This window comes from Spirosoma fluminis, assembly GCF_054778895.1.
Genome location: NZ_BAAGZD010000005.1, coordinates 1 through 181,338, shown reverse-complemented (window position 1 = coordinate 181,338; position 181,338 = coordinate 1). Strand labels below are relative to the sequence as shown.

Below are 181,338 nucleotides of genomic sequence, written 5' to 3'. Positions count from 1 at the left end.
GCACCCGTTTGCCACTGGCATTGCTGCCCGTTCGACTTGCATGTATTAGGCCTGCCGCTAGCGTTCATCCTGAGCCAGGATCAAACTCTCCATCGTAAATAATTGTGTGCCAAGAAATCCTGGCACGTTGTCATTAGCCTTTTGTACTAACTTATTGATGTCAATATGTCAAAGAACTGGATCTCTTTCGAGATTGAGACCAACCGGTGTTGGTCTTATATGTTTGGGAGTGCAAAGGTACTCCGTTTATTACTGTTTGTCAAGAAAAAGTTGAAGAAAATTTAAAACTATTTTTTGTCAACTTTTTATATAACTCGCTGAAAATTAACGCTATGCGCTATAGAACAGCGTCCCTCATCGTGTTTGGGAGTGCAAAGGTATGAGTCTGTTTTAATGTTTGCAAGGTTTGTTTGGAAAAATTTCAAAAATTATTCTGCTTGCATAAACGGATACTTAAAATCTTGCGGAGCTATAAACGTTTCTTTAATTGTTCTCGCTGAAACCCAACGTAATAGGTTTAGTAAGGAACCTGCTTTATCATTCGTCCCAGATGCTCTACTACCTCCGAACGGTTGTTGACCAACTACTGCTCCGGTAGGTTTGTCGTTGATATAAAAGTTGCCTGCTGCGTTTTCCAGTGCTTTAGTAACTTTATTTATGACGTACCGATCTGCGGCAAATATAGATCCCGTGAGTGCGTAAGGCGACGTGCTATTTACAGTATGAAGGATAGTGTCGAACTCATTTGGGTCGTACACATATATAGACAAGACGGGGCCAAATATTTCTTCGCACATTGTACGGTATGCTGGATCATTAACCTGAAGGATTGTTGGTTCAACGAAGTATCCTTTTGTACCATCATAACCTCCTCCAGTTATTACTCTCACTTGGTCGCTTTGCTTTGCCTCATCTATGTAAGCTGTAATTTTTTTGAATGATCGTTCGTCGATTACAGCGTTCACGAAGTTTGAGAAATCCTCAACTCCTCCTGTTTTGATCTGGGCGGCATACTCTTTCAACTTTGCTTCGATAGCTTCCCAAAGCGAAGAAGGAATATACGCTCTGGAGGCTGCTGAACATTTTTGGCCTTGGTATTCGAAGGCACCCCGTATCAAAGCTGTTGCGACTTCGTCCACGTTAGCTGATTCGTGTACTAAAACAAAGTCTTTTCCTCCTGTTTCACCGACAATACGTGGGTATGATTTGTACTTACCTATGTTCACACCGATCTCTTTCCAGATTGTTTGGAACACACCCGTGCTTCCTGTAAAATGAATACCCGCGAAATCCGGGTGATTGAAAATTACGTTTCCTGCTTCTGGGCCGTCTACATATATCAGGTTAATTACCCCATCAGGTAAGCCAGCTTCTTGTAATATCTCCATTATTACGTTTGCTGATAGTACCTGCGTATAAGCTGGTTTCCAAACTACCGTATTTCCCATCAAGGCCGCTGATGTCGGAAGGTTACCGGCAATTGCTGTGAAATTGAACGGTGTCAGAGCAAATACAAATCCTTCGAGGGGCCGGTATTCTAACCGATTCCATACGCCCGGGGATGAATTGGGTTGTTGCCGATAAATTTCGGTTGCGTACTGTACATTGAATCGTAAAAAATCAATTAGTTCGCAGGCTGAATCAATCTCGGCTTGATACGCATTTTTCGATTGGCCAAGCATCGTAGCTGCGTTGATGCGGGCACGGTACGGTCCAGCAATAAGCTCGGCCGCTTTCAGGAATATACCTGCTCTATGCTCCCAAGATAAACTTGCCCATTGTTCTTTTGCGGCTAAGGCCGCTTCGATAGCTTGTTCTACATGCTGTGCATCACCCTCGCTAAAGTAACCCAAGGTATGCTGATGGTCATGAGGTGGCGCTACCCTTAGTTTACGATCAGTAAAAACTTTCTGATCGCCTATGTACATGGGAATGTCGATCTCCTGTGACCTGAGGTCGTCGATTGCTTCTTTAAGTGCTTCGCGTTCTGGAGAGCCAGGTCGGTACTCTTTTACGGGTTCATTAGCCGGAGTCGGTACGTTGAATATTCCAAAAGACATAATGAAGTGCTTAGTTTTTGCAAATTTACGCTTTGCTTGATTTATCCACTATTACACATAAGTTTTCCACATTTCGTTTCACTAATCCACGTTCATTGGACTGATTTGCCGTACTTTGTGATTTTACACTGACTAACTCTATGCGTTTTTATAGCACGAACAGTCCGCAGACAACAGTTACAATTGAGGAAGCTCTTTTTCATAGTATGCCAGCTGATAAAGGCTTGTATATGCCTACGCCTTTGCCTCAGTTAGGCGCTACGTTCTTTGAAGATATAGCTGGTCTTTCTTTGGCTGACATCGGTTTCGCAATTAGTGAGTCTTTGTTCAGAGAAGAGGTAAACAAGGTTGATTTAGAAGAGTTGATTCATCGTGCTCTGCCGTTTGATACGCCCGTAGTTGAACTGGAGGATGGTGTAACTAACGTATTAGAGCTATTTCATGGGCCTTCCCTTGCGTTTAAAGATGTTGGAGCTCGATATATGGCAGCTTTGATGTCCTACTTTTCTAGGCGTAATGATAGAGAGGTTAATATTTTAGTTGCTACATCCGGTGATACAGGCGGAGCCGTTGCAATGGGTTTTCACAATGTTCCGGGCGTACGGGTGAACATCTTATATCCTAGCGGGCGGGTAAGTGATTTGCAGGAAAAGCAGCTAACCACGCTGGGCGGTAACATTCAGGCGTTTGAAGTAGATGGTTCTTTTGATGATTGCCAGGCTATTGTAAAACAGGCATTTGTCGATAGCGAGCTTAATAAGAGTTTATCGTTGTCCTCCGCTAATTCAATCAACATTTTTCGGCTGATTCCCCAGGGTTTTTATTACGTGCGGGGTTACGGACAAGTACGTCATCATGGCAAACCTGTAGTTTTCAGTACGCCGAGTGGAAACTTTGGTAATTTAAGCGCTGGAGTGATGGTGCAAAAAATGGGCTTACCTGTTGAGCATTTTGTGGCTGCCACTAATCTAAATGATGTAGTACCAGCATTCCTTAAGAGCGGACTTTATACGCCGAAAGATTCCGTAGCGACAATCTCGAATGCGATGGATGTGGGCAGTCCCAGCAACTTTGTTCGGCTAGCTCACTTGTATGGGGATAACTACGATAAAATTGTTGATAACGTTTCAGGGTACTTTTTCGATGATGATCAAACTCGGGCTGGTATGAAGCAGCTGTTTGATCAATATGGGTACGTAGCATGTCCTCACACCGCCATTGGACTTATGGGTCTCCAGGCATATCAAGAGCAACATACTCAACCTTTCACCGGAATTGCTCTTGCTACTGCCCACCCGTCAAAATTTAAGCCGTTGGTAGAAGAGGTACTTAGCCAACCGGTTGAAGTACCCGACCGACTGGCCATTCTTGCGGATCGCTCTAAACAAAGCATACGAATTCCCGCTGAGTATTATGCATTTAAAGATTCGTTATTGCAGACGGTTTCATAGACTAATTGATTAAGAAAAACGGCTAAGAATTATATTCTTAGCCGTTTTTCTTAGTTTACCGTATCGCCCCGTAAGGCTCGGAATCGCTTTCTGGCCTCTGCTCCATAGATGCTTCCGGGATATTGGGTGAGCACTTTCTGGTATGCCTCCATGGCGGCTGATTTGTCCTTTAACCGTTCTTCAAACACTTTACCTTGTGTAAACAGAGCATCATCACCCAGAATATCGGTGGGATAAGTCGCCACAATTTTTTTCAAGTCTTCAAGTGCTTCAGCGTTTTTTCCTTGTTTCAGATACGTATTGGCTCGTAACCAGAGAACTTCATCTGCCAAACTGTGTTCAGCATACTTTGTCCACATCTGGTTCAACTTATCCACAGCTTCGTCTGTTTTGTTTTGAAACAGCAACAAGTCGATAGCAGCGTATTCCCGCATGGCTGCTTCGGTACTATCCATACCGGTATTGTCTATAATCAGCAGACTCAGCTGTTCTGCATCGTTCGCAATCTCGCGCGAGGTAGCCAGTTTCAAAACATCCAATATATCTTTAGAAACCGCAAAGTCTCCTTTGTAGTAATGGAGCTTAGCATTTTTCAACTTTGCTTCGTAGCCCAGCAATTCTTCTTTCTGCGACTTTTCAACTTGTGAATACAGTAAGGTCGATTCCCACGGTTCTCCTTTAAGCAGATAGATATCGCCTTTATCGAGTTTGCAGCGGTCCACAAAGTTTTTATCGGTCTTGCCCAAATCAATCGCCAAATCCAGTACGGTAAGCGCTGTGTCTTTGCTATCCAGGTAATTTCCGTAGAGATTAGCGGTACTACGTAATGCCTCTAGCGTTTTATTGTTCGTGCCTATCTCCTGAAGCATGCGTTGGTAATCGCCGATAAGCTTTCGGATTTCAAGTTTATCAACGGGGTACGTATTCTTCACCTGCTCCTCACGGGCATTTATGACCAGTCGGCGTGCAAATGGATATAGCTGTCCCTGTGGATACGTTGTAGTTATGTATTCAAAGGCTTCAGCTGCGGTTTTGTATTCTTTGTTATTCAGGGCCAACATACCAAGATCGTATACACGTCCGCCATTTAGCTTCAGGCGTTTGTCAGTAGCCTTTTCCTGAAGCAGCGCCCGGCTAAATTTTTGCTTTTGGACGAAATACCATATCAGCAGTTCATTATAGGCTAGCTCGTTTGGCTCCTGCTGTATTTTGCTGTAGAGCGCTTTCTCTACCAGCGGTTCGTCTTTTGTGTTGATATACCCCTGCAACGCAGCAAGTACAGCTTCTTTTTTATCGCTTTGCTTGCCAGTCAGTATAATCTCATCAATTGCTTTTTCGGTTTGTCCGGTCGACCGGTAGAGCGTCATTAAATCCTCACTGTAAGCCGCAGGATCTTTTCTGGTCTCTCGGGCCGTTTCGAGTGCGCGGATGGCCCAGCGGGCTTCTCCGGCTTCGTTGAAGGCTGATGCGAGCTTCTCTAGCTTGGCAGTCGAAGATTTACTGGATTGCAAGGCTGCGGTATACTGCGCTTTCGATTGAATTGTGTCTCCTTGTTGAGCGGCCAGTTGTCCGGTTAACAGTTCATAATACGGTCGATTGGATTCATCGCTCCGCTGCTGCTTTTTTAAAAACTTGAGTGCATCATCCGATTTGTTTACCCGCTGTAGGCTATACACATATTTTGACAGACGGCCCCAGGTCACTTCGGATTTGAGCAACTTGCTATATTCATTAGCGGCCTTTTCAAATTCGCCCGCCTTGTAATATTCATCAGCTAACGTAGCTGCGCCGACTTGCCCCCTAACCTGGTTACCCATAGTTAAGCACAACACCAAGACAATACACTTTAGCCTTATTAACATTTTATATATATCTTTTTTTAAAAGAAACGTTATTATAACCATTAGCTGTGTGGAAATGTGTATAAATAAGTTGTCCACTCTTGCCTTCTTACTGTGTGGATAATAATACGATTTTATCCACCCCTCTCTACTTACTTATCCACTCGCAATGCATTCATTTTAAAGTAAATAACATTTTATCCACAATTTGTGTGTCAGTTTGTTGTGGATTAGTGAATAAGTTTTATGCACGTATTATGTTGGGGAAATGGTGTGGAGCTGATCGTTGACATGTTGATGTTTTTCCACAATACTAGACCTTCAGATATCTGATGTGGATTACTCCTCATTTGATCCACAAGTTCTAGACGAGATGTAGACATGATTTCCACATGCAAGGCCGAGTTATTCACACACTTATCTACACAAAAATTTAACTTTTTTAATTTAGAATAGACCTTTAGATGGTGAGTGTAAGTAAGCTTGTGGATATATATATATATCGTACAACTATTGTGCCTTTTTAAAGAGATACGAAATACTGGAGTACTGGCCGCTTTGCCTAGCTTTCAGGTTCGATTGTAATCCGACTTGTACACTCTTCACATAATCTGTCTTGCCCGTTTGATATTTGGTACTCAGCATAGCTATGTAGAATGCATCAAACAGCATCGGCTTTCTATCTGCTAGTTTAAATCCATGCTTGTTGAATAAAGGCTGGATCGTTGACGGTGTAAAATGATGCAGATGCCTTGGCAGATCATAAGCGGCCCAATATTGTTGAAAATACATAGCATCATACGACGCAGAGTTCGGAACCGCAATCAGCAACGTACCATTTTCGGAGAGCAGCGAATACAACTTTGTTATAGCTTTCTCGATATCTGCTATGTGTTCCAGTACGTGCCATAGCGAAATGATATCGTAAGTATGTGCGTCATCAATATCCTCTAGGCTGGATTGAATCGGAACCTTCAGTTTATCGATTGCTTTTGTCCGAGCTTCCGGGTCTGGTTCCATACCCATTATTTGCCAGCCGCCATTCTTACAGGTTTCGAGAAAAGCGCCCGTTCCGCACCCCACATCCAGGATGCTTCCTTTTCCTTTGTTAAGCGTAGTGATGAGGTTGAGTTTAGAACGTAATGTATAATTACGAACAGTGCGATAAGCAGTACTGATCAGCCCCTTTCCTGAATCGTTATGGGAGATATATTGATCCGATTTATAATAGGTACCAATTGAGGCCGAGTCTGGTCTTGGATTCGTTAACCGAAAGCTACATTGCTGGCACTCCTGTATCACAAAATCATGCTGACTTACCAGATAATCTTTGCAGGTGAGAACGTTTTTAAATTGTGTGCCGCTACAAACGGGGCATTGTGTTACGGTTTCCAAAGTAGTTAATTTGCTATAATTACAGAAAAGCCCTTAAATCGCATAAGACTTAAGGGCTGATTGAGACAAGGTGATTAACGGCCCATGTAGACCAGTAAGATAGAAACGTCTGAAGGACTAACACCGCTGATACGTGATGCCTGTCCAATGGTAGCTGGGCGAAGACGTTTTAGCTTTTCTTTCCCTTCGTACGATAAGGCTTTCAACCGATCATAATCAAATTCGGGATTTATGGATAGGCTTTCCCACTTATCCAGTTTTTCGGCATTGATTTTTTCACGGTTCAGATAGTCTTCGTACTTGATCTCGATCACCGCCTGTTCCATTATCTCGTCCTCAACCTCTCCTACTTCAGGCACCATCGAGAGCAATTCCTTTACGTCTTCCTGCTCAATTTCAGGCCGTTTCAACAAGGTGTAGAGACTACTTTTCTCCCGCAGTTGAGCACTGTTCTTAGTAGCTAGCCAGTTATTAATTTCATCCGGTTTAAGCTTCGCCAGCTTGATGTTATCCGTTAACTGAGCTAAGCCTTCGCGCTTATTGATCATTGCCGTATACCGCTCCTGCGAAGCAAGCCCTATGGCGTACCCTTTTTCAGTTAACCTCAAATCGGCATTATCCTGACGTAACAACGTCCGGTATTCAGCTCTTGATGTAAACATTCGATAAGGCTCTTCAGTCCCTTTCGTAATTAGGTCATCTATCAAAACGCCTATATATCCTTCGGAACGTTTAACCGTAAATTCAGCTTCTTCCTGAACATTCCGGTGGGCGTTTATTCCAGCCATCAGACCTTGACAGGCGGCTTCTTCATAGCCGGTTGTGCCATTTATCTGACCCGCAAAAAACAGATTTGATACGAGCTGTGTCTCCAACGTTGGCTTTAATTGAGTTGGTGGAAAGAAATCGTATTCCACAGCATATCCCGGACGGAACATTCTTACGTTTTCAAATCCTGGAATTTTACGTAGTGCGTCGTATTGTACAGTCTCTGGTAAAGACGTTGAAAATCCATTCACGTAGACTTCTACGGTATCCCAACCTTCAGGTTCCACGAAGATTTGATGGCGATCCTTATCGGCAAATCGGTTGATCTTATCTTCTATTGATGGACAATATCTGGGACCAAGTCCTTTAATACGGCCGGTAAACATAGGTGATTTCTCAAACCCTGTCTTTAACTCATCGTGCACAGATTGATTTGTGTACGTGATCCAGCAGCTTCGTTGTTTAAGAAGCGCAGGTGTATTTGTGTATGAGAATTTACCCGGTTTTTCGTCGCCGAATTGTTCTTCCATCAAGTCATAATTCAAGCTACGGCCATCCACTCTCGGTGGCGTACCCGTTTTCATTCGGCCTGATTCAAATCCTAGACTCACCAGTTGTTCTGTTAAACCAGTGGCAGCCCGTTCTGCTGTTCGCCCCCCGCCAAATACTTTTTCGCCAATAAACATTTGTCCGTTCAGGAACGTACCATTTGTCAACACAACGGCTTTGGCGGAGAACGTAACACCAAGGTTTGTCTTGACGCCTTGTACTCGATTATCCTTCACGACTACTTCAGTTACGCTGTCCTGCCAAAAGTCAATGTTGCGGTTTTCTTCCAGAGTTTTTCTCCATTCCCACGCAAACAAATTACGGTCGCTTTGACAACGTGGGCTCCACATGGCAGGACCTTTAGAGCGATTCAGCATACGAAATTGAATCATACTCTTATCGCTAATTACACCTGACATGCCGCCTAAAGCATCTACCTCGCGTACGATCTGCCCTTTTGCAACGCCACCCATAGCCGGGTTGCAAGACATCTGAGCGATAGTCTGCATATTCATTGTGATCAGCAAAACCTTCGAACCCATGGTTGCGGCTGCACTTGCAGCTTCGCATCCTGCGTGTCCTGCGCCCACAACTATGACGTCATAACTTGAATGCATTCCTTTTCTGTTTTAGAAAAATGTTTCACGTGGAAACTTTTCACAAAGTTGACAAAACTTGTTGAAAAGATATAGTTGACAAAAGGCAAACAAAAAACCGCAGTCCTTTGTGCCAAGGACTGCGGTTAAATATGTGACAAACCCTATTTACCTAAACGTTGCAAATACTGATTCGCTTCCTTTTTGTAAAACAAATTGTAGTTAGGACTAACTGATCTAAGCACTTCAACTTGTTTTACTTTATCAGAAAAATTAGTTGAATCGAAAAAAGAAGGTGAACTGCGCTTGGTTGATTTGGCTGCTTCTGCTTCTCGCTTCTGATCTTCCTCCTGTTGTTTTAACGCTTTCTCCGACTCTAGCAACCTTGTCAAGATTTCATTCTGACGATTGATTGTGTTAGGATTAACACGCTTGTTCACTAAATCTGTTTCAGTTTCATCCATTTTTTCCATCAACTCCTTAACTTGCTTCTCTTGTTGTTTGCCAGCTTCGGTCCCTTTTGCATTCTCCTCGAGCTTTTTAAGCATGTTCCTGATCATAGCTTGTTCAGCAGCCATTTGAGAAAGTTCTTCAGATAATCCCCTCCCCGACTTACCGCCCTTCTGCATCTCTTTCATACGAGCATTAAGCTGCTTTTGCATTTCACCCATTCCCTCACCCGACTTTTGGCCTTTCTTGCCTTGTTGACCTTTACCAGGCATAGCCATTGCATTCATCTGTTGCTGCATATTCTTTAATACGTCGCTTAGCATAAGCGCTAAATTATTAATCGAAGTCATCGCAAATTGTTGTTTAGAAGCTGCCATGCTAAGGCGACGTTCACGCAATTGTTGAACGCTTTCGTCCATGTAAAACTTCATATTTGTTAGCTCTCTGGTCACAAACGATTGAATCTGCACAACCCGGCTTGCTAACGCATTCAAGCTATCTTCAATGATTTTTGCATCATCCTGTAGTTTGAGTTGTTCCTGAGAAAGCTTGGTAACACGAGGATCTTGCAAGCTCATTCCCCGGAAATCTTTCATGACTCGCTCCTGGCCGAACGATAACGTAATTAGATTCTCAAGAATGTTACGGAGGTCATCCATGTTTTCCTGCATTTCCTGCATCTCAGCAGATTGCATAGACTCTTTCATGGATTTGCTCATCGCCCGCATGGACTTCGCTGCCTTACTTTGCGATGAAGCAGCTTTTTTACCCTGATTCTGCTTCATTTGCTTCATGGCCTCCTCCATCTGCTTTTCAATCTCCTTCTGCTCCTCTTCAGAAGATTCCGGTTTATTGAGATCATCTTTTTCTGCCTGCTTTTCGATCTCTTTCAACTGCTCCTCTGTATTCTTGAAATCCTCCTGAGACTTCTCTTGCTGCTTTTGTTGCTCATTGGTCGTCTCGTTTTTCTTAGCGCTTTCTTCGGCCTGCTTATCCAGTTGTTCGGCTTGCTTCTCTAAGTTTTCAGCAACATTATTGACCTTCTGCTCCAACTGCATCTGTTTAAACAGCTTCAGCGCACGGTCCAGATCACGTTCCATATTACGTTCTTTGCGACTCAAACGATCCAGCATTTCAGAGGCTTTCTCATCCTGCTTACGTTCCAGAAGTTGCTTCAACTGTTCATATAATTGTTTGGACTCGGGGTCCAGCAATTCGTTGAAGAGCTTTTGAAGCTGCTCCATCTTATCCTGAAGCGATTTATTTTTCTCAGCAAAGCGTTGCTGCGTATCGTTTGTTTTCTGGAATTGCTCCTGAAGTTTTTGAATCTCTTTCATCAGATCCTCGCGTTTCTGAAGAATATCCTGCAACTGCTTCTTGTCCTGGAAGTCGGATGTTTTCTTGGTGCGCATCCGGTCTTCCATAGTGTTCAGCTCTTTCTTAATCGCCTGAGTCTTGTTCAGCGCGTTGTCAATTTGCTGTTCTGTTTTTTCGGCAGACTGATCAACCTGTTTCTGAATCTCGGCGTTCGTGGGAATCACAAAATTCAGTTGATTCGACCGACTCGATTTAGGTCCGTTTACCCCATCGTTATCCCAGACCTGTACAAAGTATTCCAGTCGATCTTCCTGACCAAGTTTCAAACTGTCCAAACTCCAGTTATAAACGAAGTTTTGTGAGGTAGTCGACCGGCTCACTGGAATATCTTTCGAGTATAACGGAGAAGATTTACTATTCCGGATAATCTTGTAATTCAGCCGAAGTTTCGAAAATCCGTAATCATCTGATAGTAAGCCAGATAAGGCGATGTGATTATAAGTAACCGTGTCTTGAATTCGATCCACTGAAATCTGTGGATAACGATCCGGAATGACTTGTACGTTATACTGAATCGATGAAGGAGCAGCGACCTGGCTATTCTTGAGCGACACGGTATACGTAGCGTTTTGCATTAAGTGACGGTTCACCGAGAACGTATTGGCATCTATCAATTGTGCTGATAGGGGCTTCGGATCCGTATTGAACCGTAACGTCAACGAATCGGTGTGATCAGCCGCAAATTCCCAATGCACAACAGTACCCTGCGGGATCAGAAGATTACCGACGTTGGAAAGCTGCTCAGTGGGTTTATTCAGATAAGCCGGATAATCGAGTCGGACATTGAATGATAAGACAGCGGGCCGATCCAGTAAAGACACTTTGTAATCCGGAGAGTTGTAACCCGCAGCTTCGAGATGGAAATCCAGACTACGTTGAAGATTGTCGAACGTATAATTGAACTGATCACCTGATTGATCTAGTTTGAACCGAGTACCATTAGCGACTACGTATACCGTTTGGGGTAAGGCATTCCCTACAAGTTTTACGGATAAAGGGAAGTCCTCGTTACGGAATGCTTTCAACGATTTGTTCTGAACGATAAACTGAAAAGGAGCTTCTTCTACAAACTCCTGATTGTAGTTGACTAATCGCGTTGACGAACTCGTAAAAAATGCTGGATTAATAATCAGGATTGCCAGAATCAACCCTAACGGAGGAATCGCGTATTTCAAAAATTGACGATTGCGGCTAATCTGAATAGCACTGGCAAACCGATTTATAAGCAACTGTTGAGAGCGTTGGTTTAAGCTGGCCTGTAGCAAATCGCTCTGGTCAGACGCTATTCGTTGCAGTTGCAGCGTGTTCAACAGCTTATCCCCTACCTCCGGAAAGTAAGTGCCAATCTGACGAGCAGCTTCATCGTTAGACAAAGGTTTGTTAAGCCCGTACAAACTCATCAGCGGTTTAACGATAAATAAATACAAACCAATCAGAGCCGTTAATAAGAATCCAAAAAACAAAGCGGCCCGGCCTACAGAACTAAATCGCCCAACAAACTCAGCTGTATTAATAAACAAGTAACCAGTTCCAAGCAGACCTACGAAAAACAGCGTGCCTTTTACGAGCTGATTCTGAAAATAACGTTTTTTATACTCTTCAATACGTTGAAGTAATACTGTGTAAGCGTCCGACGGCTTCATAGAAATTCAGGTTGAGCGATTAAATCAATACCGACTGGAAATACTGAATAACATGTTCTTTTAGGAAAATTTCCTGACCTAGTAAATCGGCATGAGGAATCGGTTTTTGGGTGGACCATTGTGGCCACCCGTCCTGATCATATCCCTCAAAAGCATAGTAGCCAGATTGACTTAACACGCGGCAAACGGCAATATGCATAAGATCCTGTTTTGCTTCTTTGGAGAAGCGTTTAGGCCCTTTACCCAATTCTTGTATACCAATAAGAAACAGGACAGCGTTGAGATCGGCGGGTCGCTTACCAACCAACGCTTCAAGCTGGTTAAGTAAGTCTTCCCATAACTCATCTATAGGCTTTTCGTTCACAACTTTAGATCGATTATTCTCTAAATTACAACGTTTTCTCTTATTAAACGAACACTAGCCATGTTTCGGTTTATCCCTACCCTTGTAAACGATTTTGTCGATCTTCTTTATCCTACTTTATGCCTGGGATGTCGCCAATCGCTCACATCAAATGAAAAAATCTTGTGTGCAACTTGTCGAATCAACCTTCCTGAAACGGGACAGCATCGAGAGCCGTATGACCAGAATCTTCTCAATAAGCTTGCCGGAAAAGTGCCGGTGCGTTTTATAGCGTCGTATCTCCATTTTTCTAAAGGGGGTGTGGCGCAAAAAATCGTCCATCAGGTTAAATACAGGGGCCAGAAAGAAGCCGTCAAGGAAATAGCTTCCTGGTACGGTCACCAGCTAAAAACCGAAAGCCATCTTATTAAAGATATAGACGTAATAATTGGCGTACCGTTGCACAGAACCCGTTTGCAGCAGCGAGGCTATAACCAGGCCGATTGGATCGCACAGGGCCTTTCCGAAGCATTAGAGATTCCAATGCGTACGGACGTACTGTTACGTACAAAATTTAAAGCGTCCCAAACCCGCAAAAATCGAATAGAGCGCTGGGAAAACGTAAAAACTGTATTTGCTGTATCAGATCAAAACGAAGTGAAAGGCAAGAACGTAGTACTGGTCGACGATGTGCTTACAACCGGGGCAACCATTGAAGCCTGTGCGATTGAGCTATTAAGGGCGGGTTGCCGATCGGTAGGCGTATTAACGATAGCAGCCACAAAACACTGACAACAAAAAAGCCACCCATTGCTGGGAGGCCTTTCATGTATACGTTAAGTGATGTATTACTTATTCCGGCCAACACCAATCATGGCGCAACGGAAGCCAATCATAGCTGTAGCTGAGTCCTGATCGAGGAATCGGCGTGTACCTGGCGATAACCAGTACGCTACGTCGTTCCAGGAACCGCCTTTGTAGACGCGTAGTTTATCATCAATCAACGACTGCTTGTTTTTCGTATCGTAATTTTTAGCATCATCCAGATAACCGTTCCGACGAATTGGGTTCAAATCGTTCACGTCTTGGTAAGACAGTGGACGATATACGTCATATACCCATTCGTTTACGTTACCGGCCATATTATACAAGCCAAAGTCGTTGGCTGGATACGCATAAATCTCTGCGGTAATAATGGCCCCGTCATTCGAGCGGCCAGCAATACCGGCGTAGTCACCACGACCGCGTTTGAAGTTCGCCAGCATTTGCCCTTGTTTACGGCCTTTCTTTGGATTACGTACCGACGAACCATCCCAGGGATAGATCCGCTGGTTGATCTGGTTTTCATCCATGTACTGCGTACCGATAAGTGCTTTAGCTGCGTATTCCCATTCTGCTTCGGTCGGAAGCCGGTAGTCAGGTAAAATCATGCCGCTTTCAAGACTGGGTTTAGCCGGGGCCGTAGAGGTTGTTGCTTCAGCTAGGGCAGGATCTTCGGTTTTCTTGGATTTCCGTTTCAGCGAAAAACCACCGCCTTTTTTCTTTTCACCGCCCCCTTTAGCCAGTTCGTTATTAACGGCGTTTGATCGCCAAACGGCATAGTCACTCGCCTGTACCCACGATACGCCAACCACCGGATAATACCGGAAAGCAGGGTAGCGAAGATATTGTGTTACGTACGAGTCGTTAAACGAAAGCGGATTTGCCCAAACAGTAGTATCTGGGAGAGCTGCCTTGACCACCTCTTCTGATGAGTCGCGTGTAATGGCGCTTAAGTACTCCAGATAGTGAACGTTGGCAATCTCCGTTTCATCCATATAGAAAGACTGAATCGAAACAGTACGTTCGCGGTTATCACGCGTATTCATTACGTCCTCTTCAAGGGCACCCATTGTAAACCGGCCCCCTTCAATGAAAACGAGGTTCGGTCCTGCTTTCTGGCCCGCAAACTTCTTGACCTGGAAACCGTCTTTCTGGTTATAAGCAATCCCCGTCGCCGTACTCTTCTTTCCTGGCTGCACGCTGGTCGGGTGCTTGGACTTACAAGATGCCAGGGCTGCCGTTGCCAGCAGCACATAAGCCGCTCGCTTGAGGTGATACTTGTGAATCATTGCTCTATTTTGTGTAAAACGTAAGTGCAAACTTAAGATAATAGATTCAAGACATCAGACGTAAGACTTTCAGAAAGAAGGAGATATTCATTCTTTCTTGGAAAACCGCACATTTTTCGTCTTTTAATTTGTCATTGCGCCGAGTATCTCATCCAGCTGTTCAACAGATTCTACGTCAGCATGGGTGAAAATCGGTCGGCCTTTCGATTCCTTCAACGAGCACTTGGCAGGGTTTCGCTTGATATAGTCAATTACCTTGCCAAATTGGTCGGACTTGAAGAAGTCATCATTCCCGTTAGAAACGAAGTATCCTTTCAGGATATTATTCTTAAGCGTCAGTTTTTCAAGGTATAATCGTTCCGCTTTCCAGCGAACGGTTACCATTTTGATCAGGTTTTCTACCTCTTCGGGCATAGGGCCAAAGCGGTCGAGCACTTCCTGACGAAACGCCTGGAGTTCTTCGTTGTTTTGAATACTGTCCAAGCGGGTATACAACGCTAATCGCTCGGAGATATTTGATACGTAACGCTCCGGAATGACAACCTGCAGATCGGTTTCGATCACCGTATCCGGAAGGGCCACCTTTAAACTGCCGGGTGTACTCTCGAATAAGTCTTTAAACTCGGTTTCGCGTAACTCCTGAACCGCTTCATCGAGGACTTTATGGTACATCTCGAAGCCCAGGTCATTAACAAAGCCGCTTTGTTCTGCACCCAGCAGGTTTCCAGCTCCCCGAATATCGAGATCACGCATGGCGATTTTAAAGCCTTCGCCTAAGTCAGAAAAGTCTTCTAATGTTTGAAGCCGTTTACGCGCATCAGCGGTTAAAACTGAGGGCGGAGGAGTCATTAAATAACAGAACGCTTTACGGTTCGATCTGCCGACGCGGCCGCGCATTTGGTGGAGATCCGATAAACCGAAGTAATGCGCATTATTAATGATAATCGTGTTGGCGTTCGGAATGTCGAGTCCTGATTCAATAATATTCGTTGAAACCAGTACGTCGTATTCTCCTTCAATAAACCGGGTCATAACGCGTTCGAGCTTGTCGCCTTCCATTTGCCCGTGTGCTACGCCAATACGTGCCTCAGGAACCAGGCGCATGATAAGGTTGCCAATAGATTCAATGTCATTCACGCGATTATGAACGAAAAACACCTGTCCACCGCGCCGAATCTCGTAGCTAACTGCGTCCCGTATGGTTGCTTCGTTGAAGGGATGCACTTCAGTCGTAACAGGCTGGCGGTTTGGCGGAGGTGTGGCAATGACAGAGAGATCGCGAGCACCCATCAGCGAAAAATGCAGCGTTCGTGGAATCGGGGTAGCGGTGAGCGTTAATACGTCTACTTCAACGCGCATTTCCTTTAAGCGGTCTTTTGTCTTTACACCAAATTTCTGCTCTTCGTCAATGATGAGCAGCCCCAGATCTTTGAACTTAATGTCTTTATTAACGATCCGATGCGTACCGATCAGAATACCAATTTCGCCGGAAGCTACGCCCTTCAGAATCTCTTTGATTTGAGCAGTGCTACGAAACCGGTTGATGTATTCAATCCTGACCGGAAAGTCAGCCATGCGGTCCATAAACGTCTTGTAATGCTGCATAGCGAGGATAGTTGTAGGCACAAGTACCGCCACCTGCTTATTATCCGTTACGGCTTTAAACGCAGCCCGGATGGCAATCTCTGTTTTACCAAAGCCGACGTCGCCACAGACCAGCCGGTCCATAGGGTGTGGCCGTTCCATATCATCTTTAACATCGTTGGTAGCCTTTGCCTGGTCAGGGGTATCTTCGTACAGGAACGACGATTCAAGCTCGGCCTGTAAAAAGCTATCGCGACTGTAGGCATAGCCGGGCGCTGACCGGCGTTTTGCATATAGTGCAATCAACTCACGGGCGATGTCTTTAACCTGTTTACGGATTTTAGACTTCTTATGCTCCCATTCCTGCGAGCCAAGCTTACTCATGGTCGGCGGTCCGCCCTCCCTGCCGCTGTACTTCGCGATTTTATGCAGGCTGTGAATACTAACCAGCAGGATGTCATTATCGCGATAAATTAAGCGAATAGCTTCCTGTTCATTACCAGCGTGATCAACCTTTTCCAGACCAGCAAAGCGGCCAATGCCGTGATCGACATGCGTTACGTAGTCGCCCGGTTGGAGTGTTTTTAGTTCACGTAGCGTAAGCGCTTTCGACTTCGAGAACTTGTCCTGAACCCGGTATTTATAGTAGCGATCAAAAATCTGGTGATCAGTAAAGCAGGCAATTTTAAGGGCATCGTCGATATATCCTTCCCGCAACCCGATGTTCATGGGTTGAAACTTCACGAATGGATCAAGTTCTTCGAAGATCGTCCGTAAGCGATCGAGCTGCTTGAAGGATTCAGCCGCAATGATGTTTGTGTACCCTTTTGATTGGTTTTCGGCCAACGTATCGACCAACCGCTTGAAATCTTTATTGAAAGAAGGCTGAGGCTTAGAACTGTATTGTTGGCGGCCTTCGGTTTTAAAATAAAATTTACGGCCAAACTCTACGGTGCGAAAACCTTTTAGTTCGTTCAAAAATGTCCGGCGTGTTTCAAACAGTTCACCGGGGTCAGATACAACCTGAATACCTCCGCTGCTGGCTAATACGGAAGCAAAACTCTGCTCGGCTTTCTCGTAGCACTTTTCAATAATCTCCAGCGTAAACTCTACGTCTTTTGCCCAAATGGTTGTGCTGTCGGGCAGGAAGTCGAAAAAAGGCTCTCGAGTTTCCTCCGTGAGCTTGGTTTGGATATTCGGGATAATGTTAATAAAATCGACGGGATCGGTTGACAGCTGTGATTCTGGGTTGAATTTTCGAATGCTCTCCACCTCATCGCCAAACAGATCAATCCGATACGGGAACTCGCTGGCAAACGAAAATACGTCGATAATTCCGCCACGTACCGAAAACTGACCGGCTTCGTAAACAAAATCGGTCTTCTCGAACTCGTAATTCTGAAGAAGTTCAGACACAAAATTTGTATCCAGCTTCTCCCCTACCCGAATCGTCAGCGTGTTTTCTTGGAGCGAACGTTTGTTAATAACTTTTTCCGACAACGCTTCCGGATACGTTACCATCAGTAACCCACCCTTCGGGGCCGGGTTTAGCTTGTTGAGCACTTCAGCACGCATCAATACGTTCGCATTTTCGACTTCTTCGTATTGATAGGGCTTTTTGTACGACATCGGAAAAAGTAGCACTTCACGACCCAGCAAGTTCTGCATGTCATTGAAGAAGTAAGCGGCTTCGTCACGATCGGTCAAAATATACAGGTGATTGCCGCCTACGGATTTATAAATGGCGGAGGCAAACACGGCATCGAGGCTACCGGCTAAACCCTTTATCTGAAGGCGCTGTGGTTCGCCCGATGGTTTACGGCTAAAAGGCTCGGCCAGCAGTTTTGTATAACTATCGTCGGCGTATAAGCCGAGCAATTCTTCCGGTTTCAAGCGATGTTCAGGTTGTAATGGTCAAACACGAAAAGCCGCTGGAAGAACATTCCAACGGCAAATAGGTAACAGCAAGGCAAGGAAATTTGTTGCGCTATAGCTCAGACATCAGTGCATAATCGATGTTTTCCTGGTCGAGCAGCTTTTTAATGCGGGGACTATCCTCAAAAACGATTACAATCTCTTTTTTATCGGCCAGATCGTCTTCATCGTCAACCCACTTCCAGTCTTCAGCGGTAGCGTCCAGAATGTTCAGGACACTACCCATTTTAGCCGGATCGCGCTCTTTGCTTATTAAATCATTGGTATTTGTGAAGTAGATAACAATCTGTTCGTCTTCGAGCCACTGTAAGTCGTTCAGCGCATCGTTCAGCGCATCCAGATTAAAGCCGAAGTCAGAAATTTCAAGCAGGTCAGCGATTTCTTCGTAAAACTGCCGAAGTGTGAGCGTTTTCTTGCCGTCAATGTGAGCAATGAAGGAAGTAGAGAAGTGTTTCTCTAACTCGCTTTCCGACTGGCTGATGAGTATGTTAGGCGTCATTTGGTTTCTACGAATGAATTGTAATGGTCGTGCGTGTAATAAGCGCGGTTGTCAGAGCCAGTATTAAGCGCTCAGCACCGCGGTTCTTCCCGTTGATCTTTGGACTAACATCCCACACCTGATAGCGTATCTGCTGACCAGAAGCATCACGTTTGGGTAAGGGTTCTCAAAGTTACCAAATGTTTGTCCGCCAACGTAACCATCAGGAGCACGACCCTTTTTTCGAACGTAATCGAGTACTTGGCTTACCTTGACCGGGACGCCACCGACCGGTACATCGTCTACTCTGTAAGTTGACGGTAGAGTAGTTCGGTCGGCCCCATGACGCCTGTGTTTCTGATGATGTTTGGTCGGCTAACGCTTGGGCTGGTCCTGCTGATAAGCCGTCTGATTTGATTGATCGTTGTAAAAGAACATCCAGCTAGCAGTGCTGCCGGGTGTTCCACTTCTATCTACACTATTGAGGAGATTGCGGCCTATAGGAATTGCAAATGTAATATGGCTCGTTTGTACTATGAAGACGCATTGTTTACTGAAAATTCGCTGTAGTACGTCTATAGATTATAAATTTATCTGCCTCAAATCTCGGATTAGGCGTTAGTCTAACTACAATCAAATCCTGTCATGTACCACTTGGGCACCCAGTGCTTCGCAGGAGTCATCTCTCTGTATTTTGAGTGCATACTAAGTTCCCTTAGTGTGGCAAGCTATCAAAAACGGCTACTGGCATTGCCAGCAGCCGTTCAACACTCACTGTAAGAACCCTAAACCGTATCGTAATCTGTCTACATATCTTTCAGAAGGCAACAGTTTAATTAAACCCCCAATTCGGGAATCTCCTGTCCACTTCTTACCGGCTCTCATACTCGAATCAGTGACATACGATACTCGTATCAGGAACTATCCGCCGAACCGATCTTTATTCTCAAAAAATTGATGACAGACCATCAGATGAGAATTAAGTAAAATATTTGTCCATATATTTCGACTCATCAAAAAAAAGAAAACAACTACATTGATATGAGCCAGGAAGAAAACAAAAAGTTTATGGCTTCCTTTATTGAGGAAGTCATAAATAAGAAAAATTTAGCAGTAACTGATGAGTTGGTCGCCGAAGATTTTATTGAACATCTGCCCTTCCCGGGCCAGGGGCCGGGGCGAGAAGGATTAAAGTTTGCCCTCAATTCCATGTTTACTGGATTTCCCGACATGAACTGGACCGTGCATGAACAAATTGCCGAAGGGGAAACGGTGGTTACCCGATTTAGCTGGACAGGTACTCACCAGGGGGAGTTTATGGGCATACCGGCCACTCAAAAACGAGTTGAAGTGTGGGGCATAGTAATTGATGTGGTTAGAAACAACCTATTTTCTGAAAGCCGGATCATCATGGATACGGTTGGTCTACTGCAACAAGTCGGTATGATGGCTTAACCAAGACATACCATCAATGCAGGTAAAAGCCTTACAGCTATCAGGCGCTGGGTGCTGAAGTCAACGTTGCAGCTATCAAGCATAAGATAGCTGCAATGTTGACTTCAGCCAAACGTTTTTTACAGTAATATCCTACTGGCGTGAGTCGCCTAATGGAGTGATGAATTAGATAACCTAGCGAAGCGTGCTGTCGATGGGTTGGTCAGTGCAGATGGGATGAGATTGATTCGATCTGAAAGTTAACAAAGCGGATCAATATTGGAGTAACTAGCAGAGTTGGGGTATATTGGCCAGCTTACTGGACAGTAGACAGTTTGAACAAAAAGCGGCTGGCCAGTGGTAAGTCTAAGTTCGCTTTTGGTGGAGAGCAACTACCAGTCGGACATTGGGTACCGTTGCGTTAGAAACCATCGCTGTAACAGCGGTCAACTGCCATTGGCCATCAAACCATTGTTGAGCTTGACTCATCTTGTTCGTATGCTGAAGATCCGCTGAATCATCTTTCTTGGGATGTACAGGCTGCTGACAACCTGCCATTACAAACAGCAGAAACAGATTTGTCAGAACAGATTTCATAACTTGAAGGAGAACGGTTTGACTAGTGACCCTATAGAAGCGGTGACAGTTGGAATTGGTTTTGTATGCTACTGATTAGCATTGACAGATATTAAAGTTTAATATTCAGTTAGACATATTCTCACTTAAGGCTCCTTTTGTTCATAGGTAAACGAGCTTCCTTTAATGACAAGCCAAAATTGAGTAAAAACTGCCCGCCTACAAAAAAGCCCTCGGGGATGGAGGGCTTTTTTGTGTTAATTCAATGAAAAGAGTGGGATTCGGGCTGCAACCATATTATGAAACATCAGCTCGGTAATCATAGGCGTCATGTATTTAATAAGCGGAAATTCGGAGATAGATTCCATAACCTCCAGCTCTGAATCAGCCTTGAAAATACACCATAATTTCTGACGATCGATTGATAAGGAATACGATAACAGAGACCCTTTTTCCATGAGTTCTTCCACCTTAAGCCGCTGAGCGGGAATGCGGTTCGCAAACCCTTCGTCCATTACGACCGGAAGATCAAATTCTACCATGTATTGGCTCATAAGCAATATTGTTCAGCATGGGCCGGTTACAGTATACGTTATTAAGCTGCACCGGCTATAAGCAAGTTAACAATCTTTAGCTCATCTTCGTTGATGGTATGCTGAAAATTTGGGTACAGTTTAGTCGTTACATCCGCGCCCATACGTTGAAAAACAGCTTCCGTTTCCAGAACGCGTTCTTTGGGAACGTGCGAATCAACATCGCTGCAACCCAGGAATATGGGCGTTTTATCGAATGAGCCCTCATAGCGACGGGGCGTACCTTCAGGGCCTATGAGACCACCACTTAGCCCAAAGACACCGCCGTATTCCATGGCATTACGTGCAATAAACTCCAGCAGCAGGCAAGCGCCCTGCGAAAAACCCAACCAGTAAATCTGCGACGGCTTAACGTTGAAATCGGATTGTAATCGCGCCCGGAGCCCAACCAGCACCTGCAACGCAGAGGATAAATACGGTTCGTTTTCCTCCGTGGGTCGCAAAAACGAGTGCGGATACCACGTATTGTTCGTCGCTTGTGGAGCAACGAAGGCAAAATCATCAGAGTCAATGTACTCGGATAGCGATAAGATGTCCCGCGCCGAGCTACCACGACCGTGTACCATCACCATCACCTTATGGGCTTCTTCAAATGGTTTTCCGGCGGTGACTATATTGTTAGGGTTATGAATCATAAGCTGTACCAGTGATTAGTTATCGCTACGTATCCGGTAGCATTTAGGAGAAACGCTACCGGATACGTAATGCTTACCGAACAATAATTTCAGGTAATTCTTTCTCTAACGTAGCACGACGAGACTCATACTGCGGTGGCAATTTCAAGCCGGTACCCAACTCGGCAACCGGTTCATCGACAGCAAAGCCCGGCGGGTTCGTAGCTACTTCAAACAGAATGCCGCCTGGCTCGCGAAAGTAGATGCTATGAAAGTAATTCCGGTCCTGCACGGGCGTAACATGATACCCAGCCTCAATCAGTTGATGCTGAATAAGGAGCTGAGTTTCGTCCGTATCCGTTGAGAAAGCTACGTGGTGAACAGACCCGGCTCCCTGCAGTGAACGTACATCTTTCGGCGAATGAAGCACGTCTACGTAGTTGCCGGGGCCGCCGTTGCCTGCTTTAAAGCGGAAACGGCCTTCCTCCTCCCCTACCAAGGTGTGCTGCATAAGTTCGGTCAGCAGCTTAACAGTTCGGTCAGGATTTGATTCGTTTAGCGTTACCGTATGGAAACCACGTACAGCATGCTCTAACGGAATTTGACCGTTACTCCAGCCTGCACGTTGATCTTCACCGTTGAAAACAAGCTCAATCCCCATACCATCGAAGTCTTCAAAACGAAGGTACGTTTCCGAAAACCGTTTGTAAGGACCTGCGTATGGAATGTTACGTGCGTGCAGCCGATCCATCCAGAAGCTCAGGGAAGCCGTTGGGACAGAAAAGGCCGTGTAGGTTAACTGACCTACCCCTTTCCGACCACGTGGAATGTTGCCATAGGGGAAGAACGTCAGGATCGATCCCGGAGAACCCGTCTCATCGCCGTAGTATAGATGATACACATCCGGCGCATCGAAATTGACGGTTTTCTTAACCAGTCGAAGTCCTAAAATGTCGGTGTAATAATCAATATTACGTTGGGTGTCGCCAGCGATTGTGGTGACGTGGTGCAGACCATTAATGAGCGTTTCCATAGGGTTGAAATTATGAACTGGTTGAAAATGTTTAGTTTCTTTTAATAATGTTATTACATTTAATGTATATACATTAAAATTATAAATATTGTTCCATAAAAAAAGTCCGAAGTATAAACTCCGGACTTTTGCACACAGTTATTGGCAAAAATTATTCTTTCAGGAAAGGATAATCAGCCTGCATATAAACATCTTTGTACGCTTCGTCGGCAGATGGATATGGCGACTCTTCAGCAAACTTAACCGATTCATCAACAATGCCCTTGATCTTTTGATCAATAGCCGTCAACTCCTCTTCCGTAGCGATTCCCTGCTCAAGGATCCGAGCTTTAACCAATTCGATAGGGTCACGCTGCTTATACTGCTCAACTTCGTCTTTACTACGGTACTTCTGCGGGTCCGACATCGAGTGGCCCCGGTAACGATACGTCCGGAATTCCAGATACGTTGGGCCTTCGCCAGCGCGGGCACGTTCGGCTGCGCGGCTTACGGCTTCGTGAACGGCTTCTACGTCCATGGCATCAACCGGCTCCGAAGGCATATCGTACGACTCACCGATGGTGTATAATTCTGTTACGTTCGACGTACGCGCCACCGACGTTCCCATAGCATATCCGTTGTTCTCGACTACGAAAATAACGGGCAGTTTCCAGAGCATGGCCATGTTGAACGCTTCGTGCAGCGCACCTTGCCGAACGGCTCCGTCGCCGAAGAAACAGATGCAGAGGTTACCGGTCTTGTTGTACTTTTCGGCAAAGGCAATACCGGCACCCATTGGAATCTGAGCACCAACGATACCGTGGCCACCCATAAAGTTGACCGACTTATCAAAGATGTGCATCGATCCGCCTTTACCTTTCGAAGAACCCGTTTGCTTTGCAAACAACTCAGCCATAACCGCTTTTGGGTCAGAGCCAAGGGCGAGTGGGATACCGTGGTCACGATAAGCGGTTATCCACTTATCATCCTTTGTTAAAGCCGAATAAGATCCAGACGAGCCAGCTTCCTGACCAATATACAGATGGCAAAAGCCCCGAATTTTTTGTTGCCCGTAAAGCTGCCCGGCTTTTTCTTCAAACTTCCGTTGCAACTGCATGGACTCATACCAATACATATACCGCTCCTTCGGATGCTGTGTTTTTGTAGGTTGCGGAGTCATGCCGTTTTGCTTAGTTTTCTCTTTGACGCTTGCCATGAGGAGTGAGTTCGATAAATCAGCAATCGCTGTGTTGACCGTCTGCGAGGTTCATTAACCTAACAAACCGGCTTTATCTTTGTTGCCAATGTTAGTTTGTCATCAAGCTGATTAGTGGCTGACAGTTAGTTCACCAGGCTGCTCAATGACTAACTGGCTGCAAAGACAGCTGCGAAATTACGCAATCTCGCGTTATGGGCCATACGTATGCACCTTGAAAAGCTGAGCCTGACCAATTTTAAGAACTATGAAGACGGCCGTTACCTGTTTGGGCGGCAGGTGAACGTAATTGTTGGGCCTAACGGGAGCGGGAAAACGAATCTGTTAGATGCCGTCTATTTTCTGGCGCTCAGCAAAAGTGCGTTCCAAAGTCAGGATGCGCTCAGCATTTTGCACGATGCCGATTATTTTATTCTCGACGGCATATTTGAGGAAACGATAGCTACGGGTTCCGAGGGACAATTGCACGAACGGCCTGTGCAAATTACCATCAGTTTGCAGCGAGGACAGCGTAAGGTGTTAATGGCCGATAAGAAACCGTACGAACGTGTCAGTGAGCATATTGGCCGCTTTCCGGTCGTGTTGGTTGCGCCCAACGATACGGATCTTGTACGAGAACACAGCGAAGATCGTCGTCACTTTTTCGATGGCGTATTGTCGCAGCTCGATCCGGATTATCTGCGCGATTATTTGATGTATCAGCAGGTGTTGAAGCAGCGGAACAGCCTGCTTAAGCTGTTTGCGGAGCGCAATCAGGTTGATAACGACATGCTCGATACCTATGATGTTCCGCTGTTGGAAATCGGTCAACGAATTCACGACCGTCGTGATCAGTTCGTTAAGGAGTTTTTACCCAGTTTTCGGGCGCATTATGCCTATCTGAGCGACGAACGGGAAGAGGTTAATATCGTTTATGAATCGGAAGTAAGCGATCCTGATTTCGTGGAGGAGTTCCGACACTTTCGCCGACGTGATACCGTATTACAGCGCACAACAATGGGGGTGCACAAAGACGATTACGGATTCATGATTGGCGATGTGGCCTTAAAAAAGTTCGGTTCGCAGGGGCAGCAGAAAACCTTTGTGATTGCCTTAAAACTAGCCCAGTTTAACCACCTCGAAGCCAAAAAAGGGATCAAGCCGATTCTGCTGCTGGATGATATTTTCGACAAGCTGGACGACCAGCGCATCGGTAAACTGATCCGGCTGATGGACGAAGGAGCTTTCGGACAGCTTTTTGTTACCGACGCCCGCCCCGAACGTACCCGGGAATTGCTCAGGCAGGTCAAAGCGGACGTTCGGTTTTTTGAGATAAACGCTCAGCGGTAGATTAGTCTTACTGAACAGGTTTTGCTCTCAACTTGAGCTGATCACGACTTAACGTTATCATCCGGCCAATGGGTTTTCCATTTCGGTACGTTATGACACGTAAGGTAATCGGCCCTTCGGGAATCTTGATAGGCTGGGTGTATTTAGTCGAGTACCGACCTGGTACCGTATCATCGATCGAGTAAAAGATATCCAAATCAGGAATTTCGGTTTCCAGGATCGCCGTAAGATCGCCCTCTTTTGTGGTCAACGTTCTGACGATTGGATCATACGCACTACGGGCGTAATTCACCCCCGCCAGGTCGGCCCGAACAAACTGCGTTTCCATGCGGGGAATAAACCCTTCCCAGTTTCGTCTGCTTTTGGGCGACCAGTACACGTCCGCAAGCGCCCAGCTACGCGGGTAAGTCATGTATTCCGCATAGGGCAGCGTTGTTACGGCTTCCGTCCATAAATTGGCCTGACCACCGAGTATGTATTTCGCATCGACGCTGTCGGGTACGGGCTCGAAGTTGTAACAGGTTTTCAGACGTAGTGTACTGTAAATGGGCGGTTCGAGCGTAGGGTCACTCTGCATGTAGTCGATGTATACGTAGTTTGTTGGCGTCATCACTACGTCGTGACCCATTTTAGCCGCTTCAATACCGCCCTTCATGCCGCGCCAGCTCATCACCGTTGCTTCTGGAGCAATGCCGCCCTCCAGAATTTCATCCCAGCCGAGCAGCTTTTTTCCTTTAGTTTTCAGGATCTGCTCAACCCGCTTCATGAAATAACCTTGCAGTTCTTCTACATGCTTCATGTTCATCTTCTGCATCAGGGCCTGGCAGCCAGGGTCTTTCTCCCAGAAACCTTTGTAACACTCATCACCGCCAACGTGGATGTACTGATTGGGAAACAAGGCCGCTACTTCCGTGAAAACCTTATCCAGAAACGCATACACCTTCTCATCCGACGGATTCAACGTATTGTCGATAAACATTTTGAACGTACCGTTCGGGTACCATTCCGAGAAGTTTGAGCCTGGATTGACCTTCGTGCTGGTGTCTTTCGAGCAGGATAATTCGGGGTAAGCGGCAATGGCGGCCATACTGTGCCCCGGCACATCAATCTCTGGTACAATCGTTACGTTACGTTCCTGAGCGTAGCGAATCACTTCTTTAATATCTTCCTGCGTATAAAAACCGCCATCGGTGGCAGGTTCGCCGGGTTTAGGCGCATCCAATCGGCCAAACTTACCAGTACGTGGTACGCGCCAGGCGCCTACGGAAGTAAGTCTGGGCAACGATTTAATTTCAATCCGCCAGCCATTGTCGTCAGTCAGGTGCCAGTGGAAAGTGTTGTACTTCATCCGCGCCAGCTCGTCGATGTAGCGTTTGACATCTTCTTTGGGAAAGAAATGCCGACTGACGTCGAGCATGATTCCTCGCCAGCCGAAACGAGGGTAATCGGTAATCTGCACAACGGGAGCCGACCAGCTTCTCTGCACCACCGTTTTGCTTTCTATCTCGGTTGGTAACAGTTGCAGCAGTGTCTGTACACCGTAGTACAGCCCTCCGGGTTGATTCGCCGAGATCATGACCGCTTTCGGAGATACTACGAGCGTGTACCCTTCTTTACCTAGCTGCGTATTTGGCAGCTTATTTAAGCTCAATTGAATGCCACTTGCAGCGGTTAACTTGCCTTGCCTGGTTTTAAACGCAAACCCTGTCGAGGTATTTAACTTTTCGGCAAGTCCTTCCGCAACGGATCGTATGGCTGGATCATCATAAACGATAGCCGATGCTTTTGTCAAGGCAAACGTACCCGTTCCAGGACGTACGTCAACGGGTTGGGGAATTAAATGAATCGGCTGATTTTGAGCGCTAGCTACAGAGATAGTCAGGCTCAAAACGAAAAAAAACAGTTTCTGCATGGGTATAAACCAGAAAAGAATTGGATTATTTGTCAGCTAACAACAGAAGATGTTTGACCAATGCGTCTACTACTGTTCGGTCAGGGCTGGCCGGGACGATACGTCTTTTCTATATGCTGCTGAACGTCTTCGGGGTAGAACCAGACCTCTTTAAACTTACCGGCAGCGTAAAGAGGAGCCTGATCCGTGAAATGAGGTGAGTTTGGCTGACTCTTCGCCCCTCCTGTCATGACAGAGCGCGCTTTTACCTTCTTGCCAAACTCCACAACCGCCACAAAGCTGTTTCCGACGCTGCCATAGCGTTTTTTGGTGCCAGGATACGAACGTGCGCCATAAGCCGCCAGCGACCCCCAGGCTGAAGAGGTAAACGGAACTGGAATGCTGGGCTTATTATCGTCGAAGGTTTCCTGAATATTACCCGTCAGTCGCTGGAATCGGTTTACGTCCCCCCAGGCTACCTGCCAGCTACCAAAGTCTTTCTCGAGTTGAGCCAGAACATCAGCTAAAGTTTTCACTTTCTCCTGTGCAGACGTACGACTGATGGTAAAGGCCGTGAAACTAAGATTGTCCAGCCGTTGGTCGGGTTGTACTCGCGAACGGGCCAGCCGCTGAATGGCTTCGCCCCAATAAATGGCGAGGGTCATACCGACGGAAGTTGCGCTATAGCATCTGTTCCAGCTACGTAACGTTTCAATCGCTTTGGGTAACTCTTTCGACTGCCCTTCGGCCTGGCCCGAACCGGTTTCGTAAGCATTCACCAATGCCGGAATCAACTCTTCAAAACCGGTCAGATAAGGATCATTAGCGGCCGCAATCAACGTATCGAGGGTAAAAGAAGACCGGCGGCTGAGTACCCGAACGGCGTTGATACCGCGGTAGTTTTCGGCGTCGGGTGCCATATAAGCTGGGTATTTTGCTTTATCTGGACTGCTGGGTCCTGAAACCGTGAACGGTGTTGAGTTGCAGTTCTGGATCCAGCCGCTGGCGGGGTTATGTACCTGAACGATCTCATCAATAGCGTGTAAGCCTTTCCAGTCGGTTTCCGGATTGCTGCCATCTACGGCTTGGTTCCAGTCGAATTTTGGGTTTCGCTTCGGCATGAAGTTCCCGTGCCAGTAGGCAATGTTGCCTTTATTATCGGCGAATACCGTATTGTTGGAGGCATTGCCGTTGAGCTTCATCACCTGCTTATAACTGACATAATCCGTAGCTTTCGTCCGCAGAAACGACTGTGATAAGGCATTTAGAGGATCGTTCATCATGCTCACTGTAATCCACTTCCCATCTTGTTCGCCCACAACCGGCCCGTGGTGCGTCCGGTAGATGGTAAAATCTTTGTGCAGAATGGTATTCGCTTTAACGTAGGGTAAGGATACGGTTTGAACCTGTACGGGCTTTAATGCGCTACCATGTTTGTAGTAAAATGCATTGCCTTTCTTGATAATCGTTTCCAGGTACTCATCCATGACATCGGCACTACTGGATGTATGCATCCAGCCACAATGCTCGTTGAAGCCCTGATAGATGAAGAACTGGCCCCAGGTTACAGCGCCATACGCGTTCAGGCCCGTTTTACTGGCCATCTGCACCTCCGATCGGAAATAGAACGACGTATGTGGGTTAATCAACAGTATTGCATTTTTGGTAGCGCTTTTACTGGGTGCAATCGCGAAGCCGTTTGAGCCGACTGGTTCGCGCTCGCGTTTGTCAAAATCTTCGCCCCAGGACGTCGACCGATCGTGTGTATAAAACCCCTTGATTCGCTCCACCGAGACAGCGCTGATATTGCCGCCAATGCTGCCTTCACTGAACATCAGCGGCATCCAGGGTTGAAAGCGCTTCAATACCTTAGGCGTTACGTCTGGATGGGTGTAGAGAAAGTAATTGGTGCCATCAGCGAACGCGTCCAGCAGTTTCTTCATCCAGACCGGACTCTTCTTGTAGATGGCAATGGCCTGCGTGCTGTCCATGAACAACCTTGCTCGCAGATCATGGTATAAATCCTTCTCCCCTTCTACCTCAGCCAGGCGGCCAATAGCATCGAGGTAATTCATTTCCACCCGATTGAAGTCGTCTTCGCATTGAGTGTACAGCACGCCAAATACAACGTCAGCATCGGTATTGCCGTAGATGTGAGGAATGCCCCAGGTATCGCGCGTAATGGTTATCTGGTTAGCCTGCTTTTTCCATCGGGCAATTTCGGCGGGTGTAAAGGGCTGGGCATACGTACCGATTGTGCATAAGCTGAAGATTAAAGCGAAGAAGCGTCTCATTGGTCAGGATGTATCAGGTCAGCGTAAGGAAGAAAGATAGCTAAAATGTCGAATTTCAACGTAATCTATCGCTAAGCGTCAATGAGAACACCCCTGTAAGTCCAATAAAGAAGCCCTCATTTATACGATGAGGGCTTCTTTGAATGTTTCAAAATCGTTACGCTTCTGCGGTAGCTCGACTCAGCGAGCCGTTGCTGGACATCCGTTCAGGAACCGGCTCGACGGTGATAATGACAAACTTTGACGTTGGCGTATTGCTGATGTAAGCCACGCTGGCCATGGGTACTAAAGCGTTTGCTTCCGGATAATAAGCCGCCGTGTTTCCTTTCGGTATGTTGTACGGAATGGCAATAAACTTCTCGATCGTTCGCTGCTGACCCTCAAAGTGACTGGTAATGTTTACCAGCTGACGCTCTTTAATTCCGCGCTCGTTCATATCCTGCGGATTCATGAAAATAACCCGCCGTTCGTTATAAACACCCCGGTATCGGTCGTTGTAATCATAAACTGTCGTATTGAACTGGTCGTGGCTTCGGATGGTCATCAGCACGAGTTGGTCCGGGGCAATATCGTGCATCACCATATCGGTTACAGTGAAATTTGCCTTCCCGTTTTCGGTCGTAAAGTTGCGTTCGCGGGGCCCATTCGGCAGGTAAAAGCCGCCCGGCTTACGGATTTTTTCGTTGAACTTATCGAAGCCGGGTATAACCCGTGCTATGGAATCGCGAATGCGGTCGTAGTTTTCGGTAAAGCCGATCCAGTCCGTTTTGCTGCGTTCGCCTGAAGTGGCAATGGCAATGCCCGAAATAATGGCGACTTCGCTAAGCATTTCGCCGTCGAGCGGCTTCAATACGCCTTTACTCTGGCTAACTACGCCCATCGTGTTTTCACAGGATGTAAACTGCTGACCGGAGCGTTGCATGTCAATGTCGAGGTGAGTCAGGCAAGGTAGAATCAAGGATGTTTCTCCTGTAACCAGGTGGCCCCGATTCAACTTTGTGCTGATGAACACGGTGAGTTGCTGCTTACGTAATGCCTCGGCCACAAACTCCGTATCAGGCGATGCCGACAGGAAATTACCTCCCAAACTGACAAACACCCTGGTCCTCCCTTCGTGCATCGCTTTAATCGATTCAACCGTATCAAGACCGTGTTCGCGAGGTGGATCAAAGCCAAACTCCGTTTGCAGCGCATCCAGAAACTCTTTGTGCGGGCGTTCCCAAATACCCATCGTTCGGTCACCCTGTACGTTCGAGTGACCTCGTACGGGACAGAGCCCGGCACCAGGTATGCCAACGGCACCTTTCAGGAAATGAAGATTGATAATCTCCTGAATGCTCATAACGCCGTTTTTCTGTTGCGTAAGACCCATGGCCCAGCACGTAACGATTTTCTGCTTAGGGGCAATCAAGTCAGCTGCTTCGCGGAGTTGCTCACGCGTAAGGCCGCTCATCTGCTCAATATCGCCCCAACGCGTATTCCGGATGTTCTTTAAAAATTCATCGTAGCCAGCCGTGTACTCCTGAATGAACGCATGGTCAATTACTGTACCCGGATTTTGTTCTTCGGCAGCGAGCAGGTGCTTCATGATTCCCCGCAAAACCGCCATATCGCCGTTAATCTTCACCTGAAGGAACAGATCGGCGATGGGTGTGCCGTGACCAAGCAGAGTGCCAACGGCCTTGATCGGATTCATAAAATCCTGCGGGTTTTTGAAGTGACTCAAACCCGCTTCGTGCAAGGGATTTACAGCAATAATCCTGGCCCCATTTCGCTTCGCTATCTGCAAAGCTGTGAGCATACGAGGATGATTTGTGCCGGGATTTTGCCCCATAATGATGATTACCTCGGCCTCGTGAATATCGTTGAGCGTTACCGAAGCCTTCCCTAATCCTATCGTCGGACTTAAAGCCGAACCGCTGCTCTCGTGGCACATATTCGAGCAGTCGGGTAAATTATTCGTTCCAAACTCGCGTACGAAAAGCTGATACAGAAACGCGGGCTCGTTAGGTACTTTCCCCGACGTATAAAAAACGGCTTCATCGGGCGATTGTAAGGCGTTGAGCTTATCGGCCACTAACTGAAACGCTTCGGGCCAGGTAATTTGCCGGTAATGCGTATCGCCGGGGCGAAGCACCATCGGATGCGTCAGACGTCCCGAATTATTCAAATCCCGGTCTGTCATGTGCGACAGATCAACTAAAGTATGCTTCGCGAAAAAATCAGGGTCCGCACGTCGGGAGTCCGCATCGGAGGCCGTTGCTTTCGCTCCGTTCTCACAGAATTCTGCTATAGAACGGTGTCCATCCGGATCAGGCCAGGCGCAGGACGAGCAATCGAAGCCATCTTTTTGATTCAACTTGAGTAAGGCATGCGTTCCCCGACCAACTCCGGCTTCACCCCAGGAGAATTCGGCCGACTTAAGTACGGCCGTCAGGCCTGCCGCTACCGTTGCTGGCTTACCTAATGTAAGCCCTAATAACTCCTCTGGTGGCTGAGCCAGCACCGGGTGCCTGTCTTTAGCGCCTACCGTATCGGGTGCGGGCAGTACCTGTTTATCGGCATCAGGTTTACCTAATGGGTCGTAGTGGTCGTTGGTGCTTTCAGTGCCTTGGTCAGGACGGTCGCCACTTTGCGGCTGGTTCGTAGCAGACTGTTTAGCCGGATCACTTGGCTTATGCTCATTATTAGGCGACTTTTCCATAAGAGACGAGAACTGGTAAGCGTTGACGACAACCGTTCCGTTAAAGCATACGCTGTACCGACACGCCTAACAACCGGGAGTTGCCTGAAAACTAGAAAACAGTACGTAAACGCTTCGTGTCCCCAAAAGGATTTAGAAAAATCGAGATTTTAAGCCTGTTTAAACGTAGTCAGCTTTCGATTACGCGCTCGGCAAATACCGACAGAACCGGATAAGGATCCTGACCCATTAATCCACGGGGGCCATGTGTCTCGAAATACGTAACAGAGGCCGCCCCTGCCCTGGTTAAGGTTTCCAAACTTTGCCGAGTCCACGTAGCACCGAAGTCGGTAGTCTGACGAGGGTCAGCCGGTGGCTTCCGCGGGAGTGTTTGCATCTTTGCGTCGGGGTTAAAGCGGGGACGCAAGGTGATGGGCGATATATGAACTGGCTTTCCGCCCGATAACTCACGCGCTGACCGGACTGTATCGGCCTGAGCCGCTACGTTCTCCAGCAGCGTCTGATCGTCAAACGCGTGTACCTGCGGGTTGATGGAATACGTAACAAAGTCGATCCGGCTAAAATCAAATCGACGGCGGTTTACATCGACGAAATTGGCATCCGTTCCCCCGCCGAGCTTTACATCGGGCAACTGCTCCCGAAATGGCGGAATAAGCTGACTCAACAGCGCATCGTCAGTCGTCCAGGTAGTCGCGTCGAATAGTGAAATTGAGTAAAGGGAAAGATTCCGTTCTTGAACAATGTCAATCAACTGTTGAGCCTCATTTCGTGCATCCTGGCCAAAGAACAGAGCTAACTCAAGGGGTACGTTTAACAATGCTGAGTCGTGTTGCGCGCTTAATAGCGTTGTTTTCCAGTTTGCATCCGGGAAAAATACATCCGCCCGTAAGTGCGAAAAATTAGCTTTTCGCAAAATTTCAGCTTCAGCCGGGGTCAAAGGTGGCCCGTCCGCCCGCTGCCCTACCCCTACCCTAGGCATTATACTCGGCTTTGTGGAAGCGACTGAGCTGTGCTGGTTAATCTGGGCAGCAACCAGTGCCAGTGCATTTAAGGACAACTGAATCGGTTGGAAGATGATCTGCTGGCGAATTTCGGTACCGGGCTGGATCTCAACCGGGATAGGACGTTCAAGCGGAGTCGAATACGTTTTGTAGGATGCATCGGTCCAGTTCCGTTGGTCCTCAGTCTCGAAAACATCGCCTTTAAAGGCAACGCGAAACTCCTGACCTGATGCCATTATCCAGTTCATGGCACTGATGTTGAAAAACGGTTGATGAGGACTGATCAGGTCTGGAAAAGTAGACTCGGTTTTCTGACCATCCTGACTTTCAAGCAGGCAGGGCTGACCCGCTACGCCCTCGATCGGGTGCAGTACACAAAACCCGATCCGATTTCGCCAGAACGTATTGTGAGCGATTCCATAAAAATGGAACGTAATACTACCGTTCAGGTGCCCATCAACCTGAACGTGCCCCTTCATGTCAGGTCCTGAATTGCCTGTCCACCAGTCGTACCGAATCTGGAACGTATCACCATCATCCGTTATGGATTCGTTAGAAATGACTACAGGAATGGTATTCCAGTCCTGGTCGCGCAGGGCGAAGTAGACCATACGTAGCACTTCTTCGCCATTAGCTATAAATGTGCGTACAGTGCCGTTATCGTAAGAAACCTGAATAGGACCAGCGTTCAATTGCATTCGTGAATCCGTTTAGGACTGAGTTTAGAATGAGGTATAAGTTCTTGCCAGGCCGTCCACCCCATCGGAGTTGGCTTCTTAGGTAAGAGCGCGAAGGATATGTTCTACTAACGGTCTACCAAAAATGAGTAAACATGCTGCACCCGTTCTTTTTCTGATAGCTGGTGAGATAAGATCATTCGAAAACTAAAAGCAGGCCCAACCATAACGAGTGGGTTAACCACCTTTGATCATGAAAAAGTATATTGTTTTAGCTGGTCTCCTGGCGCTTCAGGGGCTGGCATTCGGGCAAAAGCCGTTTGCGCATGGCCCGTTGAAGGTGTCTGATAACAAGCGCTTTCTTGTTCATCAGGACGGAACGCCGTTCTTCTACATGGGCGATACGGCCTGGGAGCTTTTCCACCGCCTGAACCGAGAGGAGGCCGATCGATACCTGAAACGCCGGGCCGAGCAGGGATTTACAGCCATTCAGGCCGTGGCGCTGGCTGAACTAGATGGCCTGAACGACCCCAATGCCAACGGCGATAAGCCGCTCCTGAACAACGACCCGACTACGCCCAATGAAGCCTATTTCAGGCATGTCGATTACATCGTCGACAAAGCCGCCGAATACGGCCTTGTAATTAGTCTGTTACCGACCTGGGGCGACAAAGTGAATAAGAGTACCTGGGGCAAAGGACCGGAAATCTTCAACCTACAGAATGCCCGCGCGTATGGTCGTTACGTCGGTAGTCGCTACAAGAATCGCCAGAACATAATCTGGGTTGTGGGTGGCGACCGCCAGCCTCGGGATGGCTCACAGGATGTTGCCATTTGGCGGGCCATGGCCGAGGGAGTTCTGGAAGGCGTTGGCGGGGCCGACAAAGCTCTGATGAGTTATCACCCCCAGCCCAATAAACTCGAAGACGGTGGCTCGTCGAAGTGGTTTCATCAGGATAGCTGGCTGGATTTCAACATGCTTCAGAATGGACACTGCCGCGATACGCCGACCTACGATAAGATCGCTTTTGTGTATACCAATCGGACACCGGTGAAGCCCGTTATGGACGCTGAGCCTATTTATGAAGATCACCCTGTCTGCTTCAACGTAAAAGATTTAGGCATTTCCAACGCATACGATGTCAGAAAGTATGCTTACCTCGATTTGTTCGCCGGAGCGCACGGTCATACGTATGGTTGCCATGACATCTGGCAGATGTACGCACCCGGCCGGGAGTCAGTTAACGGAGCGCAGATCGCCTGGTCCGAAGCACTGGAACTGCCCGGTGCAAACCAGATGAAGTTTGTTCGCAAACTGATTGAATCCCGCCCTATACTCGATCGCGTTCCTGATCAGTCGCTGATTGTAGAGAATGAATACGGTCCGGCTGAACGCATCCAGGCAACGCGTGGGAAGGATTACGCCTTTATCTATACGTCAGCCGGGAAACCGTTTACGGTTAACATGGGCAAGGTGTCTGGTAGCCAGGTAACGGCCTACTGGTTCGATCCGCGCAAAGGTGAGGTTAAGCAGGCCGGTTCACTTAGCAATAAAGGACAGCAAAAGTTTTCTCCACCCTCAACCGGCTACGGCCAGGATTGGGTACTTATTCTTGATGATGCCGCCAGGCAATACCCCATGCTAACCATGAACCCCTGATCGGCGTACTTTGCTGAAGGGCGCGTCTACAGTACTAAGACCGATGCGAACAATTATTTATTCGTTCGTAGACAAAGAATTGACTTGCGCTGCGTAGGAGCCAATCCGTATGAATTTATAAAGAAATGATATACAGTTGTTACGTGTCCTTATCTCTGTGAAACTACAGCTGTAAACAGCGCAACAATCGCTTCAAAAGCCCGGCAACTGAATAAGTTCGTCGGGCTTTTTAGCAGGTTCACTACTGTTTTTAGGCCGTTCGTCACTTAACACCAAAATAACGTGGAAACTGCGAACTATCTTTGAGTTTCCAGAGTTCACCTCGTAAAAGTTCTATTTCCGAATGAAGGAACGAATCTTAGTAGAGGCCGAACGGCTATTTTGGAAGTACGGTGTCCGGTCGGTAACGATGGAAGATATTGCTAAACGGCTGGGAATTTCAAAGAAAACAATATATCAGCACTTCACCGACAAAGAAGACATCCTCTATCAGGTAATTCAGGCGAAATCTACGCAGGATAAGGCAGAAGTGATGTGTATGGTCACAGAAGCCGCCAACCCTGTCGAGGAAATTCTGGTCGTTCTCGACATCATGCGCAAGCATACCGACCAGGTAAACCCAAACCTGTTAATCGACATACAGCGGCATTACCCAAAAGCATATTCCGCTTTCCGGGAGCATAAGGAAACTCATATAATGCGGTCTATTCTTGAAAATATCCAAAAAGGTATCGCGCAGGGGTTATACCGCCCCGATCTGAATGCCGAGATTTTAGCCCGTATGCGAATTGAGCAAATCGAACTGACATTCAACAATGACATTTATCCACCCGATACGTACGCCATGATGGATGTACAGCGAGAACTGATGCATCATTTCGTGCGCGGAATGCTTACCGAAAAAGGCTTTACTATCTACAATGAATTCGTGCGTAAAGAAGAACGAGTACAACCTGATTTAATATGAAAGCAAGCACTACCATTCACATCCTGGCCATTTGGCTGTCGGCGGGTTCGCTGGGCCTGAGGGCTCAGGTGCCTACGCAACCGTCGGTTGGCCAGCAGCCAACCGGAGCAGCCGCCAGCGGTCAGCAACCTGGCGCGCAGCAAGCCGCAGGTACTGGGGCCGTTGTGGCACAACCCGGCATCACACCAGGTACGGGGGTTGCCGTACCGTCTCAACCTGGTGTCAATACAACGGGCGGTACGCCAACGCTGAATCCGTCTGAAGGACCTGTAAACTTACAGCCTAACGTTATTTCAACGTTCAACTCGGGTTTAGGTCTCGCCCCGTCTGGATTAAGGCCATCGAGTCAATCGGGAACAGGGCGGTCCTTTACGCTTCAGGAAGCCATTGATTTTGCGGTTCGGCAGAACATTAACATACGTAACGGCCAGCTTGACGCCGTTAGTGCCGAAGCGCGTATTCGGGAGATTAAGGCTAGTGCCTTGCCCCAGATAGCCGCCAGCGGATCGCTGACCGATAACCTGATCATCCAGAAAGCGTTCTTACCGGCTAACTTTCTTGATCCAACCGCCCCGGCTGATGCGCCTTCGGTAGCGCTGCCGTTTGGCGTAAAGTATTCAGGAAATGCATCCGTCAGCCTCAATCAGGTTATTTACAGCGCCAGCCTGAACGTTGGCCTGCGTGCCGCAGCAACGTATCGCGAACTGGCTCAACGCAATTTGCAGGGAACGAAAGTGACGGTGGCTGAACAGGTAGCAAAGGCCTATTACGGCGTGTTGGTGGCCGTGGAACGGGCCAAACTGCTCGATTACAACATCGGCCGTCTGGACACGCTGTTGAACGAAACGCAGGCGATGAACAAGCAGGGGTTTGTGGAGCGGCTGGACGTGCAACGCCTGGAAGTGCAGGCCAACAACCTGCGCGCTGAACGCCAGAACGTACAGAACCTGATCGACCTGAGCTATACCCTACTGAAGTTTCAGATGGGACTGGGCGTCAACGATGAGATAACCCTGGCTGAGCAGTTGCAGGATCGCACGGTCGAAGAACTTCGACCCCTGATTTCGCCTGATCCGACATTCCAGTACGGTAGCCGTATTGAGTATTCGACGCTGGAGACGCAGATCAAACTGGCACAACAGGATATTGAGGTGACTCAAAAAGGATATTATCCGTCGCTGGCCGCCTTTATTAACTATGGGTACAACAGTGGACGTAACGTATTCAGCCAGCTCATCAGTGCGCCCTGGCTTAACTTTTCAACGGTTGGCCTGAGTTTGCAAGTGCCCATTTTTGATGGTTTCCTGAAGAAGTATCAGATTGAGCAGAAACGCGTTACGTTGCAAAAAGCCCAGAATAGCGGTGAACTGTTACGTAACTCCATTGACTTACAGATTCGGCAGTCGAGTATTACGCTGAACAACGGGTTGCAAAGCCTCCAGACGCAGCAACGTAACCGCGATCTGGCTCAGGAGATCGTTCGCGTCACTCGGATCAAATACCGAGAGGGCGTTGGCTCAAGTATCGAAGTGCTGAACGCAGAAGCCTCCTTACGCGAGGCCCAGACGAATTACTATGCCTCTCTGTATGATTTTTTTATTGCTAAAGTTGATCAGGATCGTGCGCTCGGTCGGCTTTACACTGGAAACTAAACTACATCATTAGAAAACTTTACCCATGAAAGCATATTACGCTATTGCCCTCACCACTTCCCTATTAGTAGCTTGCGGGGGCGAAAAGAATTCGAACGACCTGCAAGGTAAACGCGAAGAGCTAGCCGAGCTGAAGTCGCAGCAAACGGAGCTGGCGACGAAAATAAAAGCGCTGGAGACTGAAGTAGCCAAGGCTGATCCGAAGAAAACCCAAGAAGTACGGTTGAAAGACGTTACAGTAGCGGCAATCGCGGCAACAACGTTCAAGCATTTTGTTGAACTACAGGGTACGATTGATGCAAAAAACAATGTACAGGTTTCGCCAAAATCGGGTGGAGTTGTTACGGCCGTTTACGTGAAAGAAGGTGACAACGTCCGGGCTGGCCAAACGATTGCCAAAATCGATGATCAAATTCTGCGCGAGTCCATAGCTGAAATTAGAACGCAACTGTCGCTGGCTAATACCGTCTTTGAAAAGCAGGCAAATCTCTGGAAACAACAGATCGGTACAGAAATTCAATACCTGCAGGCCAAAAACAACAAAGAGTCGCTGGAGCGCCGGTTATCTACGCTGAACGCGCAGTTGAGCCAATCGAACGTAACGGCACCCATCTCCGGCGTGGTCGATCAGGTGAACGTGAAAATTGGCCAGTCGGCGGCACCAGGCGTTGGACTGGTACGTATCGTCAACCTGTCGCAGCTAAAAGTGGTGGCGAAAGTAGCGGATACGTATTCCGGTAGCGTTCGGAAGGGCGATGCGGTTATGATTCGGTTGCCAGATCTGAATAAGGAGCTGAATTCGCGTATCTCGTTTGTGTCAACAACGGTAGACCCGCTGAGCCGCACATTTACGATTGAGGCTCCCCTACCATCTGACAATACGTTGAAGCCAAATATGCTGGCACAGGTAAAAATCAATGATCAAACCCAGGGTAATGCCATTGTAATTAACCAAAACCTGATTCAGAGTACCGAGAATGGCCAGCTCGTTTATGTGGCCGTTAATGAAGGAAACAAGAAAATAGCGAAAGCTCGGACTGTTAAAACAGGCCAGGCATACGGTGGCAAAGTTGCAATTACGCAAGGTTTGCAGGCAGGCGATAAAGTGGTTACGGCGGGCTATCAGGATCTGGTCGACGGACAACCGATTAATTTCTAGTAATCAGTTATTAGCGCATAGCCATTCACTGTACTGTCAACGAATGGTTATGTACCTACTCAATGACTAACTAATGACCTTACATCATGAAATTTGAACAGTATAAAACCCTCGGCTTTACCAATTGGTGCGTCGAAAACCGGACGGCGATTTACATCTTCACCTTCCTGATTACGCTTGGCGGACTGTTCGTCTATAATAATCTGCCTAAAGAGCAGTTCCCGGACATCAAGATACCGCAGGTCTACATTAACACCGTGTACGTTGGAACCGCTCCGGCTGATATTGAAAACACAATCAATAAGCAGATTGAGAAGCAGCTGAAATCAGTTTCGGGCGTTAAACGCATTAAGTCCAATGCGTTACAGGACGTATCGGTTATTCTGGTGGAGTTTAATCCCGATGTTCAGTCGGCAGAAGCCCTGCAGCGGGTTCGCGATGCCATCGACAAAGCGAAACCTGATCTGCCGCAAAAACTGGACGCCGGCCCCACGGCGCAGGATGTCGATTTCTCAGAAATGCCAATCATGAACGTCAACATGGCGGGTAATTTCTCACTGAAACAACTGAAGCAATACGCGGAAGATTTGCAGGACGTAATTGAAGGGATGCCCGAGATTCGGCGTGTAGACATTATTGGGGCCTTAGAGCGCGAAATCCAGATCAATGTCGATCTGCCACGCATGCAATCCGCAGGATTGGCTTTCAGTGACATTCAACAGGCTGTTCAGGGCGAAAACGTAAACGTATCGGGAGGTGAACTGAACGTCGACGGTGTCCGTCGGACGGTACGCGTAAAAGGTGAATTTACCGATGTGGCCCAACTGCAAAACCTACAGATACGTACTGCCACCGGTGCCACCGTTCGACTAGGCGACATTGCTCAGGTTCAGGATAACTTCGAAGAACAACAGGACTTTGCCCGGTTGAATAATAAGTCAGTGGTTACGCTGAACGTCATTAAACGGGCGGGTGCCAACCTGATTTCGGCGGCTGACCGTATCGAAGAAACCATCGACGAATACAAGGAAACCCGGTTCCCCGAAGGGTTAGACGTAAAAATTACAGCCGATCAGTCGGAGCGGACACGCGAAAACGTCAATGACCTTATCAATACGGTTGTGCTGGGCTTCATCTTCGTGGTATTAGTCCTTATGTTCTTCATGGGCGTTCGCGATGCCATTTTCGTGGGGCTGTCCGTACCGCTTTCAGCGCTGGTTGCTTTCGTTCTGATGCCTGTTCTGGGGCCGATGGTGGGGGCATCGTTCACGCTGAATACCATGGTGCTGTTTGCATTCCTGCTGGGCTTGGGACTTGTGGTGGACGACGCCATTGTGGTTATCGAAAACTCACACCGGCTTTTTAATGAGAACAAAGACTGGAATATCCGCCAGGCAGTGAAAGCGGCCGCTGGCGAAGTGTTCGTTCCTGTATTGTCCGGTACGTTAACAACGATTGCACCATTTTTTCCGCTGCTGTTCTGGCCCGGTATTGTCGGCGAATTCATGAAGTTTTTGCCGTTGACGCTTATTCTTACCCTGTTTGCTTCGTTGTTTGTTGCCTATGTGATCAACCCGGTTTTCGCCGTGACGTTTATGAAACGGCACGAAGATGACAACCATGAAGATAAGCAGAGCTTCCAGGAAATCAAGCGACCACTGATCATCATGACCGTTCTGGCTGGTGTTGGCTACGTAATAGATCGAGGTATTGGTAATCTGTTTGTGTTGTTCATTATCCTGTACGTGTTCAACCACTACGTTCTGACGCCAAAACTGATTGTGCCTTTTCAGGAAAGCTTATTGCCCAGACTCAAGAGCGGATACCGCAAGCTGATTTCGTGGATATTAACTGGCTGGCGGCCCGTGTTTGCCATCCTTGGCGCGTTTGGGCTGTTGATTTTAACGTTCATCATCACAGGTATTGCCAAGCCAAAAGTGTTGTTCTTCCCCAGTGGTGAGCCGGACTATATCTATGTCTACAACGTAATGCCGGTAGGTACGGATGCGCGCGTAACCGATTCTGTCACACGGGTGATCGAAAAGCGCGTGTTCAACGTATTGGAAAAGAACAAGGCTACGGATATTGTGAACTCCGTTATTTCCAACGTCGGTAAGAACGCCGGTGATCCCATGAACCCCGATCGGTCGGCAACCCCGCAAAAGTCGAAGGTTACAGTCGCGTTTAAACCGAATGAAGAACGGCACGGTATCTCTACCGATTCGTTACTGAGCAAGGTGCGGGTGGCTATGAATGGTTTGCCCGGTACGGAAATCTCCGTAGAGCGTGAGTCCAACGGTCCACCAACGGGTAAGCCGATTGCTATTGAAATCGCTGGTGAAGAGTTCAGCGAACTTGCGAAGCTGGAAAAACAAATCCGGCAGAAGATCAATCAGGCCGGTATTCAGGGTATAGATCAATTAAAGTCTGACCTGATTACGAACAAACCCGAAATTGTGGTCGATATCGACCGCGACAAAGCCGAACGCGAAGGTATTTCATCCGGCCAGGTGGCTATGGCGATCCGAACGGCTTTATTTGGCCTGGAAGTGTCTAAATTCCGCGACGCCAAAGATGAATATCCAATCATGGTTCGTCTGAAGCCTGATGATCGCAGTCAGATCGACCGCTTGCTGAGCCTGAATGTCGTTTACCGGGATATGGCCATGGGAGGCCAGTTGCGGCAGGTACCCATTACGTCGGTCACGAACATTAGTTACTCGACAACGTTTAGCCAGATCAACCGGAAAAACCAGGAGCGTTTAGTTACGCTCAGCTCCGACGTAGTGCCTGGCTACAATGCCAATCAGATTGTGGCCCAGATTCAGCAGGTCATTAACGAGATGGAGGTACCGAATGGCTACACAGTCCGGATTGGTGGTGAGCAGGAAGACCAGCAGGAATCGATGAGCTTTCTGGGTTCGGCTTTCATGATCGCCTTGCTGTTGATCTACCTGATCATGGCTACGCAGTTTAACTCTGTTGTGAAGCCGCTGATTATCTTCGTAACCATTCTGTTCTCCCTGATCGGTGTACTGCTTGGCTTCGTGATTTTCAATAAAGACTTCTCGATTATCATGTCGGGTGTCGGAATTATTGCTCTGGCTGGTATCGTGGTGAAGAATGGTATTCTGCTTATTGAGTTCATTGAAGAGCTACGGGGACGTGGTGTTCCACTCCGCGAGGCCATCATCGAAGCGGGCGGGATTCGCTTGACTCCTGTATTGCTGACAGCCTCAGCGGCCGTATTGGGCCTGATTCCGCTGGCGCTGGGTATCACGGTAGACTTCGTTGGCTTATTCCGTAATTTTGACCCGCACCTGATTATTGGTGGCGATAGTTCGGTGTTCTGGAATATTCTGGCGTGGACCATTATTTTCGGTCTTACCTTCTCAACCTTACTAACACTGGTCATTGTACCGTGTATGTACTGGATTAACGAGCGTATCCGGATGAAGTGGTTCGGCAAAAAAGATCCGGCGCTGGAAATGAAAAAGCAGGAACAACCAGAAGAAGAGTTGGTCTAAAAAGCCAGGAGTTATGCACAAAAGGCGCAGAGCGAAAACTCTGCGCCTTTTGCGTTTGGCCTTTCACAATGCACACCTGAACAAACTATAGTCTACCAGGTTTACTACATACCCGCAACTGGCATTATGAACCGCACCGCGTTTTTATTCATTGTTCCCATTTTTCTGCTGCTGATCGACGTTTATGTGTATCAGGCTATAAAAACGCTTAGCCGGTCGGCGAGTGAAAGCACGCAGCGAACCATTGCCCTTATTTACTGGGGGTTTACCGCCCTAAGCTTGCTGCTTTACGTAGTCATGCAGCTGCTACCGCCCGATTCGATCAGCCGGAACACGCGGACGTTTTTGTGGGCAAGCATCGCTATTCCTTATTTCTCAAAAATATTTGCCGTACTCATTATCCTCATCGACGACATCGGCCGGTTTTTCCGGTGGGTTGTTTCGCTGTTTTACAAACCCGAAGTACGTGAAGCCGTAGAAGATACAACCCGGAAGACACTGCCCGCTACCGATACTATTTCGCGTTCTGACTTTCTGATGAAAACGGCCCTGGTCGTTGGAACTGTACCGCTGGTTGGCTTTTCCTGGGGAATCTTGTCGGGTGCCCATGATTACCGCATCCGACGTATCAAACTACCGATGAAGAACCTGCCTTCCGGCTTTAACGGGATGACCATCGCCCAGATTTCGGATATTCATTCGGGCAGCTTTTTTAATAAAACAGCCGTTCGTGGGGGCGTCGACTTACTCTTAAAGCAAAAACCGGATCTAGTATTCTTCACGGGTGATCTGGTCAACAGCCACGCTGACGAGGTGAACAGCTACATTGATGTATTCAACAAGGTAAAAGCTCCGTTGGGTGTGTACTCAACCCTGGGTAACCACGATTACGGAAAATACGTACAGTGGCCAAGTGCCCAGGCTGAGCGGCAGAACGTATTAAACGTCATTGCGGCTCACAAACAAATGGGCTGGAATATTCTGCTGGACGAACACAAAATTCTGGAGCAGGGTGGCGACAAAATCGCCTTGATCGGTGTGCAGAACCTCGGGTTTGGTCCAGCCGCGCTCCGGGCCGGAAACCTGGCCAAAGCGTATCAGGGTACCCAAGACTATCCGGTCAAGCTGCTGTTATCTCACGACCCCACCCACTGGGATGCTGAAGTCAGACCCCATTATCCGGATATTGACGTTCAATTCAGCGGACACACCCACGGTGCGCAGTTTGGTGTCGAAATCGGTGACGCCCGATGGAGCCCGGCGCAGTACTTCTACAGACAATGGGCGGGCTTGTATCAGGAAGGCGATCAGCGCCTATACGTCAACCGGGGCTATGGCTATATTGGTTACCCCGGCCGGGTTGGCATTCTGCCCGAAATCACCATTTTTGAACTTGTGAAAGCCTGATTACGACAAACGGCTCTGAACTATAAGCAGATACGGGTAATCTTGTTAGATTGGCCTAACTATTTAGTTCATCGGGCAGTTACGCAATTCGGTTAATTTAACTACCAGACAATTTATGAAAATCGTTTTTATTACCGGTCTTTCTGTATTCATGTCCTTGTTTTCGTTTCTGATTCCTGAGAAAGAAGAAACGAACATTCCAGTCTGCCACGCAGCTGGCAACGATATGTCGGCTATGGCGGCAGACCCTGCTTTTCAGCAGTTGCACGTAGCGCCCCTGCCCTTCACCTACAAAGGTGCGGGCGATATGATCAAGTTTTCAACCCCCGACGGTCAGCAGGCAAACGGGTTTCTGCTTAAAGCAAAGAAACCGTCCAACAAATGGCTGCTCGTTTACCAGGAGTGGTGGGGACTGAACGACAACATTAAGCAGCAGGCAGAGACGTTCTACAACGACCTGAAAGACGTAAACGTACTGGCCGTGGATATGTACGATGGCAAAGTAGCCACAGAGCCATCCGAAGCCGGCAAACTGATGCAGGCTGCCAACAAGGAGCGTCTACAGAGCATTATGAAAGGGGCCATTGCGTACGCCGGTCCGAAGGCTGAATTTGCCAGTGTTGGCTGGTGCTTTGGCGGGATGCTGTCCTTGCAGTCGGCGATGCTGGAAGGTAAGCAGGCCAAAGGGTGCGTGATGTATTATGGTCGGCCCGAGCAGGATGTTGAAAAGCTGAAAACACTCGATACCGACGTACTGGGTATCTTCGGCAGTCAGGACAAAGGCATTACGCCGGAGTCGGTAAAGCAGTTCGAAGAAAACATGCAGAAGGCCGGTGAAAAAGTGACCGTTAAAATGTACGATGCGGGCCACGGCTTTGCTAACCCAAGTAATCCTGTTTACAACAAAGAGGTCGCAGCCGATGCCTACAAGCTGGCGCTCAATTACTTGAAAGGAAAATTGAACGCCTAAGCAAAGCGCAGGCTACCTGTCAACGTCCCCCCTGGCACTAAACCGCTGGAGGGGACGTTTTTTATAAAGTTGGTTAAACCTTTCGTCAGCTGGTTTGTCTATAGTAAACAGTTGATGACAAAATGGTATCAATTATGAAAACGATAAAACTAATGCCGCTTCTGACCGCAATTCTGCTGGTTATGGTGATGGCAAGTTGTGGACCGTCTTACGTAGGAGTTGGTACTACCCCTCCACCGCCACCGGGTTATTACGGTCCCCGACCGTATTACGGCTATAGTTACGGTCCTCGACCCTATTATCGTCGTCCACCGGTAATTGTGCAACGCAGAACCTACGTTGTTCCTCGCTATAGTCCCCGTTATAACAATCGGCCGTCTTACAATCCAAACGCACGGGCTGGTGGCTACGGCAACTACCGGGGCAACAGCGGCCGCTCGCGTGGGCCAAGATAAGCTGATCACATACATACTGAAAATACCGGCTCAATAGGGTCGGTATTTTTTGTTAATACGTATATGGCCCCAAGAACGAAACAACTGACCAGCGCTCTACAGGATTTCAGACCCGGCGACTGGTTCGAAAACCGAATCGAACTGTCGCGTAGTGGCCTGCACCGCCCTCGTCGGGCTGGAATCAGCGGAACAGCCGCCGACGGTGCCGAATCCGTTGTGCTGTCTGGTGTATACGAAGATGATCTGGATCTGGGCGAGGTAATCTGGTACGCTGGTCATGGGGAACGCGATACCAAAACGGGCCATCAGGTGGCTGATCAAACGCTGGATCGCTATAATCTGGCTTTAGTACGTAGCTACGAAAGGAAGCGACCGTTACGCTTGATTCGGGGTGCTGGCTTACATAACGAATTTGCACCGGAAACTGGCTATCGGTACGAAGGACTGTATTGTATCGAACGTGTCGGGCGAGTTAAGGGTAAGTCGGGATACTGGATCTGGATGTTTAAACTCGTGCAGCTAAAACCAGGAGCAGTGTAACCAGAAATGGCACATTGTTTGTTCACTCATTGCAGGTATCGGTTGTTGCCCGCTTATACAGCACATAATCGCCGGACGTAATACGTAAGCAGTGATCCGTTGGCCAGTTATACACGTATACCCAGCAGTCGACAACCTGATCTGCGTAACGCACCGGTATAACGGTGCGAATGTATTCATTGGGTTGCTCAAACGCGTCGCCTACGCCCTCGTATTCATCCAACCGGGTTAAGATGGATTCATAGTTCCGATGAATGTCGTACACAGCTCCATAAACGGGAGTAAGGCTGTCGGGTTGGTATGTAGCGCCGGGATAATTGCCTAAGTCGTATAGATCGCCCGGAAATATACCCTCCCCGACGTATTGACCATACTGACGGAGATAATTCGCAAATGGGTTCACAAAGGCTGGCCGTAACGTACCATACACCAGTATATATTCGGGAGTGATAGACATTCAGGACCTTACACGAAAATTTTTACCAGTTCAGTGACTAACCTAACAGATTTATCGTTTACCATGAAACGGCTGCACGCTATGAAAAACACAAAGGTACTTCTAATGATTGCTGCATCTCTGGTGCTGGTTGAGGTGCCTATGGAAACGATGGCCTCCAGCACTAAATCGTCGACAGAATCAGCCACCATCGGACGTAAGCGGAAAGGGTACAAACCCAAGCGGGGGGGGCTATTTAACACTGGTCTTTTCCGCAAGAAAAACCCCTGTGGCTGCCCGAATCATTAAGCAATTGGTAAGAAATTGTATTTATAACATAGTCAGGCCCTTATAAGGGCCTTTTTTCGTTTTATTAGTTGTAAATTTCTGTGTTTCAGCGTAAAATTTTGTACCTTTGCGGCTTAATTGCCTGAACCAGAATTCATCAGATTTTGTCATAGAAGTGATTCTGTTTCATAGCCTTACTTTACCAACACAATCCGGCAACTCTGTTCGAACAGGTGCATGCCGGCGGCCCGGCGTTCCGGTTTAGAGATTGTATGCAATCAATTCGCAACATAGCAATTATCGCCCACGTTGACCATGGCAAAACGACACTGGTTGACAAAATTATTCACGCGTCAAAGCTCTTTCGGGACAATCAGGAATTCGGCGACCTGATCCTCGATAACAATGATCTGGAACGGGAACGTGGCATCACGATCGTTTCGAAAAACGTATCGGTACGTTATAAAGACGTTAAAATCAACATTATCGATACCCCGGGCCACAGTGACTTTGGTGGTGAAGTGGAGCGTGTATTGAAAATGGCCGATGGCGTTTGCCTGCTGGTCGATGCCTTCGAGGGGGCAATGCCACAAACGCGCTTCGTGCTGGGTAAAGCCCTGCAACTTGGTCTGAAGCCTATTGTCATAATCAATAAGGTCGATAAAGAAAACTGCCGCCCGGACGAAGTACACGAACAGGTATTCGACCTGATGTTCAACCTGGGTGCAACTGAAGACCAGCTGGATTTCCCAACGGTTTATGGTTCGTCGAAACAAGGCTGGATGGGTCCAGACTGGAAGACCCCGACCGACAACATTACGTATCTGCTCGACACGATCGTAGAAACGATTCAGCCTGCGCCCATGAACGAAGGTCTGCCCCAAATGCAGATCACGTCGCTCGATTACTCAGCGTTCGTAGGCCGGATCGCAATTGGACGTGTACACCGCGGTACGTTGAAAGAAGGTGCTAACATGGCACTTGTAAAGTCAGACGGGTCGATCAAGAAAGTTAAGATCAAAGAACTGCAAACCTTCGAAGGTCTTGGCAAGATGAAGACAACCGAAGTGCCCTGTGGCGATATATGTGCAGTTACGGGTCTGGAAGAGTTTGAAATCGGTGACACGCTTACGGATGTCGAACAGCCCGAAGCATTAGCGCGTATCTCGGTGGATGAGCCGACGATGAACATGCTGTTCACAATCAATAACTCGCCATTCTTTGGTAAAGAAGGTAAGTTCGTTACGTCGCGTCACCTACGTGATCGTCTCTACAAAGAAATTGAGAAAAACCTGGCGTTACGGGTTGAGCCAACCGACAGCGAAGACCGATTCCTGGTCTATGGCCGGGGTATTCTGCACTTGTCGGTATTGATCGAGACCATGCGTCGCGAAGGATACGAGTTGCAGGTGGGTCAGCCGCAGGTATTGTACAAAGAAGACGATAACGGCCATAAACTCGAGCCAATCGAAACGCTGGTTGTCGACGTACCGGAAGAAACGGCTGGTAAAGTAATCGAGCTGGCTACGCAACGTAAAGGCGAACTGCTGATTATGGAGCCGAAAGGCGACCTGCAGCACCTGGAGTTCGAAATTCCATCGCGGGGTCTGATCGGGCTGCGCTCGAACGTGCTGACCGCTACGTTCGGTGAAGCGGTAATGAGCCACCGGTTTAAAGAATATCAGGAATACAAAGGACCAATCCCCGAGCGGATCAATGGTTCGCTGATCTCCATGACGAGCGGAGCCGCTACGGCGTATTCGATCGACAAACTTCAGGATCGTGGTTCGTTCTTTATCGAACCCGGTGATGAGATTTACGCTGGTCAGGTTATTGGTGAGCACAATCGCCAGAACGATATTGTAGTGAACGTAACAACGGCCAAGCAGTTGACCAACATGCGGGCCTCGGGTTCGGATAACAACGTCAAGATTGCGCCGAAAATCGCTTTTTCGCTGGAAGAGTCGATGGAATACATCCAGAAAGATGAGTATCTGGAAGTAACGCCAAAGTCGATGCGGATTCGTAAAATCTACCTGGACGAGAACGAGCGGAAACGCAACCAGAATAAGTTTGCCATGGCCTAAACGGTTCGAAGCCCCGACGCAAGTCGGGGCTTCTTTGTTAAAAACTAACGCCCATTCGCAGTGCCAGTCGGTTGTAAACCCGCGTTTCGTCGCGGCTGATAAAATTGCCTGTTATGGGTTTCTCCACCGAAGCTTCCTGCCGCTTATAGCTTATAGACAGGACAAAGGCCGAACCCGTTGGCCGCCCCATTCGAAGACCTAGGCCGGGGTTTATCATCCAGCCCCCCTGCGTTTCGTACCCGGTGGAGCTTTTATTGAGCCAGGCAAACGAATACGCAGCGTCGGCGATACCAAACAGCCGTACGTTTTTGCGGGGATGCCGGGCAAAATCATACCGGATACCGGCCCCAACGGGCAGGAGCAACGCAGCTTTATACCAGTCGATGCCAGCAACGCCCCCAACAGCTAACTGCCGCGTTAGCTGAATACCATTGAATGTTTGAGCCGTTAAGCTAACCTTATTCTCAACCGTTTCATTGATGCTATTTTGGTTCATTGAATAGGCCACCCGGCCGAACAAGCCCCCGAACTCGGTATAGTTGACATACGGATGACGAGGAATGATAATCTGCCCCCGCGCTGCGTTATATACGCTCAGCATACATCCCAGCACGATAAGGAGCCGTAGCTTGATTAGATTCATAGCGATCGACGGTTTAATAGTGCGAAGGGCGACTGACCGGAATTTTGCTCAACAGACGCAACTGACGCGGATTCTGATAATCATACTGGTAAAAACCGTCGCTACCGATCATAAGCAGCGTTTTACTGGCTGACGTAGTACCGCCCAACGGAATTACATCGTACGCATTCATGCCTTCGATATGCTGCAGCTGGTTCTTGTCGATGTTTAATAGGTCACTGGCGTTGAACGATTTCAGTCCGTAAGCACCCTCGCAGATGAACAAATTCGGGTAATCGACACCGAGCCCGTGTGGATTGCGCATGGGGTAGCTTTTTAACAGGCGAGGACTCATTACGTTCGTGATGTCAACGACGTCTAACTGATTGGTAAATCCCTGACAGACGGTACCCGAGCGTAACGTAACGTAGGCGGTGTTGCCATGCACTACAACCGGATCGCAAACGCGGGCATGTTCAAAGACAGACAACCGCACGGGTTTTTCGGGGTCGGTATTATCGTAAATATGCATACCTGTCTGCGAACCAATGAACAGCTTGTCTTTGTACGGGAAAATCGTTTCAATGCCCCAGCCCATCTGAATTTTATTGCCAATCTGCGGATCTGCCGGATTCTGAACATTGAATAGCCGCATTTCAGCGCTGTTGATAGTGTAGAGGTATTTATCGTACAAAGCAAAGCGGGCCATTGACCCCGCCACTCCACTCGTGGGGTTGACGGTATTCGCGTCGGCGCTGGCCATCATCCCAAAGCTCAGCCACCCATTCCAGATTTGTCCGGGCGACGGACCTTCATCGCAGTTTGTCGTAATCGTTTCGGAAACGTAATCGACTTTCTGGTCGTAAATTGTACCCTCCTGCGCATTGTAGGACCAGTACCCTCCTTCAAACATGCCGCTCGGAAAAACACCATCGACGCGCTTCACCAGCTTGATGTCGTTGGTATTGCTGATATCGAATGCGAGCAAATCCATATAGCTGTCGGCGTATAAAATGCTGTTTCGAACGGCAATGTCCCCATTACCGGGTATACGCAGGAAGGCTACCTGTTTCGGGTTGGTAGGTTCACGGTTGTCGATGACATGAATGCCTTCTTTTTGCTCATTAATGAACAGGAAACCGTCTTTCGTATAAATTTTGCCGGGTTTCACCAACGTACGAGGATCCTCTGTTCGTATGCCCTCCCGTATTTGAAAGGTGGTATAGTTTACGGGTGTATACCGGCGATACGTCCGGGTTTCTTTACAGTGATCAGTGCAGCCCTGTAAGCAAAGCAAGGGCAAAAGCAGGAGAGTATACAGTCGTTTCATACAGATCAGAGAAGGTAGACACCTTCCTGACCCTCACCGTGGTACAATGGTTGGAAAGGACATAAAAAAAGCCCGATGGTATGCTTAACCACCAGGCGGCACGGGCCAGTTCCGTTCGCTTCTTACAGGGCTTTGGCGACCCGAAACGACAGAAGCGATTGTTTAACGGGTACAGATGGCAGCGTAGGCTGGGGTGAATACATCACCGAAGATTCGGTTTGCCGAACGGTTGCAAATTCAGCAGCACGCCGAGTGTGATGATAACCCGCAATAAACAACGCGATACCAATAACTGCTGTTAGGATTCTTTTCATAACGACTATCTGTGGCAACTTATACTAAGCCTTTGTGCAAACCATAAACGGTTGTGGCGAGTAACCCCTTCCTGCAACGCTTTTCACAAACTGGCTTTACTTGTTTTTTGTTTATACTACTCGCAAATGTAAGCTTCAGTTTAGCCTAATTGTCACTTCCTTATTTTACGGGCAACTACACAAGACCAGTTGATAGTGCCAGTCACCCAATAATTGCCAGATAATAGGACAATATTTATAGACATTTATAAGAAATGAATTTCCGTTGGGTCTAGCCAAACCTGCGTAAAAGTAGAACAATTAGAAAGGTTTAGCCTGGTTTCAGGGCACTGCTTTAGTTAAAGGCAGTTACTACGTCTTCATCCACAAATAAGCTGCTGATAGAAAGAGTCGGATTCAGACATAAGCGTTGGAACGAATCGAAAAATAAATTGCCCGGCTGTCCTGATTACGGCCGGGCAATGTTCGTCTTACACAAAAAGTCAGCAATCACTCTTTTTGATACTCATACGTCGAACCATCGGCCAGCGTGGCATTCTGCGGACTACGTTCCGATAAATACAGCCGTTTGTCGACCACCCGAAACGACTGCTGGCTTGTATCGGCCTGGAACAAAAGCAGCCCGTCCGTACCGCCGTTTGGATACCGGAGCGAAAACGCGCTCGTCTCTACGGGAATACCGTTACGTATCCGCCGGTACTGCCCGCTTTCATACGTACCATCAAAGGTGAGGGTTTCCGAATAACCTGCTTCCGCAGCCGTAACTGTCTTCTGGGTCAGCCCATACGTTATGCGGGTTAGCTGCCAGGTACCAGCAATGGGCGACGGAGGAAATACACAGCCGCAGATTCGTTTTTCGCAACTAAAAACGAGTAGAACCAGTGCCGTAACGATCAGCTTCGCCTTGCGTGTTTTCATGATTATTTGCTTCGCTCATACACTAATATCCCCGTCTGTTCTCCGCCATAATGCAAGCGTAGGCGGTTCTGACCAGTCAGTTCGTACCGATTGGCGCTTTTCAACGCAGCAAAGTACGCCTGCTCGAACTGCATTGCTTCGGAGGAACCCCCGCGCAGGGTAGCACCCAGCTCCCGAATAGCAATCTGGCTGCTTGGATCAGCTAAGCCACCGGCGTTGTAGTTCATAACTCCGAAGTATAGGTTTACCGACGCTTCCCCGGATATCCGTAAGCTAAAAGGCATCGTACTAACGCTATCTTTTTCAAGTGTTAAACGGACCCGGTAAGGTGACTGAGGCTCGATCAGGTACCAGGTGCCTGGCAACTGATCAGGACTGGCCGATTTGGGACTAGCGTCCTCGGTTCGTTCGCATCCAGAAAGCGACATTAATAAGGCGGCTACACAAAGTAGGAACTGCGTTTTCATAATGCTCTACTCCGTTCGTTTATATACTAATATGCCGGACGACTCAGTGGAATACAGTTTAAGCCGGTCTGGACTAATCAGTTCATACCGATTAAGGCTCTGTAACGTAGTAAAATACGTCTGCTCGAACTGCATTGCTTCTGCTGGACCCGCCATTTTAGTGCTGCCAATCTGCCCGAATTCAAAACGTCCCTTGTCAGAAGCATCAGCTCTGGCAAAATACGTATTCACCGGTGCTTTACCATTGACCGTCAATGCAATCGTACCCGCAACTGTATTCGCTGTTGGGTCGACGTGAAACACTAGCGTAGTCGTATATTGGGTAACGGGCTCAATAAGCGTCCAGGTGCCAACAAGGTCTTTCGGATCAATAGACCGCGTAATACCATTATTACGTTCGCATCCTGAGAACGACATCAGCAGGGCGGCTATACAGAACAGACACAGCGCTTTCATAAGACTTTACTCTTTTTATAAACCAATACGCCGGGTTTAGTGCCGCCGTGATACAGCCGAAGCTGCTGTTGAGCCGTTACCTCATAGCGAACCACCGCGCCTAAATTGGCCAGGTACACCTGCTCGAACTGCATCGCCTGCGTTGTGCCGCCTACTTCGGTATGACTGATCCGGTCAACGCTTGATTTGCCGTCGGCGGATGCGAACAAACGGGCTTTGTACGTATTAACCGCCAGTTTTCCGGTTGCGTTGAACGGCGTAATATCTACCGGAGGATTGTTGGGGTCCACGACTAAGTCCAGGGTTGCCTCGAAGGTAGAGTCCGGCTCTACGAGCTGCCATTTCCCAATCAACGGCTGTACCTGCTGGGCCACAACAGGCTCGTCGGTACTACAGCCCTGGAGTACTGCAAGCAGAACCACCAAGGCTGCTACTAGTCTACATCTCATGAATTTGTTTTAGTCGGGTCGGCAACTTTACCGACGAATAATACCGTTCCCGATGTCTTTTCGTGAATTACGAACACGAACGGTCGGTCGCAGAGGTACGCTTGTGGAGCCGACGTAACGGAGATGCCACCCGTTGTAACGGCGGCCGCTTCGGTGCCTTTTTCATCAACCGCAACAAACGTGTTCTGTTTTACAAAGCTAAGCGTTAATCCGCCCTTGGCATTTATCTTCGTGAAATCCGCTCCATCCGTGAACGCCGTTGGCATACCCATCGCTTCCAGCACATTGTTCAGCTTGATCTCGTAGTTCATCGTGAACTTAGGCAGCCCAATATCAAACTTACCAACGCTCATATCTTTCTGCAACTGCGTCCACTCGTCGCTCGAAAAGCTGCTGATCAGCGATTCGGCCGTGGTGTTCCCCGAAGGCAGCAGCACCGTCATCGCGTATTTGTCGGAACCATACGGAAGTTCGAAGGCCGCGTAGGTTGGCTTAACCAGTCGGCGCAGGTCCGTGTTAAGCCGCATCATCCGAACGGTTGTTTCGTTGCCCGAAGCCAGCTTAAAAGGCGAATCCATTGTCTGATCCGCGTTGAAGCGTGTTTTCCAGTCGCCTTTAAAGTACAGCGCATTCAGCAGGAACATCACATTATCCGGTTGAATCTGATCGATCACTTTCGGGATGCGGCCGTTCGTTTTCTGACTGGCCCAGTTATTAATCTTACCAACCGTAGCCGGATCGGCGAAATCCTGAGCCGATACGTCGGCGCTGAACGTTTCTTTCAATATGTTCTGAAAGCTTGTTTCTACCGGGAATGTATTACGGTTCCAGACGGAGTTCGCCAGGGTTACCGTTACGTTCGGGTCGACAGTTGGTAGGTTATCAATTAAATTCCGATACGTCTGGTTGGCTTCGGCCAGCGTTTGAGCGTCTAGTTTGAGCGTCTGCTGAATCTCCTGGGCGGTCTGGCCATTCGCGCCGTTCATAACCATGCCCAGCGCCATATGCAGGCTCAAAGGAGAGACAAAAAAGTTGCTGCCCTGACCTTCAGCCGTATTGACACGTTTCGCCAGGTCAAAGGCAAACTGAGTTGTCTGACTGGCAAACGGAGCCGATACGCGCAGTTCACCGGTCGATGTGCCTGGCCCAGGCGTTACGTCATTTGTAGTACAGCTAACGGCTGTGAACAGGCTGCCTGCCACCACCGCACTAAGCAAAAAAAATGCATTCGTTTTCATAACCTAACTCAATTAAAGTATTAACCCGTAGCCTGAGTTGGCGCCTTACCCAGAGCTATGCCGGTTGAATACGGATTTACTTATGGACACGTTTTAAAGGATTCTCGTTGTTGGCGCAGGGCGTTGACCAGCGACTCAAAACCAGGAATTGTCTGGTTAAACTCGAACGTAACCCGGTGTTTCTGATCGCCACGCTGTAATTCTATATACTCGGCTCCGCCATCGGCGCAGTCCGGGCATCCCAACGTATCGGGCTGTTTGCTAAACGTTTCGAAATCGGCCAGCGATTGCAAAGCCTGCCAATTCTCGGTCGTTAAAGTCGATTGACACGTCTTGGTTGGGTATTCGGTTGGCGTACGGGGAGCCGTTTGCGTCAGGGTAAGGGTCGTACCGCTCAGCTCATAGTCGGTAAAGCAATAGCCTACACACATGCCAAAAGAGGTGCCCGTACGAATAATCAGGTTTGACGATAGCGGTTCTTTTGACGTAATGTCAGTGCTGGTGCAACTGCTAATCCCCACTGTAAGCAACCAAGCGGCAATTTTTAGTTTCATGATTGTAGACGTTAAAAATGATAATCGACACCAAAACTCATACCGGTCGAAGTCGGGCGACTGTCGATCTGTGAGTTCGATTGAGTACCCGAGTTTAACGAAGGCTGATAGACTCCCGACAGGGACGCTGACCACCGCCGGGAGGGCCGGTACCGGAACCGGGCACCCATCGTAGCCGCCAGCGAAACGGGCCGGTATATGCCATCCTTCGCCGTAATGACCAGTTCATCAGCTACGGTGTTGCGGACAAATATGTTGGTTAATAAACCGCCCACGAGCGCTATACCTAATCGTTTCTTCGGCAAAAGTTGATAGCCTACCTGAACCGGTACCTGCACAAACTGGTAGTTGTTGGTGACGACCTGCTGCGATTGATTAGAATAGCTGTTCTGCGCTACGTAGTTACTGTTGGTCAAATAATCCTGACTCGGCGCGGGCGAATTGACTGCCAAGGTGTGTCTGGCGCTGTTGCGTACTGCATCTACGTACAGGTTACTGGTTGGACTATTCCGTTCGGCACCCGCCGACTGAATTAGCGCTACTGCCGTCTGCCCCGGACTTTCCACCGCCGAATGACCGGCCAGATAGCCTACGCCGGACTCAATTGACCAGTGTTCGCTTAATTGAATACCTGCCCCGGCCTGATACGCTACCGAGAAATTAGCCCGGCTGCTTACCGACGACTGATCGACCCGGCTGTTGCTGGGCACAATTGAGTTCATAAAGCTCATCGGTGCTTGCCGCACCGAAACCGCTGGATTGAATGAACCCGGCATCATGCTTACCGACGCCCACAGTTCACGCGGTTCACGCTTTGCCTGCTCAGTAGTCGCTTCCGTGGACAACTCCGCCGGACGGAACCAGACTATCCGCTGAATTTGCCCCGGTTCGCGCAGCCGTAACGGCTTTCCGGTGAGCTGCTCAACGGTCCAGTCAGCCTGTAGCGCCCCTGCGTTCGTGCTGATTTCGTCTGCTGAGCGGTTCTGAGCCAGGGCACTCGTTCGACGCTCATCAGGTGCTGTGAGTAACATAATGGCCGTTTGCTGCGTTCTACCTGCGGTCAGGAACGCCGAAGATGAGGTCGCTCTCGTCCGGGTTTCCCGTGCTGAGCTGGGTTGCCGCGTCGACGCGGTATATTGCGCCACTGCTTCGTTAGGGGCCGTTTGCCGGTCGGGTAAACGAGGAGAACGCTGCTGTTCCGGACTCATTGCGGCCGCAGTCGGGTCGTTTTCCAATGCTGCTGATGATGCGATGGCGCTGCTGGCGGATTCGTTTTTCTGACCTGTTGACGGAGCTTTGGCTGCAGGAGCCACTGCTACGGGTTCCGTAGTTTCCGTCGGCGCAATCTGTTTTACACGCGTAAGGGGTTGATCGGCCGTTTGGGGACTAAGTGCCCACCAACCGATCAGCAATACGGCTACCGCAGCCGCTACCCCAACACCCCACACAAAGGGCCGCGACGACGCCAGGCCTGTACCCCAAAGGGGCAGGATACGCGGCCCTCGGGACTCATCCAGCTGGCGTTCGATGGCGTCCCACACGCGCGGTGGGGGCGTTTCATCGGCTTCTTCAAAAGCTTTCCGCCAGAAGTCGTCCTCCGGTAAGTTCTGCTTTAATTCACTCATTTCGTATAGGTTGTTCGCTGGGTCGGGGCTCCGTCGAGCGGCCGTCCCACTGTATTTTTTGTTGCAACAGACTCCGGGCCCGCGCATACTGCGATTTCGAGGTTCCCTCGGCAATGCCGAGCAGGTCGGCAATTTCCGGGTGGCTGTAGCCTTCGATGGCATACAGGTTAAACACCGTTCGGCAGCCGGGCGGCAGCTCCTGGATCAGTTGCAGCAGGTACTGGTAGTTCAGGGTCGGCAGACTTTCGTCGGCCTGTGGCAACACCGGAGCCAATTCCTGCACATCGGCGGTATGTTCCCAGGGCTTTTGTTTCCGCAGGTGCTTGAGCGCGGTGTTGATCACAATACGCTTCAGCCAGGCTTCCAGCGGACACTCGAACCGGAACGAGTCGATGTGGCGGTATATTTTCACGAACGAATCCTGCAGAACGTCTTCCGCTTCGTCGGAGTCTTTGACGTACCGTTTGCAGACGGCAAAGAGCTTCCCGGCAAACCGCTCATAGAGCTGTCGCTGCACAATTCGGTCCTGCCGTCGGCACCCTTCGACTAATGCGTATTCATCCTGCATATCAACGCTGACAAATCAATGACCCGCCTGGAAGAGAAACGGTTGTAATTCCGATTAAATTTTTTTGACCCATGCATAGCCTAAGATTATCTCATTTTAAAAGTAGGAGGATACGAACTCCAGACTTTTCGGCACTGTATCTTTGATAAACCCTTCATCTGTGAAACGTATATGAACCGACGTGACGTATTGCGCTGTACACTCGGAATCGGCCTAAGCACAATCGTCGGCCCCGTCTTTTCTACCAGATCGACTCCGGCAACCTGGTTCAACATCGGTGCCTGCGACTGGTCGATCGGCCCGGCTGGCGACATCAACAGTTTTGCGGTGGCCCGGCAAATCGGACTGGATGGCGTCCAGCTTAGTTTGAATACGCGGGCTGATCACGAGCATCTGCGTCGTCCCGATGCTCAGCGGGCCTTCAAAGATGCGGCCAAACGGGCGGATGTGGCAATAGGTGGTTTAGCGATCGGTCTGTTAAATGAAATTCCGTACAAGTCTGACCCGCGTACCGAACAATGGGTGCAGGATAGCGTCGATGTTGCCAAGGCCCTGGGCGTGAAAAACGTACTGCTGGCCTTTTTCAGCAACAACGACCTACGTAACGATTCCAAAGGAACACAGGTGGTCATTGAACGGCTCAAAGCGGTTGCCCCGAAAGCCGAGCGAGCGGGCGTTGTGCTGGGCATTGAGTCCTGGTTATCGGCCCCCGAACATCTGGCCATCCTGGATGCCGTGGGTTCACCCGCCGTGCAGGTGTACTACGATGTGTGCAACTCGACCGTGATGGGCTACGATATTTTTAAGGAAATGCGTGCACTTGGCAAAGACCGGATCTGTGAAATTCACTTAAAAGAGAACGGCAGCCTGCTTGGCAAAGGTCAGGTTGATCTGAAAAAAGTTCGCCAGACAATCGATGCGATTGGGTACAGCGGCTGGCTTCAGATCGAAGGAGCCGTACCTAAGGGGCAGCCATTAGTGGACAGTTATAGAGTGAATAATGAGACGGTTCGTGCGCTGTTTACGTAACAATAACCCAATGCACGACGTAACGCAGCCGTGGATAGAAAAGAAAGTAGCATGAGAGCAATAGTATCCCTAAACGCATTACCGCTGGCCATTCCCACAATTGGGTTGTTATACCTGGCAAGTCAACTGATTCAGCCACAGTCCGCTGGTCTGCCTATATCCATGCCGGAGCCTATTCAGCAGCGGTTAATGATCGTCAGTGCTGATTCCGATAAGCTTTACCTCCCCGACGATCTGGAAGCCACGCTTTGGGCGGAAGCCCCAATGTTCCACAACCCCACGAATATGGACATCGATGCCAAAGGGCGGGTGTGGGTTACAGAAGCGGTGAATTACCGGAAGTTTAACAACAAGCCAGAAACCAGACTCGATCATCCGGAAGGCGAACGAATCATGATTCTGGAAGATACCGACGGCGATGGCAAGGCTGACAACAGCAAGGTATTCGTGACGGACCCGGAACTGGTATCGCCCCTGGGAATTGCGGTCATTGGCAATAAAGTGATCGTATCCTGTTCGCCAAATCTGGTTGTGTATACCGATGAGAACGGCGACGATAAACCCGACCGCAAAGAGGTGTTGCTGACGGGCTTCGGTGGACTCGATCACGACCACGCGCTTCACGCCGTTGTGGCCGGACCCGATGGTAAATATTACTTCAATACGGGCAATGCCGGCCCGCATATCGTTACCGACAAAGACGGCTGGACGTTACGTTCGGGGAGTCTATACACGGGCGGAACGCCGTACAACAAAATCAACCACGGCAATCAGATCAGCGACGATGGCCGGATTTGGGTCGGTGGGCTGGCGTTACGTATCAACGCCGATGGCTCCAACCTGAAAGTGATGGGCCACAACTTCCGGAATAACTACGAAACGGCGCTCGACTCGTACGGAAACATGTGGCAGAACGACAACGACGATCAGGTGGTTGCCTGCCGGACCACCTGGCTCATGGAAGGGGGCAATGCGGGGTATTTCAGCAGCGACGGTACGCGCTACTGGCAGGCTGACCAACGGCCCGGCCAAACCATACCCACTGCGCACTGGCATCAGGACGATCCGGGCGTGATGCCGGTTGGCGACATTACCGGTGCGGGTTCGCCCACGGGCATGGTCGTGTACGAGGGCGATGAGTTAGGACCGCAGTATCGGGGTATGGTGCTCAGCGCCGAAGCAGGACGTAACGTAATTTATAGTTACAGGCCCGAAGTGTGGGGCGCTGGCTACCGGCTGCCTCGTACGGACTTTATCAGTACGTTTCCCAAAGTAGAGGAAGATTATAAATGGAACAACGTTGACCAGGATACGCGCAAATGGTTTCGGCCCAGCGACGTAGCGGTTGGCACTGACGGAGCACTTTACATTGCCGACTGGTACGATCCGATCGTGGGTGGTCACCAGATGCAGGATCAAAAAGGATACGGCCGGATCTATCGGATCACTCCGAAAGGCCGCAAGCTGAAAACACCTAAGATAGATCTGCGTACCACCCAGGGGCAGATCGCGGCCTTGCTTAATCCAGCCGTAAACGTTCGTATGCTCGGCTTTGAAGCCTTGCAGGAGCAGGGTGATAAGGTCGTAGAGCCGGTCATGGCCCTGTTGTCGTCGTCGAATCCGTATCATCGCGCCAGGGCGATTTTTCTGCTGGCTCATCTGGGCGCTGAAGGTCAGTTTGAAGTCGAACGGCTGTTGAAAGCGGTTGACGCTCCGGTGCGGGTGGCGGCTATTCGGGCACTACGTAGCATCACACCGGAAAATACGAAATCGAATCCTGGCCTGACCGCTTCGCAAAAAGCATTACTGCCTCTGTTGGGTAATTTATCCAGCGACCCAAATCCGGCCGTTCGTCGGGAGGTAGCCGTGGCCCTGCGCGACATTCCTTATGTCGACTGCCGGTATATGCTGCTCAATCTGCTAAAAGGCTACGACGGGCAGGACCGTTTTTACTTACACGCGCTGGGTATTGCCGCCGACGGCAAAGAAGAAGCCGTGTTTGCAGACCTGCGCCCGAGTCTGCCGACCGATCCGCTGGAGTGGGATCAGCGAACAGCGAGCCTGATGTGGCAACTTCATCCCGCTTCGTCGGTGACGATGCTTAAGAAACGGGCCGAAGCCCAAACGCTTTCAGCCGAAGCCCGGAAACAGGCCGTTACGACGCTGGCCTTCATCAAAAGCGAAGCTGCGGCTAAGGCAATGGTTGATCTGGCGAAATCGCCGGACAAAGACGTGGCTGCTCAGACTACGTACTGGCTCGGCTTCCGGCGGGGGAATGATTGGGCGAAACTGCTGAACTGGGAAGAGATTATGCCAACACAGGTGTCGGCCGACGAGCAGAAGATGCTTGCCAAACGGCAGATACTGCTCGACGAGTACAAACCTAACGCCGAAAAACGGAGCGTGGCGCTCACCATGGCCCGCGACCCCGAGGGGGGCAAGGTGCTGGTGGGTCTGGCAGCCGACGGAAAGCTATCGGACGCGTTGATCAAAAGTGTCGGCCCGGCTATTCTGAGAAATCCGGATCAGACCGTTCGCACCATGGCGAAGGAATATTTTACCCCTAAAAAAGCGACACCCGCTCCGGAGCCGCCTGCTGTCGCCATCGCTGCCCCAACGACCCCGGAAAAGCCTTCGGTGACAACATCAGCTGAAGCGAATACGGCCGATCCGGCAATTGCCGAGATCGCCCTGCTGACCGGAAACGAAAACGCCGGGCTTAGCGTCTTCAAAACGAGTTGTGCTGGCTGTCATCGACACGGTAAACAAGGCAACGATGTTGGGCCGGAACTGACAAAAATTCATCAGAAATTCGATAAGAACGGTCTGCTGGATGCTATTCTTCGCCCGAGCGCGGGGATCGCGTTTGGCTACGAACCCTGGCTGATTACAACCAAAACGGGTCAGACGTATTACGGTTTTCTGGTAAGCGATGGTAGTCAGTCGATTGTGGTGAAGGGCGTAACGGGGCAAAAACATACCATCCCAACGGATAAGGTTTTCTCCCGACGGCAGTACAAAACAAGCCTTATGCCCGACCCAACGGCGATGGGCCTGAAACCGCAGCAGATAGCCGACTTAACCGCTTTTCTCCTGAAGCAATAAACCCAGGATACGAAACCCCGCAGCGTGCTGCGGGGTTTCGTACTTCTAAGCGGTTGTTCGTATCGAATGACGTATTGCGACTAATTCGCAGTATCGTGTGTGGAAAACTAAACCATCAGGCATCCAAAGGAATCAATGAACTGTTGACCGGATCACTTACCCGCCCCAACCATGAATCGTACACTCATCAGCTTGTTATTAACCTGCCTGGCCCTGGCCGCTTCCGCCCAGAACCGCCCCTTGCCCGATTACGTCCGTGATTGGCGCCGGGCCGATACGCTGGCGGCTAAAGGCTTACCCAAATCGGCGCTGGCCATCGCCAACCGCATTTACAACGAAGCCAAAGCGGCCCGGAACTATCCGCAACTGGCCAAAGCGGCCATGCACCGAATGATCTTCCGCAGCTACTCAGACGAGGATGCGTATGTCGAACTGGTGCGCTCGATGCAGGCCGACATTCGGGATACGCCCGAACCAGCGCGGTCAGTACTGCAATCGGCATTAGCCATGATTTACTGGCAGTATTTTCAGCAAAATCGGTATAAGTTTTACAACCGGGCGACGGTCGATAAGCCAGCCAACCAAAAAACACCCGCTGATTCGACTTCTGATTTTACCACCTGGGACGCCCATCAACTTGTATCCGCGACCACCCAGGCGTATCTGGCTTCGGTCCAGAATAAAGAACTGTTGCAGCGTATTCCTGTTTCGGATTATGAGGTACTGATCGATAAGGGCGACGCGGACACTCGGGTGCTGCGCCCTACGCTGTATGATTTGCTGGCTCACCGCGCCATTAGCTTCTTTCAGAATACCGAACCCGATTTGCTGAAGCCAGTTTTTCGTTTTGTCCTCGACAAACCGGATTACCTCTCCGGGCCTGATGGCTTTGCGCAGTTAACTATCGAAAGCCTGGATTCGCTGTCGGGCCGGTATCAGGCCCTGCGGTTGTATCAGCAATTGATCCAATTTCACCTGGCTGATAAAGATCCGTCTGCACTGGCCGATGCCGATGCCATGCGCTTATCATTTGTTCGGGGATATAGCACCGTGCCCAACAAAGACACACTCTATCGGCAAACGCTTACCCAGCAGATAAGCCGTTATAAAGGCCAGCTGGCCGAAGCCATTTATGCATTCGAGTTAGCCAGACTGCTGGCTGATGATAATGGCCCCCAGCCGTTACAGGATGATGATCAACTAGACACCGGTACGCCCGCGCCCGACCCGGCCAAATGGAACCGTAAGCAGGCTGCCGATATTTGTCGGGACCTGGAGAAACGGTATCCTAAAACCTATATCGCGCAGCAGGCAGCCCGTTTGCTGAGTCAACTGCTTAATCCAACGTTTTCGGCTCAGGTAGAACTGGTCAACAGTCCTGATCAGCCGTTTCGGGCACTCGTTACGTATCAGAACGTCTCCCGCCTGCAATACCGGATTATCCGGCTGAACGCTGCCGAACGGCAGGTCTACCGGAGTCTCTACAACACGCCGGAGCAGCGGCAACTGGTGGTCGATAACTGGCTCAGGCGGCCAATCGTGGCCGAGGGAGACGTCATGTTACCCGATGATGGAGACTTACGCGAGCATAGTACTGAAATCGCTCTGCGGGGGCTACCCCTTGGGTGTTACGCGCTGCTGGTGACATCCGATACGAAATTTCAGGCCAAAGGCGGAACTATAGATTGGGCTTCCTTCTGGGTTTCGTCGCTGAGCTACGTGCTTCAGACCGACTCGAAAAATAAGAACAACACCTTGTTTGTGACAAACCGGCAGTCTGGCGAGCCGCTGCCGAACGTGGTGGTTGCCGTGGTCGATCCGACAACCCGGCCCGTAGCCGGTGGTCAACGAAACAAAGCTACCAATGCCGAGGGGCGTGCGGTTTTCTCCGTTAGCGAGGTGCCTATGCAGACGGCCTTCTTTTACCAGATTACACTCGGCAAAGACACGCTGCTCTCCGATCAGCAGTACCGATATAACTATAACACGAACGAAAATGGGGAGCGAGTTACTACGTACACAAACCTGTTTACCGACCGGGCTATTTACCGCCCCGGCCAGCCGATTTACGTAAAGGGTTTGCTGTATGAAGGTCAAACGAACCAGTACAATGTAGTGGCTGGTCAGGATGTTGAGATTCGCTTTCTTGATCAAAACGGGGAAGAAATAGGGAAACAGACCGTTAAAACCAACGAATTTGGTACGTTCAGCACGTCGTTTACGGCACCTGTCGGGCGATTGACGGGAGTTATGTCTATCCAAACGGGCCGAGGTAGTACGGTTGTTCGGGTCGAAGAATACAAGCGCCCAACTTTTGAAGTGACAAGTAAACCCATTAAACAAACGTTCAAACTTGGTCAGACCATAACGTTATCTGCTCAGGCCAAAACGTTTGCGGGGGCGGTAGTCGATGGGGCTGAGGTGCGCTACCGGGTGGCTCGTACCCTCCGGCAGCGCTGGGATGGTTGGTACACGTCCTGGAAACGAATTCCTCAGCGGTCCGTAGAGGCCGAGATTGCCAACGGAACCGCAAAGACCGATGCGCAGGGAAACGTTACTGTTACGTTTGTTGCCCTGCCCGATCCCGAAAAGAAGCGGGAAACCAATCCCATCTTTGACTTTGAAATAACCGTCGACGTAACGGACCGGGCTGGCGAGACTCGCAGTACCAATCAGACGCTACGTATCGGCTACACCGCCTTGCAGGCAGAGCTACGTATTCCGGCTCGGATTGAAAAAAGCCAGACCACTTCACCGGCTCCCTTTGTTGTAAAAGCGACAAATCAGTCGGGCGAAAAAATCCGGGCCACCGGACAGCTTACGGTATATCGGCTACAGAGCCCCAATCGCCTGCTGCGTAAACGACTCTGGTCTCGCCCCGATCGCCAGTTGATGACCCGGGCCGAGTTCGAGCGCCTATTTCCGAACGATGTTTTTGATGCTGAAGACAATCCACGTTCGTGGCCCAGGCAAACTGTTGTTCAGCAGCAGCCAATCATAACCGCCGTTGATTCGCTGATCAAACCCGATCTGTCTCGTTATACACCGGGTGAATACGTAGCGGAATTGAACCTGACCGACTCAACGGGAGAAACCGTTCGCGAGCGAGCGTATTTTTCGGTGCTGGACGAGCAACAGCCCACAGCATCGGCCCTGGCGGATGTCTGGTTCCAGGTCCGTAAGGCAACTGCCGAACCGGGTGAAACGGCCGTATTCTGGGTGGGTAACGCGAAACCGGGCTGGGTGCTGATGCAAATCGAAGAGAAACGGCTCATTGTTCGGCAGGAATGGCTGAAAACCGATGGGCGGCCCCGGCGGGTGACGTTGCCCGTTTCGGAGAAGCAGCGCGGTGGATTCGCCGTCCATTTTACGATGGTGCAAAACGGGCGGTTGTATCAGGAGTCGCAGATCATTACCGTGCCGTTTACCAACAAGCAGCTACGTATTGAAACGCAAACGTTTCGCTCAAAACTTAAACCCGGTCAGGCCGAAGAGTGGACGCTGACCATTGCCGGACTGGAGAACAAACCGGCCGAACTGGTTGCTACGTTGTACGATGCTTCGCTGGATGCCTTTAGCCGGCTCGACTGGCCAACGACGTTTTATCGTCCTTACTTGTCGACTTTCTACCGGCCAGGGCACACGATGAGCTTCAATACTCAGCGTACCAACGTATTGCTGCATCCCTTCCGGCCTGAGCTTCCGGTTCCAAATCGAAAGTATGATGAGCTAGGGTGGTCGGGATATCGATTGACGTTTGCGGGCGGCAAACTATTCCGGCACAATCCGGTTGGTCCGTATGGCGTGTCCAATCAGGCTCTGCGTATTACCATCAACCGGTCGGGTAAGCGATTGTCGGGCACCGTGAAAAACCCAGACGGTACAGCCACGCCGGGGGTTTCCGTATTGATTAAGGGATCAACGACCGGTGCCGTAACAGACGCGAAAGGCACCTTTACCCTAACGGCTGATTCGGACAAAGAGCCCGTAACGCTGCTGTTTACCACTATCGGCTACGTAACATCCGAAGTCACGATCAAGCAAAAAACGGTTTCGCTACGTATACAGCCAGCCACTCAGGAATTGGATGAAGTTGTCGTAGTCGGTTACGGAACCCAACGCAGACAACGTGTAACGGGGGCGGTTGCTATGGCAAAGGTTGGGGGAGGAGCCGCCCCTGCACCCGCTATGGCGGCTGATGGCGCAGCTGAGGAATTAAACGAAGCGGTTGCCTCCGAACCAGATAAGCCGCGCCTAGATACGCCACCTGTTAATCTCAGACGTAATTTTAACGAAACGGCTTTTTTCGTTCCGCAACTCAAGACCGACGACAAAGGCCGGGTCGTGCTCAAATTCACCATGCCCGAAGCACTTACGCGCTGGCGGCTACTGGCGTTCGCGCACACGAAAGATTTGAAAACTGGTACGTTGGAGCGCGCGATTGTGACGCAGAAAGAGCTGATGATTACGGCCAATGCCCCTCGTTTCTTCCGCGAAGGCGATACCATCCGGTTTACGGCGCGGGTCAACAACCTGACCGATAAACCGCAAACGGGCGTGGCTAATCTGGAAGTACTCGATGCCCTAACGGGTGAGCCGATTCAGGCGAAGCTCAAACTGGCCAACGCGCAGCTGCCGATTTCTATCTTGGCCGGGCAAAGCCAATCCGTCGGATGGACGTTAGTGGTTCCGACGGGACTGGAAACGGTTACGTGTCGGCTGACGGCGCAGGCCGCTGGGTTCACCGATGGTGAAGAGTTCACGGTTCCTGTTCTACCCAACCGGATGCTGGTGACCGATACCAAACCGTTTTGGGTGAATGGGGCTGGTCCTCGTTCTACGCAGACAAAGGAGTTCAGGCTGACTGCGCTGACAAATCTTAATCCCGAACTGCCTGTGCAGCATGAACGGTTGACCGTTGAAGTAACGAGCAATCCGACGTGGTACGCGCTGCAATCGCTGCCTTATCTGATGGAGTATCGCTACGAATGTGCTGAGCAGTTATTTAGTCGGCTGTATGCCAATACCCTGGCGGCTCACATTGTTGGCAGCAAACCTGAGTTTGCGCAGGTGATTTCGCAGTGGCAGAAGAACCCGCCCCGTAGTCCGCTTGAGTCGAACGAAGAGCTAAAAGCCATTACGCTCGAAAACTCACCCTGGCTGGCCGATGCCCGCTCCGAGTCGGCTAGACAGGCGCGGTTAGGGCAACTGCTCGATCAGAACCGGATGCGTACCGAACAACGGACCGCCTTTGATAAGCTTCGACAGTTGCAAAGCTCAGGTGGCGGGTTCCGGTGGTTCGGCGGTATGGAGCCAAGTTTATCAATGACGCTGCACATTCTGAGTGGATTTGGCCATCTTCAGAAGCTTGGCGTTTCCTTTCCGGCCGATATGCAGGCGGAGCTGGCCGAAATGCAGGCCAACGCCATCCAGTACGTCGATGCCGAAATGAAAGACTGGATTGAGGAGCAAAAGAAGCGCAAAGCCGTTGACAGTTGGTCTTTTCTGGAAACGCAGTATCTCTATGCCCGTAGCTTCTATACCAGTAAGCCTGTGGTTAAAGATGTACTCACCTACGTGAAGCAGCGCGTTGCCGCAGGTTGGCTTAAACAAAGTTTGCAGGGACAGGCGCTTTCAGCACTGGCGCTGGCTCGCTTCGAGGATACGAAAACGGCTAACGGCATTCTGGCATCTTTGCTGGAACGATCCAGGACATCTGAAGAACTCGGTACGTATTGGCCCGATAACCAAAGTGGCTTGCACTGGTACCAGACTCCTATCGAAACCCAGGCGTATATCATCGAAGCATTCGAAGAGCTTAACCGCGACCGGGCTATGGTTGATGCGATGAAACGCTGGCTGATTCGTCAGAAACAAACCCAGGCATGGTCATCCACAAAAGCGACGACTGAGGCCATCTACGCCCTTCTGTTGCGCGGCAGCAATTGGCTCGATACAAAACCGAATACTACAGTAAGTCTGGGTGGCCAGCCAATCGACAGCCGCGTAACGAAAACGGAAGCAATCACGGGTTATCAGAAAGTAACCTATGCCGCTAGCGAAATCAAGCCAGAAATGGGCGTGATCCAGATTACCAAGAAAGGGGAGGGGCCTTCCTGGGGCGCTTTGTATTGGCAGCACTTTGAGCCACTCGACCGGGTGATGCCGGGCAGTACCGGTTTATCCGTTCAGAAGACGCTTTATGTACAGCGCGACTCACCCAGTGGCCCCATCATTTCACCGGTTTCATCGGCCACGCGTTTAAAACCCGGCGATCTGATCAAGGTCCGGCTCGTGTTAAAAACCGATCGGGAAATGGAGTATGTGCATGTGAAAGACAGCCGGGCGTCGGGCTTTGAGCCCGTTGCGGCTTTGTCGGGTTACAAATACCAGAATGGACTCGGCTATTACGAATCGCCCCGCGACGCGTCGACCGATTTCTTTATTAGTTACCTAACTGTAGGTACGCACGTATTCGAGTACGATTTGCGCGTTGCCCAAACCGGCGATTTCTCGGCCGGGGTTGCTACGGTTCAATGCTTCTATGCGCCAGAGTTTTCGGCTCATTCCGCCGGAGAGCGAGTACGGGTAAAGTAAAGTTCAGGAAATAACGGCTATGGCCTCCAGCTCGAGCTGGAGGCCATAATGCAACGGTAATACCGGCACTACCGAACGCGCAGGCTTATGGTCGCCGAAGAACTGCGCGTAAAGCTGGTTGACCGTACCCCAGGCGTTAATGTCTGAAACGAAAATGGTTACTTTAAGTACGTGTTCGCGTTGGCTGCCAGCAGCTTGCAATATAGCGTCGAGATTAGCCAGCACTTGCTCGGTCTGTTCAGCCAGAGTGGCGTTGGTAAGCTTTTCACCGGTCGGCTTTATCGGCAAAATTCCTGATAGGTAAGCAAGGTCATTGTGAACGACGGCTTGCGAATAATGTCCTCCGGGGGCCGGGGCATTCGGGGTATCGATGAGTGTCATGAAATGGATCAGTTTATTGCGAGGAAGCTTATTAGGCGCGTTAAACAGAGTCGCCCAACTGTTTCCGCACTTCAATAGCCACTCGTTCACCGGAGCGCACGGCACCGTCGATATAACCGTTCCAGATGTCGGAAGTTTCGGTTCCGGCCCAGTGGATCCGGCCGACGGGTTCTCGAAGTGCCTTGCCAAGGTTTGTCCATACGCCCGGTCCCATCAGACCCGCGTAGCATCCGCGTGACCATTCTTCATTGATGAACGAATGATCGAGGTAACGAACGGGTTTGAGCGCTCCGGCGCCAAAGAACGTAGCAAACGCGTGCAGCGCCGATAGTTTACGTCCTTCATCCGATAAGGCTGAAAACTCTTTGGCCTGATTGCCGAGCACAAACCCCATCAGCACGCCCTTACTGGCATCCTTTGGCGAGTTGTCAAACGTAACTGTTACGTGTCCATCGGGCGTAGCGGCCAATCCGTTCAGACCTTGTTTGCGCCAGAAGGGTTCGTCATAAACCGCGTAACATTTCCAGACCGAACCCATCGGTATGCGCTGAATTAACTGGGCGCGTTGAGCGGGAAGTAGCGGCTGAAAATCAATTTTGGCCGTAAGGGTAGGAGGGATGGCCACAACTACCCGCTGCGCCAAGAGGGTAGCCTGTGCTGTCACAACTCGCACCTGCTCGCTGTCCTGTAGAATAGCTTTTACGGGGCTGGTAAACCCAATACGGTCCTGGAACGTAGCGGCCATACGGTCGGCGATAGTTTGAGCACCGCCCACAAAACGCTCTTCCTGAGCCCCGTTTTTTACGTTCATCAGGGTATCCAGGTCCCGACCTGACTTGATGTAGAAAAGCGCATGAAGCAAGGAAATCTCCGCGGGATCAGCGGCCCAGATTGCTTCAGCGGCAATCCTGAAAAACTGCCGGGCTACGTCGAAACGCATTTGCTTATCCATCCAGGCCGCCAGCGTCATAGAATCAAGCTTCCGAGCATTGGGTGTTTCCCAGGGTGTTACAAGATTAACCGTCTTCGACAGCTTGTTCAATCTCTTAATCGCAGCATCCAGACTGAGTAGTGCCCCAACCGGCAGCGGAGGAATTAATCCTTTGTAGCGTTTAACCTGACCCCGAAAAAACTGAGTGCTTTTCCCTTCATCATACGTCTTGAACGTCTCGACGCCAAACTCCTTTGCCAGCGCATAAAGCCGATCCTGCGTTGGTCCAACCCAGGCTCCGCCCAAATCGACGTAGGAGCCATCGTCGAAACGTTGCGTCCAGACCCGACCGCCAACGCGGCCCTGAGCTTCCAGAAGCAGGACGTTTTTACCAGCGTTCAGTAAATCACGCGTAGCGGTCAGGCCTGCGTAGCCTGCACCGATTACTACAACGTCGTAGGAAGAAGATGGTTGACTCATTGATATGTAGGAATAGCTGTGGAAACCTACGTAAAATCCGGGAGCCCTAAAAACAATGAAGCCTGCCGACCGTAAATTGGTCGGCAGGCCTTTACGGTCTTGCTAAGCTCTAAACGATGGCGTCGATCAGCGCGGTTACTATAGATACGACAAAGCTGAAAAGTAAGGCAGCAATGAAGCCCGTAACGTGAAAGCCGCTGACCAGATAATCCGTCAAATAGACCATCAGTACGTTGATAACCAGTAAGAACAACCCGAGAGTCAAAATGGTAATGGGTATGGTCAGTATCGTTAAAATCGGTTTAATAAATGCGTTTAACAGACCAAGGACAATGGCTACAATCAGGTAGGTACCCGCTCCGCCGGTTACCGAAACGCCTGGAATGAATAAGCTGGCCACGTAAACGGCCACGGCACTAATTAGAATTCGAATGATGAGACCCATGAAAAGCTTGAGGTTTGGTGAGCAGCGCTACCCAGATACCTTCGTGATACCTGACAACACCGAACAAACCTCAAACCCGAAGCTATTGTTTATGATGACGGCTTTGCAACACCGCCAGAATATCGTCGAGATTGATATTCTTGTGCTCCAGCAGGACTAAAAAATGGTATAGCAGATCAGCCGCTTCGCCCTTAAACAGGTCATCGTTGCCATCTTTCGCTTCGATAACCAGTTCAACAGCCTCTTCGCCCACCTTCTGCGCAATCTTATTGACGCCCCGGCTAAACAGCTTCGCCGTGTAAGAACCCTCGGTCGGATTCACTTTGCGCTCGTGAATAATGCTTTGCAGGTAATTCAGAAATTGGCCCTGTCCCTGATTTCGTTCATTGAAGCACGTATCAGCGCCTGTGTGGCATACCGGACCGGCGGGACTAGCTTTGATTAACACTGTGTCGCCGTCGCAGTCAACCAGGACTTCGCTAACGTGCAGGAAGTTATTGGAGGTCTCACCTTTCGTCCAGAGCCGTTGTTTGCTTCGGCTGAAGAACGTAACAATATTTTCCGCGCTGGTCTTGTCGTAAGCCTCACGGTTCATATATCCCAACATCAGAACCTTACCGGTGTCTTTGTCCTGAATAACGGCGGGTACAAGCCCGTCGGGTGATTTATCGAAATTAATTTCGGAATTCATGCTGTAAAGGTAAGCCGCTACGCCCGAATCGTCTGCACAAAAGCCTGAATGCTCTCGGGCGAAGTGCCATACTGCTCCAGGTGGCGAATGAAGGCGCTACCGACAATGGCTCCGTGGGCGTATTGGCAGGCCGTATCAAACGTATCGTGATTGTTGATGCCAAAGCCAATCAGACGAGGGTTGCGCAGGTTCATGGCCTGAATACGCTCGAAATACGCCCGCATCGGCTCACTGATGCCTTTAACCGACCCCGTAATGCTCGCCGACGAAACCATGTAAATGAACCCGTCTGACTCCGCATCGATCATGCGAATACGTGCCTCCGATGTTTGGGGGGTAATCAGGTTAACGTTAACAAGGCCGTATTCCCGGAACGTCGACGCATAATCGGACAGATACAAGTCCAGCGGCAGGTCCGGCAGAATAACACCATCTACGCCTACTTCACGGCAGGCCCGACAAAAGTTTTCAATACCAAACTGCAACACCGGGTTTATGTACCCCATCAGTAATATAGGTACCGTGATTGGATCGCCAGAGCCGCTTTGCCGACAGTTAGCTAACTGAGCAAACAGCGTCTTCAACGACATGCCGTTGTCTAGGGCGCGGCCGTTGCTCTGCTGGATGGTTTCGCCATCAGCAACCGGGTCGGAATAAGGCATCCCGATTTCGACCAGATCAACGCCAGCGGCCTGGAGACCACGTAACACGGTCATGGTATCGTCGAGGTTCGGAAATCCGGCAGTAAAATATACATTCAGAATTCGCTCGCTTTTCTGAGCGAACAGATCCGTAATACGGTTTTGGGTTAGTTCCTGTGTCATAAGTAACGCGGCCCGTGTCATTTACAAATACTTTGAATACGTGCTTAGATCTTTATCTCCCCGGCCAGATAAACAGACTACGACCACATCGGTAGTGCGGAGGTTCATCTTGGAAAGAGCGGCCAGGGCGTGGGCCGACTCGAGGGCGGGAATAATGCCCTCAAGCTTGCTAAGCTGGAAACCGGCCTGCAACGCTTCTTCGTCGGTAATGGCGTAAAAATCACCCCGACCCGAATCGAACAGATGCGCATGAAGCGGACCAATTCCCGGATAATCCAACCCTGCCGAAATCGAATATGGTTCTGTAACCTGTCCATCTTCAGTTTGCATCAGAATGGTTCGGCTACCGTGCAGAACGCCCGGCTTACCCAACGCAGTCGTTGCTGCCGAATGACCAGACGTAACGCCTTGTCCGGCAGCTTCTGCTGCGACCAAACGTACTGAGGGTTCATTCAGGTAATGGAAAAATGCACCCGCTGCATTGCTGCCGCCACCAACGCAGGCTACGACGTAATCTGGGTTTTCCCGACCCGCCTTGACCAGAAGCTGCTTCCGAACTTCCTCCGAGATGACAGACTGGAAACGTGCCACCATATCGGGGTAAGGGTGGGGACCAACGACCGAGCCAATGATGTAGTGCGTATCAACCGGGTTGTTGATCCAGTGACGCATGGCTTCGTTGGTAGCATCTTTAAGCGTCTGACTGCCCGACGTAGCGGGCACTACCGTTGCACCGAGCATCCGCATCCGGTCGACATTCGGCTTCTGGCGCTCCATGTCGATGCTGCCCATGTACACAATACACTCTAAACCCATCAGGGCGCAAACGGTGGCTGTGGCTACACCATGCTGTCCGGCTCCGGTTTCGGCCACAATGCGCTTTTTTCCCAGACGCTGTGCCACCAGAATCTGACCAATGGTGTTATTCACCTTATGAGCACCCGTGTGGCACAGGTCTTCGCGCTTCAGGTAGATTGTTGCGCCAATGTGATCAGACAGGCGCTTCGCCAGAAACAGGGGTGTTGGTCGACCCACATAATCTTCAAGAAGCTGCCAGAACTCCGCCTGAAACGACGGATCGGCGATGATTTGAAGATAGTTCTGACGCAGTTCTTCAACATTTGGGTAAAGCATTTCAGGAATGAACGCTCCACCAAAGTGGCCATAAAAGCCTTTATCTGATACCCCGAAGGAGGCAGTTGATTCAACTGTGGTTTGCATTATAATCAGTGCTTTATTAATCGTAATCCTAACGCCGATAGGTGATTGAAATCATTATCGGCGTGTGCAGTTCCACATCCAGGTACAAGGCAGTGGCCGCTATCCAAATATCGCTCTTACCCATGTTACAGGCAGAAGAATGAAGGGGAGCCGTTCTGAGTTTGCCTTGGCTAAACGCATCAACCTGCGCATAAACCGGAATAATCAGTGGCTCTAAACTAGCAATCGGGTAGTGACCAACCAGATAGCTTACAAAATCTATCTTTTGAGCGCCCCAGTCTGAAGGAGATCACCGACAACTATACTTGGAATGATAGTTTGAACAGGTGGTGAGCTTCTTTGACGAATGTGATCAATCAAAATATTTGTGTCATAGATCATACTGCACCCCTGTCTCCCTCGGCTAATAACTCATCCATGCGCTGGTTTTCCTCTTCGGTAAACTCCGAAAACGCTCGTAAGAATGGTTCTCGTACGGCAGTAGCTTCTAGAAAGTGCTCAACACCCCAGCGCCTGATATCTTCCGGTTTGTAGACACTGGAACCTTGCTCGTTAACGGTTGGGATATGTTGCCGCTCTTCATCATTTGCATTAGCCTTGTTGTTGCTGGTTTAACACAACAAACTATGGCGTAGCTACAGGTCAACACTACACGGCTTCTTCCTCTTCAATTGGCCGTAGCCGGGTGATGAGTTCTTTTACTTTGGCAATGTCTTTTACGCCCGGCGAGGTTTCAACCTGGCTGTTCACATCGACGCCGTACAGCTTCATGCCTTTTAGTTGCGCTAGCTGATCGAGGTTATCCAGGCCAATGCCGCCACTGATGAAAAATGGCTTGTCGTTATCGTATCGACTTAGGATGCTCCAATCGAATGATACACCATTACCGCCCGGCTGGTCTCCCTTTGCGTCGAACAGAAAAAAGTCGCACTGCGCTTTGTAGTTGTTTAGCATCGAAAAGTTAAATGACTCATCTACCCGAAACGCCTTGATGATGTTGATACCTCTGTTCCGTAGGCTCCGGCAATACTCGGGCGTTTCGTTGCCGTGCAACTGCACGTATTGAAAATCGTACTTCTTTACATTCCGCAGAATATAATCCGGGCTGGCGTTTACAAACACGCCGACTTTGCGAATCGAACGCGGCAAGGCTTTTACCGCATCAACATCCAGCTCATCACCGACGAAACGGGGTGATTGATCGTAGAAGATAAACCCAACGAAGTCAGGACCAAGGGCGGCAATCTCTTTCAGGTTGTCGGCATCACGCAGACCGCACACTTTGATTTTCATGAGGTAAACGAGTTTGTAAAGGTGGGCATTTGATCTTTGAAATCGGTTACCAGGGCAGCCAGAGCCGCGGCTGGATCAAGGGTTTTCATAAACGCTTCGCCGATCAGGAAACCATCAAAACCCGCCTTAAACAGCGTGATCATCGTCGCAGCATCGTGCAGCCCGCTTTCGGTGATCTTGGCGAAGGTATCCGGTATGCGCTCGACCAACCGAAGCGAAGTATCAACGGAGGTCGTAAATGTTTTCAAATTTCGATTGTTAACGCCAACCAGATCAACCGTATGGATGAGCGACCGATCCAGTTCCTCCTCATCGTGAACTTCGAGCAGTACCTGCAGGCCCAGGTTCTGGGCCTGCTCGCTAAAGTCAGCTACTTCTTCGGGCGTAAGACAGGCGGCAATGAGCAACACCAGGTCAGCACCCCAGGCTTTTGCTTCCAGCAACTGATACGTATCAACAATGAAATCTTTACGAAGGATGGGCGTTCCGGGGTTTGCCAGGCGGGCGGCCTGTAAGTCCGCGGGTGTTCCTCCAAAAAACGGCTCGTCGGTCAAGACAGAAAGCACCGCTGCTCCCGCTTTAACGTAACCCTGCGTAGTCGCAGCGACCTCGGCTTGATCATTGATGATGCCTTTGGAAGGGGATTTACGCTTGAATTCGGCAATGATACCCGTTGACCGAAAATCCTGAACGGCATCCCGCGCAGAAATTGGCGGCCGTTTGAAGTCAGGCATTTGTTCTAACACAGACGTGGGTGTGGCTTCCTTACGCTGGGCTACTTCTATTCGCTTCTGAGCAACAATCTGATCTAAAATTGTCATATTCTAAAGGCCATTATCCATCAGCAGCGGCTGACAACAATGACGAGTAATGACTACGAATAACGTACTAACCAATCAACTTCTTAAAACTCATCAGGGCCCGTTTGCTTTCCAGAGACTCACGCGCCATCGCTATAGCTTCCTCCGGCCCCTTCGCTTTCCCGGCTGCCAACAGCGCCATGCCCGCATTCGCTAAAACAGCCTGCTTTTGCGCTGAGGTCGCTTCGTCGTTCAGCACATTCATAAATAGCTGCGCTGACTCGTCTAACGTCTGGCCGCCAGCCAGTGCTTCCGGTGCCAGAGTTTCCAGACCTAGCTGCTCAGGTTCAAGTACTTGTTCAGTTCGGTTACTGATTACTTTGAAGGCACCTGTCAGCGAAATCTCGTCGTAACCGTCCAGCCCGTGCAGAATCATAAACTGCTTGTCTGTCTGCTGATAAAGGTACGCATATAATCGCGCCAATTCAAGACTAAACACCCCAACAAGCTGCTTTTGAGGCTTTGCCGGATTAATCATCGGGCCGAGTACATTGAAAAATGTTTTAACGCCAAGATCTTTGCGGATAGGCGCTACGTTCTTCATGGCCGGGTGAAACAACGGCGCATGCAAAAAACAGATACCCGCAGTCTCCATTTTGCGTTGCAGCTCACCAACATCATTCGTAAACGTATAGCCAAGCCGTTCCATAATGGTCGATGACCCAACCAGTGATGACACGCCGTGATTACCGTGTTTCGCCACGCATTGACCCGCGCCAGCGACTACAAATGATGAGAGAGTTGAGATGTTGAACGTATCTTTCCCATCGCCCCCCGTGCCACAAAGGTCCATTGGGTCGTAGGTGGCCAGATCGACCGGAAGGCACAGTTCCAGCATCGCATCGCGGAAGCCTTCAAGCTCTTCAAGGCGTAGGCTGCGCATCATGTAGACGGTCAGGAACGAGGCAATCTGGGCCGCGTTGTATTCACCCCGGCCAATGCCCAGCAATACTTGCCGGGCTTGGTCTTTTGTCAGGTGTTTATACTCGAAAAGGTGATTTAGAATAGCTTTCATTTCTCAAAGAGCGAAAGAGGTAAAGAGTGAATACCTGGCGCATTTTGTAGCGCACTTTCACCGCTACGGCGGCCTGGTCTTTATTGTTTTAGCCAGTTTTGGAGCATTCTAACGCCGTTTTCGGTGAGTACCGATTCGGGGTGAAATTGCAAGCCGCGGACGTCGAAGCGGGTGTGAGCCAAGGCCATAACCCGGCCATGTTCGTCTACGGCGGTAGTTTTAAGTTCAGCGGGCATGGAGCTGGGTACGACGGTCCAGGAGTGATACCGTCCTACGGTCAACTCTTCGGGTACGCCGGCGAAAAGGGGCTCGCTGGAATCAGTAACGGTGGTCCGATGGGCAACGCCGTGCAGTACGTCTCCCAGGTTCTCAAGTCGTGCGCCGTATACCTCACCAATGCCCTGATGGCCGAGACAAATACCCAGAACACTTTTCGTAGAGCCGTACTCCATGACCAAATCCTGCATGATACCGGCTTCGGACGGAATTCCGGGGCCGGGCGACAGCATGATTTTGTCGTATTGGCCAACGGCTTCCAGCGCTATTTTATCGTTACGGACCACGTCTGGCCGTTGCCCCAACTCCCGAAGAATGTAAACGAGGTTGTAGGTAAATGAATCGTAGTTATCTAAAACGAGAAGTTTCATAGTTTAAAGGAGAAAAGGGAGGAGCGGGAAGAAAGGAACAAGGGGGATATGTTTTCCCGTTCGTCCTTTTCCTCCCTTTCTTCCGTTATAGTGTTTTTGCTTGTTCAATGGCCATCCGCAAAGCAGCCAGCTTGTTGTGTACTTCCTGAAGTTCGCTCTCTACAACTGACTTAGCTACAACGCCAGCCCCAGCCTGGTAATACAACGTATTGTCTTTACTCATAAATGTTCGAATCATAATGGCGTGGTTGAATTCGCCGTCAAAACCCATGTAACCAATGCTGCCCGAATAAAAGCTGCGGCTTAAGTTTTCGTAGCGGTCAATCAGCTTCATCGCCATGTGTTTGGGAGCACCCGAAAGCGTGCCCGCCGGGAAGGTCTCCGCTACAATCTGTAAGGGGTCGGCCGTTTCGGTCAAATCGCCGACAACCTTCGATACGAGGTGAATAACGTGCGAGTAGTACTGAACCTCTTTGAAGGTTTCGACTTTCACTACGTCGCAGTTGCGGCTGAGGTCATTACGTGCCAGGTCAACCAGCATAACGTGCTCGGCCGACTCTTTAGGGTCATCATACAGCTTTTGGGCAAGCTCAGCGTCCCGAATATCATCGCCGGTTCGCCGGAAGGTGCCCGCAATCGGATAAATGGTGGCTTTACGATCTTTCACCACAATCTGCGATTCGGGCGACGAACCGAAAAGCTTGTAGTTGCCGTAATCGAAATAAAACAGATAAGGAGAGGGGTTCAGCGACCGTAATGCACGGTACACATTAAATTCGTCGCCAATGAAAGGGGTAGAAAACCGGCGCGATAAAACAATCTGGAACACATCCCCCCGTTGGCAATGGTCTTTTCCTTTTTGAATAACGGCTCTGAACTCGTCGTCGGTAAAGTTAGACTGCTCAGGTCCGGCCGGGCTAAAGGAATACGTGGGGTAGTTCCGGCCCGTGATCAGGTCGCTTATGTAATCTAACGTACTCTCTGGCTCTGCTTCACCATCGCGTAAGTAGCTGTGTTCGAACAGGTACAGCTCATCTTTGAAATGGTTAATGGCGAGTACGTAGCGATAAACCGTAAAAACGGCCGCCGGAATCTGATTTTCCGTAGGTACGGGTGCCTGCAAGTTTATGTCTTCGAAGCCCTGCACGGCTGGATAGCCGAAATAACCAAACAAACCATTGGTGATAAACGGGAAAGGAGCTTTTTCGTGCTGGAAGCTATCTTTGAATTCTTGCAAAGCCTCGCGCATTCCTTCAACGGGAAGCTCGTTGGTTTGCTCTGTTTCGTTGGGCAACTGAATGGTTAACCGTCCGCCTGAACCCGGCTGGACAACGTAGGAAAACTTGGCAACGGGATCAAACGCGATGTAGGAAAAGCTATTTTCGTTACCATGGTAGTCGGAGCTTTCGAGCAGAATACTATTCAGGAAACGGTCGCGGATACGCAGGTAAATACTAACCGGCGTAATGATGTCGGCCAGCATGCGCTTGTGGCGGCTGACAACACGATAAGTGGTTGAAGGGGCGCTAGTAGTCATTGTATGGTTGTTAAATAATCGTTTAAAAGGCTAAACAGATGACAAAAAATAAGGCTCACCGGGATGACGGTGAGCCTTTGGTATATTTGCTGATGAACAACAATAGCGGCAACCCTCATCCCCAATGAGAAGAGTGCCACCACCAAATCATGTTGTTAATCGAATTTTTCATTGTCTTTTGTTCTTTTATCGGGGTGGCGGGATTCGAAGGCGAACGCGCCCCCGGCCATAACCTCTATATCCCGAACGGATGCAATTAAATTCTGTTTCTTGTCGGGGTGGCGGGATTCGAACCCACGACCTCTACGTCCCGAACGTAGCGCGCTACCAGGCTGCGCTACACCCCGAATGAGTGGCAAAGGTAATGGCTTTGTTTATGTCTGAGAAGTTAAGTGCTAATTTTTTTTGTAATGAATGCCGCCAGCTTATCCGGTATCTCCCACGGCAGTAAGTGCCCGGCCTTCGGAACAGTGGTCACCGTGGCTTTTTTAATGTAAGGCAGCACAAGTTCATTTTGTACATCAGGCGATAGGGCCCGATCGTCGCTTCCAACGATGATGTGCACAGGTACGTTGATACCCGCCATACGTTCCGAAATGTCTTCTAAACTGCCAGCCGTTAACCAGGCCATCCAGGCGGGTTTAGCCGTTCGTAAGTCATCGGCGATAATCTGTTCCCGAACGTCGTTGGATATGTCAACTTCAGTTATGTTTTTGAGGGTTTCTTCAGCGCCCGGACGCTGGCCATAAGTCACGATTAACTTTTGCCGCTCATCATCTGGTATGGGTTCCGGAACGGGTGGTGAAGGTGACACCAGCACCAGCGAAAGGAGACCCGCGGGCTGACGGGCGGCCAAGGCCAGCGCAACTTTCCCACTCATCGAATGGCCGACCAAAACATATTGCGTTACGTTAGATTGTCGAATAAGCGCTACTACGTCATCCGCCATATCATCTACGGAAAACGTCGTATGAGTCGAGAAACCACCCACGGGCTGCGAATCGCCGAAACCGCGCAGGTCAACGGCCAAACAACGGTAATTTCCGGACAGATTAGCCGTTACAAACTGCCATTCCAGGGCCGATCCGCCGAAATAATGCAGAAAAACAAGGGTTACCGGACCACTACCGCTTTCGAGTACATTCAGGGGAATTCCGTTGATGGTTGTTGTCATTAAACATTTACTTTTAAACGAGCGGGCTGATCCGTCATCTCCAGCATTTCGCCGTAAGGAACGATGGTTATCTGGCCGAATTCTTCTAATAAATCTTTATAAGCCTGCGCTACTGGTCTGGGTTTGCGGTCAAGGTCGTACAACCCACAGGCATTGACGCGATTGTTAAGCTCCCCAAGCTGCGTGTCCCAGTCAATCTGGTCGATCAGGCTATACCAGGTGAAGCCAAGTACGGGTACACCATCCCGGCGCATCCGGAGTACGCTTACCCATTGCTTGTAAAGCCAGATGGGTGCCTGATCGGCTTCAAACACGTTCGTTTCGGTATGCATCACGGGCATGTGGTACCGCTCATAGTAGTCTCTGGTAATTTCGTACCAGCCTAGTACATCCATCGAAGTTTTAATCGACCCATCGGGCAGCTTTATGCGTTCGTTACGTCCGTAGTAATCGTTGCCCATAATCTGGTAGCCAGGAGGCTTGCCCGCCATAAACCAATTGTATTCTTCGCGGGTCAGGCCGTTGTCCATCATGTACATGGCCACCGTTGCCGAAGGTGGGTTGGCGTACAATAGATCGAGAGAAAGAAAGCGAAGTTCGTTGTCGAGGGCTGTTTGGGCGGAGGGGGTTGCGCAAAGTTCATGCGTATATTCAGCGCTTTCGCTTTGTACGATGACGCAGTCGTTCCGGTATTTGGCAATCTGCTGATTTCCCATAATACTGGCCGCTGCGCAGTGTTTCAGAGCCGTAACGAAGCCCCGATCGGTTTTTAGCTGCTCATTCCAGACGCCGTCTTTTCCGCTGATGCGCGCTGTTACGTAGATTTCGTTAACGGGCGTATAGTAACGTACCCAGGGATAGCGCTCGGCAACGGCTCCGGCGTATTCCGCAAAATGAACGGGAAGCTCCGGATTTTGAAAGTTGCCGATCCAGTCCGGTACGCCAAAGTGCATGAGGTCCAGAATAGGAATAATGCCCAGGCGCTTGATTTCGGCCATAACTTCATCCGCAAAACTCCAGTCATACTGGCCTGGCCCCTTCTGGATACTGTAATAAGGAAGCCCATAGCGAAGCACCTTAAGGCCCATTTCCTTGACAAGGCCTAAATCTTCGCGCCAGCGGTCATAATGGCCGCACTCCCGGAGCTGGTCGCGCCGGACGGTACCGTTCTGTATGGTTGGATACGAACACTCGATGCCCGTGGCAAACATGAAGTTGCTGGGATTCGTAGCTGGCAAACCGCTGCCATCATGCCCCCGTGCGCCCCCGAACTGGTCACCTTCATAGTCGCCTTTGCCGAAGTGCTTTTTGATGTTGTCTAAAAATCCGATTTTAGTCATGATGCTGGTTGTCGATCCTCCTGCCGAACCGGTCGGGGTGACGCTGAAGGCTGTCTTGAAAAATGGTCGTTAGTTGTCCAGTCGCTTCTGCCGCGCCAGAAAGCGGTCGGCGGTACGGAGCGACAGAGCCATAATGGTTAGGGCAGGATTAACGCTTAAGGCACTCGGAAACGTTGAGTTATCGCTGATGTATAAGTTCGGAATATCGAACGACTGCCCCTCGGCATTGACGACCGACCGGTCCGGATCGTGCCCCATCCGGCAGGTGCCGATAACGTGCGCATTTCGTGGAAACGCCCAGACGTGTTTGGCGCCCGCTGCGGCCCATATATCGCGCATGATGTTGTCGGCATGAGCGGTCATCCGTTTTTCGTTCTCGCCGTTTGAAAAGTATATACGGGGTTTCGGTAGACCACGGTTGTCTTTTTCGTCCGACAACTCCAGAAAATTATGCTCGTAAGGCAGGCAATCACCCAGGATGTTGATACCCGCTACGTGGTTGTAGGCTAAGGCGGCTCGTTTCAACTCCTGCCCCCAGAGCTTTCGGGCGCGTACCAGTTGAGAAATATACGTAACGGGCATAACCCCGATGGATTGCAGCAGATACCCCCCGGCGAAGTCGGCGTAGGCGGGCCGGTGCGTATCTTCAGAAATTATTGCTCCCGGTATACCTTTGTACGGACGCACATCTTCATCAAACTCGCCCCAGATTTGCAGAGCCGTGTGGGCCATGATATTACGGCCCACCTGACCGCTGGTATTGGCCAGGCCATTCATTAACAGCAGTCGGGGCGTCTCCACGGTACCGGCACATAAAAACACGTATCGACACCGCTGGCGCTCTTCCTTGCCGTTACGTGTGTAAACAACCTCGCTAATTCGCCCGGAAGAATCTTTTACCAGTTGCGTTACAAAGCTTTCGGGCCGAATTTCAGCACCGTAGTGTATGGCTAGGGGAATGTACGTTACGTCCATACTGGCCTTCGCGCCGATGTTGCAGCCCGCCTGGCAGAATCCCCGGTTTGTGCAGGCGGAGCGGTGGCCAACCCCTTCCTGATAATAACCAGCCGAAAGCGCGGCATTGGCGGCTGGTGAGGTTTTTAGGCCAACTTCCTTGCAACCTCGCTCCATAAGCTGACCAGCTCCGTTGATGGATAGCGGACCGAGGGCGTAGGCCTGTTTTCGAGCGGGGCCCCAGGGATAGTGTGCCGGGCCAGATACGCCCAGAAAGTGCTCGATTTCGTCGTAGTAGGGCTCAATCTCGTTGAAGTCGACTGGCCAGTCTTCGCCTACGCCAAACTCGGTGCGGATATGTAGATCGTCGGGCTGGACGCGGGGTGTATACGCGGTATAGTGCAATGTGGAGCCACCAACACCCGTGCCTGAATTGTTGTTGCCAAAGGGGAGCGGATCATTACCCGCACTCAGGCGTTCGTCATTCCAGAACAGTTTAGACTGTGCCCGCTCATCGGTAGGGAAGTCGTCTATGGGTTTCCAGTGTTTACCCGCTTCCAGGGCAACCACCTTCAAACCGGCTTTGGCCAGACGTGCCAGTAAAGGAGCCCCACCTGCGCCTGTACCAATCACAATGGCATCGACGCGTTCATGAGTTGGATATTGCTGCATTACGTAGTGGGGGATGATGGACCAGCAAACAAGGGTCTTGGTTCGCGCTCGTCCAGTTGATTCAGACCGATTCGCTGCCAGCCGGGTACGTCGGCCATAGCTACGCAGCCAATTTCTTCCTGCGCCAGTGGGTGACTGTAGTAATTTTCAACCGCTTCGGCCAGTAGCTCCTCGAAGAAGCGTTCGGCGGGTAACCCCTCCCAGCTGGCACTGGTGCTTTGCGCTGTCTGGATATAAGTCAAAACGCTGTCCTGCTGATCAGGGCTTAGTTGCCGAAAAGGTTGCTGAAACAGAACCATTGCTGTTTCGGCTACGCCTTTCAGGCCCAGGCGATACGCGTCGCGGTCGGGCGGCATCGTGTCGTACCGCCATCCATTCGATTCGTTTTGAGTTAGCCGTTCGTCGATGCCACCGGCCAGATCAATGCATACAGGCCGATCCTGCTGCGGAATCAACCGGTTGCAAATGGCCTGGAGCAGGGCAAACTCATCTGCTGAAAAGAACTGCGGCTGTCTTTCTGGCAAGTTTATCCGATCCGTCAGAGCCTGACGCGTAGCCTTCGTAACGTGGTCGGTTTCAAGCAGGGTACGTACCGTGCCATCGGGGTAGTGTTCGGTCGGAGTCATGCCTAACCGAGTTTGCCGCCAGTCACCTCCACGATGCTGCCGGTCATAAAACTGCCGTCGCTGGAGGCCAGCAGTACGTAGGCGGGTGCCAGTTCTTCGGGTTGACCGGGTCGGGTCAGCGCCACTTCATGGCCAAAGTTTTTAACCTCGTCCTCGGGCATCGTTCCCGGAATGTTTGGCGTCCAGACGGGTCCCGGAGCAACGCAGTTTACCCGGATGTTACGTTCGCCGAGTTGAATGGCCAGCGATTTTGTAAAGGCATGAATAGCGCCCTTGGTAGCACAGTAATCGAGCAGGATTGGGTTGCCAACGATACCGACAATGCTACCCGTATTGACAATGGCATCGCCTTCGTGCAAATGGGGAAGGGCAGCCTGAGCCATGAAAAAATAACCCAGAATATTCGTGTCGAACGTTCGCCGGAGTTGTTCTTCGGTAATATCCTCCAGCTTTTGCTGCGCCATCTGGTAAGCGGCATTGTTGACCAGCACATTCAGTTTACCATATGTATCAAGGGTTTGCTGAACGGCCTGCTCACACTGGGCTTTTTGCCGAACGTCGGCCTGAATGACCAGGCATCTCCGCCCTTTCGACTCAACCAGGCGTTTCGTGTATCTGGCGTCGTCGGTGTTTTCGTTGTAGACAATGGCCACATCGGCCCCTTCCATTGCGAACGCAATAGCAACGGCCCGCCCGATGCCGGAATCAGCACCGGTGATGATGGCCACCTTATCGGTAAGCTTGCCCGCTGGTTTGTAGTTCGACAGGTCACTGTCGGGAGCGGGGTCCATGTCTGACTGGCGGGCAGGATAGGGGAGTTGCTGACCAGAAATGTCTTCGGCTTTGGGACGGAATTCAGGTTGGTTAGGCATAACGTGTTGAGTAGTGAAAATAAAGGACAACCCCTCTGATAGGCTGAGGGTAATGCTGTCAAGTAACTGCGTGTTCCAATAATTTGTTGGCATTCAAACAAAAAGTGTCGGCTAGTAACTAGTCGACACGTTCTGGGAGAGTCGCTTGAAAATACTTGTAGTAAATGACGACTTACTTTTGCGCCGTCTGTCCTTCACATTTTTTCATAATCTGCTGAGCACTGCTCTGGCCCCAATGCGGCTCGATGGAGCTTGCGTTCGGAGCGCTTTGGGCGAAAAGCTGTGCTGCTCGGGCTGCTAACTGGCAACTCATAGCCTTGTCGCCACCGTAGCCTTCCGGAGCACTGCGTTTGAGTTGAGCCAAGACGACCATTGCCCGAGGGTTATTCGGGTTTTGCGTTAAGGCTTGCTGTAAAGCCTCGCCACCGAGTGCTGAATATTTTGGTCCCCGGCTCATAAAGTCTACATTAATACGGGCGAAGTGAACGGTTGCGCGTAAGCAGGATACTTCGGAGTTATTAGGGCTGAGTGAGTCGGCTTTACTGACAAAAGCGTCGGCCTTGTCGGCCCAGCCGTCCACCAAGTTTTTGTCTTTCTCCTGATTGGCGAGGTTCATGGCGCACATACCGGCGTAATAGTAGGGGAGCCACTGTGTTTTTTCAGCGGACGCAATGCGATCAAAGCTGTTCATTAACGTCAGCATAGTAGATGAGGTGCGAACCGTGTCAAAGTGGGCCACGTTTCTTTTCATAGCTTTCTGGTACTTGTCGCTTTGCGCGAAAGCTGCGTAACTAATTATAAACGAACTGACGAAAGCAATGATGAGCGTTTTCATATACTTGATGGTTTATTAGTTACTAATCTGGTTAGAATTGACTGTTAATAATTTCCTGCCGACGATCAGTGCCGAGCGTAATGAACATGCCGACGAAGACAAACGGATTATTGGTGGGCACAATAGCCTCGCGTCGTTGTGGGTTGGTCGTTGAATACGTATAACCAAAAACTTGCTGGTTGCCCAGGGCGTTACTGACGGTTAACACCAGCACCGACTGCGCTTTGCGGACGCTCATCAGGCGGGCGAAGCTCACACCCAGGTTTTGGTAAGCCGGTGTTCGGTCGGTCATAAACGCTTGGGCCGGACGCTCCGGGTTAGCGTAAGGACGGCCTGACGCGACGGTGTATGTTACCCCAATGTTGGTCTGAATTTCAGAGAAGAAACGTTTGATGACCGCCGAGGCTGTGTGTTTAGCCGCAAATGAAGGCTGCACGGCTGTTGAGTAGTCGAGGAACTGGCGCTTCGTATCCAGGAAAGAATAAGACATCCAGTAGTCAACTCCTTTGATGCTTTTCTTGTCCCGGAAAAATATTTCGACACCACGAGCGTAACCCCAGCCACCATTGGATAAGGCAGGCTGCGTTTGAATCAGGTTATCATACTGTTTATAGAAAGCTTCTGCGCGAAACGTCCGGTCGCTTCTCACCCGCTGATAACTGACTATGTAATGGTCAGCGTTTGTGAACGTTAAATTGGCGGTTTGCAACAGGAACGGGCGATCCGGCTTCTGATAGAACCGGCCGTATGACACTGATAGTAACCCGCTACTCCCGGTGCTGTAGCCGAGTGCCAACCGAGGTGATACGTTAAACTTGCCTAACCAGGACGAATACTCCGATCGTACCCCCGCCCGCGCTGACAAACGATCGGTCAGATAAGATTCTGTTTCGGCAAACTGAGCTAAGTACGTGTCCGCATATTGGCTGTCGTTACGTTGTTCACTAATCCGCTGAAATTCGGTGCCAATCGTCAAACGCGTCCGGCTTAAGATCATCTTGGAAACTACGTTCCGGGCTTGCCATAATGATGAGCGATCGGCTTGCCGGATTATTGAATCAGGCCGTTCGGCGTTTTGAAAGCGAGCCGCTACGTTGGTGAGGTCATTGTTATAAGCGTAAGAAAGCCCCGCTTGCCATTTCCAGCCACCTTTCAGGTTTTGTTTATAGGTCAGGTTTGTGTACAGATTCTGATTCGTCAGGTGAATGCCGTTCGTGATACCGTCGTAATCCAAATTGGGCCTGTCGAGACCAACGGTACTTACGCCACCGTTAACGAAGAATTTCAACATACCACCATTCTTAAGCAGATGGCGGAACGACGCATTTCCATCCCAGTAACGGGGTGTTTGGGTAAACTGAACCGCACCCGGTGCCATCGTATTGTACAAACTTAAATTCGTATGGCTAATACCTCCGCCGAAGGCCGTTTTCTTATCGCGGGTGAGTTGCTGGATGTTTATCCCCGCCATGATGGGTGAGATGGTCAGCTCGGCGCTACTTTTTACGGGTAAGTCTTCCGTTTCCAGCACCAGTGCCGATGAAAGTGCTTGTCCGTATTGTGCCGAGTAGCCTCCTGTCGAGAAAAAGGTGCCTTTGAACATGCCCGGTGCAAAACGGCTACGAGCGGCCATGTTGGACGGACTGCTGTAGGTGAAGTTGTTGACCAGTAGCCCGTCGATATAGACTTTGGTTTCGGTGCCCGTTCCGCCCCGCACAAACAAATCGCCACTCTCGCCAACGGCCTGGGCACCCGGCATGGTTTTCAGTGCAGACGTAATGTTTCCATCCGTAGCCGTGGTCAATACGTCCAGCGGGCTTAAAACAGTGTATTTGTTTTTGTCATTGAGATCGAACAAACGAGGTCGTACGGTTACGTCCTGTAGGTTGAGCGATTTGGTGGTGAACACCATTTTTACCACCAGCTTTGGCCCACTGTTTAGTTCGACTGTCTGTGCTACGTCGACGAAGCCTGCCAGCTTCGCTATTAATTTAAACGTGCCCTTCTCTTCGGTCTCAAACGCAAATTCTCCTTTGGCGTTAGTCGTTGCGCCGTCGTACGTGCCATCGAGTGAAACGTTGGCATTAGCCAGCGGACGAATGGTATTGTAAGTGACCGTGCCCTGAACAAGTGTCTTCTGTGCAAAGACGGTAAAAGGCAGCAGGAGCAGGGCCGTTAGTAGAAGTAGCAGAGTAGAGTAGAGCCGTATCATACCTGTTTTTTGTTTGCCTCAGCGAATCGTTGAGACAAACATCGGCAGTTGGCTTACCCCTCGCAATAGGGTGGGATGAGTGACAAACGGGAAGGGATAAAATGTCCTTTTTAGGGGTGTTTGGGATGTTTTTGGGATAAATGGGAAGGCTACTATAGGGCAACCATGCGCCGATCAAACGCATCAATATAGCTGCGAGACACCGGAATCTCAGCCGAGACGCCAGTAAGGGTGAGCTGATAGCCACGAGCGTTGCCTTCGGTCTTGCAAATTCCCCTAAGGTTGACCAAAAAGGCCCGATGGCAGCGAAAGAATTGCGGGTGATTTGCTAAAGAGGCTTCAACATCTTTAAGGGTATTACGAAGCACCGCCTTTTGCGGAATCGTCAGATTAACCCAATGCACATCCACGTAGTTGCCTACCGACTCGACATAAATGAGCTGATCGGGGTGAATACTCAGTTTATCCTTACCATTTTCTGAGGCCAAGTGAATCAGCTCCTGCTCTTGTACCAGACCGGTCGCTGACTTCGTCTCCTGAAGTTTGGTTAACTGTGTATTGACTTGTTCGGCGTGTTGGGCATTGCGCTTCAAGCGACGTTGTTCGGCCACCAGCACGCCTAACGTAATCGGGAAAAAGCCAATGAGCGTTACCCATGAATACATCTGCCAGAACGGAAGCTTTCCGCTGTCGGTTAAAGTTAGGAGAAACTGGTTCATGAGGCTGATGCACAATAGGACAAACAACGTATGCAGAATGTGTCGCCCTACCGTCCACCGTTCTTCGTCGTACCATGTTGGCAGAAAAGAGGGAATGAACCAGTTCGCCAGTAGCGAGGATATAAAACAACCTGCACCCAACAGGGCCATTCTGCCAATCTGTCCCCAATCGAACACCCGAACGTTCAACAGTGATACAAACAGGAAAACATACAGCCCGGCCTGTAGCGACGAGCGTAGTGCATAACTTAAGCTAAAGTCTTCAGCTAGGGGGCGGTTCAGAAATGTGCGGACGGATTGCAGCATAACGTAAAAATAATCTTTATACCTCAGCTTGCGAGTTGTCTGCCATGCAAAGAGTAGACCTTGTGACTACTCCTTTATTAGTCAAGATTCAGCGTAAGGTTGCCGCTTCGGGTGTAGCGAATTTCTTCTTCGGCCAGCATTTGCTTTACGGTCTCGGCCAGCGTCTCGGCATCGGTTTGCCCGAAGTGGTGCGCGAGCTGCTTAGGCGACACACCCGGCCCGTTGGCCAGGGCAACGTACTCCCGAACCTGTTCACGTACCTTAGAGGGGGCGGCTTCTGCTTTTTTTCTCTTTTTGATGCAGTTGTCGCAGATACCACAGGCTTGGCCGGGTTTCTCACCGAAGTAGGCCTGCAAGAGTCTGGTACGGCATTGTGTCGGATGCTCCGTGTAAATACTGGCCGCCTGCACCTTTCGAGTGGCTAACTCCTTCCGCCGGTTTAGCTCCTGGAGGTTTATGGGCAGCGTTGGGGCATCGAACCGGGGTGTTAGAAAGGTAAGCTGGGGCTTGTCTTTCTGCTTTTCGTAGATCACTACGTTCCGCTGGTGAAGCTGCTGAAGCAGGCTTTCGATCTCGTTCTGATTAATCATGTACGCCCGCGCCAGAGCCGATTCCGAGATCGTTACAAAATCAGTGAACAGTTCGCCCCCGTACATCCGCAGAATCAGCTTCAGGAATGAATCGAAGCGCGGATTCAGGACCTGAAATTCGTAGAGCTGACGGTTGTCCAGGACGAAGGATAAGCGGGACGGATGAAAATAATTCTCGGTGAGTTGAATTAATCCTTCCAGTTGTAGCTGTTTAAGAGCGTAATGGGTTTCCTGCGGAGGCAGCTTGAACGTATGCGCGAAGGCGTTCAAATCAAAATCGTAGCTGGTAAACTCACCTCCGCCTACGGGTACGGCCGTGTAATTCGACAGTGCCTGATACACCCGCCGAAGCATGTCGACGGGCTGATAAAGCTGCTCGGTCCGGTAATGAAGGTTCTCCAGATCGGCTTTTGTGTACAGCAATACGGCATAAGCCTTTTCCCCGTCGCGCCCGGCGCGTCCGGCTTCCTGGTAATACGCTTCAAGCGAATCCGGTACATCTAGGTGAACGACGACGCGGACATTGGGTTTGTCGATTCCCATCCCGAACGCGTTGGTGGCCACCATCACGCGGATTTGATCCTGTATCCAGGCGTCCTGCTTATCAGCGCGCTGTTGGGTCGATAAACCGGCGTGGTAGAAATCGGCTGAGATTCCTTGCCGAGACAGCCACTGGGCAATCTGCTGGGTTTGCCGTCGGCTCCTGACGTATACGATACCGCAGCCCGGCACCCGCTGAAGAATACGAAGCAAACGGGCCTCTTTGTTTTCTTCCAGCACGGCCGAGTACGACAGGTTCGGGCGGGCGAAGGTCTGGCGAAACACCGGAACCGGACTTCCGTCGCTGGTACGAAGGGCTAACTTTTCCAGAATATCCGTCTGCACATCGGGCGTTGCCGAGGCTGTCAGCGCAATAACGGGCGTGTCGGGAATCAACTCGCGGAACTCTGCGATCTGAAGGTACGGCGGCCTGAAATCATAGCCCCAGGCCGAAATACAGTGGGCTTCGTCGACCGCCAGCAAACAGACCGTCATCTGCTTCACCCGCTCGATAACGATCTCAGTCCGTAAGCGTTCCGGCGATACGTAGAGAAACTTCGTGTTGCCGTAGATGCAGTTGTCGAGCGTCGTGTCGATTTCGCGGTAGTGCATGCCCGAGTAAATGGCGGCAGCCGGAATGCCGCGTTTCCGCAATTGCTCGACCTGATCTTTCATCAACGCAATCAAGGGCGTCACCACGATGCATACACCTTTCATAGCCAGGGTCGGCAGCTGGAAACAGATCGATTTGCCGCCCCCCGTGGGCATGAGCACGAGTGCATCCTGCCGGGCCAGCACCGTATTGACCACATCTTCCTGCATGGGCCGGAAGGCGGTATATCCCCAGAATTGCTGTAAAATCTGCCGAACAGTCACGATAGGTAATGGAACGTAACGAGATAACGAATGGAGCGTTCCGTACAGTTCAATGTACTGGCGCTATTCTAAAACCGTATGGTACAGGTCAGGTTACTTCTGCGAATTTACAACGGTACGTAGACAAATTGGATCATAAAGCGGTTTAGACTTGGAAAGCAATGCGAATACATAATCTCAATCCTTATGATTCAGAAAGTTATCAAGTCCGACGAAGAATGGCGTAGCATCCTGACGCCTGAGCAATACCAGGTAGCTCGTGGCAAAGGTACCGAACGGCCCTTCTCGGGCGAATATTGCGAAGCCCACGACCCTGGTATCTACGCCTGTGTATGCTGCGGAACGGAGTTGTTCGAGTCGACAACCAAGTTCGAGTCGGGCACGGGCTGGCCCAGTTTTACGGAACCTATCGACGAGGAGCGCGTCCGGTTAGAAAGCGATTATAGTTACGGCATGTCGCGCGTGGAGGTGTTGTGCAACGTCTGCGATGCCCACTTAGGCCATGTATTTAACGACGGGCCTCCACCAACCGGTCAGCGCTATTGTTTGAATTCGGTTTCGCTGGTGCTCAAACGTACGGCGGGTGCAAACTAAATTTAGTTTGTATAGACTCAATCAACTGCAACAAACGGCCGCATCGGTACGTATACAGTAAGCCGAGGATCAGTTTCATCGAAGCGAGGATGCGTTATTGATTATACGATCAGACTACCGGCAATTTTGTAACGCTGAATCCCAACTCAACACGTTCTGCACAACTTCTACTGTCTGTATGCTTTTTGTGAAATCGCCAGTGCCTGTGCTGGTACTGGGTCTATTGCTGGTCGGGTTTGTTGGCTCTGACTCGCTCGTGCTGGCGCAAAAAACCGGTAGTCAGGAGCCGGCGGCCTCGGCAACGTATCGGCACTTCGTTCGGCAAATGCACGTAGTGGCCGCTCCCAAAACCATCTGTTACAAAACGGAGCAGAACGCCTTTACGCAGATACCGGCTCCCGAAGCCTTTATGAAAGCCCGCAGAAATGCGAGGGCACGCGTAGCGCCGACGGCGCAATTTGTTGTTACGTACTCGGGCTTTACGGCTGAAGCCCAGGCCGCCTTTCAATACGCCGTTGATATCTGGTCTAACCTGCTGGTGTCTTCGGTGCCCATCCGGATTCAGGCCAACTGGACGCGCCAGAGCCCTGGCGTCTTAGGGTCAGCCGGGCCGACCGATTACCGCCTTGCTCCCGATGGGGCGCAGAAAAGTACGGGCTTCTACGCCATTGCGCTGGCCGAAAAAATTGCCCGTCGGCAGTTGAACAGTCCAAACGATCCTGACATCTCGGCCGATTTCAATCAAAATAACAACTGGTACTTCGGGACCGACGGCAAAACGCCCGCCGGGCAAACCGATCTGGTAACGGTCGTATTGCATGAGATTGGGCACGGCCTGGGCTTTATCGGTTTCTTTGGCGTGAGCGGCAACCTGGGTCAATACAGCGCGGGTCTGCCTGCGGTATACGATCACTTCATCGAGAACGGGCAGGGTGAACGGCTGGTCGTTTCGACGGATGCGTATCCGGATAACTCGAATACGTTGTACCGCCAGCTGACGGGAAACAACCTGTTTTTGAATGGGCAGATTCTGCGGCAGCGGACCGGCCAGCGGGCCAAACTGTTTGCGCCGTCCAGCTTCGATGCGGGGTCAAGTATCTACCACCTGGACGAGAATACGTATCGTCGGGGAGATACCAACTCCTTGATGACGCCCCAATTGGCCAATGCTGAAGCCATTCACTCGCCCGGTCCGCTTGTTCTGAATTTCTTCTCCGACATGGAGTGGAAAAATACCTCGGTCCTGCACGACAATGATGCCCTGGTCACGGCCCTTGGCGAAGATATTCGGGACGTAGACTTCCGAACCCGAATTTTAAGTGACACGACGTTAGTGGAGGGCTCGATTCGGTTTTTTTACCGGAAAGGTGCACCCAGCGGACGAGATACTTTGTTTACGGCCGTAACCCCAACGCGCGTAGGAGCAACAGATGAGTACAGTTTTGTGTTGCCGGCGGCTCAGGCGCAGGGTGATGTCTGGTACTACTTTCAGGTGCAGGATGCCTCGGGCCGGATCTTTACCAATCCTGGTAAGTTACCAAATGGCGCACAGACGTATCACCGCCTGCAGGTGGGTCCCGACAACGTTCCGCCCCTTATTCGCTACAGTCCGCCCAAAAACTTCATTTATACAACCACTGTAGCCGATAGCCTGCCCATTCTGGTTAATGTTTCAGACAACCGGCCGACTGGCATTGACACGGCTTACGTCGAATACCAGATCAACGGAGTGGCGCAGCCCGGCCTGCCGTTACGGTATAGTCAGGCTACGCAGGTGAGTGACGACAGTCTGTCGTTCAGTGCTCTGTACCGAAACCGACTTGATTTTCCGGCAAATTCGTTAAAAGCAGGCGATGTGATCCGATACCGGATTGTCGCGCGGGATTCATCGCGTGCCAGAAATCAGGCTCTCAATCCGGCAACGGGCTTTTATGAACTGACCGTAGCGCCCTTATTGGCTCCTCAACGGGAATACGCCAACAACTTCCAGAGCCCGACAACCGCCAGTGACTTTGTCAGCTACGGGTTCAGCATTACACAACCCGCTAATTTCAGCGACCCGGCGATCCACTCCGAACACCCGTACCGAAATGGCAGCAGTTACGCCTACGAGAGTAACTACGAAATAGTGCTGCGAGCACCCATTCTGGTTAAGAACAATCCGGATAGCACGGTGATTCGTTTTGACGAAATTGTGCTGGTGGAGCCAGGCGAGGCTGGTAGTACGTTTGGCAGCGCTGATTTCTATGATTATGTGGTTGTAGAAGGCTCCAGCGATAATGGGCGAACCTGGCGACCGCTGGCCAATGGCTATGACTCTAATGCAAACGCCGACTGGCTGGCGGCTTATAACCGCAATACCACAACCGGTTCGCAAAACGACCGAAACTCAACAACCGTTGGCATTCCCAGCCTGTACAAACCCAGAGCCATCCCGATTCTGCGTACGGGCGGTGCCTTCCGGGCGGGCGATCAAATCCTGATACGCTTTCGCCTGTTTGCTGACCAATTGTCGCATGGGTGGGGATGGGCGATCGATAATCTGCGCATTCAGTTGCCCCCTCCACCGCCGGTACTGGCTACGGAACCCGTCAGCGCCGGGCGATTTATGGTATATCCCAATCCTGTAAGTAGTGGCGCGGTACGTATCGACGCTGATTTTGCGAAGCCCGTGGCAGAAGCTGGCCTGACCATCACGAGCGCAGCGGGTCAGCCGCTCCGGCAGCAGACACTCCGGGTAGGAGGGGTCAAGCTTAGCGAACAGCTGGACATGAGTCAGTTGCCAACGGGTCTTTACTTCCTTAAACTCCAGGCGGGCGATGCGGTATTGACGCAGAAAGTGATTATCGGAAAGTAACGGGTCTAAAAACGCGAAAAGCGGGGAGTTGGCAGTAGGTTTGTAATACGTCTGTTATCTCCTCGCTTTTTGATGAAGTACTTGTCCTTCCTGATTGCTGTCTCGCTTGCCTGTAGCTGCTCGCCCGCCCGGCGGATGATTCGTGATTTACAGACAAAGGCGGTGTATACCGATCATTTCACGGGCGTAGCGCTATACGATCCGGTTCGCCAGCGGGCGCTGATTCAACACAACGCCGATAAACCGTTTACGCCCGCGTCGAATACCAAACTGTTCAGCTTTTACCTGGGTGTATTGACTATTGCTGACTCGCTACCGGTATTGCGGTACGCCGTTCAGGGCGATTCGCTGATATTCTGGGGGACCGGCAACCCGCTTCTCCTTCATCCGGACTTGCCCGATACAAGTGCGTTAGCCTTTCTGCGGAAACGACCGGAGCGGTTGTTCTTTTCACCCGCTAATTACATGGGGCCGCGCTTTAGTCCGGGCTGGGCATGGGACGATTACAATGACGATTATTCAGCTGAGCTGGCTCCGCTGCCCATTTACGGGAACGTAGCACGCTTTACGAGTAAGCCGGTTAGTCCACGGCGATTTGCGGACAGTACGCGGGTTGTTCAAACAGCCAAAGCCGTGCAACGTAATGAATTTGTAAGTCAGTTCGTGCGCCCGCAAGACCTGAAGCCGACCCGGCAGGATGTGCCGTTTCGCTGGTCGCCAGTGCTGGCTGCACAGTTACTGGCCGATACACTCCACCGGCCGGTGGGCATTGTCAATCGACCGGTACCCTCAAACGCCCGTCTGCTCCGTGGTCTGTCGGCCGATTCGCTCTATAAACGAATGCTGCACGTGAGCGATAACCAGTTTGCCGAGCAGGTCCTGTTCATGGCGTCGGCCGAGCGGAATGCCAAGGAGCTTAAACCCGCCGGTGAGTTAAGCCGGATGGCTGACAGCGTGCTGCGTTACCCGGCCGCATCGGCAAAATGGGTCGATGGATCGGGCTTGTCGCGCTATAATCTGTTTACGCCCAATACACTGATTGATTTACTGTCCAGACTATACGCTAAAGTGCCTCAGCCGCGCCTGTTTGCCTTACTGCCCGCAGCTGGTCAGTCGGGTACGCTCCGAAGCATCTCCGGACCCGGCAAGCCCTACGTATTTGCTAAGTCGGGCTCGATGAGTGGCGTGTATAACCTGAGCGGCTACGTAGTGACCCATCAAAACAAAACGCTGTTTTTTAGTATCATGCACAACAATTTTACCCAGCCCGTGAGCGAACTGCGCCGTCGGACGGCTGAACTGCTAAAGGAAATTCACGAGCGATTCTAAAACTACAAAACGCCGGTTGCTCACAAATGTCGTTTGTCGGCAGGTACCACTTCATCAAGTCTAAAACACGTATCAACACGAAGTAAATGAGTTATCACACGTACCGTTTTCTTGCGCTTTGTCTGGTCGCGTTCGTATCAACAGCCGGTTTTGCACAGAAGCAACCTCAGACTCAGGTCATGATTGTTGGCTTCGATCATTTAAACCAACTCTATAATCAACAGCCGAAATCCGATGTATTCAGCCCGAAAAAACAGGTTGAAATTAACCAGTTAAATGATTGTCTTCAGGCCTATGCGCCCGACATGATTATGGTGGAATTGGAGCCGGGAGAACAGCCGCGCATCGATAGTCTGTACCAACTTTATTCGGCCGGAAAACTCAAGCTCGACGAGCTAAAGGAAGGACGTAGTGAAACGTACCAGATTGGGTTTGCGCTGGCTAAACGACTAAAGCACCCGCGCGTGTATTGTATCGATCATTACGAAGCGACTGCGCAGTCATTGCTAACAGAAGGCGAAAATATTGAAGGCTACAAGCAGGCCCTACAGCAGCTTCAGGGCTTCGCCCGTCCGCTAAAGAGACAGGTTCAGCAGGATAGTCTGTCGATTTATGCCTACATCCGAAGGCTTAATCAACCCGAAATAATCGCGCAGACACACCGGCTTTTCTATAATCTGCCAGCCATTATCATCAATGGGGAGTTTTCTAAAACGGCTACCAATACGGTAGATATCAGTAAGATTGATAAACGGTACATCGGAGCTGAGTTCATCAGCTTGTTCTATAACCGGAATCTTAAGATTTACAGTAATGCCTTAACCAGTCAGCGCAAATACCAGGGCAAGAAGCTGCTGCTCTTGTTCGGTCAGACCCACGTTGGTGTACTTCAGGAGTTGTACCAGGCGAATCCGGACTATCGGCTATTCTCCGTGCTGAACTATTGTAAGTAGCAGCCAACGAGCGGGGCAGCGTAATCGTTTGAGGTCAAGATTTAACGTTTATTAAATAGCCGATCGCTGACTATTTATCTAGTTTTGGCTCCAGTCAACTTCTTGTATTGGCATGGTAGTCAGAAAAACAGCAATTAAATGGCTCTGGGTGGGCTTATCTGTACTCTTGCTAGGTTATTTGGGCACGTACTGGCTGCTCTACACGGATAAAGATCAGCAGGCCAATCGGTACCGATCTGTTACGTTGCCGAGTGATTACAAATTCAGTTACTCGCCACCCGTCGAAGAACTCAACTTTCAAACGCCCGGAGATGGCCAGTTAAATGCGCTACTGTTTAAGGCTACGCAGGCAAAAGGAGTCGTTTGCTTTTGGAAAGGCAACGGCGGTACGTTAGCGAACTGGGGGGCCATAGCTCCCCAGTTTCTTGTCAATCACTACGACGTATTGATCACCGATTATCGCCAGCACGGGAAAAGTAAAGGGCCAATTACGTTAGCCAATTTTCACAGCGATGCGCAGGCGGTTTATGATTATCTGAAAAAACGCTACCGCGAGTCTGAGATCGTTGTGTGCGGATTTTCGTTAGGGGGCCGGGTAGCGGCTCATCTGGCGGCTGGTAATCAGCCGCGTGTTACGTTGCTGCTGGACCCTGCTTCGGCTGGTGGTGATTTCAGTGACCGGTTTGCCGATTAGTTGTTTTATCCGCTACCTTCCGTAAATGAGTTCACATTCTTAACCGAGCATGACGTTCAGCTGGCCAGATCACCCGTTGTGGTTGTTAGTACGGATAATGTAAATAGTACGGCCTATAAGCTGAAGCCCTATTTAGCCGCTAAAGACCAATTGGTAGCCATACCGGGCGCTACGCACGAGACCGTCTTAACTCACCCAGAAACTGTGAAGCTGATTAACAACGCATTAGCTAAATGATGTAAACTAAGTGGGCTCTAAAATTACTCGTTATTTCATTTGGCCTATGTACACGGACACGTTCAAGCCTACAAATGAGCGCTTTGCGTTCAGGTTACCGAAACCTGTTACGCCAATGCCTAGGTCTTTGGTCGACGTAATAAAACGAATCTCCGCCGGTACACCTATGGTCGTATACTTAACGGGTTCGTGGACGTAGGAGCCATAGATGAGTGGATCAGCATCAAATGACAAAAACTTGCCTCGGTTGGTACCCCAAACGCCACTTAAGCCTGTCGAGAAACGGAACTTCCCGGTTCTAAGCCCGTAAAGGACTGCCATCTCATGGATGGCAATAGCCGGTACGTAATCTGGAAAAACTTCGCCATTAAACGTATATCGGGTAACCAGCAGGGTCGGCTTGTTCGTAAATTCATAACCCAGCGCGATCATACCGCTCGGAAATTGGCTCTTGCCGAGCCCTAATCCAAGCCAGTAATTATTCTGGTAAAACTTCTGGGAATAAGCTACGTGCGTTGACAGAAAGAAAAATGCCATAGCGCAGTAAAATGTAACATATTTAGCCATACTGTTAATTTATTGTAGGGCTAAAATTACGAGACATAAGTTATGAAAGGCACGGATGGTTACACTATTTACTGAAGTTAATCTAACGAGTTAGGTACAAGCTACATACGCTTCTTTGATCGTGATGCATTAGTTCACAATGTCAGCGAATGTCTGCCATCAACCCGGCCTCCCCCGAAGGAGAAGCTGGGTTGGTGGTAATTAAGCCGTACTACGTATCGAAAACGGGTATTAATGAATGTACTCAGGGTAACTCAGGGCGATCAACTCAGGGGCGTGTAAACTCCTGGCAAAAGTCGGCGATAACCACATTCAACGAAAACATCCGAGAAGCAATCACTAGAAAACAAGTAGCTCAGGCTCAGCCCGTTCGGGCTAATTATGGTTCGGTTTTTACCGCACACGTTACGATAAGAGTTCCTTCCGTTCATTGAAGGTTTTGAGCACTAACTCGCCAAAGATGGTATTCGCCCACGCAAACCACTTCCGTGTAAACTTGGTCGGGTCATCTTTGTGAAACGACTCGTGCATAAAGCCCGTACCTCCGTGGGTTTGACGAAGCATAGTCAGGCAGTGTTTTATTTCAGTTGGGTCTGTGCTGGTCAGTCCACGTACAATGATGCTTAGTGGCCAGATCATATCCATACCGGCGTGTGGTCCACCGATACCCTCGCCTGCTTTACCTTTGAAATAGAATGGATTTTCCTCGCTGAGCAGCAGTCGACGGGTATTCTGGTAAATCGGATCCGTTGCTTTTACCCCGCCAAGATAGGGCAGAGCCAATAAACTCGGCACGTTTGCGTCGTCCATCAGGTTGTAGCTGCCGTAGCCATTTACTTCGTAAGCATACACTTTCCCAAAACGGGGATGAGTTGCCACCGCGTGCTGCTTCAGCGCCGTTTCGACTTCCGTAGCCAGTGCCAGCGCCTGATCCGCGACCGTCTTATCGGTTAGCTTCATTGCCGACCATAACTCGGCTAATTGCCGCAGCGAGGCCACTGCGAAAAAGTTAGCGGGTACCAGATAGGGGTAGATGGTTGCATCGTCGCTGGGTCTGAATATCGAACAAATCAATCCGTTTGGCTTAACGGGGTAGCCATAGCCGCTCAGCGGTACACCGTCCGTAGCCCAGAATGTTTGCCGCTCGAATTTGTACGGACCAGGCCCTGTCTTCCGCTGCTGTTCTTTAAACGTCTTTATCACCAGCCGCATAGCCTGCTGCCAGGTAGCATCAAACGGCCTGGCGTCGTTCGTGCGTTTGTAGTAGTGGTAGGCCAACCGGATTGGGTAGCACAAACTGTCGATCTCCCATTTTCGTTCGTGCAAACCCGGCTTCATATCCGTCCGGTCGTCTTTCCACTCGCCAACCTTCGTTGCGTCTTTGTAGAACGCATTGGCGTACGGGTCTATAGTAATACAATGCCCCTGACGCCGGATAACGCCCGCGATGAGTTGCTGTAAAGGAGCATCCTGACCCATCAACGGTAAATAAGGCCATACCTGTGCGGTAGAATCACGTAACCACATAGCGTCGATATCGCCTGTAATGACATACGTATCGGGTTGGCCGTTAACCAGTTCAAAATCGACCGTTGTGTCCAGTGTGTTGGGAAAGCAGTTTTCGAACAACCAGGCTAACTCCTTATTGCCGATTTGCGCTTTAACGGCTCGAATGGTGTCTTCTACAGCTTTGCTTTTAAACTTCCGTTGCGCTTCAGGCGTACGTACGACTGGAAAATCCTGAAACAAGGAGCCAAATGCTGGCGTAACGGCAACTGCGGCTGTGGTGAAGGCCGCGTTTTGGATAAAGATCCGACGGTTCATGCTAGTTTAGATAAAGACAAAAGCCCCTAATTCCGGCTAAAAAGTTTAACTGTTGTTCGCATCAGTTTATACTCGTGTGGACTGACCCTTTAGTGACGATGGTTCTGAACGTCCTCAATTTCTTTTTTGAGCCGCTGCCTGATATCAATCCTGGCACCAGTAAAGCTAAAAATAACAGTCCCGTGTTCTCTGGCGAAGGGATTTGTTATGGAATCAGCTACTAAGGACATGCGAAAAAACGGACTTGTTTCCTGGAGTTCATCGTCTCGTTCTCCATGTTCTTTAACCCGGATCAGGTTTGTGTAACGCTGGTTGAGGTCGAACCAATCCAGGTAATCGGCATTAAACGATACGGCTTTAATACCTTTCCGGGTATAATAATTAATCGCGCCTGCCTGACCATAATTGTCGCAAAGAACCAGTGTGCTGTTGGGTTGAGGAAGGCTTGTATACACCTTATCAACCTTAAGGGCCAGCTCTTTCCACCCCAGCATATCGGCATAGTCCTGAGGTAGTAAATGGTCTTTGCCATCTTCCCAGCGCAGCATGCCTAACCGCTGGTACGTTTCACGATGAGCTAACATATACTCCGGGCTTTTATTGGGAAACGCTACCCGGTACATGGGAATGAACAACAGGATTGGAATCGCAGGCATGACGGGTTGTAGATACCGTTTACGTCCTGTTTTCAGTAGGTCAGCGAGGAACACCGAGCCGAAGGCAATGTATATTGGATACAGTCCGATCGCGTAGTAATCTTTGGCCTTCAGGTACGTAAAAATAGCCAGCGTAAAGACGATGGACCAGAAAAAGCACTTGTGATCCTCGAAGGGCTTATAGACGAGCAAAGCGTATAATCCGGAGAAAATCACCAATAAGGAGCCCGCAAAAAAGAAGAGCTGTGCCTTCAAAAAATCACTTCGGCTAACATTTACCAACTGAAGGGCAGATAGCTCTTTCATGTGATACACCACCGGAAAGTCATGGTTGTACTGCCAGATCAGATTGGGTGAAATAAGCAGCAGACCAACGAAGGCCGCTCCCCAGACATGGCGGTTGGCAAAAAGCTGACGCTGCTTCGTCAGTATTAAAGCAGGGGCCAATCCGGCGAGCAAAAAGACGATGTTGTATTTGTTCAGAAAGCCGATAGCAAAAACCACCGAGCCTACATATAGCCAGTGCTTCTTGTGGGTATGAATGTATTTGATGAGTACGTAATAAACGGACGTCCAGCACAGAACGTCGAGGGAGTTGGGTTGGTAAAGGGTATTTAGCCGCAGCAGCACAGAAAACAGCACACAAGTCGCTCCCAGGATCAAGGCAAATAAATTGCCACGTAATGCGTCAATCGCTTTCCAAACGACAAGCATAGTTAAGGCGCCAAATAGAGCCGGAAAAAACTTGACCCAAAACACTGAGTTGCCTAACTGTTTAATGCACCAGGAAAGCCAGGAGGTAACCGGCGGAACCGACAGATACCCCCAGGCTAAGTGATTGGCCTGATCAAGGTGCAAGTATTCATCCCGTTGTAAGTCGTACTCTGGACTAATCAGCGTGTATTGTAGCCCAAACTTGAGCAGGATTAACCCGATCAGGACAACCGTTTTCCGGGTCATCAGATATGGCCTGGTTGACTGAGTATTCATAAGCTGATCGTTATCTATTGAGTCCAGTCAATTGCGCAATCTTCAATACGTATAAGACAAGTACTATGCGTTACGCTTGATTAGGAGATACACCGGATAGCTGACCGCAATAAAGGCCAGAGCGTACAAACTGCTGGAAAAGTCGCCGATGACTACGCCCAGCAAAAACGCCAGCGATGCAATCAGTAAGGTCCAGGTAGAGAACGGATAGCCCCAGGCCCGAACGGGTCGGGCCAGTTCCGGTTCGGTTTGCCGTAGCCGAATCAGCGAGGCAAAGCCGGACGCGTAACAGAGCACAAAAAAGAACGTAGCAATATCCGATAGTTTGCCGTACGTATTGGTTAGAATCATCAGGGTTGAGGCACCGGCTGTCAACAACGTAGCGTATATTGGCGTACCGCCCGAGTTGACGTGGGTAACAAAGCGAAAGAACAGCCCATCGCGACCGATGGCGAAAATCACGCGCGGGTTGAACATGATCTGAGCGTTGATAATTCCCATGATCGAAATCATGAGCAGGAACGTAACGATCTGGGCACTGCCCGGCCCAAACAGGCGTTGTATGGCATCGGCAGCGGGCAGCTTCGAACCCGCCAGATCCTGCACTGGTAAGACGTAGAGTAAGGCAATGTTTACCAGGACGTAAATTCCGATAATCAACAGGACTCCGCTGATCATCGACCGGGGCAGGTTGCGGCTGGGGTCAACGTCTTCCTCCGTAAAATAAGCCGCTGTGTGCCAGCCGTCATACGTATAAAAAACGGCTTGTAAAGCCGCCAGAATACCAACCCACAGACCGCCTTCGGCCAGTGGACGTATCGTCTGGGCAGAAACCGGTGCCGACTGATCCGGCGAAATGGTAAAACAGACAATAACAAAGGCTAACAGACCGACGGCCTTCAAAACGCTCATAACCTCCTGCGATCGGCTCGCTAATCGGACACCGACGGAGTGGAAAGCGACAAAAGCGGCCAGGATACCAATGGCCACCACTTTCTGGTAACTGACCAGCGAAGGAGCTATCAAGCCGATGTATTCGCTCATCACGGCCGCCCCAAATGCCATCGCGGAGACGCTGCCCAGCCAGCTGCTGATGCCGATGATGAATCCGGGATAATTGCCGAACGCCCGTCGGGTGTAGACGTACCAGGCCCCGGCTTTGGGAAGCATAGTGCCCAGTTCCATAACCGATAGTGACCCTACCAAGGCGTAAACGCCAACCGCTAACCAGACCGCAATAATGAGGGTTGGGCTGCCAATATCTTCGGCAATGGGACCGGGTTTGCGTAGGATGCCGGTTCCGATGGTGCCGCCAACAGTGACCGCTACGCCGAAGCCGACGCCCAGCAACTTCTTTAATTGATTTTGTGCCATAGTCGTGCGGATATTAATCCGCCAGGGTGCGCTGACAAGTCCGGAAAGGTTTCAATTAGTACTACACGCAAACAATGATAGCAAAAAACGGGATGCTATCCTGGGGATTTCGGGCTGCTTTCCGGTTTTTCGTATGTTTGTCGATATGAAAACCTACTTGTTTGTTTTCGTAGGTGGCGGTTTGGGGAGTTTGCTCCGGTACGTTGCGGGGCGGTTGATTCCGGCCACACTTGGCAACCATCCATTCCCCACGCCAATCCTGCTGGTGAACCTACTGGCGAGTGCGGTGCTGGGAACCGTTGTGGGCTGGGGACTGAGCCGCTCGGCCGGCGACGATCTACGACTGCTGGTTGGGGTTGGATTTTGTGGTGGATTAAGTACGTTTTCGAGCTTCAGCAACGATACTGCGACCTTGTTGCAGCACGACCGGACAGGCGCAGCCTTGCTTAATATTGGTCTGAACGTTGTACTGTGCCTTGTGGCTTCATTCAGCGGTTTATGGGTCGGGCAAAAATTATGAAATTATTTCCAACACTATCGAACGCAGAAAAGCCGCCGAATGGCTCGTCGTCAGCTAATCAATCCGGCCGATTTGTGTTTTTGGTTCTTATCCTAATGACTTCATTTTCTGTGCAGGCACAAGACATCGCACGTCGGCTTCACGATGCGTACGAAACGTATAAAGAGAAAACGCTGACGCATCGGCGGTTCAAACATAAAGACATTGTACCATTACTGACCGCTTTAAACGGTCCAATGACGGTGAGCCAGGTGGGGCAATCGCTTGAGAAGCGGGCAATCTATCAGGTTCAGGCGGGTACGGGGCCTAGTAAGGTGTTGCTGTGGTCGCAGATGCACGGCGACGAAGCTACTGCCACCATGGCCCTGTTCGACATCTTTAATTTCCTCAAAGCCTCGAACGATGGGTTTGAGGAGCTTCGGCGGTCAATTCTCGAAAAAACGTCTTTGTATTTCGTGCCCATGCTCAACCCCGACGGAGCCGAACGTTTTCAGCGTCGCACGGCTACCGACATCGACATGAACCGCGATGCCTTACGGCTACAGACGCCCGAGGGAACCATTCTTAAAAACCTGCAGCAGACCCTTAAGCCACTCGTTGGGTTCAACCTGCACGACCAGAATCCACGCTATAGTGTGGGCAAAACCGGAAAACAGGCGGTCGTGTCGTTTCTGGCTACGGCCTACGATGAAGATCGTAACATCAACGACATCCGGCAGAGATCCATGCAGTTGATTGTCGGCATGAATCGCGTGCTGCAACAGTTTGTGCCGGGGCAGGTCGCGCGCTACGACGATGAATTCGAGCCGCGGGCATTCGGCGATAACATTCAAAAATGGGGAACAACTCTACTTTTAGTTGAATCGGGCGGCTACAAAGGCGACTCGGAAAAAATGGCTATTCGGCGGCTCAACTTCGTCGCCATCCTATCGGCCCTGAGCGCCATTGCCGACGGTACGTATAAGCAGGAGAACATCGCCGACTATCAAGCTATTCCGGAAAATGGCCGGACTTTGTTCGATGTATTGATCCGTAACGCCACCGTAATGCGGGAAGGGCAGCCGGTGATTGTTGACGTGGGGATCAACCAGGTTGAAGAGAATGATGAGTCGGCGGCTACGTTCCAGTATAAAAGTACCATTGACGACATCGGCGACTTATCCACATTTTACGGAATCGACGAGATCGACGCGACCGGCTTAACACTGGTTCCTGCACGCGTTCACCGTGATACGCTGGAGAATATCGCTGAGGTAGGTAAGCTTGACCTGGATGCGCTCCGGCGCGAGGGTGTGCTGGCGTTCAGGGTACGTCAGCCCCAAAGAGGTGGTTTCCCGACTCAGCCGATGCATATATTATATGAAGGAGAGTTACCCGCTCAACCTATGCAGATCGGGCAAATTCCAACCTTTCTGCTCATGAACGGCAAGCAGATTCAGTACAGTTTTATCAATGGTTTCTGGGCGAGTAAGGCCCTGAACATAAGCCATTACAAGAACGGTATTATAGACTGAAGCAGAACAGAATTTCAGTTCTGATTACGCGGAAAGGCCTTGGTTGACCGCTTCGTGAGGTAAATTGCAGTCTGTTACGTTGCTGTTAAATAATTGACTCCTAATGAGTTGTTTAGAGGGGTAAACATAATTCAAGCGTAATGTTGGCATAACGTTGACGTAATATTGGGCCGGTAGCTTTGCGGTGCGAAAGCGATACCAGAACCAATATGAAACGTAACGTATTACTCATTCTATTTTCTCTCTTCACTACGGCCGTCCTGGCCCAGACCGGTACCGTCCGGGGAAGCATCAAAGATGCGAAAACAAAAGAAGCGTTAATTGGCTGCACTGTCCGGATCGACGGAACGGAGTTGGGAGGAACCACCGACATAGAAGGCAATTTTGCACTGGCCAATGTACCCGCCGGAGCCCAGAAAGTTGTTATCTCCTACGTATCGTATAAGACAAAAGAAATTCCGAATGTCCGGGTTGAGTCGGGTAATACAACGGCCATCGAAACCGAACTTGACGAAGAAGGAACGGCACTCCAGGAAGTGGTAGTAAGAGCCAACCGGGCCACGAACACCGAGGTAGCCGTTATCACGGAAATCAAGCAGATGAAACCGATTGCGGTGGGTATTTCGGCCATGCAGATTCAAAAATCGCAGGACCGCGATGCAGCCGCAGCCATTCGCCGGGTGCCAGGCGTTAGTATCGTCGATAACCGGTTTGTCCTGATTCGTGGTCTTGGCACTCGCTACAATAACGTACTAATCAACGATGTCATCGCGCCTTCGACCGAAGTTGAGTCGCGCTCGTTCTCGTTCGATATTGTCCCCAGCAACATCCTTGACCGGATGATTGTCTATAAATCTGGTTCGGCGGAGCTTCCTGGCGATTTTGCCGGTGGTGTCATCAAGATTTATACGAAACGTCGGCCTGAGCAGAACTTCACCGACGTTGGCGTTACCGTAGGATACCGGGCAAATACTACCCTCCAGAATGTTCAATCGCACGAGCGAGGGGGCTTAAATTTATTGGGTCTTTGGGATTCCAGGCAACAGATTCCGTCGAGCTTTCCAAAAAGTGCCGCCGAGTTCAACAATTTAAGCTCGGTGCGCCGTGCTTCGTACGCTCGTTTACTGCCTACTAATTGGGGATTGAAAAATGTAATGGTTTCGCCGGATATACGGCTTGCTATTAATACGGGTCGGCGGTTTGATATTGGCAATGTACGAGTCAGCAATCTGACGAGTGTCAACTACGCGGTAACGAACCAATTTTCAAACGTTGACCTGAAGCTGTACGAAAACACCACCGCTAACGACGTTCAACAACAATATAACGATGCTACGTACGCACGAGGCACTCGATTAGGCCTGTTGCATAACTGGACGTTACGTTTCTCGCCAGCCTTCACCTTGGAGTGGAAAACCCTGTTCAATCAGCTAAGCTCTACCGAAACAGTTGTCAGAAATGGTAGCTATGTAATTGATGGGGTTGATATTCAGAGCTTCTCAGAACGCTTCGAGAACCGCAGTATCTTAAATACGCAGGTAGCGGGCGAACACACCCTCAGCGAACTAAGCAAGGTAAACTGGATCGCTAGTTACAGCTACTCCGGTCGTTGGGAGCCCGATTGGAAACGCGCTCAGTATACCCGTACGCAGGGGGCCGTTGGAGTTGATGGTCAGCCCGAACCATTCCGGCTTAACATTCCTGTACAACCTAACCCGCTTAACGTTGGTCGATTCTACTCGAATCTGAACGAACAAGTTGGTTCGTTGGTGGGCAACTACGAGCATACGTTTGGTAATCCAGTCGACCGCGAGCCAAACCGCATTCGGGCGGGTTTTTATGGTGAACACCGAAACCGCGATTTTGCCGCCCGTTTCTACGGGTACGAACGGGTAGGTTTAATCAATAACGTTAGTGGGCTTGGTATTGGAGACGTATTTTCTCCCGAAAACGTAACGGGTAGAGAAGGAAGCTTCAGCCTTCTGGATGGTACGGTCAATAACGACTCGTACAACGGCAAGACGACCTACGCGGCTGGATACGTATCAGGCGATTTCAACTTTGGCGCACGGGCAAACTTAACGCTTGGTTTCCGGGGCGAATTCTATAACCAGACGCTGCGATTGGCTCAGGCGACTAATAACTTAGTGGATAATAACATTTTCAGCCCCTTACCTTCCGTCAACTTTACGTATAAACTGACCGACCGGCAAAATTTACGGTTCGCGTACTCGTCGACGGTGAACCGACCTGAGTTGAGAGAGCTGGCTCCCTTCCGATACTATGATTTTGCCCGTCAGCTTGAAGTACGAGGCAACACGGCACTGAAAACGGCTACGATTCAGAACTTCGACCTGAAGTACGAGTTCTATCCGACGCCAAACGAATTAATCTCGATTACTGGATTTTACAAAGACTTCACCAACCCGATTGAGTCGTTCCTGATTCCGATTCCCGGTGCCTTCCAGTTCACATTCACCAACGCTATTGCGGCCCGAAACTATGGAGTCGAAGTAGAATTCCGGAAAGGATTTGCCAACTCAAGCAGTGCGTTTCTGCAAAACCTTCAGGTAGTTGGTAACGCGTCCTACATAAACAGCCGGGTGACGACGGGCGAATTTATCGAAGCGACCGGACCAAGTGGAGCCATCGAACGCTTCGGTAACAGTACGGATCGGAACCGGGCCTTAGCCAACCAGTCGCCTTATCTTATCAACCTGGGACTGTACTACGCCAATCCTACTTCTGGATGGCAGTATAACCTGCTCTATAACGTAGCGGGACCACGTATCTTCTTAGTGGGAAATATTGACGACCCCACCACCTATGAGATGCCCCGGCATGTGGTTGACTTCAACATCAGCAAAACCTTCAAAAAGCAATTTGAACTGCGACTAGGCATCCAGGACATTTTCAACGCACCGTTCCGCTACGCGCAGGACTTCAACGGAGATCGCAAAATCGGAAAAGACGTCACCTCACGTAGCGCCAATGCGGACCAGAATTATATAAACTATCGACGTGGCCAGTACGTAACCCTAACCGGAGTGTACACCTTCGGCCGACGGACCATTGTGCCTTAATCAATAAGCTTCACCCAAAGTACAGTAAATTCAAACCAATCCATTCTATGCAGTTTCTTAAACGTTTCCAGTATCTTTTGCTTCTGGCAACAGGTCTGACGGTAGGCATCTCTGCCTGTAAGAACGATGACCAGCCAACACCGGATCCGCTATCCATTACGTCCATCAACCCAACGTCAGCACCTATTGGCGCTTCGATTGTTATTACTGGAACAAGTTTCAATGCAACACCAGCCAGTAACACGGTTGTATTTAGCGGCAATGCGGCTGCGCAAGTTACGGGAGCCAGCCCATCATCGCTGACCGTACTAGTACCGGCCACTGCCCAGAATGGTCCCGTTACTGTTACGTCGGGGGGGACTACCGTGCAATCGCCTTCCACCGCAAATTTCACGTTAGCGAATCGCCCGGTTGTAACATTGCCAAATTCGATAACGGCAAATATGACCTTATCGCCGGGTACTATCTACCAGCTTCGGGGCTATGTATACGTAAGAAGTGGGGTAGTATTAACCATTCAGCCTGGCACAATCGTTCGTGGCGGTAATCAGAGCCAGGATCCGGAAAATCAAAACCACGCGGGTACGTTAATCATTGAACGAGGTGCCCGTATAGAAGCCCGCGGTACAGCGCAGGCGCCTATTGTGTTCACATCGGGTCAGCCAGCGGGCTCGCGCAAGTATGGTGACTGGGGTGGCATCGTATTGATTGGCCGGGCTCCTGCCAACCAGGGAAGTGACCGGGCATTCGAAGGGGGTATCGCTGGTACATTTGATGCGACCCTGAATGCTGCAGACGATAATTCAGGGACACTCCAGTACGTTCGAATTGAATTTCCGGGTGTTGCTTTATCCGCTACGCCGAACAGTGAAATCAACGGGTTAACCTGCTATCAGGTAGGTTCAGGTACCACAATTGACCACGTGCAGGTTTCGTACAGTGGTGACGATGCATTTGAGTGGTTCGGCGGTACAGTAAACGCTAAATATCTGGTTGCACACCGTACATTCGATGACGATTTCGATACGGATTATGGCTACACAGGTAAGGTTCAGTTTGGTGTTGCCCTGCGTGATCCTAATGTCGCTGACCAGTCGGGATCTGAAGCGTTTGAATCGGATAACTTTGATCCCGGTGTACCAGTTGTAGCTGGTCGGCCACAAACGGCGCCGATATTCGCTAATTTCAGTGCGTTCGCTTTTAATCCAGGCGTACCAAGCAACGCCAATACGGCGGGTGGCTCAGGCGCCTACAGAGCAGCTATGCATTTGCGTAGAAACACGAAAATCAGCATCTACAATACGGTTTGTACTGGTTTTCCGGAGGGTTTACGTTTGGAGGGTACAACGGCTGGTACGTTAGCGAACATCAACGATAGCAGCCTCGACCTGCAAGGGATTGTGTTTGGCAATTCGGAAAATCCTGGTTCAACAACTGCCGTACGTGGCATAGGGGATATCACGACAGCCGCTGCTCAGGCTTACTTCAACGCGGCTGCGCGTAAAAATCAGATTTTACCAACTGACATTATGCCCTTGTTACTGAATGCTCAGAACTTTAATCTGACGGCTCCTAACTTCCTGCCACAGGCTGGTTCACCTCTGCTGGACGCTTCAAAAGCAGTCACTGGTGGTAAACTGGCGGATTCGTTCTTCACACCTGCTCCTTACCGGGGTGCTTTTAATAGCGAAAACTGGTTGGCGGGCTGGACTAATTTCAACCCCCAAGACACAAACTACGATCAATAGGTAATCAATTTAATTTCATATTGGTGTCGCACGAAAGGGCCGGAGCTTTGCTCTGGCTTTTTTCTTGCAGGAGTCTGCGCAGGTGCAGCGGCTTAACGAAATAAAGTGAGAAATACCCGTGCGATACATCACAGCCAACCGATTGTTGTGGTAAGCGGTACGTATATACCTTGCTAAAGCAGGCACGAAAGTTGTTTATATTATGAGATATTTGTTACCTAACGGCCTTCAATTCGTCTAACATCTACTTAGTCCATGAACTTTTGGACTATATATGTGCGTTTGGGAGTAAGCCATTAGGCGCGTTTATTAGCAGTGCCAGGACCCACACCACTTAGCACATTTTTTGTAAAAGACAGCTAAGATTTTGGCTGATTGTTAAGAGCTTACTAATTTGGCCTCGTGTAGAGTATATACTGTACACAGGTAGTCCTTACCAAATCACTATAACCCTCTTAGGCACCGTAACAATGATCTCTAAGAAAGCTAAGTACGCCATCAAAGCCCTCAAGGTTTTGACTGAAGAGTACGGGAAAGGCCCGGTACTGATTTCCTATATTTCGGCGAAAGAGAACATCCCGAAAAAATTCTTAGAGGCCATCCTGCTGGAACTTCGGAATCATGGTATTCTGCAGAGTCAGAAAGGTAAAGGGGGAGGTTACCTGCTTCGTGTCGATCCGGGCCGGGTTAATTTAGCTCAGGTTCTGCGCGTCATTGATGGGCCGATTGCGCCAACGCCCTGTGTGTCGTTTAACTTCTACGTGAAGTGCGACGACTGCACCGACGAAGTAGCCTGCGCCCTGAAACCAATTATGGAACGCGTTCGCGATGCGAACCTCGGTGTGTATGAAAATACAACGTTGCTCACGTTCCAGGACCCATCTTCACTGGAAACAAAAGAAATTCCGATTGGGGCTAAAGCTGCCGAACTGGTAGAAGCTCCAGCCAACCGGATGTCGGCATAAGCTGAAGTTATAAAGTTATCGGGTTGTAAAGTTGTATAGTTAACTGGTAGCAGAACCGACTATATAATTTTACAACCCGATAACTTTATACCTAAGCTACTCCGGTTGATGCTCTTTCCGCAATAGGTCGTTTACCGTTTTCACCGGGTTAAACGTAATCAGCGGAACTTCCACAAAAAGCGTAGTCCAGTCGGCCATAGCACCGTTCCAGAGGCCGGGTAGCTCCTGGGCTTTCAAATCTTTGCCGTCCTTTGATTTTGCCGTAATAAAGCCCGTCTGCGGATCGCGGAAAGCAGGCAGATCGTACTTGCGGCCGTGCTGATCTTTCAGGCCACAAACCAGGTCTACCGGATTAAAATGGGTTGCCTCATCAAAAATGGCTTTCTGACCGGAGTCGTTCAGATCAATCTGCGCGGACTCAATTACCTGTAACGATACGGACCCATCCTGATTTTTGGCCCAGAACGGTCCTCCGCCGGGTTCGCCCACGTTTTTAACCATACCGCATACCCGGACCGGCCGATCTAATTTTCTACGAAAATAATCGGCCTGTTCGGCTTTCGAAAGCGATTCAAATCCGTCGGGTGGTATCGTAAAGAGCGTCCGTCGGAACAACTCATCGGCCTCGGCCAGGTAGCCATCGCTTATCTCATCTGACTCTGTGAGCAGGTTCTGCAACCGCGCAATCTGCTGCTGCGTGTCGAGCAGTACAGCCGCCAGCACCTTTTTATACGTAACGGTTGGCTCCTTAATGTCATCGGGCACTACGTTGTCAATGTTCTTAATAAAGACAATGTCGGCATCAATGTCATTGAGGTTTTCAATCAGCGCACCGTGTCCGGCCGGCCGGAACAACAGCGATCCATCCGGATTACGGAAGGGCGTATTGTCGAGATTTACCGAAATCGTGTCCGTTGACTTTTTCTGCTCGGAAAAGCTGATGTCGAACGTAACCCCAAGCCAGGCTTCGTAATCGGCTTTTTCCTGCTCAATTAATTGTTCGAAACGATCCCGGTGTTCGGGCGATACGGTAAAATGAATCTTGACTGTGCCGTCGGAATTCGCGTAGGCAGCGCCTTCAACCAGATGCTCTTCAACGGGGGTACGGGGCGCATCAGGATAGCGGTGAAATTTAAGCAGACCTTTGGGCAAACTGCCGTACTCAAGTCCGTCTTCCGTCAACAGATAACGGAGCACGGTCTGCCGGTCGTTCTCGGCTACCGCCTTGTCCAGATCCAGACCGTCTTCGGCCATAACCGTCTTTAAATCCTCGTAAAACGCAAAGTCGGTCAGCCGGGCAAACACCTCATCGGTTGCCTTGTCGTACTTGCCATCGAGGGCAGTAAACAAAGATTTAAACATCCGGGTGGCGGCTCCCGACGCAGGTACAAACTTGACCAAAGCGCGTTCGTGAGCGGCTTCGTCAAAGCGCCGGATGTACGTTGGCAACTGGTCTTCGTCAATGCGAACGATACCATCGCCAACGGTGGCGGCTTTGATCACATTCAGGTAGGGAAACCCCTGAACAAAGTGTTGTATTTGCTGATCGATCTGGTCGAGGGAGGCACCCTGCGCCAAAATCTGGTCTTGATCTTGTTCAGAAAACTGCATGGAATACACGGGAATAGTCATTATAAACAGCTAGCAAATTGTATATTTCAACAACGTGACGCAAATCAAACTTACTTATTAAGTCAATGTAGGGTGGGTAATTACTTACCGGGTCGCGTCAGTTACCTTTGTGTCAAGATGAAATTAATTGCTTTCGACGCCGACGATACGCTCTGGGTGAATGAGCCGAATTACGTAAATGTTCAGCAGCGGCTCTGCAACATGTTGTCGCATCATGTTGATCAGGACACCTTGACCCAACGGTTCTACAACACGCAAATCCAGAATCTGCAATTGTTCGGCTATGGCGCAAAGGGCTTTACACTGTCGATGATTGAAACGGCCATCGAACTAACGAATGGAGCCGTTAACGGGCATGAAATTCAACAAATCATTGACGTAAGCAAAGAGCTTCTGACGTTTCCAATCGACGTGCTCGAGGGCGTTTCCGACGTACTGGAGTCACTGTCGAAGCGGTACGAGCTGATGGTATTGACGAAGGGTGATTTGTTCGATCAGGAGAGTAAGATTGCTCGGTCCGGGTTAGGTCATTTTTTCAGTCATGTCGAAATTGTCAGCGAAAAAAACGAACAAGCGTACCAGCGTATTCTCAACCGGTATGGCGTAAAGCCGGCGGAGTTTCTGATGATCGGCAATTCGCTGAAATCGGACGTATTGCCCGTTCTTAATATTGGCGGCCATGCCATTCATGTTCCCTACGTCATTACCTGGGCGCATGAACGCGTAGACGAGGACCGTCTGGCGGGTAAATCGTTTACGACGCTGGAAGATATACGAGACGTATTGAACTGGTTAGAGGCTATGACCGCGTCTGAGCCGCTTAATTCCTTAACTCACCGAACGTTTGGGGACTGACAGAATTGTCAGCTGTTTGATTGATAGATGAATTGCTGATTATTTATTGCTCATCCTAACCGGTAATAACAAACGCGTCAGCATCCAGATTAGCGGGGAAGGCCGAACGGAACGCTTGCAATTCATCCAAAGAGAGCGTTTGCTGGTGTACTACCTCGTTGTCGGTTTCCCGAAACAAAACGTCTCCTTTGAAATTTATGACAGCCGAGTCACCGCTGTAGTGGTGTTGATTGCCATCCTGCCCTACGCGATTTACACCAACGACATAGCTTAGATTCTCGATCGCCCGCGCCTGTAACAGTACGTTCCAGGGGTTGCGCCGAACGGCAGGCCAGTTCGCGACGTAAAGCAGCAAGTCGTAGTCGAACTGACCGAGCGTTGTGGTGTTCCGGCTCCAGACGGGGAAGCGCAGATCGTAACAAATGAGGGGGCAAATCCGCCAGCCTCTCCACTCTTTCACAATACGTTGGCTACCAGCTGTGTAAATGCCATCTTCGCCCGCCATGCGGAACAAGTGACGCTTATCATACGTATCGAATTGTCCATCGGGCTGCATCCAGATCAGACGGTTAAAATAGTGTCCGCCTTCCTGCACAACGTAGCTACCCGTAACAACCGCATTAGTTTGCGCGGCCATTTGCTTTAGCCACCGAAATGTGGTCAGGTTCATAGGCTCCGCCACCGATTTGGCGTCCATCGTAAAACCCGTGGTAAACATTTCGGGCAGTACAATCAAGTCGGTTGGTTCAGGCAACGAAAAGATATGCTCCTCCAGCATAGCTCGATTGGCCACCGGGTTATGCCAATACAGATTGGTTTGAAGGAGCGTAACGTGCATGAACGTAGGAGACGAGAGAAACAGTAAGAGTATAAGACTAACGCTTTTCTGCTGCTTCTTTAATGAGGGAATTTCATTCGATATTCGGCGTCGGTCTTCCCTTTTGTAATATCGGTAAGTTTTTTCCGGATGAGCTGACGGCGAAGCGGAGGCAGATAGTCGGTGAAAAGTTTACCGTCAAGGTGGTCGTATTCGTGCTGGATAATGCGAGCCGCCATTCCGTCGTATTCTTCCTCGTGTTCGTTCCAGTCGGTGTCGAAGTAACGGATGACCACGATTTCGGGCCGGAACACTTCCCCCCGGATACCCGGTATACTCAGGCAGCCTTCTTCAAAACCCCAATCTTCACCAGCTTCTTCGATAATCTCAGGATTGATGAACACTTTTTTGAACCCGATCAGGCTTTTGTCAATGTCTTCTTCGGGTTCGTCTTCGTTGATCGGCTGCCCATCAACTACGAACAGGCGGATGCTCTGCCCGACCTGCGGAGCGGCTAAGCCCACACCCGATGCGGCATACATCGTTTCGAACATGTTTTCGCTCAATGCTTTCACGTCGATTGAGCCGGGTTCAATATCCTTGGCCCGTTTCCGCAAAACGGGGTCGCCGTAGGCAATAATTGGGAGAATCATACTAGTTGTGAATATCTAAACTGGGATTCGCCGGATTGAGTATGGTGAACAGGATATTGGTATTCGCTTTCGTCAAAGCAAAATGCTGCTCATCTGTTACATCCTATAAATTCCGGTTGAGACGGTTACTTTCCATATACGACTGAAGAATAATGGTCGCACTGACTTTGTCAATGTTCCCTTTTTCGCGTCGGTCTTTCCTGGTACTTCCGCTGGCAATCATGGCTTGTAACGCCATCGCTGACGTAAAACGCTCGTCATGCCAATAAACCGGAATATCCGGCAAAGCGTTCTGCAAATGCGTCACGAACTTCCTGACACGGGGCGTATTATCCGTGTCCATACCATCCAGGCGCTTGGGTAAACCGACTATAAACGCTTCGACCGGCTCACGTGCTACGTAAGCTTTAAGAAACTTCAGCAGCTCGTGCGAAGCGACCGTTTCCAACGCCGAGGCAATGAGCTGCAGCGGGTCCGTAACGGCAATGCCGGTGCGCTTGGCACCGTAGTCGATTGCTAGAAGTCTGGCCATTTCAGGGGCAAAGGTACAAAAATTAGACGATGGGTAAGGGCATAACGCTTAGGTCAAATTTTCTGTTGCCCTACAGTCTTCCCTGTATTTTCTCCCCCTGCGCCTTTCGCCAGTTGTCAACATCCTCCCAAGTATCGAGGTCAATATTGGCCAACGGGAAGGAAACCTCGGCGCAGTCGTCAGGATATTGGCGAATTAACTTTCGGGCACCTATATCACCCGAAAGCTGCATAAAATCAACGCTGTACCGAATGTCAAATAAGGCCGGGACACCCAAAACGCCTTGGGCAGCGTTTCCTGGCTCTGCGTAACGACTGGCAATGATACCCTGACCGGTTTGCTGCCTGACCGCAATAAGCTGACGTAATAAATCAGCCGTTATAAATGGTTGATCGGTTAGCAGAACGAGAAAGGCATCAACGGGCTCCGCGGGTATAGCCGTTAAGCCCGTTCGCAGGGAAGCGGCCAATCCCTCACGCCAGTTTTCATTGTAAGTAATGAGCAGGGGTAAGCTGTCTAGTTCAGCTTCAATCCGTTCGCGATTTGCCCCCACGACGACCACCACAGGGCCAGCCTGTAGGGATAAGGCTTCCTGGGCAATCCGTCGAATTAGAGTCTGGCCATCATAATGTAACAACTGTTTCGGCTCACCGCCTAACCGGCTTGAGCTACCGGCTGCCAGAATAAGGGTGGCAATGCTCATGCCTCCGAACTAACCGCATCGGCCTGCCGACGTTGTGCTGACGCATTGCCCGACAGCCGCTCATGGATAGGGCCGGGAATATCCCGTAAGAAACCGCCCGACCTTTTTGCAAAGAAAGCTCTAACCTCGGCAATGATTGACAAGGCAATCTCGTCGGGCGTCTCTGCACCCAGGTCCAGACCAATAGGCGCGTGGACGCGGTCGATTTGTGCTTCCGTAAGGAACAGATTGCCTTTCTCGAATTCGGCCTGCATCTTTTCAAAGCGCTTCCTGGGACCCAACATGCCGATGTAAGGAATGTCAGTGCCAAGTAGGGATTGCAATACAGCGCGGTCGTAATTGAAGTTGTGCGACATCAGAACGGCCGCCGTGCGGTTGGTGATGGTAACCTGATCCAGCACCGCCGTTCGATCAGCGTACAGCACACAGGTGGCCACCGGAAACCGCTTGGGTGCCAGATGCGCCACGCAATCGTCGGTAACCGTTACCTGCCAACCGAGTTCACGGGCGAGTTTCGCAACGGGTATTACGTCGTAGCCTGCCCCGAAGATGATTAGTTCAATACCCGGATCGATGCGCTCGATAAAGACCTCAACATTACCTTGTTCTACTGAATAAGACTTCGTAAGGGGCTTTCCTGTACTAAACACGTTCTGCGTGTCGGCAAGCAGCCAATCGGGTACAAACTGGTTGTTGTCCTGCGTAAGCGTGAAGCGGTTTCCGGGTTGAAAACCGCTTTGTTCACTTTTTAGAACTGTCGCTAAGGCGCGGACATCGCGCTTTTGCACAAATTCGGATAAGACAGCAACTGGATTCTGCTCGTTTGTCGGGTCGATCGGCTCAATCAATACGTCGATAATGCCGTTGCAGCCCAGCCCAACGCCGAAACTATTGGCTCCATCATCCATGGTGTCATACGTAACAACAATGGGCTCTTTATCGAGCATGACCTGACGGGCTTTTCGCAGGGCATCCCCTTCCAGGCAGCCACCACTGATAGCGCCTTCCCAGCGGCCATCGTCCGTAATGAGCATGCGGGCACCAGGCCGACGGTACGACGAGCCTTCTACCCAAACCACCGTAGCTAAAGCGGCTTTGCGCTGGGTAAAATCGATTTGTTCGTAAACTTCCAGAATTCGACTTATTTCTTTCATACGTTAACTCACGTTAGCCAGATCAAACGGCAATCGACGGACTCGTTTCCCCGTAACGGCAAAGACCGCATTGGCCAGAGCAGGCGCTAGTGGGGGCAAACCGGGTTCACCTACGACCTTGATGGTTGGGCCGCCTTCGGCAAGTACATGAACCTCAACGGGCGGCATTTCGTTGATGCGCAGCATCCGGTTCGTATCAAAATTTGATTGTTTGGCCTGGCCACCTTCAAACGGAATGCCGTCTTTTGTTGCGGCCGTTATCGCCATGTCCACCGAGCCTTCAACCTGTGGCTTTACGTTGTCCGGATTAACAACCGTGCCCAAATCAATAATGCAGTAAACTTTTTCAACTTTTACTAAGCCATGGTCGGGCCAACAACATCGCGAATGGCCCACAGGAGTGGTATTTCAGGGTCAACGTCGACTGTATATGCCTGGTTATTGATGATTATTTTTACTGAAATCATTCTGATGAAAAGTGAAGAAAATCGGCTTACCAGCCGCTTCGCAGCCAATTCATTGGAAAGTTAAGGTCTGTAGGCGGAAAATCATACATTTGAGGCCGCTACCTTCGTGTTACGTAACGCCGAGCCTTGACGCCCATGCCAAAAATGAATTTTTGCCCACAGTGTGCCAGCCCACTGGTACCCGGTGAGGCCAGCGGTCGTGAGCGGCTTATCTGCTCGAAACCATGTGGCTACATTTTTTACGATAACCCGCTCCCGGTTGTCGGCGCTATCGTGGAATACGACAATGACACCGTCGTTTTAACGCAGAATATTGGCTGGCCTGCCGATTGGTTCGGTATTGTTACCGGCTTTCTGGAAAAAGGTGAAGAACCCGCCGAGGCAATCCTGCGCGAGATCCGAGAAGAGATCGGTCTGACTGACGCCCGCATAGTGGAGTTTTTGGGCATTTATACCTTCTACCAACGTAACGAAGTGATTTTTACGTATCACGTTCGAGCATCGGGTACTATGGTGATGGACGAAACCGAGTTACAAGCCATCAAGATAGTACCGATAGTAGACCTCAAACCCTGGCCGTTCGGTACGGGACCTGCCGTGAAAGAATGGAAAGAGAAGCGGCTGGGTAGACGTTGAAAAGCGAATGCCCATAAGAGTATTTATGCCTGCTGGGATACTTGTAGCTGTACGTTAGGCTTTTCGAGTGACTACTTCCTATCTCTGAAGTTCGCTTTATCTTTGCGGTCGATTGACTAAAGACTGAATTTATGACCACCCTCGATATCGTCACTGAATATTATAACGCCTTTAACCGCAAAGACTGGACCGGTATGCTCACCTTGGTTCATCCTAACGTTCGTCACGATAGTAACCAGGGTGCAACGCGTGTCGGTAAAGATCTGTTTACTCAGTTTTTGCAGCACATGGATGACTGCTACGACGAAAGGTTGACAGATATGGTGGTCATGACGGAACCGACCGGGAAGCGCATAGCTTGTGAGTTTGTCGTGAATGGCGTCTATAAAAAAACGGATGGCGATCTGCCAGCGGCTACGGGGCAAACCTACACCTTACCCGCCGGTTCATTTTTAGACGTAGCGGACGGGCTTATCACCCGGATCACGACGTATTATAATCTGCCGCTTTGGGAATCGCTGGTATTAGGCAAGTAAGATACGTTTTGGCAGCAGAACCGAACCGCCCGCTTACCTTCACCTGCTTGACTGGCCCGAAGATTCGTGCCGTATTCGACCCATTAGCTGCGCTGCGGATCACTGTTTTTCGTGAGTTTCCTTATTTGTACGAAGGTACTGTCGCCTACGAGAAAGCGTATCTGGAGACGTACGTCCGCTCAGAGCGTTCGTTGCTTTTTGCGGCTTACAACGGCGACCAACTGGTTGGCGCTACAACGGCGCTGCCCTTATCAGACGAAACCGAAGAGGTGCAGGCACCGTTTCGGGCAGCCGGATATGACCTTAGTACGATATTCTACTTTGGCGAAAGCATTTTGTTGCCTGAGTACCGGGGCATAGGGTTAGGACACCGGTTTTTCGACGAACGCGAGGCCCATGCGCGTCAGTTTGATCAATATACCCAAACCTGTTTCTGCGCGGTTGAGCGTCCTGCCGACCACCCGCTTCGCCCTGCCGGCTACCAGCCATTAAACGCCTTCTGGACGAAACGAGGCTACCATCGTGAACCAGACCTGAAAAGCCTGTTTATGTGGCCCGACCGTGGCGAAACAGTGTCCACGCCTAAACAGATGATCTACTGGATGAAAGCGATTCTGTAGTAGCGGCCAACATAAAGAGCAAACCAGCGGTTGTTTTAGCGAATGTAACAAACAACCTTATGGAAACAACCACACAGGCGGGCCCTACGTCCGAAGATCACAAAATAGGTATCGGCGTTATAGGTATGGGCGGATTTGGCCTGTTTGCTGTTCAGCAATTTTTGCAAACGCCCGACACACGCCTGGTTGCCATTGCCGGGTCGAAACGTGAGGAAGCCATCACAACCGCAAAACGCTTCGGAGCCGATCAGGTGGGCAGTATTGACGAGTTAGTGAACCATCCGGACGTAACGCTGGTGTATATAGCAACGCCCCCCTTTCTGCATTACGAACAGGCGATGAAAGCGTTGCAGGCAGGGAAGCACGTAATCTGCGAGAAGCCACTGGCCATGGACCCTGAGCAGGGCCGGGAAATGATCGAAACGGCGCGTCAGAAAGGTTTACTGATGGTAACCAACCTAATGCAGCGCTATAATCCGATGTTTGCCCGCATCAAGCACCTGATTGATAAAAAACTGCTGGGTGAATTTTTGCACGGTTATTTCGAGAATTACGCGGGCGATGAAGGATTGTCGCCTGAGCACTGGTTTTGGGACCGTAGTAAAAGTGGCGGCATCTTCATCGAGCATGGGGTTCACTTCTTCGACATGTTTGCCGGATGGCTTGGCGACGGCAAAGTGGTCGCGTCGCAGGTAATTAAGCGTCCGGGCAGCAATCAGGCGTCGGAACTTATAGAGGATCAGGTACAGGCTACAGTCGAGTATGGCGATGAAGAAACGGGTCGTAAACTGGTTAACTTCTACCATGGCTTCACCCAAACGGGCCGAATGGACCGGCAGGAGATGCGGCTCCTGTTCGAGCGCGGAGACATTACGTTGTTCGAGTGGGTGCCGACCCGAATGATCATGCGTTGCGTGGTGGATGAAGAAACGACCCGAGCCCTGCTGGATTTGTTTCCCGGCGCTCAATTGAACGTAACGGAGAACATTGGCGGTAGCGATCGAATCCTGCGGGGGCGGCACAAGCAGTTCGAAGCCTACCAACGTATTGAGCTTCGCTTTGGCTTCGGCGAAGAAAAACAGCACCTCTACAGTGAGTTGCTCCGGCTGATGTTCCGTGATCAGGTCAGTGCGATAAAGTACCCGGAAACGCATCGGATTATTAGCGAGTTGAACGGACTTCAGTCGCTCGAAGTAGCCGCAGAAGCTGATCGGCTTGCCCGGCAGTAGGTGGCTGCAGGAGTAAACAATCTGATTTTATAAAAAATTTTAAAAAATATGACTGTTGCAGCATAAACTAGGCTGTTGGCTGATGTAATCAAGCTGAATTTTTCAGACCTTTGTGGTGTCTTACCAACTCTCCGCGCAGCGCATGATTACGGAGTCTCCACTACTCGACAATCCGGATGGACAGGTGCCAGCAACATCAGCCATCGGTGGCCCTATTCAGTCGGCCATTACGTACGAAAAAATTCCTACCCACATTTATGCTGACGCTAAAGACGCCAGCCGGGCTGTGGCCCAGGAAATTTCTGATCTGATTCGGCAAAAACAAAGCGAAGGAAAGCCCTGTATACTCGGCTTAGCGACGGGTTCATCGCCCAAAACGGTCTACGCTGAGTTGATCAGAATGCACCGCGAAGAAGGGCTGAGCTTTCGCAATGTAGTCACGTTCAACCTGGACGAGTACTACCCGATGGAGCCCGATTCGCTGCAAAGCTACTGGCGCTTTATGCGGGAGCAGCTCTTCGACCATGTCGACATTCCGGCGGGCAATTACCATGTTCCGGACGGTACTATTCGTACGGATAAGGTTGCTGAATTTGCCAAGCAGTACGAAGCCGATATCGAGGCTGCCGGAGGACTCGATTTTCAGCTGTTAGGTATTGGTGGTAATGGTCACATCGGCTTTAATGAACCGGGTTCGCTGATCAATTCGCATACCCGGTTGATGATGCTCGACAACTCGACACGGGCTGCTGCCTCGTCAGATTTTGGTGGATTGCCTAAAACACCACGTAAAGCCATTACGATGGGGGTGGCCAGCATTCTGGGCGCCCGGCGTGTGGTTCTGCTCGCCTGGGGTGAGCGCAAAGCGCCGGTGATACGTGGTGCCGTAGAGGGTCTGGTATCCGAGCTGAACCCAGCCTCTTACTTACAGACGCACCCGAACGCCTTATTCGTAATTGATGAAGCGGCTGCTTCGGAGTTGACCCGCATGAAAACGCCCTGGCTGGTGGATTCGGTGGTGTGGGACAACAACATGAAGAAAAAGGCCGTGGCGTATCTGTCGCGGACGCTCAACAAGCCAATCCTGAAGCTTACGGACCGCGATTATAACGATAACGGGATGAGTGATCTGCTGGCGCAGTACGGGCAGGCCTACGACATCAACATCGACGTTTTCAATCAGCTTCAGCATACGATTACGGGCTGGCCGGGTGGTAAGCCTAACGCCGACGACACCAACCGGCCGGAGCGGGCACTACCCGCTCAGAAGCGCTGCCTGATCTTCAGCCCGCACCCCGACGACGACATTATTTCGATGGGCGGTACGTTCCAGCGCCTGGTTGACCAGGGCCACGAAGTACACGTAGGTTACCAGACTTCGGGTAACATTGCCGTTGCTGATGACGAAGCACTCCGGTTCGCCGACTACGTAGTGGATTTCAATACGAAGTTTGGCATCAACAGTCCGGAAGCCACCCGTATTTTTCAGGATGCGGCTGCGTCGCTTCGCGAGAAAAAAGACAGCGAGATGGACACGCACGAGGTTCGGTACGTGAAAGGCCTGATTCGGATGGGCGAAGCCAAATCGACCTGCCGGTTTGTCGGTATTCCGGTTGAGAACGCGCACTTCCTGAACATGCCGTTTTACGAAACCGGTACCGTTGCCAAGAAGCCGCTCGGCGAAGAAGACATTAAGATTACGATGGCGCTGATCGAAGAAATCAAGCCGCATCAGATTTACGCAGCCGGTGATCTGGCTGATCCGCACGGTACGCACAAAGTGTGTCTGGATGCCGTTCTGGAAGCGGTACGTCGGTTGAAGCACAAGAATTTCATGAAAGACTGCTGGGTATGGCTCTACCGCGGTGCCTGGGCGGAGTGGGATATCCACGAGATTGAAATGGCCGTTCCGATGTCGCCCGACCAGGTTATGAAGAAGCGCCTGGGTATCTTCAAGCACCAGTCGCAGAAAGACGGTGTCGTGTATCAGGGTACCGATTCGCGCGAGTTCTGGCAGCGGGCCGAAGAACGTAACCGGGGTACTGCAGCGTTGTATAACCGGCTTGGACTGGCTGAATACGAAGCGATGGAAGCGTTTGTCCGCTGGCGTTTTTAATAAAAAAGATTTTTGTTCACCAAAAAAGGTCGTTCCGTTCGGAACGACCTTTTTTGGTGAACAAAAATTCACATACTTGTCTTTTATAATACAAAATAAGACTATACTTGCATGAATATATAATAGTTATATTATACTGCATCAACGCTTTCCCAACGGTATGATGAAAGAAACTAAACAAAGAGCAGCTCGACTCTTTGCCTTACACGAATACATTCGAGTTTATTTTACGAAAGCCGACTGGTTCCGGGTGGCTTATTTAACCGACAACGTAGAATTGATTGAAGACCATCCTCGTCTGTTGCGGAGCCTTGACTTTCGCGATGACGATTACGATGGTAACAGCCTACAGGTGCTCTCAAAATTAATCGGCGACGGGACGTCCAATCTGAGCGAAATTGAGCGCTACGTCGAGATTCGGAAAGCGGCTACGAAACGACCTGTTTCGTTAGCGTCTGAATTTATATCAACCACCCAAACCCGCCCCCCAGAACGTACCGTTACGTTTGCGCCCGACGTATTCCGCATTCCCGATAAATCCGTTGAAGCAAACACGCTGTCGGTGATGATGCCTTTCGAAAGCCGGTTCACGGGTACGTACACCGCCATACGTAACGCTTGCGACCGGTTAGGCATCGACTGCCGACGGGCTGACGACATCTGGGACAACAGTATACTGATTCAGGATGTGTTCGACTTGATTTTTACCAGCCGGGCGGTCATTACGGATTTCACCGACCGGAATCCGAACGTATTTTATGAAACGGGCGTGGCGCATACACTAGGTAAAATTGTGATTCCCATTACGCAATCCGTCAATGATATTCCATTCGATTTACGCCACCATCGCGCCTTGACGTATCTCGCCAACGCGGAAGGGTTGGCCAAGCTGGAAAAAGACTTGGAGAAGAAATTGAAACAGGTGTTCGCCTGATCTGGACGTAGCGTTTGCTGTAAGATTATGAGGGTAAGCATTGGCGCAGTTTAGTACAAGCCGTTTGCTTAGGTGGCGGCTTTTGTTTTTGGCCATATTCCGTGAACTTAGCGGAGAACTGACTTAAGCCTATGCAACCGTCCGACGTAACCGCCGATCAGGCAGCACTCCAATCCAGCGACCGCCCCGGCCGCCTGCTCTCTCTCGACGCGTTTCGGGGGGTAACCGTCGCCAGTATGATTCTGGTAAACAACCCCGGCGACTGGAATCATATCTACGCTCCTCTTGAACACGCGTCCTGGAACGGCTGGACACCTACTGACCTGATTTTCCCATTCTTCCTGTTCATCGTCGGCGTGTCTATTACGTATGCGTTAGGCGGAAAGGTGCAGGATAATGCTGGCGTAGTGCGTAAAATCGTGAAGCGTAGCTTTACCTTGTTTATGCTGGGGCTATTCCTGAATTTTTTCCCAAATTCGACATCAGTACCGTCCGTATTCCTGGTGTACTGCAACGTATCGCGCTGGTGTATTTAGCCTCTTCGCTGATTTTTTTGAAGACACCCCCCCGCCAGCAGGTATATATTCTTTGCGGCATTTTGGTCGGTTACTGGGTACTGATGACGGCAGTGCCAGTTCCTGGTATTGGTTACGCTAACCTTGAGCCGGAAACGAATCTGGCGGCCTGGCTCGATCGTACCCTGCTAACGCCAGCACACGTATACAAACCCGCCAAAGTTTGGGACCCCGAAGGGATTCTGAGTACGTTGCCCGCCATTGGTACCGGTTTGATCGGACTGTTGACTGGAGCCTTGCTGCGAAGCCGTCGGCCGGAAGCCGAAAAAGTGGCCTGGCTCTTTACGGCTGGCTGTTTGGCAACGTTGGCTGGTCTGATCTGGGACGGTTTCTTTCCCATTAACAAAGCCCTCTGGACGAGTTCCTACGTCCTGCTGGTTGGTGGGTTGGCTATGCTGGGATTAGCCCTGAGCTATTGGCTGATCGATGTAAAAAAACGCCGACGGGGTGTGTTGCCCTTTGTGGCGTTTGGCGTGAACGCCATTACTGTGTTCTTTCTGTCGGGGCTTATTCCGCGCATGATGAGCCTGATCCATGTTAACCAGCCCGATGGGAGTGAGGTAGGTCTGCGCGACTATCTGTATCGCTCCTTCATTGCCCCGCCCTTTGCCGACCCGAAAAATGCGTCGCTGGCAGGTGCTTTAACCTTCGTGCTCATCTGGTTTGGAATTCTATGGTGGATGTATCGGAAAAATGTCATCATCAAAGTGTAATCATTCGTAAACCGGTACGTGTCATCTGCTCTTGCTTAATTCGGCGTGGAGACTGCTTATATCAACGATCTCAAATATCAGATTGAACGGATTTTACGTTGGGAGCCTTCTCAATATTGGCGGCATCGCGACTTTACCTTGCTGAGCGAGCAGATCATGGCTCATACGAACTGCTGGGTCGAAGCGCATGACCTTGAGTTGTTCTGGCAGAAATCCGTGACGACACCGGGTTTATTGGATTCGCTGGCGCAGTTTGTCGATTACGTTGACTGGCTGGATTTCTGTGCACGTAATCAGATCGGGGAAATGATACCGCTTAGACCCGATGCCTTTCATGCGCCGATGTGGGAGATACCGATGCGATGGGTGATTCTCATTTGCTGGCTGTCGGTATTAGCATCCGTTCTCATCTGCATACTTTTACTGCGGAAGCCCTAAACGATTCGGTATCACTGAACGTTATTACTCCACAATTTACTTGCATAACCTTCATCCTTCACAAACGACCGAATGGTACGTTTCTCATTCTCTCTGAGCCTATTGCTCAGCGCCACCATTGTACTGGCGCAGCCAACGGCTAAACCCAGACCAGCTGCGTCGGCATCGCGAAAGGCCCAGGCTGCTCCCCAAAATCTATCCAGTCCCATACCGACCGATCCCAGTGTAAAGGTTGGTAAGCTGCCCAACGGACTGACGTATTACATCCGAAAGAACAGCGAGCCAAAAAACCGGGCTGAGCTTCGGCTGGTCATCCGGGCGGGTTCGGTATTGGAAAACGATAACCAACAGGGCCTGGCGCACTTCATGGAACACATGGCGTTCAACGGCACGAAGAACTTTCCGAAAAACGAGCTGGTCAATTTTCTGCAATCATCAGGGGTTCGCTTTGGGGCTGACTTAAACGCGTATACGGGTTTCGACGAAACCGTTTATCAGTTGCCCGTACCGACGGACTCGGCGAACGTGTTCCGGCAGGCGTTCCAGATTTTAGAAGATTGGGCGCATAACGCAACGCTCGATCCAACGGAGATTGATAAAGAACGGGGTGTGATTCTGGAGGAACGAAGGCTGGGACGTGGCGCAGGCCAGCGCATGCGGGATCAATATTTCCCGATTTTGCTGAACAATTCACAGTACTCCAAACGCCTGCCAATCGGAACGGAGCAGGTCTTAACCACCTTCCGGCACGAGACGCTTCGTCAGTTCTACCAGGATTGGTACCGGCCCGATCTGATGGCCGTTGTAGCCGTCGGCGATTTTGATACCAAAGAGGTAGAAGGTATCATTCGTGAAAAGTTCGGGCGTATTCCAGCCGTTAAAAACCCGAAACCACGTACTGAGTTTCCGATACCGGCCCATAAGGATACAAAGGTGGTTATCGTGACGGACCCTGAACAGCCCAACACCGTTGTGCAGGTAATTTATAAGCGGCCCGAAATCAAGGAGCGCACATTAAACGACATCCGCGAGAGCATTAAACGGGGGCTGTTCAACACCATGCTGGGCAACCGGATTCAAGAGTTAACCCAACGGAAAGATCCTCCGTTTCTGGGCGGTTATAGTAACTATAGCAACTTCCTGGGTAACCTTGATGCATTTACCTCAATCGCCGTTGCTAAAGAAGGCGATGTGGAGCGGGCCATCCGGGCGGTATTGGACGAGAACGCCCGCGTGAGGCAGTTCGGATTCACCGAAACCGAATTAGCCCGTGCTAAACAGGAATATTTCACGGGGGTAGAACAGGCCTATAACGAACGGGATAAAACGCGCTCGGCCAGCTTTGTGGAAGAATACGTTCAGAACTTCACGAAAAAAGAGCCGTACACAAGCATTGAGTTCTATTACAACTTCTTCAAGAAAGAGCAGGCTGGTATTCAGCTAGCCGAAGTGAACGCCCTGGTCGATCAGTTTATCCATAATGACAACCGGGCCGTTATTGTCATGGCTCCGGAGAAGGCCAAAGATAAACTGCCGACCGTTGAGCAAATCATTGGCTATATCGACGATGCGGGTAAGGGCTTGACCGCCTACGAGGATAAAACCCTTAATACGCCGTTGCTGGCCAAAGAGCCAATGGGTTCGCCCGTGGTCAGTGAGAAGCCGGTTAAAGACATCGGTGCCACCGAGTGGACACTTAAGAATGGCGTTAAGGTAGTGCTGAAGCCCACAAATTTTAAAAATGACCAGATTCTGTTCTCCGGTACAAGCTTCGGCGGTACGTCGCTCTATGATCTGAAAGACTTTCAGTCGGCCCGGTTCTCGTCCACGCTGGCTTCACTGGGTGGAACAGGAGAATACAACCAGATTCAGCTCGGCAAATTCCTGGCGGGTAAGCAAATTAGCGTCTACCCATACGTAGGCGAACTGAGCGAAGGTGTGAATGGCAGCGCATCGCCAAAGGATCTGGAGACGGCTATGCAACTGTTGTATAGTTATTTCACGCAGCCTCGCAAAGATGCTGATGTGGTGCAGGGTTTCCTGTCGAACCAGCGGAGTGCGTTACAAAATCAGATCAATACGCCGACACCCGCCCGGGTTTTTCAGGATACGGTAGCTGTAACGCTTGGGGCCAATAACCCGCGTCGGCAACCGCTCAAACCCGAAGATCTGGACAAGATTGACCTTGACCGGGCGTTGAAAATCTATCAGGAGCGGTTCAGTAACGCCGGTGATTTTACGTTCTTCTTTGTGGGTAACTTTAAAGAAGAGCAACTGAAACCATTGGTTGAAAAATACCTGGGTGGATTGCCCGCAAGCGACAAGAGCGAGAAGTTCAAAGATCTTGGCATTCGGATTCCAGGTGGCCAATTAAGCAAGACTGTATACCGGGGTCTCGATCCGAAAGCTACGGTACAACTGGTCTACAGTGGCGATTTGACTTGGTCGTCCGAGAACGCTACCCAGCTCGATGCTTTATCGGAAGTTTTGGAAATTAAGCTGATCGAAAAATTACGGGAAGAAGAAGCGGGTGTTTATGGCGTTGGTTCAAACGCGGTTTACAGCAAGTATCCCGTACCGCGCTATACATTCCGGATCAGTTTCGGCTGTGCTCCCGAAAATGTAGAGAAGTTAATCGCCAAAACGCAGGAGCTGATCAACGACCTCAAGCAGAAAGGGGCCTTGCCGACGGACATTGCGAAGTTTAAAGCGGAAACCCGGCGGGAAACCGAGCTGCAGTTGAAGGACAACCAGTTCTGGCTAAGCTACCTGCAAAACCAGTATTACAACGGCGACGCGCCCGACGAAGTACTCCATGAGGAGGAGCAGTTGAAGAAGGTGACCGTAGAAAGCACCAAAGAAGCCGCAAACAAATACTTCGGAAGCAACTTTATCCGGCTTGTGCTAATGCCAGAGAAGAAGCAGTAGTAGAATAGTGGACTTGCAACAAAACCCTGGACAAATTTTTAAGCAGCATTTTGCAGTGGCCCATTATAATAGTCAAAAGGTGAAAGATGGCCTAGCGCCGAATGCCACCGGCCCGATCAAGCTTGGTAAGCGGCCTGCAAAAAGACTGTGCGTCAGCGGATTGAGTAGGCCTTTAATCAAATCATAATGCGGTTTCCCAGGGAAATTCGTGCCGCTACCGAAGCGAACTTTCCAATCAAGCTTGGCTTGTTTCTACTGGCCTATGGGCTCAAAACAAACTTGTGACATACGACTTAGATTAAATAGTTTTCTGATGTCCGGGCACCAAAGCGTGTATGCTTTGCAAGTATTGACGATGAACAAATCAGCCGCATTACGCTGGCTCTAGGCAATGAAATAAAAGCCATAACCGATACGGCTAAGCTTATCTCTGTTCGATTACCCGACTTGATACCTCATCTCTGGCAAGTACTGAAAACGTTTTTTGGGCAGTAATCCGACCCGGTTAGTACAGTTTCAACGTAATATAAATGGTATGAACGAAAAGCCTGCCGAAAGTAATGCGTTCACTCAGAAGCTGTTTCCGCAGATGTATTAAAGAAACAGTAGAATCCGCCTGGTTTATAAACGATATAGTATGGCAGCAGTTATACTGAATATAAACCCAGGTTGCGCGATAGCAGGCCCTGCCAACCATTTAATTCTGCACTCATCAATAACGTACTAATGGCATAAATGCCTGGTTCGACAACAGATGGCCCACAAACATACACACGATCACGACGACGTATCGTTAATTGAGGAAGGCACTACGCCCGCTTCGGAAGCGGTGTCGGACGAAGTAGATTCCTCACAGGCCGGAGCGCGTCAGACCTGGCGAACGTATGCACCAGCCCTGATCAGCCTGGTGCTACTTCTGGTCGGCATTGGACTGGATTTCTTTGCGGGGAATGGGCCATCATCTTCAACGGGCTGGTTCCGCGATCCGTGGCGACTTCTCTGGTATGTAGCGGCTTACGCCCCTGTGGGCTGGCCGGTATTACGACGGGCGTGGAGCGGCATCACCAGCGGAGATGTTTTTACCGAATTCTTTCTGATGGGTGTGGCCACGCTCGGTGCTTTCGCCATTCGGGAATATCCGGAAGGCGTAACGGTAATGCTTTTTTATACCATCGGCGAACTGTTTCAGGAAGCGGCTGTGCTGCGGGCGCGTCGGTCCGTTAAGGCGCTGCTCGACGTTCGACCCGACGAAGTAACCCTTATTCGCGAGGGGCAGACGAAAACAGTGCGGGCAGCAACCGTAGTTGTGGGCGATGTGATTCAGGTGAAGCCGGGCGAAAAAGTCGGGCTTGACGGTACGCTACGTTCGGAACAGGGCTCGTTCGATACGGCAGCGCTAACGGGCGAAAGCGTACCCCGCACGATTCAGAAAGGCGAATCCGTGCTGGCTGGCATGATTAACCGGCAGTCGCTGGTGGAGATGGACGTAACAACGCCCTATCAGGATTCCAAACTGTCGCGTATTCTTAAACTCGTACAGCAGGCGACGGGCCGCAAAGCGCAGACGCAGGAGTTTATCGCCCGGTTTGCCAAAATTTACACCCCGGCAATTTGCGGGCTGGCGGTGCTCATTACTTTACTCCCTTATTTTTTCGTTCCCGATTATCAGTTTCGGGACTGGCTTTATCGGGGCCTTATTTTTCTGGTTATCGGCTGCCCGTGTGCCTTAGTCATCTCCATCCCACTGGGGTATTTCGGAGGGATCGGCGCCGGATCGAAGCAGGGAATTCTGTTCAAAGGCTCGGTTTTTCTTGATCTGGTCACCCAGCTTAAAACGGTGGTTATGGACAAAACCGGTACGCTGACCAAAGGCGTATTCGAGGTGCAGGAAATAAAACCGGTTGGGCTCGACGCGCCTGAACTGGCCCGGCTGACAGCCGCCCTCGAAAGCAAATCGACCCACCCCGTCGCTGCGGCCATCGTTACGTATGCGAATCGAAACAACACGCATACGGGTGACGAAGCGATTCCGGTTGAAGACGTTGAGGAAATTCCCGGTCATGGCCTCAAAGGGCGCGTTAACGGGAAAGACATGCTGGCAGGCAACGCCAAACTGCTTCGTAAGTTCAACGTATCGTTTGATGAAGCCCTGACAAACGTGCCTTATACGGTCGTAATGACGGCAATCGATGGGCAGTTCAGCGGCTATTTTACCATTGCCGACGAAATCAAACCCAATGCGGCTGAGGCCGTAAGCCGCTTAAAGCGCGAAGGCATACGTACCGTCATGCTGTCGGGCGATAAATCGGCGGTGGTTGAACTGGTAGCGAAGCAGGTGGGCGTCGATGAGTACCACGGCGATTTATTGCCCGAGGATAAAGTAGCGCAGGTGGAGCGGTTTAAAAGCGAACTGGCGGGTGATTTCAGCCATAAAGTAGCGTTCGTAGGCGACGGCGTCAACGACGCGCCGGTTGTAGCTCTGGCCGATGTTGGGATGGCGATGGGCGGACTTGGTTCGGATGCCACCATCGAAACCGCCGATGTTATTATCCAGAACGACGAGCCGACCAAAATCGCTATGGCCATTGCCATTGGGCGGGCCACGCGTCGGATTGTCTGGCAGAACATTACCCTTTCTCTGGTGGTCAAAGGCATTGTACTGATCCTGGGCGCTGGCGGGCTGGCGACCATGTGGGAAGCCGTTTTTGCAGATGTCGGCGTGGCTATGCTGGCCATTCTGAACGCGGTTCGGGTCCAGAATCTAACCTTTGATTAAGTACTGGCGTAAGTTAGTGAGGCATTAAGTATTCGCAGTGATTAGCTAACCCTGGCTTACAGCCTAAAAACTTGTATCCATACTTATTAGAGAAGCATTAGAATTAGCCTATCTTAAAACGTTCTCTATTGTCGATGGTTGATAAATAGATACAGTCAATACTGACTGTTGTGTTCTATTGGCAGCGCAATCAAAGCGTAAGCCAATCAGAATGAACCAATTCCCTTTAAACTCAACGCAATGACTGATCAACCACTCAACGAAGTAAATCTGGGAAATCTTAATAAGGACACCCTGCTCGACCTGGCCAGTCAGGCCCATACGCAATCCATTTCGATTTTTATACCAACGCATCAGCGCGGTAAAGAAGTAAACGAAGGGCAGGACATAATAGCCTTTAAAAATCATGTTCAGCGTATTCGGCTGGCGCTCGAAGCGCAGTCGCTCCGTAGTAATGAGGTGAACGAGTTAATGCAGCCACTGGAAAATCTGCTGGACGATACGCAGTTCTGGCGGCATCAGCAGCAGGGACTGGCCGTATTCCGTAACCCGAATTATTTTGCTGTTTTTCATAGTCCCATTCCGCTGGAGAACAGCAGCAGGCTCGATACCAGCTTCTATGTGCAGCCTTTACTGCCTTTTGCGCAGCGATCGCCCGTGTATTGTCTGTTGCAAATCAGCAAAAAAGGGGTCAGTCTTTTCAAAGCCGATACGTACTCCATTACGCCACTGGAACTGGCCGATTCGATGCCATCGGGTCTGGAAGACGTAACAAAATACTACGATTTTGAAGAGGAGTTGCAGGGACGTACCAAGGGCCGTAGTGGGTCGATGGCCATGTATACCAGCAGCGAGAATGCCGAAGACAAGGAAAAAGACCACTTGCTGGCCGATTATTTCCGGTTAATCGATACGGCTATTGTTGCCATGATGGGCACGCAGAATCTGCCGCTTGTGCTGGCATCGGTAGCGTATTTTCAGCCGATCTATCACGACATCAATACGTATCCACACCTCCATAAGGAGGGCCTGACGGGAAATTTCGACCATACACAGCCGGAGGAACTGCACCAGATGGCGCAGGAACTGCTCGGCGATTCCATTGAACAGGACAAACAGCGACGTATTAACCAGTATCAGAACAGCAGCGGCAGCGACCTGGTATCGAGCAACGACCGGGAACTCCTGAAAGCGGCCGTAACCGGACGTATCGACACGCTCTTTCTGAAAACGGATGCCAGTCTTTGGGGGCATTTCGACGAGAATACGTTAAAGACGACCATCCACGAAGAAAAGCAGGACGGCGACGAATCGCTGGTCCAGAAAATAGCCCTTCTTACCCTCCGTAATGGCGGCCAGGTATACGTTATGGACGAGTTTAACCTGCTGGAAAATCAGGAGCCGGTCGATATGGCGGCCCTGTTTCGGTTTTAACGACCTCATGTTGAAGTAGAGTTGCCTAAACCCAATCGACAGAGAAAGCAAATCTGATTGAGCGAGTTTGCTTTCTCTATCGATTGGGCTCTTTCATACCTCATGGTTCTAACGTTAGCTGTACATAATACGGAAAATGATCCGAGCCGAATTCTGGTAATTGCTCGACCGAAAGAACTTTAAATTGGTTGGAAACAAATACGTAATCCAGCGGCCAGCGCATAAAGAAAGACTGAGCATCGAACGTATTGAACATGCCTCGTCCGTACCGGACATCATGCAAACCACTAATAGCCGAAAATTGAGCCGTATTGTGCGACCAGCCAACGTCATTAAAATCCCCGGCTACCATTGTTGGCAGAGTATTCCGGGCGATCATGTGACCTGCTTTCAGCAAAGCCACTTCTTTACCACCAATATTTGTGGGGTATTTGCTGCTGGGAGCCGGTGCTACCGGATGAATGGTAACCAGTTGAAACGTAGTGCCGTCCGGCAACGTAACGTTCGTCCTGAACGAAGGCACCTTATCGTGGTTGAGAAACAGAATCTGGTGGTTTTTGAAGGGCAGTTTTGAATACAGAGCCATACCATAGGCGTTATCCGTCGGAAAGGTAAGGCTGTAGGGGTAGCTTTTTTTCAGTACGTTCAGCTGCTGTACCCACCAGTCGTTTACTTCCATCGCGAGGACGAAAGTCGGATCTTTATCCGCGACTATCGTCAGCAATTCGTCGGCATGTCGGTTCTTTATCCAGACATTCGCGACCACAATGCTGAAGACCCTTCGTCTGTCCAGAGAGGATTCCGAAGCCGATTCAACTGCTTTTTTGGCGAAGACTGTATACGGAAAAATGATGTAGGTCTGAATACCAATGGAAACGACTAAGCCTGCTGCAAAAATCTTTGCGACCACAGTCCACGTTTTGGGTACGAGCAGAAAAATAGCCAGGCATACACTTAACGCAATCAGAACCTCTACCCTCGGAAAATTCAGCACCTGTAGAAACCAGAGGGAGCTATTATAGATCAGGGAGCCCAGCGTGACTATAATTAACAGCGTACCACAAAGCAGTAAAAAATAGAACAGAGCTTTCTGAAAAATCGTCATAAACCGGTGCCATCAACTTTCCGATAAGGTAAGATTATTGTTCACAAGGAACTAATCGTAGAGAGCCGATTCACCGTTTCTGACTGTTTACCTGACTGATTGGCCCGGCCACCCCTTTCGTATTTGATTGATAAGCGAGGGGAGGGGGAATCGTTGACGATAGTATATTATAGTTCACGTTAACAATTTCTTTATAGACTGATCATCGGTCGATGCCACTTTAGCTAGCTAACCAGTGTTTCTGTTTTGATGGGCACTCCCGTTTTTTTGATAGCGGCCATACCGCCTTCTACGTTAACTATATTGTCGAAGCCCCGTGCTTTTAAGATCGAGTTCGCTACCATCGACCGATAGCCACCGGCACAATGAACGTATACCGGCTCGTCGCGACGAATTTCAGCCATGTGATCATTGAGGGTATCGAGAGCGAAGTTCTCGGCACCACGTACATGCTCGGTGGCAAACTCGCCCGGTCGGCGAACATCGATTACGGACAACTGAGGGTTGCGTTCCCACCGGTCGGCAAATTCATCCGCAGAAATAGACTCGACGGTATCAATCTCTTTAGCCGCTTGTTGCCAGGCCGGGAAGCCACCGTCGAGGAAGCCAATGCAGTTGTCGTAACCAACCCGTGCCAGACGAAGAATGGTTTCGCCTTCCTGGCCCAAAGGAGCAACCAGCGCAATCGGCTGCTTTAAGTTTGGAATCAGAGCGCCAACCCAGGGGGCAAACTGCCCATTCAGGCCAATATTAATCGCGTTCGGAATAAAACCTGTGGCAAAGTCCGTTGCCTCGCGTACATCCAGAACAACAGCCCCCATCTCGTTAACCGCTGTTTCAAATGCTTGGGGCGAAAGTGCCTGGCTGCCACGTTGCAATACCTGGTCGATAGGTTCGTACCCTTCTTTGTTAAGCCGGGCGTTCTCGGCGAAATACGCCGGAGCTGTTGTCAGACCATCCAGTACGTTCTTGATAAACTCGTCTTTCGATTTTGCCCGAAGGGCGTAATTAAAGCGTTTTTGATTGCCGAGTAAGTCGGTGGTTTCCTTACTCATATTTTTGCCGCAGGCCGAACCAGCACCATGAGCAGGGTACACAATTACGTCGTCGGCTAGAGGCATAATCTTGGTTTGCAGGCTGTCGTAGAGCATACTCGCCAGATCCTGTTCGGTCAGCCCACCTTTGATGGCTAAGTCAGGTCGACCCACATCGCCAATAAAGAGCGTGTCGCCAGTGAAGATGGCATAATCATTTCCCTGCTCGTTGATGAGCAGATAAGTGGTTGACTCCAGTGTATGACCAGGGGTGTGCAGAGCTTTTATGGTTACGTTACCGACCCCAAATGTTTCGCCGTCTTTGGCGTGATAAGCCTCGTAGGCCGTATTCGCGTTAGGGCCATAAACGATGGTGGCTCCTGTTTTCTTGGCTAGATCCAGATGACCCGATACGAAATCAGCGTGGAAGTGGGTTTCAAACACGTACTTGATTTTTGCTCCGGCCTTATCAGCTTTTCGGATATAAGGCGACGTTTCGCGAAGAGGATCGATAATAGCCGCTTCCCCGGCGCTTTCGATGTAATACGCGCCCTGCGCCAGGCAGCCTGTGTACAATTGTTCAATTACCATAACTTCTATAGGATAGTGGATCCGTGTTACGTAGTTTCTTTCAGGATCATAAAAACAGCAACGATCAGCACAAACCAGCCAAAGCCTTTTTTCAGCCGATCAGGTTCAATAAAGCGGGCCAGGTACATGCCAATCAATATGCCTACGATTGATAAACTCGTAAACGGAAGAAGAAAATTCCAGTTCAGGTTCGTGTGATGAATATCCCCTAAAAAACCGACGAAGGAATTTATCGCAATAATCAGAACCGACGTAGCAACGGCACGCTGGATTGGCAGCCCGGCCAGAAGCACGAGCATTGGAACAATCAGAAAGCCACCACCGGCTCCAATGGTGCCAGTCAGCAGCCCGACAGCTAAGCCATCGAGGGCCAGGGTCTGATAACGAGGGTGGCCATCCGCGGCAGCGCCCTGCTCGGGCCGGTCGTTACGTATCATGGCCCGAGCGGCTAGAATCATGACACCCGCAAAAAAGTACAGGATCGCATCGCTTTTGGAAAGGCTAAACTGGCCAACCTGGAGCATCGGATCGGGTAGTGCCGGAACCAGAAACCGTCGGCTTAAATAAACCGATACAAACGAGGGCAAGGCAAAGGCTGCGGTTACCCGCAAATCGACCCGCTTCTGCCAGATGTGATTTAGTGAGCCAACCAGCGAAGTGGTGCCAACGACAAAAAGTGAATACGTCGTCGCCAATACGGTTGGAATACCAAACACATAGATAAAAATAGGCACCGTCAGGATCGAGCCGCCCCCGCCAGCTAAGCCAATGACTAATCCAACGACTAAAGCTGTCCCATAGCCTATAGAGTATTGAATGTCCATCTGGTGTAAAACTACGGGATACCCGGAAGTAGTTCTAACTGATGGGCAATAAAAAAGCCCCAACCGAAGAGCTGGGGCTTTTAGCAATACCGAATGCGTTAGTCCTGAGATTTATTCAGGTTACTATGATGACGGCTGTAGAGGAAATAGACCAGTAGACCCACAATACCCCAAATAACGAACGTGATTTTAGTATCCGTGCGGAGATTCCACATCAGGTACAGATTCGCTAGGATACCGAGTGTGGCAATAACAGGCAAAGCAGGCGTTTTATAAGGACGCACCAAGTTCGGTTCCCGAACACGTAACAACCAGACCGCTCCGCAGATCATGGCAAAGGCAAACAACGTACCGGAACTGGTTAACTGCGATACTTTATCAATTGGCGTAACGGCTGCTACAACCGAGACAATGGCTCCCACAAAGATGGTACTCTTCCAGGGCGTTTTAAACGTCGGGTGAATGGCTGCGAACAAACCTTTAGGCAGCAGACCGTCTTTAGCCATACCTAGGAAAATACGGGTTTGCCCCAACATCATCACGAGCATAACCGACGTTAAGCCCGCAATGGCCGCAATGGTAATCAGATAAACGGCCCAGGTTAGTCCTGCATCCGCAAACGCCTGCGCAACGGGGGCTTTCATGTCCAGACTGTCGAACCGAACCATGCCTGTTAAAACCAGTGACACCAAGATGTATAGCACTGTACAGATAATCAACGAGGCAAGAATGGCAAAAGGAACATCTTTGGTCGGGTTAATGGCTTCGCCAGCCTGGGTTGAAACCGCGTCGAACCCAATGTAAGCGAAGAATACAATTCCTGCGGCCGTAACGATACCTGGCCAGCCAAAGTGTGTCTGTCCAGTTTCGTCAACAACCTCCATGGGAATAAACGGAGTCCAGTTGGCAGTATCAATGTAAAACGAACCGGCAACAATAACGAAGATAACAGTGGCAACCTTAACGATAACGATCAGGTTATTCGTACTGGCTGCTTCTTTGATGCCCTTGACCAGAATGTACGTAACTACCCAAACGATCAGGAGAGCCGGTAAATTGATGGCGAATGAAAACTCCGGAATGCTTTGACCAGCGGCCCGTAAGGCCTCGGCTTTTTCCTGAGCCGTAACGGGGTCATTCATCAACCACAGGGGTGGCTCAATGTGGAACAGGTGCAGGAATTTTTCGAAATAACCCGACCAGCTAACCGCTACTGTAGTAGCGCCCATCATGTATTCTAAGATGAGGTTCCAGCCAATCAGCCAGGCAAACAGCTCGCCGACTGTGCCGTAGGAGTAGGCGTAGGCTGAACCTTCGACGGGTAAGATAGAGGCAAACTCGGCATAGCAAAGCGCGGCAAACGTACAGGCTATGCCTGCAAGGACGAATGCTAACGCCAACGCCGGCCCAGCCCAGTCGTGAGCCGCAATACCCGTAAGCACGAAAATACCACCCCCAATTACGGCTCCGATTCCCAGTGAAGTTAAGCCCCAGCGGGTAAGCACCCGTTTGAGCTCACTTTTCTTCATATCAGCTTCGTAGGCCGCAAGGGGCTTCTTTCGCCATATGCTTGTATTAGCCGGTTTCAATCTTGTTTCCATGCAGGAAGAGTTAATGTTTGGAGATTACGTGTTTTAAGGAAATAATATAAGGGTAAACGTCGTGAAATATACGAAAATTAATGAGCGAATGAGCGATTGAGTGCCTGAGCGAATTATTTCGCACTGGTATTCACTCAATCACCCATTCGCTCAGGCACTGGTTAGTTTACGATTGAGAAGGGCGGATCAACGGTTTCTTCTCTTTCTTTTCTTTCTTGGCGGTGAACTCTTCGGGCGTAGCCGGAGCTGCGGTTGTGAAATCCGAAGGAATTGCATCGAAGCCGGTTTTCTTTTCGGTAACGGTTGCAACCGTTGTATCTTTCTCCTGGTCGCGGCTCAGGGCGTCAACGACAATCGGCGTAGCAACGAACAGCGACGAATACGTACCAACGACTACGCCAATCAGCATTGCGAAGGAGAAACCCCGGATCGTTTCGCCACCAAAGATAAACAAGACCAGCAGGACCAGAATGGTTGAGAACCCGGTTACGGCCGTGCGGCTCAGCGTACTGTTCAGGGCGTTATTGATGATAGTTGGTATGCTTTCTCTTTTACCCCGGTTTTCGTTCAGATACTCACGGACCCGGTCGAAGACCACGACGGTGTCGTTCATGGAGTAACCCATAATCGTCAGCAATGCACCAACAAAGGCCTGGTCAACGTCCAGCGAGAAGGGCAACAGACCGTTGAAGATCGAGAAGATAGCCAGGATAATCAGCACATCGTGGAACATAGCAACAACGGCCCCATACCCAAACGCCAGCCGCTTGAACCGAATCAGAATATAAGCGAATACGACAGCTACCGCCAGCAAAATTGACCATAACGCTGATGTCAGCAGGTCATACGCAATGGTTGGCCCTACTTTCTGAGAGCTTTCGATGCGGGCGGGGTTACCCTTGATGTTGCTTAAGCCTTTATAGATGGTTGCTTCTGCACGTTTATCGGCTCCCTGCGAGTTATCATCCACCAGGTAAGGCGTTGTCACCTTCACCTGATTAGCACCGATGCCAGTACCGCCGTACGTTTTAACTTCAGGTGAAGCGCCTAAAACGCCTTCCAGTGAATTCCGGACGTCGTCGGTACTTACCGCTTTCTCGAACCGAATTACGTACGAGCGGCCGCCTTTGAAGTCAACGCCTAAGCCGAAGCCTTTGAAGATGGCCGAGATAATCCCCAGGCCAATAATGACCGACGAAACGGTATAGTACAGCTTCCGACGCGATACGAAATCAAAATCCGAATCTTTAAACAGGTTTTTAGCCCACGACGACGTAAATGACAGCGTTTTGCCGTTGCGGATGTAGTACTCCAGAATCAGGCGCGTAATAAAAATAGCGGCAAACAACGACGTCAGGATACCGATGATCAGCGTAGTAGCAAAGCCCAGAATCAGGCCTGTACCGAAGATGAAGAGAACAACACCCGTCAGGAACGTCGTTACGTTCGAGTCGATGATCGACGACAGGGCATTCTTAAACCCATCGGCAACTGCTACCTTAAACGTTTTTCCTTCGGCCAGCTCTTCCTTAATCCGCTCGAAAATCAACACGTTGGCGTCAACGGCCATACCGATCGAGAGTACGATGCCAGCAATACCCGGCATGGTCAAAACAGCACCTAACGAAGCCATTACGCCCAGCAGGAAGAACAGGTTAATAAACAGCGCAATGTCGGCAATCAGACCAGCCCGGTTGTAATAGAAAACTACGAAAACCAAAACCAGCAGAATACCAACAACTGATGAAAGAACACCAGCGTTGACCGCTTCTGAACCTAAGGTTGCCCCAACTACGCTTTCCTCCACAATGTTGGTCGGCGCAGGCAGTTTACCCGCTTTCAGTACGTTGGCCATGTCTTTAGTCTCTTCAACGGTGAAGTTACCCGAGATGCTCGAACGACCATTTGGAATTTCATTCTGTACGTTTGGTGCAGTATACACCAGGTTATCCAGCAGAATAGCTACGGGACGGCCAACGTTTGCCGCGGTCAGGTTACGCCATTTACGAGCACCTTCCGGGTTCATGTTCATGGTTACTTCCGGACGGCCACGGTCGTCGTAGTCATTGGTGGCGTCGGTAATTACGTCACCTTCCAGCGGAGCACGCCCCCCTGGCTTTTTCAGGAAATAAAGCGGCAGAATTTCTTTGCCATCGGTGGCTTTGAACGTCTTGCGATCCCAGGCAAATATTGCATCGGCCGGAAAGAGACTGCGTACTTCAGCGGCATTCAGCACGTCATTGGCCCGAGCCGTATCTTTCAGGTACACGCCCAGCTGGTCCTGACCAACGGGTAAAAACAATTGCGTTAAGGCAGTGCCCTGGGCAGCGGCCGCAGCCGTATCCTTGCTGGCGGTCGAATCTTTTTTGGCACCCTGTGCCAGCTGCGACTCAAGGCTTGATCCTTGCGCGGTCGAGCCAGCAGCCGGAGCGGTTGCTTTAAGAGCCGCCTTACGGGCGGTTTCTTCGCGAAGTAAGTAAGCGCCCATGCCTTCGATAGCCGGAGCCAGTTCATTCAGGCGGTATACTTCGGTGAATTCCAGTTTAGCAGCACCGGTAAGCAGACGACGTACGCGTTCTGGGTTGTCAACGCCCGGCAGTTCAATCTGAATCCGGCCAGAGCCTGGCAGCCGCTGGATGTTTGGGTTTGCAACCCCAAATTTATCGACACGGGCCTGAATTATTTGATAAGCGCGGGTAATGGCTCCTTCAACCTCATCGTTCAACAGTCTCCGAACTTCGGTATCGGACGACTGGTAGTTGATTTTGCCCCGGTTGGCGCTGGTAGCGAAGATGCTGGCCAGCTTCGTATCTGGAGCCAGTTTTTTGAAGTTATCCGCAAACAGGTCAACAAACTTGGCATTGCTTGATTTTTTGTCTTCAAGCGCCTGTTTCAAAGCCTGATTGAATTTCGGATCCCGGTTGTTGCCCGACAAACCCCGTAGAATGTCGGCAGGAGATACCTCAAGCACTACGTGCATACCACCTTGAAGGTCAAGGCCAAGTCCTAGCTCTCGTTCGGTAACTTCCTGGAGTGTGCTTCCCAGGAAAACCGGCTCTTTCCAGAGCGAATCAAGGTATTTCTGCTTTTTAGCGGGGTCTACCTGACCCTGCTTGTTGGTGGCGTAAGCCTCCGCATCCGTTTTGACGCTGCGTGAGACAAACGTGAACGACAGAAAATAAATACAGATAGCTGTAATTACGCCCGTCAGAATGAGAATCCCGGTTCTGTTTTGCATTAGACTATAAGATAGGCGATCGCCTATTGCTTAATTAAAAAGGAATTGAAAAGAAGATAAGCACAGGAAACGTGCATCTGGCGTATGGTAGAATAACCACAAACATGCCCACGAAAACCGTTAGGGAGCATTCGGCGCAATCGCATGTCCGAAAACATGCCTGAAATACGAAAAGAAATAATGAGGAAGCGCAAAGTGTCGAAGCAGGGGAACACAAAGCAGCAACAAAATAACGAGCGTAGGCGTAGGCAATAAAAACGCCGTTTGGCTACCCCCGTCGATGGTGATGGCTGGCGTAACGACCGCTTCGAACTGGGCCGCGCTCAGTTGCGCTTCATCCGAAGATGAACGGGTCGATTTACCCGATTTTGCATGATCCGCAGCCGCGGATTGACCGGCTTGAACCGACTTTTTGACGCGCGCCGTTTGCTGCACCAGGCCACCTTGCCCCCAGGCTGCCGTAAATAGCAGCAGGGAAGCTAGAAAAAGCCCCGAAAGACGTTGAACGATGCGCGGTTGCTTCATAATTTTCCTAAGCGGAAGACAAATTTCGTACCATTTTATGAAGAATGCAAGTGTTTATAGTCTATTAATGATGTAGATTTTTGTTTGATCATGAGCTACTTAAATCAGGGCTATTTCTAAATATTCGATTAACTTTCGGCCATGAATTTGCACGAATTTATACAACTGGCACTGGCCGAAGACGTCGGTGATGGCGACCATACCTCTTTATCGACAATTCCGGCCGACGCCCAGAAACGGGCCCGCCTGTTAGTAAAAGAAGCCGGTACGCTGGCTGGTGTTGAGGTCGCTCAGGCCGTGTTTGCAGAGGTTGACCCGGCCTTACAGATTGAGGTTCTGCTGAACGATGGCGTATTAATACAACCGGGCGATGTTGTCTTAACCGTTAGCGGACGGGCGCAGTCTATCCTGAAAGCTGAACGCCTGGCATTGAACTGTATGCAGCGTATGAGCGGCATTGCTACGTATACACGGCAACTGGTCAATCTGCTAGAAGGGAATCGGGCGCAGTTGCTGGACACCCGGAAAACAACGCCTAACTTCCGTATCTGCGAAAAAATGGCGACCAGGATCGGTGGAGCCGTCAATCACCGGTTCGGCCTGTACGATATGATCCTGATCAAAGACAATCACGTTGATTATGCCGGGGGCATTGAAGCCGCAATTACCAAAGCCGTCGCTTATCTGAAGGAAACGGGCCGGTCGCTACGTATCGAGATCGAAACACGCAATCGGGCGGAGGTTGAAGAGGTATTACGTGTGGGGCAGGTAGACATTATTCTGCTGGATAACTTTCAGCCCGATGGCATTCGGGATATGGTACGTCTGATCAACGGCCGGTTCATTACCGAAGCATCGGGCGGTATCGACGAAACAACCCTACGCGCTTACGCCGAAACAGGCGTTGATTTTATTTCAGCGGGCGCATTGACGCACCAGATCAAAAGCCTTGATTTAAGCTTGAAGGCCTACTAATACGTGGCCCTACGTTCAATTTCACTAAACGTAGGGCCATCGTTTACTTTGTGAAGTAGACCTTTTTGATTTTGCCGTTCTCGATTGTGTAAATGGCTACTGCCTTTACCGGCTCTTTGTCGGCGGCAAACGTAACGCGCTCGTGGTCGATTACCGTATTACCCACGGCGATTCGATTCACTAACTCGCAGTGCAGCACCTTCGTCCGCTCAAACATGCTGCTATACTGCTTCCGCATTGTTTCTTTGCCTTTGTAGCGAAGCTTATCCGGAAAATCGTAAATCTCCACGTCATCGGCGTAGGGTTCCAGAAAAGCGTCGATGTTCCGGGCGTTATAGGCGTTGAGCTGGCGCTGAGCCAGGTCTGTGGGGGAATCCGGCAAGAGTTGGCTGGGTGTTGTTACGTAGCCCCGGTTAATCACCGTTTCGATGGCCGTAATTGCTTCGATACGTTCCAGCGGATTCTGATTCAGGATGACTACGTTCGCCAGTTTGCCTTCGGCCAGGCTACCAATCCGGGCTTCTTTGCTGAATATTTTTGCTCCATTTATCGTCGCTGATCTGAGCAAGTCGGCATTGGATAAGCCAGCGGCCTGCATGGCTTTCAACTCGTCAATAAAGGATGTACCATGAAACGTACCGGGGTTACCGGCGTCAGTACCGGCCGCCACGTTAATACCGGCGCTCCACACTTTTCTCAGGTTAACCCGCTTGATTGAATCAACCTTAGCCGCCCGATCCTTATAAGTTGAGCTCGTCAGAAAGTCGACGTAACGCTTCCGGATTTCGGGCTCGGGCAGGTGTCTGAAATCAAAAAGGGTGCCCAGTACGTAAGGGTTGGCCGTGCTAAACTCATAAGGCGTTAGGTTTCGGCTGTCCGTGAAGAAGCCAGCAATACCTCGGTTCACAATCATTGTGGGGCAGTAGCTGACCTTGTTCCTGCGAATCAGGTTCAGCAGTTCATCATCGACAACGCCATCCTCGGGGCTATGAACCAGAAAATCAGCCCCGTATTTTACCCCTAGTTTAGCGGCCAGCAATTCCTGCGTGTGGATCGCCAGCTTAAGCCCGTTCTTGTGGGCTTCGTCAATAGCCGCCTGAACGACCGGAATCATTTCGTCGCCTGTCTTCCCCATACCGCGGATAATAAACCAGACTTTAATAAAATCCGGCTTGTAAGGTAGCTGCTGACGCACAATCTCGCGGGCTTCCTCGGGCGTATTGGCTTTAATAATTGGTGAATCCGGTACTTTAAACGCGTCGGGCTGGTAGGTTGATACCAGCGGTCCGGTCATCAGAATCTGCGGACTGGTATCCTGTTTATTGAACCGGTCGCGATACGGGAATTGATACAGTGGGCCACCAATGTCAATGACGGTCGTGATGCCGCAGGCCAGGTAGCGACGTAACAAGTCGCCCATGTTGTCGCGTAACCACTGGCGTTCGGTTTCGTAAGGGCGGTATTTAGTGAGGTTGACCCCGTCTGGGCGGGTGTAGATGCTGCCCGATTGAAACAGGTGAATATGGCTGTCGATCAATCCCGGAATAAGCCATTTGCCGTTGGCATCGATAACTGTTGCTCCGGCGGGGGCGGTCAGGTTTTTACCAATTTTTTTAATGACTTCGTTTTCAATCAGGATGCTGACATGATCCCGAACTTTACCCGTTTCAACGTCGATCAGATTACCACCCACGATAAGAACGGGTTGTTTAGGCCGACTTGCGCTGTCAGCACCGATTTGCCCATACGTAAATACGCTGCTAAGTACATGGGTGAGCCATAGGCTATACTGGATGAAGTTCTTCATAATCTACCTGAATGAATCTGGCGTACGGAGACGCTTAATTATCGACGTTTTTGACGGTTGGCCGATTATCCGGCCGTCGTTTCTCGTATTGAATCCGGAAGGCCGTAAGATCCGGCGCATAGGGCCTTTTACGCTTTAATTCGTATTCATAAATAGTTTGGCCAAGCTGATACAGAAACGGGTGCCCGACCCGGTCGTATTCGTACTTGTCGTCGTTGAGAATACCGTCGCTATTTACGTAAATGGTAGCACTTAACATGTACTCGACTTTGTTGGCAAAATCGGCTACGTATGAGGCATCCGTCAGAAAACCGTAGGCCCAGCCTACTTTATTGAACACGCGTACGTTCTTGGGCATTTGGTGGTGTGCGCTGTCCATAAAAAAGAACTTTACGTAGCTGTCGTAATACTGAGTCGGGTCGTATTTAGGGTAGTTCGCTTCGCCCGGATATTGAGACAGGTACTGGTACAGGAATCGGTAATCGTCGTTGGTTAAGTTAAATCGTTGCTTAGCTGGTACCGAACGCGGGAACATGACCGACTTTAAGATCTGGTGCAGCGACTCTAACGGCAGCTTGTTTCGGCCCGTAAAATCGAACGGCTCATTCACCAGGCTATCCCGAACGTAATAGCCTTTGCCAAGTTTGATAGGGCGGCTGAAGTCGAACGGCGTGTTGTTGTACGCAGCGGCTTGCTTATGAACGACTGTACCGTCGGGCCGGATGAACCGAACTGGATTTGTATGGCGGTTTTCCTCGGGTGTCATTCTGACAAATCGGTGCGTAATCCGCGTGTCAAGGTAGCCTCGGTCGTGCAAAGACGTATTGATCGCCTGCTGTCCAACGAATTCATACATGCGGCTGTAGGGGTCATTCTCACTAACCAGAAACGCCTTTCTGATCAGATGGGCCAAAGATGGGTAACCGCTTTGGGACGTACTGTCGGTCCATTCATTAGTTTGCTGGCTATAGGCGCTGTCGAATTGCATGGCTGTGTGCTTGGTCACCTGCGGCAGATTCAGATTATTTACTTTCTCCAGAGACAGCAGCGCCAGGGGTAGTTTGACGGTAGACGCAGGGTTAAAGTACTCAGTGCTATCGACCCGGAAATAGTAATTGGTAAATGTGGGCGTATTGGCTTTGTCCCGGTTAATTTGGGTATAAATAATTTGTAGTCGATACGTCTCCGGATGCTTGATCACCTGCTGAAAAATCGCATTCTGATTCGTTGTAAACAGGTTCCGCAGAAAATCGTCGGTTTGAGCCTGCCCGTAACCGATGGATAGACATACGCATAAAAGGCCGGTGAGAAAGGTCGTAAATCGTCGCATGGCCAACAAAATACGAAATTGAACAAAACATCCTTCGGGCGCAGCCTTATTTACCGGGTCGGATTCTCGTCGATGCCGAGTCTGGGAAGTGCCGGGTTTAACTCGCGGGGAACCACTTTAATCCGGAATACGCGCGTACCGGCTACGTCGAAATCGCAGCTGTAAAATCCACGGAGTTTAACGCCCCGGTAAACGGCTGTATAGTTCACTTTGGGTGGCCAGCTGTTCAGAGCAAGCTCGGCGCTTATGGCGTCGACCGCTTTTCGGAGGTTAGAAAAGAAGATGATCGTTGGCTCTCGATGACGTAACGTATTAAGGGAGCCAACGTACTGGGTTGTAATCTCATAAATCAAGCGGCTACTCGGCTTTATCCGAACAGGCTTAGCCACGTTGCTAGGCAAAGGGTTCATATTTAACAATAATATGAAAAATTATTAAACAATTTTTCGAAGGCTAAACTAAAACTGGGCTATGGGCGTTTCTACATTATCACGATTACATAAGCCTGGCTGTTCAAAAACGGTCGGGCTTTTTTCGTGCTCAAACAGAAAGGTCGGCTATGTAGCCGACCTTTCTGTTTGAGTGTATACATCCTGAAACCAGACGGTTATTTTTTATACATCACAGTATCAACCGCCTGCATCGTCCGTTTCACGTTTGGCAGAATGGCCTCAATAAGTGTAGGCGCGTACGGCAGCGGAAGGTCCATGCTGTTTACCCGTACAACCGGAGCATCCAGATAATCGAACGCGTTACGTTGAATATTGTAGGTCAGTTCCGACGAAATAGCTGCCAGTGGCCAGGCTTCTTCCACAATTACACACCGGTTGGTTTTCTTTACCGAGCTGATGATCGTTGCGTAGTCGATCGGACGTACGGTACGTAAATCGATTACTTCCGCCGAAATCCCATTTTTTGCCAGTTCATCGGCGGCTGCCAGAGCTACCTTCATGATCTTGCCGAAGGAGACAATCGTTACGTCGTTTCCTTCGCGAACGATATTGGCCTGACCAATTGGAATCAGGTATTCTTCTTCCGGAACCTGGCCTTTGTCGCCATACATCAGTTCCGATTCCATAAAGATAACCGGATCGTTGTCGCGGATGCTGCTTTTAAGCAGACCCTTTGCATCGTATGGGTTCGAAGGTACCACCACTTTCAGGCCGGGTGTGTTGGCAAACCAGTTCTCGAAGTTCTGCGAGTGCTGCGACGAAAGCATACCGGCATTACCCGTTGGCCCACGGAACACAATAGGACAGGAGTACTGCCCACCCGACATCGACATTACCTTGGCGGCCGAGTTGATAATCTGGTCGATGGCAACCAGCGAAAAATTGAAGGTCATGAACTCGATAATCGGACGCAGTCCATTCATGGCTGAACCCACCCCGATACCGGCAAAACCAAGTTCAGCAATGGGCGTATCAATCACGCGCTCCGCGCCAAACTCGTCCAGCATACCCTGGCTTACTTTATAAGCGCCGTTGTATTCAGCGACCTCTTCGCCCATTAAATAGACTTTAGAATCTCGGCGCATTTCTTCCGACATAGCCTCCCGAAGGGCCTCACGGAACTGTATTTCTCTCATGCTGAATGCGTTGATTGCGTTTGATGACTCACCGCCTGCCCTAAGCTGTTGGCGTGAGCTGGCTTAAAAACTAGCCAAAATTAGGCAAAATGGGCTGATTCATCAAATGGCCCGCTTATCCAGATACGAAGTTATTGGCGGTTGCCTGCTAACAAAAATAAAATAGACTCCTCAGGCAACTTTGTCGCGATTAGCTGCATCATTGATCCATGCAGCCGCCGATGCGTTTGCCTGAATGCTGTTAAATGATCTTAACGGCGCAACAGACCTCGTAAGCTGAATTTATTTTTGCCAACACATCTACGTAACCTTTCCTTCATGAAGTTTTTACTTTACGTTATTTTATGCTTTGGTGCCTTCACGGCAACGGCTCAGTCACCAAGCATAGCTGAATCAACCCCAGGGCAGATTAAAGGGACACTAGCTGATTCGACGACTGCCAAAGCGGTTCCGTTTGCCACCGTTGCGCTCCAGAACGGAGCCGGAAAACTGATTACGGGTGCCACGACCGACGAAAAAGGGGCTTTTGTGCTTGAGAAACTCGCGCTCGGTACGTACCGGCTGGCCATTTCGTTTGTCGGTTACCGATCGCGGGTGATCGACAAAGTGACGATCTCGACGGACAAACCAGTGCTCGACTTAGGGCAAATTACGTTAGCTGCCGATACCCGTAACTTATCCGAAGTAAACGTAGTCGGTCAGAAAGCGCTCGTGGAAGATAAAGGCGATCGACTCGTTTACAACGCCGAGAAAGATATATCAAACGCCGGTGGAACGGCTGTCGACGTATTGCGAAAGGTGCCCACGCTCACGGTCGATCTGGATGGTAATGTACAGATGCGGGGTAACGGTAATATCAAAGTTCTGGTCAACGGAAAGCCATCGAGTATTATGGCGCGTAACCTGGCCGACGCCCTAAAGCAGATGCCGGCCTCAATTATCAAAACGGTCGAAGTAATCACCAGTCCCGGCGCTAAATACGACGCGGAAGGAGCCGGTGGCGTTATTAACATCATTACTAAAAAAGCCCTGCAAGGCTTCAACGGTACGGTGAATGCCACAGCCGGAAATTATAACCAGTCTGCAGGAACGAGTCTTAACCTGAAAAAGAAAAAAATTGGTCTGTCCCTGTCGGCAACGGGGTACCAGTACCGTAACATTCGCGAAAACCAATCGATCCGAACCGCCCTCGCCGACGGAGTACCGGTGAATATTCTCTCGCAACGCACGACCATGGATAACACCGGTATGGGCGGCTACGGCGAAATGAGCTTCGACTATGATCCCGACTCAACCAGCCGTATCAACTTCGCGGCTAACGTCTGGGGCGGTAACTTTCCCAATAACAGCATCGTCACGAACCGGTTAACAACGCCCGCGGGTGTTGAGCTGCAGGCGTTTCGAAACGAAATCCGGTTCCGAAACCCGTACGGCAATGGGCAGCTTGATCTGGGCTATACGAAAACATTCAAAAAGCCCGGCGAGGATTCGCCTGAGCAGGAGTTTTCGCTGCTGACCCAGTACAGCCGTATGCCCGACAACTATTTTTACGACACGGATCGCTACGCTACGTCGGAAGTGGTTACGTATCGGGAGCGTAGCACGAATTATAGTCGAAACAATGAATTTACCTTCCAATCCGATTACACGCATCCGTTTAAGTTTACCGGGCGAAAAGACACGACCAGTCTGAAACTGGAAGTAGGAGCGAAGGCCATTTTACGGTACATCGGCAGCGAATACCGGGTTGATCAGGCCAACGATCCGCGTGCCGACTTTGTGCCAGCGCCCGAGCTATCTAATGATTTTGCCTACACCCAGAAGGTATATTCGTCATATGCGTCATTACGGCTGGACACCAAACGTAAGTGGGGCCTGAACGCCGGGGCCCGGCTGGAACGTACCGAGATTCAGGGCGATTTTCTGACAACGCGTACGGCCTTTACCAGCCAGTATAATAACCTCATCCCAAGCGTTACGTTATCGAAGGGAATCAAAACCCACACCCTGAAGATAAGTTACACCCAGCGGATTTCCCGTCCCTTGATCTGGTACCTGAATCCGTGGGTTAATGCCGCTGACCCTAAGAACCTGACTACCGGCAATCCGTACCTATCGCCGGAACTGAGCCATGCAACCGAGTTTGCCTATAGCGTAACGACTAAGAAAGGACTGTCCATTAACTCGTCTCTCTACTGGCGGCAGACCAACAACGCTATTGAATATCTATCTACGGTGGATGCGGACGGCGTATCACTCTCGAAACCCCAGAACATCGGTCGGCGCGCCAACTATGGCTTGAACGTAAACGGTTCGGGGCAGCCCAACAAAAGCTGGAATTTAAGCGGGGGGTGGGACATTCGGTACGTTGATATGAGCAGTCCGACGCTCAACCTGCGGAATAGCGGATGGATCTGGAACGTCAATATGAACACCAGCTATAAACTACCAAACAATTTTACGCTTCAGGCCAACGGCAATTACGGCTCCGGCTGGATTAACCTTCAGGGAAATTATTCAGGCTGGTACTGGTACGGAATTTCGGGCAAACGGGAGTTCTGGGATAAAAAAGCTAGTCTGACCTTAAGTGTCAACAACCCCTTCAGTCGCGGTGTCCGACAAACGGGTACGCAGATGGCCCCATCGTTCGTGTCTGAATTCAGGGCGCTCAACGTAACGCGGGCTGTACGGCTGACCTTCGAGTGGCGGTTCGGACAGATGGGAAGTGGCGGAGGTAAGCAAAGCAAGAAAATCAGCAACGACGACCGGGGACGGTAGAGTGAATCAGGTGATGCTGGCTGGTTCTAGCGAACGACTGCCAGCTTACCCGCTACACCTTCCGAACCATCGGTGGCTACGACGACCACTAAATAAACCCCCGTCTGCGCCTGGCGCCCCCGATAGTCGCGAAGGTCCCAGGTGGCGGTACCCCCCTGAGAACGGGTTTCGTAAACCAGTTGACCACCCGCATCCAGAATCTTAACGGTTGCATTTTCGACCAGGCCATTAATGCCCACTGTGCCCATGTAGTCAGGCCGTACGGGGTTGGGAAAAATAGTCAGGTTGCTCAGGGTTTCGGCCGGTTCGGTAGCGGAGCCCCGGTAGGAGATCAGCCCATTGGGTGTTTGAACAAACACCTGCCCACTGATCGGTTCGATTGCCAGCGCCTGAATCTGATTTGTTGGCAGCGGACTGTTGCTGGCCGTAAATGTTTCCAGTAATTGAGAGCCGTCGGGCGCAACCAGGTAAAGGCCAGTCTGCGTACCAAGCCACTTTCGATTGCCGCCGTCTACGGCAATGGCTGTAATGGTTTCGGTGGGAAGCAACCGGCGTCGATTCAAGAGAGGAGGTTGCGCGTCAATAGTAACGTCAAAGGCACCGGCGGGGTTATCGAAAACGGTGGGACCCTGATCCGTGCCGACCCAAATGGCTCCCAGGCGGTCTTTAACGAGCGTACGAACGCTGTTGGTCGGAAGCCCACCCTGACCTCGTTCTGTTGTCAGGTAACGTACGCGGTTGCCCTGCGGATCAACAACGAGCAGGCCCCCACCAGCCTCCGGGCGAAGCCAGATAAAGCCGTAGTCATCAGGAACAACCTGCACGATATTAGTTTGACTGACTACAGGAAACGATTGAAATTGACCATCGGGCCGTCGAACGTGCAATGCTGCCGGACGGGCATTGCTGCCGCCGGTCGTTATCCATAAATTCCCGTCGAAGTCCGTAGCCAGACTCGTGATGAAGGGACCAATGCTGGGGGGTAACGTAACAGCCATTGGCAACTGCCCGGTAGCCTGACTCCATAAGCCTCCTCCGAAACTTCCTAAATACAATCGTTGCTCGGTCGGCAGATAAAGCGCAGCGTTGAAACTACGATCGAATCCCTGCACTAAATTACTGCTCCACCGGCCCGCGGGTACCGAGTACGTTTCAAAGGGGGCCGAGTTGACCGGTTGAGCTGTCGATAGCAGCGGAGAGACAGGCAAAGCAGCCAGGGTTTCCGGATAAGCAGCTAACTGCGGAAACTGGTCGCGGGTTGGACCTTCCGGAGCGATACGTTGGAAGGTGCCGGAATTACCAAGCAGTAAACCCCTCTGCACGTCAGCAACCCAGATTTGCGTTCCGTCAGCAATTACCTCGCGGGGTTCGGCCAGTAACGGTCCGGAGAACGGCCCGACGTTGGGTAACGTAACAGACTGATCAGTGGCTATGACTACAGTATTCCCAGACCGAAACAGCTGTACAGTCTGGTTATTCAGAGGCTGAGTCAGTACCCAGGCGTTGGTTTGGCGTTCGAATACACCCTGTCCGGGGGCTGATGCCAGTAACCGATTCTGTAGGCCAATAATACTGGTCAGGAAGGCTCCAGGCGCTGTAGCTGTCGCGCCGGGCAGTGGAATGGATCGCCAGTTTGCCGGATCCGCAATGTTAACGTTTGGCAGCAGCCGTATGGCTTGCAGATTATTTCTGAAGCCGCCAACGGTAGCAGGAAATGTCAGGGCGTACAAGCTGTCGGTTGTTGCAGCCGTTTGCAGAACCGGTAACGAAGAGCCGTTGTCAGTTCGTTGAGTAAAGTATGTATCCCGAATCTCGTTTCGGATCAGATCGAACACCACTAAGCCAAAATCCGTGCTGAGGTAAACGCTGTTGCCGATTCGGTTCAGGTGGTTTATAGTACGGGATTGTGGCAGGTTCGAAGCCGTGGCGATGGTGTTTATATTCTGGACGGAGACGGGTTCTCCAGTGGGCGAAACGGTCAGTATGTCCAGATTGCCGGTTCGGTAGGCAATCAGGAGTCGATTCTGGTCGGCGAGATACAGCAATCGGCTGATGCCCACGTCGCTTAAGGCAGGATCAGTATGTTTTCCGAGCGTAACGGTCTCCTGCGTTGTTTTATCGTAATAGAAAAAGCCGTTTTGACTAGCGGCATAGACTTTGTTAGCGACCACCGCGACCGATTGACCGGATTGATAACTAACGTGTGACTGCCAGGTTCCAAGCTGACAATACCCAGTGGATACGAAGCCGAAAACGTTGAAGAATAGCCAGAGAACTGAGCATAAACGGGCAAGCCCGCCAGGCAGTTGATAAGCCTGATTAAGCCCTTGTACGCTACGTTTCGTTGCAAATTCCGGGGTTGAGTGCCCTGGCTTACTCATCTTCGTCTTCATAGACCCACTCTTTCCGGCCGGCATCTTCTCCCAGGTTAAAGCAGCGTCGGCAGCGGGCCTCGTAACTATCTGTCTCACCGAGCAGTACGCGCTCCTGCGAGGGCACTAACCGGTACGAATATTGCGCTATATCGCCACAAACCACACAAATCGCATGAACTTTCGTTACGTATTCAGCAATGCTCATTAACTGGGGCATACATCCGAAGGGCCGCCCCGAAAAGTCCATATCTAAACCGGCAATAATCACGCGTTGTCCCTGGTTGGCTAACGCATCACAGACGGTAACGATATCTTTATCGAAAAATTGGGCTTCGTCGATGCCTACAACGTCACAATTGCCCGCGAGTGCCGTAATCTGGCTCGCTGTTTGCACAGGTATCGACTGAATAGTTACCGCTGAGTGCGAAACGATGTTCGCTTCGTGGTACCGGGTGTCAAGGGCAGGCTTGAAAATACGAACGTTAAGTTTGGCGATACGTGCCCGGTTGAGCCGACGAATCAGTTCTTCGGTTTTGCCCGAGAACATGGAGCCACAAATTACTTCGATCCAGCCCGTTCGGAGGTGGGGCGGTTCGCGTCGGCGGGTAGGTTCAATAAACATACGTATCGTTGGGCGGCAAGTGAGCGGACGTAACGGGCTGCCGCCTGCTTATTTTAAGCCATAAACTGCTTTTTTTGATTTATTTTCAACGAAAAAAAGGTTTACGACTGAAAATTTTATCTTTACAAAACAAAGAATAATTCAATTGATATACAGGTAGTTAATCCAATAGTTTACAAATTAGGATAACAATGGTATAACATTTGATTGCTCTTTGCTTTTACAAATGTAAAGGTTGAGTCTCGATCTGCCAGTCAAAGTTTATAAAAAAGCCCGGCGTCTGGTGGCCGGGCTGTGGGGTTAATTAGATGGTTTGAGCTTAAACTTGAAAAACTTCTTAGTCTCCCCTAGCGCGGCATTCAGCTTTTGGGCCTCAGCAAGGCGACGGTTCAGGGGTGCGGTTTCATGGTCGGCCGCTCGGACAGTGAAGGGGGTAGCGTTTCATGATGTGAAGCCTATTTGGTTCATAGCTTGCCTGAATGATAAACGTTCCTGGTACTCAATTACCTTCACCCCGTTTAGTTCAGCTACGTAGTGTTCTGCTGGTTTGCGCCTGCGTAAGATCAGCTTAACCAGACCTTGCAGGGTGGCTGGTCGCTCACGGGGATTAAGCGATAGGTCAAAGCCGCCAAAGTCACCGTTGAACCTGATCAGGTGCGGCTCGCCTTTCGTGGTCGTCAGCTCCAGCGTCACCTTACAGGCATACTGGCGATCCATGATCAGCGACTCAGGCGTTAGGCCGATTGCGGTTGCATCGATGTTCATAACTGTCTTAAGGATTTACGTACTAGCCAGCCAACAATTAGCAGCGTTAGCCCGATGCAGGAGCCAGCGACAGCGCCAGCTCCATCGCGTCGATACGTAACCGGACCACGCACGTAGCGGATCAGCAGCAGGCAGATCAGGCCAGCGATGAAGACAAGTAGGGGGTTGCCGTGCAGGGTGTGGTAGTGGTGAATCATGGTTTAGAAATGTAGAATTATAGAAGCGATTGAACACAACGCGAAACGAGCAGCTCCATTGTCGGCGGTGGGTTGGCGTTACCGATCTGTTTCTGCTGGTCGGACTTGTTACCCAGTATTCGATAGTCGATTGGGAACCCCTGAGCTAAAGCGGTCTCTTTGGGTTGCAGCATCCGGAAGTAACAGTCGTCGATATCGGGCTTCGCATCGACCAGTGAAATGCTGTCACGGGTAGGTATGGTAAACGAGGGATCGGTTACCTGACAGACGTTCATGGTGCCATGGTAGGGCGTCAACACTAGACTACTATGGCCAGTTGTCATCTGCGTATCCATCGGCTGAGTCATTGGCTTGGCGCGGGCCGTACCGTGAATCGGAACAACCAACCCATTCGTAACAAGGCTCGACTGGGTTGTTAATGGATCGGTCGCTTTGATCGTATTCGAAGTGCCACGGTAAATGGTCAGAAACGAACCGGGGGGAAATAGCAGAACTTCCCGATTAACGCTGGTCTGAGTATGCATCACCTCAGTTAATGCCCTAGCAGGTGATTTGTCGCGATTAGCTAATAGAAACGGCTGAGGTGCCACAAACCCTAGGCTTTCTTTGGTAGTCTGTGTTTGAAATACCTCGGCTATTGTCCTTGTTGTCGGCTTTTTCGCCTGACTGTGCAACATGTTGAACAGGTAAGGCGAAAACAGGTAACTACTATTCCGCGCAACCTGACAGTGTAACTCTTCATCAATGGATCGAACCCGGCTACCCACTCCGGATGATTGCGCCTGATTAAGAATAGAAGGCCGCACACCGTATTTGTCTAAACCGTATTGAATTCTGGCCAGGGTGTTGGCACTGAGCGGCTTCATCTTCAAACTTTCCCGGTCACCGATACGAGTCATGGGTATAGACAGATCAAGCGCGTTTAGTGCAGCATAATAGAATGGCACAACAGGACACGTACAGACTGAACACCGATAGATATATTGCGTCTTGTACTTACCAGCCCTACGTCCATTCTTCCAGGATTGATACGCTTCAACCGTTCCGCAGCGAGGGCAAGGAGCCTTCGGGCGAATGTCCAGATCAGGTTTACGATTACCTTTCTTCCAAAACACAATGTATATCCGATCGCGTGACTGAGGGGCGAATCCATTAATCCCCTCACCATGGGCAAACATCGCATTCAGGTAAACGCACTCGTGCAGATAGCCCAGTGAGTGCATAGCTTTTAGCCAGGCATCGAACATCACCCACATCCGGACGTCGACGACGTTCTCAGTGATCACGAACTCGTACTTGTGAATCTCGGCAAACCGGGGCACGTCCCACATGGTAGCGCGTGAGCGAACCGCTGAGGCATCGAAGGCTTTATTCTGAAAGATGTCCTGCTGATGCAGGTTCTTGCGTTTGTGACCTTTGGCCAGTGAGTGATTGGTACATTCAGGCGAAGCGATCAGCCCCGTTGTCCGTTGGTATCTGGCTGGGTGCGTCTCGCTGATGTCGGCGCAATCATGGTGCGTATTAGGATGGTTAGTGTTATGGCTCTCAATGGCAAGTTTCCAGTGATTGAGCGCGTATTGAACGTGCGTTCCTGCTACGTTGCGGGCTCCTTCGCTGGAGCCACCGCAACCGCAGAACATATCGGTAAGAGTGATCATGCTTGTTAAAATAATTTGAATTGACCGTGTTTGTCGGTTTCGATCGGCTCGGCCTTAAGCTGCTCGTAGCTGATCGGCTCCAGATGCTGGTAGCCCTCGACGAGCGGGTGATTGTAGCGACCCCCGTTCGTGTTGCGGCCAATGCCCTCGGCTCGAATGATTCCCGTGTCAATGGTTACGTCCCAGGTGATCAGGTCGGTGTGCTTACTGGAGGAACACAGACAGAAGTAGACCAGCCGCATCACGTTCGATACGTAAGCCTTGATACTGTTATTCGGACCCGTAGCGGGCATCCGGGTAAAGCTCACGTGCAGCGTCGCGTTCGGGCTGTCGGGTCGGCTGTTGCTCCGGCACGGTAAGGGCGTGCGGATATTGCCGAAATCCATCGACATGATGTGATGGTTGCTGTAGTCCTCGAACTTGACGACGACCGGCAGTACACCGAGTTCGGGCGCGATCACCTGGAGCTTATCGCCATCGGTGTAGACAATGCCGTCGATCTCGAACGAACGCACTGGCTTTGAGTCGGGAGCGAATTTCTTAGCCATTAGTTTGGGTATCTAATCGTTTACCTTCCTTATCGTAATACTTCGCATGTACAGTCAGGTACGCCAGCCATCGCTGATGTGTCTGCTCCGGAGTGCCCGGCTTTGTCCACTCCACGAAGGCCTCCCAAACCTCCGCAACAATTCCATCAGGGCAGGGTCTCATTGTGTAAGGCAGGGAGAACCGGTCGGCTTTCTTAATAGCCATCAGGACTTCTTGCGGTAATGCTGAATCAGAATATAGATCGCGAGTGCCGTTAGGAGTAGACCGATGCAGTTCCAGACGCCGACCATAGTGGCCACGGTATAAGTAGCCATGAAGCTGGCCAGACAAACGAAAGCTTGTCTCATATCGCGTCCAATTTCTTTAGATGCTCCATCACCAGGCTACCGAACGCCGAGAAGAACGAATCATATAGGTCGCTGGTCTCTGGCTGGTACATCGTCACAGCCGGACCGATTACCTTTACTTTCGAGAAGTAAGCGACCAGCGCCTTCTTATCGGGAGCCAGCCGCTTGGTACGTTCACGGTCAGCTTTACGTTGCGCTTTGTCTCTCTCCTGCTGCTCTTTCTCCTGTCGAATCAGTTCAGCTTGATACCGGGCCTCCTCTTCAATGCGTAGCCGCTCCTGCTCCTGAGCAACCTCACGGTCATATTGCTCACGAATAATCCGGTCCGCTTCGGCCTGATCCGCACGAAGTTTAGCCTTAGCCGCTTCCAGCTCCCGGCGCTCAGCCTCTAATCGTTCGCGCTCCTGCTGCTGCTCGGCCTCGATCCGCCCCGCTTCGGCTAAACGGTTGGCTTCGATCTGAACGAGTCGATCCTGCTCGGCCTGATACACGGTATTGACCAGCTCAACTGTCGGCGCGTAGTCTTCGTCCGACAGATCGCGGATGTCGTCCACCAGAATAACCGTCTCTCCAAACCCGAACGAATCGCTCACGGCGTCGTAGGTAAAGCCGCGTTCCTGGAGGAACTTGGTACGCTCGCTGTAACGAATCCGTTCGGCCAGTGCCTTTTCTTCGGCGATCCGTTCGCGCTCGTCATTGTAGGCTTTTTCCTGTACCGACAGGTCATTCTCGATCGCTTCCATCGGCTCGACCAGTTGCTTCATGGTCGAATTGACTTGCTTATTGTAAGCCAGATGGGGGGCCTTCAACTCGTCGGCTTTCTTCTCGACGGCAATACGTTGCTTCTTGACGACCTGCCGAAACTCATAGACCGCTTTATATCCATTCTTATCGTCGGGACCGGCGATGGTCAGGCTGGCGGCCTTCTGTTTCATCTCCTCGATGGCGGCTGCGGTTACGTCGAACTTAATCGGGGTCTGACTGGGGCCGGTAGGGGAAACCAGAACAGCGTCGTGTACTTTTTCTTCGAGTAATTCGGTATTCATGGTGTTAAGCGCGGATTAGTTTTACGTGATCACTACTATAGGTGCGGGCCTTGTCTTTGCCATCTTCGAGCACCTTAATCAGCCCGTTCGGAGTCCAGCCAATCACGGAGCCGACGAAGTTTCGGACGTGACAGCCGTTGCGATGTACAGCGACTCGAACGCGGGCATCTTTCTTGATTTCAGTCGTCATTGTTTAGCAGGGAGAATTTTTTGAGGAGAGCATCGACTTTGGCGGGCTTCAGGATGCGGGGGTACCTGCGCTTCTCGTATTCCCGAATCAGGTCGTGAACGAGCCGGTACGGATTGGTACACGTCCGACGGATCAGCGCTTTGCCGTTCTCGTTGCAGGTGACCAGCTTCCCGTCGCCCCGGACGATGGTATACCGCCCTGGGTCGTCGCCGTGATCAATTATCTCCAGCCACTTGTTCATTTGGGTAGCCAGTTCTTGCCCTTACAGGCGCGTTGGTTGAAGGTGGCCCAAAGAAATTCTTCCTTGAAGGTGATGTGAAGCGTCCCCTTCTTGAAGCATCGAATCAGAAAGAATTCGGATTCGTGAAGGCTATTGTCGCCAACTGCAATTGTTTCGATCGACCGTTTAAGGCTCTTGAGCTTGTATTCCTTCTCATGCTCACGAACTCGGTAGTCGTAGTCTTTTACGGGTCGGCTCATATCGTCGTAGTCCTTACCCGACAGCCAGCACATGACCTTGTCGATGTCTTCGAACTGACGCCACTTATCGTAGTAAATCCGGTAGTGATCCTGCCAGCGATGATCAGCGTCGAGGAAGCCAGGTAGAATAACTTTCCTGTTGACCTTCCAGGCGCTGTTGGTTTTCCAGCCTTCGACGTGGCACCGGTTCTCTTTGTGATACTTGGTGAACGTATCGAAGACATCGACGATCGCGCTGTCCATAATGCCCTCCCGGTTCATGATCAGCAGCTGCACCAGGCTGATGATGTTCTCGCGGGTAAGGGCCATAGACCCCTGCGACTGGCGGAACTTCTCCAGGTTCTCGTAGACGCCGTGGGTGAAGATTTTCTCAACCTCCATCTTGGAAATGATACCGCGCCAGGCCGATGCGTTCAACTCACTAATGAACCGGTTGTAGGCCGCCCCCGATGTTTTCTCTTCCTTGCAGGCCGCATGGGCACTATCGCCAATGTTCAGATTACCCTTACCCGATTTAAGGAATGCGTTCCCGTAGAACAGCAGGGCGTTACGGGCCTTGATGAATTCGACCATGGCCAGCCGGGTTAACTCGTACTGACGAAGCATCGCGCCGGTTACGTCGTTGAGGGCAACCTGGTTACCGGCAATCTCGGGACTGAAATCAACTTCGGCCTCTTTAACGAAATCCAGATCAAGCTCAAAGCGTGGATCAGGGGCTTTCTTTTCGAGTCGGACCAGCGCAATGTTTACGTTCGTGCGCCGGGCTGCGTTCGCAAATACCGGACCGAGCGGCTTAACCGAACCATGCTGCTCGATGATGTCGGTCAGCAGTTGCCGCTTGCGGCTGAAGAGGTTGTTAATCGTTTCCTGATTCAGCAGACAGACGATATGACCAGAGCGTAAGACCTCCCAGGCTTTCAGCAGGTGATCGGCGCCGTTCGAGAAGGGCGGATTCATCAGGATCAGATCAAAGCTATAGTCACCCGAGTAGGTCAGGAAATCGTTTTCAATAACCCGGTACTGCTTTCCCTGTAGGGTATACGTTAGTTCCGGATCGGATTCGATGGCGTACAGATTCTTCTTTGGAACGTCGACCCACTTCGTAGTCAGATAATCCAGGATAGCCCCCGAACCCGCCGATGGCTCCAGTATTTGAAGCCCCTTCAACTCGGCGCGGTGCGGCTCGACCATCTGGTGAATGACCGCTTCGGGAGTCGGATAAAAGTCGGGATTGTTCAGCATCAGTTAGATAATGGCCGCTGACGCCGATCGCCAGCGGCCAAGTGAGAAGGTGTGATTACTGAGTTACTTCGCCAGAATCAGGATCGATGCCATCGGGAGCAGGTAGGCCCAGATCAGCCGCTTTACCGTGTGCAAACGGATTATAGTAATTCATCGCTGTTTTGATGTTGGCGATGTCGGTGAGCGTCTCCTGGCGGAAGATGGGACGATCCTTGGCGTACGCTTTCAGGGCAGCCGTCGTCTCCTTATCCCCCATCTTATACGAGAACGTAGCGATGTAATACACCCCTTTGGGCTGGATGTTGTTGTTCTCCTTCCGGTCCGCAACCGCCGTAATCACTACGTCAGCCAGCGTCAGATCATCGTAGTACAGCGGCTCGATGAGCCGGAAAATGTTATCAACCGAATAGCCGTGAAAGAGAATTGCGGATACGCAGTTCTTCTCGTCGATAAAGAATAGCTCCGCCCACGTCTTAGTCCCCATGTTGAGGATGTTGTCGGTGAAGATGCGCCACGCGATCGGCTGAAAGCTAAAACTCCGGCCCAGCTTCTGATCGCCGTTGATGTTGAAGACACCTTCCTTAGCGTCGAAGCGGTACTGGCGCGGGTGGCCTTCGAGGTACTTGTACTTATCGACGACCTCGCCGGTAAGGGCGTGCAACTTCTGGTAAGACTGCATCGGAGCGGTCTCGGTCGTGGTAGTAATCTCGGTTGATTTGCTGGCGTTGGCCATAGTGGTAAAATGAAATGAGAGTAAGTGAAGTGGCCCGGACAACCCGCCGGGCCGTCGGGCATTAGTTGTGTTTGAGGTCGAAGATTTGGGCCTGCACGCGGTCAATTTGCTCCTCGCAGTGATCGATCTGATCCGGATAAAGCCCTTCGTCTTCGAGCGACTTATGGAGCTGTTGCCATTCGGTCAGCTGAAGTTCGAGCAGCTCCAGGGCGGTTAGTTTCTTGCGGGCCGGAATGACGGGCTGAGCCGATACGTTGAGCGCCTTGATCAGATCGTCCGCGAAGCGAACCGCCTGGTCAGCGGTATCGAGTTCGTTCGATCTGGCGAGTAAGCCCTGGAGTGCCAGAGCCGCGAAATACTCACGCTTGGTCAGACCGGTTTCGTGCTCGAGAACGACAAAGGCCGAATCCTCACCGCGAACGGGCAGGTTAGCCGGACTGTACAGGTTCATACCGGCGTAGTTGTTAAGCTCACCCCTCAGCCGGGCGATCTGGCGTTTGGCCCAGACGATGTCGGGAAGGGTAGCTTCCGGATTGGTTTCTAACCGCTCAAGCATCAGTTGCCAGTTCGAGAGTTCGAGTTCAGCCTGCGCAGCCAGACCGGGGGCGGGGGTAAACTGGTTCGTGTTCATGATTTATCTGTTTTATATTGACTCTGTAAAGTTCGTAATAGTTCGCGTAAATTGCAAGCAAATTCGTATAGTAGTTCGTATTATATTTTGCATAGTTGGGAAACTAGTTCGTAAATATTATACTTACGTCATTGATCTGTACTTTATCGTTTTGAAAGTGCGAACATTAGTTCGTATTGATACCTACCGTAATTTTTATGTCTACTACCATCAGCGATCTGATTCCAGATCAGCACAATGCCAATCGTGGCACCGAGTACGGCGGTCACCTGCTGGAGAAGTCCCTGCGCGAATTGGGGGCGGGTCGGTCAATCCTGATCGATAAGAACAAAAACATCATTGCCGGCAACAAGACCGCCGAGACAGCGGCCGCTATTGGCATGGAGAAGGTGCGCATCATCGAGACCGACGGTACCGAGATCATTGCCGTGATGCGTACCGATCTGGATATCGACAGTAAGCAGGGGCGCGAGCTGGCGTTGGCTGACAACCAGGTCGGGCGGGTGAACCTCGACTTCGACCCCGAAGTGATCGGGCAGCTCGCCGATGACTTTGCCATCGAGCTACCCGAGTGGGGGCTGGACAGCTTCGTCACCCCGAAGGCCAAAGCGGAGAAAGAGGTAGACGAACAGCCCACGACTCACACCTGCCCCAGCTGCGGCTATGCCTACTGATAACTTCTCGTTCGATACGATCGAGCACTTCGACGATCATATTGATCTGTCGATACCGACCTACTCGAACCTGCGTGAAGCGATCCTGAGGATGGCGACCTACTTTGTCAAGGACGACTCGATCGTTTACGACCTGGGCTGCTCGACCGGGCTGATGCTGGCCAGACTCGCGACGAGTGTGCCGGCGAGCGTGCGGCTGATCGGCATCGACACGTCGGAGAATTTGCTGGGCAAGGCCTGTGACTACCGGGTCGAACGTCAACGGGTGGACCTCACCTCGGACCGGCTCGTGCTGGCACCTTCTTCGCTGGTCCTGTCGGTCTTCACGCTTCAGTTCTTACCGCTCGCTGCGCGCGCGGCCCTGATCGGAAAGGTCTACGATGCGCTCGAACCCGGAGGGGCCTTTATCATTTCGGAAAAGACCCATATCGACGACGGGCTGATTCAGGATCTGTATACGTTCAGCTACTACGATTTAAAGCTGAAGAACTTCTCACCTGAACAGGTACTCGATAAGCAGCTCTCCTTACGTCGCATCATGCGGCCCCAAACCGAATCCGAGAATCTGAACCTGCTCGCCTGCTTCAGTAAAATTCATCCCTTCTGGCAGTACTTACAATTCAAGGCCTGGCTATGTATAAAGTAATCTCGACCTTCTCGGGCCTGGGCGGATCGTCGCAGGGTTACAAACAGGCGGGCCTGAACGTCTTGGCGTCGGTCGAATTTCTCGACTACCAGGCCGAGAACTACCGGCGCAATCACCCCACGACCCGGCTCTTTCAGGGCAACATTCGGGACCTGGACCCGCTGGCGATCTTAGCCGAGGTCGGACTGGCTCCAAGTGAACTGGATATACTCGACGGCTCGCCCCCGTGCTCGTCCTTCTCAACGAACGGGATCGTGGCGAAAGGATGGGGTAAGGTAAAGGGGTATGGTAATACCGTACAGCGTACCGATGATCTATTTTACGAATTTATTCGCTTTCTGCGGGCGATGCGGCCTAAGGTATTCGTAGCCGAGAACGTATCCGGTCTGATCAAAGGCGTCAGTAAAGGGCACTTCAATGCGTTTCTGAAAGCGTTTCGGGCCAGTGGCTACGTGACCAAAGCGAAGCTGATGAACTCGGCTAACTACGGCGTACCCCAGCTTAGAGAGCGGGTGATCTTCATGGGCGTGCGCGAGGATTTGGCCGGGCCGCCGGGCGGTCTGGAGCCGACGTATCCGGTACCGAATCCGAAATTCATTACGGCAAGTCAGGCGCTGGCGGGTGCACCGATTGATCTAAACGAGGACGTATCCCTGTCGGAGTTACACCTGAAGTACTACCAGCATACCCGACCGGGCGAAGGGCTGGACAAAGGATCGATGCGGGCGGGGGATGGTTACAAATGGTTTTCCCATAAGAAACTCCATCCGCATAAGCCGTCGAACACCTTAACGGCGCACGCCTTCGATGACGTCACTCACTGGTCGGAGCCGAGGAAGTTATACGTAGCCGAGGCCAAACGCTTACAGTCCTTCCCTGATACGTATACGTTGACCGGTGATCGACGCCGACAGATAGAAGGGATCGGTCGAAGTGTTCCCCCGAAGATGATGGAGGCCATCGGCCGCGCGATTGCGAGCGAGATTTTAGATAAAATACCCACCGTTACTCTTGTATCATAGCACTCTTGTATGCCGTTCAGTTCTGAAGATGAAATCTTACTGCGCCGTTCGACCGTTGCCAGCCTGTATCTGAAGGGCTGGTTTCAGGCGAAGATCGCGCTCGAGACCGGCGTTAGTCAGCAGCAGATCAGTCAAGACCTCCAGGCTATTCGTAGCGACTGGAAAGAATCCTCACTGGTTGACTTTAACGAAGCCAAGGCGAAGGAGCTGGCGAAGATCGACCACCTCGAATCGATCTACTGGAAAGCCTGGGAGGATTCGACCCGACCCGTCAAGAAGTCACGTAAGAAGTATTCCGGTAAGGTCGATAAGACCAAGCCGCAGGATCGCCAGCAGGTGAGCGACTTCGATACGACCGACATCACCGAGGAGCGGCAGGGGAACCCGCGCTTTCTGGATGGCGTCATGCGCTGTATTGAGAAACGCGTGGCCATCCTCGGCCTGGATGCACCGCAGAAGATTCAAGTAGACGAAAAGAAACTGCCCGCCTGGATTCATGCAGCCCGACCTAGTAGCAACTGATCAGCCCGCCGTGGCCAAAGAGAATCCGAACCTGACGTTCTTACGCGAGCATCAGGGGGATTGTCGCATCATTGCACTACAGGGAGGAGCCCGTTCGGGTAAAACGTATTCCGCGCTTCAGTTTCTGGTTTCGCTCGCTTACTACTACTCGGGGTTACTAATTACGGTCGTTCGTTCGGGTATGCCGGCACTTCGGGCAACGGCCCTGCGTGACTTTAAAGACATTATGATGTCGGCGGGTCTCTATGATGAGCAGAACGAATCCAAGCCGTCAGGCTCCTATGAATACCATTACAACGGCAACGTAACCGAATTCTTCTCGGTCGACAATCAGCAGAAGCTGCGCGGTCGCAAGCGGCATATCCTCTACATCAACGAAGCCAACGAGCTGACCTTAGATCAGTTCCGGCAATTAATGCTTAGAACCGAAGGGCTAGTTATTATCGACTATAACCCGTCTGAGCCCGAGAGCTACATCTATGATCAGATATTGCCCCGCTCGGACTGCCGGATGCTGATTACCACCTACAAGGATAATCCGCACCTGCCCCCGGCGATCATCGAAGAGATCGAACTGTTGCTCGATGCGGATGAGGAGTACTGGCGTGTGTTCGGCCTGGGTCAGCGCGGGAACGTATCCGGCATCATCTATTCGCATTACAAAGTACTCGAAGCTAATCTATGGCCGACCCGTGGCGAGAAGGCATACGGGCTGGACTTCGGGTTCTCGGCTCCCTCAGCGCTCATTGAGACGACCTTCTTCGATGAGGCAATCTACGCCAAGCAGCTACTGTATAAACGCAAGCTGACCAATACCGCGCTGATCGAGGAGATGAAGAAGCTACCCATCGACCGGGAGGCTACCATCTGGTGCGATGAAGCTGAACCTGACCGGATCGAAGAATTAAAAAACGCGGGCTTCAATGCGATTAAAGCCGATAAGCCGATACGTGCCGGCATCGATGCAATTCGCCGTCGTCCGCTGTTCATTCATGAGTCGGGCAAGGAGATGCTTACCGAGGTCAAAGGCTATCGCTATAAGAAGAACCCGGCCACCGGTGAGAACGCCGAGGAGCCGATCGGTATTGGGGATCACTGTTTTCTGCCGACCCAGCCCGTTTTGACTAGCGAAGGCAAACGTCCAATTTCTAGTATAAAAGCGGGCGATCTGGTTTGGACTCGGGCGGGCTGGAAGCCCGTGCTTCGTTCATGGCAAACATCTAGAAATCAGCGTGTTTTTCTATACGAAGTATCTTGTAGCATCGGTAAGTTTTCGGTATCTTGTACTGCAAATCATAAGCTACTTACGCAGGACGGATGGAAGGCAATAAGCGACTTGGGAATCGGGGACACCATTTGGGTGAACAGTGCTTTAACGGAAACTACTACTATCTCTACGAGGGGGAGCGGTATTATTCTAGGCATGATCGGCGCATGCATCGGGACGTTTGGGAGTATTATAACGGACCGGTTCCGGACGGGTATCATATCCATCATAAAGACGGCAATACGTACAACAACGCGATCGAAAATCTGCAACTGCGCGAAGGAGGTGAGCACATCTCCGAACACGCTAAGGAGTACCATCGACAAAATAAGGTGCGTACTAAAGAAAATATGGATGCCATTCGTCCGCTTACCAAAGAATGGCACGCTTCCGAAGAAGGCAGACAGTGGCATAGTCAGCACGCCAAACGCATGGGGTTCGGAAATCCAGACTTGCCTGAGCGAAACTGTCGTCAATGTGGAGTCGCCTTCAAGCCTGCCAGCCATCAAAATGAGTTTTGTTCTGCCAAATGCAAGGCAAAGTGGCGACGGGACTCCGGAGTCGATAACGAATCTCGAAGCTGTTCCTCTTGTGGCAAAACCTTCGTTGTTAATCGATTCGCCAAAGCCTCAACTTGTTCCAAGTCGTGTGCAGCGCGTGAGCGTTGGCAATCTCGGAAAGCATGATGTGTACGATTTGCATGTAGCTGACTGTCATGAATTTGTGGCAGGTGGGATACTCGTGCATAATTGTATGGATGCGATGCGCTACGCCGTGTACAACTATTATAAACAGCCACAGGGCGCGGTGCAGGCCAGCCGTCCCCAGGGCAAGAAACCCATGTCACTGTAACTATGAACGTAATTTTCCTCGATATCGATGGTGTCCTGAACTCTGAATTATTCTATCTGAGCAGCATTCAGGAAAAGAAGAAGCAGCTACGTAAAAAGGCGAAGAGCGAAGACATTGAGTGGCGTGAATATCATCTGGAGCAGATCGACCCGAAATCAGTGGGCCTGCTCAACTCAATTATCGAAAAAACGGATGCTAAGGTCGTACTGTCCTCGTCCTGGCGAAAGAGTAACAGCAAAGAGTACATGCAGAGCCTGCTTGAAGAACAGGGGTTCAAAGGTGAGCTAATCGACCGAACGCCCATCGGGGACGGTCAACGGGGAAAGGAAATCGACGCCTGGCTTGCGGTTAATCCCAGAATCGAACGGTACGTGATTCTTGACGACGACAGCGATATGACCGAACACCAACTGCAACACCACTACGTTCACTGTGACCGGTACTGTGGCATTTCGCCTAACGTAGCTTATAAGGCAACTAGAATCCTGACGGGAGAAGCTAACGGACAATTTAGAGGTATCAAATAATAGCTACTATGATCACGACCAGCATCATTCTCGAATTCGACGGTCGGTTCCCGATCTACCACCAGTCCGAAGGCTTCGCCAAGAGCGAGGCTATTGCTACCTGGCTGTTCGCCTTCTGCGGCTGGTCGGCTCCCTGCGAGCTACTGGTTCAGGTGGGTGTTGTCGAGTGGCCGGAAGGCGACGTACTATATCCGCCTTCTGATACAAGCGAGTTCTATGTACTTAATAACCCGTTACGTTTAAACTAACTGCGTATGAGCTGTAAGGAAATCTGTAAGAACGTAAAGTACGATGATCATCTGATGAGCGAGCTACTACCGCCAACGTATCAATCATGGCTCGACTTTTACAACGACGTACCCAAAGAACCTCGTTATGCGAACGCTGAGTACATCTACTGGTACCATGCCGCCGAGGGCGTGAACGTCGTCACGATGGGCCTGCTGGCTGGCCACGAACAGCGGAAATACTCGCTATCGTACATCAAAGGGCGAGTGATTGAGGAGCTTGGCGGAGGGTTAAATCAACCGACCTTATCAGCTTATGAGCTGATCTTGATGCGGGATGCGATTCCATGCTATTACGAATCCGTAGGTGGAGCTATGCCATCGCAGGCCCAAGAATTACGAATTAAGTTAGGCAAGCTGGCTAAGATCGAACGTAGACGAGAGCGCCATGAAGTTGATCGAGACCATCGTTGTAACTCGTGATGAGATGAAGGACTACCTGACCGATCAGTTCCGGGATGCCATCGACGTAACCAGCGTACAGCTACAAAGCGTCAGTCAGGCGTTCTTTCAGGCCAAAGCGGATCAGGTGATTCGTCGGCATCAACTGGAGTGTCCCGAAATCCATATATGGCCTGATCCGACAACGGGTAACATGATTGTTCAAGTACGAGCCGATTAACTAACTATGCGCCATGAAAACCTACAAAGTAAGCACCGACGAATTTATCGGCTGGCCGATTGATGAGATACTTAAGTACCTGTGGGGAATGCAAAGCCCGCACGAACTGGCATCTCCTGCCAAGTATAAGCGGTACAGATTACCGCGTAAGCAATATCATCAATTTGAGGGCAAGGTGATGTCGTCTGCCATGTGGTCTGGCCCTGAGCAGGCTCTTACTTTCCGTGACATACAGGTTGAGGCTGTATCACAAGAAGACGAAGTGCAACTGACAATCCAAGAATATACCGACCCCCTTCTATTACTCGCTGACTAATGCTCACCGTCAAAGCCCCCAACATCGTCCTGACCTTTCCCTCTCGCTGGGAAGAGGTCACCCTGGCGCAGTTCGCTACGTTGCACCGCACGATGCTGCGCGAGACCGGCGACGAGACCCAGTTTCTGTTTCGCTGGGCACTCGAAGCCTTCGCGTCTGATCTGCACGCGCTGCACCAGATGGGAGCCGCCGAGGAGACGCAAATCCTGTCCCGGCTTACGTTTCTGGATACCTTGCCTGATTTCGAGAACCTGCCCGTTCCCCAGCGCATCGCGGGGGTTACCCCACCGAGCGAATTAGGTGCCTGTACGCTGCTGCAGAAGTGGTCAGTCGATGAGCAGATCGAGGAACTGGAAGAAGAAGGGCAGGTGGTCAACTTCATTACGATTGCCCTGCCTTTACTGTCGATCTACCTGTATCCGTTACTAACTGGCAAACCACTAACGGCGACGAGTCAGATCGAGCAGATCAAAGAGCAGATCGAAGGCTTACCCTGCACCGGGGCACTGGCGTTGTCGGCTTTTTTTTTGCGCAGTTACAAGAGCACGAGCACTTCTGGGAAGACCAGTTTCAGCATCAGCCCGACGCCGACCCCAAAGAAAACATGGCTCGGGCGCTGGTTCCCGAACTGGAAGATTACGCCCAGTACAGCATTCTGGCGACGATCGCCAAAGAGCGCCGACTGACCAACGAAGCCGCGCTGCAACTCGCCCTCGACGATGCCATGCAGACGCTCGCCTATCTCCACCACCAACGACGCTATCAACAGGAACTTCACCAGCTTCATCAGAAACCGAATGGTTAAACTCGCTACGTTCATTCCCCCATCCGTAATCAACAGCAACATGCCCACCGATAAAAGCAAGTGCCACCCATGTCGACAGAAGGGCATGAAGCAACTAAACCTGTTCATCACTCCGGAGCGGAAAGACCAGCTTAAGGAGTACTGTAAACAAAAAGGGATTAGCTACGCCCGGCTCATAAATAGTATGATCGCTGACGTACTGAAGGCCGATTAATAGGTCTTTTTGCCGTTTGAAGGATTCTCGGGCTTATCGTACCACGCGCAAACAAGAAAGCCCAGCCTTAGCAGTCTGGGCTTTCTGACATTAATCAACCTTCAGACATGAAGTCCTAGGATAACGTAAATATAGTTATATATTTAAGAAAACTATATATAAATAGATTTTGCTATATAATAGAAATATATCCTATCGTACAAAAATATTATAATACAAATACGTATACTTGCCACCTGACGTGTCTGGTATGCGAGTAGAAAGCGATTCAGTAAACCCCCGAAAATTTGTAAAAGCCATTGTAGCAACCCGCTACAACATCCCTTTCTTTTTGTCTCCGGTACCGGCCGGATTTACCTCCCCGGCTACAGACTATATTGAGAAGGTCTGTGACCTCAACGAGCTGTGTATCAGCCATCCAGAAATGACGTATTTCGTCCGGTGCATCGGGGATAGTATGATCGAGGATGGACTCTGGGACGGCGACATTATGATCGTTGACCGGTCGTTCGATAAAGAGCGCTACGAGGGCCGAATTATTGTCGCCTGGCTCAACGACGAGTTTACCGTCAAGCGCTATCACAAACCCGGTGAGCTGGTTATCCTTCGTCCGGCCAATCCTGCCTACCAACCCATCTACGTTCAGCCCGAGCCGATCGACAAATTCAAGGTGTTCGGTGTGGTTACGTTCTGGATCAAGAAAGCTCAGTTCAAACACCTTCACGAGCCATGATCGCCTTAGTGGATGCCAATAACTATTACTGTTCCGTAGAGCGGAGTTTTAATCCGTCACTGGAGGGAAAGCCGGTGATTGTCTTATCCAATAACGACGGTTCGGTCGTGGCCCGCTCCAACGAAGCCAAGGCGCTCGGCATTACGATGGGTTCACCTTTCTTTCAACTGGAGGAGTTAATTAAGGCGTATAACATCGCTGTATTCTCCTCAAATTATACCCTCAACGGTGATGTAAGCGCCCGGTTGATGGCTTTACTGGGTCGCTACGTCGAAGAGGTGGAGGTAAATTCAATTGACGAAGCCTTTCTTAATTTGACCGGTTATGAGCGGCTATATCCGGACTTAACCCATTTTGCTCATACGGTACGCGGTAAAGTCGATCAGGGCCTGGGTATTCCGGTGTCGATCGGCATAGCGCCCACCAAGACTTTAACAAAAGTCGCCAACTGGTTTGCCAAGCGGCAGGCTGATTCAGGGGGCGTTGTGCTCTTGGATACGACCGAGCGGATCCGGCAGGCGCTGGACGAGCTGGAAGTCGGCGAATTGTGGGGCATCGGCCGTCGTTACATGAGCCTGTTGAAACGAAATAACGTCAAAACAGCCGCACAATATGCCGATCTGCCCGACGACTGGTTAGGTACGCACCTGACGGTAAACGGCATCCGGCTCAAATACGAACTACTGGGTACGCCCTGTAAACTGATCGACAGCGAACCGCCCGTTCGGAAGTCGTTTGCGTCAGCGCCTTCGTTTGGGCGCTTAGTGCCGGATAAAGCGACGCTTCAGGAGGCATTGGTGACCCACACCGCCCGGGTTGCCGAACGGTTACGTCGACAGCACACGGTCGCCAAAGTGATCACGGTTTATCTGCACACGAACCGGTTTCGTAAATCCCCCAACGGCGAGTTGGCTAAACAATACTACAACAGCCAGACCATCGAACTACCCCACCACACCAATTCGACACCCGAACTGGCTAAATACGCCACAGCGGCTTTGGAGCGCATCTTCAAGTTTGGCTATGCCTATCAGAAAGTAGGAATAATACTGACGGATTTTGTGAGTGAAAACGTCCGGCAGGGTAATCTGTTTACCGATGGGCCTGATCCACGTCTGGCCAAACTCAGTAAGGTGATGGATAAGCTGAACTACCAATTTGGCCGGGATCGGGTCCGGGTAGCCGCCCAAGGCTTTGATCCGGACTGGAAAATGAAGCAGCAATGGAAGTCGCCCTGCTATACGACAAAGTGGGCCGATATTCTTAAAGCCAAGTAAACAACGCTAACAATATAGACAATGAACGATAACGTTAACTTTCTGGAACCGCAGGGCTTGGTTCGATTCATGCTCTACACGGATATTAATCGCAGGCGGGCGACTCAACTGGGGCCGGACATCTGGGCGGATTACGAAACGGTTTACGGCGATCGGTACAGCTACAAGTCTCGATTGGAGTTATGCTTTCTGGATATTGACTCTAACCCAAAAGTGTATATCGTGGCCATGCTGCCCCTCGTGCGTCACATTGAGCATCCGAATAAGCCGGGGATGCAGGTGCCGATCCGAATCGTCTACCTGACAAGTGAACCATTGTGGCCATTTTTTGAACCCATAAGCGACGAGAATCTAACGACCGCTATACTGCCGGTGTAAACAGATCTCCCAGCCAGAAGGCCAAAGGGCATGCCAACTGGTTCTTTTTAGTTTCGTAGTGATACCAGGTAAAGACTTATCTACCTACTGATCTGTTGACTAAACGGTGCGGGAGAGTCGGCAAGAGAACCGAGATTTTGCTTTTGAAATTCTCAAGCTCGTAAGAGCGGAAAGCGATTGATTTAACTTGGCAGACTGGCCTGTTTTGGCTAAATTGAAGGGTAAACAACTCCTATCATTGTGCTATACATTGTTCGCTTTTACCATCTTGACGGCCAGTCAACCATAACTCCACTAATACCCGATGTTCACCAGCACGAGCCGCCCGACTTCAAGCGAGGAACCAAACTCCTAATAGGTGATGATGAAATAGAAGGTGATCGAAAACTTTACCGAGTCGTTGAACCGCCCTTACTTATCGTCGTTGACCACCCAGCCGATCCGGAAGGGAACAATGAGGCCACCCTTGTAGTAACCTACGTAATGCTGGATAACGGCGCGCCCGATGAATGGGTAGAGGTAGCTGTACTAAGAGCCACCTCATAATAACACAAGGCCCGGCGGTGTTAGTGTCGGGCTGTTTACAGGTCTGCCAATCAGTGATTTACCGGTTACACAGTAATACTTGCATACAGTTTAATTGTATACGTTAATTCGTTTAATATCCTCATTTAAATACGATTGAAATGAAAAAGACGTTTGCAATAGCTGTATTTATCTATCTGTCGATTAGTAGCCTGCAAAGCTTCGCGCTCAAGGTTAAACTCAGTAATGGCACTACCGTAGAGTGTAAGTGTACCGGTTGCACCCCAAGCAACCTAGCGGAAAGCTGGAACAATTCGCCGGGTACTATGGTCTGTTGCAATAGAGGAACGGACCAGGAAACGTGCTTTAATAAAGCCAGTATTGTTGAGATAACTTATTTTACCACCGGCGAAGACACCTCCAGCAACAAGCCATTGTTTAGTGGACTTGCCATTGCCGTCGGGTTAATGCTTGTCGCCTTAGCCATATACCTTAGTCGAGGGCCACGAATGCCGCCGATTCGTCCTACAATTCCGGCTTAACCAGCACCAAAATGAGACTAACAAAAAAGCCCAAACCTGGTAGTCTGGGCTTTTTATTTCTATCCACACCATTTGGCTAAGGAGCCAAAGATTGGCGTCAAGGTAAGGATATCTTACGGCTTAACCACCTTTACACTCTGCCGCTGAGCCGGTAGCCCGGCCCCGCCTTCGCTGATCACCTGCAACAGATACAGCCCATTGGATTGACCCTGCATGTCCCAGTCAATTACCTGCTGAGGTTCTGCCTGCTGCCAGCGTTGCTGACGGATCGGCTTACCGCTTAGATCAAGTAGTTCAACTTGCAACGAGCGACCCTCGCCACCGCGAACTATTGCCCGCAGTCGGTCCTGCTGGATGGGGTTGGGCGCTAGCTCGACCTGCAAAAGTGTTTCCAGACTAGCTACTTCCCGAGCCCGACAGCTAGCGTCAACCGTTAAGCGGAAGGGGCCGTAGACTCTCACGGTACCTGAGCGGTCGGTGACCTTGAGGAAGAAGTTACCCTGCGTATTGCTCTGCGCGTTTATCAACGTTAAGCTAGACGTAGCGGTGCCTCGAAACAGTTGCGGGGTTTCCATGAGCTTGGGACTGGTCAGCGTGTTCTTGTACCACTCGTAGCGGATGGGATCACCTTCTACGGCTACGTTGATCACCGCTGTTCCACCCCGACATACCGTTGGGTTGTTGCCCCCTAGTACGGTGGTAGAAGCGGTTGCCGTACAGCCGTTGTCTTGCCGAACCACCGTTACTGAGTAAACGCCCGCCGTGGTGACCGTAGCCGTGTTGCCACCGTTCTGCTGGCTTGCGCCCTGGCTAAATGAGTAGCTAACATTGCCGGTCGAGGAGGCCGTTAGGGTTACAATGGAATTCGTGAACGATAAAGGACCGCTGCTTGTCAACGTAACGGTAGGTTGTTGGCTGTTACCGGCTACGGTCGTAGTTGTGGTAGCGGTGCAGCCATTAGCTCCTGTCACGATAACGGAATAGGTGCCACTCGTCGTAACAGTGGCTGTGGCATTGGTACCGCTTTGACTGAAGTCAGGCCCAGAGAAGGCATAGTTGCTCTGAGTTGATGGGCCGGCCAGTAGTGTGACGCTAGGCAGAGCGCAGGTCAGAGGGCCGTTGTTGGTTAAAGTCACGTTCTGGGGAGCCGTCGTGTTGCTCAGTACCATTGTAGTCGCGGTAGCGGTGCAGCCATTAGGCCCTGTTACCGTCACCGTGTAAGTACCGGAGCCGTTCGCGGTAGCTACCGAACTGCCGTTTTGCGTAATAGAACTCGAAGGAGGGCCGCCAAACGTAAAGCTCAGTATACCTGTTGTGCTGCTCGAAGCCGTAAGCTGAACTGTCTGTTTGGCGCAAGTAATAGCCTCGTCGTTAACCAGGGTGACGTTCTGGGGAGCCGTGGTATTGCTTTCGACTAGGGTTGTCATCGTCGCCGAACAGCCGTTGGCGCCCGTCACCGTGACGGTGTATGTACCCGCATTAGTCACCGTAGCTACTGCGCTTCCATCCTGACTGATAGGACTCGAGCCCGTAAAACTGTAACTGAGCGAACCCGTCGAACTACTCGATGCGGTCAATGTCGCCATGGTTTGGGAGCAGGTTAAGGGGCCATTGTTAATTAAGGTCACGTTCTGGGGAGCCGTGGTGTTGCTTTCTACGGTGGAGGTCTTCGTGGTCGAGCAGCTATTATCGGGATCCGTGGCGGTAAACGTATACGTACCGGGTACGCTTACCCTAAGCTGATTGCCTACAATATCCTGGGTGGCCCCAGGCGGTGTGACTACGGACAGCGTACCTGTGTTGGTGAAGGTAATATTCACCCTGGTCTGGTTACAGGTCAAGGCACCGTCGTTACTTAAGCTCAACGTTGGCGCGGTCGTGCTGCCCGTTATGCCCACGTTCGCAGTAGATGAACAGGCGTTCGCATTGGTAGCCGTCACCGAATAGGTACCCGCCGTATTAACCGTGGCTGTATTACCACCTGAACCATCCTGTTGACTAGCATTATCACTGAAAACGTAGCTCACAAAGCCGGGAGTGGCCGTTAACGTAGCGCTAGGGGCGGTGCAACTAATCGGACCACTAGCGGTCAGACTGACCGGTGTAGAAGCGCTACTACCCGTCACCGTTACGCTGTTGGTAGAGGTACAGGCATTGGCATCGGTGGCCGTGACCGAGTACACCCCGGCCGTGCTGACGGTAGCCGTATGGCTTTCCAGGCCGCCCGCCTGCGATGCGTCACCACTGAAGCGGTAGGAAACAAAGCCGGGAGTGGCCGTCAAGGTAACCGTGGGGTTAGGACAGCTGATGGGACCATTGCTAGTCAGGCTAACGGGCGAGCCGACGCTACTGCCGGTGACGGTAATGGTCGCGGTGGAAATGCAATAGGATGCGTTGGTGGCACTCACTGAATAGACCCCCGAGACGCTTACCACGGCCGTATTGATGGGCGACCCTTGAGAAGCTCCTTCGCTAAACGTATAACTCAGCAAACCCGACGTAGCGGTCAGCGTAACGGTGGGATTAACGCAGCTAATGGGCCCACTAGCCGTCAGGCTAAGGGAGGTGGGGGTGGTGCTGCCCGTCACCGGTACGGTGGCGGTGGAGCTACAACCCTCGGTGGCGATGGCCGTCACTGAATACACCCCGGACGTACTGATGGTGGCGGTGTTGCTGGGTGACCCTTGGGTTGCGCCCTCGCCGAAGGTATAAGACGCAAAACCCGGCGTAGCGGTCAACGTTACGATGGTAGCCGTGCAGCTAAGGGGGCTGCTAGCCGTCAGACTGACGGGCGGAGCATCCCGATTGACGGTAATGGTATAAACTTTAGTGGTGGTACCATCCTGGGCCGTAACCGACACACTGATGGCGTTGGCGCAGACAGCTAGTGGTACGTTAATGGGACTGCCACTGGCCACCGCCGTGCCGTTGACGGCTAGGGTGGCATTGGCCTGCTCAACCGTGGGCGTAACCGCTACTGAGGAAGCCGAGTTCGGTACCGACGCGGTGTAGGCCGTGACGCTGGAAACAAAGGGGGGACTTAGTGTGCCGGGGCTAATAGCCAGTACCGACAGGTTGGCATTTGAGGAAACAATCGGCGTATTGGTCGTATTGGTACTGACCGACGCGAAGTTGGTTCCACTGATAACGCCCTGATTGGTAATGACGCTGGCTGAGGTGGGGTTGTTAACCGTTACGTCGTAAGTGACCACCAGAGTTTTACCGGGGGCAATCTCGCCGATCGCCAGCGGGCTAAGCTGGGCCGAAGCCCGATAGCCGATAAGGAATAGGATTATAGAAAATAGAATAGCTCTCATTGCGCAATGGGGAATGTCAATTAATGGCCTGTTCTCATTTTATATTCGCTAAACGGATGACGACAGCTTATTGCGAACAAGGTGCTCCGTTAGGGGTGTTGGTAAAGCCGGGCCCACTCATGCCACCCGTACCACTGTTTGCATTAGTCGCATTAGAAGCTGTGTTTCGGCTCAACAGGTAGGTGCTTAAAGCGGCATTGTCGTTATTAGCGCCCGTATAACCTGGAAACATCGCCGTCGTCTTAAAGCGCTGATTCACCCGGATACGATTCTGAGTGACCGGATCTTGAGTGACGTTGAAGTTGGTGATTATGTTGCCAAAAATGTTGAAACAACCGACCCCCTTGTCGTCATCCAGAGGGTTTTGAGGATCTCCTGAAGTCGCTCCGACTGTTACTAAAATAGCGAAACGCGCATTAAGCGGGGTTGTTCCACTTTCCTGAATGTTATTGTCTTGGATAGTCGCATTAAAGAAGCCACCGCCATTGTTGCCAAAACCAACATCATCACCCATCTGAACCGAAATAGCGCTGGTGCCATTGATCTGACGAATTGTATTATTTCTAATCGTCGTCGTCGTCGTTTGATTGCCATGGTGGCTGGCAAAAATAGCGGACCCCGCAGCTGAACCCGAGTTGGCAACTCCCGAGGCCCCAATGGTATTACCCGTAATTGAGCCCCGCATGAGCCCACCAAAATTGGATCGGTCGGCACTGATGGCTGTCCCATTGGTTTTAAGCACCGTATTGTTGGCTATGGTATAGTCTAGCGTTCCGCCCGCAACCCAGATTCCACCGGCACCCGCTAAGGCTTGATTGGTGTTTTCGCAGTAATTATTCTGGATGGTGACTGTTCCCGAGCTGGTGCCTTGACAGAGCACATGAATGGCATTTCCCCACCATTGATCGATCCGGCAGTTCTGAATCGTCCCCGTCGTCAGGGAGCCATCCGTGAGATTTACCAACAGAGCCGTACTGCGCACATCCTGTTGACTTCCCTGCATGAGGGTAAGCGTATCGGTATCAGCTAGCAAAGAACTAATCACAGGCGAGGTTCCCTGGATATTTTCAATTCGGATCGTATTAAAGGCGCCCCCCGCGAAATACGAGTTTTTAAAGGCCAAGTCGCCACCGGTGTTGACCAGCTGAACGACTGATTCATTAAACTGCCCACTGTTACTGGTTCCATTATTGCCCGTAAAGCGCGTTCTGTTTATTGTAAGACTAGTTACCCCTGCACCAAACACGCCATTGTTCTGATGGTTACTCAGCCTCATGTAGTTCAGGGATACTCTCCGGGTATTCGTTAAATAAATCCCGTTGCCTGCAACGGATCCATCCGCCCCTGCCGTATTCTGAATCGTTCCCCCGGAGCCATTGCTACTGTTACCGCCATCGCCCGTAACGGTTAGCCCCCCGCTGGTACCCGTGTTATTGAGCACGATTCCATTCGCGCCCCCATTTGCAGAAATGCTTCGGAACGTCAGCCCGCTGGCTCCAATCGTGGTGTTGGCCACATTCAGTGCTGTACCATTACCACTCGTAATGGTGTTGCCTGCACCCGTTACGTTGACGGTACCACCACCCGTCGCCAAAAAGCCCGTACCAGTGCTAGTGGTAATGGCTAAACCGCCACCTCCAAAGTTGATCGTACTGCCACTGTTTGACTGACTAAGGTCAACCGCATTATTCGCCCCCGTATTCAGGCTTTTGGTTGGACTATTGAAATTAATCGTACCTCCACTGCAAAACAGAACCACTATGCCCTGGCTCGTTGAGGTAATGGAGCCCGTCTGAAAGGTTATTGTACCGCCACCATGATTTTGAATTCGAACCGGAAGCGCATTCACACCTGTGCTGGTGGTAATCGTTCCGTTATAGACTATGTTCGCACTACCACTTATATAGTTAAACGCCGTACCACTCGTTTGGGTGACTGACGTATTGTTACCAAACGTGAAGGTCCCGGTTGTTCCATTACTAAAAGTAATGCTGGGACCACTTCCACTTAAGGTCGTAGTGCCCGTAAAGTTGTATGTACCATCGGCATTGTCGAAGTTAAGTCCGTTGCCATTGGTAGCATTCAACGTACCACTGAAGATAAGCGTGCCACTCGAGTGACTCGAAATGTCTATCATGTTCGCGTTGACTGAGTAGGTCATGTTTCCCGCATAGGTCAGGCTCACTGTACCCGCTGCCACCCGGATACCGTTCGAGGAGGCTCCGCTCAGGCTACCTCCGTTGATAGCCAGATTCCCGCCTACATCTGTGAGTTGAATGTTAAAAACGCCCCCTGTCGAGGTAATGGACGAAAAACTGCCACTCACCGTGCCACCGTTCAAGCCCAACGCTGAGGCTGTGTTGCTGATGGAGGTTTCACTTACGTTGAGTGTACCGAAACCTATGCCCGTTAGCGAGACAACAGAGCTGGTACCGATGGCTACCCCCCGCAAGAGGTTATTCTGGCCCAGTTGAACCACGCTGCTGGCCGAATTAGTCAACACAGGGGCCGCCCCACTCGTGCTGGGTAAAGCCGCGCTTCCCGGTGCAGGAGTGATGCCTGCAATATTGGCTAGCGGGGCCGTAGCGCCCTGCCCAATCAGTTTCTGGTTGTTTAACAGTATCAACGGCGCGGTTGTACTGCTGTAGGTGCCCGAGTAGACAAAGATATTATCGCCAGCTGCCGGATTGTTACCACTGCCATTGTTGACTGCCTGAAAGGCGTTAAGCGAGTTGAAGGGCCTGGCTAACGTACCCGTCCCACCGGCTGGTGCCCCATTCTGGACGAACCAGATCATGTCCTGGATGGTCAGCGTGACGGTCGCACTAGAGGCAATGTTGAGTCCATTGTTAGCCGTGTACGTAAAGCTGTCGGTGCCGGTATAACCCGCTGGTGGATTGTAAACAAATGTACCGTTGGCGGCTACTGTCACCGTACCGCTCTGGGCGGTGGTAACCGCTACGCCTACGTTGGCCGTTGAGCCGTTGATGGCGGTAACCACTGGCTGATCACCGGTGTCGTTGCCCAGCAGACCCGTGGCGGTTGCGGATTGGGTATTGGTCACGTTGCCGGTGACAGTATACGTGTTTGCCAAGGCCGTGATCGGGGTGCCCACCCCGATGGTCACGGTGGCCGCGTCCGAAGGAGGGGTAGCGGTAGCGGCCGTATAACCAAACCGGTCGTAACCGACAAAGTTACCCGTGGGGGTGTAGGTGAACGTACCATCGGTGTTCATCACCACGCTGCCGCCCTGTTCGGTGGTAGTCGAGTTGGAACCGTTGGCCACTACGCTGGCCGGGGAGGCCGAAGGGCCGAAAGCGGTGACGGTTTTGGAGGGCAAGCCAAAGTCGTTGTTAAGTACGGATGAAGCGGAGAGGGCGCCTGTAATTAACGTCGTATACGCATCGGGTCTGGCCAGCAGAGAGGTTTTCAGACTACCGGGGGCTAAGGTGGTATTGGCGGGTGCGGGCAGATTCAGGTTGACGCCCGAAGCCGTACCAGAGCCCGTGTTGGTAATGACGGCCGTGTAGGAAAGTTGGTCACTCGGGTTGACCTGGCCGTTGCTATTGGCATCACCCGTAAGCGAGACGGAGAGTGTACCCGAGACGGCGGGCGTTTGAGCCTGAGCCGGTACGGCCAATACCCCTAGCAAAATAATCCCGAAGAAGACAGGTAAAAAGTTTCGCATAGACGAACGAGAAAGAGGTTACTAAAAACAGCAGACTAGAGTACTTCAGGTAAAATATAAACAAATGTATAATCTTTATAATAAATTAGATTACTTATAGTATAAGCGGTAAGGGGCAAAAGTCGCTGCTTACCAAGTCATGATCGGACAGAAAGTGGAGAGGGGGCTCAATAGCTCAAAAAGGACAAGCTTCAATCACGTGCAGCTGCTAACCCTCCACTTTATGGGTTCTTGAACTATCGACAAACGGCACTATATTTATCCAACCATACATCCCCACCACACCATGACAAAGAACCAGCTCCCCTACCAAGTCCAATTACAGGGCTATACCGTACCCGCCTATAGTTAGGCCGCGATCCAAGTATCACTTTTTTGCACACTAGACTAAGCCACTGCTTTACGCCGTGTGGTTCGCTGTGCTTGTATCTCTATACCACCAGTAGAACTATCATTATGACTGAGACTGATGAATTAGTCTTTCAGGCTATTTTCGACGCCGAAAAGAAAGCCCAGCCGAAAACTAACGAAAAGCCGCACCCTCATCTAAACCTCGTTTGTAGCTAGATGAATCATCAAGACGGCCTGTATCTGGATGACGTCTGGGTGTGCTCGCCCGATGGCATTGCGACGACGTTGCAGAGCAACGATCTGACCAAGCCAACGACGCTTCAGGCGAGTCATACCAATTCGTTTCAACTGCCTGACTCGCTGGCCATCCGTACGCTGACGGCTAATGCCGAGCAGCTCGATTCAGCCTCGCCCGATCCGTACCGGACCCACCGCGCCCGGCTGGTACAAAACGGCGAGACCGTTTTCATGGGCGTTGGCGAGTTATCCTCGTTTGAGGGCGGCTGGGAGGTGGCGCTGTATCAGGAGAAGCGGAATCTCTTCGATCGGCTCGACCGCTCGATTCGCACGGCCGACCTGTCGGCTTACGATCATAGCTGGAGTATCGAGACCATCAACGGGCTAGCCGACGCTCGGGCGGGGGTGTGTTACCCGCTGGTCGACAATGGTCTGCTGCAAAAGGACCTTCTCCCGCTCGACGCAATGACGCCTGCCGTGTTCATGCATACGCTGGTGGGTGAGCTACTTCAGCAGGAAGGCTACAGCCTGACGGGTAATCTGCCGGACGATGAAGTTTTCAAACGACTCGTCATCCCGTTCGTCGAAGACGAGCCGACCTCCCACGACGAGACCTGGCGCGAGGACCGATTGGCCATCGTGAGTCTGCAACGCCCCGACGAATCCGTCCAGAAAGGCGCTCTTGATAGCAAGGGTTTCATTGATCGCATCCAGCCGTTTAGTCTCGATAATGATGCCGAGCAGGGTCTCTCGCAGGGCAGACTCCACAACTACAACACGGGCAGCTACAGCTACGTCTGCGATCAGGCCATGCGCGTGCGGGTGCAGGCGACCCAGACCTTTAAAGCCAGCAACATCACCGGATCGGTCGAGGTGCTGCTGATCGTCGAGCGAAACGGCCAGAACATGGGTCAGGAGCAGTGGAGTTCGGGTACGGGCTACAACATCCTCAACCTGCGCACTGAGACGATCAACCTCGACGAGCTGGTTCCCTGTCAGAAAGGCGATCAGTTGCGGATTCGTTTGATCGCCCGGAGGCAGACCGCGCTAGGAGCCTTCTCGTTTACCATCTACAACAACCCCGACAACTGCCGGGTCTCGTTCACCCCCGACACCTCGACCCAGCTAGATGATACCTGGAGCGTATCGCGCAACCTGCCCGACATAACCGGACTCTCGCTGTTCAAGGGGCTGGCCTACGTATTCGGCGGTACGTGGGTGGTGGACCCGATCCGGCGACAGGTGTCCTTCTCGGCCCTCTCCCATATAGTCGCCAATACCGCTAACGCTGTCGATTGGTCAACCCGCGTCGATGCTGCCCAGGAACCGGGCTGGGTACCCCGGCTCGATCCGTACGCCCAGCTGAACTATTTGACCTGGAAAGAGATCGAGGAAACCAAGAATCAACTCGTATCAGTCGCCGGTACCAACACCAGTGTACCGTATGGCGATGGTATCATTGCAATCAACGCCAACGTACTCGATGCCGACGCGACGCTGTTTGAAATGCCCTTTGCGGCTTCGACCAGTTCTGAGCAGAGCCTGACCGGTTACGGCAATCCGGTGCTGATCAAGACCCGCGAGCTATCCGGAACGGGTACGGGCGTAACGGTATCGAAGCAAAAAACAATGCCTCGTCTGCTGCTGGTCTCTTTTGGCGAAGCTCGAACGGTCAACTCGAAGAAGTTCGCTCCCGATGGGCTGACCAGCACCGACGTAACCGTCAACCTGCGGCCCTGCTGGTTCGGCCTGCGACCTACGGGAGCCATGCAACAAGACGAGCGGTTCTGTCTGGCGTTCTCGCCGGTACCGGGCGGCCGGGGTGAGCAGTGCCTGATCGACCGCTCGTACGCGGGTTTACAGCGCGTGCTGCGCCGGATGCGGGTGCTGACGATCTCGATGCGGCTCTTTCCCGAAGACATCGCCGGCCTGGACTTTGAGCGGCCGATCCGGTTGCGCCGGTTGCAGGTCGGCTCCCTGACGATTACCGACGGCTTCTACTACCTCAACAAAATACCCGATTACGTCGATGGCCGCACGTGCCGGGTGACGCTCATCGCTTTTTAAACCTTCTCATGACTACAAACAAAGAAAGCCCGACCCCTCACCTGGTCGGGCTTTCTTTATCTACCGTTAGGGCTTGACGACCTTCACGCTTTGCCGCTGAGCCGGTAGCCCGGCCCCGCCTTCGCTGATCACCTGCAACAGATACAGCCCATTGGATTGCCCCTGCAAGTCCCAGTCAATCGAATGCTGGTCGTTGGCCTGC

General features: G+C 50.7%; 145 protein-coding genes, 1 tRNA gene, 1 rRNA gene and 2 pseudogenes. 60 read left to right on the top strand and 89 right to left on the bottom strand.

From position 1 onward, the window contains the following. Together ACYVBJ_RS10625 and pruA are read right to left on the bottom strand one after the other, a co-directional pair. Positions 1–96: ribosomal RNA gene (locus ACYVBJ_RS10625) — 16S ribosomal RNA — on the bottom strand; the annotation flags it as partial. Between the two features lie 332 nt (positions 97–428). Beyond that, positions 429–2,060, bottom strand: a complete 1,632-nt coding sequence (pruA, locus tag ACYVBJ_RS10620) for an L-glutamate gamma-semialdehyde dehydrogenase (RefSeq protein ID WP_460982273.1) — start codon at positions 2,058–2,060, stop codon at positions 429–431. Positions 2,061–2,200: 140 nt separating this feature from the next. Between pruA and thrC the strand changes: the two genes are divergently transcribed. Further along, positions 2,201–3,511, top strand: coding sequence for a threonine synthase (gene thrC / locus ACYVBJ_RS10615; RefSeq protein ID WP_460982272.1), 1,311 nt, complete (start codon positions 2,201–2,203; stop codon positions 3,509–3,511). A gap of 50 nt (positions 3,512–3,561) precedes the next feature. Here thrC and ACYVBJ_RS10610 read toward each other — a convergent pair whose 3' ends face one another. The 5 genes from ACYVBJ_RS10610 to ACYVBJ_RS10590 form a co-directional block, all read right to left on the bottom strand. Continuing rightward, positions 3,562–5,328, bottom strand: a complete 1,767-nt coding sequence (locus tag ACYVBJ_RS10610) for a tetratricopeptide repeat protein (protein ID WP_460982271.1) — start codon at positions 5,326–5,328, stop codon at positions 3,562–3,564. A 534-nt stretch (positions 5,329–5,862) separates the two neighbouring features. Next, positions 5,863–6,747 (bottom strand): class I SAM-dependent methyltransferase, encoded by an 885-nt coding sequence (locus ACYVBJ_RS10605; RefSeq protein ID WP_460982270.1) that lies wholly within the window; start codon positions 6,745–6,747, stop codon positions 5,863–5,865. A 74-nt stretch (positions 6,748–6,821) separates the two neighbouring features. After that, on the bottom strand, positions 6,822–8,681 hold the full coding sequence (mnmG, locus tag ACYVBJ_RS10600; protein ID WP_460982269.1) for a tRNA uridine-5-carboxymethylaminomethyl(34) synthesis enzyme MnmG: 1,860 nt from the start codon (positions 8,679–8,681) through the stop codon (positions 6,822–6,824). A 143-nt stretch (positions 8,682–8,824) separates the two neighbouring features. Then, positions 8,825–12,130 (bottom strand): DUF4175 family protein, encoded by a 3,306-nt coding sequence (locus ACYVBJ_RS10595; RefSeq protein WP_460982268.1) that lies wholly within the window; start codon positions 12,128–12,130, stop codon positions 8,825–8,827. 19 nt (positions 12,131–12,149) lie between these two features. Then, positions 12,150–12,494: a hypothetical protein gene (locus ACYVBJ_RS10590; RefSeq protein WP_460982267.1), complete on the bottom strand. Its 345-nt coding sequence runs from the start codon at positions 12,492–12,494 to the stop codon at positions 12,150–12,152. 300 nt (positions 12,495–12,794) lie between these two features. On the opposite strand from ACYVBJ_RS10590, the gene ACYVBJ_RS10585 reads away from it, so the two are divergent. After that, the gene (locus ACYVBJ_RS10585; protein WP_460982266.1) at positions 12,795–13,265 is read left to right on the top strand and encodes a ComF family protein; all 471 of its coding nucleotides are present in this window, start codon (positions 12,795–12,797) and stop codon (positions 13,263–13,265) included. Positions 13,266–13,321: 56 nt separating this feature from the next. Here ACYVBJ_RS10585 and gldJ read toward each other — a convergent pair whose 3' ends face one another. The 3 genes from gldJ to ACYVBJ_RS10570 all read right to left on the bottom strand — a co-directional run bounded on the left by gldJ (position 13,322) and on the right by ACYVBJ_RS10570 (position 18,602). Then, positions 13,322–14,584 (bottom strand): gliding motility lipoprotein GldJ, encoded by a 1,263-nt coding sequence (gene gldJ / locus ACYVBJ_RS10580; protein ID WP_460982265.1) that lies wholly within the window; start codon positions 14,582–14,584, stop codon positions 13,322–13,324. 123 nt (positions 14,585–14,707) lie between these two features. Next, positions 14,708–18,061, bottom strand: coding sequence for a transcription-repair coupling factor (gene mfd, locus ACYVBJ_RS10575; RefSeq protein ID WP_460982264.1), 3,354 nt, complete (start codon positions 18,059–18,061; stop codon positions 14,708–14,710). A gap of 94 nt (positions 18,062–18,155) precedes the next feature. Further along, entirely contained in the window at positions 18,156–18,602 is a 447-nt protein-coding gene (locus ACYVBJ_RS10570) for a barstar family protein (RefSeq protein WP_460982263.1), read from the bottom strand. A gap of 1,020 nt (positions 18,603–19,622) precedes the next feature. On the opposite strand from ACYVBJ_RS10570, the gene ACYVBJ_RS10565 reads away from it, so the two are divergent. Beyond that, entirely contained in the window at positions 19,623–20,036 is a 414-nt protein-coding gene (locus tag ACYVBJ_RS10565; protein ID WP_460982262.1) for an ester cyclase, read from the top strand. A gap of 345 nt (positions 20,037–20,381) precedes the next feature. On the opposite strand, the gene ACYVBJ_RS10560 is transcribed toward ACYVBJ_RS10565, so the two are convergent. From ACYVBJ_RS10560 to pdhA, 5 genes are all read right to left on the bottom strand, one after another. Continuing rightward, the gene (locus ACYVBJ_RS10560) at positions 20,382–20,612 is read right to left on the bottom strand and encodes a hypothetical protein (protein WP_460982261.1); all 231 of its coding nucleotides are present in this window, start codon (positions 20,610–20,612) and stop codon (positions 20,382–20,384) included. Between the two features lie 236 nt (positions 20,613–20,848). Then, a complete protein-coding gene (locus ACYVBJ_RS10555) occupies positions 20,849–21,145 on the bottom strand; it encodes a muconolactone Delta-isomerase family protein (protein WP_460977006.1) in 297 nt (98 codons plus the stop codon). A gap of 41 nt (positions 21,146–21,186) precedes the next feature. Then, the gene (locus ACYVBJ_RS10550) at positions 21,187–21,819 is read right to left on the bottom strand and encodes an alpha/beta hydrolase (protein WP_460977007.1); all 633 of its coding nucleotides are present in this window, start codon (positions 21,817–21,819) and stop codon (positions 21,187–21,189) included. Positions 21,820–21,892: 73 nt separating this feature from the next. After that, a complete protein-coding gene (locus tag ACYVBJ_RS10545) occupies positions 21,893–22,831 on the bottom strand; it encodes a ring-cleaving dioxygenase (RefSeq protein ID WP_460982260.1) in 939 nt (312 codons plus the stop codon). A 151-nt stretch (positions 22,832–22,982) separates the two neighbouring features. After that, positions 22,983–24,026 carry a pyruvate dehydrogenase (acetyl-transferring) E1 component subunit alpha gene (pdhA, locus tag ACYVBJ_RS10540; RefSeq protein ID WP_460977009.1) on the bottom strand — a complete coding sequence of 348 codons (1,044 nt, stop codon included), beginning with the start codon at positions 24,024–24,026 and terminating at the stop codon, positions 22,983–22,985. Positions 24,027–24,233: 207 nt separating this feature from the next. Between pdhA and recF the strand changes: the two genes are divergently transcribed. Further along, complete coding sequence (gene recF / locus ACYVBJ_RS10535) at positions 24,234–25,355, top strand: DNA replication/repair protein RecF (protein ID WP_460982259.1); 1,122 nt, start codon at positions 24,234–24,236, stop codon at positions 25,353–25,355. A gap of 7 nt (positions 25,356–25,362) precedes the next feature. Here recF and ACYVBJ_RS10530 read toward each other — a convergent pair whose 3' ends face one another. The 4 genes from ACYVBJ_RS10530 to ACYVBJ_RS10515 all read right to left on the bottom strand — a co-directional run bounded on the left by ACYVBJ_RS10530 (position 25,363) and on the right by ACYVBJ_RS10515 (position 33,943). Further along, the gene (locus tag ACYVBJ_RS10530; protein ID WP_460977011.1) at positions 25,363–27,267 is read right to left on the bottom strand and encodes a beta-N-acetylhexosaminidase; all 1,905 of its coding nucleotides are present in this window, start codon (positions 27,265–27,267) and stop codon (positions 25,363–25,365) included. A gap of 80 nt (positions 27,268–27,347) precedes the next feature. After that, on the bottom strand, positions 27,348–29,540 hold the full coding sequence (locus tag ACYVBJ_RS10525) for a penicillin acylase family protein (protein ID WP_460982258.1): 2,193 nt from the start codon (positions 29,538–29,540) through the stop codon (positions 27,348–27,350). A 157-nt stretch (positions 29,541–29,697) separates the two neighbouring features. After that, entirely contained in the window at positions 29,698–32,244 is a 2,547-nt protein-coding gene (locus ACYVBJ_RS10520) for an FdhF/YdeP family oxidoreductase (RefSeq protein ID WP_460982257.1), read from the bottom strand. A 169-nt stretch (positions 32,245–32,413) separates the two neighbouring features. After that, a complete protein-coding gene (locus tag ACYVBJ_RS10515; protein WP_460982256.1) occupies positions 32,414–33,943 on the bottom strand; it encodes a hypothetical protein in 1,530 nt (509 codons plus the stop codon). A 232-nt stretch (positions 33,944–34,175) separates the two neighbouring features. Here ACYVBJ_RS10515 and ACYVBJ_RS10510 point away from each other — a divergent pair, with 232 nt between their 5' ends. From ACYVBJ_RS10510 to ACYVBJ_RS10470, 9 genes are all read left to right on the top strand, one after another. Beyond that, on the top strand, positions 34,176–35,582 hold the full coding sequence (locus ACYVBJ_RS10510) for a glycoside hydrolase family 140 protein (RefSeq protein WP_460982255.1): 1,407 nt from the start codon (positions 34,176–34,178) through the stop codon (positions 35,580–35,582). Positions 35,583–35,925: 343 nt separating this feature from the next. After that, positions 35,926–36,549 (top strand): TetR/AcrR family transcriptional regulator, encoded by a 624-nt coding sequence (locus ACYVBJ_RS10505; protein WP_460982254.1) that lies wholly within the window; start codon positions 35,926–35,928, stop codon positions 36,547–36,549. Beyond that, positions 36,546–38,201, top strand: a complete 1,656-nt coding sequence (locus tag ACYVBJ_RS10500; RefSeq protein ID WP_460982253.1) for a TolC family protein — start codon at positions 36,546–36,548, stop codon at positions 38,199–38,201. The genes ACYVBJ_RS10505 and ACYVBJ_RS10500 overlap by 4 nt, the downstream gene beginning before the upstream one ends. A 25-nt stretch (positions 38,202–38,226) precedes the next feature. After that, positions 38,227–39,360 (top strand): efflux RND transporter periplasmic adaptor subunit, encoded by a 1,134-nt coding sequence (locus tag ACYVBJ_RS10495; protein WP_460982252.1) that lies wholly within the window; start codon positions 38,227–38,229, stop codon positions 39,358–39,360. A gap of 86 nt (positions 39,361–39,446) precedes the next feature. Then, positions 39,447–42,887 (top strand): efflux RND transporter permease subunit, encoded by a 3,441-nt coding sequence (locus ACYVBJ_RS10490; protein WP_460982251.1) that lies wholly within the window; start codon positions 39,447–39,449, stop codon positions 42,885–42,887. A gap of 126 nt (positions 42,888–43,013) precedes the next feature. Then, on the top strand, positions 43,014–44,294 hold the full coding sequence (locus ACYVBJ_RS10485) for a metallophosphoesterase (protein WP_460982250.1): 1,281 nt from the start codon (positions 43,014–43,016) through the stop codon (positions 44,292–44,294). A 115-nt stretch (positions 44,295–44,409) separates the two neighbouring features. Then, entirely contained in the window at positions 44,410–45,264 is an 855-nt protein-coding gene (locus tag ACYVBJ_RS10480) for a dienelactone hydrolase family protein (RefSeq protein WP_460982249.1), read from the top strand. A gap of 134 nt (positions 45,265–45,398) precedes the next feature. Continuing rightward, positions 45,399–45,719 (top strand): hypothetical protein, encoded by a 321-nt coding sequence (locus ACYVBJ_RS10475; RefSeq protein ID WP_460982248.1) that lies wholly within the window; start codon positions 45,399–45,401, stop codon positions 45,717–45,719. Positions 45,720–45,782: 63 nt separating this feature from the next. Further along, complete coding sequence (locus tag ACYVBJ_RS10470) at positions 45,783–46,259, top strand: YDG/SRA domain-containing protein (protein ID WP_460982247.1); 477 nt, start codon at positions 45,783–45,785, stop codon at positions 46,257–46,259. 22 nt (positions 46,260–46,281) lie between these two features. Here the strand turns inward: ACYVBJ_RS10470 and ACYVBJ_RS10465 are convergent, their stop codons facing one another. Next, positions 46,282–46,716, bottom strand: a complete 435-nt coding sequence (locus ACYVBJ_RS10465) for a gamma-glutamylcyclotransferase family protein (RefSeq protein ID WP_460982246.1) — start codon at positions 46,714–46,716, stop codon at positions 46,282–46,284. Positions 46,717–46,821: 105 nt separating this feature from the next. Here ACYVBJ_RS10465 and ACYVBJ_RS10460 point away from each other — a divergent pair, with 105 nt between their 5' ends. After that, positions 46,822–47,004, top strand: coding sequence for a hypothetical protein (locus ACYVBJ_RS10460; RefSeq protein ID WP_460982245.1), 183 nt, complete (start codon positions 46,822–46,824; stop codon positions 47,002–47,004). 251 nt (positions 47,005–47,255) lie between these two features. After that, the gene (gene typA / locus ACYVBJ_RS10455; RefSeq protein ID WP_460982244.1) at positions 47,256–49,070 is read left to right on the top strand and encodes a translational GTPase TypA; all 1,815 of its coding nucleotides are present in this window, start codon (positions 47,256–47,258) and stop codon (positions 49,068–49,070) included. Positions 49,071–49,107: 37 nt separating this feature from the next. Here typA and ACYVBJ_RS10450 read toward each other — a convergent pair whose 3' ends face one another. The 11 genes from ACYVBJ_RS10450 to ACYVBJ_RS10400 all read right to left on the bottom strand — a co-directional run bounded on the left by ACYVBJ_RS10450 (position 49,108) and on the right by ACYVBJ_RS10400 (position 57,611). Next, positions 49,108–49,713 (bottom strand): hypothetical protein, encoded by a 606-nt coding sequence (locus ACYVBJ_RS10450; RefSeq protein ID WP_460982243.1) that lies wholly within the window; start codon positions 49,711–49,713, stop codon positions 49,108–49,110. A 13-nt stretch (positions 49,714–49,726) separates the two neighbouring features. Further along, complete coding sequence (locus ACYVBJ_RS10445) at positions 49,727–51,022, bottom strand: LVIVD repeat-containing protein (protein ID WP_460982242.1); 1,296 nt, start codon at positions 51,020–51,022, stop codon at positions 49,727–49,729. A 122-nt stretch (positions 51,023–51,144) separates the two neighbouring features. Then, the gene (locus ACYVBJ_RS10440) at positions 51,145–51,336 is read right to left on the bottom strand and encodes a hypothetical protein (RefSeq protein WP_460982241.1); all 192 of its coding nucleotides are present in this window, start codon (positions 51,334–51,336) and stop codon (positions 51,145–51,147) included. Between the two features lie 489 nt (positions 51,337–51,825). Further along, complete coding sequence (locus ACYVBJ_RS10435) at positions 51,826–52,254, bottom strand: hypothetical protein (RefSeq protein ID WP_460982240.1); 429 nt, start codon at positions 52,252–52,254, stop codon at positions 51,826–51,828. A 2-nt stretch (positions 52,255–52,256) separates the two neighbouring features. Beyond that, complete coding sequence (locus ACYVBJ_RS10430) at positions 52,257–52,721, bottom strand: META domain-containing protein (protein ID WP_460982239.1); 465 nt, start codon at positions 52,719–52,721, stop codon at positions 52,257–52,259. Between the two features lie 6 nt (positions 52,722–52,727). After that, positions 52,728–53,177 (bottom strand): META domain-containing protein, encoded by a 450-nt coding sequence (locus tag ACYVBJ_RS10425; protein ID WP_460982238.1) that lies wholly within the window; start codon positions 53,175–53,177, stop codon positions 52,728–52,730. Further along, positions 53,174–53,626, bottom strand: a complete 453-nt coding sequence (locus ACYVBJ_RS10420; protein ID WP_460982237.1) for an META domain-containing protein — start codon at positions 53,624–53,626, stop codon at positions 53,174–53,176. Before ACYVBJ_RS10420 ends, ACYVBJ_RS10425 begins: the two co-directional genes overlap by 4 nt. After that, positions 53,623–54,864, bottom strand: coding sequence for a serpin family protein (locus ACYVBJ_RS10415; RefSeq protein WP_460982236.1), 1,242 nt, complete (start codon positions 54,862–54,864; stop codon positions 53,623–53,625). The genes ACYVBJ_RS10420 and ACYVBJ_RS10415 overlap by 4 nt, the downstream gene beginning before the upstream one ends. Before the next feature lie 80 nt (positions 54,865–54,944). Then, positions 54,945–55,418, bottom strand: coding sequence for a hypothetical protein (locus tag ACYVBJ_RS10410; protein WP_460982235.1), 474 nt, complete (start codon positions 55,416–55,418; stop codon positions 54,945–54,947). An 11-nt stretch (positions 55,419–55,429) separates the two neighbouring features. Beyond that, the gene (locus tag ACYVBJ_RS10405) at positions 55,430–57,043 is read right to left on the bottom strand and encodes a hypothetical protein (protein WP_460982234.1); all 1,614 of its coding nucleotides are present in this window, start codon (positions 57,041–57,043) and stop codon (positions 55,430–55,432) included. Then, a complete protein-coding gene (locus ACYVBJ_RS10400) occupies positions 57,036–57,611 on the bottom strand; it encodes an RNA polymerase sigma factor (RefSeq protein ID WP_460982233.1) in 576 nt (191 codons plus the stop codon). The genes ACYVBJ_RS10405 and ACYVBJ_RS10400 overlap by 8 nt, the downstream gene beginning before the upstream one ends. Positions 57,612–57,782: 171 nt before the next feature. On the opposite strand from ACYVBJ_RS10400, the gene ACYVBJ_RS10395 reads away from it, so the two are divergent. The 3 genes from ACYVBJ_RS10395 to ACYVBJ_RS10385 all read left to right on the top strand — a co-directional run bounded on the left by ACYVBJ_RS10395 (position 57,783) and on the right by ACYVBJ_RS10385 (position 68,342). After that, positions 57,783–58,640, top strand: a complete 858-nt coding sequence (locus ACYVBJ_RS10395) for a sugar phosphate isomerase/epimerase family protein (protein WP_460982232.1) — start codon at positions 57,783–57,785, stop codon at positions 58,638–58,640. A gap of 51 nt (positions 58,641–58,691) precedes the next feature. Continuing rightward, positions 58,692–61,745, top strand: coding sequence for a PVC-type heme-binding CxxCH protein (locus ACYVBJ_RS10390; protein ID WP_460982231.1), 3,054 nt, complete (start codon positions 58,692–58,694; stop codon positions 61,743–61,745). A gap of 171 nt (positions 61,746–61,916) precedes the next feature. Continuing rightward, a complete protein-coding gene (locus ACYVBJ_RS10385; protein WP_460982230.1) occupies positions 61,917–68,342 on the top strand; it encodes an alpha-2-macroglobulin family protein in 6,426 nt (2,141 codons plus the stop codon). 3 nt (positions 68,343–68,345) lie between these two features. Here ACYVBJ_RS10385 and ACYVBJ_RS10380 read toward each other — a convergent pair whose 3' ends face one another. From ACYVBJ_RS10380 to ACYVBJ_RS10280, 21 genes are all read right to left on the bottom strand, one after another. Then, positions 68,346–68,723 (bottom strand): RidA family protein, encoded by a 378-nt coding sequence (locus ACYVBJ_RS10380; RefSeq protein ID WP_460982229.1) that lies wholly within the window; start codon positions 68,721–68,723, stop codon positions 68,346–68,348. A gap of 40 nt (positions 68,724–68,763) precedes the next feature. After that, complete coding sequence (locus ACYVBJ_RS10375) at positions 68,764–70,134, bottom strand: flavin monoamine oxidase family protein (RefSeq protein ID WP_460982228.1); 1,371 nt, start codon at positions 70,132–70,134, stop codon at positions 68,764–68,766. 109 nt (positions 70,135–70,243) lie between these two features. Continuing rightward, the gene (locus ACYVBJ_RS10370; protein ID WP_460977043.1) at positions 70,244–70,579 is read right to left on the bottom strand and encodes a phage holin family protein; all 336 of its coding nucleotides are present in this window, start codon (positions 70,577–70,579) and stop codon (positions 70,244–70,246) included. 82 nt (positions 70,580–70,661) lie between these two features. Continuing rightward, positions 70,662–71,270 (bottom strand): bifunctional phosphoribosyl-AMP cyclohydrolase/phosphoribosyl-ATP diphosphatase HisIE, encoded by a 609-nt coding sequence (gene hisIE / locus ACYVBJ_RS10365; protein ID WP_460982227.1) that lies wholly within the window; start codon positions 71,268–71,270, stop codon positions 70,662–70,664. 17 nt (positions 71,271–71,287) lie between these two features. Further along, entirely contained in the window at positions 71,288–72,094 is an 807-nt protein-coding gene (trpA, locus tag ACYVBJ_RS10360; protein WP_460982226.1) for a tryptophan synthase subunit alpha, read from the bottom strand. A 21-nt stretch (positions 72,095–72,115) separates the two neighbouring features. Beyond that, positions 72,116–73,315, bottom strand: coding sequence for a tryptophan synthase subunit beta (trpB, locus tag ACYVBJ_RS10355; RefSeq protein WP_460982225.1), 1,200 nt, complete (start codon positions 73,313–73,315; stop codon positions 72,116–72,118). A 648-nt stretch (positions 73,316–73,963) separates the two neighbouring features. After that, on the bottom strand, positions 73,964–74,608 hold the full coding sequence (locus ACYVBJ_RS10350; protein ID WP_460982224.1) for a phosphoribosylanthranilate isomerase: 645 nt from the start codon (positions 74,606–74,608) through the stop codon (positions 73,964–73,966). Further along, positions 74,605–75,429 (bottom strand): indole-3-glycerol phosphate synthase TrpC, encoded by an 825-nt coding sequence (trpC, locus tag ACYVBJ_RS10345; protein WP_460982223.1) that lies wholly within the window; start codon positions 75,427–75,429, stop codon positions 74,605–74,607. Before trpC ends, ACYVBJ_RS10350 begins: the two co-directional genes overlap by 4 nt. 67 nt (positions 75,430–75,496) lie before the next feature. Continuing rightward, a complete protein-coding gene (gene trpD / locus ACYVBJ_RS10340; RefSeq protein ID WP_460982222.1) occupies positions 75,497–76,483 on the bottom strand; it encodes an anthranilate phosphoribosyltransferase in 987 nt (328 codons plus the stop codon). An 80-nt stretch (positions 76,484–76,563) separates the two neighbouring features. Continuing rightward, entirely contained in the window at positions 76,564–77,130 is a 567-nt protein-coding gene (locus ACYVBJ_RS10335) for an anthranilate synthase component II (RefSeq protein ID WP_460982221.1), read from the bottom strand. Positions 77,131–77,215: 85 nt separating this feature from the next. Beyond that, positions 77,216–78,667, bottom strand: coding sequence for an anthranilate synthase component I family protein (locus tag ACYVBJ_RS10330; protein ID WP_460982220.1), 1,452 nt, complete (start codon positions 78,665–78,667; stop codon positions 77,216–77,218). Between the two features lie 273 nt (positions 78,668–78,940). Then, a tRNA-Pro gene (locus tag ACYVBJ_RS10325) sits at positions 78,941–79,014 on the bottom strand. Positions 79,015–79,055: 41 nt separating this feature from the next. After that, positions 79,056–79,841 (bottom strand): alpha/beta fold hydrolase, encoded by a 786-nt coding sequence (locus tag ACYVBJ_RS10320; protein WP_460982219.1) that lies wholly within the window; start codon positions 79,839–79,841, stop codon positions 79,056–79,058. Next, entirely contained in the window at positions 79,841–81,181 is a 1,341-nt protein-coding gene (locus ACYVBJ_RS10315; RefSeq protein WP_460982218.1) for a family 1 glycosylhydrolase, read from the bottom strand. Before ACYVBJ_RS10315 ends, ACYVBJ_RS10320 begins: the two co-directional genes overlap by 1 nt. Before the next feature lie 69 nt (positions 81,182–81,250). Then, positions 81,251–82,807: a GMC family oxidoreductase gene (locus tag ACYVBJ_RS10310; protein ID WP_460982217.1), complete on the bottom strand. Its 1,557-nt coding sequence runs from the start codon at positions 82,805–82,807 to the stop codon at positions 81,251–81,253. Then, complete coding sequence (locus ACYVBJ_RS10305; RefSeq protein ID WP_460982216.1) at positions 82,807–83,433, bottom strand: gluconate 2-dehydrogenase subunit 3 family protein; 627 nt, start codon at positions 83,431–83,433, stop codon at positions 82,807–82,809. The genes ACYVBJ_RS10310 and ACYVBJ_RS10305 overlap by 1 nt, the downstream gene beginning before the upstream one ends. 2 nt (positions 83,434–83,435) lie before the next feature. After that, positions 83,436–84,305, bottom strand: coding sequence for a glucose 1-dehydrogenase (locus ACYVBJ_RS10300; protein WP_460982215.1), 870 nt, complete (start codon positions 84,303–84,305; stop codon positions 83,436–83,438). A gap of 172 nt (positions 84,306–84,477) precedes the next feature. Further along, the gene (locus ACYVBJ_RS10295) at positions 84,478–85,140 is read right to left on the bottom strand and encodes a tetratricopeptide repeat protein (RefSeq protein WP_460982214.1); all 663 of its coding nucleotides are present in this window, start codon (positions 85,138–85,140) and stop codon (positions 84,478–84,480) included. A 31-nt stretch (positions 85,141–85,171) separates the two neighbouring features. Further along, positions 85,172–87,352, bottom strand: a complete 2,181-nt coding sequence (locus tag ACYVBJ_RS10290) for a TonB-dependent receptor (protein ID WP_460982213.1) — start codon at positions 87,350–87,352, stop codon at positions 85,172–85,174. 152 nt (positions 87,353–87,504) lie between these two features. Next, positions 87,505–88,377 (bottom strand): LytR/AlgR family response regulator transcription factor, encoded by an 873-nt coding sequence (locus ACYVBJ_RS10285; protein WP_460982212.1) that lies wholly within the window; start codon positions 88,375–88,377, stop codon positions 87,505–87,507. 77 nt (positions 88,378–88,454) lie between these two features. Next, entirely contained in the window at positions 88,455–90,383 is a 1,929-nt protein-coding gene (locus ACYVBJ_RS10280; protein ID WP_460982211.1) for a RecQ family ATP-dependent DNA helicase, read from the bottom strand. A 186-nt stretch (positions 90,384–90,569) separates the two neighbouring features. Between ACYVBJ_RS10280 and msrB the strand changes: the two genes are divergently transcribed. The 5 genes from msrB to ACYVBJ_RS10255 all read left to right on the top strand — a co-directional run bounded on the left by msrB (position 90,570) and on the right by ACYVBJ_RS10255 (position 96,810). After that, entirely contained in the window at positions 90,570–90,977 is a 408-nt protein-coding gene (msrB, locus tag ACYVBJ_RS10275; protein WP_460982210.1) for a peptide-methionine (R)-S-oxide reductase MsrB, read from the top strand. A 178-nt stretch (positions 90,978–91,155) separates the two neighbouring features. After that, complete coding sequence (locus ACYVBJ_RS10270) at positions 91,156–93,834, top strand: T9SS type A sorting domain-containing protein (RefSeq protein WP_460982209.1); 2,679 nt, start codon at positions 91,156–91,158, stop codon at positions 93,832–93,834. Positions 93,835–93,906: 72 nt separating this feature from the next. Beyond that, positions 93,907–95,163, top strand: coding sequence for a D-alanyl-D-alanine carboxypeptidase (locus ACYVBJ_RS10265; protein ID WP_460982208.1), 1,257 nt, complete (start codon positions 93,907–93,909; stop codon positions 95,161–95,163). Positions 95,164–95,249: 86 nt separating this feature from the next. Further along, a complete protein-coding gene (locus ACYVBJ_RS10260; protein WP_460982207.1) occupies positions 95,250–96,116 on the top strand; it encodes a DUF5694 domain-containing protein in 867 nt (288 codons plus the stop codon). Between the two features lie 112 nt (positions 96,117–96,228). After that, entirely contained in the window at positions 96,229–96,810 is a 582-nt protein-coding gene (locus tag ACYVBJ_RS10255) for an alpha/beta hydrolase (protein WP_460982206.1), read from the top strand. A 267-nt stretch (positions 96,811–97,077) separates the two neighbouring features. On the opposite strand, the gene ACYVBJ_RS10250 is transcribed toward ACYVBJ_RS10255, so the two are convergent. From ACYVBJ_RS10250 to ACYVBJ_RS10235, 4 genes are all read right to left on the bottom strand, one after another. Further along, on the bottom strand, positions 97,078–97,584 hold the full coding sequence (locus tag ACYVBJ_RS10250; protein ID WP_460982205.1) for a hypothetical protein: 507 nt from the start codon (positions 97,582–97,584) through the stop codon (positions 97,078–97,080). A 435-nt stretch (positions 97,585–98,019) separates the two neighbouring features. Continuing rightward, a complete protein-coding gene (locus ACYVBJ_RS10245; protein ID WP_460982204.1) occupies positions 98,020–99,438 on the bottom strand; it encodes a glycoside hydrolase family 125 protein in 1,419 nt (472 codons plus the stop codon). Between the two features lie 89 nt (positions 99,439–99,527). Then, positions 99,528–101,084: a glycosyltransferase family 39 protein gene (locus ACYVBJ_RS10240; protein WP_460982203.1), complete on the bottom strand. Its 1,557-nt coding sequence runs from the start codon at positions 101,082–101,084 to the stop codon at positions 99,528–99,530. A 63-nt stretch (positions 101,085–101,147) separates the two neighbouring features. Beyond that, a complete protein-coding gene (locus tag ACYVBJ_RS10235) occupies positions 101,148–102,458 on the bottom strand; it encodes an APC family permease (protein WP_460982202.1) in 1,311 nt (436 codons plus the stop codon). 145 nt (positions 102,459–102,603) lie between these two features. Between ACYVBJ_RS10235 and crcB the strand changes: the two genes are divergently transcribed. The 5 genes from crcB to ACYVBJ_RS10210 all read left to right on the top strand — a co-directional run bounded on the left by crcB (position 102,604) and on the right by ACYVBJ_RS10210 (position 110,288). Next, positions 102,604–102,978, top strand: a complete 375-nt coding sequence (gene crcB, locus ACYVBJ_RS10230; protein ID WP_460982201.1) for a fluoride efflux transporter CrcB — start codon at positions 102,604–102,606, stop codon at positions 102,976–102,978. Between the two features lie 95 nt (positions 102,979–103,073). Continuing rightward, positions 103,074–104,492 (top strand): M14 family zinc carboxypeptidase, encoded by a 1,419-nt coding sequence (locus ACYVBJ_RS10225; protein WP_460982200.1) that lies wholly within the window; start codon positions 103,074–103,076, stop codon positions 104,490–104,492. Between the two features lie 209 nt (positions 104,493–104,701). Further along, a complete protein-coding gene (locus ACYVBJ_RS10220) occupies positions 104,702–107,575 on the top strand; it encodes a TonB-dependent receptor (RefSeq protein ID WP_460982199.1) in 2,874 nt (957 codons plus the stop codon). Positions 107,576–107,622: 47 nt separating this feature from the next. Next, positions 107,623–109,323: an IPT/TIG domain-containing protein gene (locus ACYVBJ_RS10215; protein WP_460982198.1), complete on the top strand. Its 1,701-nt coding sequence runs from the start codon at positions 107,623–107,625 to the stop codon at positions 109,321–109,323. A 470-nt stretch (positions 109,324–109,793) separates the two neighbouring features. Beyond that, positions 109,794–110,288: an RrF2 family transcriptional regulator gene (locus ACYVBJ_RS10210; RefSeq protein WP_460982197.1), complete on the top strand. Its 495-nt coding sequence runs from the start codon at positions 109,794–109,796 to the stop codon at positions 110,286–110,288. 96 nt (positions 110,289–110,384) lie between these two features. Here the strand turns inward: ACYVBJ_RS10210 and ACYVBJ_RS10205 are convergent, their stop codons facing one another. Continuing rightward, positions 110,385–111,899, bottom strand: a complete 1,515-nt coding sequence (locus ACYVBJ_RS10205; RefSeq protein WP_460982196.1) for a DUF4301 family protein — start codon at positions 111,897–111,899, stop codon at positions 110,385–110,387. Between the two features lie 138 nt (positions 111,900–112,037). On the opposite strand from ACYVBJ_RS10205, the gene ACYVBJ_RS10200 reads away from it, so the two are divergent. Then, the gene (locus tag ACYVBJ_RS10200) at positions 112,038–112,775 is read left to right on the top strand and encodes an HAD family hydrolase (protein ID WP_460982195.1); all 738 of its coding nucleotides are present in this window, start codon (positions 112,038–112,040) and stop codon (positions 112,773–112,775) included. Between the two features lie 55 nt (positions 112,776–112,830). Here ACYVBJ_RS10200 and ACYVBJ_RS10195 read toward each other — a convergent pair whose 3' ends face one another. The 6 genes and pseudogenes from ACYVBJ_RS10195 to ACYVBJ_RS10170 all read right to left on the bottom strand — a co-directional run. Further along, complete coding sequence (locus ACYVBJ_RS10195; protein WP_460982194.1) at positions 112,831–113,613, bottom strand: amidohydrolase; 783 nt, start codon at positions 113,611–113,613, stop codon at positions 112,831–112,833. A gap of 59 nt (positions 113,614–113,672) precedes the next feature. Then, entirely contained in the window at positions 113,673–114,245 is a 573-nt protein-coding gene (gene def / locus ACYVBJ_RS10190; RefSeq protein ID WP_460982193.1) for a peptide deformylase, read from the bottom strand. A gap of 103 nt (positions 114,246–114,348) precedes the next feature. Further along, entirely contained in the window at positions 114,349–114,777 is a 429-nt protein-coding gene (ruvX, locus tag ACYVBJ_RS10185) for a Holliday junction resolvase RuvX (protein WP_460982192.1), read from the bottom strand. Positions 114,778–114,847: 70 nt separating this feature from the next. Beyond that, on the bottom strand, positions 114,848–115,480 hold the full coding sequence (locus tag ACYVBJ_RS10180; protein ID WP_460982191.1) for a nucleotidyltransferase family protein: 633 nt from the start codon (positions 115,478–115,480) through the stop codon (positions 114,848–114,850). Next, positions 115,477–116,634, bottom strand: a complete 1,158-nt coding sequence (locus ACYVBJ_RS10175; protein WP_460982190.1) for an XdhC family protein — start codon at positions 116,632–116,634, stop codon at positions 115,477–115,479. Before ACYVBJ_RS10175 ends, ACYVBJ_RS10180 begins: the two co-directional genes overlap by 4 nt. 3 nt (positions 116,635–116,637) lie before the next feature. Beyond that, positions 116,638–116,997 (bottom strand): annotated as a pseudogene (locus ACYVBJ_RS10170) (molybdopterin cofactor-binding domain-containing protein); the annotation flags it as partial. 248 nt (positions 116,998–117,245) lie between these two features. On the opposite strand from ACYVBJ_RS10170, the gene ACYVBJ_RS10165 reads away from it, so the two are divergent. The 11 genes and pseudogenes from ACYVBJ_RS10165 to ACYVBJ_RS10115 all read left to right on the top strand — a co-directional run bounded on the left by ACYVBJ_RS10165 (position 117,246) and on the right by ACYVBJ_RS10115 (position 132,036). Then, positions 117,246–117,737 (top strand): NUDIX domain-containing protein, encoded by a 492-nt coding sequence (locus tag ACYVBJ_RS10165; RefSeq protein ID WP_460982189.1) that lies wholly within the window; start codon positions 117,246–117,248, stop codon positions 117,735–117,737. 131 nt (positions 117,738–117,868) lie between these two features. Further along, positions 117,869–118,273 carry a nuclear transport factor 2 family protein gene (locus ACYVBJ_RS10160; RefSeq protein ID WP_460982188.1) on the top strand — a complete coding sequence of 135 codons (405 nt, stop codon included), beginning with the start codon at positions 117,869–117,871 and terminating at the stop codon, positions 118,271–118,273. An 8-nt stretch (positions 118,274–118,281) separates the two neighbouring features. After that, positions 118,282–118,893 carry a GNAT family N-acetyltransferase gene (locus ACYVBJ_RS10155; protein WP_460982187.1) on the top strand — a complete coding sequence of 204 codons (612 nt, stop codon included), beginning with the start codon at positions 118,282–118,284 and terminating at the stop codon, positions 118,891–118,893. A 59-nt stretch (positions 118,894–118,952) separates the two neighbouring features. Continuing rightward, entirely contained in the window at positions 118,953–120,122 is a 1,170-nt protein-coding gene (locus ACYVBJ_RS10150) for a Gfo/Idh/MocA family protein (protein ID WP_460982186.1), read from the top strand. Between the two features lie 142 nt (positions 120,123–120,264). Further along, a complete protein-coding gene (gene nagB / locus ACYVBJ_RS10145; protein WP_460982276.1) occupies positions 120,265–122,238 on the top strand; it encodes a glucosamine-6-phosphate deaminase in 1,974 nt (657 codons plus the stop codon). 160 nt (positions 122,239–122,398) lie between these two features. Further along, a complete protein-coding gene (locus ACYVBJ_RS10140) occupies positions 122,399–123,172 on the top strand; it encodes a hypothetical protein (RefSeq protein ID WP_460982185.1) in 774 nt (257 codons plus the stop codon). Positions 123,173–123,408: 236 nt separating this feature from the next. Continuing rightward, a pseudogene (locus ACYVBJ_RS10135) lies at positions 123,409–124,460 on the top strand (acyltransferase family protein). 45 nt (positions 124,461–124,505) lie between these two features. Next, a complete protein-coding gene (locus ACYVBJ_RS10130; protein WP_460982184.1) occupies positions 124,506–124,898 on the top strand; it encodes a hypothetical protein in 393 nt (130 codons plus the stop codon). Between the two features lie 72 nt (positions 124,899–124,970). Further along, positions 124,971–127,826, top strand: a complete 2,856-nt coding sequence (locus ACYVBJ_RS10125; protein WP_460982183.1) for a M16 family metallopeptidase — start codon at positions 124,971–124,973, stop codon at positions 127,824–127,826. Positions 127,827–128,580: 754 nt separating this feature from the next. Beyond that, positions 128,581–130,602 (top strand): heavy metal translocating P-type ATPase, encoded by a 2,022-nt coding sequence (locus tag ACYVBJ_RS10120; RefSeq protein WP_460982182.1) that lies wholly within the window; start codon positions 128,581–128,583, stop codon positions 130,600–130,602. A gap of 240 nt (positions 130,603–130,842) precedes the next feature. Next, a complete protein-coding gene (locus ACYVBJ_RS10115) occupies positions 130,843–132,036 on the top strand; it encodes a baeRF7 domain-containing protein (protein WP_460982181.1) in 1,194 nt (397 codons plus the stop codon). A gap of 100 nt (positions 132,037–132,136) precedes the next feature. Here ACYVBJ_RS10115 and ACYVBJ_RS10110 read toward each other — a convergent pair whose 3' ends face one another. The 6 genes from ACYVBJ_RS10110 to ACYVBJ_RS10085 all read right to left on the bottom strand — a co-directional run bounded on the left by ACYVBJ_RS10110 (position 132,137) and on the right by ACYVBJ_RS10085 (position 140,954). Further along, complete coding sequence (locus tag ACYVBJ_RS10110; protein ID WP_460982180.1) at positions 132,137–133,141, bottom strand: endonuclease/exonuclease/phosphatase family protein; 1,005 nt, start codon at positions 133,139–133,141, stop codon at positions 132,137–132,139. Between the two features lie 224 nt (positions 133,142–133,365). Then, entirely contained in the window at positions 133,366–134,766 is a 1,401-nt protein-coding gene (locus tag ACYVBJ_RS10105) for an MBL fold metallo-hydrolase (RefSeq protein WP_460982179.1), read from the bottom strand. 26 nt (positions 134,767–134,792) lie between these two features. Then, positions 134,793–135,590, bottom strand: coding sequence for a sulfite exporter TauE/SafE family protein (locus tag ACYVBJ_RS10100; RefSeq protein ID WP_460982178.1), 798 nt, complete (start codon positions 135,588–135,590; stop codon positions 134,793–134,795). A 98-nt stretch (positions 135,591–135,688) separates the two neighbouring features. Further along, positions 135,689–137,191, bottom strand: a complete 1,503-nt coding sequence (locus ACYVBJ_RS10095; protein ID WP_460982177.1) for an APC family permease — start codon at positions 137,189–137,191, stop codon at positions 135,689–135,691. A 166-nt stretch (positions 137,192–137,357) separates the two neighbouring features. Continuing rightward, the gene (gene secDF, locus ACYVBJ_RS10090) at positions 137,358–140,429 is read right to left on the bottom strand and encodes a protein translocase subunit SecDF (RefSeq protein WP_460982176.1); all 3,072 of its coding nucleotides are present in this window, start codon (positions 140,427–140,429) and stop codon (positions 137,358–137,360) included. A gap of 120 nt (positions 140,430–140,549) precedes the next feature. Further along, a complete protein-coding gene (locus ACYVBJ_RS10085; protein ID WP_460982175.1) occupies positions 140,550–140,954 on the bottom strand; it encodes a hypothetical protein in 405 nt (134 codons plus the stop codon). Positions 140,955–141,095: 141 nt separating this feature from the next. On the opposite strand from ACYVBJ_RS10085, the gene nadC reads away from it, so the two are divergent. Continuing rightward, on the top strand, positions 141,096–141,929 hold the full coding sequence (gene nadC / locus ACYVBJ_RS10080) for a carboxylating nicotinate-nucleotide diphosphorylase (RefSeq protein ID WP_460982174.1): 834 nt from the start codon (positions 141,096–141,098) through the stop codon (positions 141,927–141,929). A gap of 43 nt (positions 141,930–141,972) precedes the next feature. Here the strand turns inward: nadC and ACYVBJ_RS10075 are convergent, their stop codons facing one another. The 4 genes from ACYVBJ_RS10075 to ACYVBJ_RS10060 all read right to left on the bottom strand — a co-directional run bounded on the left by ACYVBJ_RS10075 (position 141,973) and on the right by ACYVBJ_RS10060 (position 146,669). Further along, positions 141,973–143,736 carry an amidohydrolase family protein gene (locus ACYVBJ_RS10075; RefSeq protein WP_460982173.1) on the bottom strand — a complete coding sequence of 588 codons (1,764 nt, stop codon included), beginning with the start codon at positions 143,734–143,736 and terminating at the stop codon, positions 141,973–141,975. A gap of 34 nt (positions 143,737–143,770) precedes the next feature. Next, positions 143,771–145,066 (bottom strand): serine hydrolase, encoded by a 1,296-nt coding sequence (locus ACYVBJ_RS10070; protein ID WP_460982172.1) that lies wholly within the window; start codon positions 145,064–145,066, stop codon positions 143,771–143,773. A 50-nt stretch (positions 145,067–145,116) separates the two neighbouring features. Then, entirely contained in the window at positions 145,117–145,476 is a 360-nt protein-coding gene (locus ACYVBJ_RS10065; RefSeq protein WP_460982171.1) for a hypothetical protein, read from the bottom strand. A gap of 197 nt (positions 145,477–145,673) precedes the next feature. Beyond that, a complete protein-coding gene (locus ACYVBJ_RS10060) occupies positions 145,674–146,669 on the bottom strand; it encodes a pyruvate dehydrogenase complex E1 component subunit beta (RefSeq protein ID WP_460982275.1) in 996 nt (331 codons plus the stop codon). Between the two features lie 303 nt (positions 146,670–146,972). Between ACYVBJ_RS10060 and ACYVBJ_RS10055 the strand changes: the two genes are divergently transcribed. Further along, positions 146,973–149,432 carry a TonB-dependent receptor gene (locus tag ACYVBJ_RS10055; protein ID WP_460982170.1) on the top strand — a complete coding sequence of 820 codons (2,460 nt, stop codon included), beginning with the start codon at positions 146,973–146,975 and terminating at the stop codon, positions 149,430–149,432. 26 nt (positions 149,433–149,458) lie between these two features. On the opposite strand, the gene porZ is transcribed toward ACYVBJ_RS10055, so the two are convergent. The 14 genes from porZ to ACYVBJ_RS09985 form a co-directional block, all read right to left on the bottom strand. Then, positions 149,459–151,825 carry a type IX secretion system anionic LPS delivery protein PorZ gene (gene porZ, locus ACYVBJ_RS10050; protein WP_460982169.1) on the bottom strand — a complete coding sequence of 789 codons (2,367 nt, stop codon included), beginning with the start codon at positions 151,823–151,825 and terminating at the stop codon, positions 149,459–149,461. Next, a complete protein-coding gene (locus ACYVBJ_RS10045) occupies positions 151,806–152,429 on the bottom strand; it encodes a thymidine kinase (protein ID WP_460982168.1) in 624 nt (207 codons plus the stop codon). The genes porZ and ACYVBJ_RS10045 overlap by 20 nt, the downstream gene beginning before the upstream one ends. Before the next feature lie 441 nt (positions 152,430–152,870). Next, a complete protein-coding gene (locus tag ACYVBJ_RS10040; protein ID WP_460982167.1) occupies positions 152,871–153,194 on the bottom strand; it encodes a hypothetical protein in 324 nt (107 codons plus the stop codon). Beyond that, positions 153,191–153,391, bottom strand: a complete 201-nt coding sequence (locus tag ACYVBJ_RS10035) for a hypothetical protein (protein ID WP_460982166.1) — start codon at positions 153,389–153,391, stop codon at positions 153,191–153,193. The genes ACYVBJ_RS10040 and ACYVBJ_RS10035 overlap by 4 nt, the downstream gene beginning before the upstream one ends. A gap of 17 nt (positions 153,392–153,408) precedes the next feature. Further along, positions 153,409–155,049 carry a DNA cytosine methyltransferase gene (locus ACYVBJ_RS10030; RefSeq protein ID WP_460982165.1) on the bottom strand — a complete coding sequence of 547 codons (1,641 nt, stop codon included), beginning with the start codon at positions 155,047–155,049 and terminating at the stop codon, positions 153,409–153,411. 5 nt (positions 155,050–155,054) lie between these two features. Continuing rightward, positions 155,055–155,597 (bottom strand): hypothetical protein, encoded by a 543-nt coding sequence (locus ACYVBJ_RS10025; protein WP_460982164.1) that lies wholly within the window; start codon positions 155,595–155,597, stop codon positions 155,055–155,057. Continuing rightward, the gene (locus ACYVBJ_RS10020; protein ID WP_460982163.1) at positions 155,590–155,760 is read right to left on the bottom strand and encodes a hypothetical protein; all 171 of its coding nucleotides are present in this window, start codon (positions 155,758–155,760) and stop codon (positions 155,590–155,592) included. Before ACYVBJ_RS10020 ends, ACYVBJ_RS10025 begins: the two co-directional genes overlap by 8 nt. A gap of 41 nt (positions 155,761–155,801) precedes the next feature. Continuing rightward, entirely contained in the window at positions 155,802–155,945 is a 144-nt protein-coding gene (locus ACYVBJ_RS10015; RefSeq protein ID WP_460982162.1) for a hypothetical protein, read from the bottom strand. Then, positions 155,942–156,991 carry a hypothetical protein gene (locus ACYVBJ_RS10010; RefSeq protein WP_460982161.1) on the bottom strand — a complete coding sequence of 350 codons (1,050 nt, stop codon included), beginning with the start codon at positions 156,989–156,991 and terminating at the stop codon, positions 155,942–155,944. Before ACYVBJ_RS10010 ends, ACYVBJ_RS10015 begins: the two co-directional genes overlap by 4 nt. 4 nt (positions 156,992–156,995) lie before the next feature. Further along, the gene (locus ACYVBJ_RS10005; RefSeq protein WP_460982160.1) at positions 156,996–157,181 is read right to left on the bottom strand and encodes a hypothetical protein; all 186 of its coding nucleotides are present in this window, start codon (positions 157,179–157,181) and stop codon (positions 156,996–156,998) included. After that, positions 157,171–157,422, bottom strand: a complete 252-nt coding sequence (locus tag ACYVBJ_RS10000; protein ID WP_460982159.1) for a hypothetical protein — start codon at positions 157,420–157,422, stop codon at positions 157,171–157,173. The genes ACYVBJ_RS10005 and ACYVBJ_RS10000 overlap by 11 nt, the downstream gene beginning before the upstream one ends. Next, the gene (locus ACYVBJ_RS09995; RefSeq protein ID WP_460982158.1) at positions 157,419–158,903 is read right to left on the bottom strand and encodes a DUF4942 domain-containing protein; all 1,485 of its coding nucleotides are present in this window, start codon (positions 158,901–158,903) and stop codon (positions 157,419–157,421) included. The genes ACYVBJ_RS10000 and ACYVBJ_RS09995 overlap by 4 nt, the downstream gene beginning before the upstream one ends. Positions 158,904–158,958: 55 nt before the next feature. Beyond that, the gene (locus ACYVBJ_RS09990) at positions 158,959–159,582 is read right to left on the bottom strand and encodes a hypothetical protein (RefSeq protein WP_460982274.1); all 624 of its coding nucleotides are present in this window, start codon (positions 159,580–159,582) and stop codon (positions 158,959–158,961) included. Between the two features lie 115 nt (positions 159,583–159,697). Next, positions 159,698–160,267 (bottom strand): hypothetical protein, encoded by a 570-nt coding sequence (locus tag ACYVBJ_RS09985; protein WP_460982157.1) that lies wholly within the window; start codon positions 160,265–160,267, stop codon positions 159,698–159,700. A 176-nt stretch (positions 160,268–160,443) separates the two neighbouring features. On the opposite strand from ACYVBJ_RS09985, the gene ACYVBJ_RS09980 reads away from it, so the two are divergent. The 17 genes from ACYVBJ_RS09980 (at position 160,444) to ACYVBJ_RS09900 (ending at position 170,955) form a co-directional block, all read left to right on the top strand. Continuing rightward, on the top strand, positions 160,444–160,941 hold the full coding sequence (locus ACYVBJ_RS09980) for a ParB N-terminal domain-containing protein (RefSeq protein ID WP_460982156.1): 498 nt from the start codon (positions 160,444–160,446) through the stop codon (positions 160,939–160,941). After that, positions 160,931–161,587: a methyltransferase domain-containing protein gene (locus tag ACYVBJ_RS09975; protein WP_460982155.1), complete on the top strand. Its 657-nt coding sequence runs from the start codon at positions 160,931–160,933 to the stop codon at positions 161,585–161,587. The genes ACYVBJ_RS09980 and ACYVBJ_RS09975 overlap by 11 nt, the downstream gene beginning before the upstream one ends. After that, a complete protein-coding gene (locus tag ACYVBJ_RS09970) occupies positions 161,575–162,609 on the top strand; it encodes a DNA cytosine methyltransferase (RefSeq protein ID WP_460982154.1) in 1,035 nt (344 codons plus the stop codon). Before ACYVBJ_RS09975 ends, ACYVBJ_RS09970 begins: the two co-directional genes overlap by 13 nt. Positions 162,610–162,618: 9 nt before the next feature. Next, on the top strand, positions 162,619–163,131 hold the full coding sequence (locus ACYVBJ_RS09965) for a hypothetical protein (protein WP_460982153.1): 513 nt from the start codon (positions 162,619–162,621) through the stop codon (positions 163,129–163,131). After that, the gene (locus tag ACYVBJ_RS09960; protein ID WP_460982152.1) at positions 163,106–165,250 is read left to right on the top strand and encodes a phage terminase large subunit; all 2,145 of its coding nucleotides are present in this window, start codon (positions 163,106–163,108) and stop codon (positions 165,248–165,250) included. Before ACYVBJ_RS09965 ends, ACYVBJ_RS09960 begins: the two co-directional genes overlap by 26 nt. A 2-nt stretch (positions 165,251–165,252) precedes the next feature. Next, positions 165,253–165,777, top strand: a complete 525-nt coding sequence (locus ACYVBJ_RS09955) for an HAD domain-containing protein (RefSeq protein WP_460982151.1) — start codon at positions 165,253–165,255, stop codon at positions 165,775–165,777. A gap of 8 nt (positions 165,778–165,785) precedes the next feature. Further along, positions 165,786–166,025, top strand: coding sequence for a hypothetical protein (locus tag ACYVBJ_RS09950; protein WP_460982150.1), 240 nt, complete (start codon positions 165,786–165,788; stop codon positions 166,023–166,025). 6 nt (positions 166,026–166,031) lie between these two features. Further along, positions 166,032–166,487 carry a hypothetical protein gene (locus ACYVBJ_RS09945; RefSeq protein WP_460982149.1) on the top strand — a complete coding sequence of 152 codons (456 nt, stop codon included), beginning with the start codon at positions 166,032–166,034 and terminating at the stop codon, positions 166,485–166,487. Positions 166,488–166,491: 4 nt separating this feature from the next. Next, complete coding sequence (locus ACYVBJ_RS09940) at positions 166,492–166,686, top strand: hypothetical protein (protein WP_460982148.1); 195 nt, start codon at positions 166,492–166,494, stop codon at positions 166,684–166,686. A gap of 13 nt (positions 166,687–166,699) precedes the next feature. Continuing rightward, a complete protein-coding gene (locus ACYVBJ_RS09935) occupies positions 166,700–167,002 on the top strand; it encodes a hypothetical protein (protein WP_460982147.1) in 303 nt (100 codons plus the stop codon). Continuing rightward, a complete protein-coding gene (locus tag ACYVBJ_RS09930) occupies positions 167,002–167,688 on the top strand; it encodes a hypothetical protein (RefSeq protein ID WP_460982146.1) in 687 nt (228 codons plus the stop codon). Before ACYVBJ_RS09935 ends, ACYVBJ_RS09930 begins: the two co-directional genes overlap by 1 nt. Beyond that, positions 167,607–167,807, top strand: a complete 201-nt coding sequence (locus ACYVBJ_RS09925) for a hypothetical protein (protein WP_460982145.1) — start codon at positions 167,607–167,609, stop codon at positions 167,805–167,807. The genes ACYVBJ_RS09930 and ACYVBJ_RS09925 overlap by 82 nt, the downstream gene beginning before the upstream one ends. Continuing rightward, a complete protein-coding gene (locus ACYVBJ_RS09920; RefSeq protein WP_460982144.1) occupies positions 167,800–168,021 on the top strand; it encodes a RepB family protein in 222 nt (73 codons plus the stop codon). Before ACYVBJ_RS09925 ends, ACYVBJ_RS09920 begins: the two co-directional genes overlap by 8 nt. A gap of 250 nt (positions 168,022–168,271) precedes the next feature. Continuing rightward, entirely contained in the window at positions 168,272–168,754 is a 483-nt protein-coding gene (locus tag ACYVBJ_RS09915; protein WP_460982143.1) for a LexA family protein, read from the top strand. Next, positions 168,751–170,031: a Y-family DNA polymerase gene (locus tag ACYVBJ_RS09910; RefSeq protein WP_460982142.1), complete on the top strand. Its 1,281-nt coding sequence runs from the start codon at positions 168,751–168,753 to the stop codon at positions 170,029–170,031. Before ACYVBJ_RS09915 ends, ACYVBJ_RS09910 begins: the two co-directional genes overlap by 4 nt. A 21-nt stretch (positions 170,032–170,052) precedes the next feature. Next, a complete protein-coding gene (locus ACYVBJ_RS09905; RefSeq protein WP_460982141.1) occupies positions 170,053–170,409 on the top strand; it encodes a hypothetical protein in 357 nt (118 codons plus the stop codon). A 240-nt stretch (positions 170,410–170,649) separates the two neighbouring features. Then, on the top strand, positions 170,650–170,955 hold the full coding sequence (locus tag ACYVBJ_RS09900) for a hypothetical protein (protein WP_460982140.1): 306 nt from the start codon (positions 170,650–170,652) through the stop codon (positions 170,953–170,955). Positions 170,956–171,589: 634 nt separating this feature from the next. Here the strand turns inward: ACYVBJ_RS09900 and ACYVBJ_RS09895 are convergent. Together ACYVBJ_RS09895 and ACYVBJ_RS09890 are read right to left on the bottom strand one after the other, a co-directional pair. Next, entirely contained in the window at positions 171,590–174,793 is a 3,204-nt protein-coding gene (locus ACYVBJ_RS09895; protein ID WP_460982139.1) for a cadherin-like beta sandwich domain-containing protein, read from the bottom strand. A 67-nt stretch (positions 174,794–174,860) separates the two neighbouring features. Further along, positions 174,861–178,481, bottom strand: a complete 3,621-nt coding sequence (locus ACYVBJ_RS09890; protein WP_460982138.1) for a beta strand repeat-containing protein — start codon at positions 178,479–178,481, stop codon at positions 174,861–174,863. 567 nt (positions 178,482–179,048) lie between these two features. Here ACYVBJ_RS09890 and ACYVBJ_RS09885 point away from each other — a divergent pair. Continuing rightward, entirely contained in the window at positions 179,049–181,136 is a 2,088-nt protein-coding gene (locus tag ACYVBJ_RS09885; RefSeq protein WP_460982137.1) for a hypothetical protein, read from the top strand. Positions 181,137–181,338 lie beyond the last annotated feature (202 nt).

Excerpts from the sequence above, each read along its gene's own strand:
- ACYVBJ_RS10525 (WP_460982258.1), bottom strand. The coding sequence starts at position 29,540 with ATGAGACGCTTCTTCGCTTTAATCTTCAGCTTATGCACAATCGGTACG.
- ACYVBJ_RS10000 (WP_460982159.1), bottom strand. The coding sequence starts at position 157,422 with ATGAACAAGTGGCTGGAGATAATTGATCACGGCGACGACCCAGGGCGG.
- ACYVBJ_RS10370 (WP_460977043.1), bottom strand. The coding sequence starts at position 70,579 with ATGGGTCTCATCATTCGAATTCTAATTAGTGCCGTGGCCGTTTACGTG.
- ACYVBJ_RS10125 (WP_460982183.1), top strand. The coding sequence starts at position 124,971 with ATGGTACGTTTCTCATTCTCTCTGAGCCTATTGCTCAGCGCCACCATT.
- ACYVBJ_RS10165 (WP_460982189.1), top strand. The coding sequence starts at position 117,246 with ATGAATTTTTGCCCACAGTGTGCCAGCCCACTGGTACCCGGTGAGGCC.
- ACYVBJ_RS10390 (WP_460982231.1), top strand. The coding sequence starts at position 58,692 with ATGAGAGCAATAGTATCCCTAAACGCATTACCGCTGGCCATTCCCACA.
- ACYVBJ_RS09995 (WP_460982158.1), bottom strand. The coding sequence starts at position 158,903 with ATGCTGAACAATCCCGACTTTTATCCGACTCCCGAAGCGGTCATTCAC.
- ACYVBJ_RS10500 (WP_460982253.1), top strand. The coding sequence starts at position 36,546 with ATGAAAGCAAGCACTACCATTCACATCCTGGCCATTTGGCTGTCGGCG.
- secDF (WP_460982176.1), bottom strand. The coding sequence starts at position 140,429 with ATGCAAAACAGAACCGGGATTCTCATTCTGACGGGCGTAATTACAGCT.
- ACYVBJ_RS10400 (WP_460982233.1), bottom strand. The coding sequence starts at position 57,611 with ATGCAGGATGAATACGCATTAGTCGAAGGGTGCCGACGGCAGGACCGA.
- ACYVBJ_RS10410 (WP_460982235.1), bottom strand. The coding sequence starts at position 55,418 with ATGAAACTAAAAATTGCCGCTTGGTTGCTTACAGTGGGGATTAGCAGT.
- ACYVBJ_RS10180 (WP_460982191.1), bottom strand. The coding sequence starts at position 115,480 with ATGAGCATTGCCACCCTTATTCTGGCAGCCGGTAGCTCAAGCCGGTTA.
- ACYVBJ_RS10445 (WP_460982242.1), bottom strand. The coding sequence starts at position 51,022 with ATGAAACGACTGTATACTCTCCTGCTTTTGCCCTTGCTTTGCTTACAG.
- nadC (WP_460982174.1), top strand. The coding sequence starts at position 141,096 with ATGAATTTGCACGAATTTATACAACTGGCACTGGCCGAAGACGTCGGT.
- ACYVBJ_RS09885 (WP_460982137.1), top strand. The coding sequence starts at position 179,049 with ATGAATCATCAAGACGGCCTGTATCTGGATGACGTCTGGGTGTGCTCG.
- ACYVBJ_RS10385 (WP_460982230.1), top strand. The coding sequence starts at position 61,917 with ATGAATCGTACACTCATCAGCTTGTTATTAACCTGCCTGGCCCTGGCC.
- ACYVBJ_RS10470 (WP_460982247.1), top strand. The coding sequence starts at position 45,783 with ATGGCCCCAAGAACGAAACAACTGACCAGCGCTCTACAGGATTTCAGA.
- ACYVBJ_RS10105 (WP_460982179.1), bottom strand. The coding sequence starts at position 134,766 with ATGGTAATTGAACAATTGTACACAGGCTGCCTGGCGCAGGGCGCGTAT.
- ACYVBJ_RS10010 (WP_460982161.1), bottom strand. The coding sequence starts at position 156,991 with ATGAATACCGAATTACTCGAAGAAAAAGTACACGACGCTGTTCTGGTT.
- ACYVBJ_RS10515 (WP_460982256.1), bottom strand. The coding sequence starts at position 33,943 with ATGCAATTGAACGCTGGTCCTATTCAGGTTTCTTACGATAACGGCACT.
- ACYVBJ_RS10490 (WP_460982251.1), top strand. The coding sequence starts at position 39,447 with ATGAAATTTGAACAGTATAAAACCCTCGGCTTTACCAATTGGTGCGTC.
- ACYVBJ_RS10300 (WP_460982215.1), bottom strand. The coding sequence starts at position 84,305 with ATGCCTAACCAACCTGAATTCCGTCCCAAAGCCGAAGACATTTCTGGT.
- ACYVBJ_RS10505 (WP_460982254.1), top strand. The coding sequence starts at position 35,926 with ATGAAGGAACGAATCTTAGTAGAGGCCGAACGGCTATTTTGGAAGTAC.
- ACYVBJ_RS10595 (WP_460982268.1), bottom strand. The coding sequence starts at position 12,130 with ATGAAGCCGTCGGACGCTTACACAGTATTACTTCAACGTATTGAAGAG.
- ACYVBJ_RS10100 (WP_460982178.1), bottom strand. The coding sequence starts at position 135,590 with ATGGACATTCAATACTCTATAGGCTATGGGACAGCTTTAGTCGTTGGA.
- ACYVBJ_RS10205 (WP_460982196.1), bottom strand. The coding sequence starts at position 111,899 with ATGCAGTTTTCTGAACAAGATCAAGACCAGATTTTGGCGCAGGGTGCC.
- ACYVBJ_RS10330 (WP_460982220.1), bottom strand. The coding sequence starts at position 78,667 with ATGACTACTAGCGCCCCTTCAACCACTTATCGTGTTGTCAGCCGCCAC.
- ACYVBJ_RS10465 (WP_460982246.1), bottom strand. The coding sequence starts at position 46,716 with ATGTCTATCACTCCCGAATATATACTGGTGTATGGTACGTTACGGCCA.
- pruA (WP_460982273.1), bottom strand. The coding sequence starts at position 2,060 with ATGTCTTTTGGAATATTCAACGTACCGACTCCGGCTAATGAACCCGTA.
- ACYVBJ_RS10195 (WP_460982194.1), bottom strand. The coding sequence starts at position 113,613 with ATGCACGTTACGCTCCTTCAAACCAATCTGTATTGGCATAACCCGGTG.
- ACYVBJ_RS09970 (WP_460982154.1), top strand. The coding sequence starts at position 161,575 with ATGTATAAAGTAATCTCGACCTTCTCGGGCCTGGGCGGATCGTCGCAG.
- ACYVBJ_RS10290 (WP_460982213.1), bottom strand. The coding sequence starts at position 87,352 with ATGATACGGCTCTACTCTACTCTGCTACTTCTACTAACGGCCCTGCTC.
- ACYVBJ_RS10115 (WP_460982181.1), top strand. The coding sequence starts at position 130,843 with ATGACTGATCAACCACTCAACGAAGTAAATCTGGGAAATCTTAATAAG.
- ACYVBJ_RS10560 (WP_460982261.1), bottom strand. The coding sequence starts at position 20,612 with ATGAAATCTGTTCTGACAAATCTGTTTCTGCTGTTTGTAATGGCAGGT.
- typA (WP_460982244.1), top strand. The coding sequence starts at position 47,256 with ATGCAATCAATTCGCAACATAGCAATTATCGCCCACGTTGACCATGGC.
- ACYVBJ_RS10150 (WP_460982186.1), top strand. The coding sequence starts at position 118,953 with ATGGAAACAACCACACAGGCGGGCCCTACGTCCGAAGATCACAAAATA.
- ACYVBJ_RS10450 (WP_460982243.1), bottom strand. The coding sequence starts at position 49,713 with ATGAATCTAATCAAGCTACGGCTCCTTATCGTGCTGGGATGTATGCTG.
- ACYVBJ_RS10485 (WP_460982250.1), top strand. The coding sequence starts at position 43,014 with ATGAACCGCACCGCGTTTTTATTCATTGTTCCCATTTTTCTGCTGCTG.
- ACYVBJ_RS10095 (WP_460982177.1), bottom strand. The coding sequence starts at position 137,191 with ATGGAAACAAGATTGAAACCGGCTAATACAAGCATATGGCGAAAGAAG.
- ACYVBJ_RS10565 (WP_460982262.1), top strand. The coding sequence starts at position 19,623 with ATGAGCCAGGAAGAAAACAAAAAGTTTATGGCTTCCTTTATTGAGGAA.
- ACYVBJ_RS10435 (WP_460982240.1), bottom strand. The coding sequence starts at position 52,254 with ATGAAAACACGCAAGGCGAAGCTGATCGTTACGGCACTGGTTCTACTC.
- ACYVBJ_RS10440 (WP_460982241.1), bottom strand. The coding sequence starts at position 51,336 with ATGAAAAGAATCCTAACAGCAGTTATTGGTATCGCGTTGTTTATTGCG.
- ACYVBJ_RS09915 (WP_460982143.1), top strand. The coding sequence starts at position 168,272 with ATGCGAGTAGAAAGCGATTCAGTAAACCCCCGAAAATTTGTAAAAGCC.
- ACYVBJ_RS10040 (WP_460982167.1), bottom strand. The coding sequence starts at position 153,194 with ATGAACATCGATGCAACCGCAATCGGCCTAACGCCTGAGTCGCTGATC.
- ACYVBJ_RS09910 (WP_460982142.1), top strand. The coding sequence starts at position 168,751 with ATGATCGCCTTAGTGGATGCCAATAACTATTACTGTTCCGTAGAGCGG.
- ruvX (WP_460982192.1), bottom strand. The coding sequence starts at position 114,777 with ATGGCCAGACTTCTAGCAATCGACTACGGTGCCAAGCGCACCGGCATT.
- ACYVBJ_RS09935 (WP_460982147.1), top strand. The coding sequence starts at position 166,700 with ATGAAAACCTACAAAGTAAGCACCGACGAATTTATCGGCTGGCCGATT.
- ACYVBJ_RS10315 (WP_460982218.1), bottom strand. The coding sequence starts at position 81,181 with ATGACTAAAATCGGATTTTTAGACAACATCAAAAAGCACTTCGGCAAA.
- nagB (WP_460982276.1), top strand. The coding sequence starts at position 120,265 with ATGATTACGGAGTCTCCACTACTCGACAATCCGGATGGACAGGTGCCA.
- ACYVBJ_RS10545 (WP_460982260.1), bottom strand. The coding sequence starts at position 22,831 with ATGGAAACGCTCATTAATGGTCTGCACCACGTCACCACAATCGCTGGC.
- ACYVBJ_RS09895 (WP_460982139.1), bottom strand. The coding sequence starts at position 174,793 with ATGAGAGCTATTCTATTTTCTATAATCCTATTCCTTATCGGCTATCGG.
- ACYVBJ_RS10225 (WP_460982200.1), top strand. The coding sequence starts at position 103,074 with ATGACTTCATTTTCTGTGCAGGCACAAGACATCGCACGTCGGCTTCAC.
- ACYVBJ_RS10020 (WP_460982163.1), bottom strand. The coding sequence starts at position 155,760 with ATGAGACCCTGCCCTGATGGAATTGTTGCGGAGGTTTGGGAGGCCTTC.
- ACYVBJ_RS10310 (WP_460982217.1), bottom strand. The coding sequence starts at position 82,807 with ATGCAGCAATATCCAACTCATGAACGCGTCGATGCCATTGTGATTGGT.
- ACYVBJ_RS10320 (WP_460982219.1), bottom strand. The coding sequence starts at position 79,841 with ATGACAACAACCATCAACGGAATTCCCCTGAATGTACTCGAAAGCGGT.
- mnmG (WP_460982269.1), bottom strand. The coding sequence starts at position 8,681 with ATGCATTCAAGTTATGACGTCATAGTTGTGGGCGCAGGACACGCAGGA.
- pdhA (WP_460977009.1), bottom strand. The coding sequence starts at position 24,026 with ATGGCAAGCGTCAAAGAGAAAACTAAGCAAAACGGCATGACTCCGCAA.
- ACYVBJ_RS09960 (WP_460982152.1), top strand. The coding sequence starts at position 163,106 with ATGCAGCCCGACCTAGTAGCAACTGATCAGCCCGCCGTGGCCAAAGAG.
- ACYVBJ_RS09975 (WP_460982155.1), top strand. The coding sequence starts at position 160,931 with ATGCCTACTGATAACTTCTCGTTCGATACGATCGAGCACTTCGACGAT.
- ACYVBJ_RS09985 (WP_460982157.1), bottom strand. The coding sequence starts at position 160,267 with ATGAACACGAACCAGTTTACCCCCGCCCCCGGTCTGGCTGCGCAGGCT.
- ACYVBJ_RS09905 (WP_460982141.1), top strand. The coding sequence starts at position 170,053 with ATGAACGATAACGTTAACTTTCTGGAACCGCAGGGCTTGGTTCGATTC.
- def (WP_460982193.1), bottom strand. The coding sequence starts at position 114,245 with ATGATTCTCCCAATTATTGCCTACGGCGACCCCGTTTTGCGGAAACGG.
- ACYVBJ_RS10350 (WP_460982224.1), bottom strand. The coding sequence starts at position 74,608 with ATGAAAATCAAAGTGTGCGGTCTGCGTGATGCCGACAACCTGAAAGAG.
- thrC (WP_460982272.1), top strand. The coding sequence starts at position 2,201 with ATGCGTTTTTATAGCACGAACAGTCCGCAGACAACAGTTACAATTGAG.
- ACYVBJ_RS10475 (WP_460982248.1), top strand. The coding sequence starts at position 45,399 with ATGAAAACGATAAAACTAATGCCGCTTCTGACCGCAATTCTGCTGGTT.
- ACYVBJ_RS10285 (WP_460982212.1), bottom strand. The coding sequence starts at position 88,377 with ATGCTGCAATCCGTCCGCACATTTCTGAACCGCCCCCTAGCTGAAGAC.
- ACYVBJ_RS09945 (WP_460982149.1), top strand. The coding sequence starts at position 166,032 with ATGAGCTGTAAGGAAATCTGTAAGAACGTAAAGTACGATGATCATCTG.
- ACYVBJ_RS09965 (WP_460982153.1), top strand. The coding sequence starts at position 162,619 with ATGCCGTTCAGTTCTGAAGATGAAATCTTACTGCGCCGTTCGACCGTT.
- ACYVBJ_RS10380 (WP_460982229.1), bottom strand. The coding sequence starts at position 68,723 with ATGACACTCATCGATACCCCGAATGCCCCGGCCCCCGGAGGACATTAT.
- ACYVBJ_RS10120 (WP_460982182.1), top strand. The coding sequence starts at position 128,581 with ATGGCCCACAAACATACACACGATCACGACGACGTATCGTTAATTGAG.
- ACYVBJ_RS10425 (WP_460982238.1), bottom strand. The coding sequence starts at position 53,177 with ATGAAAGCGCTGTGTCTGTTCTGTATAGCCGCCCTGCTGATGTCGTTC.
- porZ (WP_460982169.1), bottom strand. The coding sequence starts at position 151,825 with ATGAAGACGAAGATGAGTAAGCCAGGGCACTCAACCCCGGAATTTGCA.
- ACYVBJ_RS10210 (WP_460982197.1), top strand. The coding sequence starts at position 109,794 with ATGATCTCTAAGAAAGCTAAGTACGCCATCAAAGCCCTCAAGGTTTTG.
- crcB (WP_460982201.1), top strand. The coding sequence starts at position 102,604 with ATGAAAACCTACTTGTTTGTTTTCGTAGGTGGCGGTTTGGGGAGTTTG.
- ACYVBJ_RS09890 (WP_460982138.1), bottom strand. The coding sequence starts at position 178,481 with ATGCGAAACTTTTTACCTGTCTTCTTCGGGATTATTTTGCTAGGGGTA.
- ACYVBJ_RS10200 (WP_460982195.1), top strand. The coding sequence starts at position 112,038 with ATGAAATTAATTGCTTTCGACGCCGACGATACGCTCTGGGTGAATGAG.
- ACYVBJ_RS09950 (WP_460982150.1), top strand. The coding sequence starts at position 165,786 with ATGATCACGACCAGCATCATTCTCGAATTCGACGGTCGGTTCCCGATC.
- ACYVBJ_RS10085 (WP_460982175.1), bottom strand. The coding sequence starts at position 140,954 with ATGAAGCAACCGCGCATCGTTCAACGTCTTTCGGGGCTTTTTCTAGCT.
- ACYVBJ_RS10045 (WP_460982168.1), bottom strand. The coding sequence starts at position 152,429 with ATGTTTATTGAACCTACCCGCCGACGCGAACCGCCCCACCTCCGAACG.
- ACYVBJ_RS10175 (WP_460982190.1), bottom strand. The coding sequence starts at position 116,634 with ATGAAAGAAATAAGTCGAATTCTGGAAGTTTACGAACAAATCGATTTT.
- ACYVBJ_RS10375 (WP_460982228.1), bottom strand. The coding sequence starts at position 70,134 with ATGAGTCAACCATCTTCTTCCTACGACGTTGTAGTAATCGGTGCAGGC.
- ACYVBJ_RS10415 (WP_460982236.1), bottom strand. The coding sequence starts at position 54,864 with ATGAAAACGAATGCATTTTTTTTGCTTAGTGCGGTGGTGGCAGGCAGC.
- ACYVBJ_RS09925 (WP_460982145.1), top strand. The coding sequence starts at position 167,607 with ATGGCTCGGGCGCTGGTTCCCGAACTGGAAGATTACGCCCAGTACAGC.
- ACYVBJ_RS10260 (WP_460982207.1), top strand. The coding sequence starts at position 95,250 with ATGAGTTATCACACGTACCGTTTTCTTGCGCTTTGTCTGGTCGCGTTC.
- ACYVBJ_RS10140 (WP_460982185.1), top strand. The coding sequence starts at position 122,399 with ATGATGAAAGAAACTAAACAAAGAGCAGCTCGACTCTTTGCCTTACAC.
- ACYVBJ_RS10495 (WP_460982252.1), top strand. The coding sequence starts at position 38,227 with ATGAAAGCATATTACGCTATTGCCCTCACCACTTCCCTATTAGTAGCT.
- ACYVBJ_RS10510 (WP_460982255.1), top strand. The coding sequence starts at position 34,176 with ATGAAAAAGTATATTGTTTTAGCTGGTCTCCTGGCGCTTCAGGGGCTG.
- ACYVBJ_RS10065 (WP_460982171.1), bottom strand. The coding sequence starts at position 145,476 with ATGAACCCTTTGCCTAGCAACGTGGCTAAGCCTGTTCGGATAAAGCCG.
- ACYVBJ_RS10030 (WP_460982165.1), bottom strand. The coding sequence starts at position 155,049 with ATGATCACTCTTACCGATATGTTCTGCGGTTGCGGTGGCTCCAGCGAA.
- ACYVBJ_RS10270 (WP_460982209.1), top strand. The coding sequence starts at position 91,156 with ATGCTTTTTGTGAAATCGCCAGTGCCTGTGCTGGTACTGGGTCTATTG.
- ACYVBJ_RS10305 (WP_460982216.1), bottom strand. The coding sequence starts at position 83,433 with ATGACTCCGACCGAACACTACCCCGATGGCACGGTACGTACCCTGCTT.
- ACYVBJ_RS10055 (WP_460982170.1), top strand. The coding sequence starts at position 146,973 with ATGAAGTTTTTACTTTACGTTATTTTATGCTTTGGTGCCTTCACGGCA.
- ACYVBJ_RS10460 (WP_460982245.1), top strand. The coding sequence starts at position 46,822 with ATGATTGCTGCATCTCTGGTGCTGGTTGAGGTGCCTATGGAAACGATG.
- ACYVBJ_RS09920 (WP_460982144.1), top strand. The coding sequence starts at position 167,800 with ATGGTTAAACTCGCTACGTTCATTCCCCCATCCGTAATCAACAGCAAC.
- ACYVBJ_RS10295 (WP_460982214.1), bottom strand. The coding sequence starts at position 85,140 with ATGAAAACGCTCATCATTGCTTTCGTCAGTTCGTTTATAATTAGTTAC.
- ACYVBJ_RS10265 (WP_460982208.1), top strand. The coding sequence starts at position 93,907 with ATGAAGTACTTGTCCTTCCTGATTGCTGTCTCGCTTGCCTGTAGCTGC.
- ACYVBJ_RS10430 (WP_460982239.1), bottom strand. The coding sequence starts at position 52,721 with ATGAAAACGCAGTTCCTACTTTGTGTAGCCGCCTTATTAATGTCGCTT.
- ACYVBJ_RS10420 (WP_460982237.1), bottom strand. The coding sequence starts at position 53,626 with ATGAGATGTAGACTAGTAGCAGCCTTGGTGGTTCTGCTTGCAGTACTC.
- ACYVBJ_RS10220 (WP_460982199.1), top strand. The coding sequence starts at position 104,702 with ATGAAACGTAACGTATTACTCATTCTATTTTCTCTCTTCACTACGGCC.
- ACYVBJ_RS10215 (WP_460982198.1), top strand. The coding sequence starts at position 107,623 with ATGCAGTTTCTTAAACGTTTCCAGTATCTTTTGCTTCTGGCAACAGGT.
- gldJ (WP_460982265.1), bottom strand. The coding sequence starts at position 14,584 with ATGATTCACAAGTATCACCTCAAGCGAGCGGCTTATGTGCTGCTGGCA.
- ACYVBJ_RS10570 (WP_460982263.1), bottom strand. The coding sequence starts at position 18,602 with ATGACGCCTAACATACTCATCAGCCAGTCGGAAAGCGAGTTAGAGAAA.
- ACYVBJ_RS10335 (WP_460982221.1), bottom strand. The coding sequence starts at position 77,130 with ATGAAACTTCTCGTTTTAGATAACTACGATTCATTTACCTACAACCTC.
- ACYVBJ_RS10025 (WP_460982164.1), bottom strand. The coding sequence starts at position 155,597 with ATGGCTAAGAAATTCGCTCCCGACTCAAAGCCAGTGCGTTCGTTCGAG.
- hisIE (WP_460982227.1), bottom strand. The coding sequence starts at position 71,270 with ATGAATTCCGAAATTAATTTCGATAAATCACCCGACGGGCTTGTACCC.
- msrB (WP_460982210.1), top strand. The coding sequence starts at position 90,570 with ATGATTCAGAAAGTTATCAAGTCCGACGAAGAATGGCGTAGCATCCTG.
- ACYVBJ_RS10480 (WP_460982249.1), top strand. The coding sequence starts at position 44,410 with ATGAAAATCGTTTTTATTACCGGTCTTTCTGTATTCATGTCCTTGTTT.
- ACYVBJ_RS10035 (WP_460982166.1), bottom strand. The coding sequence starts at position 153,391 with ATGATTCACCACTACCACACCCTGCACGGCAACCCCCTACTTGTCTTC.
- ACYVBJ_RS09990 (WP_460982274.1), bottom strand. The coding sequence starts at position 159,582 with ATGCAGTCTTACCAGAAGTTGCACGCCCTTACCGGCGAGGTCGTCGAT.
- ACYVBJ_RS10610 (WP_460982271.1), bottom strand. The coding sequence starts at position 5,328 with ATGGGTAACCAGGTTAGGGGGCAAGTCGGCGCAGCTACGTTAGCTGAT.
- ACYVBJ_RS09955 (WP_460982151.1), top strand. The coding sequence starts at position 165,253 with ATGAACGTAATTTTCCTCGATATCGATGGTGTCCTGAACTCTGAATTA.
- ACYVBJ_RS10160 (WP_460982188.1), top strand. The coding sequence starts at position 117,869 with ATGACCACCCTCGATATCGTCACTGAATATTATAACGCCTTTAACCGC.
- ACYVBJ_RS10070 (WP_460982172.1), bottom strand. The coding sequence starts at position 145,066 with ATGCGACGATTTACGACCTTTCTCACCGGCCTTTTATGCGTATGTCTA.
- trpA (WP_460982226.1), bottom strand. The coding sequence starts at position 72,094 with ATGACACAGGAACTAACCCAAAACCGTATTACGGATCTGTTCGCTCAG.
- ACYVBJ_RS10245 (WP_460982204.1), bottom strand. The coding sequence starts at position 99,438 with ATGAACCGTCGGATCTTTATCCAAAACGCGGCCTTCACCACAGCCGCA.
- trpC (WP_460982223.1), bottom strand. The coding sequence starts at position 75,429 with ATGACAATTTTAGATCAGATTGTTGCTCAGAAGCGAATAGAAGTAGCC.
- recF (WP_460982259.1), top strand. The coding sequence starts at position 24,234 with ATGCACCTTGAAAAGCTGAGCCTGACCAATTTTAAGAACTATGAAGAC.
- trpD (WP_460982222.1), bottom strand. The coding sequence starts at position 76,483 with ATGAAAGCTATTCTAAATCACCTTTTCGAGTATAAACACCTGACAAAA.
- ACYVBJ_RS10005 (WP_460982160.1), bottom strand. The coding sequence starts at position 157,181 with ATGACGACTGAAATCAAGAAAGATGCCCGCGTTCGAGTCGCTGTACAT.
- ACYVBJ_RS10530 (WP_460977011.1), bottom strand. The coding sequence starts at position 27,267 with ATGCAGAAACTGTTTTTTTTCGTTTTGAGCCTGACTATCTCTGTAGCT.
- trpB (WP_460982225.1), bottom strand. The coding sequence starts at position 73,315 with ATGCAAACCACAGTTGAATCAACTGCCTCCTTCGGGGTATCAGATAAA.
- ACYVBJ_RS10255 (WP_460982206.1), top strand. The coding sequence starts at position 96,229 with ATGGTAGTCAGAAAAACAGCAATTAAATGGCTCTGGGTGGGCTTATCT.
- ACYVBJ_RS10250 (WP_460982205.1), bottom strand. The coding sequence starts at position 97,584 with ATGGCATTTTTCTTTCTGTCAACGCACGTAGCTTATTCCCAGAAGTTT.
- ACYVBJ_RS10110 (WP_460982180.1), bottom strand. The coding sequence starts at position 133,141 with ATGACGATTTTTCAGAAAGCTCTGTTCTATTTTTTACTGCTTTGTGGT.
- ACYVBJ_RS10520 (WP_460982257.1), bottom strand. The coding sequence starts at position 32,244 with ATGGAAAAGTCGCCTAATAATGAGCATAAGCCAAGTGATCCGGCTAAA.
- ACYVBJ_RS10395 (WP_460982232.1), top strand. The coding sequence starts at position 57,783 with ATGAACCGACGTGACGTATTGCGCTGTACACTCGGAATCGGCCTAAGC.
- ACYVBJ_RS09930 (WP_460982146.1), top strand. The coding sequence starts at position 167,002 with ATGCTCACCGTCAAAGCCCCCAACATCGTCCTGACCTTTCCCTCTCGC.
- ACYVBJ_RS10235 (WP_460982202.1), bottom strand. The coding sequence starts at position 102,458 with ATGGCACAAAATCAATTAAAGAAGTTGCTGGGCGTCGGCTTCGGCGTA.
- ACYVBJ_RS10240 (WP_460982203.1), bottom strand. The coding sequence starts at position 101,084 with ATGAATACTCAGTCAACCAGGCCATATCTGATGACCCGGAAAACGGTT.
- ACYVBJ_RS10015 (WP_460982162.1), bottom strand. The coding sequence starts at position 155,945 with ATGAGACAAGCTTTCGTTTGTCTGGCCAGCTTCATGGCTACTTATACC.
- ACYVBJ_RS10405 (WP_460982234.1), bottom strand. The coding sequence starts at position 57,043 with ATGAGTGAATTAAAGCAGAACTTACCGGAGGACGACTTCTGGCGGAAA.
- ACYVBJ_RS10075 (WP_460982173.1), bottom strand. The coding sequence starts at position 143,736 with ATGAAGAACTTCATCCAGTATAGCCTATGGCTCACCCATGTACTTAGC.
- ACYVBJ_RS10550 (WP_460977007.1), bottom strand. The coding sequence starts at position 21,819 with ATGATTCATAACCCTAACAATATAGTCACCGCCGGAAAACCATTTGAA.
- ACYVBJ_RS09940 (WP_460982148.1), top strand. The coding sequence starts at position 166,492 with ATGAAGGACTACCTGACCGATCAGTTCCGGGATGCCATCGACGTAACC.
- ACYVBJ_RS10555 (WP_460977006.1), bottom strand. The coding sequence starts at position 21,145 with ATGAGCCAATACATGGTAGAATTTGATCTTCCGGTCGTAATGGACGAA.